Source organism: Paracoccaceae bacterium (genome assembly GCA_012103375.1).
GTDB lineage: Bacteria > Pseudomonadota > Alphaproteobacteria > Rhodobacterales > Rhodobacteraceae > WLWX01.
In genome coordinates this window covers 2,786,581-3,015,620 of record WLWX01000001.1, presented here as the reverse complement: position 1 = coordinate 3,015,620, position 229,040 = coordinate 2,786,581, and the positions used below count along the sequence as shown (strand labels likewise).

Below are 229,040 nucleotides of genomic sequence, written 5' to 3'. Positions count from 1 at the left end.
ACACTGGGGGCGTGCGCGGCCAGCCAAGATCCTCGAATTTGGTGGTGATAAACACTTTACGGCTGCTTTGGATATCGCAGATCAATGCGCCCAGAATTGCTCTTTCGTTTCTGGTGAGGGGGCCGGCGCGACGGCGCTGTTGCTGGCAACAATTGTTCTGGCGCGGGCCGGGCCGCATCATCGAATTGGGCAAGTTCTTGTCCGTCTCGTTTGGCCGCTGGCTGTCATCGCGATCTGTCTGCGTGTGATGATGGGCCGGCACTTTTTGTCCGATACGCTTTTTTCAATTCTGATCGTTGTGGGCGTCGGCGTGATTTTGGCCAGGCTGTTGAAGATCGGCGCAACCAGCGATTCATAGGCCGGTTCATTCGCGCCGCTTATTTTTTACGATCCGGCTGCGGAAACCACGATCCGAATGGTTCGCCAGACGATGTACGCCTCCATCGCGAAGGACATGTTCTCAATATAATAGAGATCCCGGATCGCCTTGTGGCGGGTGCCGAAGCTGCCATTGACATAGCCGATTTCGACCTGTGCCAGACCACTGATGCCCGGGCGGATGCAGTGCCTGTCGCGGTATTCCGGTACCGTCAGCAGATAGGTCTGCGCGTGCGGAAAATAGTCTGGCCGGGGGCCAATCAAGCTCATCTGGCCGCGCAGGACATTCACGATCTGCGGCAGTTCATCCAATCGGGTTCGGCGCAAATACTGGCCCAATCTGGTAATTCGATCCACCTCAACCGGGTCATTGGGGCCGCGCGTGATCTGGCGCGACGGTAGCATCGTGCGGAATTTCAGCGGCCGGATAGGGCGGCAATTCCGTCCCATTCGTTTTTGGCGATACAGCAAAGGCCCGTGGTTCAGGGCCGGGTTCAGGATCAGCAACACCGCTGCCACAAGAAGGGCCGGCGGTACCAACAGCAAGCTGCCCACAATGTCGAAGACGCGCTTGGCGATACGAAATGCAAGTGTGCCACCTGAAGCGGCCCGCCGATCCCGGTCCATCAGCCATCCGGCGCCGGGTTCCCTTGGGCGGATGGCAACCGCCCTTTCAAATTGAAATGCGCGTTCAAACATATGACTCAAACCAAATAAATCGCCCCCGTCTGATTTTAGGCCGATCATTATGATTTACCTAGAAATTTTCGCGTAATTGAAGAGTGTGTTAACGAAATACAATTCAAGGTTGTGAAAAATTGTAGTTAACTGCGGTATGTCGTATCTGACTCACCCTCAAGCAGGGTCACCAGATAGCGCCCATAGGCGTTTTTCTGGTGCTTCTGTGCCGCAATTGCCAGATCCGCCGAATCGATCCAGCCGCGCTTGAAGGCAATCTCCTCGGGGCATCCGACTTGCAGCCCTTGGCGCGCCTGAAGGGCGCGGACGAAATTGGCCGCGTCCAGCAACGCATCATGGGTGCCGGTGTCCAGCCAGGCAAACCCCCGGCCAAGACGCTCAACCGAAAGTTGCCCGTCATTCAGATAGGATTCCAGCAAGCTGGTGATTTCAAGTTCGCCGCGCGCCGAAGGAACCACATGCCGCGCCCGATCCGGTGCTGAGCCATCCAGAAAATACAGCCCCGTCACCGCAAATGGCGATGCGGGGTTTTGAGGCTTCTCAACAATCGACGTCACGCGCCCGCCGGGATCGAACCCGAGCACGCCATACAGCCTTGGATCGCTGACCTGATAACCAAATACTGTGCCCGCCGGATTGGCAGCAGCCCGGCCCAGAATCTGCGAAAGCCCCTGACCAAAAAAAACGTTGTCGCCCAGGATCATCGCTGACGGCGCGCCATCCAGCCAGTCCTCGGCCAGCAGATAGGATTGCGCCAGCCCATCAGGCGACGGCTGCACGATGTAATCAAGCCGCAGCCCCCATTGTGAGCCATCGCCAAGAAGCTCGCGAAACTGATCTTTGTGTTCGGGCGTCGTGATGACGGCAACGTCACGAATTCCCGCCAGCATCAGAACACTCAGCGGGTAATAGATCATCGGTTTGTCGTATAACGGCAGCAGCTGCTTGGACACGCTGAGTGTCGCCGGATAAAGCTGCGTGCCGGATCCGCCAGCCAACAAGATGCCTTTGCGGTTCATGCGGTTTCCGCCGCGGTTTTTGCCAGTTCGGCACGATCCTGAAGGGCTGCGACAATCCCCGGCAGGGCGGCCGCCCAATCCGGCCGCGTGATACCGAACACGCTCTGCGTTGTCGTACAATCCAATCGCGAGTTCAGCGGCCTCGGGACAGGGTCGGCAAATTCTTGCGTCGTGATATCTTCGACCAGTATCCTCTGGCGCGCGGCTGCAAAGACCGCGCGCGCCAGGTCGGCCCAACTGACATCCGGCGCACCGGAATAGTGATAGATGCCGCCCGGTGCCGAACCATTCGCCAGGTGATCGGCAATTTGCAGAACCGCGCGCGCCAGATCGTCGGCGGGCGTCGGCCCGCCAATCTGATCTGCCACGACCGAGACCTGTTCACGGGTCCGACCGGCATCCAGCATTGCGGATACGAAGGTCTTACCCCACGCGGAAATCACCCAGGAGGTACGCAGCACCACATACGGCACATCGCTGTCACCAAACGCAGCCACAACGCCTTGTTCACCGATCAGCTTAGATTGCCCATAAACCGTTTCCGGTTCAGTCGGATCGTCTGGGCGCCAACGATGTTCCCCGGCGCCACCAAAAACGTAATCGGTCGAGATCTGAATGAACGGCAGTCCGCGTTTTGCGGCGGCCGCTGCCATGATACCCGGTGCCGTTCCGTTCACCGCCATTGCCGTCACGGCTTGCGATTCTGCAAGGCCCACGGCCGTCATCGCCGCGGCATTGACGACCACGTCAGCAGCCGTATTTGCGATGATGTCAGCGCAAATCGCGGGCGTCATCAGGTCAGCATCCGATCGGTCCAGCAAGATCAGATTGACGGGATGCGACCGCTTTGCCGCTGCACAGGCCAGTGCCTGGCCCAGCTGACCGTCCTTGCCGAATACCAAAACCGTTAACGCGATTGCAGCGCCTCCCTTGAAATGGCGCGAAGCTGCGCCCCAAAGCACCATAACAATCCTAACACCTTGCGGTATGGTTAATTTTACGAAAATTTTCTGAATTCAATCTGCTGGCCCATGTCCGGCTGGTCCGCTAGCCTGCCGGTCATGCTGGATGTTGCCACCACATCAATAAACGGGCCATTGATCCTGACGCCGCGCCGGATGATGGATGACCGTGGAAGCTTTGCCGAAGTCTGGAATGCAAGGACGATGGCGGCGATCGGTCTGAATCAGCGCTTTGTTCAGGACAATCAATCCACCTCCTCTGCCGCCGGGACGGTGCGCGGGCTGCACTATCAGGCGCCACCGGCTGCGCAGGGCAAGCTGGTGCGCTGCGTTGCCGGCGCGCTTTGGGATATTGCGGTCGATGTGCGGCGCGGTTCGCCAACATACGGCCAATGGGCGGGGGTCGAGCTGTCGGCAGAAAACGGTCGCCAATTCTGGATACCACCGGGGTTTCTGCACGGCTTTGTCACCCGGGTTGATGATACGATCTGCCTGTACAAATGCACCGCGCATTATGATGCGGATGCCGACGGGGCGGTTTTGTGGAATGACCCGGACCTGGCGATCGACTGGGGGTGCGCCCCGGATCACGCCGTGCTCAGCGCGCGCGACGCCGCCGCGCCCCGGTTTGCGGATTGGGACAGCCCATTTGAACAGGGGCGCTGACCATGAGCACGCGCGGTTCGATACTTGTCACAGGTGGTGCAGGGTTCATCGGCTCTGCCGTTGTCCGCATGCTTGTTGCGCGGGGCGAAACGGTGGTGAACCTTGATGCGCTGACCTATGCGGCCTGCCTCGACAGCATTAGCGAGGTGGCTGGCAGCCCACTTTACAGATTTGAAGAATGCGACATCCGGGATCGGTCCAACCTGGACCGGATATTCAAACTGCATCGGCCGCGTGCTGTGATTCACCTTGCCGCCGAATCCCATGTGGACAGGTCAATCGACGCGCCATCCGATTTCATCGACACCAATGTCACCGGCACCTTTCGCCTGCTTGAAGCGGCCCGCGCCCATCGCGACGGGTCGGATGCCCCTGACGATTTTCGCTTCCTGCATGTTTCAACGGATGAGGTTTTCGGCAGCCTTGGTCCTGACGGTCAGTTTGATGAGGGGACGCCATACGCCCCAAACAGTCCCTATTCCGCCTCAAAAGCTGCTTCAGATCATCTGGTCCGGGCCTGGGGCGCGACCTATGGCCTGCCGATCCTGCTGTGCAATTGTTCGAACAACTACGGTCCCTTTCAGTTTCCGGAAAAACTGATCCCGGTCGTTATCCTGGCCGCTCTGTCCGGTCAGCCGATCCCGATCTATGGCCAGGGGGCCAATGTGCGCGATTGGCTGTATGTCGAAGATCACGCGGCTGCGTTGCTGCAGGTTCTGGAGGCTGGCCAGATCGGCAGCACCTACGCAATAGGCGGCAATGCCGAAGTGTCGAACCTCGATCTGGTGCGCAGGCTTTGTGCGCTTCTGGATGAACGTCGCCCCGGCAACGCGCCCCACGCAGGCCTTATCAAACACGTCACCGACCACCCCGGCCACGACGCCCGCTATGCGATCAACGCCACCCGGATCCGGGAGGAGCTTGGCTGGCAACCCTCGGTCACGTTGGAACAGGGGCTGGCACGGACCGTTGACTGGTATCTGACCAATCAAAGCTGGTGGCAGGCGCTGCAAACCCGCGATGGGGTCGGCGCGCGCCTTGGGCTTGCGGCGCGGTCGCCGGAATAGGTGTCGGGTCAGTTATTGCCGAAAAGATCCAACAGACCGTCGCGCAACTCCTCTTCCAGCTTGTCGCGGGCAGTATCTTCAAGATCTGCTTCCGGATCGACGCCCAGCTGCTCGGCCACAGCCGCCTTGGCCGCGCTTTCCACCTGTTGCACGGCCTCCTCAACCTGCTCGCCAAGGTTCTCTTTCGCCAGCGCCTCCAGGTCCAGGCGGAATTTCGGCTTTGCCCATGTGCCGGAAATCAACAACGGCACGCGGATGCCCTGACCATCGCCGCCCAGCAGTTCGGGGACGATACGCAGATCCAGCGTCCGCCCACCCAGCCCGATTTTGCCGCCGCCCGTGGCGCTGAACAGCGGTGCTGCCATGGACAGATCGTCATATATCATCACCCCGTCGACCACCCGAAATCGTCCGGTGATCCGATCAAAGATCGTTCTGGTGCCTTCGCCGATGAACGACGTGTCGAGGTTTTTCAGCATGCCGATCAGGTCAAAACCCAGAAGCTCTCCGGCGCCGATGTCGAACGACCCTTCGCCATTCAGCGAATTCATCAGCGCATCCATCGAATTGCCGGATCCCAGAACCGACAGGCTGACGTCGCCAGCTGCGATCAGCCGGTCATAGCCGACAAGCTCGTTCAACAACCGCGAGATGGCAATTGCCGAGCCGGACAGGTTCACGCGGCTTGACAGACCGCCGCGGCCGTTGACAACGACGGACCCGGCAACGCCACCATCGTAGGCTGTCAGCTCTCGGATTTCCGTCACTGCGCGGGAATCTTCCAGCGTTACCAATAAAGATGTCCGGTTCAGCCGCGTCGTGCCCAGGGCAAGCGACGTCGCCGAAAGCGCCAGTTCCGCATCAAGCAATGACAGCGCACTGACATCAATCGGATCGTTGGACCAGCCGGTGGTTTCGCCGCCCGCGTCCCGCTTGGCACCGCCGCCGGTTTCCGCCGCCGACAGGTCAAAATCACCCAGCGACAGGTTGGCCTTGATCCTTGGCCGTGCCCCGCCAAACGTGACATCCGCCGCACCGGTGATGGCATTCTGGTCCAGAGTCACGGCCAGATCACGCAGATTGAGGGTCGAATCCGTGAATGTCACATTGCTGGCAACCCGCAACTTGTCCCGGCCCAGGCCGTCGGACAACTTGGGCACAGGCTGACCCAATGCGGCCATCAGACCGGCAAGATCATCCAGGTTCCCGTCCATTGTGCCAGCCGCCGCCAGTGGAGAAATCCCCGCGCGGCCATTGAATTCAATCTTGGAACCTCCGGCCTGCGCGGCCAGTTCAACCGGCACCGCGCCGCCATCCAAAAACGAAGCAAAACCCGAAACGGTTGAGGACAGCGACACCGGCGCACCGTTCAGCCTTGCCGAAAGATCCACGGTCGCGTCACCGGCGAATTCGGGAATTTCGACAGTCGCGTCCATGGAACGCAGATCTGTGCTTGTGCCATCAGCGCCAATAAACGTCAGCGATCCGTTCGACACCACGGCCCGGTCCAGCGAAAACGCGCGCGGCCCCGATCCCGTACCGGATTGCCCGGCGGCGTCTGATCCCGACCCCTCAGCTGCGAAGTCCCAGTTGGCGCGCCCATCGCGCCCGGCCTCAAGCAGGATACGCGGTGTATCCAGTTGGACCCCCTTGATACGCACATCGCCCCGGATCAGGGGCATCAGTTCGACAGCGACGGACAGGCCGTCAGCCTCAAGCATCGGGCCCTTGTCGGACCAATCGGCGTTGGCAATGCGCAACGCCCCGGTTTGCACCCCAATGTTGGGCCAGATCGACGGGCGGACATCGCCGCTGATCGTCAGGGCGCGGCCCGTTGTGCTTTCAAACTTATCCTCGGCAATGCGCGCAATCCGATCCGCGGGCAAAAGAAACAGCGCCCCGACCGCAATCACGATCAGGACAACCAACAGACCGATAAATCGAAAAACCCACCGCATGGCAAACCTCACACACTAGAAACGCACACTCTCAGCCAACCTAACCTTCGCCGGGGTCCGGGAAAAGGCCTCAGTCCAACTGGCTGAGCGCTTCTGGCGTCAACAGGCGCGGATCGACACCGGTATCGAAACGATAATCCGCCCAGCCAAGCAATGTCGCACGCTGTGTTTGGTGGTTGACCATCTCCATTTCTGAGGCGCGCCAGATGCCATTGGAATATTGCTGATACCCGCGGATCGACAGAGTCTTGAGCGGCGCCGTGCCACGCCCATAATACTCAACCGCAAGCAATTTCAGCGTTTTCTGTGTCAGCCAGAGCCTTTGGCGCGCGGATTTTGAACCAGACTTGGGAAACCGGTCCAGGACGTGGCAAGTCTCGGGCGTGTCCGGGCACGGTCCGTCCCCCAGCCAGACAAACCGATAATCGTCGGGCGATTGATCAACCATGTCCTGATAGGTGAATTCGCTGCCCACGAATTTGCCCGCCCGCCCCGCCGCATTGATCTTGCGGGTCTTGCCAAGGGCCGGAAGATACAGCCACTGATCGTCGCGCCGGTCGCGATAACTGTGGGTCAGAAGCGCGGTGTTGCGGATATCTGCTGGCGCGTCGACGATAATCAGCGTGCGCCCACCACCCGCGCTGTTCGCGGTCACCATCCGAAACGCACGGCTTCCCGTGGTGCCGCCACGGTCGCGCAGCGTCATTGTCACCGATACTTCAAGGTCACGCCACCCGGCGGTGGCTTCGGCGGCTTTCTCGGCAATGCGGCGACCAAAGGTCTCGGCCTCGGTCTGGGCGGCTGACGGGGTCGCCAACGCGCAGAATATCGCAGCGATCATCAGTCTCATGCCCGATCCTTCGCAAATCGCACCAGCAATGGTGCCAGTAAAAACACATCCGTCAGCAGCGCAATGCCAACCACCAGCGCGGTCAACGCACCGATATGCGCGTTGATCGCAAAGCCCGAGGTTGCCAGAACCGCAAACCCCAGAATGATCGCGGCCGAGGTGATTGTGATCGCGATCCCGACACTGCGAAAGGTGCGCTGCAGCGCCTGCTGCGCCGATCGTCCGGCCCGCCGGTGGCGCAGGAAGTGCATCATCAGATGCACCGTGTCATCGACAACGATCCCAAAGGTCATGGTCGTCACGATGGCCGATCCCAGGTTCACATCCCGCCAGACCAGCCCCCAGGCACCAAACGCCAGAAGTGCGGGCAGAATATTGGGGATCAGGCTCAGCACGCCAAAGCGAAAACTTCGCAGGGCGACGACCATGATTGCCGAGACCAGAAGCAGCACGGTGAACATGCCCGTCACCATCGCCAGATTATTGCGTCTGGTCTGCGCCGCGAAAGCAAGGGCCACACCCGCCGCGGGCGCTGCGATCAGGGGCGTGTGTTCAAGCATCCAGCCCTCGGCATCTGCGGCGAGGGCCTCAAGATCCGAAGACCGCTGGAACCTAACTGCGGCGGTGACGCGGGTTTGGCGGCGATCTACATCCAGCAGTGCGTCCATTGACTGCCCGTCCGGCAATGACAACTCGTAAAGCAGCATCAACTGCGCGCTGGCTTCGGCACTGTCCGGCAGGTTCGGGCCATCCGGGTCCATCGCATGTTGCAACGCCTCCAACACGTCACTGATTGCCGCGACCGAAGTGACGCCCGGCTGCGCCCGCAGCCAGTCGGCAATGTCACTGATCTGCGCCATGACCGGCGGATCAAACACAGTCTGCGCATTCGCGGCGGTGATCGGGAACAGCAGCGCATCGACGCCGCCGATCGATTCTTCCATCGCATCGGTGGCCAGCCGATAGTCAAAGCTTGTGTCAAAATACCGGTGAAAGATGTCGTTGGACCCAAGCCGCGCCAGTCCAGACACCGCGACCAGAACAAGGCAGACAAAAAGCGCGATCAGCCATTTTGATCGCAGGATGACCCAGCTGGCCAGCCTTTCCATCCAGACATCCGGCGGGCGCAATGGTCGGATTGATACTGCGGGCAGTTTCAGAAGGGCGAATGGTAGAAAGGTCATCGTTGCGACCCACCCAACCACCAGCCCCGCCGCCACCAGATTGCCCATTTGCCGCAACGGCGGGGATTCGGCGAAATTCATGCACAGGAATCCGATCGCTGTTGTCAGCGTCGTCACTGCCACAGGCCCGAAATTCTCGGACAAGGCGCGATTGACGGCTGCGGTGCGGTCAAACCCATCCGCACGCGCGCGGCCATGATGGACGATGACGTGGACGCAGCTGGCCGTGATCAAAACCATCGAGGCGAGCGGGCTGATCGCCGTCCCCGGCGTGATCGCGATCCCGACCCATCCGGCAAAGCCCAGCGATGCAAGCGTTGCGGCGAATGCCGCCACCAACGCTCCGGCAACAGCGGTCAGCGAACCGACACCCAACGCCAACAACATGGCAGAGCCAACCGCGACTATTGGCACCAGCCCGAAAAGATCCCGTTTCGCAGCCATGTTGAATGTCGCATCCGCAAGCAATGCGCCGGACAGGAAGATTTCGACATCCGGCCATGCCCCACGCCAATGATCCCGGAATTCGGCGGCCGAGCGCAAGATCCCGTCGCGCGTTGTCCCGTCTTCAAGATTTTGCCTCAAGGTCAGCGTCACAACCGCCGCCCGCCCATCGGCCGAGATGGCGCGATTGACCAGTTCGGGCGCGCCAAGCGCCTGTTCGCGCAGGGCGTCAAGCTGCGCCGGGTCGATATGGGACGGGTCCGCAATCAACGGTCCGACGTCCAGAGCGCCCTCATTGGAGGAAGCATGTGTATGATTTGTGATCGCATCACTGCGCAACACACCGGGAAGATCGGCGGCGGCCTGGCGCATCTCTTCAAGGCGGGCAAGGCGTGACGGGGTAAACATGTCACCCGTCTTTGCGCGCGCCATCAGGGTCAGCGTTCCGGCACCCGCAAACCGTTCGGCCATCGCCTGAAGGCGGGCGACGTCGGCGTTGTCGTCACCAAAGAAGTCCCGGTTGTCGCTGGAAAACTCCAGTCGCGCCAATCCCAATGCAACCAGACCTGTGACAATCAGCGCCAGCACGGAAAACAGCCAGGGGCGCGCCACGAAGGCGGTACCATACCAGCCAGAAATACGCGTCAGCCAATCGGTGCGAGGTGCGGTATTCGGACGCTCAATGGGCGTGTTCATGGCCCGCAATCTGGGACACTTGGCCTGTCTTGGCAATGTGACGAATTCGCCGCCTTGGCGGCGTTTTCCCTGTGGCGGCAGGTCGCGGGCTTCGCGCGATGGGAACTGCGCGAAAAAGACCCTATTTCGCGCCAATCCCAGTCGCACGGCCAAGAATATCGACACCTTGCATGTGCCAGAAATGCAGCAGATCTATGAAGATCCAGTTTTCTGCCAGCTTGTCGTCCCGGCGACGATACATATCAATCACCCGCATGTCGCCGGGCCTGCTCGTTGCAGGCATCCCCATAAAGCCACCATGATGGGTCAGCGTCAGGTTTGGCCAACCGAAGAAGCCACCGAAATGCCCTTCGGCGATCTTGGCGATATGGCCGTTGAAGGTGCGGTCGCGAAACGCATCCCGGAACGGGCCCGAGTGCTGCTGCGCGTAGCGCTCGATCGTATAGGTCGCGCCAATTCCCGCGGGCCCCCACCAGATCATATCCTCGTGCCAGGTGCGGCGCAGCTCCTCAACCAGCGGTTCACTGCGCCCGCCCGACCAGTTCTTGATGTCCCCGACCATCGCATTGATCGCAGCCAGGGTTTTCACGCCCGCTGTCGGATCCTGCGCTTCGAACAACTGGCCATCATGGGTCATCGGACCGGGCTGCACCCCTGCAGCGGCCGTCTGTGGCGGGAACGGAGATTGCCCGGCCTGCTGCATCAGATGCGGGATATCGAAGAACATCGCGGTTTCGGCGATCTTGCCATTCTCGACCCGGTTGAACTCGCAATAGCGCAGGAATGCCATTTTGCCGGTCGGCCGTATCCCCAGCCAGGGCGCGTCGAACAGCCCCATCAGATGCCCCATCGAGACGACCCAGGTTGACGCAAATCCGTCAATCTGGTTCCGCCCGGCAATGAAAATATCCTGCCGACGCTGCAAATGGCAAAGCGCGGTCCGCAGCGGCTGCCAGAACTGCCCGGCCACCGCCTGCGCGCTGGTCAGTTCGTTGAACGGATGAAATCCACGCCACAGGTAATCATCGGCTAGATGCTGGCGCATAACCTCGGCGATCCCATCAGCTTGGGCGGCGTCCAATGCCGCATAGTACCCCTGAATCAGAGCCTTCTCTGCCTGAAAATCGCTCACCGCAGCTTATCCTTTGTGCAACAAAATCTGCTTCCAGATCGCGGTTTCGTCGTACAGCACATATTCGCGCCGCAGCCCCCAGGGGCCGAAATCAGCATGCGCAAAACCCATGACATAGACCTCGGCGCCGCTTGGGGTGCCAAAGGCGCCCCAGCCGTCGTGCTTGCCGTGCAGCGACCAGCGGATCGCCGCCCGCGGGCCCAGCATGGGATCATCTCGGCCAATCTGATGTTCAATCGTGAACGTCGCAGAAGGGAAGGCCGACCGCAGCGACATCCAGAAATGCTCTGCCGCCGCCCAGGAATGTTCTTCGACGCCACCGGGGTATGACAACCCGCAGGCCCTGTCGTAATCCGATTGGATCACCGCAACATCTGCCTGCATGATCCGGTTCAGCAGGCTTGCGTATTTCTGGCCCCATTCGTTGTCGTTCCCGCGCCCCAGATACGGACCCGGCTGATCCTGATCCGGCGTGAACGGACGATTGGCCGTCGCTGGCCCGCCTTCGGCTTCAATCTGACTGCGTGCATAATCTTCGGGCAATATTCCCATCTGCCGACAGATCGCGTCCTGATCGCGCGCCAGCCATTCATCGTTGATAACATCGTCTTTGGCATGACAATCAGCAATGGCGCGAAACTTCAGCTTCGTTCCCGTTGGCGGGCCGAATGCCCCGTGCCCGGAGTGGGTCGCGGTGCAGAAAATGCGATGCGATGACAGCATCCCGTCTTCCGGTGATCCCGACCAGATCACATCTTCGCCCAGCAACTGCCGGTCGGGAAATTCCGCCAGCGTCGCCAGCGTGCCGTCTATCACGGCTTGCCGCCCGACACCGATCCCGGAAGACAGACGGAAGATCAGATCTTCGGCATACCAGTCATGCAGACGATATATGCCCCGCCCTTCCCAGATTTCGCGCGTGATCCCGATGATGTAATCCGGGAAGTCCTTCCAGCGGTTGCTGAACCCTTGCATATTGCCTCCGTGGCCTTAGTAAAACGCCCGCATTGCGCGCGGACCAATGGGCGTTTCAACCAACATACAGACGCTTTTCGCGTTGCTTAAGTCAGGTCGATGACGCCCCTTGCAAACGTATTCAACACATACCCACCTCGCTTTCAGCAAGACAAGCGATTTATCGGTAAATGGGAACATCGCCGGGCCAATTTCGTATTGGGGCTTGCCACTTGTTGCGTGCTGGCCCTAGGCTTTGCACGCGATTGCAAAGTGACCTCCGGGGGCAAACATGGCCGAAATCCAGTTAAAAGAAATCTCAAAACGCTGGGGCGATTTTGTCGGCGTTCACAAATTCAACCTGACCATCGCGGATCAGGAGTTTCTGGTTCTGCTTGGCCCCTCTGGCTGCGGCAAGACCACGACCATGCGGATGATCGCGGGGCTTGAGGACGCGACCGAGGGCGACATCTTCGTCGACGGCAAACGCATCAATGATCTGGACCCCAAAGATCGCGATGTGGCGATGGTGTTCCAATCCTACGCGCTGTACCCGAACATGAATGTTTACGACAACATCCGCTTTCCACTGAAAGTTCGCAAAGTCCCTGAGGCCGAGCATAAGGACCGCGTCATGCGCGCGTCGGCCATGGTCGAGCTTGATGATTTTCTGCATCGTCGCCCGTCCGAACTGTCGGGCGGTCAGCGACAGCGTGTAGCCCTGGCCCGCGCCATCGTACGCGAACCCAATGTGTTCCTGATGGACGAACCGCTCAGCAACCTCGACGCCAAGCTGCGGGTGTCGACCCGGGCGCAAATCAAGAACCTCAGCCATGATCTGAAGGTCACGACCATCTACGTGACCCATGACCAGATCGAGGCGATGACCCTTGCCGACCGGGTGGTGGTTATGAACCAGGGCATCGTTCAGCAGGTCGGCACCCCGACCGATATCTACGACACACCTGCCAATACCTTCGTTGCCGGCTTTATCGGCTCTCCGGCGATGAACCTGATCGACGGCACGATCAAAGGCGGCGTTTTCGAAGCAGATGCCATCCGCGTCGAAGGCCTGAATGCGCAGGACGGGCCCGTAACCCTGGGATTCCGGGCCGAGGATGCGTCAATCTCGGCCGACGCGGCGCAGATTTCTGCGCCGGTCTATTCGCTGGAATTGCTGGGGGATGCGACAATGGTCACCGCCCGTGTCGGAGGGGTCATTGTCGCCATCAAGGCAGACAAGGATTATCGCGCCAAGATCGGCGATCCGATTCACGCCAGCGTTCCGGTCGGCATCTGCCATCTGTTTGATGCAGAAAGCGGCGCCCATCTGTGACCCAACCCATCGCAACCTCGCGCGAAGTTGCTGAGCGTGTCGGGGTCAGCCGATCCGCCGTCAGCCGTGTTTTTACGCAAGGCGCATCCGTTTCACCCCAAATGGCCGAACGTGTTCGCAAAGCCGCGTCCGAGCTTGGCTATCGCCCCAACGCGCTTGCCCGGTCCCTGATCACCGGCAACAGCCGGATCATCGGCCTTGTCGTCGCCTACCTCGATAACTTTTTCTATCCGCAGGCGATCAAGGCGCTGTCACACCAACTCAAGCAGCGCGGCTACCACGTGTTGATGTTCATGGCGCCGAAAACAGCCGGTGATGTGGATGACGTATTACGAGAGATTCTGGATTATCAGGTTGATGGTCTGATTCTGGCCTCGGTCGCGATGTCTTCTGACCTGACCGAACAATGTCGGCAGGCTGGCATCCCGGTGGTTCTGTTCAACCGCACCCAGCCGGGCGCGAATGTGACGTCAGTCACCTCGGACAATGTGGCGGGGGGAAAGCAGGTGGCGCGGTTGCTGGCTGAAACAGGTCACCGCAATGTGGCCTATGTTGCAGGATGGGAAGGCGCGTCGACACAGCAGGATCGCGAAGCCGGGTTTCGCGCAGGCCTCGCCCAGGCGGGGCTGACGCTGAATGGCCGCGCCGTGGGCAATTTTGAGACCGAAGCCGCGCGACAGGCCGCCCGCGATCTTATGTCGGCGCCCGGGAACAGGCGCGACGCGATCTTTGTTGCCAATGACCACATGGCCTTTGCGGTCATGGATGTATTGCGGTTCGAGCTTGGGCTTCGGATCCCCGAGGATCTGTCCGTCATTGGCTTTGACGATGTGCCGATGGCGGCCTGGCCGACCTATGATCTGACCACCGTGCGCCAGCCCACTGATCAGATGTCAATCGCCACGGCGGATACGCTTCTGACCCAAATCAAAGACCCGATCGCCGCGCCGACGCGGATCGAACTTGCCTGCGAATTGATCCGGCGCGGCTCGCTCCGCGCCCGGTAGAGTGGTCGGTCGTCGGGTTGGATCTGTCATCCGCCGACCTTGCGGGCCGTTGGGTTTGCCGCGACCAGACAGGCTCAGACGATACCGGCAACCTTCAATGCTGCATGCACTGCCGACGGCGTTGCCGGAACCTGCCGGATGCGCACGCCTGTCGCGTGATGAATCGCGTTCAGAATGGCAGGTGCGGTCGGGATCAGCACATGTTCACCCAGTCCCTTGGCGCCGTACGGACCGTGGGCGTCCGGTTCTTCGATGATATGCGTTTCAATCGGCGGGATGTCCCCAATGGTCGGGATAAGGTAATCATGCAGATTCTCGGTGCGCCCGGGCAGGTATTCCTCCATCAGTGCCATGCCAAGCCCCTGGGCAATGCCGCCATGCACCTGGCCTTCAACCAGCAGCGGATTGATCGCCTGTCCCACGTCATGGGCCGCCGTGAACCCCAGCGCCCGAACGGTGCCTAGATCCAAATCAACCTCTACCGTTGCAAGATGCGCGGCATAGCCGAATTGGGCATAAGGATGGCCCTGACCGTTTTCGTCCATCGGGCTGGTCGGCGGGTCATAGGTCTCACACGCCGCGACGACATAGCCGTCAGAATCCGTTTTCAGCCGATTCAGAGACAACTTATGCATTTCTTCACCATCCCGGATGGTCAGAACACCATCGTCTGTCGCGATCAAAGCCTCCGGCCCGGCATTGACCAGCGCCAGCAGGTTCGCGCGCAATGCCGCGCCCGAACGCAACGCGGCCGCCCCCGAAACATAGGTTTGGCGCGACGCCGAGGTTTTGCCGCCGTCCGGGGTCACATCCGTATCCGCGCCCACCAGCGTTACAGCCTCCAGCGGCAGGCCCGCGGCCTGTGCAAAGATCTGCGCGATCACGGTGTTGGACCCCTGGCCAATATCCATGGCCCCCTGATGCAGCACAAACGTCCCATCGGCCCGCAACCCCGATTTTATTGTCGAGGGGTTCGCAAGTGCGGTATTCCCGCACCCATACCAGCCCGATGCAACACCGATACCACGGCGCAGATGGCCACCGGATCTGTTGAACGAAGCACAGTCCGCGCGACCGGCCTTCCAGGCGGGGCGCAATGCCTCCACGCAGGCCCCGATCCCGACACCTTGCGTGAATATCTGGCCGCAGACTGTCGCGTCGCCGTTGCGCAGCGCATTTCGGATACGGAATTCCAGCGGGTCAATTCCCAGCGCTTCGGCCAGTTCGTCAAAAAGACATTCCTGCGCAATCGCCCCCTGCGGCACGCCGAACCCGCGAAACGCGCCCGCCGGGGGGCAATGGGTGTGAATCGCGCGTGCGCTGGCGCGATAGTCTGCAACCCGGTACGGCCCCGAGGCATGGACCGGCACGCGCACCGATACGGTCGGGCCCCAGCTGGCATAGGCCCCGGTGTTGAAATCCCCCTTCAGATCAAAGCCCGAGATTTTCCCCTCCGCCGTTGCGCCCACGCGGGCCGTAATCTGGGACGGATGCCGCTTGGTGGTCGATTGCATCGATTCGCGCCGCGAAAAAGCGATCCGGACCGGTTGCCCGGTCTTCAATGCCGCCAGCGCCAACAACGGCTGAACCGAAACATCAAGTTTCGAGCCGAATCCACCGCCAGTCGCCGTAGGAACAATCCGAATGCGAGAGGCTGGCCAGCCCAGAATCCTCTCCAACGCTTCCCGATCCATCACCGGGGCCTGGGTGCAGGCGTGAACCTCGATCCGGTCGCCGACCGGCACAGCATATCCCGCTTCCGGTTCGATATAGGCGTGTTCGACGAAGCCGGTCGTGAACGTGCCTTCAACCACCACATCCGCGTTTTTCAGCGCGGCCTCCGGGTCGCCGTGCAGCACGAAGCCGCTGCACATCACATTGTCTGACAGGTCAGGATTCAGCGGATCGGCGTCTGGCAGCAGCGCCTCATGCGGGGTCGCCATCGCGGGCAGGGGGGTCCAGGTCACGGGAAAACTGTCGGCGTCAAATGCGGCCATGGCGTCGGCCTCTCCAACGACGGCGGCGACAGCCTCTCCGCGAAATCGGGCGGTGGTTTCTGCAAATACCGGTTGGTCGACAAATCCGGGAATCACACCAAAGCGGTTCTGGCCAGGCACATCCGCCGCCGTCAGGACCGTCGTCAGCCCCGGCGTTTCTGCAACAAACCGCGCGACGTCGCCCATCGCAAACGCCGCATGTGCATGGGGTGAGCGGATGATGCGAAGCGACAGCGTCCCCGGCGGTGCGACGTCATCGCCAAATGCTTCGGTCCCGTTGACCTTTGCCACACCGTCAACCCGCCGGACCGAGGTTCCGACCGCGCCTGACCCATCTGGCGCACCCGTCAGCGCCCCCACATCCACAACCGCGCCGATGATCTTGCGATAGCCCGTGCAACGGCAAAGCACGCCGCCCAGCGCACCCTTGACCTGATCTGGCGTCGGTTCAGGAACTGCGCGCAACAGCGCCACAGCCGCGACCATCATCCCCGGCGTGCAGATCCCGCATTGCGCTGCCTGATGATTTTGAAAGCTCTCTGCCAGTCGCGCGGCCAATGGGTCGCCCTCGACCAGTCCGGCCTGCGTCTCAACCTGCCGCCCCGCTGCTTGCTGCGTCGGCATCAGGCAGGCGCAGACCGGCGCGCCATCGACCAGAACCGTGCAGGCCCCGCAGTCGCCCGCATTGCAACCGACCTTGACGTCCCGCGATCCTAACCGTTCCCGCAACGAATGGCTCAGCCGTTCGCCGTTCGCCGGTTCACAAAGGACCGGCGTGCCATCCAGAACGAAACCGGTCGCCGGGGTGCTGGAGGTCTTATCCATCACCTGGCCCCAATGCCGCGCAAAGAGTATCCTTGATTAACCGTTCAACCGCCAAGGTCCGATACGTCGCGCTGCCCCGAACGTCATCTATCGGGGTAAGCGGCGCCAGCGCGCTGGGCGGAATTTCAAGGGTCCGAACGTTGGCCGCTTCCAAACCAATCAGGCTCTGTTCCAGCGCAAACAGACGCTGCGCAACCGCTGAACAGGCCCCCACCGCGACGCGCGCCCCGGCGATTTTCCTGGCGTCATCCAGCCAGACGTTCGCTGCAACCATCGAGATCGAGATCACCAGATACCGCCTTGCGCCAAGTTTCGCGAAACTGCCGCGCGCCCCTGTCGGCTGGGCCGGTATGTGCAGCGCCGTCAATATCTCTTCAGGGCGCAATGCTGTCTGACGAACCCCCCGCAGAAAGTCCCCCAAAGGCATCCGCCGCGTCCCGGCTTGTGAGCTGAGCGCCACGTCAGCCTCCAGCGTCAGCAACGGCGGCACTCCGTCCGCTGCGGGTGAGGCGTTGCAAAGATTTCCGGCAACTGTCCCGACATTCTGGATTTGTACCGATCCGACCTCGCGCGCTGCTGCCTTCAACCCGTCAAATACCGGCGGCAGTGGGGCTGTGATCACATCGCTCCACGTTGTCGCGGCGCCAATCCGCCATCCGTCGCCGTCACGCTCTATCCCGCGCAGGCCGCGCACTCGGCTGATGTCCAATAGCGCGGCAGGCGGCGGCCCATCGCCCTGGGCCGGAAACAGATCGGTGCCGCCTGCGACGACGCGCGCTGACCCGTCCGCCAGCAGCGGCCAGATGTCATCCAGCGATGTCGGCGCATGATAACTCATCAGGTCCTGTGTCCCAGCGGCCGGTCAAATAGACGTCCGTGTCCGCCGCGAAGTCAACGGCCAACTGCACCTGTTGGCAAGCCGCCACAGCTGTGATTGCCTGCCAGGATGATCCGCCTGTTGATCCTACCCGGCCTCAGCTTCCTGGCGTTCGCATTCTGGGCAGACGACGCGTTTGCCCACGCGTCCGAAGGCGGATTTGTCCTGCTTTTGCCAACGCGCCTTTATATCCTGTCAGGCTGCGCCGCTGTCGCGCTGTCGGTGCTGATCGTCGGCCTGATGCCGGGGCGCTGGTTGGAGCGTATTTTCACGCCACTGCGGATCGGCGTTGCGCGGCGTCCAAAAGGTCAGTGGATCACCAGCCTTGCCGCTACAGTAGCAGTGTTTGGCCTGGTCGCAATTGGCTGGTTCGGTCCGCATGACCCGCTTGGCAACCTGTTGCCGCTGACGATCTGGACGCTGTTCTGGATTGGTTTTGTGGTTATACAGGCCCTTATTGGCGATCTTTGGGCCTGGATAAACCCATGGAGCGGGCTTGCCGCACTGATCGGACCAGACAAGGCACCCGTCGCCTTGCCGGATCGCCTTGGCCACTGGCCCGGAGTCGTCAGCCTGATCGCATTCGCGCTGTTCGCGCTGGTCTATCCCGCGCCCGACGACCCGTCGCGTCTGGCGGTTTTGGTCGCCGCCTATTGGTCGCTTATGTTCCTCGGCTGCCTGTTGTTTGGCGCCGAAATCTGGTTGCCGCGGGCCGAGTGCTTCACGATCCTGCTGCGTCTTTTTGCCAGCCTTGCGCCCCTACGCCGCAGCGATGCCTGGGCGTTGGGGCTTTCAGGCTGGCGCGCATTTCACCTGCCAACTCCCCCGGTCAGCCTTGCTGTTTTTATTATCGCCCTCTTGGGTATCGGTAGTTTCGATGGATTGAACGAGACATTCTGGTGGTTGGTTCAGATCGGTGTGAACCCGCTGGAATTCCCCGGTCGCTCGGCCCTGATTGGCCGCACCACCCTGGGGCTTGTCGCAGCCGTTGCCTTGCTGATCGCCCTGTTCGCCGCCTGCGTCTGGTCCGGGCTTTGGCTAGCGGATCGCAGCCAGGCACCATCGCCGTCATTCTCTGCGGCGTTCGGCCACCTGTCTTTGTCGCTGCTGCCAATCGCGCTTGGGTACCATCTGGCCCATTTCCTCGTCGCATTTCTGGTGAACATTCAATACGTCGCCGTCGCCCTGTCCGACCCCCTGCAATCTGGCCGCGACATCCTCAACCTTGGCGACCACTATGTCTCAACCGGCTTCCTGAAGTCCCGCGACCCGGTGCGCGCCATCTGGCAGACCCAAGCCGGAGTTATCGTCGCAGCCCATATTCTTGCTGTGTTCATGGCCCATCACAGCGCCACACAGATGTTCAGATCGCGCAGCCGCACCATGCTCAGCCAGGTGCCGCTGGCCGCGTTCATGGTGCTCTACACGTTATTCGGTCTGTGGCTTCTGGCGACGGCGCGCGGCGCCTGAGCGCAAAAATAGCTGGACATATCAACGGCAACCCGACAGTTTTTCCCTGTTGCCTCGCGTCAGATGGGGCGGATCAACAGGAGGTTTCAAGATGACCAAACGTGACACATCCCGTCCATCACTCAGCCGTCGCGGCGCGCTGAAAACCCTTGGCGCAACCGGGCTGGCCGCCGCCGCCTTGCCGGGGCTCAGCGGTTTTGCACAAGCCCAAAGCTCAGCCCCGATCCGCATCGGGTTTCAGGTTCACCGCACTGGTATCGGCGCTGCCTATGGCCGCTGGTACGACCGTTCAACAACCGCCGCCGTCGTGCGCATCAACGAGATGGGCGGCATAAACGGCCGCCCGGTCGAAATCGTCGCCGAAGATGACGGAACCGACCCCAAACGCGGCGCCGAAGTCGTGGAAAAATTCGCCACGCAGCATGAATGCGACATCGCCTTCGGCACGCTGTTTTCCCACGTGGTCTTCGGTTCCGCCCCCCGCGCTGGCGAGCTGAAACTGCCCTATTTCGTTGTGTCCGAGGGCCACCACGTCGCCTCGGGCGCGCTGAACCGATACACCCTGCAGCCCGGCATTACGGATGTGAAAAGCCAGGTGCAGGCGATGGCCCCCTTTGTGGCCGACAATCTGGGCAAGAAGGTCACAATGATCTTCCCCGATTTCGCCTTCGGCCACGACCACCGCGACTATTTCACCGCTGCGATCGAAGCACAGGGCGGCGAGGTTCTGGCCCATATCGCCATCCCACCGTCCGAGACCAGCTTCACCAAATACTTCCCCCAGATCCCGCGCGAGACCGAGGTGATCTACCACGTCATGGTCGGCCCCGCCGTCCTGACATTCGTCAAGGAAATGGGCGAGTTCTTCGGCCCCAGCAGCCCGGAAATCTTCGGCTTCATCGACAGTCTGGAGGCCGTCGACATGGCCAGCCCTGGCCTCGAATTTCTGGAAGGCAGCTATTTCTGGGAAGGCAACCCCCGCTATGCCCAGGCCAACCAGTCAGACTACGACAAAGCCTACCGCGCGGCAGTGGGGGTGGACGACAACGGCGCCTCGGTCAGTGACCGGAAAGACGTTTCAACCTATTCCCACATGTTCGGCTGTTGGGAGACTTTGAACATCGTCAAAGCCGGAATGGAGGCCGCAGATTACCAAGGCCCGGACGACCGCGCCAAACTGATCGAGGCGGTCGAGGCGATGTCCGACATGCCGCATTCGCTGGACCACCCACAGGGCGCCAAACGCTTCAACGGCAAGACGCACCAAACCTTCGGGCATCAATATATCTCGAAGGTGACAGACGGAAAGCTGGTGCTGGCCGATTGTGTTGAAAAACTCCGAAATCAGAGCGTCGCGGATTTCTTGCGAAAACCTATGAAGCGAAATAGTCGGAAAGCTTTGACCACGAGACAGCGCATGGCTGCGCGTGAGCGCATGTAGGCGATTTGGGCCGACCCCCGCGCCAAAAATTTAGGATCGGGCTGCATGGAAAGAAAAATCATCGTTCAGGCCCTAAAACGGAGTTTTTCAACACAATCGGCCCATACGACGAGTATTGAAGATACGTTGTATGAGGATGAGGTGGATTACACGACGCAGGCGTTTTAATTGGCCAAAGCGGCGGGGCGTGTTTGAACGTCCCACCTGCCGATTCGAAATTGACTCTACTGCTTTCAACGCGTTGTATTTAATGCGCAGATATCTGAAGTTATGAAATGGTAATAATTGCCACCTTTTGGCAAGCGATGGACAAATAAAGAAGGTTTGACGCTTTATGACAAATTTTCCAGTAGCAAATAATGCATTTCCCGACAGGGCAAAAAATATTGCCAGCGAAATAGCTTGTCATGACTGAAGAAGCGATCGGTTATCAGTGGATCAGCTCTGGCGGGTGTGAACGCTGTGACAACGCAGCCGGGTATCATGAGGGCGCAGAACCGTGCAGACCGCATCCAAACTGTGTTTGTCGCGCGGACCCATTTCCGGAACGGAAGAACCGCTGGTCTGGCAAAAACTATACAATCCACATTGACTCTGCCAAGTGGCAGACAAAGAAGAATGGCAAGATGGTGCCGTTCAGGAAAAGCATGCGCAAGGAAAAAAGCCTGACTCTTTATGCTGACGTAAAGGTCGATATATATTGCAAGACAGGTCAGAAATCCGCGCAGGCAACGGTTCGGGTTGTTACAAAGCTGATCGATTGGCTGCAGGCGGAAGAAAAAGACAAACGCGTCAAAGGCATGCCAAACGCTGCGCGGATGGTTCGTAATTTCCGTGACGAAGCCTACAAGAAAGCGGAAATTCTTGCACGTGCACTTAATTGCCCAGCGGGGCTGGCTTGATATGGCAGATCTAGCACAAGTAAACGGAATTGGACCAAAGACGGCAAAAGCCCTGAATGCCGCAGGTATTGAGTGGGTTCACGACCTTATTCGCCGTTCAACGGCGACAATTCATGATATTGTTGATTCACTGGCCTCTATGGACGAAGTGGCCGCCTGGCAACGCGTTGGCCTTTTGGCAGATGTGCACGGCGTCGATACCGAATTGGCAGTTGAATTGGATAAGGCTGGTATTCATTCGGTTGGCGAACTGGCGCGGCAAGATCCGGATGCCCTGGTCAATCTAATGCACGGGATCGGGCGCGTGGAAGCAGGTGTTAACGATGCGTTCAAAATAATTCTGGACGCTACAAGGGTTGACCTGACCGTTGCGACTGCGGGCCAGGTAATTCATGATGACGGCACAGCCGCGGCTGAGGTTGAAGTTTCGGCAGGCTACACCCGAACCAAAACCGACCGGAATGGGTATTTTCGACTTGCCCGCGTTGCGCCTTTGCCCGTCCGGGCGCTGGTAATTCGCAGCCCGAACAGGGGCAGCCGAATTGTCGAGGCTCCGATTTATACGTCGATGAATGAAGCGATCATTGACACGGTCCATATTCTTGATGCCAGTGGCGATCACAATCTGAGCGAGCTTGCTGGCGACAAGATGCCGCCGTTTTCATCATTCCCCATTCGCTCCGAAGTCCGAACAGCGGCCAATCTGCGCGAAGGTGATATTTTGGTGGTGCATAGTTTCTATGCACGCAGCAAACACGCAAAACTGGTTTCGCGGTTGAGAGAGTTTGAGAATGGCGAGTTTATAGCCGCCGCCTATAAAGTCCCCTTGGGAAAGATTCCAAACGGAACGAAATTGCGCGATCTTCTGGAATACGACAATGGAAAGCTGATCGCTTGTGACATGAATGAAGCAGAGATCGAGGATTATCGGGCATTGCTGCGTGACGTGGCCGAAAACCCGGCGAACGATCTTCTGCCGCCGCAATGAAGTCTGGCGCATGCGCGCCGTACCAATGAGCCACCGGCATTCCGACCGTTTTGCCTGGTTCTGCCGTCCGCTACAGACCTATCACATCCCCCCTTGCCCACCGTCACCCCTCAGGGCAACCTCCGCCTTATGGACTTTGGCCCCCACCTCATCCTCGCCATTCTCGAAGGCGCGGTGACCGCGGCGACCCTTGCGCTTACGGCGATGGGGCTGTCCATCGTTTTCGGCGTCATGCGAGTCGTCAATGTCGCCCACGGCGAATTCTATATGCTGGGCGCGGTTTTCGCCTGGTGGATCGCCACCATTATCGGCAGATTGTGTTGAAAAACTCCGAAATCAGAGCGTCGCGGATTTCTTGCGAAAACCTATGAAGCGAAATAGTCGGAAAGCTTTGACCACGAGACAGCGCATGGCTGCGCGTGAGCGCATGTAGGCGATTTGGGCCGACCCCCGCGCCAAAAATTTAGGATCGGGCTGCATGGAAAGAAAAATCATCGTTCAGGCCCTAAAACGGAGTTTTTCAACACAATCGGCACGCATCCGGCACTCGGGTTCGTCGCCGCCCTGCTAATCGCGCCGCTGGTGGTCGGCGCCATGGCCGCCGCCGCTGATCGGCTGATACTGCACCGTATCGACTATGACCCCGAACGCACCATCGTCGCCACCATCGGGCTGCTTTATATCATCCAGCAAGGCACGCTGATGAGCTTCGGGCCCGACGCACGCCCCGTGCAACCCCCCTTCAACAGCCGGATCGCCCTGCCGTGGCCGGAATGGGTCGATGGCGTGTTCGCCTGGGCCTATCCCTGGGGCTTTGGCACCACGACTTACAAGCTGTTCATCATCGTCGCCGCCGCCGCGATCCTCGTCGCGCTCTGGCTGCTGATGACCCGCACCAAGGCGGGCCTGATCATGCGCGCCACCCAGCAAGACGCCGAGATGGCGCGCGCTTTCGGCATCCCCGTCACCCGCGTCTACGCGCTGGTTTTCGGTCTGGGCGCGGGGCTGGCGGCCATGGGCGCAGTCCTGATCGTCCCGGTCCAGCAGGCGCATTACCTGATGGGGGGCGACCCGCTCCTGCTGTCCTTTATCGTCGTTATCATTGGCGGCCTCGGCAGCCTGCCGGGTACCGTTATCGCCGCGCTGTTGATTGGGATGAGTGACGGCATCATCTCGGTCTTCTTCTCGCCCACACTGGCCAAGATCATTGCCACGCTGGCCGTCGCCATGGTGCTGGTGTTCCGACCGCAGGGCCTGCTGGGGAAGAAGAATTGAGAGTCTTTTCCCGCGCAAATGCCCTGCATCTGGGTCTGATCGCGCTGCTGGCCGTGCTGTTTTTTGTGCTGCCCGCCTATCACACCGGAAATCTGGCGCGGATCATGGTGCTGGCAGTCTTCGCCATGGGCTACAACCTGCTGTTTGGCTATACCGGGTTGCTCAGCCTCGGCCACGCGTTGTTTTTCTCGGCGGGTATGTACGGCCTCGGCTTGACAATGCATCTGGGCGGAGCCAGCCCCGCACCCGCCTTCCTCGCCGGGTTGGTCGTGGCGCTTGTCGTCTCAGCCATCGTCGGCTTCCTCGCCCTAAGAACCACCGGCGTAGCCTTCATGATCGTCACCCTGATGTTCGCGCAGGCGGGGTATCTGACGGTCCTTTACTTCGGCAGTTATACCCGCGGCGACGAAGGCTTTGTGATCCAACAGGCCCGCCGCAGCCTGCTGGGCATTGATCTGTCAGACGATACAAACCGCTATTTCGCCGCCCTGATCCTGTTTGCTGCCGCCCTGCTGATCACCGGCGCCATCGTGCGCTCCGGTTTTGGCCGCACGCTTGTGGCGATCCGCGAGAATGAGCAGCGCGCGACCATGCTCGGCTATGACGTCCACCGCCTGAAACTGATCGCGGTGGTCCTGTCCGGCGTCCTGTCCGGGGCGTCCGGGGCCGCCTATGCCCTGCTGTTCGGATACGCCGGTGCGACCTTCGCGACCGTGCAGTATTCGATCTTCCCGCTGCTCTGGGTCCTGCTTGGCGGGGCAGGGACGACCATTGGCCCGCTGATCGGCGCGATCTTCATGTTCTACCTGATTGATTACGCCAGCGGGCTGACCAATGCCTATCTGCTGCTGGTTGGCGTGGTGCTTGTCGCCCTGACCCTGTTCGCCCCCCAAGGCATCGTCGGCACCATCCGCGCCCGCTGGAGCCGGTGGCTGCCATGAGCCTGCTGTTCACACGCAACCTCACCAAGGCCTATGCCGGGGTCACCGCCAACGAAGACATCAACTTCGATCTGCCAAAGGGCCAGACGCGGGCGCTGATCGGCCCGAACGGGGCCGGGAAATCCACCTTTGTCGGCATGGTGTCGGGCCGCATTCCGGCAACGGCCGGCTCGATTACCTTTGGCGGCGAAGATATCTCGGCCCTGCCAGCGCACCAACGCATCGCAAAAGGCATCGCCTATACGTTTCAGATCACCTCGGTGTTCGGCGGGCTTTCGGTGGCCGAGAATGTCGCCCTTGCCGCGCGTCGGTCCTTGGGCGCCGCAGCCCCGGCAAAGGTGGCCGAGGTTCTGGATCAGGTCGGCCTGACCGATCGCGCCGATCAAACTGCCCGAGACCTGTCCTACGGCCACCAGCGTATCCTCGAAATCGGCATGGGGCTGGCCCAGAACCCGCGCCTTTTCATCCTTGATGAGCCGACACAGGGCTTGGCGGAAGCCGAAATCGACGCCTTCAAGGCGCTGATCCGGGGGCTGGATCCGGAAACCACGATCCTACTGATCGAACATAACATGAGCGTTGTCATGGACCTGGCCGAGGCCATCACGGTCCTCGATCAGGGTCGCATTTTTGCCGAAGGCACGCCCGAAGACGTCCGTGCGAACCGGGCCGTTCAAGCCGCCTATCTGGGCACCGAACATGCTTGAGCTTCGCGACATCACTGCCGCCTATGGCAACGTCAAAACCTTGTTTGGCGTATCGCTTAACGCAGCCGCTGGGCAGGTCCACTGCATCATGGGCCGCAATGGCGCAGGCAAGACCACAACGCTGAAAACCATCATGGGCTTGCTGACCCCAACCGGCGGTTCGATTACGCTGAACGGGGCGAACATAGGCTCTGATTCAGCTGAAAACACGGCCAAACGCGGCGTCGGCTATGTCCCGCAGGGGCGGCGCTTGTTTGCCGAACTCAGCGTGGCCGAGAATATCCAGATCGGCCTGATGGCCCGCCAACCCGATCCAACGACCCGCGATTGGGTGCTTGATCTGTTTCCACCGCTGAAATCCCGCCTGACCCAGCGCGCCGAAACGCTGTCAGGTGGCGAACAGCAGATGCTGGCGATGGCCCGCGCGCTGTGCCTGCGCCCGACCGTCCTGCTGCTGGACGAACCGACCGAGGGGTTGCAGCCCAGCATGATCGCGCAAATCCGCAACGTGGTGATACGGATGCGCGACGAAAGCGTCGCCGTGGTTCTGGTTGAACAGCGCAGTGATGCGGTGCTCAGCATGGCGGACCACGTGACATTCCTTGAAAACGGGCGCAGCGTCGAAACACTGGACATCGCGGCGCTGAAGGCAGCGCCCCAAAAATTGACGCAGTATCTGGGAGTCTGACATGGACAAACTCGTCATCCGTAACATCGGTCTGATGCTGTCCGGCCTGATCGAAAACCCGATCTTCGAGGCTGATTGCATCATTGCCGAAGGCGGGAAGATCGCGGCGATTGGCCGCGAAAAAGACCTCGACACCGAAGGCGCGACCACGGAGGTCGATGCCAACGGCGTCACCCTCGCCCCGGGGCTGATCGACAGCCACGTCCACCCGGTCGTCGGCGATTACACCCCGCGCCAACAACAGCTTCACTGGATCGACAGCACCCTGCACGGCGGCGTCATTACGATGATCTCCGCCGGAGAGGTTCACATGCCCGGCCGCCCGAACGACCCGGTGGGCACCGTCGCCATGGCGATCGCCGCACACCGCTGGTACGAAAACCTGCGCCCATCGGGCATGAAGGTTCACGGCGGCGCGCCCTTGTTGCAGCAGGGCTTGGAAGAAGAGCACTTCCGCCAGATGGCCGACGCCGGCGTCAGCCTGATTGGAGAAGTTGGCCTGGGCACCGTCAAAGACGGTAAGACCGCCAATCAAATGGTCGGCTGGGCGCGCAAGTACGGGATGCAAAGCACGATCCACACCGGCGGGCCGTCAATCCCCGGATCGGGACTGATCGATGCCGATATGGTGCTGGAAACTGGGACCGACGTGGTCGGCCACATCAATGGCGGTCATTCCGCTCTGCCTGACGATCAGATCATTTGCTTGTGCGAAAACTGCAAGGCGGCGCTGGAAATCGTGCACAACGGCAACGAACGCGCCGCAATCCTGACGCTGAACACCGCGCGAGAGTTGGGCAAGCTGGATCAGGTGATCCTCGGCACAGACGGCCCTGCAGGGTCGGGCGTACAGCCGCTGGGTATCCTGCGGATGGTTGCATTGCTCTCATCCATGGGCGGCGCCCCCGCCGAGCAGGCAATATGTTTCGCCACCGGCAACACCGGGCGGCGGCGCAAGTTGGACACCGGACGGTTGGAGGTTGGCCTCGCCGCCGATTTCGTCCTGATGGATCAAGCGCAGCACGCGCCCGGCAAGGACATCCTGGAGAGTATCCAGCAAGGCAACCTGCCCGGTGTCGGGATGACCGTGATCGACGGCAAGGTTACGTCCGGGCGCAGTCGCAATACTCCTCCGGCACAAAGGCTGCCTGAAGTGGTGCCAGACGCCTGAACAACCTATCCGTCTTTTCGCCAAAAATACTCCGGGGTGTCTGGGGGGCAGGCCCCCCAGACACCGCCCGCGGCAACGAACCGGCGGATTTAATATCCGCCGGCCCCGCTTGATTGTCACACGATCACCGCCCCGGAATCTCTCCGCGCTTCGTCTCGGGCTGATGCCAGTTCTGGATCAATGCCACCGCTTCCTCTGCCGTTTCGACAAAGCGGAACAGCTCCAGATCATCCTCGGAAATCGTTCCGGCATCCGCCAGCGCCTCCCAGTTGATAATGCTGCGCCAAAAATCCTCTCCAAACAGCAGGAACGGCACGCGGCGCATGCGTCCGGTCTGGATCAGGGTCAGCGCCTCGAACGTTTCGTCCAAAGTCCCGAACCCGCCCGGAAACACGCAGATCGCGCGCGCGCGCATCAGGAAATGCATCTTGCGGATCGCGAAATAGTGGAAGTTGAAACACAGGTCCGGCGTGACATACTCATTTGGCGCCTGTTCATGCGGCAGCACGATGTTCAACCCGATGGACACCCCATCCGCATCCGCCGCACCCAGGTTGCCCGCCTCCATCACGCCCGGCCCGCCGCCGGTGACGATCACATCCTGCGTTGGCGGGCTGCCTTCGGTCATCAGCTTGGCGAACTTGCGCGCCTCGGCGTAAAACTGCGACAGATTGGCCAATGTCTCGGTCCGCGCCGCGCCTTTGTTTTCAGGCGACGGGATGCGCGCGCCGCCAAACATCACCACCGTGCTTTCGATGCCGTATTCTTCCATCAGCATCTCGGGCTTCAGCAGTTCCAGCTGCAACCGCACCGGGCGCAATTCCTCGCGGCACAGGAAATCCTGGTCCGAGAATGCCAGCTTATAGGCAGGCGCGCGCGTCTGCGGCGTGTCCGGCACCCCGTGCGAGGTTTCGATGTCTTCGTGGCTGTCCCGAAATGGGTGATACCTGTCGTCTTTCATACTAAAACCGCCTATGCGTTGCGTCACTGTTCCTGACCGCATATAGCGCCGGAACCAAGTGAACCAGACACATTTCCCGGAGACCCCAATGTCCAATGCCGCCCTGGAAACCGCCATCGAAGCCGCCTGGGAAGACCGCGAGGCGATCAGCCCCGCCTCAACCGGTGAGCAACGCGACGCAATCGAAGAAACGCTGAACGCGCTGGACAGCGGCAAGCTGCGCGTCGCTGAGCCACGCCCGGACGGCAACTGGCACGTCAATCAATGGGCCAAAAAGGCCGTGCTGCTGGGATTCCGCATCAAGGATATGGAACCTCAGGACGGCGGCCCGCAGGGTGCGGGCTGGTGGGACAAGGTCGATAACAAATTCCTCGGCTGGGGCGACAACCAGTGGCGCGATGCGGGTTTCCGCGCCGTTCCGAACTGCATCGTGCGCAGATCCGCCTTTATCGCGCCGGGCGTGGTGCTGATGCCGTCCTTCGTCAATATCGGCGCTTATGTCGACAGCGGCACCATGGTCGACACCTGGGCCACGGTCGGAAGCTGCGCGCAGATCGGCAAGAACGTCCACCTGTCCGGCGGTGTCGGCATTGGCGGCGTGCTGGAACCCATGCAGGCCGGGCCGACGATCATCGAAGATGATTGCTTCATCGGCGCGCGTTCCGAAGTGGTTGAAGGCTGCATCGTGCGCGAAGGCTCGGTCCTTGGTATGGGCGTATTCATCGGCAAATCCACCAAGATCGTCGATCGCGAAACTGGCGCCGTCACTTACGGAGAGGTCCCGGCAGGCTCGGTGGTCGTCGCAGGCTCCATGCCATCCAAAAACGGCGTGAACCTATACTGCGCGGTGATCGTCAAGCGGGTGGATGCGCAAACACGCTCGAAAACCTCGATCAACGAGTTGCTGCGCGACTAGAGTTTGCGTGACTAAAGCGTTTCGTCTTGAACCTGAATCGCGAGGGATTCCCTTGAGACCTGATCTGTGATTCATCCTGTTTGGGAGGATGGATCATGTCAGCACCTTTGCCATCTGCGCTTCGGATACGGTTTCAGAGATACATTGAAGAAGGGTTGAGCGGGCGCGCGGCGGCGTTGCGGTTGAAGCTGTCGCCTGCCACAGGCGCGCGGTGGGCGCGTCAGGTGAGGATGAAGGGTCATGCGGAACCTGCCCGGCAGGGACCGCCGCGCGGCAAGGGAAAGCTGGCTCCGCATCGGGAATTCTTTGAGGAGTTGATCGCACAAGACCCTGACATCACGCTCTTTGAGTTGCGTAATGCGCTGGCCGATGCAGAGGGTGTGCGGGTGCATCACTCCTCCATCGCCAACCTTCTGTCCCGGCTCGGCTTCACGTACAAAAAAAGTCGCTGGTCGCAACCGAGCGCCGCCGCGCCAAGGTAAGGCAGCAACGGGCCGACTGGTTCAGATACCGCTCGCCAGCCATTGCGACCTTTCCTGAGCGCGTTGTCTTTATTGACGAAACCGCAGTGAAGACAAACCTCACGCGCCTACGCGGCAGAGCCAAGCGCGGTAAGCGCCTGACGATGGATGCGCCCTTCGGAAGCTGGGGAACCCAAACCTTGATCGCGGGCCTGACCCAAGGCGCGCTGATCGCACCTTGGGTCATCAAGGGAGCGATAGATGGCCCCGCCTTCGCGGCCTACATCCGCGAAGTGCTGGTCCCCGAGATCAACCCCGGCACTGTCGTCATTCTCGACAACCTGGCAACCCACCGGAATAAGGAGGCGACGCAGGCTTTACGCAATCACGGCTGCTGGTTCCTTTACCTGCCACCGTACTCGCCCGACCTGAATCCCATCGAGCAGGCCTTCTCTAAACTGAAAGCCCATTTGCGACGGATCGGGGCCAGGTCCTTTACCCAGGTCTTCGAAGCAATCGGAGCAATCTGCGATCTCTACGACCCAGTAGAATGCTGGAACTACTTTAAGGCCGCCGGATATGTCTCAGGTTAATGTCGAAACGCTTTAGAGTTTGCGTGACGGGCCGGACTGTGTTCAGTTGGGCGCACACACAGCTCAGGTCGGGGAGGGCCGCGCCATGAATATCCTGATTGCCATCATTGTCGGTGGGATTGCGGGCTGGCTTGCCAGCAATATCATGAAAGCCAGCACCGGTATTGTGATGAATGTGGTGCTGGGGATCGTCGGCGCGGTTGTTGCCAGCGCGCTTCTGCGTTTGGTGGGGATCGGCGGTGACGGCTTTGTCGGCAACTTCATCATTGCCGTTCTTGGTGCCTGTCTGCTGATCTGGGGCGCGCGCCAGATCCGCGGCTGATCACCCGTTCGGGTCGAACCATTTGAAGTAGAGTTCGTCATATGCGCCCGTCTCCTGAATCGTCAGGAGCGCAAGGTTGACCTGTTCGCGCAGGTCGCTGCCCTGAGGCAGCGCGATGCCATAATCTTCCGGGCGGAATATGCGGTCGACCAGCCGCGCATTGCCGCGTCCTTGGGTGCGGACGTAATAGGCCAGCAGCGGGCCGTCGAAGAAGATAGCGTCCAGCTCTCCATCCTCAAAGGCCCAAAGCAACGCCTGAAAGTCCACGAAGGTGATGTGGGCCACTTCCAGCTGGGTCAGGAACTCGCTTGCCGTGGACCCGACCGTGGTGGCGACAAGCTGCCCCTCCAGGTCGTTGATGCTGTCTACCTGATCCTCCAGCGCGCGCAGGGTCATCGCGGTTGTTATACTGGCCACCAGCATGGCAACCATCAGAACGCCTGACAGGACGAGCGTCACTGCAAACAAACGGCCCAGGACCGACCGTGGCAAGTTCTGGCCAAACCCGCCACTGGCCACCATATTCAGCGCATACCAGAATGCAGGGAACATCGCCTGCTTGGCGCCGTGATCGAAGTAGGGCTGTTTTCTGCGCTCAAACACCCAGATCAGCATGCCGATCACCAGAAGAACACCGAATGCCGCAAGAATGGCCAGCCCGACCTGGCGGTTCGCGAACGCCCATAAAATACTCGGTTGATCCACGTCCACCGGCACCATGATCTGCAAACCGCTGCCGAAAATCGGCAGGGAAAAGTCCATCACCGCCTCGCGCGCGCCAGTGATCGAGATGTTGGCGATGGCCCCATCCACCCCGCCGGTTTCGACGGAGTTCAGCATCCGGGGGAAATCGTCGGCGACGACGAAGTCGATTTCGGCGTCGATCTCGCGCCCGATCATCTGCATCAGGTCTATGCTGAAGCCGGTCAGCACGCCGTCTTCGACGAAGGCGAATGGCGGGCGTTCGACCGTGGCAATTGTCAGCTTGCCGCTCTGCGCAGAAACCGGCAGGGCCGCCCAAACGGCCAGCAACACAAGAAGGCAAAGTCGATTCATGTTTCCTACTGTTCGACGTCTGCTGATCTGATATGTCAAAACGGCGGTCCGGCCAAGTCGGATGCCGCCGCTGGCAAAGGAGACGGGCGCGGATGCCGCAATCCCAAATGCCCAACACGGACGCGCCCAAGCGTGCGCAGCAGGTCTTCACCCTGCTTGTCGAGGTGGGCCGAAACCACCGTGACGGCTTGCCCGACGGGGCCACCGGCGCGGCGCTGGTCTGCTATGCCTCCGGCGTGGATGAGGGCGAGGCGGTGCGCGAAACCGTCGCCGTCCTGAAACAGGCTGATATGGCCCCGCTGGATGTCACCGGATACGGAACGCTGGAAGAACGTCTGGCCGACGGTCATGACATCGCCGAGGATGAGCGCGCGATGATGGACCGTGCGCTGGCCGAAAACGCGGTCATCGTCGCCCAGGCCACGCCCTTCTACGAAAAATAGCCCAGGGGAGGCGGCCATGCCCTATCGCCTGATCCACCTGTCGGTCCCCGAAGGTTCCGCCGATAAGATTGTCGGGATCATCGGGGACGCCGGTTCCCACAGTTGGTGGCGCAATGATGCGGACGGAAGTGATAACAAATCGGTCGTCTTCAGCGTCGTTCTGGCAACGCCGCGCACCCAGGACTTCCTTGACGATGTAACCGATGCGCTGGGCGCGGTTTACGGCTGGCGACTGGTTACGAATGCAACCGAAGTCGTCCTGCCCGAAATCGTGGATGAGGAGAAACAGGCGAAGCTTGAGGCTGAGAATTCGCAGGCCGCGCGCGAAGAAATCTATGTCGATGTGTCGCGTGGTGCGATCCTGTCACGGGATTATCTGCTGATGGTCGCGCTGGCGACTGTGGTGGCGGCCATCGGCCTCAGCACCGGGCAGGTCGCGGTTGTCATCGGCGCGATGGTGATTGCGCCGCTGCTTGGCCCGATCCTGGCGTTTGCGTTCGGAACCGCGCTTGGCAATCGTAACTTGCTGTGGATTGCCGCCAAAAGTTTCGCGGCGGGCCTGGCGGTATCGCTGCTGGCGGGCGGTCTGCTTGGGCTGGTCCTGCCGCCCGGTCTGGACGCGGGCCTTGTGACGTTCAATAATCCGCTGGGCCTGACAACCGCGGCGCTGCCGCTTGCGTCCGGTGCGGCGGCAGCACTGATGGTCACACAGAACAACAACTCTGCCCTGGTGGGTGTCATGGTTGCCGCTGCACTGCTGCCGCCCCTGGCCGCCATCGGTTTGCTGGTCGGCGGCGGAGAATACGTACAGGCGCTGCGCGCCCTGGCCACAGTGATTGCCAACGTCGTTGCGATCACTCTGGCCGCACAGGTCGTTTTCATCCTCAAAGGCATCCGCCCGCGCGGCTGGCTGGCCGACAGCCACGACACCTCAGTCCGGTGGAGCCTTGCAATCTGGGTCGCGCTTCTGGCGCTGGTTGTCGCAGGGCTGGTAATCTTTGGCGGCGCTGGACTATGAACACCCGCGAACAGCCTCGAGGATAACATGCCAGACACCGACCCCGTCGACCTGACCCAGAAACTTGTCCGCTGCGCCTCGGTCACGCCGGACGAAGGCGGGGCGCTGGTGCTGCTGGAACAAGTGCTCAGCGCGGGCGGCTTCGCCTGCACGCGGGTGGACCGCAATGGCATTTCCAACCTTTTCGCACGCTGGGGCGATAAGAGTCATGCACGAACGATCGGCTTCAACGGTCACATCGATGTGGTGCCCGTTGGCGACCCGGCAGACTGGTCTGACGATCCGTTCAGCGGCACGATCCGCGATGGCCAATTGTGGGGCAGGGGCGCCACCGACATGAAATCCGGGGTCGCCGCCATCGTCGCGGCCGCGTTGGATTTTGTTTCTGACTCACCGCCAGATGGCGCGATTATCCTGACGATCACCGGCGATGAAGAAGGTGACGCGACGGACGGCACCGTGGCCTTGCTCGACTGGATGGCGGATCAGGACGAAGGGATGACCGCCTGCCTGGTGGGTGAGCCGACCTGCCCGAATGAGATGGGAGAGATGATCAAGATCGGGCGGCGCGGTTCGATGACCGGCTATTTCACGGCCACCGGCAAGCAAGGCCATTCCGCCTATCCGCATCGCGCCAAAAACCCGGTGCCGGCACTGGCCCAGCTGATTGACCGGCTGGCCACGGCCACGCTGGACGAAGGCACGGAGCATTTCGATGCCTCAACCCTGGCTGTGACCACCTTTGATACCGGCAATCCGGCCAACAACGTGATCCCGGCCAGTTGCCGCGCGACTGTGAACATCCGGTTCAACGATGCCCATACCTCGGGCAGTCTGACAGAATGGCTTCTGGCAGAGGCGGCGAAGATCGCCAAAGAAACCGGCATCGGCATCGAAATGACGACCCAGATATCAGGCGAAAGCTTCCTGACACCGCCGGGCGCGTTGTCGGACCTTGTCGCCGCCGCCGTCAAAGCCGAAACCAACGTTGAGCCTGTGTTATCCACCAGCGGCGGCACCTCGGACGCGCGCTTCGTCAAGGATCACTGCCCGGTGGTCGAGGTCGGGCTGGTCGGCAGAACCATGCACGAGGTCGACGAACGCGTCACCGTCGCCCATATCCACCAACTGAAAGCGATCTATTCGCGTATCCTGCGGGATTGGTTCGCCGCCTGATGCGAACACCGCAGCTGATCGTCATGGTCAAGAAACCCCGCCCGGGGCGTGTCAAAACCCGCCTGGGTCGCGACATCGGCATGACCGGCGCGGCCTGGTGGTTCCGCCATCAGACCCGCGCCCTGCTGCGCCGGGTCGAGGATCGCCGCTGGCAGACCATCCTGGTCGTCTCACCCGACACAGAAGGCCTCAGCAGCCGTATCTGGCCTGCGCATCTACCGCGTGTTGCGCAAGGCGGCGGTGATCTGGGCGCGCGGATGGGGCGGCTGTTTCGCACCCTGCCGCCGGGGCCGGTGGTGATTGTAGGCGCCGATATTCCCGGCATCACCCGGCATCACATCGCGCGTGCCTTCACCGCACTCGGGCATAACGCTTCGGTCATTGGCCCGGCCCCTGACGGCGGTTATTGGCTGATCGGATTGAAGCGCGCGGCCACGCCGCCAAAGACCCTGTTTCACCACGTGCGCTGGTCAACGCCCCACGCCATGGCCGATACGGTGACAACATTGCCCGGCCCGGTTGCGCGGGTCGACACATTGCGCGACGTGGACACAGCCGCCGATCTTGCCGACAAACATGAATGACGCCACCGCATTCCCGTGCTAGGCGCTGTTTATGGCCAAGCTCCCCTCCAAGCCCGAGATCCTGCAATGGATCGCCGATAACCCGACCGAGACCGACAAGCGCAGCATCGCCCGCGCCTTCGGCCTGAAAGGGGCGGCGAAGATCGACCTGAAGCGGCTGCTGCGCGAGTTGCAGGACGAAGGCCACCTGGACAAGCGCCGCAAGACCTATCGCGACCCGAACCGCCTGCCGCCCGTGTCGGTCCTTGCCGTCACCGGCCCGGACCGCGATGGCGACCTGCTGGCGCGCCCGATGGACTGGCAGGGCGACGGGCCGGAACCGGTGATCCTGATCGTCGGGCGCAGTGAACCGCCAGCGCTGGGCGAGGGCGACCGCATCCTTGCCCGCCTGACCGAGGTTGCAGGCGAACCCCACAGCCACGAGGCCCGCGTGATCCGACGCATCGGGCAGGGACCGCAGAAGATCATCGGCATCTACCGCGCCGGGTCGGATGGCGGACGGATCCTGCCCATCGACAAGGGCGCAGATCGCGAATGGCGCGTGTCCGCCGGGGCGGCCGAAGGGGCAAAGGACGGTGAACTGGTCGAGGCTGAGGCGACCGGCCCGAAAGGCCGCATGGGGTTGCAACAGGCCAAGGTCCGCGCCCGGCTGGGTGACCCCAGCGGCCCCCGCGCTGTGTCGCTGATCGCGATCCACCAGCACGGCATCCCTGACACATTTCCGCCTGAGGTTCTGGCCGAAGCCGAAGCGATGTCCGAGGCCGGTCCGGAAGGCCGCGAAGACCTGGCCGGCATCCCACTGATCACAATTGACCCCATCGACGCCCGCGATCGCGACGATGCCGTCTGCGCCCATGCCGATGACGATCCGAAGAACCCCGGCGGCCACATCGTCTGGGTCGCCATTGCCGATGTCGCCCACTACGTCCGCCCCGGCAGTGCGCTGGATGCCGAGGCGTGGAAGCGCGGCAATTCCAGCTATTTCCCGGATCGTGTCGTGCCGATGTTGCACGATCACCTGTCCGGCGATCTATGTTCGCTGCACGAAAACGTTCCGCGCGCCTGCGTCGCGGTGCGCATGCAGATCGACGCCGGCGGCAACAAGATCGCGCATCGTTTTGTGCGCGGCCTCATGCGTTCTCCCGCTGCCCTGAACTATCAAGAGGTTCAGGACGGGGTCGACGGCAAACCGGGCGACAAGGTTGCGCCGCTGATGAAAGATGTGATCACACCATTGTTCGCCGCCTGGCGCACCACCTTGAAGGCCCGCGTCAAACGGCAACCGCTGGAACTGGACCTGCCGGAACGGCGGATCGAGTTGGATGACGACGGCACCGTCACCTCGGTCGCATTCAAGGAACGCCTCGACGCCCATCGGCTGATCGAAGAATTCATGGTGCTGGCCAATGTCGCCGCCGCTGAAACGCTGGCGGCGAAGAAACAGGCGCTGCTCTACCGTGTGCACGAGGCCCCCAGCCCCGAAAAGCTGGAGGCGCTGCGCGAGGTGGCGCAAGCCTCCGGCCTGACGCTGGCAAAGGGGCAGGTGCTGAAGACCAGCCATCTGAACCGCCTGCTGGCGCAGGCCGAAGGGTCTGATCATGCCGAACTTATCAATATTTCGACCCTGCGCAGCATGACGCAGGCCTATTACAGCCCCGACAATCTGGGCCATTTCGGGCTGGCGCTCAGGGCCTATGCCCACTTCACCTCGCCGATCCGGCGTTATGCCGACTTGATCGTCCACCGCGCCCTGATTGCTGCCCACGGCTGGGCCGACGACGGCTTGGCCGAGGCTGAAACGCAGCGCCTGCCTGAAACCGCGATCCAGATTTCAATGACCGAGCGCCGCTCGATGGAGGCCGAACGCGACACCACCGACCGCTATCTGGCCGCCTTCCTGTCCGAACGTGTTGGCGCCGAACTGACCGGTCGCGTCGCCGGTATCGCGCGCTTCGGGGTCTTCGTGAAACTTGACGAAACCGGCGCCGACGGGCTGATCCCGATCCGCACGCTAGGCCGCGAGTATTTTCGCCATGACGCCGATGCCCAGACGCTGACCGGCAGCGACAGCGGCCTTGTGATCACACTTGGTCAACGCGTCCTGACCCGGCTTGCCGAAGCCGTTCCGGTCACCGGTGGCCTGATGCTGGAACTGCTGGAGATCGACGGCAAAGCCATGCCAAAGCCGCAGTCCCGCCCTGGAAGGCCAGGTAAATCCGGCAAAAGCAAACGCAAGATCCGCCGCAATCGCCGCTGACGGGCGGCGCTTTGCCGAAGGCTGCCGCCCCACGCTTCCCCGCCGAATCGCAATCCGCTATACTCCCGCCTGAGCAGCAGACACCCACAAACAGGTGCAGCAATGAGACTTCTGAACGTTGCAATGGCGCTGGTCCTTGTGACCGGCCCCGCGCTGGCGCAATCATTGGCCCCGACGACATCGCCTCACCCAAAGGCGCGAATTCAGGAGGGCCCCGTGGTCGAGATTCAGGCCGATCAGAATGCCCGGCTGCAAAGCTGGCTCGCCGCGTTTCGCCCACGCGCGCAGGCCGCCGGAATTCGCGCCGAAACGCTGGACTCGGCGCTGAGGGGTATCCGCAACAACACTACGGTGATCAAACGTGACCGCAACCAGTCCGAATTCACCAAGCAGATCTGGGAATACCTCGACAGTGCCGCGTCGGATGCGCGTGTGGCCAACGGGCGGGCGGCCTTTGCGAAAAACCGCAAACTGCTGGGCGAAATAGAAGAGGAATACGGCGTCGACGCCCATATTGTCGCGGCCATCTGGGGCCTGGAAAGCGCCTATGGCACGTTTCGCGGTGATATTCCCATGGTCGAGGCGCTGGCCACGCTGGCCTTTGACACGCGCCGGGGCCGGTTCTTTGAAAAACAATTGATCGGCGCGCTTCAGATCATCCAGTCCGGTGACGTCGCCCCGCGCAGCATGACCGGAAGCTGGGCCGGGGCGATGGGGCATACCCAGTTCATTCCGACCAGTTACCTTGCATACGCCGTTGATTTCACCGGCGATGGCAAGCGCGATATCTGGTCGGACAACCCCGGTGATGCGCTGGCCTCGACCGCGAATTACCTGGCGAAGTTCGGCTGGAAGAAGGGGCAACACTGGGGGGTTGAGGTCATTTTGCCGGACGGGTTCGATTACACGCTGGCAAAGCGGACCAATCGCAAATTGCCCTCAGCCTGGGCGGCCATCGGCATCGGGGCTGCATCCGGCAAGCCGATCGTGGATCACGGCCCGGCCTCGATCCTGTTGCCAGCCGGGGCCAATGGGGCGGCCTTCATGATTTTCGAGAATTTCGACGTGATCGAACATTACAACACCGCCGATGCCTATGTGATCGGTGTCGGGCATCTGGCCGACCGGATTGCCGGAGGGGACCCGATAAAGGCCAGTTGGCCGCGCGATGATCGCCCGCTGAGCTTTGATGAAAAGCAGGAAATGCAGCGTCTGCTGACCGCGATGGGGTATTCGACCGGAGGCGTTGACGGGATCATCGGGCCCCTGACGATCAACTCGGTCCGCAGGTTCCAGGCCTCGGTCGGGTTGATCCCCGACGGGTATCCGTCAAAGAAAATGCTGGACCATTTGCGCGGCTAAAGCGTTTCGGCTTGAACCTGAATCGCGAGGGATTCCCTTGAGACCTGATCTGTGATTCATCCTGTTTGGGAGGATGGATCATGTCAGCACCTTTGCCATCTGCGCTTCGGATACGGTTTCAGAGATACATTGAAGAAGGGTTGAGCGGGCGCGCGGCGGCGTTGCGGTTGAAGCTGTCGCCTGCCACAGGCGCGCGGTGGGCGCGTCAGGTGAGGATGAAGGGTCATGCGGAACCTGCCCGGCAGGGACCGCCGCGCGGCAAGGGAAAGCTGGCTCCGCATCGGGAATTCTTTGAGGAGTTGATCGCACAAGACCCTGACATCACGCTCTTTGAGTTGCGTAATGCGCTGGCCGATGCAGAGGGTGTGCGGGTGCATCACTCCTCCATCGCCAACCTTCTGTCCCGGCTCGGCTTCACGTACAAAAAAAGTCGCTGGTCGCAACCGAGCGCCGCCGCGCCAAGGTAAGGCAGCAACGGGCCGACTGGTTCAGATACCGCTCGCCAGCCATTGCGACCTTTCCTGAGCGCGTTGTCTTTATTGACGAAACCGCAGTGAAGACAAACCTCACGCGCCTACGCGGCAGAGCCAAGCGCGGTAAGCGCCTGACGATGGATGCGCCCTTCGGAAGCTGGGGAACCCAAACCTTGATCGCGGGCCTGACCCAAGGCGCGCTGATCGCACCTTGGGTCATCAAGGGAGCGATAGATGGCCCCGCCTTCGCGGCCTACATCCGCGAAGTGCTGGTCCCCGAGATCAACCCCGGCACTGTCGTCATTCTCGACAACCTGGCAACCCACCGTAATAAGGAGGCGACGCAGGCTTTACGCAATCACGGCTGCTGGTTCCTTTACCTGCCACCGTACTCGCCCGACCTGAATCCCATCGAGCAGGCCTTCTCTAAACTGAAAGCCCATTTGCGACGGATCGGGGCCAGGTCCTTTACCCAGGTCTTCGAAGCAATCGGAGCAATCTGCGATCTCTACGACCCAGTAGAATGCTGGAACTACTTTAAGGCCGCCGGATATGTCTCAGGTTAATGTCGAAACGCTTTAGGGCAGGCTGGGGGGCCAACCCCCCAGACCCCCCGGAGTATTTTTGGCGAAAAGACGGGGTCAGGCGCGTTTGCTGGCGATGTCGGTTATACCCAGCGTCGCCAGGACTTTGGCCTCTATATGGGCGGCATCCAGCGCGGCAACTTGATACATCCGGGCCGGGCTGGCCTGGTCGATGAAGATATCCGGCAGGACCATTGAGCGGTATTTGAGGCACGTTTCCAACAGACCCTGTTCCGCCAGAAACTGCGCCACATGGCTGCCGAAACCGCCGATGGCGCCTTCTTCGATGGTGATCAGCGCTTCGTGATTGCGGGCCAGCTGTGTAATCAGGTCCTGGTCCAGCGGCTTGGCAAATCGCGCGTCAGCAACTGTTACGGATATTCCCCGCGCCGTCAGTGCTTCGGCGGCGCTGGCGGCCTCGGCCAGTCGGGTTCCGAAGGACAAGAGCGCCACGCGGCTGCCCTGACTGACTATGCGGCCTTTGCCGATCTCCATCGGGGTGCCGCGTTCCGGCAGATCGACGCCAACCCCTTCGCCGCGCGGAAAGCGGAAGGCGATCGGTCCTGCGTCGTGACCCGCCGCAGTGGCGACCATATGCACCAGCTCTGCCTCGTCCGCGGCCGCCATGACCGTGAATCCCGGCAGGTTCGCCAGATAGGCGATGTCAAAGGCGCCAGCATGGGTCGCCCCGTCGGCCCCTACCAGCCCGGCCCGATCGATGGCGAAGCGCACCGGCAACCGCTGGATTGCGACGTCATGCACCACCTGGTCGTATCCGCGTTGCAGGAAGGTCGAGTAAATAGCGCAGAACGGCTTCATCCCGCCCGCCGCTAAACCGGCGGCAAAGGTCACGCCGTGCTGCTCGGCGATGCCGACGTCGAAACAACGGGTCGGATAGCGTTCGGCGAACAGGTTCAGCCCGGTGCCGTCCGGCATCGCTGCCGTCACCGCGCAGATCATCGGATCATCTGCCGCTTCGGCCACCAGCGATTGCGCGAAGACCTTGGTGTAAGACGGCGCGTTGCTGGCGGCCTTCGCCTGTTCGCCTGTCAAAACGTCGAACTTGCCGACCCCATGACCGCGATCCCGAGCTGTCTCGGCCGGGGCATAGCCTTTGCCCTTCTTTGTGATCACATGGATCAGAACGGGCCCATCCGCGCGGTCTTTCACCGTGCGCAGTACCGGCAAAAGCTGCTCCAGATCGTGCCCGTCGATGGGGCCGAGGTAAGAGAACCCGAGCTCCTCGAACATCGTGCCGCCCACGGTCATGCCTTTCAGCATTTCCTTGGCCCGGCGCGCGCCCTCCTGAAACGGCTCAGGCAGAAGGCTGACCGCGCCTTTTGCGGCCGCCTTGAATTCCTGGAACGGCGCGCCTGCATATAGGCGGGACAGATAAAACGACATGGCCCCAACCGGCGGAGCGATCGACATCTCATTGTCATTCAGCACTACGATCATCCGCTTGCCTAGATGGCCGGCGTTGTTCAGCGCCTCATAGGCCATGCCCGCACTCATCGCGCCATCGCCGATCACCGCGATTGCATCGCCAATCCCGTGGTCCGGCGCGCCACCCAGATCGCGCGCGATGGCGAAGCCCAATGCAGCGGAAATCGAGGTCGAGGAATGCGCCGCCCCGAACGGGTCATAGGCACTTTCGCTGCGTTTGGTGAATCCGCTTAGCCCGCCTTCCTGACGCAGCGTGCGGATCTGATCACGCCGCCCGGTCAGGATCTTGTGCGGATAACACTGATGCCCCACGTCCCAGATGATCCGGTCGCGGGGCGCTTCGAACACGGCATGCAACGCGACGGTCAGTTCGACCACCCCAAGGCCCGCCCCCAGATGGCCGCCTGTCTGGCTGACCGCGCTGATCGTTTCGGCGCGCAGCTCATCGGCCAGCCGCGAAAGGTCGGCGTCGCTCAGCCCCGTCAGGTCGGCGGGCAGGGAAACGCGATCCAGCGTCGGGGTTTCGGGGCGATCAGTCATCAGCGTCCTTCAGGCATCGCGGGCAATAACAAAGCGGGCGGTGTCACGCAACGCATCGGCCCGCGCGCCGTATGGTTCGAGCGCTGCCAGCGCCTCATCCACCAAGGCCTCGGCCCGTGTTTTGGCGCCGTTCAAACCCAGCAGCGACACGAACGTCGCCTTGCCCGCCTCGGCATCTTTGCGCAGGCGTTTGCCAGCCCGGTCGGCATCACCCGTCACGTCCAGGATGTCATCGGCGATCTGAAAGGCAAGGCCCAGCGCTGTGGCATATCGGCCCAGGGGGCCGGTGTCTTCGCCCGCCAACCGCGCCCCCGCCTTTGCGGCCCAGCCGATCAGCGCCCCGGTCTTGCGCGCCTGCAAGCCCGTGATCTGATCCAGATTGAGCGGGGTTAGAGCCGTTTCTGCGGCAATATCCTCGGCCTGGCCCAATACCATGCCCGCACCCCCTGCGGCCTGCGCGAGGGTCAGGGTCAACTCTGCCCGAATCGCCGGATCAGCGTGGGTCGCCGGATCACTGAGCAGTTCAAATGCCAGCGATTGCAACGCATCGCCGACCAGAATCGCCGACGCCTCGTCCCATTTCACATGTACGGTGGGCTGGCCCCGACGAAGGTCGTCGTCGTCCATCGCAGGCAGATCATCATGGACCAGCGAATAGGCGTGCATCGCCTCGATCGCCGCCGCTGCGCGATCGGCGCGGGCCTGCGGCACATCGACAATCGCTGCCCCGGCAATCACAAGATGGGCGCGCAGGCGCTTGCCGCCACTACAGGCATAGCGCATGGCCGCCGTCAGGTCGGAGTCTGGAAACGCATCGAGCGCCAGGTTCAGCGCGGTACTGACCCTTCGGGCACTGTCGTCCAGCGACATCTACAACCCGTCGACCGGCGTTGCCCCCGTCGCCTCACCAGCCTCATCCGTGGTGATCTGCGCGACCTTTTCTTCGGCCGCTTTCAGGCGCGCCTCACAATGGGCTTTCAGCGCCGCACCGCGTTCATAAAGCGCGATAGACTTGTCCAGCGGCACATCGCCGGAATCCAACTCGGCGACCACGGATTCCAGCGCCGCCATCGCCTCTTCAAAGCTCATATCTGCGACTTTCTTATCGCTCATCCGCCCCGCTCCATCAAAACCTGCACATGTGCTGCCACGCCTTCGGCCAGCGCATCCAGATCATAGCCACCTTCAAGTGTCGAGACCACGCGCCCGCCAGAATGCGCATCCGCCACGTCACAAATCCGCCCGGTGACCCAGGCGAAATCCTCGGTTGTCCAGTTGAGGTTCGCCAGCGGGTCGGCCGCCGCCGTATCGAACCCGGCCGAGATCAGGATCATCTCTGGTGCGAAATCTTCCAACATAGGGATGATCACCCGGTCATAGGCGGAGCGCATCTCGGCCCCGCCGGAGCCCGGCGGCAGCGCCACATTTGTGATCTGACCATGCGCGCCAACTTCGTGGCTGGCCCCGCTGCCCGGATACAGCGGCATTTGATGGGTCGAGGCAAAACGCACCCGCGCCTCATCCCACGGCAGATCCTGCGTGCCGTTGCCGTGATGCACGTCGAAGTCCACCACCGCGACACGGCTTAGCCCGTGATGGTCCAGCGCCCGCTTTGCCGCAATCGCCACATTGCCGAACAGGCAGAATCCCATCGCAGTCGCGGTTTCCGCGTGGTGGCCGGGCGGGCGCATGGCGACGAAGGCATTCGCAACCTCACGGGCGATCACCGCATCCACCGCCGCAACACAGCCGCCGACCCCGCGCAAAGCCGCCTCCAGCGACCCGGGCGACAAATGCGTGTCCGCATCCAGCGAGGTCCAGCCGTCAGCGGGCATTGCCGCTTCAACCCGCGCCAGGTAATCCTCGGGGTGACAGCGCAATACCTCGGCGCGATCCGCCAGCCCCGCTTCGCGGCGATCAAGCCCGGCAAATGCATCCTGATTCAGAACCGCATGAATGGCCGCCAACCGTTCCACCCGTTCGGGATGGCCTGGCGGCGTTAGATGATCCAGCCCGCCGGAGTGCGTAAATAATGCTGTTGTCATTGCCGATTTCCTAAGGCGCGGCAGTTCTGTTTTTCGCCACCGACACCATCATTGACCCAAAAATATCCCCGCCGGAGGCACGATTTTTCCCAGAAAAATCGACCCTAATCCGGCGCCAACATGTATCCTTCACCCCGCACAGTCTGCAGATACCGGGGCTGTTTCGGATCGCTTTCGATCTTGCGCCTGAGCCGGGTGATCTGCACATCAACAGCGCGTTCCTGGGCCTGCCCGCCGTCGCGGCCCAATTCCTCGACCAGCGTGATCCGGGCAATTGCCTCGCCCACTTTGCCCGAGAATATGCGCATCAGCTGCGTTTCCGTGGCCGTCAGGCGGATCAACTCTTCCCCGCGCCACATCTCTCCCCGGTCCATGTCATAGCGCACCGGGCCAAGGTGCAGGACCTTCGGGCCGGTCTTATCCATCTCGGTCGGAACCCGGCGCAGGATGGCGTTGATGCGCAGCAACAGTTCCTTGGGCTCGAACGGTTTGGGCAGATAATCATCCGCCCCGGCCTCAAGCCCAGCAATCCGTTCTTCCGTTTCGCCCTTGGCGGTCAGCAGCAGGATCGGTGTTGCGATTTCTTCGCGCAAGCTTCGGGTCAGGCTGACACCGTCTTCGCCTGGCATCATCACGTCTAGCACGATCATGTCGAATTCCAGACCGTCCAGCAGGCGACGCGCATGGGCGGCATCCCGCGCCGCACTGACCCAGAAGCCGTGCCGCATCAGGAATTTCTGCAACAGACCGCGAATGCGTTCGTCATCGTCAACGATCAGAAGATGGGCTTCGTTACCGCTCATGTGCTGCGCTCCTTCAGGGTGGCATAATGCGCCTTCAGGTCCGGGTCCATCATTGCTTCCAGAACGCGCCGGAATCCCGCAACCGATTCCGGTCCAGCCGCGCGATAGGCAGCGCGCATCCGGTCGCGCTGTGCGTCTGACAGCGTCTGTTCCAGCGCCGCGCCTGCTTCGGTCAGAAACAAGTGACGTTCCCGCCGGTCCACGGTCCCGACCCGGCTTTCAACCAACCCATCCGCGATCAGGGTCCGCAGCACCCGGTTCAGCGATTGCTTTGTCACGCCCAGAATCGACAGCAGATTGTTCACCGTCGTCCCGGGCGAGCGGTTGATGAAATGCACCGCCCGGTGATGCGCGCGCCCATAGGATTGCTCGCTCAATATCCGGTCCGGATCGGCGGTAAACCCACGATAGGCAAAGAACATTGCCTCGATCCCCTTGCGCAATTGCTCATCCGTCAGGAACAGCAATCCTTCGCCACCACCACCACCGTCCGACATAGCCGCGCCTCCAAGCCTGTTGCGCGACAATACGTCAGCCTTGTTGACATTCCAAGAATCAATCGCTAGCAAACTCCAGAAATAACGCAATAAAATGTCCTATTCTGACCTAATTTGCGCAACTTTTGCAAACGGAGGCGACAATGACCGCATATTCTGATCGCGACGGGAAAATCTGGCTGGATGGCAAGATGGTCGATTGGCGCGACGCCAACGTCCACATCCTGACCCATGCGATGCATTATGCCAGCGCAGTCTTTGAAGGGGAACGCGCCTACAACGGCAAAATTTTCGAATCCCGCAAGCATTCGGAACGGCTGCATTTTTCTGCCAATCAGATCGATTTTCAGATCCCCTGGACAGTTGATGAGATTGAGGCCGCGAAGGCCGAAGTCCTGTCCACCAGCGGGTTGCAGGATGCCTATGTCCGCGCCATCGCCTGGCGCGGCGCGGGCGAAGACATGGGCGTCGCTTCGGCCCGCAATCCGGTTCGCCTGGCCATCGCAGCCTGGGAATGGGGCGCCTATTACGGCGACGCCAAGACGCGCGGCGCCAAGCTCGATATCTCGAAATGGAAACGCCCCAGCCCCGAAACCATCCCCAGTCACGCCAAAGCCGCCGGCCTTTACATGATCTGCACGATGAGCAAGCACGCCGCCGAGGCGAAGGGTTGTTCCGACGCAATGATGTTCGACTATCGCGGCTATGTGGCCGAGGCGACGGGCGCAAACATCTTCTTCGTAAAAGACGGAGAGGTCCACACCCCCGACGCCGATTGCTTCCTGAACGGCATCACCCGCCAGACCGTCATCGGCATGTGCAAGGATCGCCAGTTGAAGGTCCACGAACGCCACATCATGCCCGAGGAACTTGAAGGGTTCGAACAATGCTGGCTGACCGGCACCGCCGCCGAAGTGACCCCCGTTGGTCAGATCGGCGACTGGAACTTCGAAGTCGGCGCAATCACCCGCGACATCGCGCAAGGATATGAAAAATTGGTGCGCGCCTGAAGGGTGTCGACTTATCATTGACTCGTTTGTTCGCTCGCATAAAGGCGGGTGATCGACGATATGTTGAGACTCACTTTTTCGGATTCCGCATTCGACCAAAGGGATAGGCCGCGAACAATGTCAAAATCTTCGCGACCGATACCGAGGCCCAGCTAACGCAAAGCATTACGCCGGGGATGGCAGGTCAGTCGATACTCGCTTGGGGCCAGGACCCATTGATTTCTGCCTAGCCGCGTGCTTCACGGTCCAAAAGATGAGCGGTGAACTTGTCTGATCTTTCTTGGCTGACGGATGCGCCAATGGCGCGTCTTGAGCGTTTCTTCCCGAAGTCCCACGGCAAGCCGCGCGTCGATGACCGGCGCGTGCTGAGCGGCATAATCTTTGATAATCGCACTGGCTTCAGGCGTCGCGATGCTCTCGCTGCCGATGGCCCACACAAGACGCACTACAATCGATGTAAGCGCTGGAGTGATAAGGGCATCTTTGCCCGGATGATGGAGGGTCTGGCTGCCTAGCATGGCGAGGAGAAGACCGTGATGATCGATGCCACCTACCCGAAGGCAAACCGCAAAGTGACCAGCATGGGCGTCAAAAAGGGGATCGCGGCTATGACGCCGACTGGTTCACAGAAGCTTTGCGCGACAAAGGGATACGCGCGTGTATCCCCGTCGAATGCAGCGCAGGAAAGCTGTGAAGTACGACAAGCGCCGGTACAAACGGCGCAACCGCATCGAGATCATGTTCGGCAGGCTGAAGGATTGGCGGCGTCTGGCCACCCGATAAGATAGATGCCCGAAAGTCTTCCTGTCATCCATCGTCCTCGCAGCGCTCGTTAATTACTGGCAATGAGACCTGACCATTCTGTATCTCGAGAATGCTATGCCGCCTCCGTCAGCAACATTGGCCGAGGTTACTGACGGGGCGGTGTATGGCGTCTGAGCCTTGTGGGTTTGACCACGTTTGCTAGCGAGCCGACACCGTCTCTCTTCATCATCTCAGATAGTTGGATGTGACCAGGTTGGACCACGGATCAGAACGAAGAGAACATGGACACGTTAACACAGACTACACTCATCGGCATAGATGTCAGCCGCGATTGGCTGGACTTTCGTTGCTTGCCGATTGTGTTGAAAAACTCCGAAATCAGAGCGTCGCGGATTTCTTGCGAAAACCTATGAAGCGAAATAGTCGGAAAGCTTTGACCACGAGACAGCGCATGGCTGCGCGTGAGCGCATGTAGGCGATTTGGGCCGACCCCCGCGCCAAAAATTTAGGATCGGGCTGCATGGAAAGAAAAATCATCGTTCAGGCCCTAAAACGGAGTTTTTCAACACAATCTGCCCAACAACCATAGGGAGCGGCTGGCCAATACAGAACACGGGCATGAGCGCGTGTGCGAACTGGCAATTCTCGCCACTGTGCGCCGGTTCGAACCATCCACAACACGGCTTCGACGCAAAGGCGCGGGTCACGCCCGGTTTGGCCAGGATCGGATATCCTCCCAAGGCAATGCGGTTCAATCAACCCCCATTGTGCATCGGTTAGAACGAAACGGATCAAGGCTGCTCTCCTGTTGTTTGCAACCTTGACTAAGAACTCGGATCAATTGGGAATCCTGAACATCAACAGACCCTATCATGTTGAATTTGTTTTTCAGGCATACTGCGATCTGACAAACTGTCCAAGGCGTTGCGCACACGAAGGTCAAATCGATGGACGATACACCTGTCAAAGGTTGGAACCATGTTCCGAATGTACCGATCAAAGTATCGCCGTTCTTTCGGTGGCCTCTGCGTCCTGTTGAGGTGCTCGGCTGGGTTTGGAATTCTTGGTTCCTGATCAGTGAGAAACTAATCATTGTCGGTATTGCATTCGTGTCGTTCTATTGGTTCCAGCCCCCCCTTGAGGAAACCAAGACACTGGCCTTCGGCTGGATTGCTGAGATGTTGGTGCGCAATCTGATCCTGATGACGGTGGTAGCGGGCGGTCTGCATCTGTATTTCTATTCCTATAGCAAACAGGGCAAAAAATTGCGCTATGACCCGCGTCCATTGATGAAAAATGGGCGTCAGTTCACCCTTGGTGGGCAAATTCGCGACAATATTTTCTGGACACTCGCCAGCGGCGTGACAATCTGGACCGCATACGAAGCGCTCATGTTCTGGGCTTTGGCGAATGGCCACGCCCCGATGCTCACCATTACGGCACATCCCTTCTGGTTCATTGGGATGTTTTTGTTGATCCCGATTTGGGAGAGCTTCTATTTCTACTGGATACACCGCTTTCTACATATTCCGTTCTTCTACAAACACGTGCACGCGCTGCATCATCGCAACATCAATGTTGGTCCTTGGTCTGGCTTGTCGATGCATCCGGTTGAACATGCGATCTTCTTGGGTTCGGTCCTGATCCACTGGATCGTGGCCGCCCACCCCGTGCATATTCTGTACCACCTGCAATATTATACCCTCACCGCAGTCACGACCCATACGGGATTTGAAGGGCTGGTGGTGAAGGATGAGAACCGGTTGGCGTTGGGCACCTTTCACCACCAAATGCACCACCGTTACTTTGAATGTAACTATGGCTCACTTGAAATTCCGTGGGACAAATTCTTCGGATCGTTTCATGACGGCACAAGCGCTGCCGATACACGGATCAAAGAGCGGCGCAAACGCATGATAGCAAGTTAAGATACGGGTGCTTATGACCGTCGAGGACCTGTTGGAAACCAAGGGCAACCGTCAACCTGCCAACATCCAAGTCGCCCGAGAAGAAGAAGGCAACACAGCCTCCGATGCCAGCATGGAAATGATCAGCACTGCCTTCATTCAATAGCGCGCGCAATTCGCGAAAGCCGTCCTAAATTCCAGTTTCCAGTTTGGTATGCCGTATGGCAAACATGCCGCTGCAACAGAAGCTCGGAACGAAATGTCTATCGGCGAAGACGACTACATCATCAGCGCCTTGTTCACTTTTGCCGCTTTGCCCTGGTACTCAGAAACGTCGACCCCACGCTCAGACAGTGCCTCGGCAAGTTCGTTTTCGCTTAGCGCCGCGATTGCCTGTTCAGTCATATTCATGAAGTTGATCTTTCGCTTGTACAGCGGGTTCGTTTCACCGAAAAAACTGCGGTTCTGAAATGCAAAATCATTGGCGTATTTGCCCATGAAGAACGACAGAAACGTATTGATGCTTGTCCGAATGCGCGGATCATCGGCCGTTAGGTGCGATGATGCCTCCAGCGTATCGAGCATGAGTTTGGACCACAGGTCCGCTCCTTTGTCGTTCATCAACTGCATCGCATTGTGCGTGTGATGAAAGTTCAGCCGGAATTCTGCACCGTGGTAGTACGGCCCGCCGCCCATCACATCAATCCACATCGATGCTTGCGTGTTGATGTGGTGGTTTATGCCACCCACACGTTCGAAAACGGACCTGAACCAATCGGCTTGTTCAAACACCCGTTGATAGAAGCTTTGGATGATCTCTACGATTGGGTCCTGACCAAGCACCGAGTACAATTGCCAGAACTGGATCGGCTTGGACACATCACTTGGCGCCGTCAGCGACAGGACGTCAGCCATACGATGGGCTTCCTTTGGCAAAAGTTCCTTCACCACAGCGGCCTGGATATAATCCCGCTGAATCTTTTCGGTCATATACCCGGGTCGCGTCGGGAATTTGGGAAGATCAACTTGTGCCATGGTGTTCTTTCGCGGGTTTTCTCGCCCATTTGATGAATGATGGCAGCGCGCCCAAACTGGGTATGGTGCCGAACCGATGACTTATGAAGGGTGTGCACGACATTCAACCTTCGTGCCAAACCATGCGGATTACCCGAAATGCGTGAGAATTTCACCAGATGACGGCGCGTTTCCGCCGGGATTCCACCATCTACCGTTGACATGCGACAAACATGGTGATCGAGAGCCGCCTTCTTTGGTATTGAGGTCTCATGTCGAGCTGGTTGAGAAACAAAGCCGCAGGAATAGCGGCGCGAGCAGGTTCGGGACGCACAGCGCAGGATTGGGCTGTGGCGACTATTGGGTTGTTGATCGTCTTGACGATCGTTGGCGCTGGTCTGTTGGTGAATGAATTGGTCCCCAAAAGCGCGGAAATACCACAGTCTGATACCTCCGGTGTTGAAGTGGTGGTCTTCGTTCCGTCGCAGTCACGGCCAGCCAGTCGGCCAAATGCTGGTGTGACCGCGGGGCAGGACCGGGCTGAGACGATGGCACAGGCGCGTCCCGGCGTGCTGACGACGTCGCTGCGGCCGCAGCCGCGGCCCGACGTCGCAGGACGGGCATCGCACCCGCTTACCAGGCCTGATGGGATTTTGGAAAATGGCCAGAATGGTGTTCTCGCAGCAGCGCACAATTGCGCGGATCCCGATGGGTCGAATATCCCCCCTCGGCGCGCAGGCGCGTCTTCGGGCAGCGAGTTTATGGCTGCGCTTTCGGGCCTTGGCGGGGCTGAGCGTGACCGCCGTATTGCGGCACAGGTTCTTGCCGGGAACATTCCCGACTTCATGCGAAACCTGACGCCCGTTACGCTGAAATCAGATGATACGACGGTGACGATCTGTGTCACGCCAGATTACGTGGCAATCGGCGACGACGCAGACCATGTACGGGTTCCGATGGGGCTGCCCGCCGCGGCGAAGATCGCCGACGGCCTGGGGTTCATGCTTCCAACCACGCGGATGGTCGATGCGATCTACGCCGATGCCGGGGTGCAATTGGCACCGCAGCCGATGACACCGAATTCGCAGATGACCTCGAACAATTATATCCGCCGGCATAATGCAACGATCCAGCGCCAACTGGTTGCTGCCGATGCCGAAAACGGAACCCTTACGGCCGGGCACCGCAAAGACCTGGTGCTGTCCAACCGCCTGCGCTCCAAACCGGGGCGGGTGGCAATTTATGGGTGGCATCGGATCAATGGTCGGCCGATCCAGCCGCTCAGCACGGTTCACGGACAGTATTATGCAGATTACTCGCATGGGGTACGGCTGGTCAGCCGAACGGCCTACGTTAACGGGCGACCGGTTGAATTGAGTGATCTGCTGTCCGATGCCCGCTTTGCGGCGCTGATCAGCGATGAGGGGCCAATTCGCGCTTCGGTTCGATACTGTTGAAGAAGTCGATGTTTTGGTCGGCGCGTTGTTGAGCGAGAGGCGGCCGCGCGCCGTTTTCTTTCACGTTGGCACTGTTGCTGGCACCAACTTCGCCAGTTTCCGGAGGTTTTGAGCTGTTGCTGCGAGTTGGAACTGTTCGGTTGCGCCTTTGGGTCCTCGAAGCCGCATCATCTGCACGCCGATGTATCGTTTCAGGTGGGCAAAGAGCATTTCAACCTTCCGCCTTTGGATGAACGACGTCATGTAGGCATCTGTTTTTCGGATATCGCGAGCGACGTCTCGGGCGGCTTCGTGAACGGACCGCATAAGGCGTCTGCCGTCGTCCTTCGGACAGCATTGCGACTTCAGAGGGCATGCGTCGCAATCGTGCTTTGAGGCTCGGTATCTGATGAACCCGTCTTTGCTGCCATTGGGCTTTCGCGGTTTTGAGAAGTTCCGCCGATATGTTTGCAAGGCTTTGCCGGTCGGGCAAGTATAGCTGTCGGTCGCCGGGTCGTAGACAAAGTCTTCGCGTGAGAATGTGCCGTCAGTTCGTTTTGACTTATCCCAGACCGGAATGTGGGGTTCGATTTGACGTTCGTCCACAAGCCAGCCCAACATCTCGGCTGATCCGTAACCCGTATCACCCACAAGCTTGTCAGGTTTGATGCCAAACCGCTCATGTACACGATCGATCATCTCCCTTGCTGCCCGCGCCTCTGCAGGCCGGATCGGAGCCGTCGGCTCGACGTCCACGATGACTGCATTATCCAAATCGACCATATAGTTAGTGGAATAGGCAAAGTAGGCGGCTCCCCCGTCAGCCCCAGTCCAACGCGCTGCTGGATCAGCCGGTGAGATGTATTTGGGGACGACCTTGGTCGCAGCACCGAAGGCCACATCATCCAGCGTCTCGAGATATTCGTCGACGGCACGGGACGTCAGATCTGCTGGCAGTCCGTCTTTGCTTTCAACGCCGCGCGTCTGGTTTGCATTCGCGGGGATCAGACTGGCATCAACACCAAAGCTGTGGCCGCCAACCAGCCCCTCATCCATGCAGCGCTGCAAAACGACCTCGAACAAATGTCGGAACAAACCGCTCTCGCGGAAACGGCCATGCCGGTTCTTAGAGAATGTCGAATGGTCGGGCACTGGATCAGCCAAATCAAGCTTACAAAACCAACGATACGCCAGATTGACATGAACCTCTTCGCAAAGCCGTCGCTCGGAACGGATGCCCTGACAATAGCCCAACAACAGCATGCGGATCATCAGTTCAGGATCAATCGAAGGGCGGCCATTGGCACTGTAGTATGAAGCGAGCAAGGGGCGCACACCTGTCAGATCAAGGAAGCGATCAATTCCCCGGACGGGATGATCCTTCGGCACAAAACTCTCGATCGAGAACTCATAGAACAGCGCGCCTTGCGCAACTTGCCTTGGACCCATCATCGCCGAACCCTCCACCCTCAAAACAAGTGAATCAGAGCGTGCGCGGCCAATCAACGGACTTTTTCAACAGTATCGTTCGTCTGATTGCGTCGCTGTCGAACTGATCAGCGCAGGTCTTTCACGCAGCGAAATCCCAGATGGTAATTGTGGTGACTGTTGGTCGCCATGATTCGTGTTCCGTGCCAGAAAGGAGCACGCCAGCGCGACCAGTGTTTGTGGGCGCGGATGGTATCCCAGATGAACCAGCTGCCCTTCATCTCGGTCACGCCCAGCTTCGTGCTACCCCGGCTGGCCATCTGATCCTCGGCCAGCGGCAGGTTCATGTGCTCGGCGGCATTACCGTCCAGATCATAGACCCCAAGCGGGCTTTTGCAGGCCGGAAAACTGCCCGTTGGATAGGTGTTCGAGCCGCAACCACTGAAGCTGCCGCCATTGCATCCGGGCGATTTGGCGCTGCCGGTTGCGCAGACGCCCGGGCGCCACTTTCCTATTGAGAACTGGTCAGCCGTTGCCGCCCATTTCGCGTTATGGGCTTTTCGAAGTCGACCGACTGCTGCGGAAAGCCCCAGGCCACGCGCCAGATCAAATCGGTATTCTGGCGGCAAAAGGGCCCCTGCGGATGCGCCCTCCCATTCATGCGCGTCGGCCATGCGCTTGCCCTCGGCCGCGCAAATCCGCGCCGCTTCGTCTGCACGGACCCAAACGACCGGGTAGGCGAGCGGGACGTTCGGATATTCGAACATGTCGATGCAGACCGTGGCATCAGATGCGGATTGGGTTGCAGGATCATAAAGCGGCGCCATGTAGCGCGCGCCGCATACTTCTTCGAACTGATCATTCCGATAGACGCTTTCGCCTGAACCGCCAATTTTTGCAGCAGCTTGTTCGGGTGTAAGCGGATGGCGAGTAATTGCCGGATTGCCCTGACCGATCACGGAAGAACCGGCGAAAACCTCCTTTATCCGCGATATCGTCGCATCGCTGAGCCCGCGCGCATGTTTCATCTGTTCAAACATGGCCGCGTTGTTTTCCGCCAGCGTCTGCGAAAACGCAGGTCCGGACAGCGCCAGTCCGATCATCGCTGACAAAAGTAAGCTGTGTCGCATCACTCGGGTTCTTTTCTGAGAAGATAGAGGAAGTCACGATTGTCGGAAAATCCCACAAACCTGGGTATCCGCGTCCCGTCCCGCAACTTGATATCAATAAGCTTCATGCCCTGGACAAGATGCTGCGCCTCGATCCCCGTTCCGTCATCGGTTTTGGCGTATAGCGCCATATAAGTGTGCTCTTGCGAGTTGATGTCCAACTGCATGGCCATGTGGCAGCCGTAGGCCTGAAACACGCGGACAAGTGCCGAAGGCGTCGCGGCTGAGAAGTAGCCATAGATCAGGAAATCGCGGTCCTGGACGGTTCTGAGGCAGGCCCCGGATCTTAAAGCGTTTCGACATTAACCTGAGACATATCCGGCGGCCTTAAAGTAGTTCCAGCATTCTACTGGGTCGTAGAGATCGCAGATTGCTCCGATTGCTTCGAAGACCTGGGTAAAGGACCTGGCCCCGATCCGTCGCAAATGGGCTTTCAGTTTAGAGAAGGCCTGCTCGATGGGATTCAGGTCGGGCGAGTACGGTGGCAGGTAAAGGAACCAGCAGCCGTGATTGCGTAAAGCCTGCGTCGCCTCCTTATTCCGGTGGGTTGCCAGGTTGTCGAGAATGACGACAGTGCCGGGGTTGATCTCGGGGACCAGCACTTCGCGGATGTAGGCCGCGAAGGCGGGGCCATCTATCGCTCCCTTGATGACCCAAGGTGCGATCAGCGCGCCTTGGGTCAGGCCCGCGATCAAGGTTTGGGTTCCCCAGCTTCCGAAGGGCGCATCCATCGTCAGGCGCTTACCGCGCTTGGCTCTGCCGCGTAGGCGCGTGAGGTTTGTCTTCACTGCGGTTTCGTCAATAAAGACAACGCGCTCAGGAAAGGTCGCAATGGCTGGCGAGCGGTATCTGAACCAGTCGGCCCGTTGCTGCCTTACCTTGGCGCGGCGGCGCTCGGTTGCGACCAGCGACTTTTTTTGTACGTGAAGCCGAGCCGGGACAGAAGGTTGGCGATGGAGGAGTGATGCACCCGCACACCCTCTGCATCGGCCAGCGCATTACGCAACTCAAAGAGCGTGATGTCAGGGTCTTGTGCGATCAACTCCTCAAAGAATTCCCGATGCGGAGCCAGCTTTCCCTTGCCGCGCGGCGGTCCCTGCCGGGCAGGTTCCGCATGACCCTTCATCCTCACCTGACGCGCCCACCGCGCGCCTGTGGCAGGCGACAGCTTCAACCGCAACGCCGCCGCGCGCCCGCTCAACCCTTCTTCAATGTATCTCTGAAACCGTATCCGAAGCGCAGATGGCAAAGGTGCTGACATGATCCATCCTCCCAAACAGGATGAATCACAGATCAGGTCTCAAGGGAATCCCTCGCGATTCAGGTTCAAGCCGAAACGCTTTAGGGTGCGAAACTCTGCATCGGCGGACCCCGACCAGTTGCCTTGACCATACTGCCGGATATGTGAATGTGGTACGATCTGGCCGGAATCCGGATCAGGATGCAGAAGGGGAAACCCGTTCTGGCGCGCATGTCGAGTGTCACGCAGCGGGGGATCGTCCGCATCACCCCAGGTTTTCATGCCGATGGTCCCATCCATCAAGACATACAGCGTCGCCAGGCTGGGTTGTAATTTGCTAAGCACGACCCCGTTGGAAATGAAGCCGTAGTGGTGGCCGTTGTTGAATGTCGCGAATTCCCCGAATTTGAAAGCACCGTGGTGACGTTTGAAGCCGCCAGTGAACGCGGCAGCGACGCGCCCCCCGAGTGCGGGGCTGAGCATACCGACGCGGATAAGCGGGTCCGTCTGGTCAATTCCGTCCGGGCCGACCAGATCCCAGTTGCGCCCGCCACCGCGTGGGCGGGGTGACCAATCCACTCGTGGATGCTCGGTCCCAAGTTCGTAGCCCATTTCGAAGCGTTCAAGGTCGAAGGCGACAAAGTAGACGTCGGCGAGCCGCTCAACCCTGTCCAGCGCGCCAGTACCATCTTTGGCGTTCAAAATGTCCCGGTTGATCATGCCGGGTTGCAGGACGCTGGCATAAATATCGGGCACGTTGTTGACTGCGTACCAGCTACCGGCCTCCATCCGGCCACCGTTTGCGCCCGCAAGATCGAATCCCATATAGGCCGCCATGACGGGGCGATGTTCCAGATTGGCTGTGCCGAGCGCGGCGACCACCTGACCGGCATCCAGTTCGCTGGACGTCTCGGCCGTCGAAAAATAAGCGTCCTGGTAAAAAGTGCTTTTGATCAAGCCGATGATGCTTTCGCCAAACCAGACATTGTCGCGCAAAAACTCGGTGACAGCCTCGCGATTGGTGCGCGACCCCGCGACTTCGTTTCGGACGAAAACCCGGCCACCGCAGATCGGCGAATAGGGAAGCCCGGTGTTGGTGGCTTCTTCAAGTTCTGGCTCGTCACCTGCCCAGGGACGGCAATGAAAATCGCCAGATTTCGCGCTGGTGACCGCCAGTTGCGGATCTGGTTCCTCGGTCAGATAGGTTCGGAGTTCGTTCGGCTTGGCGCTTTCAAGGTGATAGCTGCGGCGCCTTCCTTCGGGGTCTGTCACGGTCAGAATGAACCAGGTGTTGGCGGCCGGATGCATCGAAACAAGCTCCAGCCCGATGCCGTCTGCGGATTGCCGCTTTTGACTGGTTCGGAACGGCTGCAACGCAAGGACGGTTTTGTTTTCGACCGCCTCGTATTGATCCAGCTGGCGGGCCTGCAGATCAGGGCTGATCGTCGGGGATTGAGCCTGCGCCCACGTACTGGAAAATGCAGCGATCAGCGCGGCATTCCGCAAGTTGCAGATAAGCCTTCCAATATGTCGTTCCGAAACAGGAATAGGATTGGACCCTTCAATAACGTTCTGCCTTCAACATGCATAAGTCTAATGTTTGCACGTCGCGGTTCAATTTTTGTGCGAGGCCATAATGCAGCCGATGTGCGGCTGTTGACCTACGGTCAACTTGTAATCCGATGGACTGAACAGGCCAAGGATTTTGTCAACTGGTCTGTTCACGGGCTGCCGCCCGGATGTGTCGCGCCGTTCACTCAGCCAGGTGGCAGGCGACCAGTGCATCGCCGACCCGGCGGCTTTGGGGCCGCTCTTGCCGGCAAATATCTGTTGCGATGGGACAGCGCGGATGGAACGCGCAGCCATTCGGCGGGTCGATCGGATCAGGGATCTCGCCTTGTGGCGGGTCAACTTCGCGCCCGAACCCGTCCATGCGCGGCGCAGCCTCAAGAAGCATCTGGGTGTAGGGATGCTTGGGTGTCTCAAACAGCGATTTCGGATCGGCTTCTTCGACCAGTCGCCCAAGGTACAGAACACCGATCCGGTCGGCCATATGACGCACGACGGTCAGGTCATGGGTGATCAGCAGATAGGTCAGGCCCAGGTCGTCTTTGAGGTCACTCATCAAATTCAGAACCTGCGCCTGCACCGAGACATCCAGCGCCGAGGTCGGTTCGTCACAGACAATCAGCCGCGGATTGGAGGCAAGCGCACGCGCGATGCAGATACGTTGTCGCTGACCGCCAGAGAATTCATGCGGGAACTTCCCGGCGTCGCCGGGATGGAGGCCAACCTGTTCCAGCAGCCGCTCGGCCAGACCGTTCGTGTCTTCGCCCTTCGAGGCGACCGGTTCCACAATGATATCGCGCACCCGCCAGCGCGGGTTGAGCGACGCAAAGGGATCCTGAAAGATCATCTGAATGTTCGAGCGCACCGACGCGATCTTTGCGACGTCCGTTTCCGTGGCAAGGTTCACGCCTTCAATCTCGACTTCGCCCCTGGTCGGGCTCAGCAGGCCGACAAGCATCCGCCCGATGGTCGACTTTCCAGAACCGCTTTCGCCGACCAACGCATAAGTTGTGCGTTCCTCGATCTGCAGATCAACCTCGGACACGGCTGTCAGGAACGCTTTGCTTCGACGCTCGACCAATCGGTTCAGCCAGGGTTTGGAGACGTCGAAAATGCGCGTCAGCCCCTTGATCTTCACATAGGCGTTCATTCTGCCGCCTCTTGCAGCAGCGGATACCAACAGGCGGCGCGCCCGCCATCAATCGTCGGATGCGGGGCACTGCGGCACTTGTCCTGCGCGTAGGGGCATCGGGGATGGAAGGCGCAACCGTCAGGCATCTGGGTCAGCCGCGGCATCGAGCCGGGAATCTGGTGCAATCGCGTCTGCCCTTGCGAGGCCAGCGGGGTCGAGGCCATGAGGCCGTCTGTATAGGGATGCTGCGGACGCGTCAGAACATCGCGCACCGTGTCCAGTTCCGCCAGACGCCCCGCATACATGACGGCGACACGGTCCGCCGCCTCGGCAATGACGCCCATATCGTGGGTGATCAGCATCACGGCGGTGCCGCGATCCCGGCACAGGCTGCGCAACAGCGCAATGATCTGCGCCTGAACGGAGACATCAAGCGCTGTCGTCGGTTCATCGGCGATCACCAGGCTCGGTTCCGCGCAAAGGGCCAGAGCGATCACGACACGCTGGCGCATCCCGCCAGAGAATTCGTGCGGATAGCTGTCGATCCGGTCGGCGGCACCGGGGATGCCGACCTCGTCCAGCGCCGCTATGGCGCGTTTTTCCGCCTCGCGCCGCCCGATGGGTAGATGCGTCTGTATCGTCTCGCTCAGCTGGTCACCGATGGTCAGCAGCGGGTTGAGCGAGGTCAGCGGGTCCTGAAACACCATGCCGATGTCCTTGCCGCGCAGACGCCGCATCGCCTCACCCTGCAAGTGGTCGATCCGCTTGCCGTTCAGCCAGATCTCACCGCCGGAAATATGCGCAGGCGGGCTTAACAAACCAATCACCGCATTCCCGGCCATCGACTTACCCGCGCCGCTTTCCCCGACAACGCCGAGGATTTCGCCCTTGCTGATGTCATAGCTGACGCCGTCAACCGGTTTCACAATCCCCGCACGGGTGGGGATTTCGACCGACAGGTCGCGGACAGAGAGGACGGGTTCGCTCACCGCAGCCTCGGGTTCAATGCATCCCGCAACCAGTCGCCTAGCAGGTTCACTGACAGGGCCAGCGCCAGAAGTGTGCCTGCCGGGAAGAACAGGATCCACCACTCACCCGAGAACAGGAAGCCCTGGCCGATGCGGATCAGCGTGCCAAGCGATGGCTGCGTGGGCGGTGCGCCGACGCCAAGGAAGGACAGCGTCGCTTCGGCAATGATCGCCAGCGCGAGCGAGATGGTCGCGATCACCAGCACTGGAGACAGGGCATTGGGCAGGATGTGCTTGATCATGATCGCCCAGGGGCTGCGCCCGATCAGGCGGGCGGCGGCGACGTAATCCTTGTTGCGCTCGACCAAAGTCGCGCCGCGCACAACGCGGGCGAATTGCACCCAGTCGGACAGGCCGATGGCCAGGATCAGCACCCAGATCGCCATCTGGTCGCGGTATTCAACCGGCGTGATGCCCTTGGCGACGCCAAAGATCAGCATCGCCACAAGGATCGACGGAAAGGTCAGTTGCACGTCTGCAACCCGCATGATGATCGTTTCCGTCCAGCCACCGAAATAGCCCGAGAGCAGCCCCAGCGTGATCCCGATCACCATCGCCAGCAGCACCGCCGCCGCGCCGACGAACAGGGATATTCGCATGCCATAGAGGATCGTCGAGTAGAGGTCGCGCCCCTGATCATCCGTGCCAAGGATGAAACTGTTGCCGGTAAAGGCGTTGGGTTCCATCGGCGGCGTGAAGCCGTCCATCAGGTTCAGGCTGGCCGGGTCGAACGGGTTCGTCGTGGCGAACAGCGGCGCACAGACCGCCGACAGCACAAGAATACAAACCACGGTGAAAGAGATGATCGCGACCGGCGAGCGTTTGAACGCATAGAAGAAATCGCTTTCGCGGAAACTCTGCCAGCGGCTTTTTTCTTTGGCAACCGTGGGCGTCGGGGCAGGCGTGTCAGTCATCAATGCGCCCCCGTCCGGTCTGCGCGCAGGCGCGGGTCAATGAAGACATAAAGGATATCGACGATCAGGTTGATGCCGACAAACATGACCGAAATCAGCATCAGATAGGCGGCCATCACCGGGATATCGACGAACTGGATCGCGTTGATGAACAGCAATCCGACGCCGGGCCACTGAAAGACCGTCTCGGTAATAATGGCGAATGCAATGATCGCGCCCAGTTGCAGGCCAATGACGGTGACGACCGGCACCATGGTGTTTTTCAGCGCGTGGCGGAAGTTGACGGCGCGGTCCTTAAGCCCGCGCGCACGCGCGAAGCGGATGTAATCTTGTCGCAGCACCTCCAGCATTTCCGAACGAACAAGCCGCATGATCAGTGTCATCTGATAAAGGCCAAGCGTGATCGCGGGCAGGATCAGGGCCTTCAACCCGCTTTCCGTCAGGATCCCCGTGCTCCACCAATTGCCCAGTTTGACCACCTCTCCGCGCCCGAAGGACGGAAGCCATCCCAGTTCGACCGAGAACAGATAGATCAGCAGAATGCCGATCAGGAAGGTCGGCAGGGATACCCCGATGAGCGAGGTCGCCATGATGATGTTGGCCGCCACCCCTTGTCGTCGGATCGCGGTGAACACGCCCAACGCGATTCCGAACAGGATCGCAAGAACGCCGGACACTGCCGCCAGCTCTAAAGTTGCAGGGGCACGTTCCAGCAGAATTTCAGACACCGGACGCCCCTGCCGATAGCTGACACCGAAATTGCCCTGCACGGCGTTTTCAAGAAATCGGTAATATTGAACCGGGAAGGGTTGATCGAGGCCAAGCTGGGCGCGCAGACGCTCAACATCTTCGATCGTGCGTTCCTGGCCCAACATGTTGTCGATCGGGTCGCCGACGAAATGGAACATCGAGAACGCGACCAGCCCCACGATCAGCAGGACCAGAAGCGATTGGCCGATGCGCCTGATAATGAAGGCCGCCATATGGTGCGAGTATCCCCTTTGCCCGGGTGCGTCCCGGCGTCTTTTGTTCTATCGGGTGCGGCCCGGGTTCACCACCGGGGCCGCACCGGTTTTCCTTAGCAGATTAGTTGACCGTCACCCAGCGCAGGATGAAGAAATTGTCCGGACGCTGCGTTAGGTCGATATTGCTGCGCGTGCCCCAGACCAGAGGCTGCACATATAGCGGCACATAGGCAACGTCGTCCTGAAGTATCTTGTGGGCCTCATCCACCATCGCCTGGCGCTTCGCAGGATAAATCTCGGACTGGATCATCGGCAACAGCTCATCGACGCGGGCGTTCGAATAGCCACCGAAATTCCACGAGCCCAGTTTTTTGTCCGGATTCGGGGTCGAAGCGAGGAAGCGGATCGGATGTTCGGCATCAAACGTGCCGGGCGACCAGCCCAGCAGGTACATGTCGAAGTTGTCCTCGCGCAGTTCCGGCCAGTAGTTTTGCACCGGCATCGCGTCCAGCGTCGCGTTGATCCCGACTTGCGCCAGCATCCCGGTGATCGCCTGACAAACCGCTTCATCGTTCAGATAGCGGTTGTTGGGGCATTTCAGGCCGAACGAGAATCCGTCGCCATAGCCCGCATCGGCCAACAGCGCACGCGCTGCATCCGGGTCATAGGCCGGGCGCGCCGCAAGCCCGGTGGAATATCCGTTCATCGCGGGCGAAACCAGCTGGCTCACCTCCTCGGCATTGCCGCGCATGATGGTTTGTAGGATCGCCGGGACGTTGACCGCATGGGCCACGGCCTGACGGACACGGGCGTCTGCGAATGGATTGGCGTCAGAGGTTTCGGAGGAATACTTCAGCGCCTCAGCCTCATGCGGGAAGCCGAGCATGATGACGCGCGCCTCGATGCCCTGGATCACCTTGACGCCGGCGTTGCCTTGAAGCCGCGCGACATCCTGGATCGGCACCGGGTTGATGAAATCAACGTCGCCCGACAGCAGGGCTGCCAATGCGGTCGCCGGGTTCTGGATCGGCGTCAGTTCGGCGCGGGTGATGTTGTGTTCGGCCTCGCCCCACCAATCGGTGTGCGGTTGCAGCACGGTACGCAATCCGGGTTCGCGTGCGGTCACCTTGAAGGCGCCGGTGCCGTTGGTGTTGATGGTGGCGAAATTTCCGGCTTCCTTGTCAGGCAGCGCGGCATTGTTCGCTTCGGCCCAACCGCTGTCCATGATCATCCAGTTGGCGATGCTGCTTGGGAACAGCGGGTTCGGGGCCGATGTCATGAAATCGACCGTGACGTCATCGACCTTGATGACCTCGCTGACCGGGGCGAACCAGCTGCGGGTGTCGGAGGCTTCGTCCGAGGCGCGCTGGTACGAAAAGATCACGTCGTCTGCGTTGAAATCCGCTCCGTTATGGAAGGTCACGCCCTCGCGCAGGGTGAAGCGCCAGCCCTCGCCTTCGCCAATCGGTTCCCAAGCGGTGGCCAGCGCAGGTTCGACACCCATGTCCTTACCGCGCCGCACCAGCCCTTCGTAGACGTTGTTGAGGAAGCCCAGAACAGGCGACGAATTGACCGCATGCGGGTCCATCGTCTGCGGATCGGTGGTGACCGCCCATTTGAAATCTTCGGCGAGTGCGGGCGCAGCAAACGCCACCCCCAGCGCAATGGCGCATAACGTGCGTGACATCAGAGTTTCTCCCGTGTTGGTATCGCCCGAGCTTAACACACCCGGGGCCGGGGTCCATTCACAAGCAGATGTGTGGGGGTGGAGGGCTGCTGCGAAGACAAAGTGAGTGCTGCTGCAGTCGTCTCGAATATCCGCTAACGCACGTCCGTCAGAGCTGTCCAGTATTCGGGTATCAGAGCAATTGTTGCCATCAAAGACGGATCGCCAGATGTGATCTGCGCACGGCGTGGACTCAGAGACACCTTGAAGCCTTCTGCCAGATTGAATCTGAGCCAGCACTGTTCACCTTGCTGGTCAGTTCTGCTCGTGTCGGGGTGATAGTAGCACTTGACCCATCCTCGACCAAGCGGGGTGTCAGAAAAGCGCGCAGCAAGATCTGGCTCGTCTTTGTACGTTGGGTGATCAATTGACTCCATTTGCGCATCGGTACGGAACGAAAATCGCATTGGCGGAGAATCGCGGCACCAAATGCTGTTAGCTTGATCGGGCCGATACTCGCTACACCAATTGTCGATTTCCTCTTGTTTCAGGCAGAAATCACCGTCGCGGCAATCTGGCTGAACGGTGGAAACAACGATGTAACGAAAACTGATTGGACCGTCGCGCTCATGAAGCAGTTCCTCATCCGGGCTGGTCCATGGTTGTACCGGAAAATCCAAGTTTGTTGAGCATCCGCTATGGCGTTCTAGATCGCTCGATACGCAATTGTCATTCAAACTCAGCCGAGGACTGGCAGGGAAAGCCACTTGATGGCCCGCCAGTGTGTCCTTCCCCCCTAAAACTGGGCCACTACATTGGTCTTGAGAGGGGAATATGTAATGGCACGGAAACGGCATTCGGACGAAGATGTATTGAAGCTGCTGCGTGAGATTGAGCTGAAGCTGACGGGAGGAAGTGACGTTGCATCGGCGTGTCGTAGCGTCGGCATCAGCGATGCGACATATTACAACTGGCGGAAACGGTTTGGTGGTATGGGACGGTCGCAGTTGTCGGAGATGCGCAGCCTGGAAAAGGAGAATGGGCGTCTCAAGAAGATCGTCGCTGAGCTTGAATTGGACAAGCTGATCCTCAAAGAAAGCCTGAACTACTTAAAGCCCAGGGCCTGACGACTGGGGAGCTCCGTCAGGCCGTTATTCATACGCGCCAAAAGCTCGCGACCTCGGAGCGGAGGACCTGCCGGGTCGTCGGTCTGGCGCGAAACTCTCTGCAATATCGACCCGCGCCAAAAGACGATGATGCTCTACGGCTCGCTTTGATCCGCCTGGCCAAGCAATATGGGCGCTACGGCTATCGTAAAGTTTCGGAACTCCTGCGCATCGAGGGCTGGCGGGTCAATCATAAGAAGGTTGAGCGTCTCTGGCAGGAAGAAGGACTGCAACTCCCGCAGCGGCACAGGAAGCGCAGACGGCTTTATCACAAGGACAGCTCGATCATTCGCCTCAGGCCGACGCATCCGAACCACATCTGGAGCATCGACTTCGTTCACGACAAGCTCAGCAATGGCCGGAGCTACAAGATGCTGACCGTTCTGGATGAGTACACCCGGCAGGCCCTGGCCGTGGAAGTTCGCAGCAGGATGGGCGCCGAAGATGTTCTGGAGGCGCTATATCCGCTGCTCCTCTGCCATGGCACGCCGGAGTATATCCGCTCCGACAACGGCCCAGAGTTCGTAGCCAAGGCGATGCAGGAGTGGTTGGTTCGCGTTGGTGTTCGACCAATTAGAATCTATCCGGGGTCCCCTTGGGAAAACGGATACAACGAGAGGTTCAACGGCACTCTCCGGCACGAGATCCTCAACGCTGAATGGTTCACAACAACGAAACAGGCACAGATCGTCATCAATCATTGGCTTAAGCAGTACAACCACACACGTCCGCACCAGGCTCTGAACATGCGACCACCAATGCCAGAAACTCTAATCAGAAATGGCCCAGAACTTGGGGGCTAGACACTCGGGACCAGGTGCCATCGGTGCGCCCGGCTTTGTCGAAGACCGGGATGTGCGGTGCGATCTTTTCACCCACCAGCCATCCGAGCATGGGTCCCGATCCGTAGGCGGTGTCGGCGATCAGCCGTTCGGGATGAAGATCGAAGCGCTCTTTGGCCCGCTTCAGCATCGTCTTGGTTGACCCCACCTCGGCTTGACGGATCGACCGTGTCGCTTCCACGTCGACGATGACACCATGATCGGTATCGATGAGATAGTTGTCGGAGTAGGCAAAAAATGCGGGACCCTTACGCGCCGCCGTCCACTGGCTGGCTGGGTCGGAATAGGACGTGAACTTTGGCTCGACCGGTGTCGCTGCTCCGAATGCGGCCTCATCCAGAGTGTCGAGATACTCGCGGACCGCGCGGGGTGCAGCGTCTGCATCGATCCGCGCAATGTCCCATTCTTCCTTTGGCGCAGAGTACTGCTTGTTGGCATCCGCCTCGATCAAGCTGGCATCGACGGCCAGGCGCTGACCGCTGACGAGACCTTCGGCGATGCATCGCGCGACCGTGGTCTCGAAGAGATGGCGCAGCAGCTCACTCTCGCGGAACCGACCATGCCGGTTCTTTGAAAAGGTCGAGTGATCCGGCACCCGATCGGCCAGGTCGAGCCGACAAAACCACCTGTACGCGAGGTTCAAGTGTACCTCTTCACAGAGCCGCCGCTCGGACCGGATGCCGAAGCAGTAACCGACGATCAGCATCCGGATCAGCAGTTCAGGATCGATCGAAGGACGACCGGTGTGGCTGTAGAAATCGGCAAGATGGGCGCGGATGCTGCTCAGATCGACGAAACGATCAATCGATCGCAGCAGGTGATCTTGCGGGACATGGTCTTCCAGCGAGAACTCATAGAACAGCGCCGCCTGTGCTTCCTGCCTCGGTCCCATCATGGCTGATCCTCCCGCTTGTTGAGAGGATTGAATCAGCGCCATAGCCCTCGATCAAGCAGGAGTTTTTCAACAAAATTAGCCGTTCCCCTTCAGTGTGCCAATGCAGAAACCCCGATTCCTCCAGGCAACCAATCTAGTCCAACTCCAGATCTATGCTGATCGGGCAGTGGTCGCTGAGGCCTTTCCCATTCTGCGCTTGCGCTACGTCGTTATGTTCGAATCTGCGTTCCCAAAATGATCCATCAACGAAGCTTGCGTCCAAATCGAAATCAATAAGTACCCAATCTATTGGCTGTGTGCTTGCCCCCTTACGGGTGGGACACTGTCGCGTCACCGTTCTTGGATGCTGGATCAGCCAAGGGGTTACGATGTCATTCTCCGGCGGTGTGCCGTTCAATCCTTCCGATTGTGTTGAAAAACTCCGAAATCAGAGCGTCGCGGATTTCTTGCGAAAACCTATGAAGCGAAATAGTCGGAAAGCTTTGACCACGAGACAGCGCATGGCTGCGCGTGAGCGCATGTAGGCGATTTGGGCCGACCCCCGCGCCAAAAATTTAGGATCGGGCTGCATGGAAAGAAAAATCATCGTTCAGGCCCTAAAACGGAGTTTTTCAACACAATCTTCCCAAACCGGGCCTTCGCTCTGAAACTGGCGAAACCTTCGATTGAAGTCACCTGCGACGATGACTGGAATCCCCGTCGCACGTTTTTCCTCAATCCATTCAGCAAGAATTGGGACCTGTTTCCAGAGCGTTTCACAATCATCGCTTGTCGACTTGTGTGCGCTCTTGGTGGTTGCACAACTGGACTTCAGATGGACCGACAGAAACCAAAACCGGTGCCCATCTGTGTCAATGAGTGCGCCCGTGCCTGCACGGGTTGGACGTCCGTCAGAATGCAGAACAGACAGCTCTGGAAAGCCCTCGCGCTGGACTATTTGAGCTCCGGAAGCCTTTCGGACGGCGATTGCTGTGTAAACATCCCCTTGGCCTTCAAGGGCGTCATCATCGACCCAGCGAGGCGACATCACCGTATCGTAATCTGACGCTGGAAACAGGCGATCGAGCGCTGCCTTCGTTCCGATTTCTTGCAAGGCTATTACATCTGCAGGACGTTCATCTGCTCCGAAGCTATCTCGATACTTTTCCAAGAGTTCGAAGTCTTTCGCTTTTCGCTTCACGCTCTGGGTGTTCCCAAAATCGCGAAGACTGAATCCTTCCTGATGATGTAGGTCTTGGATGTTCCAAGCGCCAATCCGGAGATCGGCGGCTTGCGCAATGATCGGGAATGCAAACGACAGGGCAGTTAGGAGTCCAAGGATTTTCATAAAAAATTCTCCTCTAAATGTCGTGATGATAGCACGAACGGCCAAAATTGCTTCAATATTTTTGCTGTCGGGTCCGAAGCACAAGCTGCCGGCACCGGCTATTGGGTTTAAGGTTGGCCTACCAACTCTATGAGTTCTCTATGGATTTCTGGCCACTCGGCGCTCAGATCAACTGTTGCGACCGTCAACGGCACTCCCAGCAGGCGATAACGAAGACGCAGGGCTTCAGGTGCTGACGTCTCCGACAGTATAGGCCGCTCCTCACACCACTCGATCGCCATCGTTGGGCACTCAGCGAGATCGTAGGTCCTTCGGGCATGGTTCCAGACCGTGCGAAAATATTTGAGGGTGTGGTTCGCTGTCGATGGTCGGTCTGACAGTCGGTCGTGACGCTCGGCCACCATGGCCTTGGAGATCTCGTCGAGCGGCAAGCGCATCCAGTCTTTGAGATGCAAATCGAACTGGCCTCGAATGCCATCTTTGTGTGCCTCCGAGCGAAGTTTTGGACGTGCGAGATATGCTTCCATGGCTTGTTCGAGCGTCGGCGCCCCAATTTGGGCCGCGCGCCCCGCTCCTCGGCCCATCTCGAGCGCGAGCCCCATCGCCGTCTGCCGTGCCGCCTTTGCAGAGATCATCGGGTAACGACCAATCAGAATACGTTTGGTTTGCCCACCGACGTCTTTTTGGAAATACCAAGTCTTCGCGCGCTTGCCGACGAACAGAACGAGACCCTTGATCTCTTTGTCCCAGACCTTCTTTGTCCCCTCCGACGCCTGAGGGATCTTGCCAACATAGGTTTCTGTAAGCTTCGGCATTTTGTCGGCATTTTGTCGGAAGTGTAATGATACAAGGTGATGCTTGATGGTGGTACGTGCTAGACAAAATATAATAAAATGAAAGACTAAGCAACGATGTGCTACCCAGTGATACTCACAAGTTTTGCTTGGAAGGCTGAGGTCTTACCATTACACAACGCCCGCTAAGACGGTTTACGGGCTATTTCATTGGCATTCTGCGGTCAAGTGGGATGTCGGGGTCCTGCCGCTTGGCGTCGGGCAGACGTTATCCGAATGTGCACAGCGGTCGCAGCAATAAGACCCTGACGCCACGCGTTCAGAATGCGTCGCAATCATACGTGCCTGGACTTGATTAGCGGATCTTAGCCGATTGTGTTGAAAAACTCCGTTTTAGGGCCTGAACGATGATTTTTCTTTCCATGCAGCCCGATCCTAAATTTTTGGCGCGGGGGTCGGCCCAAATCGCCTACATGCGCTCACGCGCAGCCATGCGCTGTCTCGTGGTCAAAGCTTTCCGACTATTTCGCTTCATAGGTTTTCGCAAGAAATCCGCGACGCTCTGATTTCGGAGTTTTTCAACACAATCAGCCGATAGACTTCCATGATGGTTATTGTGCGATTCCGTTTGCTGATGATTTTCTGCGTGGCATCCCTTGCAAGCGCGGGGTTTGCGGCGGCTCAGGAATGCCAGTTTCAGTTTGAAGACAGCCTTGTTGAATCGACCGGTTCGCAGGCGGTCGTTTTGGACGCGGATGGAAATCCGACGCGCGCTATTGGCGATTGGCAGCCCATCGCCTTTGTTTTGCCGGACAATCGCGTTCGCCGTTTTGGCCAGGCAATTGGGCGCATCGACTTGTGTTTCCGACGGAACGATGGCCGGATACGGATGTCGCATTGCACTGGAAGTCTTATCGGCGCGGACCGCGTGCTTACCGCTGCTCATTGCATTGATCCCGCCGGTGTCGCGCGTTCTGACGATCCAGAGGATTGGTCCCTGGCTGAAGCGCGGTTGCTGATGGGCTATGACAACGAGGGTCGGATCGATTTGGCCCGTTCGTACAGTGTGGATGTCCAAGCGCCCGCTGCATTGGCCGCGGATGAGGACGCTTTGATATTGAACACCGCAGGGGCGCCGGGCGACACTTGGGGTACGCTTCCACTGATCACCGACACACGATTGGAACCGGGGCGCCAATTGATGATTGTGCATCATCCCCGCGGTATTCCGAAACGTTTCAATCCGTTTGGTTGCTTTATTCACGCCAGTCAGCCCAACGCACCTGAGGCCGAAATACGTCACACCTGCGATACCTTTGGTGGCAGTTCCGGTGCATTGATCCTGCGCGCAAGCGATCTTGCCATACTCGGGGTGCACACCCGTGGCGGGGAGGCGCCGGACAATGCAAACTCGTTCAACCGCGGCACGCGGATCGCGGCCGTTGCTGCGGCGTTGGGTTTGACGACGCGCGCGCCTCAGGCGCCTGAATGTACCCAGGGCGCCGGTGTGCTGGCGGATTTCGACAGTCTGACCAAGCAGCAGGCAACGCGACTGCGTGAACGGTATTCCGGGTGTCCGATCGTTCTGGATGAAATTGAGCGCTTGTCGGCGATCGAAAACAACAACGGCGGCACAGACGACCCCGATCCCGTGACGACAGACGCGAGTGTTGATCAGGCGCCCGATGAACCGTCACTTTTCAGCGCGCTAGAGTTGAGCGATAGTATCGAAGACGGCCTGCCGAACGGGTGGTCGGTTCTTCATTCAGAAGGTGCTTTTCCAAGGCGGATCAACGCGCTGGAAGTCAGCGAAGATGGTACGCGCCTTGCGGTAATCAGCGGCGTGGCCGGAGTTGTCATTCGCGACGCTTCGAACCTGTCCTTCATTACCAGGGTAGAACTGCCAAAAATTTCGGGCGTTTCTGCCCGGATTCCCGGAACGGACAGGATCCTTTTGCCGGAACGCAGCGGCGACTTGCTTGTCTTTTCGATATCCGACGCTGACGTCATTGACCGGTTTAATTGGGAAAACCCGACCAGCACACCTTCAACCATCGACGTCAGCCCGGATGGCAAGTTGGCGGCATTGGCCGAAAACAAGACAGTGACGATCCTCAATCTTGCAGAAAAACGCGTTTTGCGCCGGTTTGAGATCGATGAAGATAGCCCATTTGATGCGACAGTGGCGTTCAGCCCGGACGCGCGATCCATCGTCATCGGGACAACACAGGCCCTGCGCGGGTATTCATTGACTGGCGAGCTGCTGTTTGAGCGGACGGACATCCCGCAACTGCATTGGTCGGTCAATATCGAAATGGACGGGCACCGCCTACGTCGAAACGCAGACGGGCAAACAATGATCGCGGGTTTCGCAGACGGGTCTTTGCATCGAATTGATCCGTCCACGAGGGATACGCTGAATTCCTGGCGTGCGCACCGGGAATGGATCCTCACATCCGTGGATGTTGACGATGGCTCTGGACTGGCGGGATCCGCAGGGCGTGCCTATGGCATCGCGGTGTCAGATCCCGAACAAGGCGTCGTACTTTGGCAGGACTCCTTTGACCAACGCATTCACGCCCCGACAGTTGCGATAAACCCAAGACGGGAGATCGCTTATTTCGGTAAATTGGATGGCTCGGTCGAGGCCCGAGCGCTGCGCGACGGTTCGCGTCGGTCACCACGTCCCGTGACGGCAAAACAGCTGCAACATCCACGATGCGCGGCAGGGTCGACACCTGGGACGTCAGTGGCCCAACCCCGGCACATCTGGCCACTTTGAAGGGCCTGGAACTGGGGGATTACTCGTCGATTGGGTGGGATTGGCCATGCTGTCCCGACACGCAGAACCTTACGGTTTCTGATGACGGAAAACTGGTTGCGGCCCAGGCAAATGCAATGGTCGTGATCTGGAATGCCCGGAGCGGCGCAGAACTTGCCCGATTGGACCTGTCGGGTGAGGATGGATTTGGTCAGGTTGACGACCTCATATTTGTTCCGGGTCAGGATTGGCTGATTACCAGTGACATCAGAAGTGTTTCGCTTCACGACATCAGCCAACTCCCGGATATCAAACACATAAAGACACGCGATTTGAGCGATGATGAGGTCGCATTGTTCAGCAACCTGTCGGTTTCGCCCGACGGGAAATTGGTGGCCGGTTTCGACTGGGAAGGTGGCAAGGGCGAGATTGCAGAGCTTCCCAACTTCCGCCCGGTTGGCAATATGCAGACGCTGCGTTGGGGCGGAAATGATACTGCGTATTCGACCGACGGTTCAGTGATCGTTTCAGTCACAGATGAAGATACCGAAAATGCCGAAATTCGAACGTTTGACGGGCGCACGGGCCGCCCCGGCAAACGGCATTTGGCGGGCAAGGACACCTGGGGGACGGTGGACAGTCGCGGGTACATATTCCTGTCGGACCCTGAAAGCCGGAATTTGCGTGTGTGGCCCGCAACTGAGGACACTCCGACCCACAGCGCCGTATTGCCACTTGAGAATATGGTATATGTCGAAAAATCGTCGGTCGGGTCGGGGAACAAGGCACTGATCGCGGGCCAGCAGCTGGTGCAGCTTGACCTGGCCAAGGGACACGCGAATTGGTCAGCCCAGATTTCGCAGGACGGAGATATTGCGACAATTGATCGACAGTCATTCGGCGCTGGCGAATTTGATGATCAGATCGTGCGTGGGCTGGTTCTGGTCGGACCCGACGGAACAATGCGCAATCCATCGGAGTTCCAGGCACAGCGCAATTCGACAACGGCGCATCGGGCAACCCTCAAAACCTTGCCCGCCAATCTGACAGACGGTGATGAGCTGGCGCAGGCAGCGCAAGCATTACTGGGCCTGTTCCGTTTTGGTGATGCAGACGTAAGGACTATTTTTATCGAAGGGAACGCGTCATTATTAAATGATGAGTTACGGCGCGCCGTCCAGTTGGAATTAAAATCCGCTGGACTCTACAATTCCAGCATTGATGGTGTCTTTGGGCGCGGCACGATCGCGGCACTTGAATCATATGGCGGACAATAGGGGTACTGGAAATCCTCATCGTCCATTTCGGGATCGTCAATTGCAAAAAAATATCACTTGGGTACGGACCCTTTTGCAATTCATCTTTCGTAACGGCCATTGAAGGCAGTTTGCCCCACCGGCTGTGACGCTTTGTGGTGGCAGCCAGCGCGCGTCACAATGCACGCGCCACATCCGCCATCAAAGTTTGTAAGTTTTCTTGATCAGCCCATAGGCAAGGTCATGCGCGACCTCGGCTGCGTCCGCTTCGCCAAGGCGACCGGTCCGAACCAAAGTTGCCAGGTACGCGCAATCAATCCGGCGGGCCATGTCATGGCGCGCAGGCAATGAACACAAGGTCCGCGCGTCGTCGACAAACCCGGATGTGTTATAGATTCCGGCGGTTTCAGTCGTTGCCTCGCGATAGCGGCGCGCCCCTTCCGGGCTGTCATAGAACCACCATGGCGCGCCAAGCTTCAGCGCCGGGTATACCCCCGCCAGCGGCGCCAACTCGCGGCCATAGGCGCCTTCGTCCAGCGTGAACAGAACAATGGTCAGTTTCGGGTTCAACCCAACGTCATCAAGCAGCGGCTTCAATGCCCGCAGATAGTTCATTTTGCCCGGCATATCGAACCCACGATCGCGGCCGAACTTTTTCATCATCTCGGCCGAATTGTTCCGCTCGCTGCTGGGGTGGATTTGCATGACAAGACCGTCATCAAGGCTCATCCGGGCCATTTCGGTCAGCATCTGCCCACGGAACGCATCGGCATCCTCGGCCGAGGCTTGCCCTTTGCGCACGCGCTGGAACAGGTCCGACGCTTCGGACCTGGTCAGGTTTTCGGTGCGCGCCGTCGTGTGCCCGTGATCCGTAGACGTCGTTCCGAGGGATTTGAAGAATTCGCGCCGGGACCGATGTGCGTCAAGGTAACCGTCCCAGGTGTCGGTATTCATGCCCGTAATCTGCCCAAGCTGGTCGAGGTTTTCGGCAAACCCTTCCCATTCGGGGTCGACCACAGTGTCGGGACGATAGGCGCTGATGACATTGCTTGGCAGGTCAATACGCGCCATTTGCTGGTGCCACTTCAGATCATCAAGCGCGCCTTCGGTGGTCGCAATCGATTCAATGTTGAACTGCTTAAGCAATGCGCGCGGCTTGTACTCGGGCCGCGCCAGACGCTCGGATATATGGTCATAATATTCGTCGGCTGTCGCGGCGGACAGCGGTTTGGTCAGGCCGAAGACATCCTGAAACGAATGGTCCAGCCAGAACCGGGACGGCGTCCCCCGGAACAGAAAATAATGCGCGGCGAACAGACGCCAGATCTTGCGACCATCAGTTTCGACCCGGTCCGATCCGTTGCCCGCAATGCCTAAATCCTCCAGCGGCACGCCCGCAGAAAACAGCATCCGATAGATATAGTGATCGGGAATGACCAGCATTTCGGCTGGATCAGTGAAATTCTTGTTTTCGGCGTACCACCGTGGATCAGTGTGCCCGTGCGGACTGACAATCGGCAGGTCGGCAACTTCGCCATAAAGCGCGCGGGCAACGCTGCGAGTATCGGAATCGAGGGGGAACAGGCGATCTGGAACAGCCAAGGCCATTATTCACTTCCCCCTCGTCCAGCGTCGAACTGGTGCAGATTGTATTCCATGTGCGCCACCCCTGTTGGCATATCTACCAGAGTATTTCCAACCAGCATTTTTTGCGCAGCTGAAGAACAGAAATCCGCATGCTAGCTGATTTTCAATAGCCGCCAAATCGGGACATGCGCGCGCCATCGGTCACGGGCCGGTTCTGCTGACGCGCTTTATCCTGATCCCGTCAAACACGTGCCCTCGGGCCGACGGTCAACCCATTTACCCTGTCGATGATCGAAGCCGCACAGATGCCCTGGTTCCGGTAAAGGTCACCGATTGTGCCGGTTTGGCCAAAATGCTCGACCCCCAGGGGCAAGGTCACATGTCCGGCAACGGAACCGATCCAGGACAATGTGGCAGGGTGACCGTCAAGCAGGGTGACGATCCGGCAGTGCGGCGGCAACTCTTGCATGAGTGTTTCAATATGGGCGCGCGCGTCGGTGTTGCCATTGGCACGGGCGCGCTGGGCCGCCGTCCAACCAGCGTTAAGCCGGTCCGCCGAGGTCACCGCCAGCACGCCGATATCCCGGCGGGTTTGCCCCAGCATTGCGGCAGCTTTGATCGCCTCGGGCGCAACAGCACCCTGATAGGCGATTACAACATCGCAGTTCGGGCCCGGTTTTCGCAGCCAATAGGCCCCGTCAACGGCGCCCTGTCGGAAATCTTCATCGACGCGCTTGCCGGGCTGTTCAATTGGGTTGGTGGTCAGGCGCAAATAGACCGATCCGCCGGTTTCGTCGCGCAGCCAGGTCCGCTCATCCGGGTCACCTTCGCCGTCACGCTGCATGTAATCAAACGCCCATTGCATGATCACGGCCAACTCGTCGGCAAATGCCGGTTCGAACGCGGCCAGCCCGTCCTGGCTCATCCCGATCAGGGGCGTGCCGATCGATTGGTGCGCGCCGCCTTCGGGTGCAAGCGTAACGCCCGAGGGCGTGCCCACCAGCAGGAACCGCGCGTCCTGATAACAGGCGTAGTTCAGCGCATCGAGGCCCCGGCACACGAAGGGATCATAGACGGTGCCGATGGGAATCAGACGTTTGCCAAACAGGCTGTGGCTAAGCCCCGCAGCGCCCAGAAGCAGCATCAGGTTGATTGTGTTGAAAAACTCCGAAATCAGAGCGTCGCGGATTTCTTGCGAAAACCTATGAAGCGAAATAGTCGGAAAGCTTTGACCACGAGACAGCGCATGGCTGCGCGTGAGCGCATGTAGGCGATTTGGGCCGACCCCCGCGCCAAAAATTTAGGATCGGGCTGCATGGAAAGAAAAATCATCGTTCAGGCCCTAAAACGGAGTTTTTCAACACAATCGGTTCATCTCGGCGATGCCCAATTCAATATGCTGGCCGTTCGGCGTGAATTCCCAATTCGCGGTGGACGGGATGCGGTTTTCAATGAACGCATCGGCCTGCGTTTCACGGGCGAACAGCTTGCGCCGGTTCACCCATGGCCCAAGATTGGTGGTGCCGGTCACATCGGGCGAGGTTGTCACGATCCGCGCCGCCAGGTCGCTGTCACCCTTCGACAACTCGTCGAGGATTTTGCCGAAGGCCATCTGGGTCGAGGTTTCTTTTGCGGTATCAATGTCAATCGCAGGGACGTCCAGACGCGCGTCGCCAAACCGCCGCCTGCCCTTGGCAAAGAACGGCACCTGATCAAGGAATGCCGTGAACGCATCGCGGTCTTCGATGGTTGCCAAAGGCTCCCATTCCTGGCCCTCGGCCACGCCCATATGCGCCTGCCATTCGGCCATCTGAGTCTTGTTCATCAGCCCGCCGTGATTGTCCTTATGCCCGGCAATCGGCGTGCCCCAGCATTTGATCGTATAGGCCAGAAAGCAGGTCGGGCGGTCATGGTCGATGCTTGCAAAAACCTCGTCCATGGTCTCGACACAGTTGCCGCCAAGGTTCTCCATCAGTTCGGCCAGCTGCGCGTCGCTGCGCGTCGCTGCGCTTATCTATCAGCGCTGAGACATCGCCCTGATCGCCAAGATCATCCATCAACCGTTCGCGCCAGACGGCACCGTCCATGAAGGTCAGTGCCGAATAATCCTGGTTCGGGCAGGCGTCTATCCAGCCGCGCAAGCGCTCGCCACCGGGTTCTGCAAAGGCCGCGCGTTGCAGCGTGCCATGCTTGATCCGCACGACATCCCAGCCGAACACGTCGAAGATTTTCTCGACCCATTCAAACAGGCCCTCACGCACGATACCGTCCAGCGACTGACGGTTATAGTCGATGATCCACCAGCAATTGCGCAGGCCGTTTTTCCAGCCCTCTTGCAGGCATTCATAGATATTGCCCTCGTCCAGCTCGGCATCGCCAACCAGCGCCACCATCCGGCCCATGGGCGCATCCTGTCCCCAGTCCTTGGCCGCGATGTAGTCCTGAATGAGCGACGCAAACGACGTGATCGCAACGCCAAGCCCGACAGACCCGGTCGAAAAATCCACGTCATCCACATCCTTGGTGCGGCTGGGATAAGATTGCACGCCGCCAAAGCCGCGAAAATTCTCCATCCGTTCGCGGTCCAGATTGCCCATCAGGTATTGCATCGCGTGAAACACCGGGCTGGCATGGGGTTTGACCGCAACGCGGTCTTCAGGCTTGAGGGCCGAAAAATACAGCGCCGTCATGATCGACACCATCGAGGCCGAGCTGGCCTGATGCCCGCCGATCTTGATCCCATCCGTTTTGGGGCGAATGTGGTTGGCATTGTGGATCATCCAGTGTGACAGCCACAGCAGGCGTTGTTCGATGGTTTTCAGGTGGCTCAAGGCGCTCTTCCGGGATTGGATCTGATCATTGCGGTATACTAAAGCGTTTCGGCTTGAACCTGAATCGCGAGGGATTCCCTTGAGACCTGATCTGTGATTCATCCTGTTTGGGAGGATGGATCATGTCAGCACCTTTGCCATCTGCGCTTCGGATACGGTTTCAGAGATACATTGAAGAAGGGTTGAGCGGGCGCGCGGCGGCGTTGCGGTTGAAGCTGTCGCCTGCCACAGGCGCGCGGTGGGCGCGTCAGGTGAGGATGAAGGGTCATGCGGAACCTGCCCGGCAGGGACCGCCGCGCGGCAAGGGAAAGCTGGCTCCGCATCGGGAATTCTTTGAGGAGTTGATCGCACAAGACCCTGACATCACGCTCTTTGAGTTGCGTAATGCGCTGGCCGATGCAGAGGGTGTGCGGGTGCATCACTCCTCCATCGCCAACCTTCTGTCCCGGCTCGGCTTCACGTACAAAAAAAGTCGCTGGTCGCAACCGAGCGCCGCCGCGCCAAGGTAAGGCAGCAACGGGCCGACTGGTTCAGATACCGCTCGCCAGCCATTGCGACCTTTCCTGAGCGCGTTGTCTTTATTGACGAAACCGCAGTGAAGACAAACCTCACGCGCCTACGCGGCAGAGCCAAGCGCGGTAAGCGCCTGACGATGGATGCGCCCTTCGGAAGCTGGGGAACCCAAACCTTGATCGCGGGCCTGACCCAAGGCGCGCTGATCGCACCTTGGGTCATCAAGGGAGCGATAGATGGCCCCGCCTTCGCGGCCTACATCCGCGAAGTGCTGGTCCCCGAGATCAACCCCGGCACTGTCGTCATTCTCGACAACCTGGCAACCCACCGGAATAAGGAGGCGACGCAGGCTTTACGCAATCACGGCTGCTGGTTCCTTTACCTGCCACCGTACTCGCCCGACCTGAATCCCATCGAGCAGGCCTTCTCTAAACTGAAAGCCCATTTGCGACGGATCGGGGCCAGGTCCTTTACCCAGGTCTTCGAAGCAATCGGAGCAATCTGCGATCTCTACGACCCAGTAGAATGCTGGAACTACTTTAAGGCCGCCGGATATGTCTCAGGTTAATGTCGAAACGCTTTAGGGTCGCCAACGCAGGAAGTTTGCGATGATGCGCAGGCCTGCCGCCTGGCTTTTCTCGGGGTGGAACTGCGTGCCGATCCGGTTGCCCGTTCCCACAACCGCCGTAACCGGGCCGCCATAGTCGCAATGCGCCAGAAGCTGTGCGGGATCACCGACCAGCATTTGGTAGGAGTGCACGAAATAGGCGTGATCGCCGGTGCTGATCCCTTCCAGCACCGGGTGGGGCGCGTCGATGACCAGATCGTTCCAACCCATGTGCGGGATCTTTAGCGAGGGATCGTCCGGCTCGATCCGATCCACCGTCCCATCAATCCAGTCCAGTCCAGCGGTCGGGGTATATTCCAGGCCCTGCGTCGCCATCAGTTGCATGCCCACGCAGATGCCCATGAACGGACGGCCCTTGCCCTCGACCGCCTCGACCATCGCGGCGTAAAGGCCCGACCGTCCGGTCAGGGCCGCGTGGCAGGCGGGAAAGGCGCCGTCGCCCGGCAGCACGATGCGATCCGCACGCGCCACGACCTCGGCGTCCGAGGTGACGACCACCTCGCCCGCGCCAACCTCGGCCGCCATGCGCTGGAACGCTTTCTCGGCCGAGTGCAGATTGCCGCTGTCATAGTCGATCAGAGCTGTGGTCACGGAGTTACAGCGCGCCTTTGGTCGACGGGATCTCGCCCTGTTTACGTTCATCCACCGCAACTGCCTGACGCAGCGCATGGGCCACGGCCTTGAAGGCGGCTTCGGCGATGTGGTGGCTGTTCAGCCCATGCGCCAGATCGACGTGCAGGGTCAGGCCCGCGTTCGAGGTCAGCGCCTGGAAGAATTCGCGCACCAGTTCCGTGTCAAAATCACCGATCTTGGCGGTTGGGAATTCGACATTCCAGACCAGGTAGGATCGCCCCGACAGGTCCAGAGCCACCCGAACCAGCGCATCATCCATCGGCAGGCTGCATTCGCCATAGCGGGTGATGCCGCGCTTGTCCGCCAGTGCCTCTTTCAATGCCTGACCGATGGTAATGCCCACATCTTCGACCGTGTGATGATCGTCGATATGGGTGTCACCTTCGGCGCGAACTTTCAGGTCGATCATCGCGTGTTTGGCCAGTTGATCCAGCATGTGATCGAAGAAGCCGACACCGGTGGCATTATAGAACCGGCCAATGCCGTCCAGGATCAGTTCGACGCTGATATCGGTTTCGGATGTCTTTCGGGTGAGGGTTGCCTGCCGCATGGGAAATCTCCGCCTTCGCTCGGGCGCGGTTATAGGGAAGTGGCCCTGCCTGCGAAAGGGCCTTTGATCGCGCGTGTTCATACGCTTAAGTCGAGGGGGAGTACGTCGCGGTTCAATCTTCGTATCAAGCGAGCGGCATTGCGGATTGTGCCATTTCGTTCCGGCATTATCTGGCCTAGTATGGCGGCAATGACCCTGCCCCCCAGATAGGCACTGCATGGACTCCGCCTTGTCGCAATCAGACGCCCTTTCGACCCGTATCGCAGGCAAACGCGACAACCTGATCGAACTGACGCAGGATCTGATCCGCATCCCGACGCTCAACCCGCCGGGTGAGAATTACCACGCGATCTGTGACTATCTGGAACGCCGCCTCAGGAAACGCGGTTTTCATTGCATATTCGAACGCGCCACCGGCGCGCCGGGTGACAGCGATGCTTACCCGCGTTGGAATATCATCGCCCGGCACGAGGGCAAGCGCGCCGGCGACTGCGTGCATTTCAACAGCCATACAGATGTGGTCGAGGTCGGCGCAGGCTGGACATTCGATCCCTTCGGGGCCGAGTTGAAGGACGGGCGTATTTATGGACGCGGCGCCTGCGACATGAAGGGCGGGCTTGCGGCTTCGATCGTAGCCGCGGAAGCCTTCATCGAAGAATACCCGGACTATGCCGGCGCGATCGAGATTTCCGGCACGGCGGATGAGGAATCCGGCGGCTATGGCGGTGTCGCCCATCTGGCTGAGCTTGGGTATTTTGATCCAGACCGCGTACAGCACGTCATTATTCCCGAACCGTTGAACCCCGACCGCATTTGCCTGGGCCATCGCGGTGGGTGGTGGGCCGAGATCGAAACATTTGGCGAAATCGCCCATGGCTCGATGCCGTTTCTGGGCGATTGCGCGGTGCGTCACATGGGCGCGGTGCTGGATAGCTTCGAAACCGATCTGTTTCCGGCGATGGCAGCGCGGCGCACCGAAATGCCGGTGGTCCCCGAAGGCGCGCGGTCATCGACAATGAACATCAACTCGATCCACGGCGGTCAGAGCGAACCGGACGAGGAGAGCAACGCCCTGCCAAGCCACTGCGTTCCCGACAGCTGCCGGATCATCATCGACCGCCGCTTCCTGATCGAGGAAGACGCCGATGGGGTCGCCGCCGAGGTGACCGGCCTGCTGGACGGGCTGAAAGCCACCCGGCCCGACTTTGACTATAAGTTGACCGAGTTGAACCGGGTCATCCCGTCGATGACCGACAAGACCGCGCCGATTGTCACCACCGTCGACCGGGCGATCCGTGATGTGACAGGCAAATCACCGGAATATGTCGCCTCTCCGGGGTCATATGACCAGAAACACATTGACCGCATCGGCAAGTTGAAAAACTGTATCGCCTATGGTCCGGGGATTCTTGAACTGGCCCATAAACCCGATGAATGGATCGGGGTAGATGACATGATGACTTCGGCGCAAGTGATGGGGCACAGCCTGATCGCGTTGCTGACGCCGAATGATGGATGAACTGAACACACCAAGGGGGTGAAAGACATGAGAATTTCCGCAAAAGCCGCAACTCTGGCCGCTGCCGTCGCGCTGAGTGCGGGCGTCGCGCAGGCGCAAAACGCGATCTCTGTCGGGATTCAATTGGAACCGCCCCACCTGGATCCGACCAGCGCTGCTGCTGCGGCAATTGATCAGGTCGTCTATTCCAATGTTTTTGAAGGCTTGACCCGCTTCATGGCCGACGGTTCCGTCGTGGCCGGGCTTGCCGAAAGTTGGGAGATTTCGGAAGACGGGCTGACCTATACGTTCAAGCTGCACGACGGGGTCAGATTTCACGACGGAACGTCCATGGACGCCGAAGATGTGAAGTTCAGTCTGGACCGGGCGCGGGCCGAAGACAGCACCAACGCACAGAAAGCGCGGTTTGTCGGGATCACCGATGTGACCGTGATCGACCCGCTGACCGTACAGGTCACGCTGGCTGAGCAGAACGGCAATTTCCTGTTCAACATGGCCTGGGGCGACGCTGTAATCGTGGCCCCCGAAAGCATCGAAACCATCGCCTCGAACCCTGTTGGGACCGGCGCATTCAAATTCTCGGACTGGGTGCAGGGTGACCGGATCGAGATTGTGCGCAACGATGATTATTGGGGTGAACCAGCCAAGCTGGAGGCTGCGACCTTCAAGTTCATCAGCGATCCGACGGCGGCATTTGGTGCCATGATGGCCGAAGACCTTGACGTGTTCATCAACTTCCCCGCCCCGGAAAACCTGCCCCAGTTCGATGCAGACCCGCGCTTTCAGGTGCTTGTCGGCTCGACCGAGGGCGAGACGATTTTGGCGATCAACAACAAATTGCCGCCGATGGATAACATCCTGGTGCGTCAGGCGATCACCCATGCGATTGACCGTCAGGCGATCATCGACGGGGCGATGTTCGGCTATGGCACGCCCATCGGCACCCATTTCGCGCCGCACAACCCGGCCTACGTCGATCTGACGGGCAATTCCGAATACGATCCCGAAAAGGCCAAGGCCTTGCTGGCCGAGGCGGGTCTGGCTGAAGGCTTTACCACCACGCTGAAGCTGCCGCCGCCATCCTATGCGCGCCGCGGCGGAGAGATCATCGCCGCCCAGCTGCGCGCCGTGGGGATCGAGACCGAGATCACCAACCTGGAATGGGCGCAATGGCTGGAAGAGGCGTTCCGCGGCAAGGATTTCGGCCTGACCATCGTTAGCCATACCGAGCCGATGGATATCGATATCTACGCCAACCCGGACTATTATTTCCAATACGCGGCCGAGGATTTCGTGGCGATCATGGATCAGTTGAATTCAACCACAGACCCGGATGCCCGCAATTCCTTGATGGCAGACGCGCAGCGCAACATCTCTGAGAACTACGTCAACGGCTTCCTGTTCCAGCTTGCCTCGCTGGGGGTGGCCAAGGCGGATGTTGTCGGCATCTGGGCAAACCAGCCGACCCAGGCGATTGACCTGACGGCGGTTCACTGGGCGGAGTGAGGCCCCAAGTCACGACGAATGGAAAAGGCTACGGTTTTCGGGGCCTTTTTTTATGTTGGTGGCCAGCCTGTGAACGCCATAACCTGGCCGCCTCAATCGGCCTCCTTCATTCTTGGGTGTTTTGCCTGAACCGTTCCAGCGTCTTGGTCGCGTGGTCCGCATTAAGAGGAAAGCGCAAGTAACGGGTCGGTCCGACTTGCCTGGATTTGGTAGTCACATTTCCAAGCAATCAGAAGGACACAGCGCATGAACTTTCAAATCAAACCCCTTCAGGCGCAAGAGTTTGCGTATCTTTTCAGCCTTTCCGACGCAGAGCTGGCGGCACGAAACGCCTGCCGGCAGATCGTGACTGCAAAACCGGGTACGCCCTGCCGTGTCAGCATGCAGGATGCTGAGGTCGGAGAGAGAGTGATTCTTTTCAACTATGAACATCAGCCCGAAGACAGCCCCTACCGCGCCAGCCATGCCGTTTTTGTTCGTGAGAACGCCAAACAAGCCCGGATTGCGGTCAACGAAGTGCCCGAGGTTATTCGAACGCGCTTGGTGTCCTTGCGATACTTTGGCAAGGATCACATGATGATCGACGCCGAGGTTGTGCCAGGCGATGCAGTCGCCACGGAATTGGCCGCGGCATTTGAAAATGATGACATTGCCTATGCCCATATTCACAATGCAAAGCCAGGTTGCTTCGCGGCCTCGGTGCATCGGGTGGACTGACTTTGACCACGAAAAGTTGCGCCGGCGCGGAAATTTGAATGGCGGCAGTGGGCCGATTGTGTTGAAAAACTCCGAAATCAGAGCGTCGCGGATTTCTTGCGAAAACCTATGAAGCGAAATAGTCGGAAAGCTTTGACCACGAGACAGCGCATGGCTGCGCGTGAGCGCATGTAGGCGATTTGGGCCGACCCCCGCGCCAAAAATTTAGGATCGGGCTGCATGGAAAGAAAAATCATCGTTCAGGCCCTAAAACGGAGTTTTTCAACACAATCGGCCTAACAAACGCTGGGCCCCGGCCAGTGCGGGTCACCCCATCTGGACGCTCCGCACACGCACGCCTAGTGTCGCGGAATGCTGGCCTACACCCTCCGCCGACTTGCCTCACTCCTCATCAGCCTGGCCGTCGCCTCGCTGGTGATCTTCCTGGTGGTCGAGGTCGCGCCGGGCGACCCGGCAAGCTATATGCTGGGCATCAACGCGCAGCCCGATACGGTTGCAGCGCTCCGGCGGGAACTGGGCCTCGATGTGCCGCCGGTGCAGCGGTATTTCGATTGGGTCAGCGGGCTGGTGCGGCTGGATTTCGGCACGTCCTATACCTATCGCACGCCGGTGGCGGGGATGATTGCGGATCGGATGTGGATTTCGCTGCCGCTGGCGGTCTATGCGCTGACGCTGAGCACGCTGATCGCCTTTCCGGCGGGGATTTACGCCGCGTCCCGTCGTGGCAAGGCGGGGGACACGGCGGTGATCGGGCTATCCCAATTGGGCGTCGCGGTGCCGAATTTCTGGTTCGCGATGATGATGGTGCTGGTCTTCGCCATCAATCTGCGCTGGTTTTCCGCCGGAGGGTTCCCGGGGTGGGACAAGGGCTTCTGGGGCGGCATGAAGGCGCTGACGCTGCCCGCGATTTCGCTGGCCTTGCCGCAGGCCGCGATCCTCGCAAGGGTCATGCGGTCCAGCTTGCTGGACATGCTGGGCGAGGATTTCATGCGCACGGCGCGGGCCAAGGGCCTGTCACGGCGGCAGGCCCTTTGGCGGCACGGGGTCAGGAACGCGCTGATCCCGGTTCTGACGATCCTGGGGCTGCAATTCTCATTTCTGCTGGCGGGCGGGATCATCATCGAACAGGTGTTCTTCCTGCCCGGCCTTGGACGGCTGGTGTTTCAGAGCATCAGTCAGCGTGATCTGATCGTGGTGGAATCGGTGGTCATGCTGCTGGTATTCGCGGTGATTTGCGTGAATTTTCTGGTCGATCTGGCCTATGCGGCGGTTGATCCTCGCCTAAGAAGGCGCACCTGATGCGCTGGAACCGAAATCTTGCGTTGGGAGCGGCCCTGACGGGTGTATTTGTCCTGGGTGCGCTGATCTCTTTCGTCTGGACCCCTGCGGATTACACGGTTCTGGACATCGCGGCCAAGCTGAAACGCCCCGGCGACGGGCATCTGCTGGGCACGGATCATTTCGGGCGCGACATTCTTACGATGATCATGGTCGGCGCGCGCACCTCAATCGCCGTCGCATTGGTCGCGGTGGGCATCGGCATGTTCGCCGGTGTGCCGCTGGGGCTGGCGGCGGCGGCGCGGCGCGGTGGCCTGCTGGACGAGGTCATCATGCGCGGCAACGACCTGATCTTCGCCTTTCCGCCGCTGGTCATCGCCATCCTGATCACGGCGGTCTTCGGTGCCTCGGCCGTCAACGCGATCATCGCCATCGGCATCTTCAACATCCCCGTATTCACGCGAATGACGCGCGGCGCGGCGCTGCCGCTGTGGAACCGCGAATTCATCCTGGCGGCCCGGGTTTCTGGCAAGGGCGCGGCGCGGATCAGTGCCGAGCACATCCTGCCCAACATCGCCAACATCCTTATCGTGCAGGGCACCATCCAGTTCTCCATCGGGATCATCGCCGAGGCGGCGCTGAGCTATGTCGGCCTTGGCGCGCAGCCGCCGACGCCCAGCTGGGGGCGGATGCTGGCCGACGCGCAGACACTGGTTAGCATCGCGCCGCATCTGGCACTGATTCCCGGTTTCGCGATCATTCTGACGGTGCTGGGGCTGAACCTGATGGGCGACGGGCTTCGTGACATGCTGGACCCAAGATTGCGGGAGCGGTCGGCATGAGCTTGCTGGAGATTGACCGCCTTTCATTGGCGATACGCGGCACACCGATCCTGCGGGATATCTCTCTGACCGTTGCATCAGGGCAGATCGTGGCGATCACCGGGGAAAGCGGGTCGGGCAAGTCGATGACAGCGCTGAGCGTGATGCAGCTGTTGCCGGACGGGGCCGAAGCGTCTGGGCGCATCCTGTTGGACGACACCGACCTGATGGCGCTGACAGAGGCGCAGATGTGCGACCGGCGCGGCAACGACATCGGCATGGTATTTCAGGAACCGATGACGGCGCTGAACCCGGTGCGAACCATCGGCGATCAGGTGGCCGAGACGATCCTGATCCACGGCGAAGCGGGCCGGGCCGAGGCGGCGACGCGCGCGCGCGAAGTGTTGGATCGCGTCGGGTTAGAGGCCTTCCCGCTGGATCGTTACCCTCACGAGCTTTCGGGAGGTCAGCGCCAGCGTGTCGTGATCGCCATGGCCATCGCGCTCAGGCCCAAACTGCTGATCGCGGATGAGCCGACGACGGCGCTGGATGTGACCACCCAGGCGCAGATCCTCGACCTGCTGAAGGGGCTGGTGGATGATTTCGGTATGGGGCTGCTGATGATCACCCATGATCTTGCCGTTGTTGCCGACATGGCCGACCGGATCGTGGTGATGAAGGACGGCGCGGTTGTCGAACAGGGCGCGACCGCCGACCTGTTGGCCAACATGCAGCACCCCTATACCCGGATGCTGTTTGAAGCATCGGACCACATCGTGGATCTGCCAGACGCGCCAGCGGGTGCGCCATTGCTGCGGGTCGAGGGGGTGATCCGCGACTATTCCACGCCCCGCCCGCATCTGTTCGCGCCGCCGGGGCGTTTCCGGGCGGTCGATGGCGTCAGCTTCACGATGAACGCGGGCGACCGGCTGGGGCTGGTGGGGGAGTCCGGCTGCGGCAAATCCACCCTGACACGGGCCATACTGGGGCTGGAGCCGAACCAGGGCGGGCGGATCGAACTCGATGGCCAGCCCGTGTTTGCAGGCAAACGCCCCAACCTGGCGGTGCGGCGCAAAATGAACGTGGTGTTCCAGGATCCATACGGCAGCTTCAACCCCCGTCATCGGGTTGCGCGGCTGGTGGCCGAACCGCTGCATTTGCTCGACACGCCACCGACCGGCGCCGAGCGCGCACGCGCGGTATCCGAGGTGCTGGAGGCTGTGCACCTTCGCCCCTTGGACGCCGACAAATACATCCACGAATTCTCGGGCGGGCAACGCCAGCGGATCGCGATTGCCCGCGCCCTGATCAACCGCCCCGAACTGGTGGTGCTGGACGAGGCTGTTTCGGCCCTCGACGTCTCGGTCCGCGCCCGCATCCTCGACCTGTTGGCGGATCTTTGCGGGCGGTTCAATCTGACGTTCCTGTTCATCAGCCATGACCTGAGTGTGGTGCGTCGGATCACCGACCGCGTTTTGGTGATGCAATCCGGTAAGATCGTCGAGGAGGGGGAAACCGAGACGGTATTTACCGACCCACAGCACCCTTACACCCGCGCGCTGATCGCCGCCGCGCCCGTTCTGCCCCGGATCGAGGCGCTGCATGCTTAGTTTGGAACGCCCAACTGACGAGGCGGCGATGACCGCGCAGCTGTGCGCCTATTTCGCGGAGCTTGGTCAGCCAGACAATGACCCCGATGCCATTGCCGAGGAATTCCTGCATGACCCGAATGTCCGGGTGTACCGGATCCACGATGACGGCCAACTGGGGTTTCTGGTGACCGAGGCTTATCCCGGTTTCACCGAGATGTGCGAATTCTGCATCTTCCCGCAATACCGTCGCCGTGGCATCGGAACCCGCGCGGCGCATCTGGCCTTTGAGCATTCGCCGGGGCGCTGGGAACTGGGCACCATGAACGACGCCATCCATTTCTGGCGACACGCGCTGACGACCTGCCCGCAAGCGCGGGATGTCGTCGAAGGGCCCTCGACGCTGGCCCACCAGACCCACCGCCTGCGTTTCACGATAGGATCCAACCCATGAAAGACCTTTGGTTTGACACCGACAAATGCCTGATCGGCGGGCGCTGGGCGGCCCCGGCCTCGCGGGATACTCTGGCACTGGAAAACCCCTCGGACGGAGGCGAGGTCGGGCGGATCGCCCGTGGCGGCGCGACAGATGTCGACGCCGCGGTGGCCGCCGCGCAGGCGTCTTTGCAAGGCGATTGGGGCCGGGTTCCTGCGGCGGGTCGTGGTCGGGTTCTGGCGCGTCTCGGGCAGTTGGTGCTGGACAACGTGGACCGATTGGCGCGGATCGAGGCGGCGGATGTAGGCAAGCCGTTGACGCAGGCGAAGGCGGATGCGGTCGCGCTGGCGCGCTACTGTGAATTTTATGGTGGCGCGGCGGATAAGGTGATGGGGGAAACGATCCCCTACCTTGACGGCTACACGGTCTATACCCTTCGTGAGCCGCACGGCGTCACCGGCCATATCGTGCCGTGGAACTACCCGATGCAGATCATCGGACGTTCGGTCGGGGCGGCGCTGGCGATGGGCAACGCCTGCGTGCTGAAACCGGCGGAGGAGGCTTGTCTGACGGCGCTGGCCTTCGCGGACCTTGCGATGCAAGCGGGGTTGCCGGCGGGCGCGCTGAACGTAGTGCCGGGGCTGGGGGCAGAGGCGGGCGCGGCGCTGGCCGGGCATGCCGGGGTCAACCATGTCTCGTTCACCGGGTCGGTCGCGACCGGCAGCGCGGTCCAGGCGGCGGCGGCCGCAAATGTCGTGCCAGTAACGTTGGAACTGGGGGGCAAGTCGCCGCAACTGGTGTTTGATGACGCGGATATCGACGCGGCTTTGCCGTTTCTTGTGAACGCCGGAATTCAAAACGCGGGCCAGACCTGTTCAGCCTCATCCCGGATTCTGGTCCAGCGGGGCGTTTACGATCAGGTCGTGGCGCGCATGGCCGAACGCTATGCAGCGCTGGTGGCCGCACCTGCGGATCAGGACCGCGATCTGGGGCCGCTGATTTCGGAGCGTCAGAAGGCGATCGTCGAGGGGTTCCTGGCCAAAGGCGGCGACCTTGAAGTTGCCGCACAGGGCGCAGTCGCGACCGACGCCCCGGCAGGCGGCCACTACGTGGCGCCAACGCTGTTCACCGGGGTTGCGTCCGATCACCCTTTGGCGCGGGATGAGATTTTTGGCCCCGTGCAGGTCGTGATCCCGTTCGAGGATGAGGCCGAGGCCTTGGCGATTGCCAACGGAACGGATTACGGCCTTGTTGCTTCGGTCTGGACGCGCGATGGCGCGCGCCAGATGCGACTGGCGAAGGCGCTACGCTCGGGGCAGGTGTTTATCAACAATTACGGGGCCGGGGGTGGTGTGGAACTGCCGTTCGGCGGCACGGGCAAGTCCGGCCATGGGCGCGAAAAGGGGTTCGAGGCGCTGTTTGGGTTTTCGACACTGAAGACGGTTGCGGCGCTGCATGGATAAGTCCGGATTTGGCTTGGGGTGGACGTTGGTTTGATCTGACGACAAGCCGGGCGAGCGCCTGACCGGGGGTAGGCGACGCAACAGTAATGTTAGGCAATTTATAGATCAGCGTTAACTCTGTACTACGAAGTTAACGCACCCTGTCGAAATCGCCTGCACGCGGGACGGTCAGGCGATCGCCTGGCGCCCTCACGGGCTTGATTCCGGGCGCAAGGGTGCGCGCCGCCAACGTCCACACTAAAGCGTTTCGACATTAACCTGAGACATATCCGGCGGCCTTAAAGTAGTTCCAGCATTCTACTGGGTCGTAGAGATCGCAGATTGCTCCGATTGCTTCGAAGACCTGGGTAAAGGACCTGGCCCCGATCCGTCGCAAATGGGCTTTCAGTTTAGAGAAGGCCTGCTCGATGGGATTCAGGTCGGGCGAGTACGGTGGCAGGTAAAGGAACCAGCAGCCGTGATTGCGTAAAGCCTGCGTCGCCTCCTTATTCCGGTGGGTTGCCAGGTTGTCGAGAATGACGACAGTGCCGGGGTTGATCTCGGGGACCAGCACTTCGCGGATGTAGGCCGCGAAGGCGGGGCCATCTATCGCTCCCTTGATGACCCAAGGTGCGATCAGCGCGCCTTGGGTCAGGCCCGCGATCAAGGTTTGGGTTCCCCAGCTTCCGAAGGGCGCATCCATCGTCAGGCGCTTACCGCGCTTGGCTCTGCCGCGTAGGCGCGTGAGGTTTGTCTTCACTGCGGTTTCGTCAATAAAGACAACGCGCTCAGGAAAGGTCGCAATGGCTGGCGAGCGGTATCTGAACCAGTCGGCCCGTTGCTGCCTTACCTTGGCGCGGCGGCGCTCGGTGGCGACCAGCGACTTTTTTTGTACGTGAAGCCGAGCCGGGACAGAAGGTTGGCGATGGAGGAGTGATGCACCCGCACACCCTCTGCATCGGCCAGCGCATTACGCAACTCAAAGAGCGTGATGTCAGGGTCTTGTGCGATCAACTCCTCAAAGAATTCCCGATGCGGAGCCAGCTTTCCCTTGCCGCGCGGCGGTCCCTGCCGGGCAGGTTCCGCATGACCCTTCATCCTCACCTGACGCGCCCACCGCGCGCCTGTGGCAGGCGACAGCTTCAACCGCAACGCCGCCGCGCGCCCGCTCAACCCTTCTTCAATGTATCTCTGAAACCGTATCCGAAGCGCAGATGGCAAAGGTGCTGACATGATCCATCCTCCCAAACAGGATGAATCACAGATCAGGTCTCAAGGGAATCCCTCGCGATTCAGGTTCAAGCCGAAACGCTTTAGACAAAAGATGCGTGCAATCCGCTTGCCTGTCGCACGCAATTCGTCACAACTCGTCCTTGCCAATAATTCAACGTTCCCGAGGCGATCTTGCCACAGCTGACCATCCAGAACCGTGACGCGCGCCGCCTGTTGCTGTGGAGCAACGGGCTGGCCGAGACGCCGACCGGCCCGCTGGACGTGATGGGCATCATCCGGCGCCTCGGCTTCGTCCAGATCGATACCATCCGAAATGTCACCCGTGCGCATCATCACATCCTGTGGTCGCGCAACCAGAACTACCGCGAAAAAATGCTGTGGCCATTGCTGGGCCGTGACCGGATGATCTTTGAACATTTCACCCATGACGCCAGCCTGATCCCGATGGAAGTCCTGCCCATGTGGCGGCGCCAGTTCCGTCGGCTGGGGGCCAAGGTGGCCAACAGCGACTGGTTTCGCAGCGGGCTTGCGCAGGGCGAAATACAACGTATCCGCGACCGGATCGGGGCCGAGGGCGCTCTGTCCACTCATGCCTTTGATACCATGGCCGACAGCCGCGAAATGTGGGCCCGCCCGCCGCATAAGAAGGCCCTTGATCAGATGTGGTACGCGGGTGAGCTTGCCACCTGTTACCGCGAGAATTTCGTGAAATTCTACAATCTGGCCGAACGGGTATTTCCGGCCCATCTGCGCGACGGTCCGGACGATGCCGCGCAGGCCAATTGGTTGTGCGATGCGGCGCTGGACCGGCTGAGTGTCGCCACCACGGGCGAGGTTCAGCGCTTTTGGGGGGCTATGGACGCGGGCGAGGCGAAGACCTGGGCGCAGGCGCGCGATCTGATCCCGGTCGAGGTTGTCGGGGCCGACCGCGTCGCCCGCCCGGCATGGGCCGTGGCGGATATTGCGGACCGTCTGCGCGATGCGCCTGCGCCGACCACCCGCCTGCGTATCCTCAACCCCTTTGACCCTGCAATTCGCGACCGCGCGCGCCTGGAACGGCTGTTCGGCTTTGACTATCGTAACGAAATGTTCGTGCCAGCCGCGAAACGCCGCTGGGGCTATTACGTTTATCCGCTGCTGGAAGGGGATCGCTTCGTCGGCCGGATCGAGTTGCGGGCCGATCGCGCGAAAGGATGGATGCGGGTTGTCGGCTTCTGGCCGGAACCGGGGGTGATGTGGTCGGCGGCGCGGTTTGACCGGCTGGAGGCTGAGTTGGTTCGGTTTGCGCGTCTGGCCGGGATCAGGCAAGTGGATTGGGCGGTTGGGCGAACTGGCTGAGCAGATGGGGAACGCAGAATGCGACTGAAAGACAGGCGCGCGATAGTAACCGGCGCGGCGCCGGGTTTTGGGGCAGGGATTGCCGCAAAATTCGCAAGCGAAGGCGCGCGGGTGGTTGTGGCTGACATCAACGGTGTCGGCGCCGCGGCGGTTGCGGCACAGATCGGCAATGGTGTAGTGGCGCAGGCGGTGGATGTTTCGGACGCAGCGTCGGTTGCGGCGCTTGCTGACATGGCCGGGCAGGTGGACATCCTGGTGAACAACGCCGGTGTGACCCATTTGCCCGGCGCGATGGAGGATATCTCAGAGGCTGATTTTGACCGGGTTCTGGCCGTAAACGTCAAGTCCATCTACCTGATGGCGCGGGCCTTTGTGCCGGGGATGAAGGCGCGCGGGTCCGGCGCGATCCTCAATATCGCCAGTACCGCCGGGGTCAGTCCGCGACCGCGCCTGAACTGGTACAACGCCTCGAAAGGTTGGGTCATCACAGCCACGCGCACGATGGCGGTTGAACTTGCGCCCGCAGGCATCCGGGTCAACGCGCTAAACCCGGTTGCGGGCGAAACACCGCTGTTGAAATCCTTCATGGGCGAAGACACGCCAGAAATCCGTGAAAAATTCCTGTCCACGATCCCGCTGGGCCGGTTTTCCACCCCGGAGGACATGGGCAACGCCGCATGCTTTCTGTGCTCGGACGAGGCCAGCATGATCACCGGCGTCGCTATGGAGGTCGATGGCGGGCGCTGTATCTGAAGGGGGTGCGCCCCGTCAGCTGTTGGCCCGAAAATCCACCAGTGTTTTTCCGATCTCATCCACGAACAGCTCTGGCAGCAGTTCAGCAGTGTCGATCAGGTCGGCGCGCAACGTCTGGAAGCCGCGTGTTGTTTCACACCAGCAGGTGACGGTCCAGACCCGGCCCCAATAGGTCAGCTCCAGCGGGCGCACGGTGCGCGGCTTGTCCTCTTGCGTCATCTTCAAGCGCAGTTTCTGGCGCGCCCGGATTGCGGCGCGCAGGGCTGGCATGTGGGTGAATCCGGCTGCGGCATCCGCGAAGGGATAGACCGCAAACCCCCAGCCGGTCACGGCCTGATCCCGGTCCGCAGGCAGAACCGCATCAATCTTGGCCGACAGGCTGGCGGCGGCGGCGCGCTGATCTTCATCGCCGCCATCCCCAACAATGGCGAGGCCCAGGTGCAGGGCCTCTAACTCGGTCATGGTCAGGTTCAACGGCGGCAGGGTCACAGGCGCCATCATCGCATAACCCAGCCCCTTGGTGCCCCGAACCGGCACGCCAGAGGACATCAGCGCCTCCATATCGCGGTAGATCGTGCGTGGCGTGACCCCCAGCCGCGCCGCCATGTCGCGCGCCAGATGGACCCGCCCGTCGCGCAGGATCTGGACCATCTCTAGCAATCGGTCACTGCGGCTCATCAATTAGCCCTTTGCTGATTCGGAAAACCGGATGTGTCCGTGTTGCCCACAACTGACATTAACATGTCAGTTGTTAAAGGCCGACCGGTTTTCCACCCGATTGCGCCGGAATTCAGGGTGATTTGGCCGTGAAGACGTTGAAATGAACCTTTCAACAGGCGCCTGCAGGTTCTACATATCCACAGCACTTATCTTGGACGGGCCGCGCATCGGTGGCCGCCTATGGGAGATACCTCATGCTCAACAACATCGGCCTACCCGGCCTTCTTCTGATCGCTGTCGTGGTTCTGGTCTTGTTCGGACGCGGCAAGATCTCGTCCCTGATGGGCGAGGTCGGCAAGGGCATCACCAGCTTCAAGAAGGGTGTCAATGACGGCACCAAGGAAATCGAGGACGCCGAAGTTGCGGCCCGCGACGTGTCGCCGGACGCGACCGAAACGACCGACAAAGACAAAAGCTAAGCCTTCGGGGGCACGCGCATGTTCGACCTCGGCTGGACCGAGCTTCTGGTGATCGGCGTTGTGGCGCTGATCGTGGTGGGCCCCAAGGACCTGCCCGGGATGTTCCGCACGCTGGGCAAATTCACCGCCCGGATCAAAGGCATGGCGCGCGAATTTCAGCGTGCCATGGACGATGCGGCGGATGAGGCAGGCGTAAAGGACATTGCCGGGGACATGAAGAAAATGACCTCGGCCAAGAATCTGGGGCTGGACGCGGTCAAGAAGGCGACTAGCGGCATGACCGACTGGCCCGAGGGCGCGACCAAGGCGACGGGCACCACCACCAAGCCGGACGGCGAAACCGAAAAGCTGAGCGCTAAGCGTGCCGCACAGACAGCCCGGATCAAGGCCAACACGGCGCGGTCCACAGCTGAGCGGTTGGAAAAGGAAGCCGCCGCGGCCGAAGCGAAGGCAAGCGCGAAACCTGCCGCCAAAAAGCCAGCAGCGAAAAAGGCCCCGGCGAAGAAAGCGGTGGCGAAGACAGCGGCCAAGACTCCGGCTGCGAAGGCCGCCAAACCTTCTGCGAAGACAACAGCGAAGAAACCTGCAGCCAAGAAACCGGCACAGCGCAAAACGGCTGCGAAGCAACCGGCCCCGAAATCCGGTGATGCGGCATGAGTGAAACCACAACAGACGCCGACGAAGTCGAAGCCTCCTCAGCGCCGCTGATCGAGCATTTGGCCGAGTTGCGCACCCGGCTGATCCGCGCGGCCCTTGCCTTTATCGTTGGCATGGTGATCTGTTTCACATTCGGCAGTGCGATCCTCGATTTCCTGCTGATCCCAATTGAAAAGACGATGGTGGCCCTGGGGAATCCGAACCCGGTCATGCAATATACCGCGCCGCAGGAATACTTTTTCACGCTTGTGCGTATCTCGATGGTCGGCGGTCTGGCGATTTCGTTCCCGGTGATTGCCATGCAGCTTTGGCGGTTCGTGGCACCCGGTCTTTATAAGAACGAAAAAAACGCGTTTCTGCCGTTTCTGATCGCCTCGCCCGTTCTGTTCCTGCTGGGCGCGGCATTTGCGCATTACGTCGTGACGCCGCTGGCGATGAAGTTTTTCCTGGGCTTTGCGGATGCGGCCTCGATCTTTTCGGTGTTCACCGGCGAAGGCGGCACTGATGTCCCGTCCGCAGACGACCCCGGCATTGCGATCGTCTTTCAGGGTAAAGTGAACGAAACGCTGGACATCACGCTGAAGCTGATCGTGGCATTCGGATTGTGCTTCCAATTGCCGGTCTTGCTGACGCTGATGGGCAAGGCCGGTCTGGTCAGTTCGGTCGGCCTGCGCAAAGTGCGCAAATATGCCATCGTGGGTATTCTGGTGCTGGCCGCGCTGGTCACCCCGCCCGATGTCATCACCCAGGTGATCCTGTTTGTCGTGGTCTTCGGCCTCTATGAAATCTCGATCCATCTGGTCGCCTATGTCGAACGTAAGCGTCTGAAACAGCTGCGCGAAGACGGCGTGCTGGGCGAAGATGAAGGGCTTTGGGGTGACGAGGATGACGACCTAGCTGATGAGGCCGCCGATGAAGAGCCGGAGCCCGAAGACAAGTGAGCGACCCCATGGAACGGATCGCGGCAGCGCTGGAAAGGATGGCGCCGGAACCGCTGGGCGCACCGGATTTCGCAGCCGCTGATGCGTTTGTGTGGCATGTGGATCCGGATCGCCTGAGCCCGGTCGCGCATGTCAATCGCGTCGGCTTGCCGCTGCTGGTCGGCATTGATCGTTCGCGCGATACGCTGTTGGCCAACACACTGCAATTCGCCCGCGGCCACGCCGCCAATAACGCCCTGTTGTGGGGCGCGCGGGGGATGGGGAAATCCAGCCTGGTCAAAGCTGTGCATGCCGAGGTTCTGAAGCAGGGTGCGTCGCTGAAGATTGTTGAAGTGCAGCGCGAAGATCTGCCTTCGATCGGGCGCCTGCTGGGCCTGCTGCGCGCTGCGCCGCACCGGTTTCTGCTGTTTTGCGATGACCTGTCGTTTTCCCATGATGATGAACACTACAAGTCGCTGAAGGCGGTGCTGGATGGCGGGATCGAGGGGCGGCCAGAGAATGTGGTATTCTATGCCACCTCAAACCGCCGCCACCTGATGCCCCGCGACATGATCGAGAACGAGCGGTCGAGCGCCATTAACCCCTCGGAAGCGGTTGAGGAAAAGGTCAGCTTGTCAGACCGGTTCGGCCTGTGGCTGGGCTTCCACCCCTGCACCCAGGACGAATACCTGACGATGATCCGGGGCTATTGCGATGCCCACGATGTCGAGATTGACGATGACACCCTGCGCGCCGAAGCGATCGAGTGGCAGGCAACGCGCGGCGCACGCTCTGGCCGGGTGGCCTGGCAGTATTTCGTCGATCTGGCCGGTCGGCGCGAAGTGGCGCTGGGCTGAGCGGTACTTGCCTGCGGCGGGCATTGGCGCAGGCACTCCCAATAGCGACTCAGATATTCAGGAGGGCGCTCTGGGTCGGTTATGGCGCATCCGCGCCTCGAAACAAGGTCTCAGCTTGCAGCGATCACAGCGGCGTCTCAACGCAACGCCCTACTGCAGATAGGTGTTCGGATCGACGCTCTCAAACCCTTCGCGCACTTCGAAATGCAGGAAGCTGGGGGTGCCTTTGCGAACCTCTCCGATGGTCTGACCGCGCTTGACTTGCTGGCCTTTCGAAACCCGGATGATATCGACGCCGGCATAGACCGTCAGCAGATTGTTCGGATGCCGAATCACCAGGATCGGGATTTGATCCGTATCGCGCGTGATCGCCGCGACCGTGCCGTTGCCGGCAGATTTCACCGGCGTTCCGGCATCTGCGGCAATATCAATGCCGTCGTTCTTGCCCTTGGCATAGCCCCGGATGATCTTGCCGACCACGGGCAGCGCCAGTTTGCCGGTGTCCGACGCTGCGGTGCGATCTGTCGCCAGATCGGGCGAATCCGGCGTCTCCTTCGGGGTATCCAGCGTCGCCGCCTCATCCGGTAACGGGTCCACCGACGACGGCGGCTTGGGCGAGGCGGATCCGGCACCAGGCTCGGACACGCCGGGGTCTTTGGCTGGCTGAACCGTTGGCGGGATCAGCAGGAACTGCCCTTCGCGGATCGCGAAATCACTGCCAATGCCGTTCCATTCGACAAGCGCAGACACCGGGATGTCGTACCGGCGAGAGATGGAATAGGCCGTTTCGCCGCGCGCAACCTTGTGGCGCACAGGCTCTGGCGCCAGCGGCAGGCGGCCCCGGCCTTGCGCCTCGGCCTGATCAATCGCGCCACCGGCAATACTGGTGATATCTACGTCGCTGGTCGCAATCGGCCCTGTCGTAACCGCGCCGGTCGCGGGCGAGGGTTCTTCGACCCGGCTGGGCAGGGCGATCAATTCACCCGCGCGCAGCGGTACATCTTCGGGCAGGCCGTTGAACCGCGACAGTTCCGCCACTGAAAGGCCAACACGGGCCGAAATGTCGCGCAGCGTGTCACCTTCGCGCGCCACCGCCACCTGATAACTGGGATAAGAGATGACGCCGCGATTGTCGCCATCCGGGCGTTCAGCCACCTGCGCCTCACCAGTGGTTGAAAAACCTTGGCCAAGTCGGCGGAAGTCGAAGTCAAACGCATCCTGACATGCCGTCAGGCTCATCAAGCCAAAGCCGATAAGCGCCACGCGAAAAGAAGGGCCAAAAACCGCCATCTGCTACAATCCTCAAACGGTGGCCCCTGTTTTCGGGGCCTTCCGTGAACAGGTCTACTCTGATCCGAGGCCTTCAAGCAAGGGGACGAAGCGCACGGGGCGCAACTCCTCATAGTCATAGCCGGTTTCGGAGCGGGTGACTTTGATCAGGGATTGCACCGCATCGGACTGTCCAACGGGCAAAACCATGATGCCGCCGACGCGCAATTCGGCCATCAGGGGGCCGGGTGGATCCTCGGCCGCGGCGCTGACCAGGATGCGATCAAAGGGTGCCTGTTTGGGCAACCCGCGCGACCCATCTGCGGTGAAGGCCGTCACGTTGGTCAGGTCCATCGCGTCGAACACGCGGCGTGCCTCTCGCACCAGTGCGGCATGGCGATCTACAGTATAGACCCGGCGCGCCAGATGGCTGAGGACGGCCGCCTGATAGCCCGAGCCTGTCCCAACCTCGAGCACCTTATCGCGCGGCTGTACGTCCAGTGCCTGGGTCATCAGCCCGACAACGCTGGGCTGGCTGATGGTCTGCCCGCAAGAGATTGGCAACGGCATATCCTCATACGCGCGGTCGGCGAACAGGCCGGTCACGAAGGCACCGCGGTCGACCTTTTCCATCGCCTCCAGCGTGCGCGCATCCCGTACCCCGCGCGAGCGCAGCGTGAACAGGAACCGCATCTTGCGCTCGGCCAGCTCCTCGGGCGTGGGGGGGGGAGTGTCGGTCATCCCAGCTGCTCCGCGATATCGGCCAGTGCATCATGGGCGGTCAGATCACAGCGCATCGGCGTGACCGAAATGTATCCGTCCAGATTGGCCGCAACATCCGTTCCGGGATCGGTCGGAATATGCTGCGGGCCACCCTTGATCCACAGGAACTGCCGCCCCGATGGGGCGGAATGCGGTTCGACCCCGAAGTTGGTATCATGCCGCCAGCCCTGGGCGACAACCTGACGGCCCTTGACGGCATCCGCAGCGACCGGCGGGAAATTCACATTGTAAAACAACCGGTAATCGCGATCCGCATCCCAACGCGCCTTGTCGAGCATATCACGGATCAGCCCGGCGCCATGCACCGCCGCAGCGTCAAACGGGTTGTCCAGACTGGCATTATCGGGGCCATAAAACTGGCTGAGTGCTATTGCCGGAATGCCCTGCAACGTCGCCTCGATCGCGGCGCAGATGGTGCCGGAATAGAGCGTGTTTTCAGCCGCGTTGTTGCCCCGGTTTACGCCGGACAACACCAGATCGGGGCGTTCGGGCATCACGTGATGCAACCCCGCAAGAACACAATCCGCTGGTGAGCCTTCGGTGGCAAAGCGGCGTGTGCCCATCTGCGAAATCATCATCGGGTGGGTATAGCTGATGCAATGCCCGACGCCGGATTGTTCGAAGGCAGGTGCGACGACCCAGACCTCTCCGTCCGGTCCTGCGATGTCGGCGGCGATCGCCTCCAGCACCTGCAAGCCGGGGGCGTTGATACCGTCGTCATTGGTCAGAAGAATGCGCATGTTCGCCCCAAGTATGCCCCCTCAATAGGTCAGGGCAAGCGGACGGTAAAGCGCTGGCCGGGCGTTAATTCAAAAGAGCCAGCAGCCGTGTCGCTTCCGCACGCGGATCGGCCAATGGGGCGCGATCTTCGCCCGGAAAGAACCGGGCGCGGGTGGCGGTGGGCATGGGTTCGGGGGTCAGAATGTGCACTTTGGGGCCGGTCTTTGCCGCCTCGGCTTGCCAACTTCGCGCCAGCGCGATCTGCGCCGCCTTGGTCGCGCCATAGCTGCCGAAATTCGCGGCGCCGCCGCGCGGGTCGTCGAAGAACACGGCCTGCCCGGCAGGTGCGGCCAGCAGCAGCGGTTGTACCATCGCGATCAGGTTGGCGGTGGCGGTGGCATTCACCTCGGCCGATTTTGCCCAGTCGCGGGCGTCCACATGGGCGGCGGGTGACAAGGGGGCGGCGTGGATCGCCGTGTGCAGCCACAGATCGGCGTGACCCCAGCGGTCGTGAATCCCCCGGCACAGATGGGCCATGGCGTTTGTGTCGGTGATATCCATCGGCGCAAGTGTCGCCTGACCGCCCGCCGTCTTGATCCGGTCGTCGAGTTCTTCCAGCGCGCCGGTGGTGCGGGCCACGGCGACGATGTGATGCGTCGCGGCCAAAGTCTCAGCCAGCGCCGCGCCAAGCCCGCGAGAGGCTCCGGTGATGAGGGCAAGTTTAGTCATGGGCTGCGGTGTGGCCGCGTTGGGCGGCGGCGTCAACCGGTCCGGTGATAGCTTTGCGCCATTCGGATGAAATGGTCGAGTGGGTCGCGGGGAAGGGGCACGCTCAGCGGGCTGAGCAAGGTGCGGTTCCCCTCATATGTGAACGCATCCGCGTAGAGGTCGCGCATGGTGGCGACGATGGTTGTCTGACAATGGACATAAAGGCCGATTTGATCGGCGCGCGCCTCGGACCAGGCCACGCGGATCGTGGTGCCGGATTTGCTCGCCTCGGTCAGCCAGGAAGGTTGTCCCCATTTCAGCGTCTCGGTGATCGGGCCGACGTGGGGCGTGTCGGCGGCGGCAGAGAGGATCGCGGTGCGGATCGTGTGGAAATGTGCCTGCGCCCCGGCGGGCCAGGGGGCGATGGTGGTGGCAAGATGGGTCGGAAGCGGTGACATGCTGGCAAGGTGGCGCGCGTGAACTGCGACTGCAAGCGATGATGGCGACGAAGCCCCTATTAGCTGAAGCGCAGCTTGGGGAAGGACAGAATCCCAGACGGTTGGCGGGCTTGGCCAGAGGCGCGCTTGCGCCATGCCCGACCTAGGGAGGGCGGTGTGGTTGAGTGCGACCTGAATTCTGAAAAACCAAGCCGGTTCAAGCAATTCGGGCGTTTCAAGATGCCCTCCCGCGGGGGAGGTCGGGCATGGCGCATGCGCGCCGGGTGTGTGTTCTGGCGGGCGGGTTTTGTCTGTTCGAGCGTTGTTAGGTTTGTTTGATCAAAATCCACTCCGGGCCACTACTCCGCCGCCCGAACCACAACCCCACGCTCGATCATATCGGCCGGTTCCACCGGATACTCGCCCGAAAAACACGCATCGCAATATTGCGGCTGGGCCGGGTCGCGGCCCTTGGCTTCGCCCACCGCACGGTACAACCCGTCCAGCGATATGAACCGCAGCGAGTCCACGCCAAGGTGGTCGCGCATTTCATCCTCGCTCATCGTGGCGGCCAGCAGCTTTTCCCGCATCGGCGTGTCCACGCCGTAGAAACATGGCCACTGGGTCGGCGGGCTGGCGATGCGGAAGTGCACTTCGGCAGCACCCGCATCAAGGATCATTTCCTTGATTTTGCGGCTGGTGGTGCCGCGCACCACCGAATCGTCCACCAGGATCACCCGCTTGCCCTTGATCAGCGCCCGGTTGACGTTCAGCTTCAGGCGCACACCCATGTTCCGGATCTGCTCGGTCGGTTCGATGAAGGTGCGGCCCATATACTGGTTGCGGATGATGCCCATCGCATAGGGGATGCCGCTTTCCTGGCTGTACCCGATGGCTGCGGGCGTTCCGCTGTCCGGGACGGGACAGACATAATCGGCATCGACTGGGGCTTCGCGCGCCAGTTCCACGCCGATCCGGCGGCGGGTTTCATAAACGCTTTCGCCGCCGATCATGCTGTCGGGGCGGCTGAAATAGACGTGTTCAAAGATGCAGAACCGGGGGCGCTTGGCTTCAAACGGGCGCAAAGACGCGATGCCGTCGTCGTTGATCACCACCATTTCGCCCGGCTGGATTTCGCGCACAAACTCGGCTCCGATGATGTCCAGCCCGCAGGTTTCGGAACTCAGCGCCCAGCCATCGCCGATCTTGCCGAGAACCAGCGGACGCACGCCCAGCGGGTCGCGCACCCCGATCAGCTTGGTGCGGGTCATGGCGACGATGGAAAACGCCCCCTCGACCCGGCGCAGGGCGTCTTTCATGCGTTCAGGGATGTTGCGCTGCAATGACCGCGCCATCAGGTGAATGATGCATTCGCTGTCGGATGAGCTTTGGAAGATCGAGCCGCGGTCAATCAGCTCGCGGCGCAGCGCGTCGGCATTGGTGATGTTGCCGTTGTGGGCAATTGCTGCGCCGCCCATGGAAAATTCACCAAAAAACGGCTGCACGTCACGGATCTGGGTCGCGCCTTTGGACCCGGCGGTGGAATAGCGCACATGGCCAATCGACAGCGGCCCCGGCAGGGTTTCCATCAGGCTTTGCTTGGTGAAATTGTCCCGCACATAACCAAAGCGGCGGGCCGAGGCGAAACCGGTTTCCGGGTGGTGACTGACAATGCCGCCAGCCTCTTGCCCGCGATGTTGCAGGGCGTGCAGGCCAAGGGCCACGAAATTTGCCGCCTCGGCCACGCCAATCACGCCGAAGACGCCGCATTCTTCATGCAGCTTGTCGTCGTCAAATGGATCAGTGTTCAGCGGCGTCAGATCAGCAGGGTCGCGCATCGGGAGGGCAGCTCCGGCAGGTGTCGCGGGTCTTGGCACCGCCATAAGGGGATTCGCCCGCGCTGTCACCCGGCAGATAACATTCGCGCCACTAAAGCGTTTCGACATTAACCTGAGACATATCCGGCGGCCTTAAAGTAGTTCCAGCATTCTACTGGGTCGTAGAGATCGCAGATTGCTCCGATTGCTTCGAAGACCTGGGTAAAGGACCTGGCCCCGATCCGTCGCAAATGGGCTTTCAGTTTAGAGAAGGCCTGCTCGATGGGATTCAGGTCGGGCGAGTACGGTGGCAGGTAAAGGAACCAGCAGCCGTGATTGCGTAAAGCCTGCGTCGCCTCCTTATTCCGGTGGGTTGCCAGGTTGTCGAGAATGACGACAGTGCCGGGGTTGATCTCGGGGACCAGCACTTCGCGGATGTAGGCCGCGAAGGCGGGGCCATCTATCGCTCCCTTGATGACCCAAGGTGCGATCAGCGCGCCTTGGGTCAGGCCCGCGATCAAGGTTTGGGTTCCCCAGCTTCCGAAGGGCGCATCCATCGTCAGGCGCTTACCGCGCTTGGCTCTGCCGCGTAGGCGCGTGAGGTTTGTCTTCACTGCGGTTTCGTCAATAAAGACAACGCGCTCAGGAAAGGTCGCAATGGCTGGCGAGCGGTATCTGAACCAGTCGGCCCGTTGCTGCCTTACCTTGGCGCGGCGGCGCTCGGTTGCGACCAGCGACTTTTTTTGTACGTGAAGCCGAGCCGGGACAGAAGGTTGGCGATGGAGGAGTGATGCACCCGCACACCCTCTGCATCGGCCAGCGCATTACGCAACTCAAAGAGCGTGATGTCAGGGTCTTGTGCGATCAACTCCTCAAAGAATTCCCGATGCGGAGCCAGCTTTCCCTTGCCGCGCGGCGGTCCCTGCCGGGCAGGTTCCGCATGACCCTTCATCCTCACCTGACGCGCCCACCGCGCGCCTGTGGCAGGCGACAGCTTCAACCGCAACGCCGCCGCGCGCCCGCTCAACCCTTCTTCAATGTATCTCTGAAACCGTATCCGAAGCGCAGATGGCAAAGGTGCTGACATGATCCATCCTCCCAAACAGGATGAATCACAGATCAGGTCTCAAGGGAATCCCTCGCGATTCAGGTTCAAGCCGAAACGCTTTAGATGTTGCCGATCAGCCGGTGCAGACGCCAACCAGTTGTTCATAGCGACCGACCAGCCAGCCGGGCGCGTCGTCGGGAAGCTGTTCGTCGATCTGATCCTGCGTATTGGCAAAGATCTGCGCCGTGCGGCTGTCGTCGATCATCGCAAGGCTTTCGCCGACAACGACCCGGTCATAGACGATCAGGGCGACCACAACCAACAGGACGCCGCGGGCGGCCCCGAACAGAAAGCCAAGGCCCCGGTCCAGCCCGCCAATGGCGCTGCGCTGGATCAGCGAGGAAAACAGCGGCGTGAAGATCGACATCACCACCAGCGCGACGGCAAAGACCGCAACGAAGGCCGCAATGATGCTCAACTCGCAACTGTCTGCCAGGTATCTGCCGACAACCGGCAATTCGCGCATCAAGGGTTCGGCGCGCGGTGCAAAGATGAAGCCAACGATGGCGGCGACGATCCAGCCGGCGATGCTCATCACTTCGCGCACGAAACCGCGCGAATAGGCCAGGATTGCCGAGATGATCACCAGTACGGCGACGATCGCGTCAAATAGCGTGAATCCATCCATAAATCTGCTCCGCCTTCTTTTCAGCCTGCGCCAAACATCTCGCCCACGAAAGTGGGCAGGTCCGGCCAGGTTTTCAGCTCGACCGTCGATCCCGGGCCGGGTTTGGCCCCCGCCGCCGTAACAGCCGTGCTGAAACCAAGTTTTCCCGCTTCCTTCAAGCGGTTTTCCGTCTGACCCGCCGGGCGCAGGGCGCCTGACAGGCTGATTTCCCCGAATACCACGGTTTCGCGGGGCAATGCCACATCTTCGCGCGCCGACAGCAACGCGGCCGCCACGGCCAGGTCGGCGGCAGGTTCCCCGATCCGCAATCCGCCCGCAACGTTGAGGTAGACATCAAGCCCGGTGAACGGCACGCCGCAGCGCGCCTCGAGCACCGCAAGAATCATCGCCAGGCGCCCGCCGTCCCAGCCGACAGCACTGCGGCGGGGTTGCGAATGCGGCGTCGGGGCGACCAGCGCCTGAATTTCGCACAACAGGGGCCGGGTGCCTTCGATGCCCGCGAAGACGACCGACCCCGGTGTCGGGTCTTCGCGGCCTGCCAAAAACAGCTCGGACGGGTTGGAGACTTCGGCCAACCCCTTGCCCGTCATCTCGAACACGCCGATCTCATCGGCGGGGCCGAACCGGTTCTTGACGGCGCGCAGAATGCGGAATTGATGGCCGCGTTCGCCTTCAAAATAAAGCACAGTGTCAACCATATGTTCGACAACACGCGGCCCGGCAATCTGGCCGTCCTTGGTGACATGACCGACCAGAATGACCGACATGCCGCGTTTCTTGGCGAATGTCGTCAGCTCATGCGCGGCCGCGCGGACCTGTGCGACCGACCCCGGCGCGCTTTCGACAGTGTCCAGCCACATGGTCTGGATCGAGTCGATCACGGCGACATCCGGACGCTCGGCCTCGAGCATCGTCAGGATATCGCGCAGGCTGGTCTCGGTCGCCAGTTTTACCGGCGCATCCGCCAGCCCCAGACGCTGGGCGCGCATGCGGACCTGTGCGCTGGCTTCCTCACCCGTCACATAGACCGCTTTCAGCCCCGCATTTGCCAGGGCCGCCGCCGCCTGAAGCAGCAGCGTAGATTTGCCGATGCCAGGATCGCCGCCCACCAGAATGGCCGATGCCGGGACCAAACCGCCACCCAGCACCCGGTCGAATTCGGCAATTGCGCTGGTTGTGCGCGGCGGCGGCGCTTCGGTGCTGGACAGATCCGTCAGCGCGACCGCCTTGCCGCGTTTCGCGCCCAGCGACTTTGCGCCGGGGCCGCTGGACAGGGGCGCTTCTTCGACGATCGAGTTCCATTCGCCACAGGCGTCGCACCGCCCGGACCATTTGGAATGGACCGCGCCGCAGGCCGTGCAGGAAAACTGAGTGGTGGATTTTGCCATGCGCCCTTGTTCCCTAAGGCGCGCCCATCGGCAAGCCCTGCAGGACGGCCAGCCCCAGACCGGCGGCAAAGAGGGGGAGCAGTTTGTTGGGAAAACACTCGGTCAGCGCCGCGGCGACGCTGGCCACCACCAGCGCCGCCCCCAGAATGCGCACAGCATTCGGCCAGCCGGTCGCAAGCGCGGCCATGATCGTCAGGATCAGCACCACGACCGCACCATGGGCGATCCGCGCCAGGCCCGCGCCGGTCACGGCGCGATAGAAGCTCCACAGGAAACTCGAGAAGACGAAGGCCGCGATGGCGATCCCAATCAGCAGCGTCGTCATGCGTCTTTGCGCCGCTCGGACAGGTGGCTGATCAGGATCGAGGCTAGGATGCAGCCCGTGAACATCCAAAGCCCCCAGGCGGTTTCAACGCGGCCAACGCCGATGCCTTTGACCACAACGATATAAAGCGCGATCAGAAACACATCCGCCATCGCCAGCCGCCCCAGGATGTCCAGTACCGGCTTGATCCGGGGCGAGGCCAGCCGGAAATGCACCATCGCCAACCCAATGGTCTTGGCATAAGGCGCGAACAACGCCAGCGCGGTCACCACCAGCGCAAGTGCCACATCCGTATCCCAAAGCGCGGCAAGCCCAGACAAAACACTGATCTCTTTCAGCCCGAACAGCGGCAAGACGCCCGCGCGCAACAGCGGCGCAAACCAGGCCACCGGATACAGCACCAGCAGCGACAGATTGGCGACGGTCAGCAGGTCGATATGGCGCAGGATACGGGCCATCAGCCGAAGGGAAACTTGCTGTCAGACATGCGCCTTTGTCCGGCGCGCGCGTCAAGGTCAACTGTTGAAAGATTGTGTTGAAAAACTCCGAAATCAGAGCGTCGCGGATTTCTTGCGAAAACCTATGAAGCGAAATAGTCGGAAAGCTTTGACCACGAGACAGCGCATGGCTGCGCGTGAGCGCATGTAGGCGATTTGGGCCGACCCCCGCGCCAAAAATTTAGGATCGGGCTGCATGGAAAGAAAAATCATCGTTCAGGCCCTAAAACGGAGTTTTTCAACACAATCGAAAAGCAGTGGTTATTCGGCGGCCAGCTTGATGACCTTGCCGCCTTTGGGACCACGCTGGAACCCCTGTTCGGGCAGAATGTCGGTCAGTTCTTCTTCCAGCCGTTTCAGTTGCGACAGCTGAACATCCTCGTCAATCTCGACCTGTTCTTTCCAGCGCTTCAACTCGCGGCAGGTGTTCTGCGCCAGCACGATGCGTTCTTCGAAGGTGGCAATCTCCTGTTGCCGCTCGGTCAGGAACTTGCGGGCCCGCGCGCCATTCTCGTCCGAATAGATCTCGGCCAGTTCGGCGCTGGTGTGGCTCATCATTGCGGCGGTTTCCAGGATATCCGGTTCCAGATGCCCCAGATCAGGATGGCCGCGCAGGAAATTGATCCGTTCGCGCACCGCGTCGAACTCCGACGAAATGGTGAACAGGTCGGCGCGATCAGCGGCGTGGGCGACGTTGTAAGCCTCGGCAATGTCACTCATGCAGACCTGGAAGTCGCGGTGCGTCTGTTCCAGCCGCTGCACCCGCATCGTCGACGGGACAAAGAAAGAACGCCAACAGCGCCAGCAGTACGGTTACCGAGGTCTGGATCACCGCGCCCCCGTTCGGGATCCGCAGATCGCCGAAGGTCAGCGACATGTTCAGCCAGGGCAATAACCCGACGGTCGAGGCGATTGTTGCCAGAACCGAAACAACGGCGAGTGCGACAAACGTTATCAACGCAGCCCCTTGAATTGATGTGACAATTCCGGAGGTGCTGGCGCGATATCGCATGTATTTTTCTCTCTGGGATCGCAAGCCGGAATGGGGGCCTGCAGGCTGTAAAATCGGTGTGGGGTTATCTTCCACTCACTGACCCCGTCCTGTCAAAACAGCCTTGCGCTTGACACGTAGGGTTTTTCCGGTCCGAATCGCGAGTCAACGGGAATAAGATCGCAAAATCATACAGATGGCGGAATGTCGCTTAAGTGCAATTTTTTTTCAACGCAATGTCGCAATTGGCCCTTCGGCGCGCCCGGTGACGAATTGTTCCACGAATGGATCGCCCGAATCGTCCAGTTTGCTGACCGGCCCGGCCCATTTGATCACCCCGTCATGCAGCATCGCCACCCGGTCGGCGATGGCCCGCACTGACGACATGTCATGGGTGATGGTCACGGCTGTTGCGCCCATCTCGGTCACGATTTCGCGGATCAGGTCGTTGATGACACCGGCCATGATCGGGTCGAGGCCAGTGGTGGGTTCGTCAAAAAAGATGATCTCGGGCTCGGCTGCGATGGCGCGGGCCAGGCTGACCCGTTTCTGCATCCCGCCTGAGAGTTCGGCAGGGTAAAGATCAGCGACCTTTTCGCCCAGACCGACCCGGCGCAGTTTCTCGATCGCGATGGCGCGTGCTTCGTCCTTCGGGCGTTTCAACGCACCACGGGTCAGACGGAAGGCGACATTCTGCCAGACCGACAGGCTGTCAAACAGCGCGCCGCCCTGAAACAGCATCCCGAAGCGCGCCAGAAAGGCCTCTCGGTCGCCTTTGGTCGCATCTGCACCGTCGACAAGGATCGTACCGGAATCGGGCTGCACAAGACCAAGGATGCATTTCAACAGCACCGATTTGCCGGTACCCGACCCGCCGATCACCACGACACTTTCGCCCTTGGCGACATCCAGTTCAACGCCGCGCAGAACCTGGTTGGACCCGAAGGCCTTATGGAGGTGAGAGAGCGTGATCATGCCGAAAAGAACACCTCGGTCAGCACGTAATTTGCCGCCAATATCAACACGCTGGCGGCCACAACGGCAGATTTTGTTGCCCGGCCCACGCCCTGCGCGCCGCGCCCGCTACGCATGCCGAAATAACATCCCATCAGTGCGGCGATGAAGCCGAAGGCCGCGCCTTTCGCCAGGCTGCTAACGATGTCGGCCTGTTCCAGAAAATCGACGGTGTTGGTCAGATAGGCGGCAGCATTGAAACCCAGCCGCCCGGTGCCGACCAGATAGCCGCCGAAAATGCCGATGGTGTCGCCCACCGCCACCAGCAACGGCACCACAAGCGTCGCGGCCAGCACGCGCGGCAGGGTCAGATAGCGCATCGGATCGGTGCTGAGCGTGACCAGCGCGTCGATCTGCTCGGTCACCTTCATGGTGGCAATTTCGGCAGCGATGCTTGAGGTGACCCGCGCCGCGATCATCAGCCCCACCAGCACCGGCCCAAGTTCGCGCACCATGCCGATGGCGACGATCTGGGGGACCACCGCCTCGGCAGAAAAACGCGCGCTTCCGGCAAAGATCTGCAGCGCCAGCGCGCCGCCAGTGAACAGCGTGGTCAGACCGACGACCGGCAAGCTGAAATAGCCGATCGTCATCAGCGCCGACAGAAACTCGCGCCAGTAGAACGGTGGACGGAACAGGTTCAGCAGGGTGGTCGCCGCGAACAGTGTGACGCGCCCGATGGCGGCGATCAGGTCCAGCGTGGAGCGCCCCACTGCGGCAACGGGTGACAGAACGCTCATGCCACGCCGCCCAGATAAGTCCGGTGATACCGCGCGCCCAGCAAGGTGAGGATTTCATAACCGATGGTCCCGGCAGCCTCGGCCAGATCGTCAACCGTCTGATCGGGCCCGAGAATGTCGAGCGCTTGGGGTATCTCGGTCAGATGCGTGACATCCACGCCGATCAGATCCATCGAAACACGGCCTGCGATCTGGCAAGGGCGGCCCTTGTGGAACAGCAACCCGGTGCCGCCAGCTGCGCGCAGCAGCCCATCCGCATAGCCGCCCGAAACGGTGGCGATACGCGCCGGATGCGGCGCTTCCCAGGTGCCGCCATAACCAACGGTTTCGCCCGCGTGCAGTGTACGGGTCTGGATAACGGGCAATGACAGGCCAACGACGGGCTGTGCTGCGTCAAACGGCAGGCCGCCATACAGGCCAACGCCGGGGCGGGTCAGGTCAAAGTGATAGGCCGGGCCAAGCAAGATGCCCCCCGTGGCCGCCAGCGAGCGTGGCGCGCTGATCCCGTCGGTCATGTCGCGGAAGGTTTTGAGTTGGGCGGCGTTCATCGGATGATCCGCCTCGTCCGCGCAGGCAAGGTGGCTCATCACCAGGGCGGGGTTCTGCGGCAGGATCAGGTCACGCGCGGCGACCCATTCGGCGGGCTCCAGGCCAAGGCGGTTCATGCCGCTGTCCAGTTGGATGCCGAAGGGGTGGCCGTGCAGCGCTTCGAAATGCAGGGTCATCTGTTCAATGGAATTCAGCAGCGGCGTCAGCTTCAGATCGCGGATCGCCCCGGTGTCGCCGGCCATATGCCCCGAGAAGACAAAAACCTCGGGCATCGGGCCAAGGGCGGTGCGGATCAGCGCGCCTTCTTCTGCGGTGGCGACGAAAAACCTGCGCGCCCCAGCGCGCGCCAGCGTCGTCGCCATTTCCGGCGCGCCCAGGCCATAGCCATCCGCCTTTACCACGGCGGCGGTTTCAACCGCTGTCGCGGAATTCAGCGCCCGCCAGTTGGCAGCGACGGCGTCGAGGTCGATGGTGAGTATTCCGGTTGCCATGGGCCCCGGTTGTGACAGGCGCGCGCGCGACGTCAAGCAAAACGCGCACCCGCGCCGCCGGGGCGGGCCCGGCACTTGGGTGCGCGGCGCTGTCGCGCGGCGCAAATCATCGGGCGCTGCATTATGAACAGGGTGCCGGAATGCTGAGAGGCGGTTCAGGGGCAGGTCTGCCCTGAACGCGCCTTGTCAAGGCTGGGTGCGAGTCGTGACCGCGTCAAGGACAAGCTGCGCGTTCGCGCAGGGCCTTGCGGCCTCCTTGACCCGATCCCGAATCGCGGATCTTAGCGCGCGGTTGGCGGGCCTTCGTCGGGGCGGTCGAGGATGGCTTCGACCTCGGACATTTGTGCATCGCTCAACGGGCCGTGGTCCAGCGCACCGCAGAGGTCCGCGACCTGTTCAGGCGTGCGAAATCCCGGGATCGGCAGCGCGCGGTCGCTACGTGCCCATAGCCAGCCAATTGCGCCCTGCGCCAGCGAACGCCCATCGCTGGTCAAAATGTCGCGCACCGCGTCGAGTTGGCGCAGGAAGCCGGGCGCGATTTTCCCGTCCGCGAAATAGGCCTTCTTGCCGTCGTCGGTTCCGCGCACCTCGTCCTTGGCAAACTGCGTTGTCGCGTCATAGCGCCCGCCCAGAATGCCCATCGCCAGCGGTGATCGGATCAGCCCGACCAGCCCAGCCCTTTCGACCGCAGGCACCATATGTTCGGCGCGAAAGAACACGTTCATCGCGTGTTCAACGGCAACGAATCCGGGGTGGTCTGCGAAGGCGCGCGCGCTGTCCGGGTAGTCGGTGGACCAGCCAAACGCCCCGACCGCGCCTTCGTCGCGCAACTTGGTGAGCGTGTCGAACACCGGGCGCGCATCGTCCACGGCCAGCGTGTTCAGGTGCAGCAACACCAGATCGATCCGGTCCCGTTGCAGACGCTTACGCGAAGCATCCAGGCTGGCGCGCAGGCCAGCCTCATCCGTGATGGCACCGGTCAGTTCTTTCGTGGTGGTGTTGATGGAATGGCCGACTTTGGTGGCGATGGCGACCTCTGGGTGCGCCTTCAGCACGCGGCCCAGCACAGTCTCGGAATGCCCGGTGCCATAGGCCTGTGCTGTGTCGAACAGGCGAATGCCGCGTTCGACCGCCAGCGCGATGGCGCGCTGCGAGGTGGCGTCGTCGACCTCTCCCCAGCCGACGGCGCGACCGCCGGTGAAGAAAGGTCCACCGATTGCCCAACAACCCAGGCCAAGGGTCGGAGTGGTGTAGTTACTGAATAAATGTGTCATGATTTCCCTTTCAACGCAGTGTGATACGTGGCGATCTTGCGATCCAGATAGCTTTGGCAGGCTTCGATCTCGGCACGTCGCGCAGGCGGCGCTGATCGTTGGATTCGGAGTCCGGCCCATGCGCGGACGCAGCAAAGCGTTTTACATCGCCCAAGGGCATGCCGGTGGCGCGCAGGTGGCCCAGAACCACCAGCCAGGCCAGATCGTCGCCGTTGAATTGCCGCCAGCCGCGGGCGTCACGGGCTATCGGGGGCAACATGCCCGAGGATTCGTAGAACCGGATCGTGTCCTGGCTTAGCCCGGATCGGGCCGCTGCATCTGTGATCAGCATCGGGTGCCTCCTCTGTCAGGGGACACGCACTAGCCTATTGGAGTGACTCTAGGTCAAGCGGCAATTTCAGGTTTTTCAGATCAGGTGGGTTCGGTCGGATAGGGTGCCCCATCGGGAAGATCGTCAAAGCCCGCGTCGTGATAGCCAAGCATGCCGATGTCACGGGCCAGCTGGCTGCCGATGCACTCACCCCTCGCCACCTGGGCCGAGATGGTGGCGAAATCGTATCGGGGTTGCCAGCCGAGCGCAGCCTGGGCCGCGGCGCTGTCGTATACCCGCGACATGTCGTCAGGCAGCGACCAGCCCAGGCGCGACCAGAGGGCTCTGGTGCCAGGCACGCGGGCTTCGATCACGGTTGCGGGATCGTGGCGCAGGGCGGCGGCGTCTTCCGGTTGCAACGGGGTCGGCGCGCTGAGGATATAGCGACCGAATCCAAGGGCCGGGGCAGCGCCAAGCGCGTCGATATGCGCGCGCGGCATCTTCCAGGTCCAGCCGCCGGTGCAGGAATTCATTGGCTTTGAGGTTGGCATCGCTGAAGGATGCCCGTGCCGCCGCGCTGTCGTCTGGTTCGGGGAAGAAGCGCGCACTGCGCAGGATGACCATGGGCAGACCGTCGCGATGCGCGGCAAGATCGCACAGCGCCTCGGCCCCCGTCTTGGTCGCGCCATAGATGTTTTTCGGACGATCCGCCACAGCCTCGGTGATCCAGGCGGCGGGATCGCCTGCGCCGGGGGTCAGGGCGCGTCCGAAGGCGCTGGTGGTGGAGGTGAATACGAAGGCGCCGACCTCGGCGCGTGTGGCGGCGCTCAGCAAGGTCAGCGTGCCGGTGATGTTGGTGTCGACGAAATCCTGTCGGCTGTGGGTGGCGACATGGGGTTTGTGCAATGTGGCGGAATGGATCACGCCGGTCGCGCCCTGCATGGCCCGCGCGACCGTCGCGGCATCGGTGATCGAACCGACGATGTCGGTGGTGGCGGCGGGCCGGGTGTCGAGGCCGACTGCCGGGCGGCCCGCTTGCCGTAACAGGGTGATAACGGCGCGGCCAAGGTGACCTGAGGATCCGGTGACAAGCGTGGTCATGTCATCGCAGCCCGGAATGGCCGCACTTTCATGCGGTCACCACAGCCAAAGATCGCTGCCGATCCGACAACCAATTCTCCCGACATCCCTTCCATGTCTTCTTGTCCATAAATATCCCCGCCGGAGGCACTTGGCCATAAGCGCCAACACCTGCCGCGCCGCGCGCACCGATCCGTCCCAAAAGTTCCACGGTTCACGCGCGGCCGCCGCCCGCGGCCACGACCCGAGCGATTTTTAATCGCGAGGCCCATTCACGAATGGTCATATGCCATCGGCACCCCGAAAGGTGCCAGCCCGGCCTGCGGCAGTTAGAATTCGTCATCCGGCTGTGATTGCCAAGGGCGGGCCAGATCGCTGAAGCGGGTGAACCGCCCTTCGAATGCCAGATCGATATTGCCGATGGGTCCGTGGCGCTGTTTGCCCACGATCACCTCGGCCTTGCCGTGCAGGCGTTCCATCCGGGCCTGCCAGTCGGCCATCTTGTCGAGCTGCTCATCGCCGGGCTTTTCGCGTTCCGCATAATATTCCTCGCGGAACACGAACATCACGACGTCGGCGTCCTGCTCGATCGAGCCTGACTCACGCAGGTCTGAAAGCTGGGGACGTTTGTCTTCTCGCGATTCGACCTGGCGGCTCAGTTGGGACAAAGCCACCACTGGGATGTCGAGTTCTTTCGCGATTGCTTTCAGGCCCTGCGTGATCTCGGAAACTTCGTTCACACGGCTGTCCTTGGCGGTCGCCGGGCGAACGAGTTGTAGGTAGTCGACGAACAGGGCATCCAGCCCGTGTTCGCGTTTCAGACGCCGTGCGCGGGCCGCAAGCTGGCTGATCGGCAGGGCGGGCGTGTCGTCGATATAAAGCGGGCAGGCTTCCAGCGTCTTGGCAGCCTCGACAAAGCGGCGAAATTCGCCCTCGGTCATGTCGCCGCGCCGGATTTGTTCGGACGGGACTTCGCTGGCTTCTGACAGGATACGCGCGGCCAGCTGTTCGGCACTCATCTCCAGGCTGAAGAACCCGACGACGCCGCCGTCCACTGCGCCTTCGCTGCCGTCCTGCTTCAATCCGCGTCGATAGGCTTTAGCAATGTTGAACGCGACATTGGTCGCCAGCGAGGTTTTGCCCATCGAGGGGCGCCCGGCCAGGATCAGCAGGTCCGACCGGTGCAGCCCGCCCAGCTTCTTGTCCAGATCGGTCAGCCCGGTCGACACGCCGGCAAGCCCGCCGTCCCGCTGATAGGCGGCGTTGGCGTTGTTCACCGCATCGGTGACGGCCTTAAGGAATGATTGGAACCCTTGCGATGCCTGCCCGGCTTCGCCCAGCTTATACAGCGCCTGTTCCGCCTCTACGATCTGCTCTTTCGGTTCACTATCGACATTCACCGACCCGGCCTTGGCGGAAATGTCGCGCCCCAGCCCGATCAGCTCGCGCCGGATCGCCAGATCATAAATCATCTGGGCGTAGTCCTTGGCGGCAAAACTGCTGATCGCAGCCCCGGCAAGGCGGGCGAGGTACTTGGCCCCGCCCAGTTCTTTCAGCCCCTCGTCATCTTCAAGAAACGCCTTCAGTGTCACCGGACTGGCCAGCGCATTTTTGGAAATCCGGCTTGCCGCAACCTCCCAAATCCGGGCGTGAACCGGTTCGTAGAAATGCGCCGCCTCGATGATCGCCGCGATGCGGTCGTAGATGTCGTTGTTGGTCAGGATTGCGCCCAGCAGCTGCTGTTCAGCCTCAACATTGTGGGGCAGGGACTCGTTCGTCCCCACCCCTGCCTGCTCGACCCCTGCGTCCTGTATCTTGGCGATTTCGTTCATTGCTGTCCCGCGCTGTCCCTGCCCGGGCTGTTACGTGACCCGGGCCGGGAAGGGCAAAATGTATGTTTCTGTGGATAGCCCTGTGAGTAGGTCGCTATCGGGCAAACCCATAGCATATTTGGGGGCCGAGGGCGAGGGGGATACCATACCTGTGCATGTGCCGGGTCAGCAACGTTTCATAAGTCATACCGTTGCCAGCAGAAAAACTGCGCGTCATAGTGGAATGTTTCGATAGATTTCAGTGCCGCGGGGTCAGGCTTTGGCGTGGGCTGCCTGCCAGGCACGCGGATCGGCCAGAAACGAATCAACCGCATCCAGAGTGGCCGCGTCAAAGTCACCGCGCGTCCGTGCCATGGCCATCACATCATGCCAGGTGCACAGGTGATGCAGCGTCAGACCGGCGTCTTCCATCGTCTTGTCGATTTCGGGGAAAATGCCATAGCTGAAGATCACTGCCGTGTGGGCGCAGGTTGCGCCGGTGTCACGGATCGCCTCGACAAAACTCAGCTTCGATCCGCCATCGGTGGTCAGATCCTCGACCAGCAGCACGCGATCGGTGTCGGCCATATCGCCTTCGATCCTTGCGTTGCGGCCATAGCCTTTGGGCTTCTTCCTGACATAGCTCATCGGCAGGGCCAGCCGTTCGGCCACCAGCGCGGCAAAGGGGATGCCTGCCGTCTCTCCACCTGCGATATTGCTGAACGCCTCGGCCCCGGCATCGCGCAGCACTGTCGCGGCCATGAAGTCCATAAGAAGCGAGCGGATGCGCGGGTAAGAGATCAGCTTGCGGCAGTCGATGTAGGTCGGCGAGGGCAGGCCGGAGGCGAGGATATAGGGATCTTCGGGGCGGAAGTTCACCGCCTTGATATCCAGCAGCATGGCGGCGGACAGGCGGGCAATTTCGGCGCGGTCGGGGAAGGTTGCCGGTATCATGCGGTGACGCTCCAATGAACAGGGAATCCGGGGTCGAAAACGGTGATCGGGCCGGACCCGGATGGCAAGGTGGTGGGCAGAACGACGGGCGCGCCTTTGGTCAGCGTCATCGTGGCGCTGGACGGCGGCTGGCCATAGAATGCTGCACCGTTCAGCGCAGTGAACGCCTCCAGCTGATCCAGTGCCTCTGCGGCCTCGAACACCTCGGCCAGCAGCTGCATTGTGACCGGCGCGGTATAGCATCCGGCGCAGCCACAGGCGGTTTCCTTGGCCGCGTCCACATGCGGTGCGCTGTCAGTGCCAAGGAAAAACGTCCGTTCGCCCGAGGTCGCCGCCTCCAGCAGGGCCAGGCGATGGATCTCGCGCTTGGCGACCGGCAGGCAATAGTAATGCGGGCGGATGCCCCCGGCCAGAATATGATTGCGGTTGATGATCAGGTGGTGCGTGGTGATCGTCGCGGCAAGATCGTCGCCGCCCGATCTGGCATAGGCCACCCCGTCCGAGGTCGTGATATGCTCCATGACAACTCGCAGGCCGGGCGTAGCGCGGCGCAGCGGGTCGAGGACGCGGTCGATGAACACAGCCTCGCGATCAAAAATGTCGATGTCCGGGTCTGTGACCTCACCATGTACGCACAGTGGCAGGCCGATCTGGGCCATGCGTTCCAGAACGCCGCGCACCCGGTCGAAATCGCGCACGCCAGAGTCGGAATTTGTCGTCGCCCCGGCGGGATAAAGCTTTAGCGCGACGATCAGCCCCTCGGCCGCTGCGGCGACGACATTGCCTGGGTCTGTCGCCTCGGTCAGATAAAGCGTCATCTGAGGTGCAAAATCCGCGCCCGCAGGCAGTGCTGCCATGATCCGGTCGCGATAGGCGCGCGCGTCGTCGGCGGTGACCACGGGCGGCACAAGGTTCGGCATGATCAGCGCACGGCCGAAATGCGCCGCCGTGTCGGGCAGGACAGCCATCAGCACATCGCCATCACGCAAGTGCAGATGCCAGTCGTCAGGGCGGCGCAGAGTCAGTTTGGTCTTCATGCCACCGCGACTAACTTATCCCGCAGCCCGATGCCAGAGATGGCGACACATCTGTCCAGGGTCCTGCCACTAGCGATCGCCCGCAACCTGTTTCAGGTCCTTCTTGAAATGCGACGACTCCATCCGTTTTAAAACGCTTCTGCACAGCACCTCGGTGCGCAGCGGCGAATTCCCCTGGACGGTCGCCCGCAGCAGGTTTCGCAGCCACCCCTCATGATCACGCCGAAGGCGCAAGACCTCGTGCAGGAACGTCGTGTCAAGCGCGCCGTCGCCTGCGGCAAGAAGTGCGGCTTCGACGATGCCCATCTCCTCGACAAGATCAGCTGTCTGCGTGCCGAAATGGCGCGTGGGCAACAGATGGGTCGCCGGGCCACGGAATAGCGCGGCGTGCATGGCGTCGGGGTGATGATAGGGGTCGAACAGTACATGGCAGGATGCCGCGGCTTCCACCATGTCGGGCGCAAAACCATAGCGGTCGGAAAACCCCAGGCGGCGGAAATCGCGGAACCGGTCGTCCCATCCGGCAATTGCCGGGTCCAGCGTTGCCTGTGGCGCTATTAACAGAACCGTGGCCCCTGGGGCCGCAACCGAATACGCACCGGCCGCATAGCCGCCCATTCCCGCACCGCAGAATACCACACGATCATAACTGTCAAAAAAGCCGCCGTCGATCAGCGCATCGAAATACAGGTATACCGGTTCGCAACGCCACCACGTCGGGCGGGTCGCTATCAGGGTCAGGCTTGACCAGTTGCGTTGCGCCGCAATTGCAATGCCCTGCGGCGTTCCATCGGGTCGCTTGCGGATCGAGGCTGTCGTTTCAAACGTCACCAACAGCACTGGGCCGCGATCTAGGAAGGCGGCCTAGGAAGGCGGCGTGGTGGCGGGCGTCCAGCTCGACATATTCACCATTGGCATCGGCGAAATCTTCCAATGCAGACAGCCACCGGGTGTCTGACATGGTTCCGTACAATGCTGGCAGGTCTTCGTTCATGCCGATCCTTTTGCGGACGCGTTGCGCCAAACGGCACTGCGCGCTGCGCTTACTTAGCCCTCTCAGCGCGCCAGGTCGAATGCCGCGGCGGCGGGTTCCGGCCATGTTTGCGGCTCGTTGGCGGTTCTTCGCCAAAGCAATTACACGTATGAGTTGAATGAGTTAGCGATTCCGGGACAATCGCGGGAACCAACTGTCAGAACAGCGCCGCCGTTGACCAACGCAAAACAATGGCGCGCTGTGCGGTACCTTGACCTAAGGGAAATATCTTACACGAAGTTTACCGATGCGGCGAAACAGTCCGGCGGAAACCGGCCCTACTGTGTCAACGGGCGCTGGAAACACGCGTGCTGTGGTCGGCGTCCCGTGCGAATCTCAGTCAAAAAAAAACCGGGTGCGCCTGGGACAAAGGCGCACCCGGCAGGGTGGCGTTCAGCCGGGGACAGCGGCTGACACGTAGGAAATTTCGTTACCTGGGCTGCGTCGGCATGCGCAGGTCAAAGGTGAAACGGGTTCGTCCCTGAAACCCGCGCGCATGGGCCAGCCAAAGTGTCAGGCGGTTTGATCGTCTCATGGCAGCAATGCTCCGATGTGGCATCTTCGATACTTGCTGAGGCCGGATCGGGCGCTCCCTTGGGGAGGGGTGTGTGCAGCGCCCGAACCGGGCCTCAGCCACCTACCTGCGACGCGGGAACGGCAAGGTGGGTGTTTGCGGGTGTCTGGGCATCTGGCTGGGCGGCGACGGAAACCGCCGCCGTTGCACCAAGCGTGAATGCGGCGATCAATGTCAGGCGGGCAGCGATTGTCATGGTATTGGTCCCTTTGCGTCGGTGTTGCAGATAGGTCGTTGAAAAATCGCCGGGGGTTCAGAAATAGTTTCGATTTTTGCGGAAATTCTGCACGAAGCCCATTCAACACGTTGATTTAGAAGGGCAAAAAATCCCAATCTTTTATGGGTCTGGGCGCGCGATATCGCGCCGTGCCTTGCCGGACACGAACTGAGTTCAACGCAATCCCGCCGCCCTATGGTGTCGCGCGGCATGATTTGGCAGGTTAAAGCGTTTCGACATTAACCTGAGACATATCCGGCGGCCTTAAAGTAGTTCCAGCATTCTACTGGGTCGTAGAGATCGCAGATTGCTCCGATTGCTTCGAAGACCTGGGTAAAGGACCTGGCCCCGATCCGTCGCAAATGGGCTTTCAGTTTAGAGAAGGCCTGCTCGATGGGATTCAGGTCGGGCGAGTACGGTGGCAGGTAAAGGAACCAGCAGCCGTGATTGCGTAAAGCCTGCGTCGCCTCCTTATTCCGGTGGGTTGCCAGGTTGTCGAGAATGACGACAGTGCCGGGGTTGATCTCGGGGACCAGCACTTCGCGGATGTAGGCCGCGAAGGCGGGGCCATCTATCGCTCCCTTGATGACCCAAGGTGCGATCAGCGCGCCTTGGGTCAGGCCCGCGATCAAGGTTTGGGTTCCCCAGCTTCCGAAGGGCGCATCCATCGTCAGGCGCTTACCGCGCTTGGCTCTGCCGCGTAGGCGCGTGAGGTTTGTCTTCACTGCGGTTTCGTCAATAAAGACAACGCGCTCAGGAAAGGTCGCAATGGCTGGCGAGCGGTATCTGAACCAGTCGGCCCGTTGCTGCCTTACCTTGGCGCGGCGGCGCTCGGTTGCGACCAGCGACTTTTTTTGTACGTGAAGCCGAGCCGGGACAGAAGGTTGGCGATGGAGGAGTGATGCACCCGCACACCCTCTGCATCGGCCAGCGCATTACGCAACTCAAAGAGCGTGATGTCAGGGTCTTGTGCGATCAACTCCTCAAAGAATTCCCGATGCGGAGCCAGCTTTCCCTTGCCGCGCGGCGGTCCCTGCCGGGCAGGTTCCGCATGACCCTTCATCCTCACCTGACGCGCCCACCGCGCGCCTGTGGCAGGCGACAGCTTCAACCGCAACGCCGCCGCGCGCCCGCTCAACCCTTCTTCAATGTATCTCTGAAACCGTATCCGAAGCGCAGATGGCAAAGGTGCTGACATGATCCATCCTCCCAAACAGGATGAATCACAGATCAGGTCTCAAGGGAATCCCTCGCGATTCAGGTTCAAGCCGAAACGCTTTAGGTTTCACGATGCGACTCCACTAAAAGGTGCCCAGCGATGACCGCCACGTCCAAACCAGTTGAACATATCACCATCGTCGGCGGCGGGACCGCTGGCTGGCTGGCCGCCAACTTGCTCAGCAATTTCTTTGGCACTGGCAATGATCAAGGGGTCAAGCGGCACATCACCCTGATCGAAAGCCCCAATATCGCCACCGTCGGCGTGGGCGAGGCTACGGTGCCCGCGATGCCCCGGATGCTGCGCCAGACTGGTATTTCCGAGCGCGAGTTCTTCAAGGCCACCAATGCCTCATTCAAGCTGGGCGTCAAATTCGGCAACTGGAATCACGACGCGAACGGCAAGCCAATCGACTATATCAACCCGTTCATCGGCAGTCGGGATATCGACGGAATTCCGATGGAACACTACTTCCATGCGCTGGGCGCCAAGGGTCTGAACTATGTCCAGTCCATCTCGGCCACCCATGAACTGGGCGAGATGTGCAAAGGGCCGCGTGCGCTGGGCAAGAAGGAGTTCGACAAGGGCACGTCGCCCTATGCATATCATCTGGACGCGGGCAAATTTGCCGGCATGCTTCAGAAGGTTTGTGTTGGGCGCGGCGTGACGCATCTGCGCGATGACGTGGTTGATGTGGAACTTGACGACAAAGGCTTCGTGGCCGCGTTGCAGCTGAAAGAAAACGGGCGCTTTCCGGTGCAACTGGTGATCGACTGCACCGGGTTCCGGGGGTTGATCATCAATCAGGCGCTGAAAGAGCCCTTCGTCGACTATCAGAAATATCTGGCCAATGACCGCGCCATGGCGGTGCAGATACCCCACCCCGACAAGGAAAAGCTGTTGCCGCTGACCTGCTCGACCGCACTTGGTGCCGGTTGGGTCTGGCGGGTGCCGCTGTGGAACCGGATTGGCACCGGATACGTCTTTTCCAGCGCGCACCGCACCGACGAACAGGCGCGCGACGAGCTGATGGCGCATCTGGGCGACGGCGCGAAGGGCCTGGAACCGCGCGTGATCCCGATGCGCATCGGGCGGACACGCAAATCCTGGGTCAAGAACTGCGTCGCAATTGGCCTGTCTGCAGGCTTTATCGAACCGCTGGAATCGACCGCGATTCACATGACGGAAATGGCAATCCGCTGGTTGCTGACCTATTTCCCCGATCAGGAATTCTCGGCCCCGAAACGCGACCGTTACAACAAGCTGGCCAACAACCTTTATGACGAGGTGCGGGACTTCATCTGCATCCACTATGCGATGGGTAACCGAACCGACGATCCTTACTGGATCGACGCGCGCGAAGGGCTGGAGGTACCGGATTCGCTGGCTGAAAATTTGGAGCTGTGGAAGTATAATTTGCCTGCCGAAGCTGATGTCGGGCAGTTCAACCTGTTCTCTCCGGGAACGTACCGGGCGGTGCTGTTCGGCAAGAAGGTCTATGAAAACGGTTATGGCGGTGGCCGGGTCAGCAGCGGTATCGCGCTGGACCCGGACAAATGGGACACCTACCTTGAGAATCTGCGCAAAACCGTTCGCGTCATCACCCGTGACATGGCCGATCATCGCACGCTGCTGGCTGAACTGCGCGGAGAGCTGAGGCCGGCGGCCCAGCCATGGGCGCTGACAGGCGGGCAGGCACCAACGGTACAGGTGCCCGGCGCGGCAAAGATGCCAAGGTTCAAGGTTCCCGATTTTGTTACAGGTGACGCGGACAACGCCATCCTTTGACATCGCTGCGACGGACGCGGCAGAACCATAGGCAGGTCGCGTCAGGCCCGAAGCGGCCCCCCTCAAGGCGTTCGTGAAACCTTATTATCGAATGTCGTTTCGGCCAGCGGGCGCATGGCGAACGGCGGGCGCGGAATGTGCAGTTTGGCGTCTTTGCGCCGCCGCGCGACCGACTTTTGCAACGCCAGCAGAAATCCACGTCGCGCGGCACTGGCATTGATGCTGCGATTGCGTCCATGGCGCAGGAAATTCACGCAAACTGTTGCGGACTGATCAAACCTGGCGCTTTGCTCGAACGCGCGCAGAAGATAGTCGACGTCTTCCCCTTGCACGAATTCCGTGTCGAATTGCCCAAGTCGATCCACAAATCCACGCCGGAAGACTGCGGCGCCGAGGTAGGGCGCATAAAGCTCCCTCCGCCGGGCGGTTCGCGTCGGCTGACCCGAAACATAGTCAAGCCCGTCCACCAGCCGAATGCGGCCAAAGGTGAACCGTAGGGCGTCATTTTTCTCGAACTGGGCGGGGATGGCGGCAAGGTAGCCCGGGCAGAACACATCATCGCTGTCCAGAAAGGCCACCAGATCGCAATCTGGCGGAAGCGCCTCCAGCCCGGCATTGCGCGCGGCGGCGGCGCCCTTATGGGCCTGTTCGATGACGTTCAGCCGCGGTTCAATCCAGGCGTATTGGGCCAGAACCTCGTGCGAATGATCGCGCGATCCGTCGTTGACCACGATGACATGCACATCGTCTGCCTGCCGCAAGGCAGACCCGACAGCGTTGCTGACGAAATCTGCGTGGTCGAAACAAGGGATAATGACACAAAGTTTCATGTTACGGATACCTTTTGAAAACCGCATATCAAATAGGCGCCAGCGTTCATATGTCTTTTGACTTGGGAGGCAAGTGAAAATGTGCGCTCCAATCCTTGGCTTCCCCCAATAGCGCGGCGTGAAATCCCTGCCCGATTAAACCCAGCCGTTGACAGATGTGCCGCAGATCACTCAATTCTGCCTTGTCCGATGAACACAGGTGATCCTGCGGCGGACAAGGCGCAGTCCAACCGTGAAGGGTGCCGGATGAAGGACGTTCCAGCCAACGAAGCGGCAACGCCCACCACCCCGGCGGCGCATCTCGACGCGCTGTTTCGCCCGGCCTCGGTCGTCTTTGTGGGCGGATCGAACCTGGCGGCTGCACTGCGCTTTCATAGGGATCAGGGGTTCGCCGGGCAGACCTTCGTGGTCAGCCCGAAGTATGACGCGATTGAGGGGTTCGCCTGCACAAAGTCAATTAAGCCCTGCCAGCCACTGTGGATCTGGCGTTTGTCGGCGTCCCCCGGCACGCCGCAGTCACGGTCATCGCCCAGTTGCGCGATCAGGGGTGCAAGGCGGTTATCTGCAACGCCGCTGGTTTTCTTGAAACCGGCGATGACGATTCGCAGGCCCGGTTAAGCGACGCCGCCCGAGGCATGGCGCTTCTGGGTCCGAATTCGATCGGGTTGGTCAACTTCCTCGACCCGATGGCGGCGGTGATGGATCATTTCGGCTGCGCGCACCCGACATCCGGCGTGGCCATCGTCAGTCAGGGCGGCGGGTTCCTGTGTGATTGCGTCTTCGCCGACCGGGGGCTGCCGGTGACCCATCTGGTAGGCTGTGGCAACCAGGCCGGCGTTTGCGTGTCCGAAGCGACGGAATACCTGCTGAACGACCCGCGCGTCACCGCTGTTGGCCTCAGCTTCGAAGGGGTCGGGGATATTGCCGCTCTGCGCCGCGCCGCCGCTCGGGCCGCGACACTGGGCAAGCCCATCGTTGCGCTGAAGTTTGGACGCTCGGACGTCGGGGCGAAGGCGGCGGCCAGCCACACAGCCTCGATGACGGGGGCGGGGGCGGCCTGGGACGCGCTGTTCGACCGCCTGGGGATCATCGCGACGAACACGATGTCGGAATTTCTTGAGACGTTGAAACTTGTCGATGCCGGGCAGGTGCCGCGTGGACGGCGGGCGCTGGTGACGGCGGCATCGGGCGTTATGGGGATCATGCTGGCCGATCATCTGAGCGCGGCAGGCTTCGAGCTGCCGCAACCGACGGACGAGATCACCGCGCGGATGCGCCCGCTGCTGCCCGACATTGCCACGCCCGCGAACCCGATGGATGTGACGATGGCGGCGTGGAACGATACCCGGGCACAGACCGCATTCCAGTCTGTGCTGCTGGAAACCGGCTATGACCTGGCGATTCTGGTGCAGAATTACCCGCCCGAGGGCGCCTGGGACGTCTCTGAATACGCCGCCCAGCTTGAGGCGCTGGCACAGGCGGCAGAGGGGCGCGACATGGCCCTGATCCAGCTTGCCCCGCTGATCGACTGCCTGCCTGCCAGCGCGCGCGAACAGACGCGTGCGGCAGGCATGGTGCCGATGCAGGGGCTTTCGGAATGCATTGCGGCGCTGGGCCTCACGCTTCGCTGGCGGGAACGCCTGGACGCGATCCGGCGCGAGGGGCCGGAAGCGCTGATCTGCGGTCAGGCAAGCCCCGCCACTGGGCGGACCTTGGACGAATTTGACGCGAAAGAACGGCTGGCCGCTGTCGGAATTCCGGTGCCCGCAGGGCGCAGATGTGCACCGGGCGACGCGGCAGAGGTTGCCCAAGCGCTTGGCTTTCCGGTGGCTCTGAAAGCGCTGGATGCAGCGCTGCTGCACAAAAGCGACGCAGGCGGCGTGGCCTTGGGTCTGTGCACCCGTGATGCGGTTGAAGCGGCTGTCGCGCAGATGCAGGCGATGATACCGACCGATCGGGTGATGGTCGAACGCATGGCCCCGGTAGCGGTGGCCGAGGTTATGGCCAGCGTCACAACGGACCCGGTCGTGGGCCGTGTGATGATGATCGCAGGTGGCGGCGTTCAGGCCGAATTGTGGTCGGATCAACGGCTGATCGCCGCCCCGTTTACCCGCCCGCAAATCGAAGCGGCGCTGGCCTCGCTGAATGTCAGCCGGCTGATCGGCGGATATCGCGGCGCATCGGCAGGCGATCAGAACGCGCTGATCGACGCATTGTGCGCCCTTGCCGCGCTTGATGGCGACGTCGAGGTTAATCCGATCCTTGTCCACGAACAGGGTGTCACCGCCGTCGATGCCGTCATGCGCCTGGCCGAATAGATTCACGCCCCCGTTGCCCGCCGCTGGCGCCCCGGCGAAGGGCAAGGTCCGCCAAACCGGTCACATCGGAAACGCCGGGGTCGAGTTCAACGCACATCCCGCCCCTGGTTGAGGATGATCACATTCCCGCTGCAGATATCCCCCGCCGGTGACACCAGAAACGCCACCCATGCCGCCACTTCGGACGGTTGCATTGCTTGTCCGTGCGGCATCTGCGCAATTGCCTTGGAGAGCACCTCTTCGCTGACCACATTGAACAGCGGTGTCTCGGTCATTGCGGGCGCGATCGAGTTCACGGCGATCTTGTCGGTCGCGTACCGGCGCGCCAGATCCTTGGTTAGCGTATCCATTGCCGCCTTGCTGGCGCGGTAATGCGGCGGATCGAACACGTCGAAATTATACGCCCCGTTGGACGAGATATTGACGATCTTCTTCACGCCCGGACGGGTCAGCATGCGCTGCACGGCTTGTTGGCAACAGTGAAACGCGCTTGAAAAATTCAGCGCCATCTGGCGGTCGAATTCTTCTGGCGGAATCTCGGGGAATTCGGACATCAGGCAGGTGCCGGCGTTGTTCACAAGGATATCGACACCGCCGAAATGCGCCTCGACCTGCGCGAAGGCCGTACTGACAGCCTTTGCGTCGGTCAGGTCGACGGTCACGGGTAGAAACGTGTCGCCATACTGGGCGGCCACATCGCGCAGCCCGCCTGCGTCAATATCGAACCCGGCAACCCTGATCCCGTCGGCCAGAAGCGCAGCGGTTATGTGGCGCCCCATTCCGCCTGCGGCCCCGGTGACGATGGCGATTTTGTCGGTCATAGATGGAGTCCCGAAACTGTAGCTGCGGTGGCCACGCTTAACTTTGGAAAGATCCCAACCGTGCGTGGCGGTTCACGTCCTTATAAAGCAGATAGCGGAACGGCCCGGGCCCGGCGGCATAGCAGGCCTGCGGACAGAACGCGCGCAGCCACATGTAATCGCCGGCCTCAACCTCGACCCAGTCGGAGTTGAGCTTATAGACGGCCTTGCCTTCGAGCACGAACAACCCGTGTTCCATGGCGTGGGTTTCCTCGAACGGGATGACCCCGCCAGGCCGAAACGTGACGATATTGACCTGCATGTCGTGTGACAGGTCGTCGGTTTCAACAAAATGGGTCGTTGCCCATGCATCGGTGTTGGACATGGGGCGCGCGGCAACGTCCTGATCCGATGTGACAAATGCAGTCGGCGCGGCAATGTCATCTGCGGGTACATATCGCTTGCGGATCCAGTGAAAACTGGCCGGGTCACTGCCCGGATTGGTCAGGGTCCAGTCTGCGCCCGGCGGGATAAACGCATATCCGCCCGGCGCCAGAACATGCGTCTGCCCGGCAAGCGTCAACTGCGGCGATCCTGCAACCACGAACAACACTGCCTCGGCCCCCACATCGGGTTCGGGCATGCTGCTGCCGCCGCCCGGCGCAACCTCGACCAGATAGTGCGAGAATGTTTCGGAAAAACCGGACATCGGGCGCGCCAGAACCCAAAGGCGCGTCTTGTTCCAATGGGGCAGGGCGCTGACCGTGATGTCGCGCATCGTCCCGCCGGGCAAAACGGCATAGGCATCGGTGAAAATCGCGCGCCCGGTCATCAGGGCTGATTGCGGCGGCAGTCCGCCGCGGGGGATGTGATACTGGGTCATGCAGTCAGGGTTAGCGCGCCGTTCATGTCAGGGCCAGAGCTTTGACACCACCGGCATGGCCCGCCAGTCGATTTTTTTTCGCACAGCGCAAGTTGGCCGGTGCGACATGCCAAATGCGCCTTGCGCCATGCCTGGCCCGCCAGGAACCCCGGCCTCGACCCTAAGCGCGAATCAGCACGCCTGGGGCCGCTGTCAATGAACCGCCCGGCATCGCCTGATACGACTGGCGCACCACCGACACCAGATCACCAAGCGCTGCATTCCGCCCCACATCGGCCGCATAGAGGTTCACCTGCGTCCGTTGTAACTCTGGCAGCGCTCCGCCATGCTGGACGACTTCCATATAATGCGGAATCGTCCCGTCGACGGCGACATGCAGTGCCATATCTGCGCTGACTGTCGCCTCGATCGAGCGTGTCGAGTTCGACTCGACCGCCATCTCCCAGGCGATGCCTGCATCATCCAGCGCCCGCTGTGCGCCGGCTCTGAATATGCAGGCGCGTTCGAATGCCAGCCGCAAGGGGCGCTTTTTCCAGGCGTTGCCGCCCGGCGCGCCAATCCAGACCAGCGCCCGTTCGATCAGCGTCTCGCCGCCCGCGTCGCAACTGTCTTCGGTCGTCAGGATCAGATCGCATTCGCCATGATCAAACTTTTCTTTCAGCCGCTTCGTGTTGGACGAAATCAGCTGCACCCGAACGCGCGGATAATCGCAGGCAAATCGCTGCAACACCTTCGGGATGGCCGGATAAACGATGTCATGGGGCACGCCGAGTTTGATTTCACCTTCGTAATCCTGATGGGTCAGACGGGCGAAAACCTCATCATTCAACTCCAGCATCCGCCGCGCATAGCTCAGCAATTGTTCGCCCGAACTGGTCAGTGCGATGGTACGCCCGGACCGGTCCAGCAAATCCAGTCCGACCGAGACCTCCAACCGTTTCAACTGCATCGACACCGCCGATTGCGTCAGGTTCAGAAAGCCCGACGCCCGTGTCACCCCGCCGCTTTCGGCGACGGCCACGAAGGATCGCAGGGCGGTCATGTCCAGATTTCTCGGCATATCACGATCCTTGATAGCTTAGGTCAAAATCATTCGTTTCCAATATGTGCCATGTTTTGGCATATACATCAACATTGATGATAAAACCGATCCCACCGATCACAAGTAGTGAGGTTACGCCATGACACCGACCAATACCATTGCCTGCCAGCCGATCGCACGCAGAACCGGTCTTGTGGCACGTATTCTGCGCCTGAATGAGGTCTGGAAACAGCGTGACCATCTGGCAAAGCTTGACGATGCGGCCTTGAAAGACATCGGATTGACCCGTGATCAGGTGCGCGCCGAACGGACGCGCCCGATCTGGGATGCACCGGATTACTGGCGGTTCTGACAGTGCTGGCGCGGTTGCTGGCCAGATCGCCGGTTGGCCTGCCCAACCGGCGATTTTGAGTCGTAAATGCAACACTTTAGGCAGTGATGCGCATGCAGGACTGTCGACAGCCGCGCCAGGCCTGCTATAACTGTCCAGGGCAGCAACCGGCGAAAAACGACCGGCGGCGCCCGACGGGCAGAGACGACAAAGGCAGGCAAACAATATGACCAACACCGCACCGATGGGTGATGACTTGCGCCGCAAGATCATCGCCGACCCCGATGTAATTCTGGAAGATGGCGACGTGATGCGCGCCCTGATTGCCGCCAATTCGGCCAGTCTTGGCGAAAATGTCGTCGATCTGCGCGGTGTCGCCTTTGAACGCCTGGAAGAGCGCCTTGGCCGGTTGGAAGATGCCCACAAGGGCGTCATCGCCGCCGCCTATGAAAACCTGTCGGGCACCAACATGGTGCACCGCGCGATCCTGAAACTGCTGGAAGCACCGGATTTCGACGGGTTTCTTGAGGATCTGCCAGAACTCGCCACAATCCTGAAACTGGACGGCATTCGCCTGGTCCTTGAAAGCGCCGAGGCCTGCCAGGCCCCGAAACTGTCGGGCGTGTCGGACATCATGAAAGTGGCCGAACCGGGATACTGCGAATTCTATGCGACCATGGGGCGTGGCGGCACGGCGCGCAAAGTCTCGCTGCGCCAGACCTCGGCCAGTGACGCCGCGTTTTGGGAAGACAACGACAGCTGGATCGCGTCCGAGGCTTGCCTGCTGCTCGACTTCGGAGCCTCAAAGATGCCCGCCATGCTGGTGTTCGGCTCGGAAGATCCGCACCAGTTCGCGCCCAGCCACGGCACCGACCTGCTGACCTTCTTCGCCGAGGTGTTTGAACGCGCGATGGCCCGCTGGCTGGCGTGACCGCGCCGGTCCTGTCCGAAGGCCTGGGCGATGCGCTGCACCGCTGGCTGACCCATATAGCCACCATCGAAAACCGCGCCGCCGCCACAGTCGGCGCATATCAGCGCGACGTCCTCGGCTTCCTGGCCTTCCAGCAAGGCCACATCGGCGCAAGTTTCGGGCCGGGCGCGCTGGCCCGGATCAGCGTGCGCGACATGCGCGCCTGGATGGCACATGAGCGTGACCGGGGCGTCGCACCCCGTTCGCTGGCACGCAGCCTGTCGGCGGTGAAAACCTTTGCCGGATGGCTGGCGGAACGCGACGGCTTCGACGTCACCGCCATCCTTGCAACCCGCAGCCCCAAATTCCGCCGCAAACTGCCCCGCCCCCTCAGCCCGGGCGATGCCAGGGCGGTGATTGACCGTCTGGACGTCAATTCGAACACGCCCTGGGTCGCCGCCCGCGACGCGGCTGTGGTGACACTGCTCTATGGTTCGGGCCTGCGCATATCCGAGGCGCTGTCCCTGACCGGCGCAGACTGGCCGATGGGCGACGCCCTGCGGGTTGTCGGCAAAGGCAATAAGGAGCGCGAGGTTCCGGTTCTGCCCGTCACACGGGACGCCATCGCCGCCTATCTGAAGGCCAGCCCGCACCCCATCGAACCCACTGCCGCCCTGTTTCGCGGTGTGCGCGGCGGTGCACTGAACCCGCGTACCCTGCAAGGGGCGGTGGCGCTGGTCCGCACCCAACTGGGCCTGCCCGCCAGCGCCACACCCCACGCCATGCGCCATTCCTTTGCCACCCACCTGCTGACGGCGGGCGGCGACCTGCGTGCGATCCAGGAACTGCTCGGCCACGCATCCCTATCCACGACGCAAGCCTATACGGCCGTCGACACCGCCCGGATGATCGACGTATACCGCGCCGCCCACCCCCGCGCCTGACCAAACCCCCGTCTTCTTGTCGATAAATATCCCGGGGATGAATTGGCCGAAGGCCAAGAAGGGGCTGGCCCCTTTGCCACGCTGTCGACCAAACCTGCCACCATCGGTTTGCGCCCCATCGGGATATGCGCCATGACTGCGTCCCATGAACCCACGCATTCCCGCCCTCGGAGTCCACATGCTGACCGCCACCGGTGCGGTCCTCGCCATGCTTGCGATGCTCGCCGCGGTCGAGGAAAAATGGGCGCTGATGTTCCTGTGGCTGGTCATCGCCTTCTTTGTGGACGGGATCGATGGCCCGCTGGCGCGCCGTTTTGACGTGAAAACCAACGCGTCCGAATTTGACGGCGTGCTGATGGACCTGATCATCGACTATCTGACTTACGTTTTCATCCCGGCCTATGCCTTGTTCAAATCCGGCCTTTTGCCCGGCTGGACGGGGTGGATCGCGATTATCGTCATCACCTTTGCCAGCGTCGTTTACTTCGCGGACACGCGGATGAAGACCAAGGACAACTCGTTCTCCGGCTTTCCCGGATGCTGGAACATGGTGGTGCTTGTGCTGTTCGCGACGCATCCGAATTTCTGGGTTATCCTTGCCATCGTCTGCGCGCTGGCCATCGCGATGTTCCTGCGCCTGAAATTCGTCCACCCGGTACGGACGGAACGTTGGCGCGTTGTCAGCCTGCCCATCGCATTGGCCTGGACCGGTTTCGCCGGTTGGGCCGCCTGGGTCGAGTTCGACCCGCAAAGCTGGGCGCTTTGGGGGTTGGTGGCGACGTCATTGTACCTGACATTCGCCGGTATCGTGCAGCAGCTGACCGAGGACTAGCGCCGCGCGAAACTGACCGGTATTCCCCGATGGACCGAGTTGCTGACTGTGCTGTCGGCAATCGCTGCGTCGATCACCGCGCTTGCTTCGCCGCCATCAGCCAGTTTGCAGTCGACGGTCAGCAGCGCTCCAACTACCAACAGCGGCTCGCCTTCCAGATCAAGCGTCACTTCTACGTTGATCGGACCCAGTGGTGTCGGCAGCGCCTCTGCCATGTATCGCAGATCGTTGCAAAGGCAGCCGCCGAGCGCCAAGGCCAACATTTCGCCACCGTTGAAGCCAAGCCCGGTTCCGCCAGCGCGACCTTCGGCGCGGTCGATCACCACAGTGTGGCCGCTGGCCCAGCCGACTGCAGCACCTGTTTGCGGCAGGGATGTCAGCGATACGCACATCTGGGCCATTATTCGCTCCCTCAGGTATTGGTCGTCAGATCAGTAGCCCCGCAGCGCCTTCCAACCGCAACAAGGCCACCTTGGCCTCGATTCCGCCAGCGCCAGAGTATCCGCCCAGACCGTTTGCTGCCAGCACCCGGTGGCACGGCACCAGGATCGCCAGCGGATTGGCCCCGCAGGCCTGTCCGATGGCCTGGGCCGGCACACCCAACTCGTCCGCCAGATCGCCATAGGTGCGCGTCTGCCCAAACGGGATCGCACAGAGCGCCGCGTAAAACCGTGTCTGGAACACCGATCCGTGCGGGGCCATCGGAACTGTGAAATCCTGCAACGTGCCGGCGAAATACGCCTGCAATTCCGCCACCGCATCGGCCAGCACGCCACCTTCGGCTGGCGGCCCCTCGGCCCAGTCCAGCGCCACAATTGCCCCGTCCCGCTCGATCAATGTCAGCGGCCCGAGGGGACTGTCCAAACCCGCCCTCATGCCAGCCGCGTCAGCGCGATGCCGACCACAATCGCCATCGCCGCCAAGGCCTTGCCGCGATCCATCCGTTCGCCGAAGATCAGCCAGCCGATCAGCACCGCAAACAGGATCGAGGTTTCGCGCAGCGCCGTGACCAGCGCAATCGGCGCAACCGTCATCGCCCAGACCACAATTGCATAGGTCAGGAAGGACAACCCGGCGGCGATAATTCCGCGCATTCAGATACGCCCCGGCGCCCTGAAAGGTTTCCCACCCAGCATCGTCCCGGTGATGAGCCCATAGAAAATCCCGTCCAACAGGAACATCCAACCAACGAAATACTGCGCATCCCCCGTCAGCCGCGCGCCCAGCCCGTCGAGGATCGAATAGCTTGCCGTCGCCAGTGCCGAGCCGATGGCAAACGGCAGCATCCGTCGGCTTTCGCCCGAAGTGAAGACCCCCCGCGCCATCAAACCCAGCCCTAGACCGATCACGATGATCCCGATGTATTCCGCTGGTTTGACGACATCCGACAACCAGATCGCCCCGAAGATCAGCACCATGATCGGCGCACCACCGCGCGCTATGGGATAGACGCGGGACAGGTCACCGCGCTCATAAGCATAGGTCAGAAACAGCTTATAGATCGTGTGGACCAACCCCGAGGCGAGGAACCAGGGCCAAAGATGCGCCGCTGGCCAGGGCTGCCAACCCACCAGTGCCAGCCCGATCGCCCCTTGGGTCAGCGACATGATCAGCATCGTCGAAACCCGGTTGCCCACCGCGCCCCGGATCAGCGCATTCCACGCAGCGTGCAGGAAGGCGGCGGCTAGGACCGCAAGGAAAACGGTGGTGGTCATCTGAAAGGCAATCCGCCGGTTCGAGGGGGTCGCCCGATGATGGGTCAGATGAGGTCAGGCTTCAATCGGCAATTCACCAAATCAGGCTGTTTGGCATTGAGGGGACGCTGGCGAAGATAGGCCAAGCCGGGCGAGCGCCTGACCGGGGGTAGGCGATGCAACAGTGGTGTGTGGCAATTAATGGTTTTGCGTTAACTCCAGACTACGAAAGTTTCGCGACCCATCGAATTCGCCTGCTCGTCACGCCAGAGGCGTGCCAAAGAATCACGGCGTACCTTTGGTGCGCCGGACGGTCAGGCGATCGCCCGGCGCCCTACGGGCTTGATTCCGGGCGAAGAAGTGGGCGGTGCAATCATGGCCTTCAGGCCAGAAACGCTTGGCCAGCCAATGCCTTAACCCAACGCCGCATCACATCGCGCACATGCGCCCGCATGATCGTGCGACCCCACGTCCGGCAGGATTTTCCAGCACCGCTTACACTTGTCGCCATCGGCACGTTCGAACACCACACCCACGCCCGCAACCTCGGGCAGGCGGAATGCCTCGGCCGGGGCCGGATCGCCGCTGAGAACCACGCCCGAGGTAATGCAGATGTCGTCAAACGGCACCGTCTTCAGCGCCGCCAGCGCCTCGGCGTCGTCAACATGCACCACCGGGGCTGCTTCCAGCGATGCACCGATCACTTTGTCTGTCCGCTGAACTTCCAGTGCTGCCGTCACCACCCGCCGCACCTGCCGGATCGCGGCCCATTTGGCCGCCAGTGGTTCGTCCAGCCAGTCCGCAGGTGTCTCGGGAATATCGACCAGATGAACCGAGCTACCCTCACCCGGGAACCGTTCCAGCCAGACCTCTTCCATTGTGAACACCAGAACCGGGGCCAGCCATGTCGTCAGCCGGTGGAACAGGATGTCCAGAACCGTCAGCGCCGCCCGCCGCCGGGTGCTGTCCGCCGCGTCGCAATAAAGCGCATCCTTGCGGATGTCGAAATAGAAGGCGCTTAGCTCCACCGTCGCGAAGGTGAATAATTGCTGAAACACACCCTGGAAATCATAGGCGTCATAGCCCGCGCGCACCTTGTGATCCAGCTCGGCCAACCGGTGCAGCACCCAGCGTTCAAGTTCCGGCATATCCTCAACCGGCACCCGATCCGCGTCCGAGAAATGCGATAGATTGCCCAGCAGGAACCGCATCGTATTCCTGAGCCGGCGATAGCTGTCGGCGGTCCCTTTCAGGATCTCCTGCCCGATCCGCTGATCGTTGGTGTAATCCGTCTGCGCCACCCACAGCCGCAAAATATCCGCGCCGTACTGCTTGACGACCTGGTCCGGCACCGTGGCATTGCCCAGCGATTTGGACATCTTCACGCCCTTCTCGTCCAGCGTGAAGCCGTGGGTCAGCACGCCCCGATATGGCGCGCGGCCCAGCGTGCCGCAGGCTTGCAACATCGACGAATGGAACCAGCCGCGATGTTGATCCGTGCCCTCAAGATAAAGATCGGCGATCCCGTCTTCGGAGCCATCTTCCCGGTCGCGCAAAACAAACGCATGGGTCGAGCCCGAGTCGAACCACACGTCCAGGATGTCATCGACCTTGGTGAACTCATCGGGGTTTTCCAGCCCGTCGAGGAAGCGCTCCTTCGCGCCCTCGGCATACCAGGCATCCGCGCCCTCGGCATCGAAAACCTCGACAATGCGGGCGTTCACTTGCGGGTTTCGCAGGATGTAATCGTCGTCATCCGGCTTCGCGCCGTTGCGCACGAAACAGGTCAGCGGCACGCCCCAGGCGCGCTGACGGCTCAGCACCCAGTCGGGCCGGGCCGAGATCATCGAGTGCAGCCGGTTCCGCCCGGATTGCGGCGTCCATCTCACCAACTCGTCGATACTGGTCAGTGCCCGTTCCCGGATGGTCTTGCCGTGGTCGTCCTGCCCGTCGCCAACTGGCTTGTCGATCGCGACAAACCACTGCGGTGTATTACGGAAGATCAGCGGCGCTTTGGAGCGCCAGGAATGCGGATAGCTGTGCGTCAGCCGCCCCCGCGCCAGCAGCGCACCGATCTCGACCAGCTTGTCGATCACCGCCCCATTCGCATCACCCTCTTTCCCCTTGCGGTTCAGGATGTATTTGCCGCCGAACAGCGGCAGACCGTCGCGAAATCCGCCATCTTCCATGACGTTGTAGGTCATCGGCAGGTTGTGTTTCAGGCCGATCTGATAGTCGTCGTCGCCGTGGCTTGGCGCTGTGTGGACAAAGCCGGTCCCGGCCTCATCCGTCACATGATCGCCAGGAAACAGCGGCACGTCATAGTCCCATTCGCCATTCTCAGCCGCCCCGCGCAGCGGGTGAGCACAGACCAGCGAGGCCAGTTCATCCGCCGACACGTCCCGCAGTTTGCGGTACATTGAGGCATCGAGACGGGCCTGCGTGAACACCTGCTCGGCCAGTGAATCCGCGACCAGATATTTGTCTCCGATACTTAGCCAGCATTCTTCTGGTCGACCTGTAACCTCGTACAAACCATAGGAAATTTCGGGCCCAAAACAGATCGCCCGGTTTTGCGGGATGGTCCAAGGTGTTGTTGTCCAGATGACAACTTGTACACCCGCCCATTCAGTTCGCTCAACAATTGTCACCGCGTGGTCAATGGCCCCCGAGGCACCCCGAACAGCGGACTCTACCGACACCACCGGAAACTTCACCCAGATCGTGTGGCTCTGGTGGTCGTGATACTCGACCTCCGCCTCGGCCAAGGCGGTCTTCTCCACCGGCGACCACATCACCGGCTTGCTGCCCTGATAGAGCGTCCCGTTCATCACGAACTTCTGCAATTCCTCGGCGATCACCGCTTCGGCGTGGAAATCCATCGTCAGATAGGGATCGTCCCAGTTGCCGGTCACACCCAGACGCTTGAATTCCTCGCGCTGAACATCCACCCAGCCCTCCGCAAACTCACGACATTCCTGCCGAAACTCGACCAGGGGCACCGCGTCCTTGTCGCGGCCCTTCTTGCGGTATTTCTCCTCGATCTTCCATTCGATCGGCAGACCGTGACAATCCCAGCCGGGGATATAACGCGCGTCCCGGCCCAGCATCTGCTGGGACCGCACCACCATATCCTTCAGGATCTTGTTCAGCGCATGCCCGATGTGCAAATGCCCGTTGGCATAGGGCGGCCCGTCATGCAGCGTGAAGGGCGTCCGAGGGCTCCCATCTTTGCCCGTCCGGGCAAGGGCGGCCTTATCCCGCAACCGGTCGTAAACGCCAATCTTTTCCCACTTGGCCAGCCACTCAGGCTCTCGCTTGGGCAAGCCCGCGCGCATCGGAAAATCAGTCTGCGGCAGATGCAGGGTGTCTTTATAGTCGGGCACTTCGGGCGTGTCGGCGCACATCGGGCTAACCTTCGCAATCAGAGGAATTTCAGGGGGTGCGCATCGCGCGAACTCCGGCAGCGCCGAGGGTGCCTCAGCGCGCCGGGCACGTAATTCGTATGAAAACGATCCGGTTCATGGCGCGCCTTATAGGCCCGGCCCAACTGGCATTCAAGGTGCGCTTGACCAAGCCGCCGGACCATGCCCCATTACAGCCAAGGCAACGGATCGTCCGCACCAACGCCCCTGACCATCATTGACCCACAAATATCCCCGCCGGAGGCATAAATCTCTTCTCCTGACCCCCTCAAAATCGCCATCATCGGTGCAGGTATCGGCGGCCTTGCCGCCGGCGCACTTCTGGCCCGCCTGGGCCACGCGGTGTCGATCTACGACCAGTTCGCCGCCCCGGAACCCGTTGGATCCGGCCTCGTAATCCAACCCGTTGGTCAAAACGTGCTGGGCGAGATTGGCGTTCTGGATCAGGCCCTTGCCCTCGGCACCCCGGTGCGCCGGATGATCGGGGGCACAGGGGCGGCGCGCCGGGTGCTGGATGTCACCTACGATCGCTCCGGCATCCGCTTTGGCCTGGGGATCCACCGGGCGAGCCTGTTTGATACGTTGCTGCGCGCCGCGCGCGGTGCCGGTGCAACGCTTCACCCGGGTCACGCGGCGCTGTCGTGCGCGGATGGCCATGTCAGTTTTGCCGACCACCGCGCCGGGCCTTTCGACCTGATCGTGGATGCCGCCGGGGCGGGGTCTCCGCTAACGTCGCTCAAGGCCCGCGCCCTGCCGTTTGGGGCGGTCTGGGCCACGGTGCCCTGGCCTGGCACCACTGGATTGCCGCGCGACGTCCTGTCCCAACGCTATGAAAAGGCGTCGAAAATGGCCGGGGTGTTGCCGATCGGGCGGATGCCGGGCAGCGAGACACCGCTGGCGGCAATCTTCTGGTCATTGAAGGCGACGCGCTATGAAAACTGGCGCGACACGCCACTGCAACGCTGGAAATCCGATGCCGCCACCTTGTGGCCCGCCTTCGCGCCGTTCCTCGACACGCTGAACGATCACAGTAACCTGACGATGGCACGCTACAGCCACGGCACGTTGTATCGCCCCAACGCGCCCGGAATTGCCCGGATCGGGGACGCGGCGCATCAAGCCAGTCCGCAATTGGGGCAGGGGGCGAATATGGCCTTGCTGGACGCGCTCGCCCTGGCGCGCGCCGTTGATCGCCACCCGCTGGATCGGGCGTTGCACACTTATGCCCGCAGCCGTCGTGTCCATATGGCAACGTACCAATTGCTCAGCCGGTTCCTGACGCCGCTTTATCAATCCGATCACTGGCTGCCACCGCTGCTGCGTGACCAAGTTTTCGCGCCGCTTGTGGCAATCCCACCTGTGCCGCGCGTCTTGGCGCGATTGGTAAGTGGTGATCTGGTGCGGCCGATCCGGGGCTGAGGAGCCCTTCGGGCAGGCGCGACCAGAAGCGACACGGCGTACGCGCGCTCACCTGGACGCAAACAACCCCGTCAGCGCCCTTTGCACGATGCCAGTCACCCGGGGACGCTTCTGTCCGCGAAACGCCAGTGGGCGGCAAACCTCGATCGCGGCGACGCCGACGCGCGCCGTCAGGGCGCCGTTCACAAGCCCCTCGCCAAAACGGCGGGACAATTTCGACAGAACCCCGCCACCAGCCAGTGAACCGATCATGTCATCGCCCACCGAAACAGCCCCCGTGGCCACCAGATGGGTCAGCACCGCGCGGGTCAGCCGCCAGGTTTCCAGCGCCCCGCCGCGCCCGCCGTAAACCTCGGCGATGCGGCGGATCATTCGCAGGTTCGCGCTGAGCGCCACGACGATATCGGCCAGGGCCAGCGGCACCAGCGCGGTCACCATCGCAACTTGTCGCGCGGCGGCCTCGACCTCCAGCACCGCAGCGGCGTCCAACGGCGCCAGCAGGTCCGCCTCGGCCAGGTCCAGCAGGGCGGCGGCATCGAACATGTCGCCCCGGCGTTCAGCGAACCGTTCGCGCCCCCAGGTCAGCGCCTCGCGGCCTGCATAAAGGCGGTCCAGCCGGTCCGCGACCGCGCGCGCCGCACCCAGATCCTCGGCGGCCAGGGCCGCGTCGGCTGCGCGGCGCAGCCGGTCCAGCCTCGCCAGCCGCGCAATCGCGGCCAGTTCGCGCAGCGCAATCACCGCGCAGACCAAAACCAACGCGCCGCCCAGCCCGGCCGCAACCGTGCCCAACACCGGGCTAGACGCGATCAGGCCTGTCACGAAATTCCACGCCGCGAGTGAGGCGATGAACAAAACGAAGCTGACCAGCAGCCCCCAGAACCAGCGCGACAGCCGCGAGGCCGGTCGCCCCGCCAATCGCGCCACGCGCTGCATCGCGGCACCGCTTTCGCTGTCCGGGGCGTCGGGAACCGGGGCGACATCTGCTGGGCCGGGCAGGTCGGGGTTTGCGTCCATCCGGATCAATGCGGGCTTTTGTTTCTCGCTCATAACCAATCCCCGATCAGATATTCAAGCGCCCGGTCCAGCCGGATATGGGGCGGGCCCGCGCCGGGCTTCAGCGACATGGGTGAGGGCGCGAATTCCGCGCTCTGATACCCGTCGCCGGTCCAATCCGTTGCCCCGTCGCGCGCAGGCCCCAGGATCGCACCCGGGTCGTCGGGCAGGTCGCCGGGATGAAACGCTGCATCGCCGCCATCCGCCAGACGCCCGCGCACCACGTCCAGCATGGTCCCGCGGTGCTCGATCCGCTCTTCCGTGGTGGTGCGCAGCGCCGCAATCGCCATCGCCGCGACATCCGCCCCGGCAAACTCGGCCCGGTCACTGGCCCCGCGCAGCAAACCCCGCGGGATCCCTGCCAGGGCCGCATGTTGCGAATGGTGTAGGTGATCCGCCTTGGTCGCTGCAAACAGCAACTTGCCAACCCGCCGCCCGCCCAGCAGTCGCCACAACCACGAGGTTCGCCCGGGTCGAAATGCCGCCAGCAGGTCGCCCATGACACGCTCCAGCTCGGCCACCGCCTGCGGGCCTTGCCCCAGCGCGCCCAGCACATCGACCAGCACGATCTGGCGGTCGATCTGCGCAAAATGATCGCGAAAGAACGGGCGCACGATGCGGGACTTGTACGCCTCGAACCGGCGGGCGAATTCGGCCCTTTGCGATCCACGCCGGTTTGGCCCTTCCGGCAGGGGCGCGAAGGTCAGTGCGGGCGATCCGGCAAGATCACCGGGCAACAGGAACCGACCGGGCGAGGTGTCCATGTGGCCGCAAGCCTCCATCGCGCCCAACGCCTCGGTGTAGGATTGGGCGAGTGCCTGCGCGACAGGTTCGTCATGCCGTGCCGCCCCGACTGCGCCACTTGCCAGTTCCAGATACGCCGATGCCTCGGGCCGATCCGCCATCAGGGCCAGGCGGTCCGCCGACCAGTCGTCATAGCTTTTGTCCAGCAGGCCAAGGTCCAGCAACCACTCGCCCGGGTAATCGACGATATCCAGATGCACCGTTCGCGCGCCGCGCAGCCCCCCCAGCAACCCGGTCGGCCGCAACCTGAGTGACAGGCGCAGCTGGCTGACCGCGCGGGTGCCTTCGAGCCATTGCGGCTGTGCGCCGCTCAGACTGGCCAGATGGCTTTCATAGTCAAAACGCGGAACCGTGTCGTCCGGCTGGGGCTGCAGGAAGGCCGCTGCAATCCGCCCGTCCCCGGCGGCCAGCAGCCCGGGCATGCGGCCACGATCCAGCAGGTTCGCGACTAGCGAGGTGATGAACACGGTCTTGCCTGCCCGGCTGAGGCCGGTAACGCCCAGCCGGATCACAGGTTCGAAGAAGGCGCCGCCAATGGCATGGCCCACACCTTCCACACTGTCTGTCACACCCTCGGCCAGTCGTCCCAGAACCATTGCGGTCCCCTGCTGTTGTCACGTCGGCCCTACATAGGGTGCGCGCGGCGGCATCACCAGTCGCCACACCCAGATTGCCAGACCCAGCGGCCTGCGCTATGGCCCCGCCTTGAAGGAGCGCCCATGCCGCGTTTTGCCCTGAAAGTCGAATACCACGGCGCGCCCTATTCGGGGTGGCAGCGTCAAGTGGGCCCGCCCAGCGTGCAGGCCCGGCTGGAGGGCGCGATCCGCAAGTTGCAGGCCGATGCGCCAGGCATTGCCGCCGCCGGGCGAACGGACGCCGGGGTGCATGCCCGCGGGCAAGTCGCCCATGTGGACTTAAGCCGCGATTGGGACCCGTTCCGCCTGATGGAGGCGCTGAACGCGCATCTGCGCCCCGATCCGGTTGCCGTGCTGGCCGCCGCGCGGGTTGACGACGATTGGCACGCGCGGTTCTCGGCGCGTGAGCGGCACTATGAATACCGCATCATCTGCCGCCGCGCCCCATTGGCGATCGACGCGGGGCTTGCCTGGAGGTTGCGTAATCCGCTGGACGTGGCGGCAATGCAGGAAGGGGCCAACCACCTGATTGGCCAGCATGATTTCACGACGTTCCGGTCCACCATGTGCCAGGCGCAAAGCCCGGTGAAATCGCTGGATGTGGCGGTCGTCACAGAGGGTGCGGTTGATGGTGCGCAAGAGATCTTGCTGACCTTCCGGGCCCGCAGTTTCCTTCACAATCAGGTCCGCAGCTTCGTGGGCACGCTGGAACGGGTCGGCGCAGGCGCATGGCAGGCCGCGGACGTGGCGTCAGCATTGCAGGCCCGTGACCGCGCAGCCTGTGGGCCTGTCGCGCCGCCACATGGCCTGACGTTGCGTGAGGTGGGCTATCCGGACGATCCTTTCGCCTGATAACCGCCTTCCTGGCATGTATTTGTCTTCATTCTGCCCCAATTCACCCGCATGCTACCCATCTGTTGCCAGGGGATAACGAGTGATGGATTTTTCAGCTTTGTTCGCGTTTGATGCGATTGCAGTGGCCTTTCTGGGATGCGTCGCCGTCCGAGAGATTGCGATTGTCACACTGCCCGACAGCGTTGCTGGCCCCGGCGGGTCATTCATCGACACCGCACCGCGCAAGGCCTAAGCCGCCTTAAGGCCGGGGCGCCTTCGGCCGATTGTGTTGAAAAACTCCGTTTTAGGGCCTGAACGATGATTTTTCTTTCCATGCAGCCCGATCCTAAATTTTTGGCGCGGGGGTCGGCCCAAATCGCCTACATGCGCTCACGCGCAGCCATGCGCTGTCTCGTGGTCAAAGCTTTCCGACTATTTCGCTTCATAGGTTTTCGCAAGAAATCCGCGACGCTCTGATTTCGGAGTTTTTCAACACAATCAGCCGATTCTGTGGAAAAACAACGTGTTGCGGGCGCAGAAAGTAGCGATTTGAACATAGCGCGAGCGCCTTTCTGATCAGGCTTTGCGCGTTTGCTGCGGTGCAGGAAAGATCTTTGCCAGTTTGCGAAGGTTTTGGGCAGTGGCGGCGAGCAGGAATTCGTCATTTGCGCCGCATGGTCCACGTAATCGGAGCCGTCCCAGGCCGAGAATGCGCTTGAGGTGGGCAAAGAGCATTTCGACCTTCTTCCGGAGCTTCACCGAGATCTTGTATTGCGGCGTTTTGGCGATTGCGCGGGCGATGTCGCGAGCGTCCTCATGTTCCTCACGGGTGATCTTACGGGCGTCGGCATTCGGGCAGCACTTCGGCTTGGAAGGACAGGATTGGCAGGTGTGCTTCAGCGCTTGGTACTTGGCCACGCCCTTGCCGGTTGGGCCGCGATTGGGGTCGGAGTAGTTTCGGCGGAACTGCTTCAGAGCCTCGCCTTCCGGGCAGATGTATTGATTGTTCTCGGCATCCCATTCGAAGTCAGCTCGGGACCAGGTGCCATCGGTGCGCCCGGCTTTGTCGAAGACCGGGATGTGCGGTGCGATCTTTTCACCCACCAGCCATCCGAGCATGGGTCCCGATCCGTAGGCGGTGTCGGCGATCAGCCGTTCGGGATGAAGATCGAAGCGCTCTTTGGCCCGCTTCAGCATCGTCTTGGTTGACCCCACCTCGGCTTGACGGATCGACCGTGTCGCTTCCACGTCGACGATGACACCATGATCGGTATCGATGAGATAGTTGTCGGAGTAGGCAAAAAATGCGGGACCCTTACGCGCCGCCGTCCACTGGCTGGCTGGGTCGGAATAGGACGTGAACTTTGGCTCGACCGGTGTCGCTGCTCCGAATGCGGCCTCATCCAGAGTGTCGAGATACTCGCGGACCGCGCGGGGTGCAGCGTCTGCATCGATCCGCGCAATGTCCCATTCTTCCTTTGGCGCAGAGTACTGCTTGTTGGCATCCGCCTCGATCAAGCTGGCATCGACGGCCAGGCGCTGACCGCTGACGAGACCTTCGGCGATGCATCGCGCGACCGTGGTCTCGAAGAGATGGCGCAGCAGCTCACTCTCGCGGAACCGACCATGCCGGTTCTTTGAAAAGGTCGAGTGATCCGGCACCCGATCGGCCAGGTCGAGCCGACAAAACCACCTGTACGCGAGGTTCAAGTGTACCTCTTCACAGAGCCGCCGCTCGGACCGGATGCCGAAGCAGTAACCGACGATCAGCATCCGGATCAGCAGTTCAGGATCGATCGAAGGACGACCGGTGTGGCTGTAGAAATCGGCAAGATGGGCGCGGATGCTGCTCAGATCGACGAAACGATCAATCGATCGCAGCAGGTGATCTTGCGGGACATGGTCTTCCAGCGAGAACTCATAGAACAGCGCCGCCTGTGCTTCCTGCCTCGGTCCCATCATGGCTGATCCTCCCGCTTGTTGAGAGGATTGAATCAGCGCCATAGCCCTCGATCAAGCAGGAGTTTTTCAACAAAATTCGCCGATTGTGTTGAAAAACTCCGTTTTAGGGCCTGAACGATGATTTTTCTTTCCATGCAGCCCGATCCTAAATTTTTGGCGCGGGGGTCGGCCCAAATCGCCTACATGCGCTCACGCGCAGCCATGCGCTGTCTCGTGGTCAAAGCTTTCCGACTATTTCGCTTCATAGGTTTTCGCAAGAAATCCGCGACGCTCTGATTTCGGAGTTTTTCAACACAATCGGCCTATTGCGGAACTTCAAACGTCAGCGACGCCCACAGGCTTTCCCACACAGCGTTCTTTTCGTCCGCCAAGGCTTCTGACGGTTCGCGCAGGACGACGGAATCCAGCAGATAGGCATGGCCCGGCTTGACCGGGATAAGCGCCTGCCCGGCCTGATCCGTCCGCAAGGTGAAAACCGCAACCTCAGGCGCGTCACCGGTGGGGCGTTCGAAAACCTCGACCTGCGCATCGACTCGCGGCGCGCCCTTGTAGGCCACGACCACTGGCAATCCGGCGGACAGATCGTCGGTGTAGGGGTTGGCGAGGGCGATGATCTCAATCTCCAACCCGCGCGAACGATCTGACCCGTCCCCGGCGCCGACCGCGATCAGCCCTTTAGCATAGCGCGAATAAGCCTCGACCACCCAGGCGGCGTCTTTATGTTCGACAAAGCTGACGAATTTTTCCCATTCGGAATAATTGACGGTGTTGTCCGTTGTCTGATGGATCAGCGTCACAAGCCCTTCACCGGGTGCCGCAAGATCGGCAGCGGGCCGATCCCCAAGGCGGCCATTCACTGGCGTCACCCCATCCCCCAGGGCCACATCGAAGCGGCGAAAGTTCGGCGGGAAATACGCATATTTCACTCCCTGGAACTGCTGCCCGTTCACCAGATCGGCAACGATCCGATCACCTGTGTCAACCTGCCAATCATGGGCATCGATCCAAAACTCGTGGCCATCGGCGACAGAAATGCTAAGTGCCATCAGCACAGACGCAGCAAGGATACGGACAGGAAACATGAGCAGGCTCCAAAACAGATTTTCAGGCACACAACTGGCGCAGTGGCTTTGGATGTCAAGCCTAATGCTGGCCCTTGTCGCAAGCGCAGGAATTGCGCGCGCGCATGAGGTTCAGCCAGCGATTGCCGACCTGACAATGGCGCAGGATCAGCTGGATCTGCAGATCGAAATGGCGCTGGAAGCCCCGCTTGCCGGGATCAATCTGGACGGGCTGAGCGATACCAACGATGCCGCAGAAGCCGGTGAGTATGACCGCCTGCGGGCCCTGCCACCTGCCGCGCTAGAGGCGGCGTTGCGCGACGCCTGGCCAGAATTATCGTCCAGGATCAACCTGATGGCAGGCGAAACGCGGCTTTCGCCGGAACTGGGCGTGGTGACAGTCGGGCCGGTCGGCGATATCGAACTTGGCCGTGCCTCGACCATTCACATCAGCGCGGCCCTGCCTGACGATGGCACCGATGTCACGGTCGGTTGGGACAAAACGCTTGGCGGGCTGGTCGTGCGTGAAACAACCGCAGAGGGCGCCGAAGGCTATACCGCGTTCCTGCGTGGCGGCGAATTGAGCGCGCCGATCCCGCGCAGCGGCGGACAGGCCGCCGGGGTCTGGGATGTTGCGGCGAATTACGTTGTGGCCGGATTTGAACACATCATCCCGCTGGGGCTGGATCACATTCTTTTCGTGCTGGGCCTGTTCTTCTTTGCCTTGGCGCGCGGGCCGCTGCTGTGGCAGGTCACCGCCTTCACCGTCGCCCATACCTGCACGTTGGCGCTTGCCACATTGGGCATTGTCAATATTCCCGCAAACTGGATGTGGCTGGTCGAGGCGCTGATCGCCGTGTCCATCGTTTATGTCGCTGTCGAGAATATCTTTCGCCCGACGCTTGGATGGCTCAGGCCGGCGGTAGTGTTCTGTTTCGGTCTGTTGCACGGGCTGGGCTTCGCAAGTGTTCTGGGCGATTTCGGATTGCCGGCGGGTCAGTATGTCGTCGCTTTGCTGGCGTTCAACGTCGGGGTCGAGCTTGGGCAGCTGACCGTGATCCTGGGCGCATTCCTGATCCTTGTCGCAGCGCGCGCCGCGTCCGAGGTTGCGCGGCTGGACGATGAGGAATCGCTGGTCCGCGATATGCCGGTGATTTACTGCGCAACCGCACTTGTCGGATCGATCCTGATCGCACTGATCGGAGCCTATTGGGCGGTTGAGCGGGTGTTGTGAGCGGACCTGGGGCGATACGGGCAGAGCGACCTGCTAGAAACTTAAAGCAGATGGCCTGGCGTGGACGTTGGCAATGCAACCCAAGCAGGGCACGCGCCGGGCCAGTGGGCAGGCGCTGCGCCATAGAGTTTGCATGATTTATGCCTCAGGTTTGGCCGTCAACTCGCTTGGACGCGCCAAGTTCAGACCAGCGCCTGACCGGCGGGACCGTTCCGGCGCGCGCCCTGCGCCTTGCAGCGCGCACCGGGCGCGGGGACAATCTGCCAACGTCCACTCCAGGCCATTCCTGCCCAGATTACTCTGCGCCTTTTTTTCACAATATCGGCCCACGTAGTCACTTGCGTGAATCGCAGACGCGGCCCAATTCGCGCGCCCGCACCTACGCTTTTACCCGCACCATCTTCGGATCATAAAGCGGCTCCAGTGTTACCTCGCACGGAACCCGTTCCGTGCCGACCTCCAGTTCGTAGGTCCCGGTCAGCACATATTCCCGGTTGACCCCTTCAGGATTGCGCACATAGCCCATGCCAATGCTCTTGTTCAGCGAATAGCCGAACCCGCCCGAGGTCAGCCAGCCGACGCGCGCACCGTTGCGAAAAATCGTCTCGCGGCCCGTCAGGATCACTTCCGGTGCGGCCGCGAAGGTAGCCAGCATCTTCTTCACGCCGCCGCTGCGCTGTGCCTCAACCGCGGCGCGGCCGTTGAAGTCGATGTTTTTCCTCAGCTTCACAGCCCAGCCCAACCCGGCCTCATCCGGCGTATGATCGGGCCCGATGTCCGACCCCCAGGCGCGATAGCCCTTTTCCAGCCGCAGAGTCTCGATGGCACGATATCCGGCATTAGTCAGGCCCAGAGGCGCACCAACTTCCATCAGCGCCTTATAGACTGTCGCGGCGTGTTCAACGGGCAGGTGCAACTCCCACCCCAACTCACCCACATAGGTCACGCGCAGCGCGCGCACCGGGCAATCGGCGATGGTGACCTGCTGCATTTTGGCAAAGGGAAAGGCGTCATTGGACAGGTCTGCCGCCGTGACCGCCTCCAGAACGTCGCGCGCTTTGGGACCCATCAACGACAGGACCGACCAGTCGGCGGTAACAACGTCCAGCGTCGCATCCATACCGTCGGGGATGTTGCGCGAAATCCAGTCGTAATCATGCGTCGCATAGCCGGTTCCGGTGACGATGTAGAATTCATCCTCGGCCACGCGAACCACCGTAACATCACACTCAATCCCGCCGTTGTCGTTCAGCATCTGGGTGTAGATCAGGCTGCCCACGGGCCGCGCCACGTCATTCGCGGCGATCCAGGACAACGCCGCCTCGGCGTCCGGACCGTGCAGGCGGTACTTGGCGAAGGAGGTTTGGTCGAAGACCACCGCAGCCTCGCGCGCGGCGCGGTGTTCCCGGCCCACCGCCGCGAACCAGTTGGGTCGCCCGAAGCTGTAGATGTCGCGCTGTTCCTCGCCCGGCCCGGCAAACCAGTTCGGACGCTCCCAACCCATCTTTTCACCGAATACGGCGCCCTGCGCCTTTAGGGTATCATAAAGCGGCGATTTGCGCCGGGGTCGCCCGCTGTCATGTTCTTCCGATGGCCAGGCGGGGGTGTAGTGTTTGCCATAGGCTTCCAGCGTCCGGGTCCGCACCCAGTTGGTATCCTGATGCACCTGCCCGAAGCGGCGGATATCGACGGGCCAAAGGTCGAACGGAGGTTCGCCCTTCGCCACCCACTCGGCCAGCGCCATGCCCGCGCCGCCACCTGCGGCGATGCCATAGGCGTTGAACCCGGCCGCTACGAAGAACCCGCGCAGTTCGGGCGCTTCGCCAAGAATGAAGTTGCCGTCCGGCGTGAAGCTTTCCGGCCCGTTGGTCAACGCCTTGATCCCGGCGGTTTGCAGCGCCGGAACCCGGCCCAGCGCCAGTTCGATCATCGGTTCGAAATGGTCGAAGTTGCTGTCGAGCAATGTGTAGTGGAAGCCATCGGGGATGCCATCGACCGCCCATGGGATCGGGTTGGGTTCGTACCCGCCCATGACTAGACCGCCAACCTCTTCCTTATAGTATGTCAGGCGGTCGGGGTCGCGCAGCGTTGGCAGGCCGGGCGTCACGCCGTCGATTTGCTCGGTCACCATGTATTGATGTTCGACGCTGACCAGCGGGACGTTGACGCCCACGGTCGCGGCCAGTGTCCGGCTCCACTGGCCAGCGCAGCAGATCACGCGGGCGCAGTCGATCCGGCCCTTGTCGGTCTCGACGCCCTTGATCTGGCCGTCTTCAACGACGATCCGGGTCACCGCCGTATCCTCGAATATCCGCGCCCCGGCCATCCGCGCGCCCTTGGCCAGCGACAGGGTGATGTCGGAGGGGTTCGCCTGCCCATCTGTCGGCAGGAAGGCCGCGCCGATCACTTCGTCCACCTGCATCAGCGGCCAGAGGCCCTGCGCCTCTTTCGGGGTCAGCAGCTGCATGTCGAGGCCAAAGGAATGCGCCGTGGTGGCCTGGCGCTTGACCTCAATCCAGCGATCTTCGTTACAGGCCAGCCGCAACCCGCCGTTCATCTTCCATCCCGTGGCCTGCCCGGTTTCAGCCTCCAGCCGGTCATAGAGGTCCACGGAATAGCCCAGAAGCTGGGTAATATTGGCGTTGCTGCGCAGTTGCCCAACCAGCCCGGCGGCGTGAAACGTCGTGCCGCTGGTCAGTTTGGCGCGTTCAACCAGAACCACCTCCCACCCCAGTTTCGCCAGGTGATAGGCGGTGGAACAGCCGACGATGCCGCCCCCAATGATGACCGCCTGGGCCGAGTTTGGAAAATCGCTCATTGGCCCCTCATGCGGCTTTGAAATCGGCGTAGGCGGCGTTGAACCGGGCGAGGTTTTCGGCCGTGTAAGCGGCGTAATCGAAGTCGATGTCCGAGTGGATTTCGGACACCATCGACCACATGGTTTCCCTGAGGAGCGAGGCACATTTCATCGCCCCATAGCGCCGGATCAACCCGGCGTCGGGCAGAGCATTGAAATAATGTTCCAGCATCACCAGTTCCTGCGCCTCGGACAGGCCGTTGTTCGTCGCCAGCCCACCAAGGTCGAACAGCGGAGAATTAAAGCCGCCGTATTCCCAATCAATCAGCCACAGGCGATCCGCGCCCTCCAGAATGTTCGCGGCCAGCAGGTCATTGTGGCCCAGAACCAGATCGACCGCACCGGTGGCGGCCTCCAGTGCGTCGGCCTTTGCCATCAGGTCGGGGAGCGCCGAAGCATAAGTCGACCCGCCGTCGTCAAGCGTGCCACGATAGTCGCGCAGCACATGGAACACCCAGAAGGTCAGCACCGGGCCGCGCAGGTGCTTGGGCACCTCGTTATGGCAGCGTTTGACCAGATCGATGATCGCGGGCAGGCGGGCAGGGTCTGCAACCTCGGCCTCGCTCAGCGCGCGGGCTTCGACGAACTCCAGCACCAGCGCGCCGGGTTCGTGATAATGGACACCCGGGGCAAGACCCGCAGCATGGGCGGCACGGCTGATCGCCAGTTCGTTGAACCGCATGACACCGTGCAACGGGATATCCTCGCCGATACGCACGACATAGTCGCGCCCCTGATCGGTCAGCTTGATGTTGAAATTGGTGATCCCACCGCTGAGGTGTTCGGCGTCGGTCGGAGCACTCCAACAGGGCAGCGACACTGCCCGGTTCAGTGCTGATTGTCTCAGATCGCTCATGCTTCCAACCCCAGACGTTCCTTGGATTTCCTCGCCAGCGCCGTGACGATCCGGTCAGCAATGATCGCGATGAACGCGACCGACAGCCCGGCGATGATACCCTGGCCCGTGTTGGCCTTGGTCAGCGCGATATAGACCTCTTGCCCCAGGTCCCGTGTGCCAACCAAGGCGGTGATCACCAGCATCGACAGCGCCAGCATGATCGTCTGGTTCAGCCCCAGCAGCAGCGAGGGCGCGGCCAGCGGCAGCTTGATGCGCCACAGCAATTGGCGGCGGGTGCAACCGGACACCTTGCCCGCCTCGATCATGCCCGGATCAATGGACCGGATACCGTGCGCCGCGTATCGGACCGCCGGGGCCAGCGCATAAAGGACCACGGCGATCATGGCGCTGAAATCGCCGACCCGGAACAGCATCACGACCGGGATCAGATAGACGAAGCTGGGCAGCGTTTGCAGCGTGTCGATAAAGGCCCCGATGATGCCGCCCGCGAGTTCGTTCTGCGCCGCCAGCACGCCCAGCGGGATGCCGATGACGCTGGCGATCAGGACCGAGACGCCGCAAAGGTAGACGGTGACCATCGCCTTGGGCCAAAGCCCGCTGGCGGCAATGAACAGGGTCATCAGCGCGCAAAGCGTTCCCAACCGCCAGCCGCCAAGCCGCCAGCCGATCAGCGCCATGGCGATGACACCCCAGGGCCAGGGAATGCCGCCGAAGAATCGCTTCACCGGCAGCATCAGCCAGTTGAGGAAGAAGACTTTGATCGCCTCGAACGTGTCGAAGAAATTGACGTTGATCCATTCGATGGCGCTGGACCAGAAGCGACTGGTCGTGACGGTTGCGCCGTCGGGATATGTCTGCAGTGCGGGCAGGAATTGCCCGGCGAGGAAGCTGCCGACGATTACCAGACCCACGGTTATGGCCCAGGGATGGCGTTTCATGAACCCTCCGGTGACGGCGTGACCGCGTTCGCGCACCGCAAACGCCTGGCTCAGTCGATCCAGCGCGACGGCCATGACAACGATGGCAAGGCCCGCCTCGACCCCGGCACCGATATCCAGCCGCCGTAGCGCGCCGAGCACATCGAAGCCCAAACCCCCTGCGCCGATCATCGAGGCGATTATCACCATGTTCAGGGACAGCATGATGACCTGATTGACCCCGACCATCAGGGTCGGCGTGGCCACCGGCACCAGCACTTTCCACATCATCTGGCGGCGGGTGCAGCCGGTCATGCGGCCCACGTCATGCACCTCGGGCGGGACAGTCTGAAGCGCCACGGTAGTCACCCGCACCATCGGCGGCATGGCATAGATGATCGTCGCCACCAGTGCCGAGACGGGTCCAAAGCCGAACAGAAACAGGATCGGGACCAGGTAGGCAAAGACCGGCACCGTTTGCATCAGGTCCAGCACGGGCCTGAGGGCGCGTTCAAACCAGGCATACCGGTAGGACAGGATGCCCAGCGCCAACCCGCCAACGGCGCCAATCGGAACCGAGATCAAGACCGAGGCCAGCGTGACCATCGCGCTTTCCCACTGCCCGAACACGGCGAGGTAGACAAAGCACGCCCCGACCAAAGCGGCCAGTTTCCAGTCTTTCGCATAATAGGCCAGCGCCACGACCACCGCGATAACGGCGATCCAGCTAAGCGATGGTGCAACCTCGACCGCGTTCTGTCCCAGCCCGGTCTGGAAACCGTCGACCAGCAGGTTGCGCACGAAATCATAGGGCGCTTCAATCACCGCGCTGATGAAGCGTGTCAGGTCGCGGAAGGTGAACAGACCGAATGTGGCGCTTTCGACCAGCCAGGCCATGGCGGCGGATATCCACGCCTCCAGCGGTAGTTCCCAAGCCTTCGGAAATTTGATAATCCAGCGCGCGTCCAGCGCCTTGTAAAGCGGGAAAGACCATCGCGACAGCGCCCAGGTGACCGCGAACAGCGCCAGCCAGAATACGTATGGGCGGCGCAGCACGCTCATCCGTGGGACCGCCCGATCAGCACGTCGATCACGGCGCGGCCATCCACGGTGCCGATGGGTTTGCCGTCGCTGTCCACCACCCGGAACGGTTTATCAGCGGCCTCGATCTGGTCGGCCACATCCTCGACCCGCGCAGTGCCAGGAAGCTGCCCTGAAACGCTGTCCGCGTCGCCCGGTGTCATGATAGAGCTTAGCCGCAGCACCTTTGCACGGGGAATGTGCCGGGTGAATTCGCCGACGTAATCGGTGGCCGGGTTCAGCACCAGTTCTTCCGGCGTGGCGGTCTGCACGATCTCTCCGTCTTTCATCACCGCGATGCGATCGGCCAGGCGGATCGCCTCGTCAAAGTCGTGGGTGATGAAGACGATGGTTTTGTGCAGCAAGGCTTGCAGGCGCAGGAACTCATCCTGCATTTCACGGCGGATCAACGGGTCGAGCGCCGAAAAGGGTTCGTCCAGGAACCACAGGTCGGGTTCCACGGCCAAGGATCGCGCAATGCCGACGCGCTGCTGCTGGCCGCCGGACAGCTCGCGCGGATAATAATCCTCGCGCCCTTTCAGACCGACCAGTTCCACAACTTCGCGCGCGCGCGCCTCGCGGGTTTTGCGGTCGACGCCCTGGACATCCAGCGGGAAGGCGGCGTTCTGCAGAACGGTCAGATGCGGCAGCAGGGCGAATTGCTGGAACACCATGCCCATCTTCTTGCGCCGGATTTCGATCAGGTCTTTTTCAGGGACGGTCAGAAGGTTGCGGCCTTCAAAATTGACCTCACCTGCCGTGGGTTCGATCAGCCGGGATAGGCAGCGCACAAGTGTCGATTTCCCGGACCCGGAAAGCCCCATGATGACGAATATCTCGCCTTCTTCGATCTGCACACTGGCATCGCGCACGGCCCCGATCAGCCCTGCCTGCCGGACGTCGTCCATGGTTGGCGTGTCGTGGTCCTGCAACAATCGCTCGGCGCCTGCGCCGTACAGCTTCCAGACGTTGCGACAATCGAGTTTTACGGGGCGGGGGGGTGTCATCTGTGGGGCATCCGGTGGTTGGTGGCGGGCACCCGCATCGTGGTTTGCGCGGGCGACGGGGGAGAACTCCGCCGCCCGCTGATCATGCTGGCCGGGACTATTGAGTCCATCCCTTCCAGCTTGATTCATTGGCCGAAAGCCATTCGCTGACAGCATCTTCAACGGACATCCCGTTCAGATCGACGTTGGCGACCAGCTGGCCCATGTCGTCGTTGGAGATGTTGAAGTTCTTGATTGCTTCGGCCGCACCGGGCCACTTTTCTTCAACACCGCTCCACGCGACTTTCCAGATCGGACCGGTGGGCTTGCCGCAGTCATAGGCGGCGTTCGGGTTCATACCGACCGATGGGTCGTTGTAGCATTCCGCCGAATAGGGCGGGAATTCCACGAACTTGCCGTCGAACTTCGACGGCGCCCAATGCGGTGCATAGACCCAAAGGACGATGGGCGCTTCACGCTGATACGCACTTTCCAGTTCGGCAAACAGCGCCGCGTCGGTGCCGGCGTGGACCACTTCAAAGTCCATTTCCAGCGCCTCGACCCGTTCGTCGTCAAAGCCACCCCAGGTTACCGGGCCACCCAGATAGCGGCCCATGGGGGCGGTTTCGGGCGTGGCAAATTCCGCCGCGCAGTCGTTCAGCGCCTTCCAGTCGGGCAGGCCGGGGCATTTCGCCTCCATATAGGCCGGGTACCACCACTCTTCGATGGCCTCCATGCCGGTCTCGCCCATGTTGACAACGTTGCCGGTGGCGGTGGCCTCGTCCATCGCCTCGCGGCCCGTAGTTTCCCAGATTTCCATCGCGACATGCAGGTCGCCAGTCTTCAGGCCCGCGAACTGGGCAATGTAATCCGCCTGGACATATTCGACGTTGTATCCGGCATCTGCCAGCACCTCGCCCATGATCCGGGTGGTGACCAGCTGGCCGGTCCAGTCATGGGTCGTCAGCTTGATCGGATCCTGCGATTTCGCCTGTGCAAACGCGCCGCCCGCCATTGCAGTGGCCAGTGCGGCGGACATCATCAAGGTCTTTGTCATCGGTGAAACTCCCTGCGTTTCCTGGTGACCGCGTGGTTCGATCCGGGGCAGAGCACCCGCGCGATTCGACCGCAGTCCTGTGTGAAGTCTTGGGCAGAACCCGAAGCGTATCAATAAAAATCCACGAAGATGGACAACTTTTGTGATTTTGTGTGGCGGTTTGTGGAAAAATGTGAGTATCTGCCGAATGATCCGGGCATCCGAGGCATATTATGACAGACTCAACCCAACGCCGCGCCAACCACCGAGAGGGTGAGATTGTCGAAGCCCTGCGCCGGGCCGGGGGCGCATCGCGGATTGCGGCAATCGCGGCGAGCCTTGACGTCAGTGAAGAAACCGTGCGCCGTAACATCCGCCGGCTGAGCGAGGACGGAGTGGTCGAAAAGCTCCACGGCGGCGCGCGCTTGCTGGATGCGGATATCGAAACCGGGTTCTGGCAGCGCATGGATGAAAACACCGGCGCGAAACGCCGCATTGCCGCCCGCGTGGCCGAGATGATCGGGGACGGCGCATCGCTGTTTCTGGACGTCGGCTCCACCACCGCTTTCATCGCCGAGGCGCTGCGCGGCCATCGCCGGTTGCTGGTCGTGACGAATTCGGTCGTGGTGGCGCATCGGCTGGCAACCCGCAACGAAAACCGCGTCTTCATGGCGGGCGGAGAGCTGCGCGCCCATGATGGCGGGGCATTCGGGGCCGATGCATTGGCGTTTGTGAACCGGTTCCGGGTTGAAAACGCGATCCTGTCGGCAGCGGCGATCAACGCGCGGAACGGATTCATGCTCTTTGATCTGGAAGAGGCCGCGTTTTCCCGCACCATCATGTCACGTGCTCAGCGCCGTATCATCGCCGCCGACGCCAGTAAATTCGGACGATCCGCGCCGATCAGCGTTGGCAACCCCGAGGATGTGGATGTGCTGGTCACAGACGCCCCGCCGCCGGCACCGCTGACCCGTGCGGCGCGCGAATGGGGTGTGGATATTGTAATGGCAGAGGCTGCAGCATGAGTGATCTGAAGACCGCAATCGGGATCGTGCGCACCGCAAGCGCCGTCCCCATGGCCCATTTCCGCCAGCCGCTGGCCATCGACGCCAAGCACGACGACAGCCCGGTCACGGGTGCTGACCGCGCCACGGAACAGGAGATCCGCCGCCTGCTGGCCGAGGCGTTTCCTGATGACGGCATGTTCGGGGAAGAATTCGGAAATTCTGGCACCTCAAACGGGCGTCTTTGGGTGATCGACCCGATTGATGGCACACGATCTTTCATCTCGGGCAGTCCGCTGTTCGGTATGTTGCTGGCGCTTGTCGAAAACGGCGCTCCAACGCTGGGCGTCGTCGGGATGCCCGCATTGGGCGAGGTTTTTGCCGGCGGCGCAGGAATTCCCGCAACCCTGAATGGCGAACCAATCACTGCGTCAAAGGTGACGCGCCTGTCGGACGCGGTGATCTATGTCAACGAAGGTGACCGCCTGTTCGACACTCACCCACAGGCCTTCGCCCGATTGATGCAGGCCGGGGCAACGCGGCGCTTCGCCTATGACTGCTATCCGCACGCATTGGTCGCCGCCGGACACGTGGATTGCGTCGTCGATCTGGGGCTTGAGCCATATGATTTCCTGTCACTGCAACCCCTGGTCGAAGCTGCCGGAGGGGTCGTGACCGATTGGGACGGCAAGCCGCTGACGCTGGAATCAGACGGTCGGATTGTCAGCGCGGCAACGCCAGAGTTGCTGGCTGAGATGCTGGAATTGCTGGCCGGGTAGTAGGACTTAGCGGGTTTTCGCACGCCCTTCGGCGCTTCAACCTTCCAATCGTTCACCCCGCCTTCACCGCCGCCACATGCCCTGCCCAATCGGGCGCGTTCATCAATGCCTTGCAGCGATCAAACCGGCCTGTCGAATAGGCCCAGAAATCCTCAACCGGGTTGTCATCCGCGTGCTGGATTAACCCCCAGAGTGTCCAAAGCAGATCGCACATCGCCTTGTAGATCACCACCCGGCCGATCTGCGCCGGGCTGGGTGCGCTGCCGAAATACGCGGCCAACATTTCGGCATCCTGCGCGGCGTCCATGCCCGCTTCGACCGACAGATCACCCAGGTCCCACAGCGGGTCGTTCATGCCCGAATACTCCCAATCGACGATCCACATGACCTTGCCATCGTCCAGGAAATTCTCGCACAGCGGATCGCAGTGGCAGGGGGCAAGCGTGGCCGGATGCGCCGCCAGCGCCGCTTTCACCGGTTCGGCGGCGGCGACGATGTCGTGATAACCGTCCGGCAGGGTCGCCTTCTTGTCGGCGAGGATCTTCAGATAATCGTCGATCATCGCGAACAACTCGAACCGGAAATCGAACGTCTGGCCCGATGTGTGCAGTTTGCGAAGCGCCGCCCCGGCGCGCGCCGGGGACCCTGGGCGACTTCGGAACAGATCCGGCGTCATGGTTTCGATGCCGGGGATCGCTTCCGAGATCATCAGGCCGGTTGCGGGATCGGCGAACAGCACCTCGGCTGACACCCCTGCCGCCGCCGCCGCCCGGGCATTTGTCGCCTCGACCGCGCGGTCGATGTATTCCTCAGTTCCGACACCGGGAATGCGCACGATGACCGAGCGCCCGTCCACATCCACCCGGTGAACCAGATTGGTCAGCCCGCCCAGCCGCGTGATACTCGCCGCACCCGCATCCACGGTGCCAAATCCCGGTGCGCGCCGCAGCGCTTGGATCACCTGTTCTATATGGTCGCTCATTCCGCTATCCCTTCAACCGCTCATTCGTCGGATCATACAGCGCCCCGTCCACGCGCGTTATGGCGTGACGGTCACCGAAAACCTCAACCTCGAAATCCACCCGCTCGGCCATCGTGGCATCCAGATATCCAAAGATGATCATCTTGCCGACGGAATGCCCATACCCCGCACTGGTCGCCAGCGAGGCCAGCGTACCATCAGCCAATATCGCCTCCCCCCCGAACATCGCCAGTTTTTCGTCGCAGATGAAGGTGCAAAGGCGCCGCGCCGCGCCACCCGCCTTCTGCGCCGCCAACACGTCGCGCCCGATGAAGTCGCCACCGCGTTTCAGATGCACGCGAAAGCCAAGGCCTGCCTCGATGGGCGAGTAATCCGGCGAGATATCGGCGGACCAATAGAGATACCCTTTTTCCAGGCGCAGAGTGTCGATTGCCCGATACCCGACATCGCGAATGCCATGGCTTGTCCCTGCCACTTTCAACAGATCATAGACGTGGCGGGCAAATTCTGTGGGGATGTGAAGCTCCCACCCCAGTTCCCCGACGAAGCCAATCCGCACCGCCCGCACCGGGGCCGCGCCCAGCGTGATGTCCTGTGCGGTGGCAAAGGGGAACGATGCGTTCGAGGTATCCTCCTCGGCCACCGCCGCCAGCACATCGCGCGCCTTTGGGCCGCAGATGTTAATGACCGCGCGGGCCGAAGTAACCTCAACCAGATGTGCGTCATCGGGCAGATGCCGCCGGATCCAGTCCGCATCATGCGTGCCGAAGCCCGCACCGGTGACGATGTAGAAATGCGCCTTTCCCAGCCGGGTAATGGTCAGATCGCACTCGATCCCGCCACTCTCGTTGCACAGCTGCGCGTAGATCACCGCACCGATTGGGCGGTCCACATCGCAGGCGGCGAGGCGTTGCAGGGCATTCAAAGCGCCCGTGCCGATCAGTTCGAATTTCGAGAAACTCGATTGGTCGATCAGCGCCACAGCTGTTCGCACCGCGCGGTGTTCATCGGCCACAAAGTCATGCCAACCGGGGTTGAGGAAATCGAGTTGGTCCACCGCCTCCTCGCCCTCAGGCGCGAACCAGAGCGGGCGTTCCCAGCCGTTCTTCGACCCCCAGACCGCGCGCTGATCTATCAATCGGTCGTGCAGCGGTGACAGGCGCAGGTTGCGTGCGGTGTCCGCCTCGGCCCCCGGATAGCGCATTTTGTAGTGGTGGGCGTAATGTTCGACTGCGCGCGGATACATGAAGGCGCGGGTGCCGTGATGCGGCCCGAACCGGCGCACATCCAGCGGCCAGAGGTCGAGGCTGGGTCGCCCTTGGGTGATCCACTCGGCAATCATCTCACCCGCGCCACCGCCTGCCGCGATGCCATAGAGGAACCCGGTCGCCAGCATCAGATTGTCGAAGCCGGGCGCCCAGCCCATGACGAAATCGCCGTCCGCCGAATAGGGTATCGGGCCGTTGATGACCTGTCGGATGCCGACCTGATTGATCGCGGGGGTTACCTGCGCAGCCTTCACCGCAAGTGGTTCAAACCTATCGAGGTTTTCTGGCAGCAGTTGCCGCACGAACGCACCAGGAATGCCGCGGTCGCCAAAGGGCAGCGTGTCATCCTCATACCCGCCGATCACCAGCCGCCCGCCCGCATCGGGCTTGTAGTAGACGAGGCGTTCGGGGTCGCGCAGGGTCGGCAGGTCGGCAACCGGCTCAGGCAGCGGCTCGGTGACGATATACTGGTGTTCGACCGCGCAGGCCGGGATTTTCAGACCCAGTTTCGCGCCGAGTTCCCGGCTCCACATGCCTGCGGCGAGGGCGATGGATTCGGCCTCATAGCTGCCTTGATCGGTTATGACCTGGGTGATCCGCCCGCCCTTTTCGGTGAAGTCCGTGACCGTCACACTTTGCCGGATTTGGGCCCCATGCAGGCGTGCCCCGGCAGCGATGGCCTGGCACAGGCTGGCCGGATCGACATGGCCGTCGGACGGGATGAAGGCCGCGCCGTGCAGACCGGTGGCGTCGATCAGGGGGAACAGGGCCTTCGCTTCGGACGCGGTGATGACCTCCATCTCAAGATCGAAACTGCGCGCCATCGTGGCGAGGCGTTTGGCTTCGAGCAGACGGTCGTGGGTGGCGGCAAGGCGCAGCGACCCGACCTTCTTCCAGTCGAAGGCCATACCAGTTTCCGCTTCCAGCGCTTCGTACATCGCGACCGAACGCTTCAGCATCCGTGTGGTATTGCGCTGGCTGCGCAACTGCCCGACCAGCCCCGCCGCATGCCACGTCGCCCCTTCGGTCAGGCCCGCGCGCTCCAACAGGACGACGCCTTTTTCCCCAGCTTTCGCAAGGTGATAGGCGGTCGAGCAACCAATGATGCCGCCCCCGATGATGAGGTGTTTTGCGCTGTGGGTGGTCATGAAAGCGTCCCCGGATTGCTGCAACCAAGCCTGCACGGAGAAGAGATTGTTTCAAGCTGAATTCGTGGCAACATGGACTATGGGAAGCTATTTGCGGGAGTCAGTATTGGTTGGGAGCGGACGGTGGTGATCCATCGTCAAGCCGGGCGAGCGCCTGACCGGGGATAGGCGACGCGACGGTTGTGTGTGGCAATTTATGGTTCAGCGCTAACTCCGACCCATGAAGGTTCCGCGACCCATCGAGATCGCCTGCCCGCAGGACGGTCAGGCGATCGCCCGGCGCCCTTGCGGGCTTGATTCCGGGCGAAGAGATGACCCGCGCCAAAGTCCGCTCCAGGTCACACCCAGACATCCGAATTCACACCTACCGACGCTTCAGAGCGATCCCCAATCCTGCCTGCTCGGGCCGTAGCAGGTCGCGATGCTCCCGCATCACCTCGGCCAGCTTCTCGGCCACGCGAGGGCGCCACGTCTCGGCGCGGCGTTCGGTCAGGTTGAAGCCCAGAAACTTCGCCTCGTTCGTCGCCGCCAGCACGCCGTCGGCATCCCGGATTACCCGGTGAAACAGGATCAGCCGCTTGTCGTCATGGGCCAGCAGCTGGGTCGTCACATGGATCGGCTCATCCAGCGCCAACTCATTGATATAGTTTACATGATTCTCGAGGATCGCGTATTCGTGGCCGTCCCGGTCGGCCATCTCATGCGGGGTGTTCATCAAGTTCCAGAACGCCCAATTGGCGTTGTCGCAGACCGAGATGTAATGCGCGACGTTGACGTGGTGGAACTCGTCGATCCATTCAGGGCGCACCCGCGTTTCGAACAATTTCAGCGGTGCCGCGCCGGTCATTTTCCGCTCCAATTCGGCGCGCGTTTTTCGGCCAAAGCGGCCATGCCTTCGGCGGCGTCGGCGCTGTCGTAAATGCCGGAATAGGCCGATTGTGTTGAAAAACTCCGTTTTAGGGCCTGAACGATGATTTTTCTTTCCATGCAGCCCGATCCTAAATTTTTGGCGCGGGGGTCGGCCCAAATCGCCTACATGCGCTCACGCGCAGCCATGCGCTGTCTCGTGGTCAAAGCTTTCCGACTATTTCGCTTCATAGGTTTTCGCAAGAAATCCGCGACGCTCTGATTTCGGAGTTTTTCAACACAATCGGCCGTGAGCGAGCCGTCGCGGGTGGCGGAATAGGCGTCCTGAACGGACAGCCCTTCCGAGGCGCGATCCATTTCCTTAATGGCCTGAAGCGACAGCGGCGCGCTGACGGCAATGCGTCGGCAAAGTGTATGCGAAACGTGTGGCAACTGGTCCAGCGGCACCACCTGGTTCACCAATCCCCAGCGCGCCAATTCCTCGGCATTGGCGCGGCGTCCGGTCATCATCATCTCCATCGCGATGGCGCCAGGCAGGCGTCGTGGCAGGCGGATCACCCCGCCCGCGTCGGCAACGATGCCGAGCGTCGCCTCGGGCAGCGCAAACTCCGCGGTGTCCGCCGCAACGATCATGTCTGCAGCCAGCGCCAGTTCGAAGCCACCACCAAGTGCGAGGCCGTTGACCTCGGCGACGACAGGTTTGGTCAGGCCCCAGAATTCGGTGAGGCCTGCGAAGCCGCCGACGCCCTGGTCGGCGTCCGGCGCCTCGCCCTCTGCCGCTGCTTTCAGATCCCAGCCCGCGCTGAAGAACCGCCCTTGCCCGCCCGAGATGATCCCGACCGACAGGCCCGGGTCGTCCTGCAACTCCTGAAACGCCGCGCCGAGCGCCTGTGACGTTGCAGCATCAATCGCGTTCGCCTTGGGACGGTCCAGCGTGATGCGGAACACCCGGTCCAATCGTTCGGTCGTGACGCTCATCCTGCCCTCCGCTTCAGCCCGTGAACGGCCCAGTCCGGCCAACAACCCCCAGAACGCACCGCTGATCCCCAGTATCGTGACACCAGAGGCGGCAAACAGGAAGGTCACAATCGCCGCTTCGCGCAGGTCAGGATCGCCAAGCGCACCAGCGGCTGACGCGCTGAGCGCGCCGATCAGGGCCAATCCGGCCACCGCCCCAAGCACAATGGCCGGGGCAAGCCCCGCAAAGCCGACCGCCCCGGCGGCGCAGATCCCGAACAGTATATAGAACCCGCCCGCCCAGACCGCCGACCAGTACCGCCGCGCCGGATCCGGGTGGGAATCCGGGCTGGCGCATATCGCGGCCGTGATCGCGGCCAGGTTGGTTGTTATCGCGCCAAACGGGGCGGACAGGATGCTCAGCCCGCCGGTGGCGGCAACAATCGGGCGGGTCGCAGGGTCATAGTCGAAGCTGCGCAGGACGGCGATGCCAGGAATGTTCTGCGATACCATGGTGACCACAAACAGCGGCAGCGCGATGGCCAGCGAAGTCGTGGTGAATTCGGGCATCACCAGCAACGGCGTGCTGAGGATCGGCTGTCCGGCAAGCAGGGACAGATCGGCGCGCCAAGCGATCAGGCCTGCGGCCACCGCAACCGCAGCCGGCGCGGCGGCAATCCGCGACAGGCGAGAGACCAGAAACCATGCCAGCAGGATCGGAAACCCATAGGCGGGCACATCCACCAGCGCCTGCACCGGAACCAGACACAGCGGCAGCAGGACACCGGCCAGCATCGCCTGGGCCAGCGCAACAGGGATCGCCGCGACCGCGCGCGCCAGCACAGGGATCAGGCTGGCCGCGATGATCAGACCTCCGGTCAGCACGAAAGCACCGATGGCCACGCGAAACCCGCCTTCGGGCATTGTTGTGGCGACCAGCAAGGCGGCACCGGGCGTGGACCATGCAACGCTGACAGGCATCCGGGTCACCAGTGACAAGGCGATCCCGCCCAGCCCCATCGCAACCGTCACCGCCATCAGCGCGGCGGCGGCCTGCGCGTCGCTGGCACCCATTGCCCGCATCGCCTGAAGGATCAGCGCGAAGGTCGAAAACCACCCCGCAACAGCGGCGATTAGCCCGGCAGTCAGGGTACTGAAACTCATGCGCCGAGGGGGCGCAGCAGGCCGCGGCTGATGATATGGCGTTGAATTTCCGAGGTTCCTTCCCAGATCCGTTCGACCCGCGCGTCACGCCAGATGCGCTCTAGCGGCAGGTCGGCCATCAGGCCCATGCCGCCGCAGGTCTGGATTGCCTGATCGGCCACGCGGCCCAGCATTTCGGTGCAGAACACCTTGGCCATGGCGCAATCCTGATCGGCCTCTGGATGGTTCTGATCAATGCGCCAGGCGGTGTGCATCAGAAGGAGGTCCCCCATCCTGAGGTCTGTTGCCATGTCGGCCAGTGGGAACGACACGCCCTGAAACTTGCCGATCTTCTGGCCGAATTGTTCGCGGTTCGCGGCCCAGTCGAGCGCGAAGTCAAACGCCCGCTGTGCGCGCGCCTGCGCCGTTGCGGCGACGGTCAATCGCCCCGGCCCCAGCCAGCGGTTGACCACGTCGAAGCCTTCGCCTTCGCCGCCGACCATGCACCAGCCGGGCACGCGTGCGCCGTCGAACCGGATGATATTGTTGGAATATCCGCGCATGCCGACTTGCTTGTAGCCCGGCGCAACCTCGACCCCCGGCAGGTCGAGATCGACCAGGAAGCAGGAGATGCGTTTGCGTTTGCCGCGCGGTGTCTCATCCTCTCCCGTGGCGGCAAACAGCACCACGAATTCGGAGCGATCCGCGTTGGAGATGAAATGCTTGGTGCCAGAGATCTGCCAGTCGCTGCCATCGCGCACCGCTCGCGTTTTCATCCCCTTCAGGTCACTGCCCGCATCCGGTTCCGTCATCGCCACGCAGTCGCGTTTTTCGCCCGACATCGCCGGTTCAAGGAAATGGGCGACCTGTTCGCCTTCACACGCCGCCAGCAGGTTGCAGGGGCGGCGGACGCATTCGGCGAGTGCGAGGCTCGCGTGCCCCAGCGCCTGTTCGATCAGCGTCACCTCGACCGCGCCAAGCCCCGGCCCGCCGACGCTTTCGGGCATGTTGCAGGCGTGCAGGCCGAGCTCGATCGCCTTGCCGCGCAGCTCCAGCTCGCGCGGCAGGTCGTCGGCGGCTTCGACTGCGTCTTCGTGGGGCAGCAGTTCCCGCTCCATGAAGGTGCGGGCGGTGTTCCACAGCATCTGCTGTTCTTCGGTGCGGGCGAAATCCATATGCGGCCCCTAATACGGCGAGTCGACCCCGCCCATTTCGACGTATACCGACTTGATCCGCGTCACGCTGTCAAACGCCGCGCGGGCGTTTTCGCGCCCAAAGCCCGAGCGTTTGACGCCCCCGAACGGCAGGCCTGCGGGGGTCAGGTTATAGGTGTTGATCCAGCAGGTCCCGGCGTCGAGTGCCGCGATCACCCGATGCGCGCGCTGGATGTCGCGGGTGAAGACCCCGGCGGCCAGGCCGGTTTCGGTGTCGTTGGCGCGGGTGATGACCTCGGCCTCGTCTTCAAACGTCAGCACGGACATGACGGGGCCGAAGATTTCCTCGCGCGCGATGACCATGTCATCGGTTACGTCTGCGAAGACGGTGGGTTGCACGAACAGCCCGTCGGGCATTGTGGCCACGTCTGCCGCGCTTCCACCGGCCACCAGGCGCGCGCCCTCGGCCTTGCCGGTGTCGATATAGCCCAGCACCCGGTCATATTGGGCGCGCGAAACCAGCGGGCCCAGATGCGTCGCCTCGTCCATTGGATTGCCCAGTACGATGTTTCCGGTGCGGGCGTGCAATCGTTCCAGGAAACTGTCGAGCGCGCCGCGCTGAACAAACACGCGCGTGCCGTTCGAACAAATCTGCCCTGTGGAGTAGAAGTTGCCCAGCATCGCCCCGCCGACAGCTGCGTCCAGATCGGCGTCATCGAACACGATCAGCGGGGATTTCCCGCCCAGTTCCAGCGTCACCGGCGTCACATTCGCCGCCGCCGAGCCCATCGCCTTGGCCCCGCTGCCGGTCGATCCGGTGAGGCTGACCTTGTCGATCCCCGGATGCCCGGACAGCGCGGCGCCAACATCGCCCGCGCCCTGCACGACGTTGAAAATCCCGTCGGGCAACCCGGCCTCGGACAGGATTTCGGCCAGTTTCAGCGCGCTGAGCGGTGTCGTCTCACTCGGCTTGAAGATCATTGCATTGCCTGCGGCCAGGGCCGGGGCCGCTTTCCAACAGGCGATCTGGATCGGGTAGTTCCAGGCCCCGATGCCGACGCAGATGCCCAGCGGTTCGCGCCTTGTATAGGCGAAACTGCCGCCTGCGGGCGAACCGAACTCCATCGCCTCACCAGTCAGATCAAAGGCCAGCGCACCGAAATAATCCATCGCCTCGGCCCCGCTGGCGGCATCGGCGACCAGCGTTTCCTGCAACGCTTTGCCGGTGTCGAGGGTTTCAAGCTCGCTCAGATCCCGGTTGCGATCCCGCAGGATGGCGGCCGCGCGCTGAAGCACCGCGCCGCGTTCGGCCCCCGACAGTGCCGCCCATCCCGGTTGCGCCGCACGCGCGGCGGTGACCGCCTGTTCGACCACAGCGGGTGTGGCGCCGTGAATACGGGCGATCACCTCGCCCGAGGCCGGATATATGCTTTCAATCGCTGGCCCGACGGAATCCTCGACAGGGCCGCCAATCCAGTGAGATGCCTTTGGTTGCGCGCGCATGATGCCTCCGCCAGTTGCTGATGCGATAGAAGCCCCAGAACGCGATCGGTGCGCAACCCAAATCGGCGCGTCACATCACGGTTCCGACATGCCTGACACGGGCCAGTGCCCACGCAGACGGGTCGGTGCGAAGCCATGGCCTGCCCGCCGGTCCGGCGCGCGTCCTGCCAAGCGCGGATGTTCGTCTTCAGGCAAAATACTCGGGCGTCTTCTTCAATCCGGGCCATTGGTCCGGGCTGTGACCATAGATCACCAGCGCGCCGATTTCTTCGGCCAGTGCCATCAGGCGCGCGCCGCTGGCAATTGCGCGTTCTTCATCCCAGGACCCGGCGAACGCCTCGTCAATTTCGGCAGGGTGCGAGATTGCGTCACTGACGATCAGGACAGGCCCGGTTTCCGGCAGTTCCACCAGCAGCGCCAGTTGCCCGGGTGCGTGGCCCGGCACCAGCAAGACCCGCAGGCCGGGGCCGATGCGGGTGTCTTCGTGGATCAGCAAGTATTTGCGATCAGGCCAGTCGATGGGTTGGATCGGCCCCCAGTATAGCGGTTTGTCAAGCGCCCGTTCCGCCGCTGCGATCAGGATTGGCGCTTGTGGGAAATCGGCGATGCCGCCGACGTGGTCGATATGGGTATGCGTCATGATCAGCAGATCGACGTCCGACACATCCCGCCCGGCGCGCGCCAATTGCGCCTTGGGCAGGTTGTCGTGGGTCATGGTCAGAACCTCTCCAAACCCGCCCAGCAGATCTTCGGCCGAGGCGGCCTGAACATCCTTAGCGTATTTTTCCGGAAATCCGGTGTCGATCAGGATGGTTTCATCCGCGTCTGTTTCGATCAGAAAACCGCAGATACCGATGATCCGCCCGTTGGCGTGCACCCGGAACAACCCATAGTCCAGCACATGCAGCGCGACGGGCCGCCCCTTTACGTAGTCTGCGCTGGCCATATAGCGTCCCCCCGCAAGAACAATCGTGGGACAGGCATGAAAGTCAAGATTCACACGCTGTTCCAGTATCTGCTGGAAACCACCGAGGCCGCGCCTGAGGCCGTCGTCGGGTTATCGCTGTCGCAATCGCCCCGGCTTGGGGATTTTCTGGATGATCTTGATCCGGAGTTGTCGCTGGATTGGAACCAGCGCGCGTTCCGGGGCCTGCCGGAACTGCGCGGCCATGTGCTGCGCGAGGCCGGGCTGGCGGACCTCTGCGCGCCCGATGATGTGCTGATCACTGCAGGCGCGGCTGAGGCCAATTATCTGGCGATCATGCAACTGATGCAGCAGGGAGATGAGATCGTCATCGAGAAACCCGGCTGGCCGCAGGCCGAGGTTCTGGCGAAATCGCTGGGTGCGACGATCCGGACCGTGACCCGGCGGGAAGAAGATCAATGGGCGTTTCCGATGCAGGCGTTCGCGGCCGCGGTAACCGAACGCACGCGGCTGATCTTTCTGACCAATCCGAACAATCCGACAGGGCGGATGCTGGACCGGGACGCATTGGTGCAGATTGTCGACGTGGCCCGGCGTGTCGGCGCCTGGCTGATCGTGGATGAGGTTTACGCAGGTCTGGAATGGACCGGTTCGCGCGCGCCGTCGATCGCGGGCATGTACGAACGCGGGATCACCACGGGCAGCGTCTCCAAAGCGCTGGGATTGCAGGGGCTGCGCACCGGCTGGCTGATCTGTCCTGATCCGGGGCTGGTGATGGATGCTGTCATCCGGCGCGAGAATTCCAGCGAGATCATGAACATCATGGGAGAGGCGATTGCCGAGATTGCCCTGCGCCCCGGGCGATACGGCGCCGCGATGGCGGCGGCGCGCAAGGATGGGCGGGCCAATCTGGAAACTCTGGACGCATTCGTGGCGGATCAGCCGCAGCTGTCCTGGGTCCGCCCCGAGGCGGGGCTGATCGGTCTGGCGCGACTGCACGCCGACATCGACGGGGATGAATTCGCCAAGCGCCTGCTGGCGGATCCTTTCCGCACCTTCCTGCTGCCGGGCAGCGCCTATGACCAGCCACAGCACATCCGGCTGGGGGTTGGTGGGGGCGCTGGCGTGAATCTGGGGCTGGGGCTGGAACGGGTCGCCGCGTTGCTGGCGGCGTTATAGCGGGCGGTTGAGCGGCGGCTGTTCGGCGTGAACGGTCACGGTGCGGGGGCGGCGGGCACAACCGAAGCCATCGGATCCGGACGCTCAGGTGGTAATGACGACCTTGCCGGTCGATGTGCGGCTGCGCAGCAGTTCAAGCCCTTCGGCGGCGCGTTCCAACTCCAGCACGTGGCTGACATGCGGCTTCAGATCGCCCTGAGCGTACCAGTCGAACAGCTGTGACAGGCTGTCGGTGATCACCTTGGGGTTGGTCTTCGCATAACCGCCCCAATACAGTCCCAGAACCGAGATGTTCTTGACCAGCAGGATATTCGCCGGGATCTGCGGAACCGTGCCACTGGCAAAGCCAAGCGGCAGAATGCGCCCGTCGGGGTTGAGGGTGCGCAAGGCGGCGTCGAACAACTCACCGCCCACCGGATCATAGACCACATCCGCGCCGCCCAGCGATTTCACCGCCGCACGCAGATCGTCGCCCGCGTCAATCAGGTGGTCGGCCCCGGCGGCCTGTGCGACCTTCAGCTTCTCGGCGCCGCACGCCACGGCGATCACCCGTGCCCCCATCAGTTTGCCGATCTCAACGGCGGTCAAACCAACGCCGCCGGCGGCACCCAGGACCAGCAGCGTCTCGCCCGGCCTCAGCCGTGCCTTGTGGGTCAGGGCAACGTGGCTGGTGCCATAGGCCACAAGAAATGCGGCTGCATCCACATAGCTCATGTCGTGGGGCAAGGGGACGGCACGTTCGGCCGCGAATACGCCTGCCTCGGCCAGGCCGCCATATCCGCCGAAAACCGCAACCCGGCTTCCGACCGGCGGGCCTTTGGTGTCTGGGCCAAGTGCGATCACGTCGCCCGCAACCTCCATTCCCAGCGTGAAGGGCAGGGGCGGTTTTTCCTGATAGCTGCCTTTCGCCATCAGCAAATCGGCAAAGTTGAGCGCGCAGGCGTGAATGCGGATCAGAACCTCGCCCTGTGCAGGGGCCGGGGTTGGAATGCGGGCCAGCGCCGGATCGGCATCGTGACGGGACACCTGGAATGCCCGGATTTGATCCGGGACGGCCTGTTTGCGTTGCGTCATGGTGATTCGCTTGCCCTTAGGTTGAGTGGGTGTTCGGGCCGTTCGCTTGACGTTGACGGAACGTCAACCGGCAAATTTGGCAAAATGGCCTTGAAATCGACGTTTTGGGTTAGTCGCGCCATATTCGCGTAAGTGACGGAAATAAAACGATAAAACACCCTCGTACAACCAGAGACCTGTCCAAAAGTACAAGTTGGCAACTTACACGAGATGGCTGAGGAAAGGGACAGCCAGAATGAATTGGAGACTGACAAATGAAACACCCCGTTGACGTCCATGTTGGAAAGCGCGTTCGCCATCGTCGTTGGATGATCGGTATGACGCAACAACAGCTTGCCGAAGGCGTTGGTATCAAGTTCCAGCAGATTCAGAAATATGAAACCGGCATGAACCGGGTTAGCGCATCGCGCCTTTGGGATATCTCCGAAGCGCTGGACGTGCCGGTCGCCTTCTTCTTTGAAGGTCTCGACGGTGCCGAAGACAGCGAAACAAGTGCTGCCGCATCCGCCCAGGGCGATATGCTGGTCGACAAAGAAGCGCTTGAACTGGTGCGGTCGTACTATGCGATCCCCGAAACCCAACGCCGCCGCCTGTTTGACCTGGCGCGCGTGCTGAGTGACGCCGCCGCGTGACACGGCGCTTGACCTGCCATGGCGGGTCAGGTCATCCCGGGCGGGCAATATTGTCCGCTAAGGAAAACGGGAATGGCCGAACTAACTGAGGCGACCAAGAGTATGTTGGTCGAAGTCTCGCACAAACTGGCTGTAGTAGCTCGTAACCAAGCCCTGGCATCCTTCCGGATGTCGGGGCTTTTATCTGAAAACAAGCTGGCGGACGGGTTTGACCCGGTCACCAAGGCGGACCGCGATGCCGAGGCGGCGATGCGCGAGATTTTGGCGCGCGAACGTCCCGATGACGGGGTGATCGGCGAAGAATTCCCCCCCCTCGAAGGTAGCAGCGGGCTGACCTGGGTGCTGGACCCGATTGACGGCACGCGCGGCTATATCTCGGGCACGCCGACCTGGGGCGTGCTGATCGCCGTAAGTGACGAAACCGGGCCACTGCTTGGCGTAATTGACCAACCCTATGTCGGAGAACGGTTCATCGGCGGCTTTGGACTTGCAGAGTACGAGGGGCCGCTGGGTCTGCGGCCGCTGAAAACCCGCGCCGCCCAGCCGCTGTCGCAGGCGACGTTGCTGACGACTTTCCCTGAGGTGGGTACGGCCGAGGAAGGGCGCGCCTTTCATGCGGTTTCAAAGCAGGCGCAACTGACGCGTTACGGGATGGATTGCTATGGCTATGCCCTGCTGGCGGCGGGCTGCGTTGATCTGGTGATCGAGGCCGAGTTGAACGCCTATGACATTCAGGCCCCGATTGCGGTCGTGCAGGCGGCGGGCGGCATCGTCACCGACTGGGCAGGCAATCCGGCGCATAACGGAGGGCGGGCGATTGCGGCGGCGAACCCCGAAATTCACGCCGAGGCAATGGCGATCCTGCGCGAGGTGATAGGATGAGTGCGACCCTGATCCGAAACGCCGAGCTGATCCTGACGATGGATGATGCGGCGCATGAATTGGCGGGCGATATCCGCATTGAAGGCGGTGTCATCACTGATGTTGGACCCGGACTGCCCGCTGAAGGCGCCGACATCATTGACGCGACAGGCTGTCTGATCACGCCCGGCCTGGTGAACACGCACCACCATCTGTACCAGACGCTGACCCGCGCGGTCCCGGCGGCACAGGACGCGCTTTTGTTTGGGTGGCTGCAGACGCTCTATCCGATCTGGTCGCGTTTCGGGCCCGAAGAAATGCGCGTCTCGGCCCAGATCGGACTGGCCGAACTGGTATTGTCGGGGTGTTCCATGACCTCGGATCATCTGTACCTGTTCCCGAACGGCGCGCGGCTTGACGATACGATCGACGCGGCGGGTGAGGTTGGTCTGCGGTTTCATGCCACGCGCGGCGCGATGAGCATTGGCGAAAGCGATGGCGGGTTGCCGCCGGACGCGTTGGTCGAGGAGGAGGCGGCGATCCTGAACGACTGCATTCGTGTGGTGGATGCGTTTCACGACCCGTCGCCTGGTGCGATGGTCCGGGTCGGCATCGCGCCCTGTTCGCCGTTTTCTGTCAGCCGCGAGTTAATGCGCGACGCCGCCCTGCTGGCGCGGGACAAGGGCGTGATGCTACACACCCATCTGGCCGAGAATGACGAGGATATCGCCTATAGTCTTGAGAAGTTCGGCTGTCGCCCCGGACAATATGCCGAGGATCTGGGCTGGACCGGCGATGACGTCTGGCACGCCCATTGCGTCAAGCTGGACGGGCAAGAGATTGACTTGTTTGCAAAATCCGGCACCGGGGTCGCGCACTGTCCGTGTTCGAACTGCCGACTGGGGTCTGGCATTGCCCCGGTGCGGGCGATGCGGGATGCAGGCGTGAAGGTCGGGCTGGGCGTCGATGGTTCTGCCAGCAATGATGCGGGCAATCTGGTGGCCGAAGCGCGGATGGCGATGCTGCTGCAACGGGTCGCCAGTGGCGCCGACGCGATGAGCGCGCGTGAGGCGCTGCGCATCGCCACCCGTGGCGGGGCCGAGGTGCTGGGCCGTGATGATTGCGGCCAGATTGCCGCCGGCAAGCGCGCGGATATTGCCTTGTGGGCCATGAATGGCGTCGAGGCGGCGGGCAACTGGGACGCTGGCGCGCTGTTGCTGGCCGGACCGACGCAGGTGCGGGATCTGTTTGTTGAGGGGCGTCAGGTGGTGCGGGATGGCGCGCTGACGACATTGGATCTGGCGCCCGCGGTTGAGCATCAGAACCGACTGGCGGTGGCGTTGATGGGCTGAGTTGGATCGGTCAGCATTGTTGCATAGGGGGATCAAACCTGATGATGTCCCCGGCGAGTAGTCTGGCGATGGATCGAATGAATGGCAGAGAATAAGCAGCGTCCTGGGCGACAACTGAGCAGCGACAAACGCGGCAATTCTGACGCAGATCGGCGCGGAGGCCCGAAACGCTGGCAGTTCAATCTGAACCAGGATTGTGTTGAAAAACTCCGAAATCAGAGCGTCGCGGATTTCTTGCGAAAACCTATGAAGCGAAATAGTCGGAAAGCTTTGACCACGAGACAGCGCATGGCTGCGCGTGAGCGCATGTAGGCGATTTGGGCCGACCCCCGCGCCAAAAATTTAGGATCGGGCTGCATGGAAAGAAAAATCATCGTTCAGGCCCTAAAACGGAGTTTTTCAACACAATCCCAGCCGTCCGGACATTGGCATGGGCAGGAAACCCGCCGCACCGGTGCGCTCAATGGCGTTGCCGATGCGCCGCTCCGTCGCAAGAAATACGAGAAATCCGTCGCATGATCTTCGAATTCGCGGGGCTGCCCGGATGCGGTAAATCGACCGTCTGGAATGAAGCGGCGCTGGCGCTCAAAGCCGATGGCGTCCCAATCGAGAGTTTGCGCAGCCATTCGCGCCGCTCGATGCTGGAACGCAGAAAATCCATTCGGTTCCTGCGAAAGAACGCCGAGCGGACAAGCCTGTTCGGGGTTGTGAAATTCGCCGAGAAAAACCCAGAAACCTTCATGACGCTTCTGGAGCCGGACGGGCACGACACATCGCATCGGTTGTGGAGCCTCGAACTGATGGCGCAGCTTTATTTTTCCGGACTGGACGGCCACCAAGGAAAGGCGGTGTTGCTTGACGAAGGCCTGATACATCGTGGGATGAGCTCTTTGGCAACGGCTGGCACGGCTGAAGATGCTCGGGCCTATGTGCAGACGATGCAGTTTGAACATGCGCTGGTGCTGGTTGATTGTTCCGTTGATCTGTCGATTGAGCGTTGCCGCAACCGCCCCGGCGGCGTGCCTGGCGGCTATGCAATGGAAGGGGGTCATCCCAATCCTGAAAAGTTCAGGAACTTCGCAAAACTGCTGAGCGCGGCGATCGACGTCCTTCAAAAGAAAGAAGACCTAAAGCGTTTCGGCTTGAACCTGAATCGCGAGGGATTCCCTTGAGACCTGATCTGTGATTCATCCTGTTTGGGAGGATGGATCATGTCAGCACCTTTGCCATCTGCGCTTCGGATACGGTTTCAGAGATACATTGAAGAAGGGTTGAGCGGGCGCGCGGCGGCGTTGCGGTTGAAGCTGTCGCCTGCCACAGGCGCGCGGTGGGCGCGTCAGGTGAGGATGAAGGGTCATGCGGAACCTGCCCGGCAGGGACCGCCGCGCGGCAAGGGAAAGCTGGCTCCGCATCGGGAATTCTTTGAGGAGTTGATCGCACAAGACCCTGACATCACGCTCTTTGAGTTGCGTAATGCGCTGGCCGATGCAGAGGGTGTGCGGGTGCATCACTCCTCCATCGCCAACCTTCTGTCCCGGCTCGGCTTCACGTACAAAAAAAGTCGCTGGTCGCAACCGAGCGCCGCCGCGCCAAGGTAAGGCAGCAACGGGCCGACTGGTTCAGATACCGCTCGCCAGCCATTGCGACCTTTCCTGAGCGCGTTGTCTTTATTGACGAAACCGCAGTGAAGACAAACCTCACGCGCCTACGCGGCAGAGCCAAGCGCGGTAAGCGCCTGACGATGGATGCGCTCTTCGGAAGCTGGGGAACCCAAACCTTGATCGCGGGCCTGACCCAAGGCGCGCTGATCGCACCTTGGGTCATCAAGGGAGCGATAGATGGCCCCGCCTTCGCGGCCTACATCCGCGAAGTGCTGGTCCCCGAGATCAACCCCGGCACTGTCGTCATTCTCGACAACCTGGCAACCCACCGGAATAAGGAGGCGACGCAGGCTTTACGCAATCACGGCTGCTGGTTCCTTTACCTGCCACCGTACTCGCCCGACCTGAATCCCATCGAGCAGGCCTTCTCTAAACTGAAAGCCCATTTGCGACGGATCGGGGCCAGGTCCTTTACCCAGGTCTTCGAAGCAATCGGAGCAATCTGCGATCTCTACGACCCAGTAGAATGCTGGAACTACTTTAAGGCCGCCGGATATGTCTCAGGTTAATGTCGAAACGCTTTAATACTGCGTCTTGATGCCAACCGCCCGGCGCAAGAGCTTGGGGCCGAACTGGCCACGTGGATTCAGATGCAGTTGTCGCCCGAAAGCTAGGCGACTTGTGCGACTGGGGTGACAGGCGACCCACCCACCCAAACCCGCGCGATCGCCCGGTCGTCGCCCATCATGATCGTCGGAAACACCGCCTGCCAGATATCTTCGGCGCGGGTGGTGCTTTGGGCGATGGCGGGGGTTGAGCGCAGATCAAGCGCGATCAGATCCGCCTCGATCCCCGGTTTCAGGGTGCCGATCCGGTCGTCCATCCGCAGTGCACGGGCCGATCCCACGGTTGCCAGCCACAACAGCTGCGCCGGGTGCAGGGCGGTTCCGCGCAGCTGCGCGACCTCATAGGCGGCGGCCATGGTGCGCAGCATGGAAAACGACGATCCCCCGCCTGTGTCGGTCGCCAGGCCGATCCGCTGCCCCTCGGCCATCAACACGGCCATGTCGAACAGTCCGGAGCCGATGAAGGTGTTGGAAGTCGGGCAGTGGATCAGGGCGGCGTCCGCCTCGGCAATGCGCGCGCGTTCGCGCGGTTCCAGGTGGATCGCGTGGCCGAACATCGCGCCGGGGCCGACGAGGCCGTGCGCCTCATAGGTATCAAGGTAATCGCGGGCCTGGGGGTGAAGGTCGCGGACCCAGGCGATTTCGTCGGTCTGCTCACTCAGGTGGGTTTGCATCAGGCAGTCGGGGTGTTCGGACCAGAGGGCACCCATCGCGGCCAATTGGTCCGGGGTCGATGTCGGTGTGAAGCGCGGGGTGATGGCATAGGACAGGCGGTCGATGCCGTGCCAGCGTTCCAGCAGCGCCTTGCTGTCGTCATAGGCGGATTGCGCAGTATTGCGCAGCCCGTCGGGGGCATTGCGATCCATACAGGTTTTGCCGGCAATCGCGCGCAGGCAGCGTAGTTGGGCGGCCTCGAAAAACGCGGTGACGCTGGCGGGGTGGATCGTGCAATAGCTGGCGACGGTTGTGGTGCCATGGGAGAGGGTCAGGTCGAAATAGCGGTTTGCAATCTCGGCCGCATAGGCGGGGTCATCAAAGCGCATTTCTTCGGGGAAGGTATAGGTGTTCAGCCAGTCGATCAGCCGCTTGCCCCAGCTGGCGATCATGGCAGTCTGCGGGTAATGCGCATGCGCGTCGATGAAGCCCGGCAGGATCAGGGCCTCGCCCATGTCTTCGACCACCGTATCGGGCGATTTGGCGCGTAGGGTGTCGGCGTCGCCAACCTCGGCAATCACGCCATCGACAACCAGCACCGCGCCACGCCGGATGTGGCGTGCGCACTGCGCGGGCGACAGCCGAAACGGATCGCCTGAGAAGCTGAGCGTCTGGCCAGTGATTAGACGGCGGTCGGTCATGGCTGGGCCTGCGTGCTTGCGAACCGACGCAGCCTAAGCCCGGTTCGCAGGAAGGTAAATCCACAGTCGAGGGCTGTTGCAGGTTGCGGCGCTGGGCTACTATCTGACGACAGGCAAAAACAGGTGGCGCGATGGTGGACGAGGCTCAGACAGACCAGACCGCGCAGGACCGCGATGACGCCTATGCGCTGGATGAGGCAACCGTGCAGGCGATGCGCACAGCGGTCGAGGCGGATAACGCTGCCGCGCTGATCGCATTGGTCGATCATATGCACGCCGCCGACATCGCCGACGTGCTGGAACAGTTCGACGAAGCGACGCGCCAGCATGCAGTCGCCCTGCTGGGCAGTGAATTTGACGGTGACCTGCTGACCGAGCTGGACGAGGGCATTCGCGAAGATGTCATCGAAGTTCTGTCGCCCGAGGTTCTGTCCGACGCCGTGCGCGACATGGAGTCCGACGACGTTGTCGATCTGATCGAGGATCTGGACGCAGGCCAGCAAGAAGCGATCCTCGACGTTCTGGAAACCGCTGATCGGGCGGCGGTTGAACTGGCGATGTCCTGGCCGGAAAACTCGGCCGGGCGTCTGATGCAGCGCGAGGTGGTCAGCGCGCCGGAACACTGGGACGTCGGGCAGGCGATTGACCACATGCGTGCCTCGGACGATCTGCCCGAAGCCTTCTATCACGTGGTGCTGGTCGATCCCCGGTTTCACCCGTCGGGTCACGTGACGCTTGGCAAGTTGATGTCATCGCCGCGCAAGGTGCGGCTACGCGACATTACCGAGGACGGGTTTCGCACCATTCCGGCCGATCAGGACGAAGAAGATGTGGCCTATGCGTTCAATCAGTATCACCTGATCTCGGCCCCCGTGGTGGATGCCGACGGGCGGCTGGCCGGTGTCATCACCATTGATGACGCGATGATCGTGCTGGATGAGGAGCATGAGGAGGATATCCTGCGCCTCGCCGGGGTCGGTGATGAGCGTCTGGCCGACAGGACGCTGGCAATTGCACGGCGGCGGTTTCCCTGGCTGTTCGTCAATCTGGTGACGGCGATCCTCGCCAGTCTGGTGATTGCGCAGTTCGAGGCAACCATCGCTGCGATTGTGGCGCTTGCGGTGCTGATGCCGATTGTCGCCTCGATGGGGGGGAATGCGGGCACGCAGTCGATGACGGTGGCGGTGCGCGCCTTGGCAACGCGCGACCTGACGCGGGCGAATGCGCTGCGGGTGATCCGGCGCGAGGTGGTGGCCGGGCTGCTGAACGGGCTGGTGTTTGCCGTGGTGATGGGGGTGATCGGAGTGATCTGGTTCGGCACGCCGATGCTGGGCGTAGTTATCGGGGCGGCGATGGTGATCAATCTGGCCGTGGCGGGGCTGGCCGGGGTGGTGGTGCCACTGACGCTGGACCGCCTCGGGATTGACCCGGCGCTGGCGTCGGGGGCGTTTGTGACCACGGTGACGGATGTGGTCGGGTTCTTTGCATTCCTGGGCTTGGCGGCGGCATGGTTGATCTGACCACGGTGAAGGCGGCGGCGCGGCAGGCGGCATTTGCGCGGCGCAAGGCGGCCAAGGGCGTCGCGGATGAGGGCGCGGCGCTGTCGCATCTGGCCGACTGGCTGGCCCCGCATCGCGGCGCGGTTCTGTCCGGTTACATGGCGATCCGGACCGAGCTTGATCCGCTTCCGGTCATGGCCGGATGGGACGGGCCGGTCTGTGTTCCGGTGATCCTTGGCAAAGGTCAGCCGCTGGCGTTTCACCGCTGGTCGGCAGGCTGCGAACTGGTGCCCGGACCGTTCGGTGCGACCGTGCCTGCCAGCGGGGAAGCGCTGGTGCCGGATGTGCTGATCGTGCCGCTGCTGGCGTTCAACTGCGAAGGTGGGCGCCTGGGTTATGGCGGCGGGTTTTATGACCGGACATTGGAGGGGTTGCGCACCCGCCGCACTGTGAGGGCAGTGGGCCTCGCCTTCGCCGCGCAGGAAGATCCGGGCTTGCCGCTGGAGCCGACGGATCAGCCATTGGACGCGATTGTGACCGAGGCGGGGGTGATCCCGATAGGCTAGGGTCAGGACCCATTAATCCGGCACCGCTGGTTTGACAGATTTTCTGTCTGACAAGGATTAAGTCTGACGGAATAGTGGTTCTATTTCAAAGACCTAAGGCGATGTCAGGCTGGAAATCCGTCAAATCCGAAGGACGTCAAATCCGCTTCATCTCAGCGGTTTAGGCCGCTTGAAAAGTGAACCACACTTCCCCGCGCGTCCCAAACCACTGATATTTCGCGGATTTGGCGCCAGCGGTGCCGGATTAATGGGTCCTGACCCTAAGCTGTTCACGCCGATCCCGGCTGACCGGTTTTGCCCGGGCTACGCAGTTGAATTCTTGCGCGGGGAACCGAGCACCCGACAGTCCGTGGGGTGGTGCTGCGACAGGTAAGTGTTGATTGCGTGCCGTTGCGCATAGTCCCTTTCCCTTCCTGACCGGCGGGCGTAAGCCAGCCTCATGCGTATTGTTCCGCTGTCCGAGGCGCGCCAGTTCACGTTCTGGCGGCGCCCATTTGCCCTGCTGATTCTGATGGCGGTGGCGATGCCGCTGGCGTTCAATGTCTGGTCGGCGCTGCTCAATAACTTCGTGATCGAAGCGGCGGGTTTCACCGGCGTCGAAATCGGCTGGCTGCACACGGTGCGTGAGATTCCGGGCTTTCTGGCGATTGGGGTCATCGCGATTATTCTGTTCGTGCGCGAACAGGTCTTCGGTCTGATCGCGCTGGCGGTTCTGGGGCTTGGGACGGCGGTAACGGCCTGGTTTCCGACGCTTGGCGGGTTGCTGACGCTGACGATGATCAGCTCACTCGGGTTTCATTATTACGAGACGGTCAACCAGTCGCTGCAACTGCAATGGCTGCCCAAGGACCGCGCGCCGCAGATGCTGGGATGGATCGTCGCGGTGGGGTCGGGTGCGTCGCTGGTCAGCTATGGGTTGCTGGTGGTGACCTGGAAGGCTTTCGATCTGAGCTATAACTTCGTTTACATGACGTCCGGCGGGCTTTGCGCGGCCATCGCGATCTATTGCATGTTCGCCTTCCCCCAGTTCGAGGCCCCGCATCCGCAGTCCAAGAAGATGGTGCTGAAGCGGCGTTACTGGCTTTACTACGCGTTGCAGTTCATGTCCGGCGCGCGGCGTCAGATTTTCATCGTTTTCGCGGCCTTCATGATGGTCGAACGCTTCGGTTTTGAAGTGCACGAGGTGACGGCCCTGTTCATTGCGAATTTCATTGCCAACATGATATTCGCCCCGCTGATGGGCCGCGCCGTCGCCCGGTTCGGAGAACGCAACGCCCTGACGTTCGAATATGTCGGGCTGATCCTGGTGTTCCTGTCCTATGGCGGCATTTATTACTTCGGCTGGGGCGTGGTGATTGCGGGCGGGCTTTATATCCTCGACCATCTGTTTTTTGCGCTTGCCTTCGCGCTGAAAACCTATTTCCAGAAGATCGCCGACCCGGAAGATATCGCACCCACGGCTGCGGTCGCCTTCACGTTCAGCCATATTGCGGCGGTGTTCCTGCCGGCATTGCTGGGGTACTTGTGGATCGCCTCGCCCGGGGGGGTGTTTGTGCTGGCCGCTGGCATGGCGGGAACCTCGCTGGTGCTGGCGCTGATGATCCCGCGCCATCCGATGAAAGGCAATGAGACGATCTTTGCCCGCGTGCTTGCCCCGGCGGAGTAGGGCGGTTTTCTGCGGATTGTGTTGAAAAACTCCGTTTTAGGGCCTGAACGATGATTTTTCTTTCCATGCAGCCCGATCCTAAATTTTTGGCGCGGGGGTCGGCCCAAATCGCCTACATGCGCTCACGCGCAGCCATGCGCTGTCTCGTGGTCAAAGCTTTCCGACTATTTCGCTTCATAGGTTTTCGCAAGAAATCCGCGACGCTCTGATTTCGGAGTTTTTCAACACAATCCGCGAAAACCGGGCCTCCGGCGGGGATATTTGGGACAAGAAGATGTGAAAGCGTGGCGGGATTGGCGGCGGGACCCTATATTCACCGGGAAAGCGGAGGGTATTGCATGAACCTGTTCTCAAGAAAGCCAATGACGATCGTAAGTGCGGCGGATGCGCTGCCGGGGCGCACTGCGCCAGAAAGCGCGAAATACATGTTTTCAGCATCGCACGATGCCGCCCGATGAACGCGGCGATGCGGCCCCTGCGCTGCGCGCCTTATTCGCGCGGTTTGGGGAACGGTGCCTTATTGAGGCGCCGTTTCATTGTTCCTATGGGGGCAATATTCACCTGGGTGACGAAGTTTATTTCAACGCGGATTGTGTGGTGTTGGATTCTGCCCCGGTGCGGATTGGGTCGGGCACCATGATCGGGCCGGGCGTGCATATCTATTGTCCCAATCACCATCCCGACGTCGCCCAGCGTCGGGCCGGGATTGAGATGTCCTTGCCTGTCACCATCGGCGAAGATGTCTGGCTGTGCGGCGGGGCGCAGATATTGCCCGGCGTCACCATTGGCGATGGCGCGATCATCGCTGCGGGTGCCGTGGTCAACCGGGACGTGCCCGAAGGCGCGCGCGTTGCCGGGGTTTCGGCGCGGGTGTTACAGCCCGGCGACCGTCAGCCCGCTGGTTAGCGCCAGCAGCATCCAGCCAAAGTGCCGCCCCCGCGTCGCCCAGGCATTCGCCGCCGCCCCGCTGAGGAAGATCGCCAGTGCGACCCAGCCGACCAGCGCCCGGCGGGGATCATCGGCGGAACCGGCCAGCAGGATCAGCCCCAGACCGGCAGCGGCCCAGTAAACAGCGCTGAGAAAGAAGATCGCGTGCAGAATACGCTTGAGCGGCGGCGTGATCCCGTTCACCGGGCTAACCACCTTTGTGGCCCCCAGCCAGCCGTGCACGACAGTGATGAATATTGCGAGGCTTCCGGCGATGATCCAGGTCATTGTTCGCTCCATACAGTTGTGTATGGATTCCGTATCAAGACGGCTGGCGCTTGACAATACACTTCTGTATGTTTTGCCAAATGACGCAGCGTCTTTCCCCTGATGATTGGCTGAACGCCGGTCTGCGCGCCCTTGCGACCGGCGGGCCGGGTGCGGTGCGCGCGGATCGGCTGGCAAAGGGGCTGAAGGTGTCGCGCGGCAGTTTTTATTGGCATTTTACAAGCCTTGGGGATTACGAGGCGCGCCTGGCCGCCCATTGGCGCGATGTGACAACGGAAGGTGTGATTGAGCGCCTGGCGCGGATCGATGCACCCGTGGATCGGCTGCGTGCGCTGTTTTCAACGGCGTTTGATGCCGATCCGGGGCTGGAACGCAGCATGCGGGCCTGGGCAGCTGCGGATGCCCGTGTTGCCGAGGTTGTGACCGGGGTGGACCGGCAGCGGTTGGCCTATCTGGCAGATTTGCTGGCCCAGGCGGGGGTGGCACGGGGTGAGGCCCCGGCGCGGGCGCAGCTGATCTATCTGGCGAACCTGGGGCGGGTGGCGGCGGGGGCGGATGGCTATGATCTGGTGACGATCGAGACGTTGATGGCCCTCGCCCTGACAGGGGATGATCGCAATGCGCCTTGACCGGGGCGCGCAAAGCACGGACAGGGGGCGCGAACCCCGCCGGAGGATGCCATGCCGACCTTTACTGCCCTGACGACATTGACCGGCCGTGTGCCCGCCGAAACGCTGGGCGAAGCGATGGAGCGGATGGATCCGGCCCCAACCGGCGTCGGCGTGTTCGAGGTTGAGGACGGCAGCGGGCTTTGGGAGGTTGGCGGTTATTTCTTGGACGCACCGGATCAGGCCGCGCTGGCCGTTTTGTCCGCCGCGTTCAATGCGAAGCCGTTTGCGGTTTCAGAGATCCCCGAAACCGACTGGGTGGCCCATGTGCGCCGCGAACTGACCCCGGTTGAGGCGGGGCGGTTTTTCGTTCACGGCAGCCATGATGCGGATCAGGTTCCGCCCGGGCGCACCGGGCTGCTGATCGACGCGGCAATGGCATTCGGGACCGGGCATCACGGAACGACGCTGGGCTGCCTGAACGCGCTGGAACGCCTGATCGGGCAGGGGGCGACGCCGCGCAATGTGCTGGATGTGGGATGCGGGACGGCGGTGCTGGCGATGGCGGCGGCCTCGGTCTTTGGGGTTCCGGTCATCGCATCGGATATCGACCCGGTCGCGGTGGACACGGCGCGCGCCAATCTGGTGGCCAATGATATGGCCGAACAGGTTGAGGTGATCGAGGCGACTGGCACCGATCATCCCCGGATCGTGGCCGCGGCCCCCTTTGATTTGATCTTCGCGAATATCCTGAAGGGCCCGCTGATCGCGCTGGCACCCGATATTGCCGCGATCAGCGCGCCGGGCGCGAATCTGATCCTGTCGGGCATCCTGACCGATCAGGCAGACGCCGTGACGGCGGTTTATGCCGGGTTTGGATACAATTTGATCAATCGAGCGGATATTGTCGACTGGAGCACACTCAACCTGCAGTTGAAAGACACCTGAGCGCCGCATTTGCACCGCATTTTGGCGATTTGCCCCAAAAATGCCACAATTCAGGGCGACCTCTGCCTTGCGGTAAAAGGACCGAGCCAGAGGGTTTTAAATGCGCCAGAATACTCCCACGTCAGAGCAAGTCGTTCGGCGCAAGCCGGCACAGACGGTCGCGATGCGCGGGCCGGTGCATTCGTTTAATCATGACGGCATGCTGGTCTCCCGCCGCAGGGCTTCGCGCCGCGCGGTGCCCTGGCATGGGCTGGCGTTGGTTTTTGTGACGGTGCTGCTGTTCAAGGCCGCCATGCACGTGAATTTTGGGGCCGACGGTTACCAGGCGCGCGTTGATGACCTTGCCGCCGGTGGTGCAGTTCAGCAGGTTGGCGCGTGGTTGCTGACGCCGGATTTTGCGACCGTCTGGCTGTCTTCGACGATGCAGGCTTTCGCGCGCTGAAGCCCGGGCGGGATGCGCCCGGCATTGCGGCGCGACGCAGGATCATGAAAATGAAACAGGCCGCACCGGGTGATCCGGCGCGGCCTTTCAATGTTCTGGCGTATTCGACGCGGGCTTAGCCGTGGCGGCGGGACACCATGTCGATATCACCACGGCACAGGCCGATATCATCCAATTCAGCGTCGCTGAGCGTGCTGAGCGAGCGGCGGGTGACGCGGGCGTCATTCCACGCAAAGGCAGCGCCGAAAAGGTGATTTACAAAAGACGACAGACGGCCAGTCGCAAAAGAGCCGCCGGTCAGCGTACGGGTGGTGTCGAGAGTGGCCATTTTGGTCATCCTTGTTACAAAACCGAATGCGACCGTGCATTCGAGGTGGCAGGTAGACCCCGAACTCACCCTGGACAAGACAGATTTCTGCATGCCCGGATTGCAGTATGTGCATACCGAAGTTCGGGCTGTAAGGCGCTGCGATAATTGGGTTAATCCGGATCGGGCCAATGTCGTTTTCATGCCTCGCGGGGTCGAAAACGGGCGCCGACCCGGCTGATGTGGGTGGCTTTGGCGTTGGCAGGTGTTCGCGTTTCGTGCTATTCGGGTGAAAACGAGCAGGCAAAGCAGGAAATTCATGCGGGTTTTGGGTATCGACCCGGGTCTCAGGAACCTCGGCTGGGGCGTCATTGATGTGGCGGGCTCTCGGTTGAGCCATGTGGCCAATGGGGTCTGCACCTCGCAAGGGGCCGATCTGGCCGCGCGCTTGCTGAGCCTGCACAGCCAGTTGACCGCTGTCCTGATCCGGTATGGGCCGACGGCGGCGGCGGTGGAACAGACCTTCGTGAACCGCGACGGGGCCGGAACGCTGAAGCTGGGGCAGGCGCGCGGGATCGCGATGCTGGTTCCCGCACAGGCCGGTTTGGCGGTCGGGGAATATGCGCCGAATTCGGTCAAGAAATGCGTCGTCGGGGTTGGACACGCGGACAAGCGGCAGGTGGCGCATATGGTCTTGATGCAACTGCCCGGCGCGGACTTGGCCGGGCCGGATGCGGCGGACGCGCTGGCGATTGCGATCTGCCATGCACATCATTTGCAGTCCGCCGGTCGGCTGGAAGCGGCGGTGGCGCGATGATCGGGCGGATTGCCGGGCGGATCGACTATCGCGGCAGCGACCATGTGCTGATCGACGTCGGCGGGGTCGGATATGTTGTGCATGTTTCGGAGCGGACGCTGGCCGCCCTGCCCGGCGCCGGAGAGGCTGCCGCGCTTTATACCGAATTGATCGTGCGTGAGGATCTTCTGCAACTGGTCGGATTTACGACGTTGTTGGAAAAGGAATGGCACCGCACGCTGACATCCGTTCAGGGCATCGGCACTAAGGCGGCGATGGCGATTCTGGGGACGCTGGGGCCGGACGGGACGGGCCGCGCAATTGCGCTGGGCGACTGGACCTCGATCAAGGCGGCACCTGGCGTTGGCCCGAAGATTGCGCAGCGGGTGGTGAACGAGCTGAAGGACAAGGCCCCGGCGGTGATGGCGATGGGCGGTGCACTGGGTGCGCCGGTTGCAACCCCGGAAGATGTGGTCGATCGCGGGGACATCCCAGCCGCCCCAGCTGCCGCGCCGAGCGCATCTTCGCAGGCGGAAGCGATGTCGGCGCTGGCGAACCTTGGCTATGGACCGGGTGAAGCGGCGACCGCCGTGGCCGAGGCAGCAGGCGCAATGCCCGACGCCGACACGCCCGCGCTGATCCGTGCGGCCCTGCGCCGCCTGGCCCCGAAGGGGTGATGCAGTGTGGCTTGCGTGAACGGACCGGGATCAGCCATGATCGGCGCAGTTGAAAAGAAAGGAGTTTGACAGATGCCGATGTATAAGGCGCAAGCGCTCAACAAAAATCCCGATTTGCTGGTTGAAGAGTCTGTTTACAAGCAGATTCATGACGCCTTCATTGCCGCAACCGAGGCTGCGGCGCGGTTGAGTTACCGGGCAGAGCACCCAAAGCACGAACACACCGAACCGATGCTCAGGACCAGCGCGGCCTCGGCCATCGGAACCGCCAATTCGCTGATCGCATCGGCCGCTGCGCGCTGTCGGATCGACCCGCCGCCTACGGCAATCCGGATCGAAACCGATGCCAAGGGCAACCTCGTCCAGATATGTGGTCACCGGCCGCCGCATCGTTGGTCCATTTCGCAACAAAGAAAGCCCTGAGCCGATGTTCCATTTCGGCCTTGTCGCTGTTGCCGTCGTGTTTGGCGCGCTGCTTCCCTATGTGGTTGATCCGGCCAGTCAGGTCCTGGTGATCATTGCGGCAATCGTGATCTGCCTGGTTTTGTGGTTCGCGCCGACGAAGCTTCTGCGCGCTGCGCCGCGGTTTGCCACCTGGCTGTACCAGGGCGGCTATGTCCTGGTGTTCATAATTATCGCGGCGTCCACGGCCTTTGCCTCCTGGCTGGCATTCGCTGTGCCGGGGTGGCTGGCCGCCGTTCCCGAAGCGCAACAAAGCCATGTGAGCGGTGTTGTCGTCGGCGCCCTGAACGCGCTGATCGGGGCGCTGTGGCTGGATGCCGCGAAGGACCCCGAAAGCAAGCTCTGGCCGCAGGGGCGGCACAGGGCGCATCTTTCTGCCGCATTCGCAGATGTGGATAAATTGAAAGGGGATCGCGACAGTAACATGGAGCTTCTGTACTCCGCCATCTACGATGATCAGATGACAGAGCGCGATATAACTGGCTGGTCCTTTGCGGCACGTTTGGCGCGTGCGGGCATCATCGCGACCTATGATCGCTAGATGACTGCACCAGACCCAACCCTGCGCCCGGATGCGCGCCCCGAGGATGCGGATCGCGCGTTGCGCCCGCAAACGCTGGACGCCTTCACCGGGCAGGCCGAAGCGCGCGGCAATCTGCGGGTCTTCATCGACAGCGCCCGGCAACGCAAGGCGGCGATGGATCATACGCTGTTTCACGGGCCTCCGGGGTTGGGCAAGACGACGCTGGCGCAGATTATCGCCAAAGAGCTTGGCGTGGGGTTCCGCATGACCTCGGGTCCTGTCCTGGCCAAGGCGGGCGATCTGGCGGCGATCCTGACAAATCTGGAATCCCATGATGTGCTGTTCATCGACGAAATTCATCGCCTGAATCCGGTGGTGGAAGAGGTGTTGTACCCGGCGCTGGAGGATTTTGAGCTGGATCTGGTGATCGGTGAAGGCCCGGCTGCGCGGACGGTGCGGATCGAGTTGCAGCCCTTCACGCTGGTCGGGGCGACGACGCGGCTGGGTTTGCTGACGACGCCGCTGCGCGACCGCTTCGGGATTCCGATCCGGTTGCAGTTTTATACGGTTGAGGAACTCCACCAGATCGTGCGGCGGGGCGCCGGGCTGCTGAAGATCGAGATTGACGACGATGGCGCGCATGAGATTGCGCGCCGCGCCCGCGGCACGCCCCGGATCGCCGGGCGGCTGCTGCGCCGGGTGGTGGATTTTGCACTGGTCGAGGGGGACGGACGCATTTCCCGCAAACTGGCCGATGGGGCGCTGACCCGGCTGGGGGTTGACGGGCTGGGCCTGGACGGGGCCGACCGGCGCTATCTGGGGCTGATCGCCGAGGCTTACTCTGGCGGGCCGGTGGGTGTGGAAACGCTGTCCGCCGCGCTGAGCGAAAGCCGCGATGCGCTGGAAGAAGTGATCGAGCCGTTCCTGTTGCAGCAAGGGCTGATCCAGCGCACACCACGCGGGCGGGCGCTTGCCAGTCGGGCCTGGACGCATCTGGGGCTGGAAGCGCCGAAACCGAAAGATCAGGGGCAGTTGTTTGAGTGAGGAAGCCTCCGGCGGGAGCATTTTTGAAAAAAAGATGGCGAGGATTGCAGATATTGAGGCGATGTTTTCCAACGATGACGAAGGATATTCTTTCGCTCGTTGGGGCCGTCCGATTGCCCCCCTTGTGTTTGGCGTCGATGAGTCAACGCTAAGAGTTGTAAAAGGCGCGATTGACGCCGTGGTTCAACTCGCTGGTCATCAGATGTCTGAGACCGACCCGGAGTTAGGCGCTAACTTCATTGTACTTTTTTTGCGTAGTTGGGTCGAATTGGCATTAGTCCCTAGAACGGATGAGATGATGCCAGATTTGGTCAGCCTTGCTGACAGATTGATGGCCGAGGATGCTACTCAGTACCGTTCGTTTCGATTTGATGACAATAGGGCAATCAAATCATGTACAATCTTTCTGAACATGGGCAGCCAACTAGCCGATCTCGCGGCGGAGGACATCGCACTGACACAGGCGGCTCAGGCCATCCTGCTTTGGGGACCGGATGCGTTCGCGGAACGATCCCCGCTGGCAAAGGCCGGGGAAACCGTGATCCTACGCCCGGATATCGCCGATATTATCCGCGCGGCCTATGATCCGGTGATGCCGTTGGCGGCAGATGATCCGTCGCACGCGCTGCGGCTGGCGGCGCGGGTGGGCGGATGAGCCGTCGTTTCGATCTGACTGTCTTCTACGAAGACACCGACATGGCCGGGGTGGTGTATCACGCCAATTACCTGAGGTTTATCGAGCGGGCGCGCACCGATTGGGTCGCCTCGCTGGGGGTCGATCAGAATGCGCTGCGGCAGAAGGGCCAGGTGTTCGCGGTGCGTCGGATTGCGGCGGACTACTTAGCGCCGGCAGAGTTTGGTGATGCGTTATGGGTGGAAACCGAGGTTGCCTCGGTAACGCCGGCGCGGTTGAGGCTGCGCCAGAAGGTGTGGCGCGACGATGTCCAATTGTTTGCGGCCGAGGTCGAAATTGTCATGGTCGGCCCCGGCAATCGACCGATCCGTCTGCCAGCGGAAATACGCCAAAGGCTTGGCTGAACCTCTCATCCGCGTGACAATATTGGGTTCCTGTTGGATTTCCCGCTTAACCCCGTGTAACTTGCGCGTTAGGGACAGCCGTCGATAAGAAAACGGCAACGGATTGAACAAAGAGCAGACCGATGGAAACAGACGCACTTGCGCTTGCGCAGCAGATTGATTTTTCGATTGTTGCGCTTTTCGCGCGGGCCACTTTTACTGTCAAAGCCGTGATGATCATTCTGATCCTGGCCAGTTTCTGGGCCTGGGCGGTGATCTTGCAGAAGACATTCTCGTTCCGGCGCGCGCGCAGCGAAGCCAAGAAATTCGACCGCGCCTTCTGGTCCGGGGAACCGCTGGACCTTCTGTATGACAAGATCGGGCCGAACCCGAAGGGGCGCGCGGCGACGATTTTTGCGGCGGGCATGACCGAATGGCGGCGCAGTCATCGCCAGGATGGCGGGCTGATCCCCGGTGCGCAGTCGCGGATTGACCGGTCGATGGATGTGGCAATCACCAAGGAAAGCGAAAGCCTCCAGAAAGGGTTGCCGTTTCTGGCGACGGTCGGGTCAACCGCGCCGTTCATCGGGCTGCTGGGTACGGTCTGGGGCATCATGAACGCCTTTATCGAGATTGCGGAACAACAGAACACCAACCTTGCCGTTGTGGCGCCGGGTATTGCCGAGGCGTTGCTGGCCACGGGCCTTGGCCTGCTGGCAGCGATCCCGGCGGTGATTTTCTATAACAAGCTTAGCGCGGATTCGGATCGGATCCTGGGTGGGTATGAGGCGTTCGCGGATGAATTCGCCACCATCATGTCGCGCCAGCTGGACGGGCAGTAACCATGGGCGCTGGCGTCATGCAGGGATCGGGCGGGGGTGGTCGCAGACGAGGGCGGCGACGCAGCCGCGCGCACCCCATGTCCGAGATCAACGTCACCCCCTTCGTCGACGTCATGCTGGTGCTGCTGATCGTGTTCATGGTTGCGGCGCCGTTGCTGACCGTCGGGGTTCCCATCGACTTGCCGGAAACCGCCGCCAATCCGCTGCCGACTGAGCGTGAGGAACCGCTGACCGTGACCCTGACACTGGACGGTGGTCTGTTGATCCAGACCGAGGATGTAGATCCGGACCAGCTGATCCCGCGCCTTAGCGCGATTGCCAGTGAACGAAGCAGCCAGAAGATTTACCTGCGCGCGGATGGCAACATACCCTACGCCAGCGTGGCCGAAGTAATGGGCGCGCTGAACAGTGCGGGTTTCAACGAAATCGGCCTTGTCACCGATGCCTCGGGCCCGCGCTTTGACGGCAGCGACGGATAGGGCGCAGGCATGGGGGCGGGATATTATATCTCGGGTGTTGGTCATGGTGCGCTGATCCTTTGGATCATGGTCGGCGGACTGGTGGACAGCGACCATATCGAGGATGTGGAAGCCGCAGATGTGACGCTTATCACGGAAGAACAATTTGCAGCCCTGATCCTGCCTGACGCCGGGGTGGATGCCTCGGTGCCGTCGCCAACGGTGTCGACACCTGCCGAAGACCTCAGCCCTGAGGTGCCACAGGCGGATACCGAAAGTGCAGCAGAACAGATCGCGCCTGATCCGCTGGCTGAGGCGGCACTGGAACAGGTTCCCGAAACCCCCAGCAAGCCCGAACCGGTCGAAACCCAGCCGGCCCCGTCGGTCGAGCCTGTCGCCGAACCCGATGCGCCCGAGGATGGGACCGATCTGGTCAAGGTGGCCCCGGCGCCGGCGCGCCGGGTCGCCTCGCGCCCGGCGCTGGAGTTTTCGGGCGTGGACGCGATGCCAGCCATCGCGAGGGAACGTATTCCCCCGATCAAGGATGAACCCAAGCCCGAGCCGGAACCGGAACCGGAACAAGAACAGGCCCGCCAGGAAGAAACCACGACCGAGATCGTGACCGAAGCCGAGGAGGAGGTCAGCCCGCTGGCCCCCACACAGACCCCACGCCCGAAATCGCGGCCCGTACGGGTGGCGGCGCTGGAACCCGAGCCGGAGCCCGAACCAGAACCCGAGCCAGAACCCGAGCCAGAGCCGGAACCTGACCCCGAACCTGAACCCGATCCCGGTCCGACACCCGAAGAGGTTGCGGCCGCCAAAGCTGCAGAAGAGGCGGAAGCCCGCGCCGCCGAGGAGGCCCGTGCCGCCGCTGAGGCTGAGGCGGAGGCAGAGGCTGAAGCCCAGGCCACCGCCAGCACCGGCCCGCCGCTGTCCAACGGCGAAAAGGATGCGTTGCGGGTATCGGTTGAAAAATGCTGGAACGTCGGGTCGCTGTCGACGGAAGCGCTGCGGGTTACTGTTATCGTTGGTGTGACCTTCAGCCTTGATGGGCGGCCTGAAACCAGCTCGATCCGGATGGTCAGTGCCGAAGGCGGCAATGACGCCGCTGCACGTCAGGCTTATGAGGCGGGGCGCCGTGCGATCATTCGCTGTGGGGCCAACGGGTATGATCTGCCGGTCGAAAAATATGGCGAATGGCGCAACACCGAGTTTGTGTTCAACCCTGAAAAGATGCGGATAAAATGAGGCCGCGACCCCACAGAACAGGCGGACAGTCGCCGGTTTTCACGCCGCCAAGATTGGCAGAGTCAGGTTTTTGTGTATGTACCCCGGAAAAAATGAGGACAAAATGACCCTTTTGCGAGCAGTGTTCCTGGCCATTCTGATGGTTATTCCGGCAGCAGTGACGGCGCAATCCAATGCGCCGCTAAGGATCGAGATCACCGATGGTGTGATCGAACCCTTGCCTTTTGCGGTGCCCCAATTCACCGCTGAAAGCGGTGCGGCGGCGGAATTTGCGGCCAATATCAGCCGCGTGATTGCCGCCGATCTGCAGGGAACCGGCCTGTTCCGCGAAATTCCATCAAGTGCCTACATTGAACAGAACACGACCTTCGGCAATTCGCTGTCCTATTCCAACTGGAAGCCGATCAACGCGCAGGCGGTGGTGACCGGGGCGGTAAACACCGACAGCTCGGGCAAGCTGGTGGTCAAGTTCCGCGTATTCGATGTCTTCAGCGAGGCGCAGCTGGGTGAAGGCCTTCAGTTCGGCGGCACGACCAACAGCTGGCAGCGCATGGCCCACAAGGTGGCCGACGCGGTCTATTCGCGCATCACTGGCGAGGGCGGGTATTTTGACAGCCGCGTGGTATTCGTTTCCGAAACCGGCCCCAAGAATGACCGCAAGAAACGTCTTGCGGTGATGGATTATGATGGGGCGAACATTCAGTTCCTGACCGACAGTTCCTCAATCGTGCTTGCGCCACGGTTTTCGCCCTCAGGCGACCGGGTGCTGTACACCAGCTATGAAACCGGTTTTCCGCGGATCTACCTGCTGGATGTCGGCACCGTACAGCGGCGCGGGCTGGATGCCAGCGCGGATAGCATGAGTTTCGCACCCCGCTTTGCGCCTGATGGGCAGACGGTTGTGTTTTCCCGCTCGGAAGGGGGGAACAGCGATATCTATACGCTGGCGCTGGGCTCTGGTCGGCAGTCACGGCTGACCTCGGCCCCGTCGATCGAGACCGCGCCGAGCTATTCGCCCGACGGCAGCCAGATCGTCTTTGAAAGTGACCGTTCCGGCAGTCCGCAGATATATGTGATGGGCGCGCAGGGCGGCGAAAGTCGGCGCATCAGTTTTGGAGAAGGGCGCTATGGCACGCCGGTCTGGTCGCCGCGCGGCGATCTGATTGCCTTTACCAAGCAGAACAAGGGCCGGTTCCACATTGGGGTGATGCGCGTCGACGGGTCCGAAGAACGCCTGCTGACCGCCAGTTTCCTGGATGAGGGGCCAAGCTGGTCGCCCAATGGTCGGGTGGTGATGTTCACGCGCGAAACCCAGGGTGCGGGGGGCGCTCCGGCGCTGTATTCGGTGGATATCAGCGGGCGGAACCTCAAGAAAGTGCCGATCCAGGGCGCAGCGAGTGACCCGGCGTGGTCGCCGCTTTTGAAGTAGAACGCCCCGTCTGTGCAACGCAGGCGGGATTTGGTAATGTGACGCCAACAGGCGCGTAGAAAAACGAAAAGGGTGGACCCCATGAATAAGCTATCGAGCGTGATTTTACTGACCGGAATGATGGCCCTGTCGGCCTGTGCAAACACCGGCGCCGGCCGGTTTGGCCTGGGCGGCGGTGATGCCGCCGGTGCCGGTTTGGTTGGCGCTGGCGCGGGTGATCCGGCCTCGGCCGCGTATTTCAGCCAGACGGTCGGTGACCGGGTGCTGTTTCCGGTGGATCAGTCAAGCCTGACGGCAGAGGCGCGCCAGTTGTTGGCCGCGCAGGCGCAGTGGCTGAACACGAACCCGCAGTACACCGCCGTTGTCGAAGGGCATGCGGATGAGCAGGGGACACGGGAATATAACCTGGCGCTTGGCGCCCGCCGTGCCGCTGCGGCGCAGGAATTCCTGGTCGCACAGGGTGTGCTGGCAAGCCGCTTGCGCACGGTGACATTCGGCAAGGAACGCCCGATCGAGATCTGTTCGCAGGAAGGGTGCTATGCCAAGAACCGGCGGGCCGTGACAGTGATTGCCGCAGGTGCTGGCGTATAGGGTAACAAGGGGTGGGGCCGATGTTGCGAGGTCTGGTACTAAGTGTGTGTCTGATACTGCCGATGGGGGCCGCTGCGCAGGACGCGCAGACCCTGGCCGACATCAAGCAGGAACTGGCCGTGCTGCTGGTCGAAATGCAGAAGCTGAAGCGCGAGTTGTCGACGACCGGCGGTTCGGGGGTGCAGGTCGCAGGCTCGACCCTGGACCGGGTTGACGCGATCGAGCGTGAATTGCAGCGCCTAACCTCGCAAACCGAGCGGCTGGATGGCCGGATCGAAGCGGTGGTGGCCGATGGGACAAACCGGATCGGCGATCTTGAGTTCCGGATTTGTGAGCTGGAAACCGGCTGCGATATCGGCACGCTGGGGGAAACCGCGCCAATCGGCGGCGATGTCGGTCGCCCCAAGGCGCGGCCAACCGTGGCGCAGCAGGCCGCTTCCAGCGAAACGGCCAATACCGGCGCGCAGCTGGCGCTTGGCGAACAGGAAGAATTCGACCGCGCGCGTGCGGCCTATGACAGCGGCAACTGGTCCAGTGCCGCCAGCCTGTTTGATGCCTATACTACAAATTACGCCGGTGGCCCGCTTGCGGGTGAGGCGCATTTCATGCGCGGTGAAGCGCTGGCAGAACTGGGCCAGGTTTCAGACGCGGCGCGGGCCTATCTGGCAAGCTTCTCCGGCGCGCCCGAAGGTCCGAAAGCCCCTGACGCGCTGTTCAAACTGGGCGAAGCGCTGGTGGTGCTGGGCCAGACCGATCAGGCCTGCATTACCCTGGGCGAAGTGCGCGTCCGCTATCCGGCGACCCAGGCGGCGGCCAATGCCAATGGCGTTCTGGACCGGCTGAGCTGTCTTTGAGTGATGCTGAAGACGCACTTCTGAAGCATTTCGCGCGCGGGGCGTTCGTCTTTGACAGGCCGAAGAAAGTCGGTGTCGCCGTCTCCGGTGGCAGCGACTCGATGGCGACGCTGCATCTGCTGGCATCCGTTGCGGATGAAAAAGGGTGGGTGCTGTCTGCCGTGACCGTGGATCATGGATTGCGGGCAGAGTCTGCGACCGAGGCTGAGTTTGTCGCAGCCGCTTGCGCGAAAATCGGCGTGTCGCATGAAACTCTCAAATGGAACCGCAGCCAATCCACCGGCAATCTGCAGGATCAGGCCCGTCGCGGGCGCTATGGCCTGATTACGCGTTGGGCGCAGGGGCGGCGCATTACGCATATCGTTCTCGGCCATACTGCGGATGATCAGGCCGAAACGTTTCTGATGAACCTTGCCCGGGGATCCGGGATCGACGGGCTGGCGGGGATGCGGCATCGCTGGAGTGATGACGGCATCACCTGGACCCGACCCTTCCTGTTGCAGGACCGCGCAGACCTGCGCGCCTGGTTGTCCCGGCGCGGGATCGCCTGGGTCGACGATCCGTCCAACGAGGACACGACATATCAACGGGTGAAGGCGCGCAAGGCGCTGGCAGCGCTCGGGCCGTTGGGGATCGATGCGCAGGTTTTGTCCGGAGTGACTGTGAATCTGGCGTCGGTGCGTCAGGCGCTGGCCCATCAGACGCATGAGATTGCGCAGCGGATTGCGCGGGTGGACATGGGCGACGTGGTGATCGACCGCTGCGGATTGCAAACCGCCCCGTCCGAGGTGCAGCGTCGCCTGCTGATCGCCGCTCTGCGCTGGGTGTCCGGTGCCGTCTATCCGCCGCGCGAAACAGCGCTGATCGCCGCCGATATCGCGATCACGCGCGGCAAGAACCACACACTGGCCGGGTGCCGCATCCTGACGGACAAGGAGGATCTTCGCATCACGCGCGAAGCCAGGGCGGTCCGCGATGCCTGTGCCAAACCGGGCGAGGTCTGGGATGATCGCTGGATTGTGACCGGCCCGCTGAAACGTGTCACGGTCAAACAATTGGGCGCGGATGGCTTGCGGCAATGCCCGGATTGGCGCGAAACCGGGCGGCCAAGGGCCAGTTTGCTGGCCTCTGTGGCGGTTTGGCGGGGTGAAACGCTGCTGGCCGCACCGCTTGCGGGCCTTGAAAACGGCTGGAAAGCCGCACTTCAGCCGGGTCGTGCCGATTTTTTCGCCACATTACTATCGCATTGAAGTCAGACCCCGCTTGCCTATGTTAGATGGAACCGGCATTGCGGGGGCCAACTGGCACCCACTGAATGTGCCGAACCAACCTGTCTGACGAAGGAGTCGACCCCTTGGGTAACGCACGCAACATGGCCTTCTGGGTCGTCCTGTTCCTTCTGATCCTGGCGCTGTTCAATGTGTTCTCGCGCGGGGCATCAAATCTGTCGTCGCAAGCGGTCAGCTATTCCGACTTCATCGCAGCCGTCGAAGGCGGCGAGGTGACAAGCGTTCTGCTGGACGGGGAAACCATCCTGATCCGTGGCCCCGGTGGTCAGCAGATGACGACGACCAAGCCGGCGGATGTCGATGTCGTGCCGCTGCTGCTGGACAAGAACGTGAATATCGAGGCCAAGCCGCAGGAACAATCCGGGCTGGTGACGGTGATCATGACTTTCCTGCCGTTCCTGTTGCTGATCGGGGTGTGGATCTATTTCATGAACCGGATGCAGGGTGGCGGCAAAGGCGGGGCGATGGGCTTTGGCAAATCGCGCGCAAAGCTGCTGACCGAAAAGCATGGCCGGGTGACCTTTGACGACGTAGCCGGGATTGATGAGGCCAAGGAAGAGCTTGAAGAGATTGTCGAGTTCCTGAGGAACCCGCAGAAATTCAGCCGTCTGGGTGGCAAGATCCCCAAGGGCGCGTTGCTGGTTGGCCCTCCGGGCACAGGTAAGACCCTGCTGGCCCGCGCGATTGCGGGTGAGGCGGGCGTGCCGTTTTTCACGATTTCCGGTTCGGACTTTGTCGAAATGTTCGTGGGCGTCGGCGCAAGCCGGGTTCGTGACATGTTCGAACAGGCCAAGAAAAACGCGCCCTGCATCGTCTTCGTGGACGAGATTGACGCCGTGGGCCGCAGCCGTGGCGTCGGCTATGGCGGCGGCAATGATGAGCGTGAGCAGACGCTGAACCAGCTTCTGGTCGAAATGGACGGGTTCGAGGCGAACGAAGGCGTGATCCTGATCGCCGCGACCAACCGCCCCGACGTATTGGACCCCGCCCTGCTGCGCCCCGGCCGGTTTGACCGTCAGGTTCAGGTGCCAAACCCGGATATCAAAGGCCGCGAGAAAATCCTGGCCGTCCATGCCCGTAAGACTCCGCTGGGCCCGGATGTCGACCTGCGCACCATTGGTCGCGGAACGCCCGGATTTTCCGGCGCTGATCTGGCGAACCTGGTGAACGAGGCGGCGTTGATGGCCGCGCGTTTGGGTCGCCGTTTCGTGACCATGGAAGATTTCGAAATGGCCAAGGACAAGGTCATGATGGGGCCCGAGCGCCGCTCGATGGTGATGACCGATGATGAGAAAAAGCTGACCGCCTATCACGAGGCTGGCCATGCCATCGTCGGGATCAACGTTCCGCAGCACGATCCGGTGCATAAGGTCACGATCATCCCGCGCGGTCGGGCACTTGGCGTGACCTTCTACCTGCCCGAGCGCGACAAGCTGAGCATGACGAAAGAGGCGGCGCTAAGCTCGCTGGCGTCGGTCATGGGCGGCAAGGCGGCGGAAACGCTGGTCTTCGGACCCGAGAATGTGACCAATGGCGCCTATTCGGATATACAGCATGCCACCAACCTGGCCACTGCGATGGTCAGCCAGTGGGGCATGTCCGACAAGCTGGGCAACATCAACTATACCTCGACGCAGGAAAGCTTCCTTGGCAGCCAGTCGAACTGGAACGCATCGGACGCAAGCCGCAAGATCATCGACGAAGAGGTGCGCCGCCTGACGGATGAGGCATTTGAACGCGCCAAAAAGATCCTGCAGGACAATTGGGACGAGGTTGAAAACCTGGCCCAGGGATTGCTGGAATATGAAACGCTGACTGGCGAAGACATGATGCGGGTGATCCGCGGCGATGCGCCGCTGCAGGGTGGCGACGATGATGACACGCCCGATGTCGGCGGCACCGCCTCGGTCACGGCGATCCCCAAGACCAAGCCCAAGGGCAAATCGTCCGACGGCGGCATGGAGCCTGAGCCGAGCGCCTGATCCGCGGGCGCCTGCTCCTAGGGCGCTTGATCAACAAGCCGATCATCTGTCGCAAATATGCTGCAGTAACACGCGCGTCACTGGCGAAGATGCGCGCCGGTTCTGGACTTTTGGCCGGATCGGCCAATGCTTCGCGCATTGGAGCGTTCAATCGTCGGTGAACATTAGTGGGTAGCCTGACACAGAAACTCAGATGGTTCGCCATCGGCACTTTTGCCGTACCCGTCCTTGTTCTGGCGGTGGACCTGGCAAGATATGGCGATCTCTCTCGTCTGTATCACGAGGGCAGCGGCATTGAGTTGGCGTCGTTCTTGTTGCTTGCCTATGGCTGTGTCGGATTTCTGGTTCTTGCGCCACAAAACGCCTTTGGGCGGGTCTGGCATGTTCCGGTTGGCCTGTTCCTGCTTGCGTCGCGTGAACTGGATCTGGACAAGCGGTTCCTGGCAGATGGAATGCTCAAATCCAACCTGTACCGGCATGACAACCCGATATCGCACAAACTGATCGGTGGAGCGGTTGTCATTCTGATCCTCTGGGTCATCTGGCGGCATGTCAGACGGTCGGGTCCGGGATAGGTGCGTTCCATATTTGGGTTACAGCTGTGGGCGTGGCTTTGGCTGATCGCCATGGCGTCCATCGTCATCGCAAAGTCACTGTACGGGCTGGGGCGCAAGCTCGCGCCATTTGGAATCGAGGTCTCGCGCGGTCAGGCCTCGTTCGCGGCGCAGACCGAAGAAATCCTGGAGCTTGCCTTCGCGATGCTGACCTGTCTGTCGATCGCGTACTGGCTGAAGTGGCGGGCGGCTGGCACATAGGCCGCGCGCGGATAGCCCCCCGAACGTCGCGCGAGATGCGGAAAATGTCGCAACCCTCCTGACATAGCTGGATTAACGGGCTAAGTCCGGGCGGGACAATGCAAAGGACACCCTATGACTGCCAAAATTCTTGACGGAAAAGCCTTCGCCGCAGCCATCCGAGAACAGGTTGCCGAGCACGTCGCCCGCCTGAAATCGGACCACGGCATTACACCCGGATTGGCCGTCGTGCTGGTGGGTGAAGATCCGGCGAGCCAGGTTTACGTCCGCTCGAAAGGCAAGCAGACGGTTGAGGTTGGTATGAACAGCTTCGAGCATAAGCGCGACGCCGACATCTCGGAAGCGGACTTGCTGGCGCTGGTTCAATCGCTGAATGATGATCCGGCGGTGCACGGCATTCTGGTGCAGCTGCCGCTGCCGGGGCATCTGAACGAAGACCTGATCATCAACTCGATTGATCCGGCCAAAGATGTGGACGGGTTTCATATCTCGAACGTAGGTCTGCTTGGGACCGGGCAGAAAAGCATGGTGCCTTGCACGCCGCTGGGGTGTCTGATGTTGCTCAGGGATCACTTCGGGTCGCTTTCAGGCCAGGATGCTGTGGTCGTCGGGCGGAGCAACATTGTCGGCAAACCGATGGCGCAGCTGCTGTTGGGCGATAGCTGCACAGTGACAATTGCGCATTCGCGCACCAAGGATCTGGCAGACGTTGTACGCCGTGCCGACATCGTTGTTGCTGCTGTAGGCCGCCCCGAAATGGTGCCGGGTGACTGGATCAAGCCGGGTGCCGTCGTAATTGACGTGGGCATCAACCGCATCGACGCGCCCGATAAGGGCGAGGGCAAGACCCGGCTGGTCGGGGATGTGGATTTCGCCAGCGCGGCCGAGGTTGCCGGGGCCATCACCCCGGTTCCCGGCGGCGTCGGCCCGATGACGATTGCTTGTTTGCTGGCAAATACGGTGACCGCCTGCAGCCGCGCAAATGGCCTGCCAGAGCCTGAGGGCCTGACGGCGTAAGCCTTCCTAAGCGCGGGCGCCGGTTTGTGGACGCGGCGCCTGCGACCCGGGGCATGCACAGCGTCGGGCCATGAGGCCTTTGCAGCCGATGGCCCGGCCTATGCCAAATCCAGTGCCGCCTGCCGCCGGGCCAGGGCCCAATCGGGCCAATGTTCCGAGCGGCGGAAGTAAAGCGCCATCACCGGCACATTGTCCGGCAGAACCACCCAGGGCTGTTTGCTTTCGGTGAAGATATGGATGTCCGGCGGGCAGGCATCCGGGTTGTCCAGCGTGCCAATACGCAGGAACCAGAACCTGTCACCGGCGCCGGAATAGACCGACCAGAGGGCGACCTGACAGTCAGGACAGCGCGCGAACCGTTGCCCTTTGCCGCTTTCGCTTGGCGTGTTGATCCAGACCGGTGTGCCGCTGACCTCGACCATCGAGGCTTCGATGATCCCGTTCATCGCAAACGCCGACCCGCTTTCACGTTGGCACCAGCGACAATGACAGGCGTGCACGAACAAAGGTCGGTCGGTCAGGGAATAGTGGATTGTGCCGCAAGGGCAGCGACCGGTGAGGGTGGCCATGGGGTCCCCGGTACGTTCGAAGAAGGCTGGGCCGCCCCGGTCAAAGGGGCGGCCCGGTTTGTTTACTCGACGATGGTGATGCGGCCGTCGGTATAGGGCTGGTAAGCCCCTTGCGCGGCCATGTATTCCGCCGTCACGTCAGCCAGATCGGGGCCGAAGTCATAGGCGTTCATCGCGTCCTTGAACATCGAATAGCCGTCGCCGCCGTTACGCACGAAGTTGTTCGAGACCACACCATAGGTCGCCGCCGGGTCGACAGGTTCGCCGCCAACCATGACATTGCTGATGCGGCTTCCGACTTCGTTGGATAGCGTCGCGGTATAGCTCATCCCCGATACCTGCGCGAAGCGGCCACCACCGTCAGCAACCTCGCTGACCGCGTTTTCCAGGGCCGCAACAAGGGTTTCGCCCGAGATCTGGAACGTCGACAGCGTGTTCTGGAACGGCAGCACGGTCAGAACTTCGCCCATGGTCACCGGTCCGGCGTCAATCGAGGCGCGAAGACCACCGCCATTGGCGATGGCAATCTGGATGCCCTGATCCTTGACCCGGTCCAGCATGGCGTCCGCGACCAGATTGCCCATCGGGCATTCCACTGCGCGACAGACCGAGCGATCGCCTTCGATGGCGGCGGCAGCTTCGGCCACAACCTCGTTACGAATCTCATCCAGCGGCACGGCGGCCTCGGCGATACGTGCCACGGTTGCTTCGTCTTCTGTGACGGATGCGTCCATGATCAGCGGTTCGCCGGCCGCTTCGGTTACATTGCCGTCGTCGTCGAAGGTCACGTTCAGCTCACCCAGGAACTTGCCATAGGCATAGGCCTGAACGATCGCGGTCGAACCGACCATGGTCGGATACGGCCCGACCGCACGCTCCTGCGTGTTCGACAGCAGCGTGTTGGAGTGGCCGCCGACAATCACGTCCACGCCGGTGGTGTTGGCTGCAACCTCCTGGTCGACGTTGTAGCCCGAGTGGCTGAGCACGATGATCTTGTTCACGCCATCGGCGGTCAGCTTGTCGACCTCGGCCTGGACCGCCTCGGACGGGTCGGTGAAGATCACGTTGTCGCCGGGGCTGGCGAGTTCATCGGTGTTCTGTGGCGTCAGGCCGATCATGCCGATCTTTTCGCCGCCGCGTTCGATCACGACCGACTTCTGGATGACGTCGTTCAGCAGCGGTTCACCCGAAATATCGGCGTTCGACATCAGGATCGGGAAGTTGATCGTATTGGCAAATCCGCGCAGCACCTCGGGGCCGTCGTCAAACTCGTGGTTGCCGACGGTCATCCCGTCGTATCCCAGCTTGTTCATCATTTCGGCGGCCAGCGCGCCTTTGTAATAGGTATAAAACAGCGTCCCCTGGAACTGATCGCCACCATCCACGAGGATCGAGTTGTTTGACCGCGCACGCGCATCCGCGATGGCAGTGACCAGCCGGGCCGAGCCGCCAAAGCATTTGCCTTCGGCATTATCCTCGGCGCCGCAACCGGAATCAAACCGGCTGATCGGTTCGAATCGGGCGTGGAAGTCGTTGGTATGCAGAATGGTCAGCGAATAATCCGCCTGCGCGGTCGTGGCCGCCAGCGCGAAGGCTGCGGCGGTTGTCATAAGACGTGTATTCATGGGTTTGATCCCCCTGTTGATTTGATCGGGTCAGAGTGACGGGCAAGTCTGTCAGAGTCAAAGCCCACAGTCATTGACCTTGCGCAATTTTCGGCTGTGTCGCGGCGCTTGACCTGCGCCAACAGGGCGGGCATGTCGCCAACCATGCTGGTCTATAAAATCCTTCGCGCCACCGAATGGCAGGCCCTGCAGGACGCGGGCGTCACCGATGGTGCGCCGATTGATCTGGCCGATGGCTACGTGCATCTGTCGACCGGCGCGCAGGTGGCCGCGACGTTGCAACTGCATTTCGCCGGGGTCGAGGGGCTGGAATTGCTGGCGCTGGAAAGCGATGATCTGGGCGCGGCATTGCGCTGGGAAACATCGCGCGGCGGTGCGGATTTCCCGCATCTTTATCGGACGCTTCGGTTAAGCGATCTGCGCTGGCACGCCCCGCTGCCGCTGGAAAGTGGCATACATGTCCTGCCGGATGACTTGACGTGATCGAGCGTGCTGCACTCGCCATATTACACCGGCTGGACCCGGAGCGTGCCCACAGCATCGCGATTGCGGCTTTGCGCGCCGGGTTTGGGCCTCGGGCGGGTCCGATCAGTTCGGACCGGCTGAAAACTCGGATTGCGGGGCTGGAATTTGCTAATCCGGTGGGTCTTGCCGCCGGTTTTGACAAGAATGCGACCGCGCTGACCGGGCTTTACGGGACCGGATTCGGTTTTGTCGAAGTGGGTGCGGCAACGCCACGGGCGCAGCCGGGCAATCCGAAACCGCGCCTGTTTCGCCTGCCTGAGGATCGCGCCGTCATCAACCGGTTCGGCTTTAACAACGACGGGATGGCGGCGATTGGGGTGCGCCTTGCGGCCCACCCCGGCGGGCGTACCGGGCTGAACCTGGGGGCGAACAAGGACAGCGATGACCGCGCCGCCGATTATGCGGCTGTGCTGAAACGCTGCGGTCCGCATGTGGATTTCGCGACCGTCAACGTGTCATCCCCTAACACCGAGGCGTTGCGCGATCTGCAAGGCAAGGCGGCGTTGCGCGCCCTGCTGGATGGCGTGGTCTCGGCCAATGTGGGGCTGGCGACCCCCGTGCCGCTGTTCCTGAAGATCGCGCCCGATCTGGTCGAGGCTGAACTGGCAGATATCGCCGAAGTTGCAGCGGCCACCGGGATCGCGGCGATCATCGCCACCAATACCACGCTGTCGCGGGACGGCCTGACCGCGGCCGACAGGGATCAGGCGGGTGGGCTGTCTGGTGCGCCGCTGTTCGCACGCTCGACCCGTGTGCTGGCGCAGTTGTCGGGGTTGACCGATCTGCCGCTGATCGGGGTTGGCGGGATCAGTTCGCCCGAAGATGCCTATGCAAAAATCCGCGCAGGTGCCTTGGCTGTTCAGCTTTACACTGGCCTGGTGTATCAAGGCTTGGGACTGGTTGACCGGATCGTTTCGGGTCTGGATGATAGGCTGGCACGCGATGGATTTGCGAATGTCGCCGATGCTGTCGGAACCGGCAGAAAGGTATTTTTATGAGTGATCTGATTTTGTGGCATAACCCCCGGTGCAAAAAGTCCCGTGCGGCGTTGGAATTGCTGACCAGCCGCGGGTTATCGCCGACGATCCGCCTGTATCTTCAGGATCCGCCCAGTCAGGATGAATTGCGCGCCGCCATCAAGGCTCTGGGCGTTCCACCTGGAGAGATCGTGCGCCGGGGCGACGCGAAATGGGCCGAACTGGCGTTGGAGGATACCTCGGATGAGGCCCTGATTGACGCAATGGCCGAGCATCCGATCCTGATCGAACGTCCGATCCTGTTTTGCGAAGGCGATGCCGCAATCGGCCGCCCGCCCGAGAATATTCTGGGTTTGGTGTCCTGAAGACTGCGTTGTCGAACGCCGTTTGATGACGGGTCAGTGGACGGTGTTGTCTGGGGTCATTCGTCGACTTCGGCTTCGGCCTCAATCTCGACCAGATAGGGGCCGATCAGCCCGGCGATTTCGACCAGCGTGTTGGCCGGGCGGGCAGCGCCGAAGACGCGGGCGTGGACGCCGCTGACGCCCTCCCACCCGTCAAGCCCGACCATGAAGATCCGGGTGCGGGTAATATCCTCGGGCTGCACACCAAGCGAGGTGATTGCGGCGACGATCTTGTCGAGCGCGAAAACCGCCTGCGCCTCGGCTTCGCCTTCGGCCACGACGTTGCCGTGGGCGTCGGTGGCGGTTGTGCCGCTGACAAGAATGCGGTTGCCGACGCGCACCGCGCGGCTGAACCCCGCGGCGTCTTCCCAAACCGATCCGGAATCGGCGCGGGTTCGATCCGGGCGCGCCGGAATTGCTGCGGACGGAAAGACCGCTGGCAGCGCCTCAAGATGATCGCCCAGATCGCCCGAGGCGGTCAGGAACGGCGGCTTGCGGTATTCGTCGCCGCAATCGCCGGGGATCATCTCTAAAGCGTCTGTCGCGGCCGAGATTGCGATGGTATCTTCCGCATCCAGCGACAGCGCATCCAGCCGGGCGTTGTCGGCGCGATGCTGGTTTTCCCCCAGCCGCGCCCCGACGATGACCGAGGCGACGGCCCGGTGATCCAGCACCCAGCGGGTTGCCACATTGGCGACCGAGGCGTCGTGCTTCTTCGCAACGTCCGAAAGAACGCGCATCAGCCGCTGAAAGGGTTCCCAGCCACCGCCCGCGTCGATGAACCGCTTGTATTTCATCCGGCTCCAATCGGCGATCTCGGCAGGCTCATCCGCGCCAACCCAGCGATCGCTCAGAAACCCGCCGCACAGCGTCCCAAAGGCCAGCAGCTTCACGCTGTGGGCCAGCGCCACGGTCGACAGCCGCCCCGCCGCGCGACGATCCAGCAGCGAAAAACAGACCTGGTTGCTGGCAACCTCGATCCCGTTTTTCAGCACCAGCCGCAGGTGATCCGCGTCAAAATTGGTCAGGCCGATTTCTTTAATCAGGCCCTCTTCGCGCAAGCGCATCAGCCCGGCGAGCGCATCGAGGTACTCGGGCGACTGATACTGCCACCAGTGAAATTGCATGCAGTCGACGTGCGGCAGGTCCAGCCGGCGTAGCGCGGTTTCGACGCCGTCGCGGACCGCGTCGAGGGACATATCGCCCGGCGGGGGACACCATTTTGTCAGGATCGTTGGCGGTGTTTCCCCCGCGTCGCGCAACAGCTTGTGGGCCTTGCCTGCGACGATTTCGGCGCTGCCATAGTGGTCGGCCATATCAAACGTGTCGAAACCTTCGCGGGCTTAATCGGCCAGCGCTTCGGCGGCGGCATCCAGATCGAACGCTTTCCCGTCGCGTTCCTGATCGGCCATCTGCCACAGACCAGTGACGACGCGGCGCACCGACAGCTTGCCAAGGGTGGTTTTTGCGGGTCCGGTCATGGGCAGCCTTTCAGAAATCAGGGTTCGGATAGCGGCGCGGCGACAGGCCGGATTGGAACCAGCTGACGAAACTTTCCATCGTGAAGACCGGCAGGCCGGTCGCGCGACGGATATCTGCCGCATAGGGGATCATGTTGGTGCATTCCAGAACCAGCGCGCCCAGATCCGGGTGATCCGAAACCATCGCCTGCGCCGCCGCGACATTGTCAGCGCGCGTAGCTTCGACGTCCAGCGCGGCCTCATCCCCCAGGATCACGCGCGTGAACTCCGCCCCGCCTTCGGTGGTGCCAATTGGTGTTTCTTCCGGCACGCCCGCCGCCGCAAGATGTGCCTGTGACAGGGTCGAGGCGGAAATCGTCAGCACGCCGGCGCGTTTTCCCGGCGGCAGCAGCGCATTGACGGCACGCACCTGCATCAGCGACGAGGCCGCGACAGGCACCCCGACTGCCGCCGCCAATTGGTCCTGAAACAGGCTCAGGAAGCCGCAGTTCGTGGTAATTCCGTCGGCCCCGTCCGCCACCAGGTCGCGGGCGGTGTCAATGAAGGCAGGCAACAGCCCCGGCGCGCCCTGGCGCACGACTCGTTCGGGCGAGGCATCGCGGACCACACGGTACAGCACCGGGAACGGCCAGGTGGTCGCATTGCCCATGTCGCCGGGAATGCGCGGAAACCGCGCCTTTAGCATCAGAATGCCGACGGATGCGCCATAGATCGCTTTGCCGCCCTGCGCCGTCCCTGCCATCGCCACCCCCGATAGAACCGCAGCCAGCGTCGGATACGCCAACCGGCAGGTCAAGCGGCTTTGCGCGATTGACTCTGCCGGACCGGCGGGCAACGCTGATCAAACGCATCGACACGGGGAAATGGATGAGCGTGACGGGATCAAATCACCTCAGCGGGGCCGAGGCATTCGTGAAGATGCTGCAAGCCTATGATGTGAAGCACATCTTTGGCCTTTGCGGTGATACGACGCTGCCGCTGTACGACGCCTTCGCCCGGCTGGACACCGACATCACGCATTTTCTGACGCGGGACGAACGGCACGCGGGCTATATGGCTGATGCCTATGCGCGTGTAACCGGCAAGCCCGGCGTTTGTGAGGGGCCATCGGGCGGCGGGGCAACCTATATCCTGCCCGCCTTGGTCGAGGCGAACGACAGTTCCGTGCCGATACTGGCGATCACCACGGATGTGGCGACGACCAGCCGGGGGAAATACCCGCTGACGGAACTGGATCAAGAGGCGCTGTTTCGCCCGGTGACGAAATGGAACACCTCGCTCGATAGCTCTGCCCGCGTGCCGGCAGGCATCCGGCAGGCGTTCCGCGCAATGACCACTGGTCGTCCCGGGGCGGTGCATCTGGCGCTGCCGTTCGACACCCAGAAAGGCGATGTGGCCGAGGCCGAGGTCTGGGCCGACAAACGCCACCGACGCTTTCCGGCCGAACGTGCCGCGCCCGAGGTTCAGGCGATCCGCGATGCGGCTGATGTGCTGGAAGGGGCATCCTCTGCCATCATCATCTGTGGCGCCGGCCCGGTGCTTGCCGGGGCCGAACGGGCGCTTCAGAAGCTGGCCACAATGCTGGGTATTCCGGTTGCCACCACCGTGTCAGGGCAGGGCAGCCTGCCCGAGACGCACCCAAACGCGCTGGGCGTTGTCGGGTCGAACGGCGGGGTTCCGGCAACCCGCGCAGTTGTCGATGCCGCCGATGTGGTGATGTTCGTTGGCTGCCGCGCCGGATCTGTCACGACCGAGCGCTGGCGCTCGCCCCCGCATGGCGCGACGATCATCCATATCGACAGCGATCCGATGGTGATCGGCGCAAATTATCAGACCGATGTGGCGATCTGTGCCGATGCCCGGCTGGCGTTGGAAGCCCTGATCGCAGAGTTCGCGGACCGGGGCGACATCAGGGTTCGTGACGGGGTTGCGCAGGCCGAAGCCGCGTGGAAGGCCAAACTGGCCGATTTTGCGCCGCTGGCCAGCACCAGTGAGCGCCCGATCCGACCAGAAGCAGTGATGGCGGCAATGATGAAGGTTTTGCCAAAGGACGCGGTGATTTGTGCTGATCCCGGTACGCCGTGCCCATATGTTTCCGCGCATTATCGTCTGCCAAGCGCAGGGCGGCACTTCATTTCCAACCGGGCGCATGGGGCGCTGGGCTTTTCGCTGGCCGCGGCGATGGGGGCGCAGGTCGGGCGGCCGGGTGCCAAAACCCTCAGCCTGATGGGGGATGGATCGTTTGGGTTCTGCTGTGGAGAGCTTGAGACGCTGGTGCGTTACAACATCCCGATCATCTCAATCGTATTCTCAAACGCGGTCTATGGATGGATCAAGGCCGGGCAGGAGTCCGGCTTTGGGAAGCGGTATTACAATATTGATTTCAACCGCACGGATCATGCCGCCGTGGCGCGCAGTTTCGGTGTGAAAAGCTGGACGGTCGAAGACCCCGCGCAGCTGATCCCGGTGCTGCGCGAAGCGGTCGCGCATGACGGTCCGACCCTGATCGACGTGATCAGCCAGCCGCTGCACGAAGCGGCAGCCCCGGTCAGCGAATGGGTTGCATGATGGGGTGCGCCTGTTTCGCCCTGTCGATGTTCGCCCCATGACCAAGACTGTCGCCATCATCGGGGCCGGGATTGTCGGCGTTTCCACCGCGATCTGGCTGCAGCGCGATGGCCACAAGGTGATCCTGATAGACCGTGCCGGACCGGGCGAGGGGACGAGTTACGGCAACGGCGGCGTCCTTGCCTCTTGCGCGGTGGTGCCGGTGACGACGCCGGGGCTGATGAAGAAGGCCCCAAAGATGCTGCTGGACAAGAACCAGCCGCTGTTTCTGCGCTGGTCCTATCTGCCGCGCCTGATGCCCTGGCTGCGCAACTATCTGAGCCACGCCAACGACGCCGACACCCGCCGGATCGCGAATGCCATGATGCCGATCCTTGGCGATAGCCTCAATGATCATCTGGCGCTGGCCGAGGGCACCGGGGCCGAGCGGTTCGTGAAGCCCTCGGACTATCTGTTCCTGTATAATGACCGTGCGCATTTTGAGGGGGACGCCTACGTTTGGGATATCCGGCGCAGCCACGGGTTTAACTGGGACATTCTGGAAGGCGCGGCGCTGCGCGATTACGACCCGATCTATGATCCGGCGCTGGGCCATGCTGTGCGTTTGAAAGGCCACGGGCGGATTGCCGATCCGGGGGAATATGTAAAGGCGCTGGCCGCGCATGCTGTTGCGCAAGGGGCCCAGCTGATTAGGGCCGATGTGAGTGATGTGATCCGCGAAGGCGGCACCGTTACCGGCCTGCGTGCAGGCGGTGAGGTCATCGCCTGCGACGCCTGTGTCGTCGCCACCGGGGTCTGGTCCAAAGGGCTGGCCGGCAAGCTGGGCGTCCGCGTTCCGCTGGAATCCGAACGCGGCTATCACCTGGAACTAATCGAACCGTCGGCGATGCCAAAATCGTCGGCCATGGTCGCGTCGGGCAAATTCGTCGTCACGCCATTGGACAGGCGGATACGCCTCGCCGGGGTTGTCGAATTCGGCGGGCTGGATGCGCCTGCGTCCACGGCGCCGATAGAATTGCTGAAACGCAACGCGGCCAGCGCTTTCCCGGGGCTGACCTGGAAAGACACCGCAGAATGGCTGGGCCACCGCCCTGCACCGGCTGATTCGATCCCCGTAATCGGGGAAGTACCGGGCGCGAAAGGCGCGTTCCTGGGCTTTGGCCACCACCACGTCGGCCTGACCGGCGGGCCGAAAACGGGCCGATTGCTGGCCCAAATGATCGCCGGACGGCAACCAAACATTGACGTAGGGGTCTATTCGCCTGCACGTTTCACCTAAGCTGGCCGAGTATTGCTTGTCCGGCAAACAACAAAGACCAACCAACCGGGAGACGACAAAAGAAGAAACTGACAACCCTGCTGGCCGCAACGGCCATGACGGCAACCACCGCGGCGCCGGTGCTGGCCGCGGGCCACGCCGAGAAATGGGACATGCCGATGGCTTATTCAGCCTCGAACTTCCATTCGGATGTGGGCGCGCAATTCGCCAGCTGCGTCACCACCGGCACCGGTGGCGCGATCGAGATCACGACGCACCCGTCGGGTTCGCTGTTTGCCGGGGCCGACATCAAGCGTGCGATCCAGACCGGTCAGGTGCCGATTGGCGAACGCCTTCTGTCGGGCCACCAGAACGAAAACGCGCTGTTCGGGTTCGATTCGGTGCCGTTCCTGGCCACCTCGTTCGATGATGCCGACAAGCTGTGGAAAGCCGCCAAGCCAAGCATCGAAAAGCTGCTGGCCGATCAAAATCTGACGCTGCTTTATGCCGTGCCGTGGCCGCCGCAGGGCCTGTATTTCAAGAACGAGGTCACCTCGGTCGCCGAGATGGAGGGCATCAAGTTCCGCAGCTACAACAACGCAACCTCGCGTCTGGCCGAATTGACCGGAATGCTTCCGGTGACCATCGAAGCGGCCGAGATCAGCCAGGCTTTTGCGACCGGCGTTGCCGATGCGATGGTCAGCTCGGGCTCGACCGGGTACGACCGCAAGGTCTGGGAAAGCCTGGGTTACTTCTATGAGGTCGATGCCTGGCTTCCGCGCAACTATGTCATGGTGAATTCCGACACCTGGGCCGCCACGGATGAGGCGAACCAGAACGTGATCCGCGGCTGCGCAGAACTGGCCGAATATACCGGCACCTGGCGGTCCAAGGAGTACACCGGCTTCACCCTGCAAGGCCTGCGTGACGGCGGCATGACCGTTGGCCCGGCCTCGGACCAGATGGTCGGAGAGCTGAAGGCGATTGGTGAAACCATGACCGCAGAGTGGCTGGAAGCTGCTGGTGAAGAGGGTGCGGCCATCGTCGACGCCTTCAAGGGCATGCAGTGATCTGAGGCGATCCGAAGCGACAAGGCGGGTGGCATTCGTGCCGCCCGCAATCCAGCGAATGACCCGACAAAACCGGGCAGGGGGACATCATGGGATTCGTGCACAGCGTCCGACGCGGGCTTGACGGGCTCTATCTGCTCAGCGGCATCCTCGCCTCGCTTTGCCTGATTGCGATCCTGTTCCTGATCGTGGTGCAAATGCTGGCCCGCTGGACCGGAGAGGTGTTCCCTGGCGCGCCTGAATACGCCGGTTACGCCATGGCGGCGGCCAGCTTTCTGGCGTTCGCCAATGCGCTGAACCGTGGCAGTCATATCCGGGTCAGTATCGTGCTGAACGCGGTCGGGCCGCGCCTGCGCCGGATCATCAATATCTGGTGTTTCGCGATCGGCGCGCTGGTCGCCTGGTATTTCGTGCGCTACGCCTATAACTTCGTCTATTTCTCGTGGAAATTCAATGACATCAGCCAGGGGCAGGACAAGACGCTTCTATGGATGCCGCAGTCCATCATGCTGTTGGGTGCGGTCATTCTGGCCATCGCGCTGACCGACCACCTTTTGCACCTGATCTTCTCGGGCGATCACAGGATCAAACGCGATCTGGTCGACCAGAGCCACGGAGAGTAACAGATGGAAAATTTCCCGATCATCGCACTGTTCCTGTTCGTCCTGTTCCTGTTGCTCGGCTCGGGGGTTTGGGTCGGGCTGGCGCTGATGGGCGTCGCCTGGGTGGGGATGGAGCTGTTCACCACACGGCCCGTCGGTGATGTTATGCTGACGACAATCTGGCGTGCCTCATCCTCGTGGACGCTGACGGCCTTGCCGATGTTCATCTGGATGGGCGAGATCTTGTATCGAACCCGACTATCCGAGGATATGTTCAAATGCCTTGCCCCATGGATGGCGCGGCTGCCCGGTGGGCTGGTGCATACGAATATCGTCGGCTGTACGGTGTTTGCTGCTGTTTCGGGGTCGAGTGCCGCGACACTGACAACCGTCGGCAAGATGTCGATCCCTGAGCTGCGCCGCCGCGAATACCCCGAACGCATGATCATCGGAACGCTGGCCGGGGCAGCGACGCTGGGCCTGATGATCCCGCCCAGCCTGACGTTGATCGTCTATGGGGTGACGATCAACGAAAGCATCTCGAAATTGTTCTTCGCGGGCATCCTGCCGGGGATCGTGCTGGCGGCGATGTTCATGGCCTATGTGGCGGTGACAAGCCGGTTTTCGAAATCATGGAACCCTGCCGAAGAACCGAAAATGACCTTTGGAGAGCGTGTTGCGAACTCGCGCTTTCTGATCCCGGTGTTCTGCCTGATCGCGGTTGTCATCGGGTCGATGTACCTTGGATACGCCACCGCGACCGAAGCGGCGGCATTCGGGGTGATCGGCGCGCTGTTGCTGGCCCTGACGCAAGGGTCGCTGAACTGGAGCACCTTCACCGAAAGCCTGATGGGTGCGACCCGAACCAGCGCGATGATCGCCCTGATCCTTGCAGGGGCCGCGTTCCTGTCGCTTGCCATGGGCTTTACCGGTCTGCCGCGCGGGCTGGCCGATCTGATCGCGCAGATGGAGCTGACGCGGTTCGAGCTGCTGATGGTGCTGCTGGTGTTCTATATCATTCTGGGCATGTTCCTGGACGGAATATCCTCGGTCGTGCTGACCATGGCGGTCGTCGAACCGATGGTGCGGGAAGCCGGTATTGACCTGATCTGGTTCGGCATCTTCATCGTCGTCGTGGTCGAGATGGCGCAGATCACCCCGCCGATCGGCTTCAACCTGTTCGTGCTGCAAGGCATGACCGATCACGAGATGGGCTTTATCGCGCGCGCCGCCTTCCCGATGTTCCTGATCATGGTGGTGATGGTCTTCGTGCTGATCCTGTTCCCCGAAATTGCGACCTGGCTGCCCGATAACATACGCAAGGGGCCGGGCGGGTAGGGGCCGGGCGGGTAAGGGGCGTTCCGGGCGGGTGCGGGCACATTTGAAATCGCATCCTCTGTCCGGCCTGGATCCAAATCGTTTGTTCTGCCTGATGATCGATGCTTGCCGCGTTTCGGCATCACGCGCCCGGGGCTGAAGGATGCCTGCAATCCACCAGATCGCCCATCTGTTGCGCCTGATCGCCCGGCATGGGCGTTGGGCGTTGGTTGTCGGGCTGATCACTGGTGTTGCGTCACCGGGTCTTGCGGCGATCCTGCGCCCGTGGTTGCCGCATCTGGTGACGCTGCTGCTGTTTCTGACAGCGCTTCGGATCGGGCCGCGGGCCGCGCTTGGGTCCGGCGCGGATCTTGGACGCTCGGTCACATTCGCGCTGATCTATCAGGTTGCGGTGCCGATGGCGGCGCTTGGCATCGCGCTGAGCCTTGGTTTTGCAACATCTGCCGTTGCGCTGGCGCTGATCCTGATGATGGCGGGTCCGTCTGTGTCCGGCGCGCCGAATTTCACCATCATGCTGGGGCAGGATCCCGCCCCGGCCCTGCGCCTGCTGATCGTCGGGACCGCAGTTCTGCCGCTAACGGTTCTGCCGGTGCTCTGGGCGATGCCGCAGCTTGGCGGGGCGTCTGCCGTCCTGCTTGCGGCGCTTCGCCTTCTGGCGGTTATTGGCGGTGCAGTGGCTTTGGCCTTCACACTGCGTGCCCTGCTGCGGCCCGAGATTTCGGATAACGACCGGGCCGCGTTGGACGGCGCCACTTCGGTCGTTCTTGCCGTAACTGTTGTTGGCCTGATGGCCGCACTTGGCCCGGCGTTGCGCACGGATCCGGCCAACGCGGCCTTCTGGATGGCCGTGGCGTTCGCCGCCAATTTCGGCCTGCAGATCGCCGCGCGACAGGTGCTGCTGGCCAGCGGCAACCGCGCCGTCGCGACGCCTTTCGCCATCGTGGCAGGAAATCGCAACATCGCGCTGTTTCTGGTTGCACTGCCCGCGCCTGTGACCGACCCTATACTTCTGTTCATCGGTTGCTATCAGGTGCCGATGTACCTGACCCCGATCCTATTGGCGAAGTTCCATGCCAAGCCTTGATTACCCCTGCGTGCGCACCCTTGGCCTGACCGGCCTGCTGGTGACTTTCGCCGAAAAGATGAGCGAGCCCGCCAACCGCGCGGCCCTGTCATTCCGCGCGGCGGTTGTTGCCGCAGATTGGCCCGAGGTGGTGGAAACCTCGACCTCGCTAACCTCGGCCTTCATCCGGTTCGATCCGCTGGCGGGCGACCCGGAGGCACTGACCGGGCGGTTGCGCTCCCTGTTGGCAAGCCGCGACTGGATGGCTACGGATCTTCCGGCGGGCCGGCGGCTGTGGCGTATCCCGGTCACGCTGGAAGGTGACGGCGCACCGCAGCTGGAGGAGGCTGCCAAAGCCGCCGGGGTCACGCCGGATCAGGCCCGCGCGCAGATCGCCAGCGCCCGTGTGCGGGTCCTGACCATCGGCTTTGCACCCGGCCAGCCATATATGGGCGAGCTGCCCGCGCATTGGAACATCCCGCGCCAGACCAGTCTGAATCCGCGTGTGCCCGGCGGTGCGCTGGTGGTGGCGGTCCGGCAGTTGATCATCTTCGCAGGCCCAACACCCACGGGCTGGCGGCACATCGGCCAGACGGCGTTTCGCTGCTTTCGCCCCGGTTCAGACGACCCGACGCCACTGGCCATCGGTGACGAGGTGACATTCCGCCAGGTCTCGACCCAGGAACTGGCGCAGATCGCCTTGGACGATCCCGAAGGTGGCGGCGCAACGGTCGAGGGGCTGTCATGACGCGCAATCTGATCATCCACCGTGCCGGACCCGGATTGACCGTGCAGGATCAGGGGCGGCCGGGCCGTCTGGATCGCGGCCTGTCCATCGGGGGCGCGGCCGACCAGCTGGCGCTTGTCAAAGGGGCGGCCTTGCTTTGCCAGCGGGCAGAGCTTGCCGCGCTGGAAATGGCCGGAATGGGCGGCGAATTCGGGGCCACCGCGCCGACCCGCTTTGCCCTGACCGGTGCGCCGATGCGCGCGTCCCTGGATGGCGAGGCGTTGGTCTGGAACGCCAGCCACATGATCCAGCCCGGTCAGCGGCTGAACATCGGCCCGGCCACTCGCGGTGTCTATGGCTATCTGCATCTTGGCGGCGGCATTGATGGACCGGCCTCGCTGGGTGCGCGCTCGGCACATCTGACGGCTGGAATTGGCGCGTTGATCGCCGATGGCGACCGCTTGCCACTGGCCGAAGATCGTGGGACCCGAGCCGGTCTGGTGCTTGACGTTGAGGATCGGTTTTCGGGCGGGATCCTGCGTATCGTCCCCAGCATTCAGACTGAAAACTTCAGTAAGGCGGATCGTCAACGTTTCGCAGGGACCGTATTCACGCGCGATCCGCGCGGCAACCGGATGGGCGTGCGGCTGACGTTTCAGGGCGATCCGTTTCAGGCCGAGGATCATCTTGGCATCGTGTCCGAAATCATCGTGCCGGGGGATATCCAGATCACCGGCGACGGCGATCCGTTCATCCTGCTGGGCGAGTGCCAGACCACGGGCGGCTATCCCCGCATTGCCACGGTCATTCCGCCCGATTTGCCGAGGGTTGCGCAGGCGCCGCCGGGGGCGATGTTCCGGTTCGAGTTCGTCACTCGTCGCGAAGGGTTCGCGGCGATGCAAAGGGACGCGGACGCCCGGCGCGCGCTGGCGTCCCGCGTTGCGCCGCTGATCCGCGACCCGCGTGACATGGCCGATCTTCTGAGCTATGACCTGATCAGTGGTGTCACCGACGGAAAGGCGGAACAGCAATGACCCGGACAGTCGATATCAACGCAGACATGGGCGAAAGTTTCGGGCCATGGGTGATGGGGCGGGACGCTGACCTGTTGCAGGTCATCAGTTCGGCCAATATCGCCTGCGGATTTCACGCTGGCGACCCGGACGTGATGGCCACCACCATGAAACTGGCGGTCGAGAATGGCGTCGGCATCGGCGCGCATCCCGGCTTTGGCGACATTCAGGGGTTTGGTCGCCGCCGGATGCAGATGGGTGCCTCGGAACTGGGCAATATGGTGCGTTATCAGATTGGTGCGGCGCAGGCGATGGCGCGCGCAGCAGGCGGGCAGGTGCGGCATCTGAAGCTGCACGGGGCGCTGGCCAACATGGCGTCCGAGGATGAGGCGATGGCGCTTGACTGTTACGAAGCCGCCCTGTCGGTCGCCCCTGAGATCATCATCATGGTGCTGGCCGCGACGGCGCAGGAGCGGGCGGTCAAAACGCTGGGCTGCGCCTATGCGGGCGAGATTTTTGCCGACCGCGCCTACAACGACGACGCGACTCTGGTCGATCGCAGCCTGCCGGGTGCGGTGATCCACGACGCCGACATCGCTGGCCCGCGCATCGCTGAAATGATCGGGGAAGGCGCGATCATCACCGAAAGCGGCAAGCGGATCGAGACACGGATCGACACGATCTGCTGTCATGGTGACACCGCCGAGGCGGTAGAACTGGCGAAATCCGTCCGCAGCAGTCTGGAAGCGGCGGGCATCGGGATTGAGGCGTTCGGATAATGGGGTGACGCCCCGGGCGGGCGCCAGCCGCATCCGCGCTTACCCGGATTATAGATACCGGGATGTCGCCAAACGCGCGCGTTGCGTGCTGAGTGAGGCATGCAGCCATTTGCGAAGTAACTGTATCAGATCACGTTGCCTGCAATCTGAGATTCCAACGTGTTAGAACGCGCTCCTGAAAACCTGAATCGCTATTGATGCTCGCTGCGCCCGGTGCGCGCCAAAGGCGCGAGGCGCGCACGCCGGACCGGCCCCACCGGTCTGGCGTCGGTTCGAGGTGGGCACATCCGGGATAGTTGACGGCTAACACGGCACCATAAATCATGCCCGTCAACTGTTGCTGCGCCAGCCCGCCGGTCCGGCGTGCGCCCTGCTTGGGGCAGGTGTTCGTCTTCGAGCGTCGTTTCAGATCAAGTGGATGATGTTGTCGCCGATACGCGATCTTTCGAGTAGTTTCGAAAACGCTATGGTCGCGATCTGGCCCGTGTGGTGAAACCGTCCCTGCGGCGCCAACGCAGGGCTGGCCGGGGTTGTCATCTGTGCCTTTGCCACGATCCGCCAGACCGGCGCAGAGACATGTCGCAATGGCAGCGCGCTGGGTGTCATGGGCGTCGGGCCTGCCAGCGTGCGGGCTTCAGACTTCCTCGATCCGGATCGCGACCGGATCAGAGGCCAGAACGCCGGTCGCGGCCATGCCGCCAAGGGCCTGGTCCAGTGTTGCCCGTGTGGTCTTGTGGGTGACAATCAGGACCGGAGCGGTGGTATCGTCGTGGCCGTATTGACGCATCCGGTCGATTGAAATCCCGGCCTCGCCCAAAACGGTGGCTATTTTGGCCAACGCGCCGAGTTTGTCCAGCAGGGCCATGCGCAGATAAAACGGCGCGGCGGCGGCGCTTTCGGCGGCGGGGGCTTTGGTCAGGCCGGTGGCGGGTTGCCCGAAGGTTGCCAGGCGCAGACCGCGCGCCAGATCCATGACATCGGACATCACCGCGCTGGCGGTCGGACCCTCACCCGCGCCGGGGCCGGACAGGACGATCTGACCGACGGCGTCGCCTTCGACCACCACCATGTTGGTGGCATTCTCCAGCTGTCCCAGTGGCGAATTCGCAGGCACCAGGCAGGGCGACATCCGCTGTTCCAGCCCGCGCCCGGTCATCCGCGCCACGCCCAGCAACTTGATCCGATAGCCCATGTCGGCGGCCTGCTCGATATCCTCGATGCTGACACGCTCAATCCCTTCGATCTCGATCCCGGCGAAATCCACCTGGGTGCCATAGGCGATCGAGGCCAGCAGCGCCAGCTTGTGGCCCGCATCAATGCCGCCCACATCCAGCGTCGGGTCAGCCTCCAGATAGCCAAGGGCGCTGGCCTCGGCGAAGACATCCTCATAGGGCAGGCCAGCGCCTTCCATGCGGGTCAGGATATAGTTGCAGGTGCCATTCATCACGCCCATGACGCGGGTCGCCTCGTTCCCGGCCAGGCCTTCGGTCAGGGCCTTGATGATGGGGATGCCGCCTGCGACGGCGGCCTCAAACCGCAGTGCACGTCCGGCGGCTTCGGCAGCTTCAGCCAGGGGCTGGCCGTGATGCGCCAGCAGGGCCTTGTTGGCGGTGACGACATCCTTTCCCGTCGCAATCGCCGCCTCAACGGCTAATTTCGCGGGGCCGTCATCGCCGCCAATCAGTTCGACAAACAGGTCAACGTCGTCGCGCCGGGCCAGGGCGACTGGGTCATCCTCCCACGCGTAGGCGTTCAGGCGCAGGCCCCGGTCCTTGTCGCGGGACCGTGCGGAAACTGCCGTAATCTCGATCGGGCGCCCGGCGCGGGTGGACAGAAGGTCGGCGTGGCGCTGAACGATGCGGACAACGCCGCTTCCGACGGTTCCGAGTCCCGCGATGCCAAGGCGAAGGGGGCTGGTCATGGGGGACTCTCGCATATTGGGGATGTCGTGTGGTGGTGTGGTCGGCTTGGTGCGGGGCGTCAACCCTGCAGGCGGGTCACGGCAGCGCGCATGCGCGACAGCGTCGCCGTATCAACAACCGGGCGTCGCAGGACGGCGGCGCGGGCGCGCAGGTTGGCGCCCCTTGCGTCCAGGTCCTGGATCATGCCTTCGTTGGCACGCGTGGGCGCGGCGTCCACACCGGTCAGCGCACCGGTGATCGGCACCAGACGCGGATAATCTGCGCGCATCGCTTCGGGTGCGATCGCGGAATCAACCATCGGATAGCTGAAGTCGCACGCCGCCAGCGTGGTCGAGGCCCCAAGCAGGGCACAAAATGCAATGACCCGTTTCATGGTCGCGACCCTAGACCGCGCGCCCGCCTCAGGCAAGCAGTTCGCACGTCCGGACTGGTCGTATTGCGCCGCGCACAGTATAGCGGCGCGATGAGTGATCCTTTGGCCACATTGACGCCCTCGCCGATGCGCAGATTGTTTGCGACGGGGGCATTGGGCGCGCTGGGTGTTCTGACGCTGTGGCTGCTGTTTGCGAATCCGCCGTCCACGGTGGTGTTGCAGGCGGTGCTGATCGCGCTGGGGCTGCTGTTCCTGATCATGGCCATGCGGTTATGGGCGGCCACGGCGCGCGCGGTGATCCTGACCAAGGATGGGCTGTTCGACACATCCGGCACCACCATCGCCACGATGGATCAGATCCAAAGCGTTGATCGCGGACTGTTCGCATTCAAGCCGTCGAATGGATTTGTCGCCGTGACCTGCAAGCCGCTGGGGCGGGGCTGGGCGCCCGGCCTTTGGTGGCGGGTCGGACGCCGGATCGGGATTGGCGGTGTCACGCCAGCCTCGCAGGGCAAGGGCATGGCGGATATGTTGGCGGTTATTCTGGCCGAGCGTGCCGGCCCAGCCGGGTCCTGACCTTAACCTGCCAGCCGGAAATATGTGGTTGTAAAGTGGTCTTCCAGACCTTTGCCTTCGCAAAGCCCCATATTCATGAGCGAGGTGCCGCTGATTTCATCACCGGCGATGATCGATGCACCATCAAACCCATCGGCCTGTGCCGCGAATTCGATAGTTCCGGCACCGATGATCTGGCCACCATACATCTGCAAGCCTGAGGCGAAATGCGTCCCCCCCATCGTCAGCAGTTGCGCGCCGCCACCGGTTGCACAGCTGTCGTCCTTGCCAAGCCGGATCCCCTGGGGGCCCTTGAATGAATTGGCGGAACTATCGGTGGTGAAGATCATCGAATCTTCCAGCGCCACGCCACTTTTGAAGTTAACGGCGCAGTCGGTGATGATGGCGACATTCGTCAGAACCGTGTCTTTAGCAATGGTCAGCGATTCATTGCCGCTGCAATTCACCCAGGTTACCCGTCCGTCGGTGAAATCGCTGTCATCATATGTCCCGCCCGAAGAAATCGTGTCGCGGACAGCCGTATTGGTCAGATTGTGTTGAAAAACTCCGTTTTAGGGCCTGAACGATGATTTTTCTTTCCATGCAGCCCGATCCTAAATTTTTGGCGCGGGGGTCGGCCCAAATCGCCTACATGCGCTCACGCGCAGCCATGCGCTGTCTCGTGGTCAAAGCTTTCCGACTATTTCGCTTCATAGGTTTTCGCAAGAAATCCGCGACGCTCTGATTTCGGAGTTTTTCAACACAATCGTCACATAGCTGGGCCAATGTTCGCTGGTGCCGTTCAGGTTGTAGAAATCGTCGAAAATTTCCGGCAGATCATCCACAATATCCAGATTGAACTCATCTTCACCCAATGCCTTGTCCAAACCCGGGTTTTGCCGCATCCCGCTGCCTGGAATGACCAGGTCGTCCTCGTCGGGCATGGTTACGCGGGTTCCTTCCTCGAAGAAATTGTGGTTCTGCATCTCCACATGCCCGTTCGAATGAATGCAGAACTCCCTGTAAAACCCATTGTTTGAGCGGATATCGACGACATTCTCGGCCACAAATCCTTCGCGCAGACAATTACGCTCGTAAGTTTCATAGACCGCCTGCGTGCGTACATCGAAACGCGAAAATCCAACTAAAGCGTTTCGTCTTGAACCTGAATCGCGAGGGATTCCCTTGAGACCTGATCTGTGATTCATCCTGTTTGGGAGGATGGATCATGTCAGCACCTTTGCCATCTGCGCTTCGGATACGGTTTCAGAGATACATTGAAGAAGGGTTGAGCGGGCGCGCGGCGGCGTTGCGGTTGAAGCTGTCGCCTGCCACAGGCGCGCGGTGGGCGCGTCAGGTGAGGATGAAGGGTCATGCGGAACCTGCCCGGCAGGGACCGCCGCGCGGCAAGGGAAAGCTGGCTCCGCATCGGGAATTCTTTGAGGAGTTGATCGCACAAGACCCTGACATCACGCTCTTTGAGTTGCGTAATGCGCTGGCCGATGCAGAGGGTGTGCGGGTGCATCACTCCTCCATCGCCAACCTTCTGTCCCGGCTCGGCTTCACGTACAAAAAAAGTCGCTGGTCGCAACCGAGCGCCGCCGCGCCAAGGTAAGGCAGCAACGGGCCGACTGGTTCAGATACCGCTCGCCAGCCATTGCGACCTTTCCTGAGCGCGTTGTCTTTATTGACGAAACCGCAGTGAAGACAAACCTCACGCGCCTACGCGGCAGAGCCAAGCGCGGTAAGCGCCTGACGATGGATGCGCCCTTCGGAAGCTGGGGAACCCAAACCTTGATCGCGGGCCTGACCCAAGGCGCGCTGATCGCACCTTGGGTCATCAAGGGAGCGATAGATGGCCCCGCCTTCGCGGCCTACATCCGCGAAGTGCTGGTCCCCGAGATCAACCCCGGCACTGTCGTCATTCTCGACAACCTGGCAACCCACCGGAATAAGGAGGCGACGCAGGCTTTACGCAATCACGGCTGCTGGTTCCTTTACCTGCCACCGTACTCGCCCGACCTGAATCCCATCGAGCAGGCCTTCTCTAAACTGAAAGCCCATTTGCGACGGATCGGGGCCAGGTCCTTTACCCAGGTCTTCGAAGCAATCGGAGCAATCTGCGATCTCTACGACCCAGTAGAATGCTGGAACTACTTTAAGGCCGCCGGATATGTCTCAGGTTAATGTCGAAACGCTTTAGGTGAAGCAGGAACGAGGAGACAGGGTTCGATTTTGACTGCAGGTTCGATGTCTCGACCAGAACGGCGGCTTTTGAGTTGGTGACAGGCGTGAAGACCTGCGTGGCCCGGTTCCAGGTTCCGAAATGGATGTCTACAGGCTCCAGCGTGTTCCCGTGCCGCGAATATGGCATCGTACCCGTTGCAAGTTCTATCGCTTTCAATTTGGCCGAAGCTTCAGTGTCGCCCTGGCGCGTCACGATTGCCGCATGCGCGGCCACATCTGCCGCAACCTGAAGATGGGTTCTATGGGCAATCAGGTTTGAAAAATCCACACCGATCCCGGCCAGAATGGCCATGCCCAAAAAGATATATAGTCCGAATATCGTCATACCGCCGTCTTCGCGCCGACAGCGCAGAAGCAGCGATGCAGTTGTGGCCAGGCGGATCATGGTCAGCCTTCCACCAGATGCTGCGAGCGTACCACGACATTTGCATTGACCAGCGCTGCCATGAAGCCGACCGCGTCCAGATCGCTCGCCGGAATTGTCGCGGTTGTGGTCACGATGCCGCCGCTTTCACTCGCCGACACGGATACGTTGGCGGACAGAACGCTTAGCGAGTTGGTGATGGCCGTCTCCAGGTCCTGTGTGGTTTCGATTGTGCTAATTGCGAACGCGCGGTTGCTGTCCTGAACAATACGCCGCATTTGCGCCTGCCCCGAGAAGATGAGCGACACGTCCGCCACCATCGTGAACACCACCATGAACAGCGGCAGCCAGAGGATCGCTTCGATCGTGGCTGATCCGTCTTGCTTTCTCCGGAAGGTGCGCAGAATCCGCTTTATCCGCGCGGGCGACCCTGGTCCGGACGGTTGTGACTGGATCATTCTGCAATTCTCCTCAGGCGAAAACGGTGGGCAGGGCCTCCGGTCATTCTGATCGTCGATAGTCTAAGGATGGGTGCCAGAAGATGGTCACATTTGGGCATTTGTTCGCTTGTGCGGTGCAGACTGCCTTGATTTCGACACATTGTTGATGGAACGCGCGCAACGCGTTTGAACAGCCGCCAGCGCCTGATCAGCCGTCTTTGCGGCGGTTTGCGTCCGCCCTCGCCAAGAAAATGTCTTCGCCCAATGGCGTTGCCGTGGCACGATGCCTCGAATCGAGGTGCAATCGCGCAACCATACCGGAGGACACTAATGACACCTGCAGGTGAACCAAGCTTTCGCGAATCCGTTGACATCATGTTTGGCCATGCGGTCGACAAGATGGACCTGTCTCCGGGCCTGAAAGAGAAAATTCGAATCTGCAACGCGACCTATACGGTGCGTTTCGGGGTTCGACTGCGCGGCGATATTCATACCTTCACCGGCTATCGCTCGGTCCATTCCGAGCACATGGAACCGGTGAAAGGCGGCATCCGGTTTTCGCTGGGCGTGAACCAGGATGAGGTTGAGGCCCTGGCCGCCCTGATGACCTATAAATGTGCGCTGGTGGAAACGCCGTTTGGCGGCTCCAAAGGTGGTCTGTGCATTGATCCGCGCCAATATGAGGAGGAGGAGCTGGAGCGCATCACCCGCCGCTTTGCCTATGAACTGGCCAAGCGCGATCTGATCCATCCGTCCCAGAACGTCCCGGCCCCCGACATGGGCACGGGCGAGCGCGAGATGGCCTGGATCGCCGACCAGTATTCGCGGATGAACACCACCGACATCAACGCCAAGGCCTGCGTCACCGGCAAGCCGCCGCACGCGGGCGGTATCCAGGGCCGGACCGAAGCGACAGGGCGCGGCGTGCAATACGCGCTTCAGGAATTCTTTCGCCATCCCGAAGACAAAAAAGCGGCGGGTCTGTCGGGGACGCTTTCGGACAAGCGAGTGATCGTGCAGGGGCTGGGCAACGTGGGCTATCACGCGGCGAAGTTCCTGTCCGAAGAAGACGGCTGCGTCGTGGTTGCGGTGATTGAACGCGATGGCGCGATCCACGACGAAAAGGGCATCGACATCGAAGAACTGCGGGCCTGGATCGGCGACCACGGCGGCGTCGCGGGCTATCCCAAGGGAACATATGTGCAGGACGGCGCAGCGGCGCTGGAATACGAGTGCGACATTCTGATCCCGGCGGCCCTGGAAGGTGTGATTAACAAGGGCAACGCCAAGAACATCAAGGCGCCGCTGATTATCGAGGCCGCGAACGGGCCGGTGACAGCGGGCGCAGATGAAATCCTGCGCAAGAAAGGCACCGTCATCATTCCCGACATGTACGCCAACGCGGGCGGCGTGACGGTCAGCTATTTCGAGTGGGTCAAGAACCTGTCCCACATTCGCTTTGGCCGCATGCAGCGCCGCCAGGAAGAGGCGCGCCACCAGCTGATCGTGGATGAGTTGCATCGGCTGGACGAGCATCTGGGTGACAAGTGGTCGATGACGCCCGACTTCAAAGAGAAATACCTGCGCGGTGCGGGTGAGTTGGAGCTGGTCCGTTCGGGCCTCGACGACACGATGCGCGGGGCCTACCAGTCGATGGCCGAGGTCTGGCATTCCCGCGATGACGTGGAAGACTTGCGCACGGCGGCCTTCATCGTGGCGATTGGCCGCGTGGCAAGTGCCTATAAGGCAAAGGGGCTCTAGCCGGGCGGCGCAGCTGCCTCTGAATTGCCGTCCTGTGGCCACTGCCAAGCGGGCGTGCAGGCCAACGGTTGCGCTGTTGTTAAATGCCACCTGACTTGCGCAGCTGAGGTTACTATATAAGGGTTATGTCGCTGCCGCCCGGATTCCTTGATGACCTGCGCACCCGCCTGTCCCTGACGGACGTGGTGGGCAAGAAGGTCGTGTGGGACGCGCGAAAATCGAACCAGGGCAAGGGCGACATGTGGGCGCCGTGCCCGTTCCATCAGGAAAAAACTGCCAGCTTTCACGTCGATGACCGCAAGGGGTTCTATTACTGCTTTGGCTGTCACGCGAAGGGTGACGCCATCAGCTTCGTGCGCGAGACCGAGAATGTCGGGTTCATGGAAGCCGTGCAGATACTTGCCGGGGAAGCCGGGATGCCGATGCCCGAACGCGACCCCGAAGCGCAGAAAAAGGCCGACCGCCGCACCCAACTGGCCGAGGTGATGGAGGCTGCCGTGCGCCACTATCGCATGCAGCTCAACACCAGCGCGGCGGCAGAATCGCGCGACTATCTGGCGCGGCGCGGGCTGGACGCGGCCGCGCAGGAACGGTTCGAGGTCGGGTACGCTCCGGACCTGCGCCAGGGGGTTTTCACCGCGCTGACCGAAAAGGGCACTGTGCCGGACCTGATCATTGATGCGGGCCTTGCTGCGAAACCTGATGACGGCGGCGCGCCCTATGACCGGTTCCGGGGCCGCATCCTGTTCCCGATCCGGGACGCGCGCGGGCGCTGCATCGGGCTTGGCGGACGCTCACTCGACCCGAACGCCCGGGCGAAATACCTGAACTCTCCGGAAACCGAGTTGTTCGACAAGGGCCGCAGCCTTTACAACCACGCCCCCGCGCGTGAGGCGGCGGGAAAGGGCGCGCCGCTGATCGTGGCCGAAGGCTATATGGATGTGATCGCGCTGGTGCAGGCGGGGTTCGGAGCCTCGGTCGCGCCGCTTGGCACCGCAATTACCGAGGATCAGCTGCGCCTTCTGTGGCGGATCAGCCCCGAGCCGATCGTGGCGCTGGACGGCGACCGCGCCGGGGTGCAGGCGGCGATGCGCCTGATGGATCTTGCCCTGCCACTGATCGAGGCCGGTCAGTCGCTGCGCTTTGCCATCATGCCTGAAGGACAGGATCCCGACGACATCATCCGCGCTGGTGGCGCCTCCGCAATGCAGGCGTTGCTGGATGCTGCCGAACCGATGGTCGCCCTGCTGTGGCGGCGCGAGACTGAGGGCAAGGTTTTCGACAGCCCGGAACGCCGCGCCGCATTGGACAAGTCCCTGCGCGAGGCCCTGCGCCGCATCGCTGACCCCTCGCTGCGCCGTCACTATGGCGACGAGGTGAACCAGCGCCGCCGGGACCTGTTTGCACCCAAACGCGCCGCCTTCGTGCAAGGCGGCGTGCCCCGCCGCGCCGGAGGCCGCTGGCAGCCACCGCCCCCTGCGGGCGCAAACCCGGACACCAAGGGATCGCTGCTGGCCGCGGCCAGCGGTGCGGTCGAAGATCACCTGCGTGAGGCCGTGATCCTGGCGATCTGCATGACTCATCCCGATCAGATTGATCCGTTCATGGACGATCTGGAACGCCTCGACCTGGCTGACCCCGATCATGCGGCCATCCGCGATGCGCTGCTTGCCGAGGGGGGTGCGGCCAGTTCTGACTCGATTGCGGCGATTGTCGGGGATGCGGCCCTTGAAAAACTGTTGCGCCCCGGCCATGTGCGCAATGCACCCGCGTTGCACAGCGCCGATTCCGATTTCGTCGCGATGTGTCTGGGCGAAGAGCTGACGAAACTTTCTGCGCGCCGTGGGGCTGTGGCCGACATCGCCGAGGCGATCGAGGATATGGGCGAGGGCGCCGACGAAGGCTTGACCTGGCGGCTGGGCCAGGCCGCAGAAGCGCTGAACGGTCGCGGCCCGGGCACGGGCGACGAAGACCGCACCGAATTTGACACCGGCCCCAACGGGGCCCGCATCGACAAGGACGAACGCAGCGCATTTCAGGCATTGCTGGACAGGATCGGACATGGCAAAGGCGCGCCCAAGGCGCCGTGACCACAACGACACGGACAATACAGGTAAAATTCTCCGGGGCGGGTGTGCCTGCCGCTGATTCGCGCTATGTGATTCGTTAGCGGCGAATCAGTGTGGGTGATTCGTTTCCGGTGAGTCGACTAATGGTCCAAGGACCATCACGCAGGAGTACGTAACGCATGGCCCCCAAAGATACAGACGAGCGTAAAGGCGACGACAAGCACGACGATCAGGGGCTCGACATGTCCCAGACTGCGGTCAAGAAGATGATCGCCGAGGCGCGCGAACGGGGCTATATCACCTACGATCAGCTCAACACCGTGCTGCCGCCCGAACAGGTCAGCAGCGAACAGATCGAAGACGTGATGTCGATGCTGTCCGAAATGGGCATCAACATCATCGAAGATGATGAGGCCGAGGAGGAAGAGGCAAAGGGCGGCGAAGTGGCCACCACCACCGCGCGCGATGTCGTCGTCTCGACCACCGAAACCGAAAAGCTGGACCGCACCGACGACCCGGTGCGCATGTACCTGCGCGAAATGGGCAGCGTCGAACTGCTGTCCCGCGAGGGCGAGATTGCCATCGCCAAGCGGATCGAAGCGGGCCGCAACACGATGATCCTGGGGCTGTGCGAAAGCCCGCTGACCTTTCAGGCAATCACCATCTGGCGCGAAGAACTGCTGAACGAAGATATCCTGCTGCGCGACGTCATCGACCTTGAATCCACCTTCTCGGGCTCGGTCGAGGAAGAGGGCGAAAATGCAACCGCCCCCGTCGTCGCAAATGGGGCTGCCCCGGTCGCCGGGCAGGCCAAGGAAGAAAAACAGGAACTGGACGCCGACGGCAATCCGATCACCTCGGATGATGACGACGATGACGAAGACGAACAGGCCAACCTGTCGCTGGCCGCGATGGAGGCGGTGCTGAAACCGCGCGTTCTGGACATGCTGGAAGTGATCGCGCGCGATTATTCCAAACTGTCCGAAATGCAGGACAGCCGGATGTCGGCGACATTGAACGAAGACGACAGCTTCTCCAAGGCGGCGGAAACCAAATACCAGAAACTGCGGTCCGAGATTGTCGAACTGGTGAACGAACTTCACCTGCACAACAACCGGATCGAAGCCCTGATTGACCAGCTTTACGGCATCAACCGCCGCATCATGTCGATCGACAGCAACATGGTGAAACTGGCCGATCAGGCCCGGATCAACCGACGCGAATTCATCGAAGAATACCGCGGCTATGAACTCGACCCCGGCTGGCTGGAACGCATGGCCGAGAAATCCGGCCGCGGCTGGCAGGCGTTTATCGAGAAATCGACCGGCAAGATCGAGGAACTACGCGGAGAGATGGCGCAGGTCGGCACCTATGTCGGCGTCGACATCCCCGAATTCCGCCGCATCGTCCAGCAGGTCCAGAAGGGCGAAAAAGAAGCCCGACAGGCCAAGAAAGAAATGGTCGAGGCGAACCTGCGCCTGGTGATCTCGATCGCGAAGAAATACACCAATCGCGGCCTGCAATTCCTTGATCTCATTCAGGAAGGCAACATCGGGTTGATGAAGGCGGTCGATAAATTCGAATACCGCCGTGGGTACAAATTCTCGACCTATGCGACCTGGTGGATCCGTCAGGCGATCACCCGCAGCATTGCCGATCAAGCCCGCACGATCCGCATCCCGGTGCATATGATCGAGACGATCAACAAACTGGTCCGCACAGGCCGCCAGATGCTCCACGAAATTGGCCGCGAACCGACGCCGGAAGAATTGGCCGAAAAGCTGCAAATGCCGCTGGAGAAGGTCCGCAAGGTGATGAAAATCGCCAAGGAGCCGATTTCTCTGGAAACGCCGATTGGTGACGAGGAAGACAGCCAGCTAGGCGATTTCATCGAAGATAAAAACGCCGTGCTGCCGCTGGATTCAGCGATTCAGGAGAATCTGAAAGAGACGACGACCCGCGTTCTGGCCAGCCTGACGCCGCGCGAAGAACGCGTCCTGCGGATGCGGTTCGGCATCGGGATGAACACGGACCACACGCTGGAAGAGGTCGGCCAGCAGTTCAGTGTTACACGAGAGCGGATCAGACAGATTGAGGCGAAGGCGCTGAGGAAGCTGAAGCATCCCAGCCGGTCGCGGAAGTTGAGGAGTTTCCTGGATCAGTAAAATGCCTAAAAACAGAGCAAAAAAGCTATCAGTAAGAGGCGGTTCGGCTGCCGGCAATGCACTTCGGAGCCCGAAAACGTCGAAGATTGCGAAGTCGGCAGCCGCTTCTGCCTTAACCCAAAGATCAAAAGAACCGGTCTCAAGCATTACAACGCGAGCGCTTCGTGATTCCGCTGAGCGTTATAGCGACGCGCTTGAACGTTTGGCGAAGCGATAAGACACTACCGAGTTACCTTTGGCGATGCGTTAGAAGCGCATCGCACGGCCCTAACTAAAGGGGGTGGACGCATTGGTTTGTTGAGTGAGAACAATCTTCTTTCCGCTCTTGCGAGACCCTATACGGGTTACTATCGGCCAATAGCAACGAAGTCTGCTGCGCTACTTCACTCTATGGTCAAGAACCATCCGTTTGTGGATGCCAACAAACGGACAGCTTGGCTCGTCATGACGCTGCTGATTGCGCGAAGTGGCTATGATCTTGTTTTACAGCCAACTGACCGCATTGATGATTTTGTTGTGGACGTCGCAGATGACAGGCTTGATTTTACCGAGATACAAAAGTGGATCAAAGCTCGCCTGCAAAAATCCGATGCTTAGATGCCTAAGTTCTCGCTTGAGTTCTCGCATTGCGTTGGCGATGGTTTTACCGCGAATTTCGGTAAGATATTATCTCCAAACAACAAACCAACCAGCCGTCTCTGCGCCAACCCCCAGACAGGCGTTCGCCCGGCTTGCGTTTCGCTCCTCCGGGTTCGCACCACCCTCAGACCAAAGTTCCCTCCGGCATCCCCGGCATCCGGTCAAACGGAACCGGGCGCCGGGGGATACTCGCGCACTCTTTACTCAACACACCGATCAACCGGCGACGATATTGCCCTTCATGCGCGGGTGCACGGCGCAGAAATAGCTGTGCGTCCCGGCGGTTTTGATCTGGATCGTGGCCGCCTGGCCCTTCTTCAGCCGTCCGGTGTCAAACAGGCCGCTGTCGGCGGTCGCCGTATGGGGCGCGCCGTCCAGATTGATGAACTGCACTTTGTCGCCTGCCTGCATATTCAGCGTCGCCGGGTTGAACTTGCCGCCCTTGATTTCGACCACATGGGTCGCGTGGCTGGCGGCACTGGCGATTTTTGCGGCCAATGGCACGGCCATGACACCCACGCCCAGTTTCAGGAATTGGCGACGGTTTGCATGTTTCATAGGTCTGTCCTCTGACTGTTTAACTGTCCTGAACGTCCTGCGTTCGAAAGGGTTACGCGCCGGCCCGGAGAATTATTCTCGACCAATCGAAAAAATTTTCGGATCGGAAAAAACGCGGGCAGTTCCCCTGCGGCCTGATGATGCCGCCGGTGCCGGAGTTCACCCCGACATCCCCAAAGGCTTCATTCGAAACCGAATCCCGGATAGGCTCGGCCAAACCCAATTCGGAGCACACCGCATGTCCATCCTGTCCAAACTCTTCGGTTCCTCAGGCGGCGCGGCTGCCAAACCCGCGGCCGAGCCTGTCATCTACGAAGATTTCCGCATCATCCCGCAGCCCATCGCCGAGGGCGGCCATCATCGAAAAGGGTGAGGGTGACGCCATGCGATCCCACAAGCTGGTCCGCGCCGATACATTCGGCGACCGACAGGCCGCGATGGATGCATCGGTCGCGAAAGCCAAACAGATGATCGATGAACAGGGTGAGCGGTTGTTTTCCGCCCCAGGACCCGCGTGACAAACCGCCCATAACCCGCGATACTGCGCCAAGATCTGCCCGTACCCAATTGTTAGCCCGTACCCAATCGTTACAGGAGCACCCCCATGAAAGCCCTCATCTTCGCAACCGCCCTTGCCGCTTTGCCATTCACCGCCGATGCGGCACAGAAAGGGCGCGTAGTCTCGGCCTCCGGTGACAGTTTCGAGGTTGGGTTCAACGCCAACCTCAGCCCCGATGACTATTGGTGTGCGGCGGGCAACTACGTCGTCGGCCACCTGCGAATGTCGGGCACGACCCGCATCTATGTTACCTCTCCCCTGCCGCGCCCGCGTGGCCACGGTGTCTTATTCAGTCTGTCGGGTCCCAGTTCCGGGCACCATTCCGGCCTTGCCGGTGTGTTGGTCAGCCGGACCGATGTGCTGCCTGCGCATCACGCCCGCGCGCTGTGCCAGGGCAACTCCTACGATTTCGACTGACCGCTTGGCGCAACAGACCGCGTTTCGGCTGGCCCCCAATGGCCCTGGCCTGACCGAATTCACGACCCCGATCCGCGACTGGGTGCGTGATGTGGCACCGCGCGGGCCGACCCTTCTGACGTTGTTCCTGCGCCATACGTCGGCGTCGCTGCTGATACAGGAGAACGCGGATCCGGACGTGCAGCGCGATCTGGCCGCGTTTTTTCACCGGCTGGTCCCGCCGTCTGACGATGTTTCCATGCGCTATCTTCGCCATACCAGCGAAGGCCCGGATGACATGCCCGCCCATATCAAGGCCGCGATGATGCCGGTCAGCTTGCAGATTCCTGTCGTTGACGGCGATCTGCAGCTCGGCACATGGCAAGGCATCTACCTTTTCGAACATCGCACCCGGCCAAGATCACGAACCGTGGTGGCGCATCTGTCCTAGGGCAGCACAGATTCAAAGGCGGCCATCCGGGCGCTTGGCGTTCCGCTGCGCCGCAACAGCATGGTCGGCAATCGCGCCTCCGCCCCGCCGAGGCGGTGAACCCGCAGGCGTTTGCGTTCAGCGAACCCGGTCAGCACGCTTTCAGGCAGCAGCGCGGCCCCCATTCCGGCCAGAACGCAGCCCAGCAAAGCGTGATAGCTGCCGAGTTCGACGATCCGCCCGGGCCTGCGCCCGGCTTTGGCATAAAGCGCCTCCAGCCGGGCGCGATGGGGGCAGCCGGCTTCGAATACCAGTGCGGTATCGGGCAGCGTTTCAACCTCGCGCGCTGTCACGATGACCACCGTTTCGACAAAGACCTGACGCGCCTGCAGCCGGGGGTCGTCCGGCGGAATGGCAAGCAATGCCGCCTCGATCCGATCTTCCAACAGCATCTGGGTCAGCTGTTCGGGATTGCCGGTTTTGAGTTCGACCGAGATTTCGGGGAATTGCCCGGCCAGTGCGGCCAAAGGTGCCGGAAGGCGCACCGCAGCCGTGCTTTCCATTGCGCCGATGCGCAACAGGCCTGCGGGCTGATCCCCACCGACCGCCCGCCGTGCATCCTCGGCCAGCGCCAAAAGCCTGGCGGCATAATCATCCAGCGTCTGCCCCTCAGCCGTCAGGATCAGCCGCCGCCCTTCGCGCCGAAACAGGGCGACGCCCAGATCCTCCTCCAACTGTCGCAACCGTGTCGACACATTCGATTGCACGCGATGCAGCCGCGCCGCCGCCCCGGTGACAGACCCGGTTTCGACGATGGCGCGAAAGATGCGAAGGACGGCAAGATCCATGAATTCTCATTTCAAGATGGCTATCTTCATTATTATTCATTTTTATGATGAATGAACAAGGCTAAAGCGCGGCCACGGCAACTTAACAGTCAAAGGAGACACCATGCCCAAAGCCTATTGGATCGTGCGCGTCAGCGTGAAAGACGAAGCCCGCTATCCCGACTACCTGCAAGCCGCCGCCCCCGCCTGTTACGACAGCCCCGCCTACAGTGCCGCGCGCTGCATCCGGCAGGCGGCAGCAGACGCCGAACTGGTGATCGTCGAAGGGGCCGAGGCCGCCTGACACCAATGGGGGCCGCATAATCTTGCGGCCCCCATTTCGCGCTACACAAACTCTGGCGGCTGCCCTATAGTGCCTGTGGATAACGGGGACATGGGGACCATACAGACATGCGCTGTCCTTTTTGCGGAAATATCGACACTCAGGTGAAAGATTCGCGACCGGCGGAAGACCACGTGGCGATCCGCCGCCGCCGCCTCTGCCCGGCATGCGGCGGACGGTTTACAACCTATGAACGCGTGCAGTTGCGCGATCTGGTGGTGATCAAATCCAGCGGCAAGCGCGAGGATTTTGATCGCGACAAGCTGGAACGCTCGATCCGCATTGCCCTGCAGAAACGCCCGATCGAGCCTGAGCGGATGGACCAGATGATCAGCGGCATCGTCCGGCGTCTGGAAAGCATGGGCGAAACCGACATCAAATCCGGCACCATCGGTGAGATCGTGATGGAAAGCCTAGCGCGGATCGACACCGTCGCCTACGTCCGGTTTGCCAGTGTTTACAAGAACTTCCAGGCGGCGGATGATTTCGAGGAATTCGTCTCCGAGCTCAGGCCGCAAACACCGCCGGAAGAGTGATCGCGCAAGATCAACGGTTCATGGCGCTCGCCCTGCCACTGGGGCGGCGCGGGATGGGGCGTGTCTGGCCGAACCCGGCGGTGGGCTGCGTGATCACCCGGGGCAACCGGATCGTCGGTCGCGGCTGGACGGCCCAGGGCGGGCGGCCCCATGCGGAAACCCGCGCGCTGGATCAGGCAGGCACCGCGGCGCGCGGCGCGACGGCCTATGTCACGCTGGAACCCTGCGCCCATTCCGGGCAGACGCCGCCCTGCGCCGCCGCGCTGATCGCTGCCGGAATTGCGCGCGTGGTCGTGTCGCTGACCGACCCGGACCCGCGTGTGGCCGGGCAAGGCGTCGCCCGCCTGCGCGCCGCCGGGATTGACGTGGTTGAGGGTTTCGGCAAGGACGAAGCCGCCCGCGATCACGCAGGTTTCCTCAGCCGGATCAACACAGGCCGCCCGCTGGTGACCCTGAAACTTGCCACCACGCTGGACGGCCGTATTGCGACGGCCAGCGGCGAAAGCCAGTGGATCACCGGACCACTGGCGCGCCACGCCGTTCACGCCATGCGCCTGACCCATGACGCGGTGATGATCGGTGGCGGAACCGCGCGCGCCGACGACCCGACCCTGACAGTCCGGCAGATGGGTCCAGTGCCGCAACCAGTGCGCATTGTCGCCTCTGCCAGCCTCGACATACCAATCGACGGTCGCCTGATCCAAACGCTGGACCAAGCTCCGCTCTGGCTGCTGCACGGCGACACCGGCGACAGCGCAGCTTGGGCCAGCACCGCAGCGCGCCTTTTCCCAGTTACGATGGATCGCAATGGGCGCCTCGACCCGGCCGCGATGCTCCAATCACTTGGGCAGGCGGGCCTGACAAGGATCCTGTGCGAAGGCGGCGGCGCGCTGGCCGCCGCGCTGCTGAAGGCCGGGCTGGTGGATCGCATCGCGCTGTTCACGGCGGGTAAGGCAATCGGGGCGGAAGGTCTGCCTTCGCTCGGATCGCTCGGGCTTGCTGCACTCGCCGACGCCCCGAGGTTCACGCTCGAAAACACCCGCCAACTGGGCAACGACACCCTCAGCCACTGGACAAGCGCCTGACCCCTCACGCCAGACACCTGGCCTTTCCCATCATTGACCCAAAAATATCCCGGAGGTCTGGGGGCTGGCCCCCGGCTACCTCGTGTCTGGGGGCTTGCCCCCAGCTATCGCCCCCGGCAAGGACCCGAGGGATTTAATATCCCGAGGCCCCCCGCTTTCAGCGCCAGATTGGCTGCGCCGAGGCAAGCAGCTCCTGCCGTTTTGACAACGCCCGGTTTCCTGGGCCGGGGCGGGGTAGGTTGCCACCGCTCAGACGTTCCACGATCACCTCGGGCGGGCAGGGGCGGCGGGTGATGGGGTCGTGGTAGCGCGGATAGCCGATCAGCACGGCATGGGCCAATCCGGCAAGGGTTGGTCGGGCGCGTCGCCGGTCCGGGGTATCGGTCAGATCGCGGGTCAGGCTCCATCCGGCATAAAATGGCAGGCCCAGGCAGGTGACTGGTTTGCGGCGCAGCAACGCCTCGAACCCCAGGGTGGATGTGATCGTCCAGACCTCGTCAATCTGCGCTAACAGATGCAGCGGGTCCGCCTGTGCGGCGACGACGTCGGCTATGTCGCGCGCATCCAACGCCCCGATGCGCAGCCCGGCCTCGACATCCGGGTGGGGTTTATAGGCGATGATGGCGTCGGGGTTCGCCTGCCGCGCCGCCTTGAGCAGGCCGAGGTTTGTCGTCACTTCGCCCGCGCCCAGCAGAACCGATGCATCATCTTCAACCTGCCCGACGACCAATATCCGCCGCCCTTCGGGCAGGTCCACAGGTTCGGCATCCAGATTATATTTCGACAGTTTGCGCCGGGTGATCGCAGCGATCAGCCGCTCAGCACGCCGGATTTCCGCCTCTGGCAGGTTGACCGAGGCGGCAATCAGCGCCTCCAGCCGGCTGGGCCGTGTCGGGTCATAGTAGATGCCCAGATCGTCGGCGACCAGGCTGAGCGGCGGCACCAGTTCCGCGCCCAACCCGCGCGAGCGTAGAAAGCCGTCTTCGACGCGCAACAGGGCCGGGGCCGCTTGATGAGCGGCGTCCTCTTTCCCGGCCCAGACCAACAGCGGGCGACCCAGTGATTGCGCTTTGGCGGCTGCCGCATCCGGGCGATCCTCATAGGAAATCCGCCCGCCAAAGGCCTGCTTCAGATGCCCGCGCTTCCACAACCGCATCCCCGAAGCGACATAGCCGCGCCGATCCGCCCGCCAGGCGCGGGCTCGCGCGGCCAGCATCCGGGCCACATCCTCAGCCTTGCACAGGCGATCAAAATGCGGGTCATACCAGGTGGGGTAAAGCAGCAGCGCCGCCGCCGCCAATTGCGCCGCCGTCAGTGTGCGGGTTCGGCGTGGTGGCGCATTCTCGTCCGCGCTAAGGCCCCACCCGGCATAGAACGGTTGCCCGAAGACACGGGGGCGGTGACCGGCCAAAATCGCCTCGAACCCCAGTTGGGACGACACGGTATAGACCCCCACGGCCCCTGCCAGCATCTGCCAGGGGCTGACCGGAGCGCTGAGCAGGGAGATGCGCTGGTTGGTGTCCGCCTGCGAATAATACCCGGGTCGGTGCCCGGCCATGGTTTCGGGGTGCGACAGGATCACGATCTTCGCGCCGGGATTTTCTTCCTGCGCGAAGACCAGCATCTCGGCAAAGGTCGCGCGGGTCGCACCTGATGCGGTCACGGCCGCATCGCCGCGGGTCTGATCCACCACCAGCACATAGCCCGGATCGGGCACCGCCAGCGCCGGGTCAAAGGCGCTGTATTTCGAGATTTCGTCGCGCTTCAACTGCGCCGTCAAATCGCGCGCCCGGTTCAGCAGGGCGGTGTCGTCAAGCGGGTGCGTGGCCAGCAGAACCTCAAGATCGGACGGTTGGCGCGGATCAAAATGCGCGCCCCGCTCGTCGATCAGAAGGCCCAGCGGGCGGTCCCCGTCGCGCCCGGTATGGACCGAGCGCAGGAACGCATCCTCGACCCGGACCAGCGCCGCGCCGGTCCGCGCCGCGACCCGCTCTCCACGATGCGCGGTCGGGCTGTGACCCCAGACGCCGATATGCCCGGCGGCGCCCGGCCAGCCCATGCGAACGTCCCACCCGGCCAGCGCAAGAATGCGCTTTAGATGAGCGTCGCGCAGAAACCCGGCGTTGAAGACATAAAGGTCGCGTCCCTCGGGCCCGCCTTCACGCGCGTCTCGGGTCACCTGGGATCAGTTCTAATTGCCGACGGTCGTGGCATTGACCAGAGAGTTCGCCGTCCCGGCCGTACTCGTCAGCGCCGTCAGGACCTTGGCAAACTGCGTGTAGGGGGCTTCGGTCACATAGACCGTGTCACCATCCCGGATTACGAAATCACGCGCCATAAACATGCCGTTCGGACGGGTCAGGTTCAGCACATAGATCAGCCGTTGCGACCCTTGCAGGTCGTTACGATTCAAAACCTTGCGGGCGATGTATTCTGGTTCATCGCGGAACACGAAGATTCCGGTGGGGTCAGCGCCCATCGCGGCAAGCCCGCCGACCTGGGCCAGCGCCTCGATCCCGGTAATGGTGCGTTCCTCGAAGGTCACCTGGGTTTGTGTGCCAGTGGCCCCCAGCGCCGTGAAAGACCGATTGTCGGCTTCCACCAGAATCCTGTCACCGCCGCGCAGCGCAACATCATTGCGCGGGTTACGATATAGATCTTCCAGCCAGACCTTGCCGCGATAGTTGCCGCGCATGATGGTGATTTCGGCCACATCCGGTTCGATCGTCACGCCACCGGCCTTGGCCAGCATGCCTGTCAGTTTTCGGGTCGGACGCTCAATCGGATAAACACCTTGGCCACCGACTTTGCCCAGCAGGGTGACACTGGCCCCGTCGCCCGCCAGGCGTCGGACCTGCACCTGCGGATCAGGCGTCTGATCCTGCAATTTGTTGGTAATCACTCGCCGGATCGCCTCGGGTGAGTTCCCCGCAGCCCTGATCCGCCCGGCATAGGGCACAAAAATGAACCCGGCACCGTCGACCTGCACTTCTTCAAGTGTGGCCGAGTTTGATCCGGTGCTGGTCAGCAGCCCGTCATCGACGTTTTCATAGATCGTCAGGCCCAGCGTGTCGCCGGGGTTGATCGTGTCGGACCCGACGACGCCAGCGCGCTGGAACGCCGGATCAAAGGCCAGGACCTGCTGAACCCCCGCCGC

General features: G+C 61.6%; 219 protein-coding genes and 16 pseudogenes (2 of these 235 only partly in view). 122 read left to right on the top strand and 113 right to left on the bottom strand.

Going from position 1 to position 229,040, the window contains the following annotated elements:
* Positions 1–358, top strand: the 3' portion of a protein-coding gene (locus GKR99_15415; protein ID NKB28855.1) for a phosphatase PAP2 family protein. The gene continues 338 nt to the left of window position 1, outside the view; the window shows 358 of its 696 coding nt (coding positions 339–696); the start codon falls outside the window, past its left edge; it ends in the stop codon at positions 356–358.
* A gap of 26 nt (positions 359–384) precedes the next feature.
* Here GKR99_15415 and GKR99_15410 read toward each other — a convergent pair whose 3' ends face one another.
* The 3 genes from GKR99_15410 to rfbD form a co-directional block, all read right to left on the bottom strand.
* On the bottom strand, positions 385–1,005 hold the full coding sequence (locus GKR99_15410; GenBank protein ID NKB28854.1) for a sugar transferase: 621 nt from the start codon (positions 1,003–1,005) through the stop codon (positions 385–387).
* Between the two features lie 197 nt (positions 1,006–1,202).
* Complete coding sequence (rfbA, locus tag GKR99_15405) at positions 1,203–2,096, bottom strand: glucose-1-phosphate thymidylyltransferase RfbA (protein ID NKB28853.1); 894 nt, start codon at positions 2,094–2,096, stop codon at positions 1,203–1,205.
* A complete protein-coding gene (gene rfbD, locus GKR99_15400; protein ID NKB28852.1) occupies positions 2,093–3,061 on the bottom strand; it encodes a dTDP-4-dehydrorhamnose reductase in 969 nt (322 codons plus the stop codon). The genes rfbA and rfbD overlap by 4 nt, the downstream gene beginning before the upstream one ends.
* Positions 3,062–3,160: 99 nt before the next feature.
* Between rfbD and rfbC the strand changes: the two genes are divergently transcribed.
* Positions 3,161–3,724: a dTDP-4-dehydrorhamnose 3,5-epimerase gene (gene rfbC / locus GKR99_15395; GenBank protein NKB28851.1), complete on the top strand. Its 564-nt coding sequence runs from the start codon at positions 3,161–3,163 to the stop codon at positions 3,722–3,724.
* Between the two features lie 2 nt (positions 3,725–3,726).
* Positions 3,727–4,791 (top strand): dTDP-glucose 4,6-dehydratase, encoded by a 1,065-nt coding sequence (rfbB, locus tag GKR99_15390; protein ID NKB28850.1) that lies wholly within the window; start codon positions 3,727–3,729, stop codon positions 4,789–4,791.
* 8 nt (positions 4,792–4,799) lie between these two features.
* On the opposite strand, the gene GKR99_15385 is transcribed toward rfbB, so the two are convergent.
* From GKR99_15385 to GKR99_15365, 5 genes are all read right to left on the bottom strand, one after another.
* Positions 4,800–6,749, bottom strand: coding sequence for an AsmA family protein (locus GKR99_15385; GenBank protein NKB28849.1), 1,950 nt, complete (start codon positions 6,747–6,749; stop codon positions 4,800–4,802).
* A 70-nt stretch (positions 6,750–6,819) separates the two neighbouring features.
* Positions 6,820–7,599, bottom strand: a complete 780-nt coding sequence (locus GKR99_15380; protein NKB28848.1) for an outer membrane lipoprotein-sorting protein — start codon at positions 7,597–7,599, stop codon at positions 6,820–6,822.
* Positions 7,596–9,923, bottom strand: a complete 2,328-nt coding sequence (locus tag GKR99_15375; GenBank protein ID NKB28847.1) for an MMPL family transporter — start codon at positions 9,921–9,923, stop codon at positions 7,596–7,598. The genes GKR99_15380 and GKR99_15375 overlap by 4 nt, the downstream gene beginning before the upstream one ends.
* A 121-nt stretch (positions 9,924–10,044) precedes the next feature.
* A complete protein-coding gene (locus tag GKR99_15370) occupies positions 10,045–11,055 on the bottom strand; it encodes a nuclear transport factor 2 family protein (protein ID NKB28846.1) in 1,011 nt (336 codons plus the stop codon).
* 6 nt (positions 11,056–11,061) lie between these two features.
* Positions 11,062–12,030, bottom strand: coding sequence for a nuclear transport factor 2 family protein (locus GKR99_15365; protein NKB28845.1), 969 nt, complete (start codon positions 12,028–12,030; stop codon positions 11,062–11,064).
* A 271-nt stretch (positions 12,031–12,301) separates the two neighbouring features.
* Between GKR99_15365 and ugpC the strand changes: the two genes are divergently transcribed.
* Positions 12,302–13,345, top strand: a complete 1,044-nt coding sequence (ugpC, locus tag GKR99_15360; protein ID NKB28844.1) for a sn-glycerol-3-phosphate ABC transporter ATP-binding protein UgpC — start codon at positions 12,302–12,304, stop codon at positions 13,343–13,345.
* The gene (locus GKR99_15355; protein NKB28843.1) at positions 13,342–14,352 is read left to right on the top strand and encodes a substrate-binding domain-containing protein; all 1,011 of its coding nucleotides are present in this window, start codon (positions 13,342–13,344) and stop codon (positions 14,350–14,352) included. The genes ugpC and GKR99_15355 overlap by 4 nt, the downstream gene beginning before the upstream one ends.
* Positions 14,353–14,426: 74 nt before the next feature.
* On the opposite strand, the gene GKR99_15350 is transcribed toward GKR99_15355, so the two are convergent.
* Positions 14,427–17,174, bottom strand: a complete 2,748-nt coding sequence (locus tag GKR99_15350) for a molybdopterin-dependent oxidoreductase (GenBank protein ID NKB28842.1) — start codon at positions 17,172–17,174, stop codon at positions 14,427–14,429.
* Positions 17,167–18,012, bottom strand: coding sequence for a xanthine dehydrogenase family protein subunit M (locus GKR99_15345; GenBank protein ID NKB28841.1), 846 nt, complete (start codon positions 18,010–18,012; stop codon positions 17,167–17,169). Before GKR99_15345 ends, GKR99_15350 begins: the two co-directional genes overlap by 8 nt.
* Before the next feature lie 108 nt (positions 18,013–18,120).
* Between GKR99_15345 and GKR99_15340 the strand changes: the two genes are divergently transcribed.
* From GKR99_15340 to GKR99_15290, 11 genes and pseudogenes are all read left to right on the top strand, one after another.
* On the top strand, positions 18,121–19,521 hold the full coding sequence (locus GKR99_15340) for a hypothetical protein (GenBank protein NKB28840.1): 1,401 nt from the start codon (positions 18,121–18,123) through the stop codon (positions 19,519–19,521).
* Between the two features lie 91 nt (positions 19,522–19,612).
* The gene (locus GKR99_15335; GenBank protein ID NKB28839.1) at positions 19,613–20,962 is read left to right on the top strand and encodes an ABC transporter substrate-binding protein; all 1,350 of its coding nucleotides are present in this window, start codon (positions 19,613–19,615) and stop codon (positions 20,960–20,962) included.
* Positions 20,963–21,369: 407 nt separating this feature from the next.
* Entirely contained in the window at positions 21,370–21,864 is a 495-nt protein-coding gene (locus GKR99_15330; GenBank protein ID NKB28838.1) for a hypothetical protein, read from the top strand.
* A gap of 1 nt (position 21,865) precedes the next feature.
* Positions 21,866–22,852 carry a DUF4332 domain-containing protein gene (locus GKR99_15325; protein NKB28837.1) on the top strand — a complete coding sequence of 329 codons (987 nt, stop codon included), beginning with the start codon at positions 21,866–21,868 and terminating at the stop codon, positions 22,850–22,852.
* Between the two features lie 129 nt (positions 22,853–22,981).
* Positions 22,982–23,164: pseudogene (locus GKR99_15320) on the top strand (branched-chain amino acid ABC transporter permease).
* The gene (locus GKR99_15315; protein NKB28836.1) at positions 23,097–23,285 is read left to right on the top strand and encodes a hypothetical protein; all 189 of its coding nucleotides are present in this window, start codon (positions 23,097–23,099) and stop codon (positions 23,283–23,285) included. Before GKR99_15320 ends, GKR99_15315 begins: the two are co-directional and overlap by 68 nt.
* Before the next feature lie 161 nt (positions 23,286–23,446).
* Complete coding sequence (locus GKR99_15310; GenBank protein ID NKB28835.1) at positions 23,447–24,127, top strand: branched-chain amino acid ABC transporter permease; 681 nt, start codon at positions 23,447–23,449, stop codon at positions 24,125–24,127.
* 104 nt (positions 24,128–24,231) lie between these two features.
* A complete protein-coding gene (locus GKR99_15305) occupies positions 24,232–25,068 on the top strand; it encodes a branched-chain amino acid ABC transporter permease (GenBank protein ID NKB28834.1) in 837 nt (278 codons plus the stop codon).
* On the top strand, positions 25,065–25,775 hold the full coding sequence (locus GKR99_15300; protein ID NKB28833.1) for an ATP-binding cassette domain-containing protein: 711 nt from the start codon (positions 25,065–25,067) through the stop codon (positions 25,773–25,775). The genes GKR99_15305 and GKR99_15300 overlap by 4 nt, the downstream gene beginning before the upstream one ends.
* On the top strand, positions 25,768–26,463 hold the full coding sequence (locus GKR99_15295; GenBank protein NKB28832.1) for an ATP-binding cassette domain-containing protein: 696 nt from the start codon (positions 25,768–25,770) through the stop codon (positions 26,461–26,463). The genes GKR99_15300 and GKR99_15295 overlap by 8 nt, the downstream gene beginning before the upstream one ends.
* A 1-nt stretch (position 26,464) precedes the next feature.
* A complete protein-coding gene (locus GKR99_15290) occupies positions 26,465–27,634 on the top strand; it encodes an amidohydrolase family protein (GenBank protein ID NKB28831.1) in 1,170 nt (389 codons plus the stop codon).
* A gap of 124 nt (positions 27,635–27,758) precedes the next feature.
* Here the strand turns inward: GKR99_15290 and GKR99_15285 are convergent, their stop codons facing one another.
* Entirely contained in the window at positions 27,759–28,595 is an 837-nt protein-coding gene (locus GKR99_15285) for a lysine decarboxylase (GenBank protein NKB28830.1), read from the bottom strand.
* Positions 28,596–28,683: 88 nt separating this feature from the next.
* Here GKR99_15285 and dapD point away from each other — a divergent pair, with 88 nt between their 5' ends.
* The 3 genes and pseudogenes from dapD to GKR99_15270 all read left to right on the top strand — a co-directional run bounded on the left by dapD (position 28,684) and on the right by GKR99_15270 (position 30,887).
* On the top strand, positions 28,684–29,511 hold the full coding sequence (gene dapD, locus GKR99_15280; protein ID NKB28829.1) for a 2,3,4,5-tetrahydropyridine-2,6-dicarboxylate N-succinyltransferase: 828 nt from the start codon (positions 28,684–28,686) through the stop codon (positions 29,509–29,511).
* 95 nt (positions 29,512–29,606) lie between these two features.
* A pseudogene (locus tag GKR99_15275) lies at positions 29,607–30,565 on the top strand (IS630 family transposase).
* An 85-nt stretch (positions 30,566–30,650) separates the two neighbouring features.
* Positions 30,651–30,887, top strand: coding sequence for a GlsB/YeaQ/YmgE family stress response membrane protein (locus GKR99_15270; protein NKB28828.1), 237 nt, complete (start codon positions 30,651–30,653; stop codon positions 30,885–30,887).
* Here the strand turns inward: GKR99_15270 and GKR99_15265 are convergent, their stop codons facing one another.
* Positions 30,888–31,943, bottom strand: a complete 1,056-nt coding sequence (locus GKR99_15265; GenBank protein NKB28827.1) for a transporter substrate-binding domain-containing protein — start codon at positions 31,941–31,943, stop codon at positions 30,888–30,890. It lies immediately after the preceding gene.
* Between the two features lie 107 nt (positions 31,944–32,050).
* On the opposite strand from GKR99_15265, the gene GKR99_15260 reads away from it, so the two are divergent.
* The 7 genes and pseudogenes from GKR99_15260 (at position 32,051) to GKR99_15230 (ending at position 39,822) form a co-directional block, all read left to right on the top strand.
* Positions 32,051–32,386, top strand: coding sequence for a hypothetical protein (locus tag GKR99_15260; protein NKB28826.1), 336 nt, complete (start codon positions 32,051–32,053; stop codon positions 32,384–32,386).
* A 16-nt stretch (positions 32,387–32,402) separates the two neighbouring features.
* A complete protein-coding gene (locus tag GKR99_15255; protein NKB28825.1) occupies positions 32,403–33,404 on the top strand; it encodes a TIGR00341 family protein in 1,002 nt (333 codons plus the stop codon).
* Positions 33,405–33,431: 27 nt separating this feature from the next.
* Positions 33,432–34,580, top strand: coding sequence for a succinyl-diaminopimelate desuccinylase (dapE, locus tag GKR99_15250; protein ID NKB28824.1), 1,149 nt, complete (start codon positions 33,432–33,434; stop codon positions 34,578–34,580).
* The gene (locus GKR99_15245) at positions 34,577–35,164 is read left to right on the top strand and encodes a DUF2064 domain-containing protein (GenBank protein ID NKB28823.1); all 588 of its coding nucleotides are present in this window, start codon (positions 34,577–34,579) and stop codon (positions 35,162–35,164) included. The genes dapE and GKR99_15245 overlap by 4 nt, the downstream gene beginning before the upstream one ends.
* Before the next feature lie 31 nt (positions 35,165–35,195).
* Positions 35,196–37,421, top strand: coding sequence for a ribonuclease R (gene rnr / locus GKR99_15240; protein ID NKB28822.1), 2,226 nt, complete (start codon positions 35,196–35,198; stop codon positions 37,419–37,421).
* Between the two features lie 102 nt (positions 37,422–37,523).
* Positions 37,524–38,783 carry a lytic murein transglycosylase gene (locus tag GKR99_15235; GenBank protein NKB28821.1) on the top strand — a complete coding sequence of 420 codons (1,260 nt, stop codon included), beginning with the start codon at positions 37,524–37,526 and terminating at the stop codon, positions 38,781–38,783.
* 80 nt (positions 38,784–38,863) lie between these two features.
* A pseudogene (locus GKR99_15230) lies at positions 38,864–39,822 on the top strand (IS630 family transposase).
* Positions 39,823–39,897: 75 nt separating this feature from the next.
* Here the strand turns inward: GKR99_15230 and dxs are convergent.
* The 6 genes from dxs to GKR99_15200 form a co-directional block, all read right to left on the bottom strand.
* Complete coding sequence (gene dxs, locus GKR99_15225) at positions 39,898–41,826, bottom strand: 1-deoxy-D-xylulose-5-phosphate synthase (protein ID NKB28820.1); 1,929 nt, start codon at positions 41,824–41,826, stop codon at positions 39,898–39,900.
* Between the two features lie 9 nt (positions 41,827–41,835).
* Complete coding sequence (locus GKR99_15220; protein ID NKB28819.1) at positions 41,836–42,696, bottom strand: polyprenyl synthetase family protein; 861 nt, start codon at positions 42,694–42,696, stop codon at positions 41,836–41,838.
* Entirely contained in the window at positions 42,697–42,939 is a 243-nt protein-coding gene (locus GKR99_15215; protein ID NKB28818.1) for an exodeoxyribonuclease VII small subunit, read from the bottom strand.
* Positions 42,936–43,871, bottom strand: a complete 936-nt coding sequence (locus GKR99_15210; protein NKB28817.1) for a histone deacetylase family protein — start codon at positions 43,869–43,871, stop codon at positions 42,936–42,938. The genes GKR99_15215 and GKR99_15210 overlap by 4 nt, the downstream gene beginning before the upstream one ends.
* A 104-nt stretch (positions 43,872–43,975) precedes the next feature.
* Entirely contained in the window at positions 43,976–44,674 is a 699-nt protein-coding gene (locus tag GKR99_15205; GenBank protein ID NKB28816.1) for a response regulator, read from the bottom strand.
* Positions 44,671–45,171, bottom strand: coding sequence for a MarR family transcriptional regulator (locus tag GKR99_15200; protein ID NKB28815.1), 501 nt, complete (start codon positions 45,169–45,171; stop codon positions 44,671–44,673). Before GKR99_15200 ends, GKR99_15205 begins: the two co-directional genes overlap by 4 nt.
* Positions 45,172–45,314: 143 nt before the next feature.
* Here GKR99_15200 and GKR99_15195 point away from each other — a divergent pair, with 143 nt between their 5' ends.
* From GKR99_15195 to GKR99_15185, 3 genes and pseudogenes are all read left to right on the top strand, one after another.
* On the top strand, positions 45,315–46,181 hold the full coding sequence (locus tag GKR99_15195; GenBank protein ID NKB28814.1) for a branched-chain amino acid aminotransferase: 867 nt from the start codon (positions 45,315–45,317) through the stop codon (positions 46,179–46,181).
* A 266-nt stretch (positions 46,182–46,447) separates the two neighbouring features.
* A pseudogene (locus tag GKR99_15190) lies at positions 46,448–47,030 on the top strand (transposase).
* Between the two features lie 247 nt (positions 47,031–47,277).
* Positions 47,278–47,421, top strand: a complete 144-nt coding sequence (locus GKR99_15185; GenBank protein ID NKB28813.1) for a hypothetical protein — start codon at positions 47,278–47,280, stop codon at positions 47,419–47,421.
* Positions 47,422–47,486: 65 nt separating this feature from the next.
* Here GKR99_15185 and GKR99_15180 read toward each other — a convergent pair whose 3' ends face one another.
* Positions 47,487–47,741: a transposase gene (locus GKR99_15180; GenBank protein NKB28812.1), complete on the bottom strand. Its 255-nt coding sequence runs from the start codon at positions 47,739–47,741 to the stop codon at positions 47,487–47,489.
* A gap of 152 nt (positions 47,742–47,893) precedes the next feature.
* Between GKR99_15180 and GKR99_15175 the strand changes: the two genes are divergently transcribed.
* Entirely contained in the window at positions 47,894–48,874 is a 981-nt protein-coding gene (locus tag GKR99_15175; GenBank protein NKB28811.1) for a sterol desaturase family protein, read from the top strand.
* Positions 48,875–49,132: 258 nt separating this feature from the next.
* On the opposite strand, the gene GKR99_15170 is transcribed toward GKR99_15175, so the two are convergent.
* Positions 49,133–49,888 carry a hypothetical protein gene (locus GKR99_15170; GenBank protein ID NKB28810.1) on the bottom strand — a complete coding sequence of 252 codons (756 nt, stop codon included), beginning with the start codon at positions 49,886–49,888 and terminating at the stop codon, positions 49,133–49,135.
* A 740-nt stretch (positions 49,889–50,628) separates the two neighbouring features.
* Between GKR99_15170 and GKR99_15165 the strand changes: the two genes are divergently transcribed.
* Positions 50,629–51,324 carry a hypothetical protein gene (locus GKR99_15165; GenBank protein NKB28809.1) on the top strand — a complete coding sequence of 232 codons (696 nt, stop codon included), beginning with the start codon at positions 50,629–50,631 and terminating at the stop codon, positions 51,322–51,324.
* Positions 51,325–51,384: 60 nt separating this feature from the next.
* Here the strand turns inward: GKR99_15165 and GKR99_15160 are convergent, their stop codons facing one another.
* The 11 genes from GKR99_15160 to GKR99_15110 all read right to left on the bottom strand — a co-directional run bounded on the left by GKR99_15160 (position 51,385) and on the right by GKR99_15110 (position 63,094).
* Entirely contained in the window at positions 51,385–52,755 is a 1,371-nt protein-coding gene (locus GKR99_15160) for a transposase (GenBank protein ID NKB28808.1), read from the bottom strand.
* Between the two features lie 104 nt (positions 52,756–52,859).
* Complete coding sequence (locus tag GKR99_15155) at positions 52,860–53,861, bottom strand: hypothetical protein (protein NKB28807.1); 1,002 nt, start codon at positions 53,859–53,861, stop codon at positions 52,860–52,862.
* Positions 53,861–54,073: a hypothetical protein gene (locus tag GKR99_15150; GenBank protein ID NKB28806.1), complete on the bottom strand. Its 213-nt coding sequence runs from the start codon at positions 54,071–54,073 to the stop codon at positions 53,861–53,863. Before GKR99_15150 ends, GKR99_15155 begins: the two co-directional genes overlap by 1 nt.
* A gap of 129 nt (positions 54,074–54,202) precedes the next feature.
* Positions 54,203–55,161, bottom strand: a protein-coding gene (locus GKR99_15145; protein ID NKB28805.1) for an IS630 family transposase whose coding sequence is annotated in 2 segments (ribosomal slippage) — positions 54,203–54,817 and positions 54,820–55,161 — 957 coding nt in all. Because the reading frame shifts where the segments join, the coding sequence is not laid out codon by codon here.
* 39 nt (positions 55,162–55,200) lie between these two features.
* Positions 55,201–56,646: a hypothetical protein gene (locus tag GKR99_15140; protein ID NKB28804.1), complete on the bottom strand. Its 1,446-nt coding sequence runs from the start codon at positions 56,644–56,646 to the stop codon at positions 55,201–55,203.
* 247 nt (positions 56,647–56,893) lie between these two features.
* Positions 56,894–57,859, bottom strand: a complete 966-nt coding sequence (locus GKR99_15135) for an ATP-binding cassette domain-containing protein (protein NKB28803.1) — start codon at positions 57,857–57,859, stop codon at positions 56,894–56,896.
* On the bottom strand, positions 57,856–58,830 hold the full coding sequence (locus GKR99_15130) for an ATP-binding cassette domain-containing protein (protein ID NKB28802.1): 975 nt from the start codon (positions 58,828–58,830) through the stop codon (positions 57,856–57,858). Before GKR99_15130 ends, GKR99_15135 begins: the two co-directional genes overlap by 4 nt.
* Positions 58,827–59,783: an ABC transporter permease subunit gene (locus GKR99_15125; GenBank protein ID NKB28801.1), complete on the bottom strand. Its 957-nt coding sequence runs from the start codon at positions 59,781–59,783 to the stop codon at positions 58,827–58,829. The genes GKR99_15130 and GKR99_15125 overlap by 4 nt, the downstream gene beginning before the upstream one ends.
* Positions 59,783–60,766, bottom strand: coding sequence for an ABC transporter permease subunit (locus GKR99_15120; protein ID NKB28800.1), 984 nt, complete (start codon positions 60,764–60,766; stop codon positions 59,783–59,785). The genes GKR99_15125 and GKR99_15120 overlap by 1 nt, the downstream gene beginning before the upstream one ends.
* A 103-nt stretch (positions 60,767–60,869) precedes the next feature.
* Positions 60,870–62,435: an ABC transporter substrate-binding protein gene (locus tag GKR99_15115; protein ID NKB28799.1), complete on the bottom strand. Its 1,566-nt coding sequence runs from the start codon at positions 62,433–62,435 to the stop codon at positions 60,870–60,872.
* Positions 62,436–62,569: 134 nt separating this feature from the next.
* Positions 62,570–63,094 (bottom strand): hypothetical protein, encoded by a 525-nt coding sequence (locus GKR99_15110; protein ID NKB28798.1) that lies wholly within the window; start codon positions 63,092–63,094, stop codon positions 62,570–62,572.
* 159 nt (positions 63,095–63,253) lie between these two features.
* Between GKR99_15110 and GKR99_15105 the strand changes: the two genes are divergently transcribed.
* Positions 63,254–63,541 carry a transposase gene (locus tag GKR99_15105; GenBank protein NKB28797.1) on the top strand — a complete coding sequence of 96 codons (288 nt, stop codon included), beginning with the start codon at positions 63,254–63,256 and terminating at the stop codon, positions 63,539–63,541.
* Positions 63,487–64,383 carry an IS3 family transposase gene (locus GKR99_15100; GenBank protein NKB28796.1) on the top strand — a complete coding sequence of 299 codons (897 nt, stop codon included), beginning with the start codon at positions 63,487–63,489 and terminating at the stop codon, positions 64,381–64,383. Before GKR99_15105 ends, GKR99_15100 begins: the two co-directional genes overlap by 55 nt.
* 4 nt (positions 64,384–64,387) lie before the next feature.
* Here the strand turns inward: GKR99_15100 and GKR99_15095 are convergent.
* Positions 64,388–65,317: pseudogene (locus GKR99_15095) on the bottom strand (IS1182 family transposase).
* 368 nt (positions 65,318–65,685) lie between these two features.
* Here GKR99_15095 and GKR99_15090 point away from each other — a divergent pair.
* Positions 65,686–65,841, top strand: coding sequence for a hypothetical protein (locus GKR99_15090; GenBank protein ID NKB28795.1), 156 nt, complete (start codon positions 65,686–65,688; stop codon positions 65,839–65,841).
* A gap of 65 nt (positions 65,842–65,906) precedes the next feature.
* Here GKR99_15090 and GKR99_15085 read toward each other — a convergent pair whose 3' ends face one another.
* Both GKR99_15085 and GKR99_15080 read right to left on the bottom strand, forming a co-directional pair.
* Complete coding sequence (locus GKR99_15085) at positions 65,907–66,644, bottom strand: hypothetical protein (GenBank protein NKB28794.1); 738 nt, start codon at positions 66,642–66,644, stop codon at positions 65,907–65,909.
* A 107-nt stretch (positions 66,645–66,751) separates the two neighbouring features.
* On the bottom strand, positions 66,752–67,459 hold the full coding sequence (locus tag GKR99_15080) for a DUF4102 domain-containing protein (protein NKB28793.1): 708 nt from the start codon (positions 67,457–67,459) through the stop codon (positions 66,752–66,754).
* Between the two features lie 583 nt (positions 67,460–68,042).
* Here GKR99_15080 and GKR99_15075 point away from each other — a divergent pair.
* Positions 68,043–70,220, top strand: a complete 2,178-nt coding sequence (locus GKR99_15075; GenBank protein NKB28792.1) for a trypsin-like serine protease — start codon at positions 68,043–68,045, stop codon at positions 70,218–70,220.
* A 161-nt stretch (positions 70,221–70,381) separates the two neighbouring features.
* Positions 70,382–71,476 (top strand): hypothetical protein, encoded by a 1,095-nt coding sequence (locus tag GKR99_15070; protein ID NKB28791.1) that lies wholly within the window; start codon positions 70,382–70,384, stop codon positions 71,474–71,476.
* A 180-nt stretch (positions 71,477–71,656) separates the two neighbouring features.
* On the opposite strand, the gene uxaC is transcribed toward GKR99_15070, so the two are convergent.
* On the bottom strand, positions 71,657–73,063 hold the full coding sequence (gene uxaC / locus GKR99_15065; protein ID NKB28790.1) for a glucuronate isomerase: 1,407 nt from the start codon (positions 73,061–73,063) through the stop codon (positions 71,657–71,659).
* A 220-nt stretch (positions 73,064–73,283) separates the two neighbouring features.
* Positions 73,284–74,195: pseudogene (locus tag GKR99_15060) on the bottom strand (transketolase).
* On the opposite strand from GKR99_15060, the gene GKR99_15055 reads away from it, so the two are divergent.
* Positions 74,154–74,312: a hypothetical protein gene (locus tag GKR99_15055; protein ID NKB28789.1), complete on the top strand. Its 159-nt coding sequence runs from the start codon at positions 74,154–74,156 to the stop codon at positions 74,310–74,312. The pseudogene GKR99_15060 and the gene GKR99_15055 sit on opposite strands and share 42 nt — an antisense overlap.
* A 99-nt stretch (positions 74,313–74,411) precedes the next feature.
* Here the strand turns inward: GKR99_15055 and GKR99_15050 are convergent.
* Positions 74,412–75,975 (bottom strand): annotated as a pseudogene (locus tag GKR99_15050) (transketolase).
* Positions 75,976–75,995: 20 nt separating this feature from the next.
* Between GKR99_15050 and GKR99_15045 the strand changes: the two are divergent.
* Positions 75,996–76,954, top strand: a pseudogene (locus tag GKR99_15045) (IS630 family transposase).
* A 12-nt stretch (positions 76,955–76,966) separates the two neighbouring features.
* Here GKR99_15045 and hisH read toward each other — a convergent pair.
* Both hisH and hisB read right to left on the bottom strand, forming a co-directional pair.
* Entirely contained in the window at positions 76,967–77,605 is a 639-nt protein-coding gene (gene hisH, locus GKR99_15040) for an imidazole glycerol phosphate synthase subunit HisH (GenBank protein NKB28788.1), read from the bottom strand.
* Between the two features lie 4 nt (positions 77,606–77,609).
* A complete protein-coding gene (gene hisB / locus GKR99_15035) occupies positions 77,610–78,197 on the bottom strand; it encodes an imidazoleglycerol-phosphate dehydratase HisB (protein ID NKB28787.1) in 588 nt (195 codons plus the stop codon).
* A gap of 217 nt (positions 78,198–78,414) precedes the next feature.
* Here hisB and GKR99_15030 point away from each other — a divergent pair, with 217 nt between their 5' ends.
* From GKR99_15030 to GKR99_14995, 8 genes are all read left to right on the top strand, one after another.
* Positions 78,415–79,716, top strand: a complete 1,302-nt coding sequence (locus tag GKR99_15030) for an acetylornithine deacetylase/succinyl-diaminopimelate desuccinylase family protein (protein ID NKB28786.1) — start codon at positions 78,415–78,417, stop codon at positions 79,714–79,716.
* 27 nt (positions 79,717–79,743) lie between these two features.
* The gene (locus GKR99_15025; protein NKB28785.1) at positions 79,744–81,222 is read left to right on the top strand and encodes an ABC transporter substrate-binding protein; all 1,479 of its coding nucleotides are present in this window, start codon (positions 79,744–79,746) and stop codon (positions 81,220–81,222) included.
* Between the two features lie 246 nt (positions 81,223–81,468).
* Positions 81,469–81,939 carry a DUF1203 domain-containing protein gene (locus GKR99_15020; protein NKB28784.1) on the top strand — a complete coding sequence of 157 codons (471 nt, stop codon included), beginning with the start codon at positions 81,469–81,471 and terminating at the stop codon, positions 81,937–81,939.
* Between the two features lie 351 nt (positions 81,940–82,290).
* Positions 82,291–83,238 (top strand): ABC transporter permease subunit, encoded by a 948-nt coding sequence (locus GKR99_15015; protein ID NKB28783.1) that lies wholly within the window; start codon positions 82,291–82,293, stop codon positions 83,236–83,238.
* The gene (locus GKR99_15010; GenBank protein NKB28782.1) at positions 83,238–84,059 is read left to right on the top strand and encodes an ABC transporter permease subunit; all 822 of its coding nucleotides are present in this window, start codon (positions 83,238–83,240) and stop codon (positions 84,057–84,059) included. Before GKR99_15015 ends, GKR99_15010 begins: the two co-directional genes overlap by 1 nt.
* Positions 84,056–85,648: a dipeptide ABC transporter ATP-binding protein gene (locus GKR99_15005; protein NKB28781.1), complete on the top strand. Its 1,593-nt coding sequence runs from the start codon at positions 84,056–84,058 to the stop codon at positions 85,646–85,648. Before GKR99_15010 ends, GKR99_15005 begins: the two co-directional genes overlap by 4 nt.
* Before the next feature lie 28 nt (positions 85,649–85,676).
* Positions 85,677–86,081: a hypothetical protein gene (locus tag GKR99_15000; GenBank protein NKB28780.1), complete on the top strand. Its 405-nt coding sequence runs from the start codon at positions 85,677–85,679 to the stop codon at positions 86,079–86,081.
* On the top strand, positions 86,078–87,526 hold the full coding sequence (locus GKR99_14995; GenBank protein ID NKB28779.1) for an aldehyde dehydrogenase family protein: 1,449 nt from the start codon (positions 86,078–86,080) through the stop codon (positions 87,524–87,526). The genes GKR99_15000 and GKR99_14995 overlap by 4 nt, the downstream gene beginning before the upstream one ends.
* 253 nt (positions 87,527–87,779) lie before the next feature.
* Here GKR99_14995 and GKR99_14990 read toward each other — a convergent pair.
* Positions 87,780–88,738, bottom strand: a protein-coding gene (locus tag GKR99_14990; protein NKB28778.1) for an IS630 family transposase whose coding sequence is annotated in 2 segments (ribosomal slippage) — positions 87,780–88,394 and positions 88,397–88,738 — 957 coding nt in all. Because the reading frame shifts where the segments join, the coding sequence is not laid out codon by codon here.
* A 171-nt stretch (positions 88,739–88,909) separates the two neighbouring features.
* On the opposite strand from GKR99_14990, the gene GKR99_14985 reads away from it, so the two are divergent.
* Positions 88,910–90,076: a winged helix-turn-helix domain-containing protein gene (locus tag GKR99_14985; GenBank protein NKB28777.1), complete on the top strand. Its 1,167-nt coding sequence runs from the start codon at positions 88,910–88,912 to the stop codon at positions 90,074–90,076.
* An 18-nt stretch (positions 90,077–90,094) separates the two neighbouring features.
* Complete coding sequence (locus GKR99_14980) at positions 90,095–90,829, top strand: glucose 1-dehydrogenase (protein NKB28776.1); 735 nt, start codon at positions 90,095–90,097, stop codon at positions 90,827–90,829.
* 15 nt (positions 90,830–90,844) lie between these two features.
* On the opposite strand, the gene GKR99_14975 is transcribed toward GKR99_14980, so the two are convergent.
* Positions 90,845–91,507 carry a WYL domain-containing protein gene (locus GKR99_14975; protein NKB28775.1) on the bottom strand — a complete coding sequence of 221 codons (663 nt, stop codon included), beginning with the start codon at positions 91,505–91,507 and terminating at the stop codon, positions 90,845–90,847.
* A gap of 236 nt (positions 91,508–91,743) precedes the next feature.
* Here GKR99_14975 and tatA point away from each other — a divergent pair, with 236 nt between their 5' ends.
* Genes tatA through GKR99_14955 form a run of 4 tightly spaced genes read left to right on the top strand, consistent with a single transcriptional unit; the run spans position 91,744 to position 94,402 of the window.
* A complete protein-coding gene (gene tatA / locus GKR99_14970; protein ID NKB28774.1) occupies positions 91,744–91,968 on the top strand; it encodes a twin-arginine translocase TatA/TatE family subunit in 225 nt (74 codons plus the stop codon).
* Between the two features lie 18 nt (positions 91,969–91,986).
* Positions 91,987–92,625: a twin-arginine translocase subunit TatB gene (tatB, locus tag GKR99_14965; GenBank protein ID NKB28773.1), complete on the top strand. Its 639-nt coding sequence runs from the start codon at positions 91,987–91,989 to the stop codon at positions 92,623–92,625.
* Positions 92,622–93,566, top strand: coding sequence for a twin-arginine translocase subunit TatC (gene tatC / locus GKR99_14960; protein ID NKB28772.1), 945 nt, complete (start codon positions 92,622–92,624; stop codon positions 93,564–93,566). The genes tatB and tatC overlap by 4 nt, the downstream gene beginning before the upstream one ends.
* A complete protein-coding gene (locus GKR99_14955) occupies positions 93,563–94,402 on the top strand; it encodes a DUF815 domain-containing protein (protein ID NKB28771.1) in 840 nt (279 codons plus the stop codon). The genes tatC and GKR99_14955 overlap by 4 nt, the downstream gene beginning before the upstream one ends.
* A 150-nt stretch (positions 94,403–94,552) precedes the next feature.
* Here GKR99_14955 and GKR99_14950 read toward each other — a convergent pair whose 3' ends face one another.
* The 25 genes and pseudogenes from GKR99_14950 to GKR99_14830 form a co-directional block, all read right to left on the bottom strand.
* A complete protein-coding gene (locus tag GKR99_14950; GenBank protein NKB28770.1) occupies positions 94,553–95,692 on the bottom strand; it encodes a peptidoglycan DD-metalloendopeptidase family protein in 1,140 nt (379 codons plus the stop codon).
* A 54-nt stretch (positions 95,693–95,746) separates the two neighbouring features.
* On the bottom strand, positions 95,747–96,412 hold the full coding sequence (locus tag GKR99_14945) for a protein-L-isoaspartate(D-aspartate) O-methyltransferase (protein NKB28769.1): 666 nt from the start codon (positions 96,410–96,412) through the stop codon (positions 95,747–95,749).
* Complete coding sequence (surE, locus tag GKR99_14940) at positions 96,409–97,194, bottom strand: 5'/3'-nucleotidase SurE (GenBank protein NKB28768.1); 786 nt, start codon at positions 97,192–97,194, stop codon at positions 96,409–96,411. Before surE ends, GKR99_14945 begins: the two co-directional genes overlap by 4 nt.
* A 64-nt stretch (positions 97,195–97,258) precedes the next feature.
* Positions 97,259–97,903, bottom strand: a complete 645-nt coding sequence (locus tag GKR99_14935) for an SDR family NAD(P)-dependent oxidoreductase (GenBank protein NKB28767.1) — start codon at positions 97,901–97,903, stop codon at positions 97,259–97,261.
* 32 nt (positions 97,904–97,935) lie between these two features.
* Positions 97,936–98,340: a DUF1801 domain-containing protein gene (locus tag GKR99_14930; GenBank protein ID NKB28766.1), complete on the bottom strand. Its 405-nt coding sequence runs from the start codon at positions 98,338–98,340 to the stop codon at positions 97,936–97,938.
* A gap of 338 nt (positions 98,341–98,678) precedes the next feature.
* The gene (locus GKR99_14925) at positions 98,679–100,157 is read right to left on the bottom strand and encodes an amidophosphoribosyltransferase (protein ID NKB28765.1); all 1,479 of its coding nucleotides are present in this window, start codon (positions 100,155–100,157) and stop codon (positions 98,679–98,681) included.
* 107 nt (positions 100,158–100,264) lie between these two features.
* Positions 100,265–101,223 (bottom strand): IS630 family transposase gene (locus GKR99_14920; GenBank protein NKB28764.1). Its coding sequence is split into 2 segments (ribosomal slippage): positions 100,265–100,879 and positions 100,882–101,223, totalling 957 coding nucleotides; the frame shifts between segments, so codons are not numbered across the junction.
* Positions 101,224–101,317: 94 nt separating this feature from the next.
* On the bottom strand, positions 101,318–101,872 hold the full coding sequence (locus GKR99_14915) for a CvpA family protein (protein NKB28763.1): 555 nt from the start codon (positions 101,870–101,872) through the stop codon (positions 101,318–101,320).
* 20 nt (positions 101,873–101,892) lie between these two features.
* Complete coding sequence (gene radA, locus GKR99_14910) at positions 101,893–103,260, bottom strand: DNA repair protein RadA (protein NKB28762.1); 1,368 nt, start codon at positions 103,258–103,260, stop codon at positions 101,893–101,895.
* 13 nt (positions 103,261–103,273) lie between these two features.
* Complete coding sequence (locus tag GKR99_14905; protein NKB28761.1) at positions 103,274–103,585, bottom strand: hypothetical protein; 312 nt, start codon at positions 103,583–103,585, stop codon at positions 103,274–103,276.
* Positions 103,582–104,043 carry a paraquat-inducible membrane protein A gene (locus GKR99_14900; GenBank protein NKB28760.1) on the bottom strand — a complete coding sequence of 154 codons (462 nt, stop codon included), beginning with the start codon at positions 104,041–104,043 and terminating at the stop codon, positions 103,582–103,584. The genes GKR99_14905 and GKR99_14900 overlap by 4 nt, the downstream gene beginning before the upstream one ends.
* A 300-nt stretch (positions 104,044–104,343) precedes the next feature.
* A pseudogene (locus GKR99_14895) lies at positions 104,344–105,094 on the bottom strand (DNA repair protein).
* Positions 105,095–105,301: 207 nt separating this feature from the next.
* Positions 105,302–106,048, bottom strand: coding sequence for an ATP-binding cassette domain-containing protein (locus GKR99_14890; GenBank protein ID NKB28759.1), 747 nt, complete (start codon positions 106,046–106,048; stop codon positions 105,302–105,304).
* Entirely contained in the window at positions 106,045–106,827 is a 783-nt protein-coding gene (locus GKR99_14885; protein NKB28758.1) for an MlaE family lipid ABC transporter permease subunit, read from the bottom strand. Before GKR99_14885 ends, GKR99_14890 begins: the two co-directional genes overlap by 4 nt.
* Positions 106,824–107,867 carry an alanine racemase gene (gene alr / locus GKR99_14880; GenBank protein NKB28757.1) on the bottom strand — a complete coding sequence of 348 codons (1,044 nt, stop codon included), beginning with the start codon at positions 107,865–107,867 and terminating at the stop codon, positions 106,824–106,826. The genes GKR99_14885 and alr overlap by 4 nt, the downstream gene beginning before the upstream one ends.
* A 281-nt stretch (positions 107,868–108,148) precedes the next feature.
* Positions 108,149–109,141 carry an aldo/keto reductase gene (locus GKR99_14875; GenBank protein ID NKB28756.1) on the bottom strand — a complete coding sequence of 331 codons (993 nt, stop codon included), beginning with the start codon at positions 109,139–109,141 and terminating at the stop codon, positions 108,149–108,151.
* 10 nt (positions 109,142–109,151) lie between these two features.
* Entirely contained in the window at positions 109,152–109,472 is a 321-nt protein-coding gene (locus GKR99_14870) for a MerR family transcriptional regulator (protein NKB28755.1), read from the bottom strand.
* A gap of 80 nt (positions 109,473–109,552) precedes the next feature.
* Positions 109,553–110,552, bottom strand: a pseudogene (locus GKR99_14865) (NAD-dependent epimerase/dehydratase family protein).
* A gap of 308 nt (positions 110,553–110,860) precedes the next feature.
* The gene (locus GKR99_14860) at positions 110,861–112,363 is read right to left on the bottom strand and encodes a replicative DNA helicase (GenBank protein ID NKB28754.1); all 1,503 of its coding nucleotides are present in this window, start codon (positions 112,361–112,363) and stop codon (positions 110,861–110,863) included.
* 252 nt (positions 112,364–112,615) lie between these two features.
* The gene (locus tag GKR99_14855) at positions 112,616–113,296 is read right to left on the bottom strand and encodes an orotate phosphoribosyltransferase (protein ID NKB28753.1); all 681 of its coding nucleotides are present in this window, start codon (positions 113,294–113,296) and stop codon (positions 112,616–112,618) included.
* Positions 113,293–114,333: a dihydroorotase gene (gene pyrC / locus GKR99_14850; GenBank protein ID NKB28752.1), complete on the bottom strand. Its 1,041-nt coding sequence runs from the start codon at positions 114,331–114,333 to the stop codon at positions 113,293–113,295. The genes GKR99_14855 and pyrC overlap by 4 nt, the downstream gene beginning before the upstream one ends.
* Before the next feature lie 69 nt (positions 114,334–114,402).
* Positions 114,403–115,173, bottom strand: a complete 771-nt coding sequence (locus GKR99_14845; protein NKB28751.1) for a phosphoadenosine phosphosulfate reductase — start codon at positions 115,171–115,173, stop codon at positions 114,403–114,405.
* Positions 115,154–115,327 (bottom strand): hypothetical protein, encoded by a 174-nt coding sequence (locus GKR99_14840; protein NKB28750.1) that lies wholly within the window; start codon positions 115,325–115,327, stop codon positions 115,154–115,156. Before GKR99_14840 ends, GKR99_14845 begins: the two co-directional genes overlap by 20 nt.
* Before the next feature lie 668 nt (positions 115,328–115,995).
* Positions 115,996–116,136, bottom strand: a complete 141-nt coding sequence (locus tag GKR99_14835) for a hypothetical protein (GenBank protein ID NKB28749.1) — start codon at positions 116,134–116,136, stop codon at positions 115,996–115,998.
* Positions 116,137–116,396: 260 nt separating this feature from the next.
* A protein-coding gene (locus GKR99_14830) for an IS630 family transposase (protein NKB28748.1) occupies positions 116,397–117,355 on the bottom strand; the annotation gives its coding sequence in 2 pieces (ribosomal slippage) (positions 116,397–117,011 and positions 117,014–117,355; 957 coding nt in all).
* Between the two features lie 120 nt (positions 117,356–117,475).
* On the opposite strand from GKR99_14830, the gene GKR99_14825 reads away from it, so the two are divergent.
* Positions 117,476–119,164: a tryptophan 7-halogenase gene (locus tag GKR99_14825; protein NKB28747.1), complete on the top strand. Its 1,689-nt coding sequence runs from the start codon at positions 117,476–117,478 to the stop codon at positions 119,162–119,164.
* A gap of 62 nt (positions 119,165–119,226) precedes the next feature.
* On the opposite strand, the gene GKR99_14820 is transcribed toward GKR99_14825, so the two are convergent.
* Entirely contained in the window at positions 119,227–120,021 is a 795-nt protein-coding gene (locus tag GKR99_14820) for a glycosyltransferase (protein ID NKB28746.1), read from the bottom strand.
* A gap of 219 nt (positions 120,022–120,240) precedes the next feature.
* Here GKR99_14820 and GKR99_14815 point away from each other — a divergent pair, with 219 nt between their 5' ends.
* Positions 120,241–120,612 carry a hypothetical protein gene (locus GKR99_14815; GenBank protein NKB28745.1) on the top strand — a complete coding sequence of 124 codons (372 nt, stop codon included), beginning with the start codon at positions 120,241–120,243 and terminating at the stop codon, positions 120,610–120,612.
* A gap of 17 nt (positions 120,613–120,629) precedes the next feature.
* Entirely contained in the window at positions 120,630–122,312 is a 1,683-nt protein-coding gene (locus GKR99_14810; GenBank protein ID NKB28744.1) for a hypothetical protein, read from the top strand.
* An 86-nt stretch (positions 122,313–122,398) separates the two neighbouring features.
* On the opposite strand, the gene GKR99_14805 is transcribed toward GKR99_14810, so the two are convergent.
* The 3 genes from GKR99_14805 to GKR99_14795 form a co-directional block, all read right to left on the bottom strand.
* Positions 122,399–123,133, bottom strand: coding sequence for an SDR family oxidoreductase (locus tag GKR99_14805; GenBank protein NKB28743.1), 735 nt, complete (start codon positions 123,131–123,133; stop codon positions 122,399–122,401).
* 37 nt (positions 123,134–123,170) lie between these two features.
* A complete protein-coding gene (locus GKR99_14800; protein ID NKB28742.1) occupies positions 123,171–123,995 on the bottom strand; it encodes a (S)-ureidoglycine aminohydrolase in 825 nt (274 codons plus the stop codon).
* Positions 123,996–124,155: 160 nt separating this feature from the next.
* Positions 124,156–125,055, bottom strand: coding sequence for a LysR family transcriptional regulator (locus GKR99_14795; protein ID NKB28741.1), 900 nt, complete (start codon positions 125,053–125,055; stop codon positions 124,156–124,158).
* A 121-nt stretch (positions 125,056–125,176) separates the two neighbouring features.
* On the opposite strand from GKR99_14795, the gene GKR99_14790 reads away from it, so the two are divergent.
* The 4 genes from GKR99_14790 (at position 125,177) to GKR99_14775 (ending at position 128,054) form a co-directional block, all read left to right on the top strand.
* Positions 125,177–125,389: a DUF1127 domain-containing protein gene (locus tag GKR99_14790; protein NKB28740.1), complete on the top strand. Its 213-nt coding sequence runs from the start codon at positions 125,177–125,179 to the stop codon at positions 125,387–125,389.
* A gap of 205 nt (positions 125,390–125,594) precedes the next feature.
* Positions 125,595–126,299, top strand: a complete 705-nt coding sequence (locus GKR99_14785) for a DUF484 family protein (protein NKB28739.1) — start codon at positions 125,595–125,597, stop codon at positions 126,297–126,299.
* Between the two features lie 11 nt (positions 126,300–126,310).
* Positions 126,311–127,222 carry a tyrosine-type recombinase/integrase gene (locus GKR99_14780; protein ID NKB28738.1) on the top strand — a complete coding sequence of 304 codons (912 nt, stop codon included), beginning with the start codon at positions 126,311–126,313 and terminating at the stop codon, positions 127,220–127,222.
* A gap of 145 nt (positions 127,223–127,367) precedes the next feature.
* A complete protein-coding gene (locus GKR99_14775; protein NKB28737.1) occupies positions 127,368–128,054 on the top strand; it encodes a phosphatidylcholine synthase in 687 nt (228 codons plus the stop codon).
* On the opposite strand, the gene GKR99_14770 is transcribed toward GKR99_14775, so the two are convergent.
* From GKR99_14770 to GKR99_14755, 4 genes and pseudogenes are all read right to left on the bottom strand, one after another.
* Complete coding sequence (locus tag GKR99_14770) at positions 128,051–128,455, bottom strand: OsmC family peroxiredoxin (protein ID NKB28736.1); 405 nt, start codon at positions 128,453–128,455, stop codon at positions 128,051–128,053. The genes GKR99_14775 and GKR99_14770 overlap by 4 nt on opposite strands.
* A 25-nt stretch (positions 128,456–128,480) precedes the next feature.
* Positions 128,481–128,930, bottom strand: a complete 450-nt coding sequence (locus tag GKR99_14765) for a methylated-DNA--[protein]-cysteine S-methyltransferase (GenBank protein ID NKB28735.1) — start codon at positions 128,928–128,930, stop codon at positions 128,481–128,483.
* Positions 128,927–129,769: pseudogene (locus GKR99_14760) on the bottom strand (EamA family transporter). Before GKR99_14760 ends, GKR99_14765 begins: the two are co-directional and overlap by 4 nt.
* Positions 129,770–130,161: 392 nt before the next feature.
* Positions 130,162–133,155, bottom strand: coding sequence for an isoleucine--tRNA ligase (locus GKR99_14755; GenBank protein ID NKB28734.1), 2,994 nt, complete (start codon positions 133,153–133,155; stop codon positions 130,162–130,164).
* Positions 133,156–133,422: 267 nt separating this feature from the next.
* On the opposite strand from GKR99_14755, the gene GKR99_14750 reads away from it, so the two are divergent.
* Positions 133,423–134,592, top strand: coding sequence for an NAD(P)-binding protein (locus GKR99_14750; GenBank protein NKB28733.1), 1,170 nt, complete (start codon positions 133,423–133,425; stop codon positions 134,590–134,592).
* A 48-nt stretch (positions 134,593–134,640) separates the two neighbouring features.
* Here GKR99_14750 and GKR99_14745 read toward each other — a convergent pair whose 3' ends face one another.
* Together GKR99_14745 and GKR99_14740 are read right to left on the bottom strand one after the other, a co-directional pair.
* Positions 134,641–135,639 (bottom strand): DUF697 domain-containing protein, encoded by a 999-nt coding sequence (locus GKR99_14745; GenBank protein ID NKB28732.1) that lies wholly within the window; start codon positions 135,637–135,639, stop codon positions 134,641–134,643.
* Entirely contained in the window at positions 135,636–137,045 is a 1,410-nt protein-coding gene (locus tag GKR99_14740) for a YcjX family protein (protein NKB28731.1), read from the bottom strand. Before GKR99_14740 ends, GKR99_14745 begins: the two co-directional genes overlap by 4 nt.
* 123 nt (positions 137,046–137,168) lie before the next feature.
* On the opposite strand from GKR99_14740, the gene truA reads away from it, so the two are divergent.
* Positions 137,169–137,936: a tRNA pseudouridine(38-40) synthase TruA gene (gene truA / locus GKR99_14735; GenBank protein ID NKB28730.1), complete on the top strand. Its 768-nt coding sequence runs from the start codon at positions 137,169–137,171 to the stop codon at positions 137,934–137,936.
* 85 nt (positions 137,937–138,021) lie between these two features.
* Complete coding sequence (locus GKR99_14730; GenBank protein ID NKB28729.1) at positions 138,022–138,171, top strand: hypothetical protein; 150 nt, start codon at positions 138,022–138,024, stop codon at positions 138,169–138,171.
* A gap of 127 nt (positions 138,172–138,298) precedes the next feature.
* On the opposite strand, the gene GKR99_14725 is transcribed toward GKR99_14730, so the two are convergent.
* The 3 genes from GKR99_14725 to GKR99_14715 all read right to left on the bottom strand — a co-directional run bounded on the left by GKR99_14725 (position 138,299) and on the right by GKR99_14715 (position 140,962).
* A complete protein-coding gene (locus GKR99_14725; GenBank protein ID NKB28728.1) occupies positions 138,299–138,475 on the bottom strand; it encodes a hypothetical protein in 177 nt (58 codons plus the stop codon).
* Between the two features lie 19 nt (positions 138,476–138,494).
* Positions 138,495–139,880: an IS1182 family transposase gene (locus GKR99_14720; protein ID NKB28727.1), complete on the bottom strand. Its 1,386-nt coding sequence runs from the start codon at positions 139,878–139,880 to the stop codon at positions 138,495–138,497.
* A 302-nt stretch (positions 139,881–140,182) separates the two neighbouring features.
* Positions 140,183–140,962, bottom strand: a complete 780-nt coding sequence (locus GKR99_14715) for a DUF4198 domain-containing protein (GenBank protein ID NKB28726.1) — start codon at positions 140,960–140,962, stop codon at positions 140,183–140,185.
* Between GKR99_14715 and GKR99_14710 the strand changes: the two genes are divergently transcribed.
* Positions 140,961–142,175, top strand: coding sequence for a HupE/UreJ family protein (locus tag GKR99_14710; GenBank protein ID NKB28725.1), 1,215 nt, complete (start codon positions 140,961–140,963; stop codon positions 142,173–142,175). The two genes, GKR99_14715 and GKR99_14710, sit on opposite strands and share 2 nt — an antisense overlap.
* A 379-nt stretch (positions 142,176–142,554) precedes the next feature.
* Here the strand turns inward: GKR99_14710 and GKR99_14705 are convergent, their stop codons facing one another.
* From GKR99_14705 to GKR99_14685, 5 genes are all read right to left on the bottom strand, one after another.
* Positions 142,555–144,993 carry an FAD-dependent oxidoreductase gene (locus GKR99_14705; GenBank protein ID NKB28724.1) on the bottom strand — a complete coding sequence of 813 codons (2,439 nt, stop codon included), beginning with the start codon at positions 144,991–144,993 and terminating at the stop codon, positions 142,555–142,557.
* Between the two features lie 7 nt (positions 144,994–145,000).
* Complete coding sequence (locus GKR99_14700; GenBank protein NKB28723.1) at positions 145,001–145,888, bottom strand: phosphotransferase; 888 nt, start codon at positions 145,886–145,888, stop codon at positions 145,001–145,003.
* Complete coding sequence (locus GKR99_14695; GenBank protein NKB28722.1) at positions 145,885–147,870, bottom strand: ABC transporter permease subunit; 1,986 nt, start codon at positions 147,868–147,870, stop codon at positions 145,885–145,887. Before GKR99_14695 ends, GKR99_14700 begins: the two co-directional genes overlap by 4 nt.
* Positions 147,867–148,895: a betaine/proline/choline family ABC transporter ATP-binding protein gene (locus GKR99_14690; protein NKB28721.1), complete on the bottom strand. Its 1,029-nt coding sequence runs from the start codon at positions 148,893–148,895 to the stop codon at positions 147,867–147,869. The genes GKR99_14695 and GKR99_14690 overlap by 4 nt, the downstream gene beginning before the upstream one ends.
* Before the next feature lie 97 nt (positions 148,896–148,992).
* Positions 148,993–149,931: an ABC transporter gene (locus tag GKR99_14685; GenBank protein NKB28720.1), complete on the bottom strand. Its 939-nt coding sequence runs from the start codon at positions 149,929–149,931 to the stop codon at positions 148,993–148,995.
* A gap of 212 nt (positions 149,932–150,143) precedes the next feature.
* On the opposite strand from GKR99_14685, the gene GKR99_14680 reads away from it, so the two are divergent.
* Both GKR99_14680 and GKR99_14675 read left to right on the top strand, forming a co-directional pair.
* Positions 150,144–150,935 carry a DeoR family transcriptional regulator gene (locus tag GKR99_14680; protein ID NKB28719.1) on the top strand — a complete coding sequence of 264 codons (792 nt, stop codon included), beginning with the start codon at positions 150,144–150,146 and terminating at the stop codon, positions 150,933–150,935.
* The gene (locus GKR99_14675; GenBank protein ID NKB28718.1) at positions 150,932–151,693 is read left to right on the top strand and encodes an inositol monophosphatase; all 762 of its coding nucleotides are present in this window, start codon (positions 150,932–150,934) and stop codon (positions 151,691–151,693) included. The genes GKR99_14680 and GKR99_14675 overlap by 4 nt, the downstream gene beginning before the upstream one ends.
* A 52-nt stretch (positions 151,694–151,745) precedes the next feature.
* Here the strand turns inward: GKR99_14675 and GKR99_14670 are convergent, their stop codons facing one another.
* The 9 genes and pseudogenes from GKR99_14670 to GKR99_14630 form a co-directional block, all read right to left on the bottom strand.
* A complete protein-coding gene (locus GKR99_14670) occupies positions 151,746–152,675 on the bottom strand; it encodes a phosphotransferase (protein NKB28717.1) in 930 nt (309 codons plus the stop codon).
* 4 nt (positions 152,676–152,679) lie between these two features.
* Positions 152,680–155,091 carry an FAD-dependent oxidoreductase gene (locus GKR99_14665; protein ID NKB28716.1) on the bottom strand — a complete coding sequence of 804 codons (2,412 nt, stop codon included), beginning with the start codon at positions 155,089–155,091 and terminating at the stop codon, positions 152,680–152,682.
* A 364-nt stretch (positions 155,092–155,455) separates the two neighbouring features.
* Entirely contained in the window at positions 155,456–155,938 is a 483-nt protein-coding gene (locus GKR99_14660; protein ID NKB28715.1) for a hypothetical protein, read from the bottom strand.
* Complete coding sequence (locus GKR99_14655; protein ID NKB28714.1) at positions 155,935–156,078, bottom strand: hypothetical protein; 144 nt, start codon at positions 156,076–156,078, stop codon at positions 155,935–155,937. The genes GKR99_14660 and GKR99_14655 overlap by 4 nt, the downstream gene beginning before the upstream one ends.
* Before the next feature lie 45 nt (positions 156,079–156,123).
* Positions 156,124–156,936, bottom strand: a complete 813-nt coding sequence (locus GKR99_14650; protein NKB28713.1) for a carnitinyl-CoA dehydratase — start codon at positions 156,934–156,936, stop codon at positions 156,124–156,126.
* Between the two features lie 36 nt (positions 156,937–156,972).
* A pseudogene (gene benE, locus GKR99_14645) lies at positions 156,973–158,079 on the bottom strand (benzoate/H(+) symporter BenE family transporter).
* Positions 158,076–159,233, bottom strand: a complete 1,158-nt coding sequence (locus tag GKR99_14640; protein ID NKB28712.1) for an acyl-CoA dehydrogenase — start codon at positions 159,231–159,233, stop codon at positions 158,076–158,078. The pseudogene benE and the gene GKR99_14640 overlap by 4 nt, the downstream one beginning before the upstream one ends.
* A 9-nt stretch (positions 159,234–159,242) precedes the next feature.
* On the bottom strand, positions 159,243–160,715 hold the full coding sequence (betB, locus tag GKR99_14635; protein NKB28711.1) for a betaine-aldehyde dehydrogenase: 1,473 nt from the start codon (positions 160,713–160,715) through the stop codon (positions 159,243–159,245).
* 187 nt (positions 160,716–160,902) lie between these two features.
* A complete protein-coding gene (locus GKR99_14630; protein ID NKB28710.1) occupies positions 160,903–161,661 on the bottom strand; it encodes an MBL fold metallo-hydrolase in 759 nt (252 codons plus the stop codon).
* 36 nt (positions 161,662–161,697) lie between these two features.
* Between GKR99_14630 and GKR99_14625 the strand changes: the two genes are divergently transcribed.
* Positions 161,698–162,819, top strand: coding sequence for an aminotransferase class I/II-fold pyridoxal phosphate-dependent enzyme (locus GKR99_14625; GenBank protein NKB28709.1), 1,122 nt, complete (start codon positions 161,698–161,700; stop codon positions 162,817–162,819).
* 84 nt (positions 162,820–162,903) lie between these two features.
* Here GKR99_14625 and GKR99_14620 read toward each other — a convergent pair whose 3' ends face one another.
* Positions 162,904–163,860 carry a zinc-binding dehydrogenase gene (locus GKR99_14620; protein ID NKB28708.1) on the bottom strand — a complete coding sequence of 319 codons (957 nt, stop codon included), beginning with the start codon at positions 163,858–163,860 and terminating at the stop codon, positions 162,904–162,906.
* A gap of 287 nt (positions 163,861–164,147) precedes the next feature.
* Here GKR99_14620 and GKR99_14615 point away from each other — a divergent pair, with 287 nt between their 5' ends.
* From GKR99_14615 to GKR99_14600, 4 genes are all read left to right on the top strand, one after another.
* Entirely contained in the window at positions 164,148–164,525 is a 378-nt protein-coding gene (locus GKR99_14615) for a helix-turn-helix domain-containing protein (GenBank protein ID NKB28707.1), read from the top strand.
* Positions 164,526–164,597: 72 nt separating this feature from the next.
* The gene (locus GKR99_14610) at positions 164,598–165,407 is read left to right on the top strand and encodes a histidinol-phosphatase (GenBank protein NKB28706.1); all 810 of its coding nucleotides are present in this window, start codon (positions 164,598–164,600) and stop codon (positions 165,405–165,407) included.
* Positions 165,404–166,738 (top strand): 8-oxoguanine deaminase, encoded by a 1,335-nt coding sequence (locus GKR99_14605; protein NKB28705.1) that lies wholly within the window; start codon positions 165,404–165,406, stop codon positions 166,736–166,738. Before GKR99_14610 ends, GKR99_14605 begins: the two co-directional genes overlap by 4 nt.
* An 81-nt stretch (positions 166,739–166,819) precedes the next feature.
* Positions 166,820–167,050, top strand: a complete 231-nt coding sequence (locus tag GKR99_14600; GenBank protein NKB28704.1) for a hypothetical protein — start codon at positions 166,820–166,822, stop codon at positions 167,048–167,050.
* Between the two features lie 65 nt (positions 167,051–167,115).
* On the opposite strand, the gene GKR99_14595 is transcribed toward GKR99_14600, so the two are convergent.
* Complete coding sequence (locus tag GKR99_14595) at positions 167,116–167,364, bottom strand: hypothetical protein (GenBank protein NKB28703.1); 249 nt, start codon at positions 167,362–167,364, stop codon at positions 167,116–167,118.
* A 12-nt stretch (positions 167,365–167,376) separates the two neighbouring features.
* Here GKR99_14595 and GKR99_14590 point away from each other — a divergent pair, with 12 nt between their 5' ends.
* Positions 167,377–167,910: a hypothetical protein gene (locus GKR99_14590; protein ID NKB28702.1), complete on the top strand. Its 534-nt coding sequence runs from the start codon at positions 167,377–167,379 to the stop codon at positions 167,908–167,910.
* Positions 167,911–167,949: 39 nt separating this feature from the next.
* Positions 167,950–168,908 (top strand): annotated as a pseudogene (locus tag GKR99_14585) (IS630 family transposase).
* A 101-nt stretch (positions 168,909–169,009) separates the two neighbouring features.
* Here GKR99_14585 and guaD read toward each other — a convergent pair.
* Complete coding sequence (guaD, locus tag GKR99_14580) at positions 169,010–170,320, bottom strand: guanine deaminase (protein ID NKB28701.1); 1,311 nt, start codon at positions 170,318–170,320, stop codon at positions 169,010–169,012.
* Between the two features lie 131 nt (positions 170,321–170,451).
* Here guaD and mgtE point away from each other — a divergent pair, with 131 nt between their 5' ends.
* The 4 genes from mgtE to GKR99_14560 all read left to right on the top strand — a co-directional run bounded on the left by mgtE (position 170,452) and on the right by GKR99_14560 (position 174,957).
* A complete protein-coding gene (gene mgtE, locus GKR99_14575) occupies positions 170,452–171,840 on the top strand; it encodes a magnesium transporter (GenBank protein ID NKB28700.1) in 1,389 nt (462 codons plus the stop codon).
* Complete coding sequence (locus GKR99_14570; GenBank protein ID NKB28699.1) at positions 171,828–172,385, top strand: 5-formyltetrahydrofolate cyclo-ligase; 558 nt, start codon at positions 171,828–171,830, stop codon at positions 172,383–172,385. Before mgtE ends, GKR99_14570 begins: the two co-directional genes overlap by 13 nt.
* Before the next feature lie 439 nt (positions 172,386–172,824).
* The gene (locus tag GKR99_14565; GenBank protein ID NKB28698.1) at positions 172,825–174,051 is read left to right on the top strand and encodes an MFS transporter; all 1,227 of its coding nucleotides are present in this window, start codon (positions 172,825–172,827) and stop codon (positions 174,049–174,051) included.
* Positions 174,052–174,435: 384 nt separating this feature from the next.
* Positions 174,436–174,957: a sugar O-acetyltransferase gene (locus GKR99_14560; protein ID NKB28697.1), complete on the top strand. Its 522-nt coding sequence runs from the start codon at positions 174,436–174,438 to the stop codon at positions 174,955–174,957.
* Here the strand turns inward: GKR99_14560 and GKR99_14555 are convergent.
* Positions 174,925–175,266, bottom strand: a complete 342-nt coding sequence (locus GKR99_14555) for a hypothetical protein (GenBank protein ID NKB28696.1) — start codon at positions 175,264–175,266, stop codon at positions 174,925–174,927. The two genes, GKR99_14560 and GKR99_14555, sit on opposite strands and share 33 nt — an antisense overlap.
* A gap of 68 nt (positions 175,267–175,334) precedes the next feature.
* Between GKR99_14555 and GKR99_14550 the strand changes: the two genes are divergently transcribed.
* From GKR99_14550 to GKR99_14540, 3 genes are all read left to right on the top strand, one after another.
* The gene (locus GKR99_14550) at positions 175,335–175,895 is read left to right on the top strand and encodes a TetR family transcriptional regulator (protein ID NKB28695.1); all 561 of its coding nucleotides are present in this window, start codon (positions 175,335–175,337) and stop codon (positions 175,893–175,895) included.
* A gap of 51 nt (positions 175,896–175,946) precedes the next feature.
* Positions 175,947–176,822: a 50S ribosomal protein L11 methyltransferase gene (locus tag GKR99_14545; GenBank protein ID NKB28694.1), complete on the top strand. Its 876-nt coding sequence runs from the start codon at positions 175,947–175,949 to the stop codon at positions 176,820–176,822.
* A 100-nt stretch (positions 176,823–176,922) separates the two neighbouring features.
* Complete coding sequence (locus GKR99_14540; GenBank protein ID NKB28693.1) at positions 176,923–177,264, top strand: hypothetical protein; 342 nt, start codon at positions 176,923–176,925, stop codon at positions 177,262–177,264.
* Positions 177,265–177,379: 115 nt separating this feature from the next.
* Here GKR99_14540 and GKR99_14535 read toward each other — a convergent pair whose 3' ends face one another.
* The gene (locus tag GKR99_14535) at positions 177,380–177,592 is read right to left on the bottom strand and encodes a DUF1127 domain-containing protein (protein ID NKB28692.1); all 213 of its coding nucleotides are present in this window, start codon (positions 177,590–177,592) and stop codon (positions 177,380–177,382) included.
* A 298-nt stretch (positions 177,593–177,890) separates the two neighbouring features.
* On the opposite strand from GKR99_14535, the gene ruvC reads away from it, so the two are divergent.
* The 18 genes from ruvC (at position 177,891) to folD (ending at position 192,615) form a co-directional block, all read left to right on the top strand.
* Positions 177,891–178,388 (top strand): crossover junction endodeoxyribonuclease RuvC, encoded by a 498-nt coding sequence (gene ruvC / locus GKR99_14530; protein ID NKB28691.1) that lies wholly within the window; start codon positions 177,891–177,893, stop codon positions 178,386–178,388.
* Positions 178,385–179,044, top strand: coding sequence for a Holliday junction branch migration protein RuvA (gene ruvA, locus GKR99_14525; protein ID NKB28690.1), 660 nt, complete (start codon positions 178,385–178,387; stop codon positions 179,042–179,044). The genes ruvC and ruvA overlap by 4 nt, the downstream gene beginning before the upstream one ends.
* A 72-nt stretch (positions 179,045–179,116) precedes the next feature.
* Positions 179,117–179,467 (top strand): hypothetical protein, encoded by a 351-nt coding sequence (locus tag GKR99_14520; GenBank protein ID NKB28689.1) that lies wholly within the window; start codon positions 179,117–179,119, stop codon positions 179,465–179,467.
* A 4-nt stretch (positions 179,468–179,471) separates the two neighbouring features.
* Complete coding sequence (locus GKR99_14515) at positions 179,472–180,047, top strand: hypothetical protein (protein NKB28688.1); 576 nt, start codon at positions 179,472–179,474, stop codon at positions 180,045–180,047.
* Positions 180,048–181,073: a Holliday junction branch migration DNA helicase RuvB gene (gene ruvB, locus GKR99_14510; GenBank protein ID NKB28687.1), complete on the top strand. Its 1,026-nt coding sequence runs from the start codon at positions 180,048–180,050 to the stop codon at positions 181,071–181,073.
* 34 nt (positions 181,074–181,107) lie between these two features.
* On the top strand, positions 181,108–181,728 hold the full coding sequence (locus GKR99_14505) for a hypothetical protein (protein ID NKB28686.1): 621 nt from the start codon (positions 181,108–181,110) through the stop codon (positions 181,726–181,728).
* Complete coding sequence (gene ybgC / locus GKR99_14500) at positions 181,725–182,111, top strand: tol-pal system-associated acyl-CoA thioesterase (GenBank protein ID NKB28685.1); 387 nt, start codon at positions 181,725–181,727, stop codon at positions 182,109–182,111. The genes GKR99_14505 and ybgC overlap by 4 nt, the downstream gene beginning before the upstream one ends.
* A gap of 122 nt (positions 182,112–182,233) precedes the next feature.
* On the top strand, positions 182,234–182,932 hold the full coding sequence (gene tolQ / locus GKR99_14495) for a protein TolQ (GenBank protein NKB28684.1): 699 nt from the start codon (positions 182,234–182,236) through the stop codon (positions 182,930–182,932).
* 2 nt (positions 182,933–182,934) lie between these two features.
* On the top strand, positions 182,935–183,411 hold the full coding sequence (tolR, locus tag GKR99_14490) for a protein TolR (GenBank protein ID NKB28683.1): 477 nt from the start codon (positions 182,935–182,937) through the stop codon (positions 183,409–183,411).
* Positions 183,412–183,420: 9 nt separating this feature from the next.
* Positions 183,421–184,638, top strand: a complete 1,218-nt coding sequence (locus GKR99_14485) for a hypothetical protein (protein NKB28682.1) — start codon at positions 183,421–183,423, stop codon at positions 184,636–184,638.
* Positions 184,639–184,741: 103 nt separating this feature from the next.
* The gene (gene tolB, locus GKR99_14480) at positions 184,742–186,067 is read left to right on the top strand and encodes a Tol-Pal system protein TolB (GenBank protein ID NKB28681.1); all 1,326 of its coding nucleotides are present in this window, start codon (positions 184,742–184,744) and stop codon (positions 186,065–186,067) included.
* A gap of 81 nt (positions 186,068–186,148) precedes the next feature.
* The gene (gene pal, locus GKR99_14475; GenBank protein NKB28680.1) at positions 186,149–186,658 is read left to right on the top strand and encodes a peptidoglycan-associated lipoprotein Pal; all 510 of its coding nucleotides are present in this window, start codon (positions 186,149–186,151) and stop codon (positions 186,656–186,658) included.
* A 20-nt stretch (positions 186,659–186,678) separates the two neighbouring features.
* Complete coding sequence (gene ybgF / locus GKR99_14470) at positions 186,679–187,512, top strand: tol-pal system protein YbgF (GenBank protein ID NKB28679.1); 834 nt, start codon at positions 186,679–186,681, stop codon at positions 187,510–187,512.
* A 101-nt stretch (positions 187,513–187,613) separates the two neighbouring features.
* A complete protein-coding gene (gene tilS / locus GKR99_14465; protein ID NKB28678.1) occupies positions 187,614–188,762 on the top strand; it encodes a tRNA lysidine(34) synthetase TilS in 1,149 nt (382 codons plus the stop codon).
* Between the two features lie 104 nt (positions 188,763–188,866).
* Entirely contained in the window at positions 188,867–190,783 is a 1,917-nt protein-coding gene (gene hflB / locus GKR99_14460) for an ATP-dependent zinc metalloprotease FtsH (protein NKB28677.1), read from the top strand.
* 167 nt (positions 190,784–190,950) lie between these two features.
* Positions 190,951–191,358: a hypothetical protein gene (locus tag GKR99_14455; GenBank protein ID NKB28676.1), complete on the top strand. Its 408-nt coding sequence runs from the start codon at positions 190,951–190,953 to the stop codon at positions 191,356–191,358.
* Entirely contained in the window at positions 191,359–191,598 is a 240-nt protein-coding gene (locus GKR99_14450) for a hypothetical protein (protein ID NKB28675.1), read from the top strand.
* Between the two features lie 114 nt (positions 191,599–191,712).
* Complete coding sequence (gene folD, locus GKR99_14445) at positions 191,713–192,615, top strand: bifunctional methylenetetrahydrofolate dehydrogenase/methenyltetrahydrofolate cyclohydrolase FolD (protein NKB28674.1); 903 nt, start codon at positions 191,713–191,715, stop codon at positions 192,613–192,615.
* A 98-nt stretch (positions 192,616–192,713) separates the two neighbouring features.
* Here the strand turns inward: folD and GKR99_14440 are convergent, their stop codons facing one another.
* Together GKR99_14440 and GKR99_14435 are read right to left on the bottom strand one after the other, a co-directional pair.
* Complete coding sequence (locus tag GKR99_14440) at positions 192,714–193,184, bottom strand: aldehyde-activating protein (protein NKB28673.1); 471 nt, start codon at positions 193,182–193,184, stop codon at positions 192,714–192,716.
* Positions 193,185–193,246: 62 nt separating this feature from the next.
* On the bottom strand, positions 193,247–194,809 hold the full coding sequence (locus tag GKR99_14435; GenBank protein ID NKB28672.1) for a multifunctional 2',3'-cyclic-nucleotide 2'-phosphodiesterase/5'-nucleotidase/3'-nucleotidase: 1,563 nt from the start codon (positions 194,807–194,809) through the stop codon (positions 193,247–193,249).
* 144 nt (positions 194,810–194,953) lie between these two features.
* On the opposite strand from GKR99_14435, the gene GKR99_14430 reads away from it, so the two are divergent.
* From GKR99_14430 to arsC, 3 genes are read left to right on the top strand one after another with little or no spacing between them, the layout of a single operon-like run.
* Positions 194,954–195,292, top strand: a complete 339-nt coding sequence (locus GKR99_14430; protein ID NKB28671.1) for a DUF952 domain-containing protein — start codon at positions 194,954–194,956, stop codon at positions 195,290–195,292.
* Positions 195,289–196,332: a quinone-dependent dihydroorotate dehydrogenase gene (locus GKR99_14425; protein NKB28670.1), complete on the top strand. Its 1,044-nt coding sequence runs from the start codon at positions 195,289–195,291 to the stop codon at positions 196,330–196,332. Before GKR99_14430 ends, GKR99_14425 begins: the two co-directional genes overlap by 4 nt.
* The gene (gene arsC, locus GKR99_14420) at positions 196,329–196,676 is read left to right on the top strand and encodes an arsenate reductase (glutaredoxin) (protein ID NKB28669.1); all 348 of its coding nucleotides are present in this window, start codon (positions 196,329–196,331) and stop codon (positions 196,674–196,676) included. Before GKR99_14425 ends, arsC begins: the two co-directional genes overlap by 4 nt.
* A 56-nt stretch (positions 196,677–196,732) precedes the next feature.
* Here arsC and GKR99_14415 read toward each other — a convergent pair.
* Positions 196,733–198,196 (bottom strand): annotated as a pseudogene (locus tag GKR99_14415) (aldo/keto reductase).
* A gap of 10 nt (positions 198,197–198,206) precedes the next feature.
* Positions 198,207–198,938, bottom strand: coding sequence for an aspartate/glutamate racemase family protein (locus GKR99_14410; GenBank protein ID NKB28668.1), 732 nt, complete (start codon positions 198,936–198,938; stop codon positions 198,207–198,209).
* 125 nt (positions 198,939–199,063) lie between these two features.
* On the opposite strand from GKR99_14410, the gene GKR99_14405 reads away from it, so the two are divergent.
* The 9 genes from GKR99_14405 (at position 199,064) to pxpA (ending at position 208,614) form a co-directional block, all read left to right on the top strand.
* Entirely contained in the window at positions 199,064–200,764 is a 1,701-nt protein-coding gene (locus GKR99_14405; GenBank protein ID NKB28667.1) for a thiamine pyrophosphate-binding protein, read from the top strand.
* Between the two features lie 37 nt (positions 200,765–200,801).
* Positions 200,802–202,043 (top strand): FAD-dependent oxidoreductase, encoded by a 1,242-nt coding sequence (locus tag GKR99_14400; GenBank protein NKB28666.1) that lies wholly within the window; start codon positions 200,802–200,804, stop codon positions 202,041–202,043.
* 95 nt (positions 202,044–202,138) lie between these two features.
* Positions 202,139–203,092, top strand: a complete 954-nt coding sequence (locus GKR99_14395; protein NKB28665.1) for a C4-dicarboxylate ABC transporter substrate-binding protein — start codon at positions 202,139–202,141, stop codon at positions 203,090–203,092.
* A 98-nt stretch (positions 203,093–203,190) separates the two neighbouring features.
* Positions 203,191–203,715 (top strand): TRAP transporter small permease subunit, encoded by a 525-nt coding sequence (locus GKR99_14390; GenBank protein ID NKB28664.1) that lies wholly within the window; start codon positions 203,191–203,193, stop codon positions 203,713–203,715.
* Positions 203,716–203,718: 3 nt separating this feature from the next.
* The gene (locus GKR99_14385) at positions 203,719–205,032 is read left to right on the top strand and encodes a TRAP transporter large permease subunit (GenBank protein NKB28663.1); all 1,314 of its coding nucleotides are present in this window, start codon (positions 203,719–203,721) and stop codon (positions 205,030–205,032) included.
* Positions 205,033–205,174: 142 nt separating this feature from the next.
* Complete coding sequence (locus GKR99_14380) at positions 205,175–206,116, top strand: hypothetical protein (protein NKB28662.1); 942 nt, start codon at positions 205,175–205,177, stop codon at positions 206,114–206,116.
* Positions 206,103–206,843 carry a carboxyltransferase domain-containing protein gene (locus GKR99_14375; protein NKB28661.1) on the top strand — a complete coding sequence of 247 codons (741 nt, stop codon included), beginning with the start codon at positions 206,103–206,105 and terminating at the stop codon, positions 206,841–206,843. The genes GKR99_14380 and GKR99_14375 overlap by 14 nt, the downstream gene beginning before the upstream one ends.
* Positions 206,840–207,856, top strand: coding sequence for an urea amidolyase (locus GKR99_14370; GenBank protein NKB28660.1), 1,017 nt, complete (start codon positions 206,840–206,842; stop codon positions 207,854–207,856). The genes GKR99_14375 and GKR99_14370 overlap by 4 nt, the downstream gene beginning before the upstream one ends.
* A complete protein-coding gene (gene pxpA / locus GKR99_14365) occupies positions 207,853–208,614 on the top strand; it encodes a 5-oxoprolinase subunit PxpA (GenBank protein ID NKB28659.1) in 762 nt (253 codons plus the stop codon). The genes GKR99_14370 and pxpA overlap by 4 nt, the downstream gene beginning before the upstream one ends.
* Positions 208,615–209,019: 405 nt before the next feature.
* Here the strand turns inward: pxpA and GKR99_14360 are convergent, their stop codons facing one another.
* The 3 genes from GKR99_14360 to GKR99_14350 are packed head-to-tail and all read right to left on the bottom strand — an operon-like array spanning position 209,020 to position 210,909.
* A complete protein-coding gene (locus GKR99_14360; GenBank protein NKB28658.1) occupies positions 209,020–209,220 on the bottom strand; it encodes a hypothetical protein in 201 nt (66 codons plus the stop codon).
* Positions 209,221–209,248: 28 nt separating this feature from the next.
* On the bottom strand, positions 209,249–210,535 hold the full coding sequence (locus GKR99_14355; GenBank protein ID NKB28657.1) for a homoserine dehydrogenase: 1,287 nt from the start codon (positions 210,533–210,535) through the stop codon (positions 209,249–209,251).
* A gap of 59 nt (positions 210,536–210,594) precedes the next feature.
* The gene (locus tag GKR99_14350) at positions 210,595–210,909 is read right to left on the bottom strand and encodes a hypothetical protein (protein NKB28656.1); all 315 of its coding nucleotides are present in this window, start codon (positions 210,907–210,909) and stop codon (positions 210,595–210,597) included.
* A gap of 90 nt (positions 210,910–210,999) precedes the next feature.
* Here GKR99_14350 and GKR99_14345 point away from each other — a divergent pair, with 90 nt between their 5' ends.
* Positions 211,000–211,485: a hypothetical protein gene (locus tag GKR99_14345; GenBank protein ID NKB28655.1), complete on the top strand. Its 486-nt coding sequence runs from the start codon at positions 211,000–211,002 to the stop codon at positions 211,483–211,485.
* A 2-nt stretch (positions 211,486–211,487) separates the two neighbouring features.
* Here the strand turns inward: GKR99_14345 and GKR99_14340 are convergent, their stop codons facing one another.
* Together GKR99_14340 and GKR99_14335 are read right to left on the bottom strand one after the other, a co-directional pair.
* Positions 211,488–211,931 carry a hypothetical protein gene (locus tag GKR99_14340; protein NKB28654.1) on the bottom strand — a complete coding sequence of 148 codons (444 nt, stop codon included), beginning with the start codon at positions 211,929–211,931 and terminating at the stop codon, positions 211,488–211,490.
* Positions 211,932–212,112: 181 nt separating this feature from the next.
* Entirely contained in the window at positions 212,113–212,250 is a 138-nt protein-coding gene (locus tag GKR99_14335) for a hypothetical protein (protein NKB28653.1), read from the bottom strand.
* On the opposite strand from GKR99_14335, the gene GKR99_14330 reads away from it, so the two are divergent.
* Positions 212,250–212,504 (top strand): hypothetical protein, encoded by a 255-nt coding sequence (locus tag GKR99_14330; protein ID NKB28652.1) that lies wholly within the window; start codon positions 212,250–212,252, stop codon positions 212,502–212,504. The two genes, GKR99_14335 and GKR99_14330, sit on opposite strands and share 1 nt — an antisense overlap.
* Positions 212,505–212,692: 188 nt before the next feature.
* Positions 212,693–213,651, top strand: a pseudogene (locus tag GKR99_14325) (IS630 family transposase).
* Here the strand turns inward: GKR99_14325 and GKR99_14320 are convergent.
* Positions 213,623–214,096: a hypothetical protein gene (locus GKR99_14320; protein ID NKB28651.1), complete on the bottom strand. Its 474-nt coding sequence runs from the start codon at positions 214,094–214,096 to the stop codon at positions 213,623–213,625. The pseudogene GKR99_14325 and the gene GKR99_14320 overlap by 29 nt on opposite strands.
* Positions 214,097–214,098: 2 nt before the next feature.
* A complete protein-coding gene (locus GKR99_14315; GenBank protein NKB28650.1) occupies positions 214,099–214,533 on the bottom strand; it encodes a hypothetical protein in 435 nt (144 codons plus the stop codon).
* A 312-nt stretch (positions 214,534–214,845) separates the two neighbouring features.
* Between GKR99_14315 and GKR99_14310 the strand changes: the two genes are divergently transcribed.
* The 4 genes from GKR99_14310 to GKR99_14295 all read left to right on the top strand — a co-directional run bounded on the left by GKR99_14310 (position 214,846) and on the right by GKR99_14295 (position 221,107).
* Entirely contained in the window at positions 214,846–216,276 is a 1,431-nt protein-coding gene (locus tag GKR99_14310) for a glutamate dehydrogenase (protein NKB28649.1), read from the top strand.
* A 125-nt stretch (positions 216,277–216,401) separates the two neighbouring features.
* Positions 216,402–218,366, top strand: coding sequence for a DNA primase (locus GKR99_14305; GenBank protein NKB28648.1), 1,965 nt, complete (start codon positions 216,402–216,404; stop codon positions 218,364–218,366).
* A 158-nt stretch (positions 218,367–218,524) separates the two neighbouring features.
* Positions 218,525–220,510, top strand: a complete 1,986-nt coding sequence (gene rpoD, locus GKR99_14300; protein ID NKB28647.1) for an RNA polymerase sigma factor RpoD — start codon at positions 218,525–218,527, stop codon at positions 220,508–220,510.
* A gap of 213 nt (positions 220,511–220,723) precedes the next feature.
* A complete protein-coding gene (locus tag GKR99_14295; GenBank protein ID NKB28646.1) occupies positions 220,724–221,107 on the top strand; it encodes a type II toxin-antitoxin system death-on-curing family toxin in 384 nt (127 codons plus the stop codon).
* A 258-nt stretch (positions 221,108–221,365) separates the two neighbouring features.
* On the opposite strand, the gene GKR99_14290 is transcribed toward GKR99_14295, so the two are convergent.
* Positions 221,366–221,680, bottom strand: coding sequence for a copper-binding protein (locus GKR99_14290; protein NKB28645.1), 315 nt, complete (start codon positions 221,678–221,680; stop codon positions 221,366–221,368).
* Positions 221,681–221,945: 265 nt separating this feature from the next.
* Here GKR99_14290 and GKR99_14285 point away from each other — a divergent pair.
* From GKR99_14285 to GKR99_14275, 3 genes and pseudogenes are all read left to right on the top strand, one after another.
* Positions 221,946–222,225 (top strand): annotated as a pseudogene (locus GKR99_14285) (hypothetical protein).
* A gap of 86 nt (positions 222,226–222,311) precedes the next feature.
* Positions 222,312–222,683, top strand: a complete 372-nt coding sequence (locus tag GKR99_14280) for a hypothetical protein (protein ID NKB28644.1) — start codon at positions 222,312–222,314, stop codon at positions 222,681–222,683.
* A complete protein-coding gene (locus tag GKR99_14275; protein NKB28643.1) occupies positions 222,622–223,113 on the top strand; it encodes a YjbQ family protein in 492 nt (163 codons plus the stop codon). Before GKR99_14280 ends, GKR99_14275 begins: the two co-directional genes overlap by 62 nt.
* Here GKR99_14275 and GKR99_14270 read toward each other — a convergent pair.
* Positions 223,110–223,940 carry a LysR family transcriptional regulator gene (locus GKR99_14270; protein ID NKB28642.1) on the bottom strand — a complete coding sequence of 277 codons (831 nt, stop codon included), beginning with the start codon at positions 223,938–223,940 and terminating at the stop codon, positions 223,110–223,112. The genes GKR99_14275 and GKR99_14270 overlap by 4 nt on opposite strands.
* A 103-nt stretch (positions 223,941–224,043) precedes the next feature.
* Here GKR99_14270 and GKR99_14265 point away from each other — a divergent pair, with 103 nt between their 5' ends.
* The 3 genes from GKR99_14265 (at position 224,044) to ribD (ending at position 225,883) form a co-directional block, all read left to right on the top strand.
* Positions 224,044–224,223, top strand: a complete 180-nt coding sequence (locus GKR99_14265) for a DUF1330 domain-containing protein (protein ID NKB28641.1) — start codon at positions 224,044–224,046, stop codon at positions 224,221–224,223.
* Between the two features lie 107 nt (positions 224,224–224,330).
* Positions 224,331–224,798, top strand: a complete 468-nt coding sequence (gene nrdR, locus GKR99_14260; GenBank protein ID NKB28640.1) for a transcriptional repressor NrdR — start codon at positions 224,331–224,333, stop codon at positions 224,796–224,798.
* Positions 224,798–225,883 carry a bifunctional diaminohydroxyphosphoribosylaminopyrimidine deaminase/5-amino-6-(5-phosphoribosylamino)uracil reductase RibD gene (ribD, locus tag GKR99_14255; protein NKB28639.1) on the top strand — a complete coding sequence of 362 codons (1,086 nt, stop codon included), beginning with the start codon at positions 224,798–224,800 and terminating at the stop codon, positions 225,881–225,883. Before nrdR ends, ribD begins: the two co-directional genes overlap by 1 nt.
* A 157-nt stretch (positions 225,884–226,040) precedes the next feature.
* Here the strand turns inward: ribD and GKR99_14250 are convergent, their stop codons facing one another.
* Positions 226,041–227,942 (bottom strand): capsular polysaccharide biosynthesis protein, encoded by a 1,902-nt coding sequence (locus tag GKR99_14250; protein NKB28638.1) that lies wholly within the window; start codon positions 227,940–227,942, stop codon positions 226,041–226,043.
* Between the two features lie 132 nt (positions 227,943–228,074).
* A protein-coding gene (locus GKR99_14245) for a polysaccharide export protein (protein ID NKB28637.1) crosses the window boundary here: on the bottom strand, positions 228,075–229,040 show its 3' portion. It continues 126 nt past the right edge of the window; 966 of the gene's 1,092 nt are visible here — the last part of the coding sequence; its start codon lies off the right edge, out of view; it ends in the stop codon at positions 228,075–228,077.

Excerpts from the sequence above, each read along its gene's own strand:
- GKR99_14650 (NKB28713.1), bottom strand. The coding sequence starts at position 156,936 with ATGAGCGTCACGACCGAACGATTGGACCGGGTGTTCCGCATCACGCTG.
- GKR99_15315 (NKB28836.1), top strand. The coding sequence starts at position 23,097 with ATGTCGCCCACGGCGAATTCTATATGCTGGGCGCGGTTTTCGCCTGGT.
- GKR99_14370 (NKB28660.1), top strand. The coding sequence starts at position 206,840 with ATGACGCGCAATCTGATCATCCACCGTGCCGGACCCGGATTGACCGTG.
- rfbB (NKB28850.1), top strand. The coding sequence starts at position 3,727 with ATGAGCACGCGCGGTTCGATACTTGTCACAGGTGGTGCAGGGTTCATC.
- nrdR (NKB28640.1), top strand. The coding sequence starts at position 224,331 with ATGCGCTGTCCTTTTTGCGGAAATATCGACACTCAGGTGAAAGATTCG.
- GKR99_14700 (NKB28723.1), bottom strand. The coding sequence starts at position 145,888 with ATGAGCGATCTGAGACAATCAGCACTGAACCGGGCAGTGTCGCTGCCC.
- GKR99_14345 (NKB28655.1), top strand. The coding sequence starts at position 211,000 with ATGAGTGATCCTTTGGCCACATTGACGCCCTCGCCGATGCGCAGATTG.
- GKR99_14630 (NKB28710.1), bottom strand. The coding sequence starts at position 161,661 with ATGGCCAGCGCAGACTACGTAAAGGGGCGGCCCGTCGCGCTGCATGTG.
- GKR99_14565 (NKB28698.1), top strand. The coding sequence starts at position 172,825 with ATGCGTATTGTTCCGCTGTCCGAGGCGCGCCAGTTCACGTTCTGGCGG.
- ybgF (NKB28679.1), top strand. The coding sequence starts at position 186,679 with ATGTTGCGAGGTCTGGTACTAAGTGTGTGTCTGATACTGCCGATGGGG.
- GKR99_14405 (NKB28667.1), top strand. The coding sequence starts at position 199,064 with ATGAGCGTGACGGGATCAAATCACCTCAGCGGGGCCGAGGCATTCGTG.
- GKR99_14795 (NKB28741.1), bottom strand. The coding sequence starts at position 125,055 with ATGCCGAGAAATCTGGACATGACCGCCCTGCGATCCTTCGTGGCCGTC.
- GKR99_14330 (NKB28652.1), top strand. The coding sequence starts at position 212,250 with ATGTTCGCTGGTGCCGTTCAGGTTGTAGAAATCGTCGAAAATTTCCGG.
- GKR99_14515 (NKB28688.1), top strand. The coding sequence starts at position 179,472 with ATGTTCCATTTCGGCCTTGTCGCTGTTGCCGTCGTGTTTGGCGCGCTG.
- GKR99_14770 (NKB28736.1), bottom strand. The coding sequence starts at position 128,455 with ATGGCCCAGATGTGCGTATCGCTGACATCCCTGCCGCAAACAGGTGCT.
- GKR99_14435 (NKB28672.1), bottom strand. The coding sequence starts at position 194,809 with ATGAATACACGTCTTATGACAACCGCCGCAGCCTTCGCGCTGGCGGCC.
- GKR99_14855 (NKB28753.1), bottom strand. The coding sequence starts at position 113,296 with ATGATACCGGCAACCTTCCCCGACCGCGCCGAAATTGCCCGCCTGTCC.
- GKR99_15020 (NKB28784.1), top strand. The coding sequence starts at position 81,469 with ATGAACTTTCAAATCAAACCCCTTCAGGCGCAAGAGTTTGCGTATCTT.
- GKR99_14730 (NKB28729.1), top strand. The coding sequence starts at position 138,022 with ATGGATTTTTCAGCTTTGTTCGCGTTTGATGCGATTGCAGTGGCCTTT.
- GKR99_14410 (NKB28668.1), bottom strand. The coding sequence starts at position 198,938 with ATGGCAGGGACGGCGCAGGGCGGCAAAGCGATCTATGGCGCATCCGTC.
- dapE (NKB28824.1), top strand. The coding sequence starts at position 33,432 with ATGCCAGACACCGACCCCGTCGACCTGACCCAGAAACTTGTCCGCTGC.
- GKR99_14840 (NKB28750.1), bottom strand. The coding sequence starts at position 115,327 with ATGAACGAAGACCTGCCAGCATTGTACGGAACCATGTCAGACACCCGG.
- GKR99_14600 (NKB28704.1), top strand. The coding sequence starts at position 166,820 with ATGGCAGAGAATAAGCAGCGTCCTGGGCGACAACTGAGCAGCGACAAA.
- GKR99_14400 (NKB28666.1), top strand. The coding sequence starts at position 200,802 with ATGACCAAGACTGTCGCCATCATCGGGGCCGGGATTGTCGGCGTTTCC.
- GKR99_14430 (NKB28671.1), top strand. The coding sequence starts at position 194,954 with ATGCTGGTCTATAAAATCCTTCGCGCCACCGAATGGCAGGCCCTGCAG.
- GKR99_15385 (NKB28849.1), bottom strand. The coding sequence starts at position 6,749 with ATGCGGTGGGTTTTTCGATTTATCGGTCTGTTGGTTGTCCTGATCGTG.
- GKR99_14280 (NKB28644.1), top strand. The coding sequence starts at position 222,312 with ATGAAAGCCCTCATCTTCGCAACCGCCCTTGCCGCTTTGCCATTCACC.
- GKR99_15200 (NKB28815.1), bottom strand. The coding sequence starts at position 45,171 with ATGTCGGACGGTGGTGGTGGTGGCGAAGGATTGCTGTTCCTGACGGAT.
- pal (NKB28680.1), top strand. The coding sequence starts at position 186,149 with ATGAATAAGCTATCGAGCGTGATTTTACTGACCGGAATGATGGCCCTG.
- GKR99_14915 (NKB28763.1), bottom strand. The coding sequence starts at position 101,872 with ATGGATGGATTCACGCTATTTGACGCGATCGTCGCCGTACTGGTGATC.
- pyrC (NKB28752.1), bottom strand. The coding sequence starts at position 114,333 with ATGAAGACCAAACTGACTCTGCGCCGCCCTGACGACTGGCATCTGCAC.
- GKR99_14945 (NKB28769.1), bottom strand. The coding sequence starts at position 96,412 with ATGACCGACACTCCCCCCCCCACGCCCGAGGAGCTGGCCGAGCGCAAG.
- GKR99_14695 (NKB28722.1), bottom strand. The coding sequence starts at position 147,870 with ATGAGCGTGCTGCGCCGCCCATACGTATTCTGGCTGGCGCTGTTCGCG.
- GKR99_15295 (NKB28832.1), top strand. The coding sequence starts at position 25,768 with ATGCTTGAGCTTCGCGACATCACTGCCGCCTATGGCAACGTCAAAACC.
- GKR99_14995 (NKB28779.1), top strand. The coding sequence starts at position 86,078 with ATGAAAGACCTTTGGTTTGACACCGACAAATGCCTGATCGGCGGGCGC.
- GKR99_14265 (NKB28641.1), top strand. The coding sequence starts at position 224,044 with ATGCCCAAAGCCTATTGGATCGTGCGCGTCAGCGTGAAAGACGAAGCC.
- GKR99_15205 (NKB28816.1), bottom strand. The coding sequence starts at position 44,674 with ATGAGCGGTAACGAAGCCCATCTTCTGATCGTTGACGATGACGAACGC.
- GKR99_14815 (NKB28745.1), top strand. The coding sequence starts at position 120,241 with ATGAAGGACGTTCCAGCCAACGAAGCGGCAACGCCCACCACCCCGGCG.
- GKR99_15260 (NKB28826.1), top strand. The coding sequence starts at position 32,051 with ATGCCCAACACGGACGCGCCCAAGCGTGCGCAGCAGGTCTTCACCCTG.
- GKR99_14810 (NKB28744.1), top strand. The coding sequence starts at position 120,630 with ATGGCGCTTCTGGGTCCGAATTCGATCGGGTTGGTCAACTTCCTCGAC.
- guaD (NKB28701.1), bottom strand. The coding sequence starts at position 170,320 with ATGACCGACCGCCGTCTAATCACTGGCCAGACGCTCAGCTTCTCAGGC.
- GKR99_14605 (NKB28705.1), top strand. The coding sequence starts at position 165,404 with ATGAGTGCGACCCTGATCCGAAACGCCGAGCTGATCCTGACGATGGAT.
- GKR99_14800 (NKB28742.1), bottom strand. The coding sequence starts at position 123,995 with ATGACCCAGTATCACATCCCCCGCGGCGGACTGCCGCCGCAATCAGCC.
- tolB (NKB28681.1), top strand. The coding sequence starts at position 184,742 with ATGACCCTTTTGCGAGCAGTGTTCCTGGCCATTCTGATGGTTATTCCG.
- GKR99_15380 (NKB28848.1), bottom strand. The coding sequence starts at position 7,599 with ATGAGACTGATGATCGCTGCGATATTCTGCGCGTTGGCGACCCCGTCA.
- dapD (NKB28829.1), top strand. The coding sequence starts at position 28,684 with ATGTCCAATGCCGCCCTGGAAACCGCCATCGAAGCCGCCTGGGAAGAC.
- GKR99_14610 (NKB28706.1), top strand. The coding sequence starts at position 164,598 with ATGGCCGAACTAACTGAGGCGACCAAGAGTATGTTGGTCGAAGTCTCG.
- GKR99_15375 (NKB28847.1), bottom strand. The coding sequence starts at position 9,923 with ATGAACACGCCCATTGAGCGTCCGAATACCGCACCTCGCACCGATTGG.
- GKR99_15220 (NKB28819.1), bottom strand. The coding sequence starts at position 42,696 with ATGTCGCTGGACGACAGTGCCCGAAGGGTCAGTACCGCGCTGAACCTG.
- tatA (NKB28774.1), top strand. The coding sequence starts at position 91,744 with ATGCTCAACAACATCGGCCTACCCGGCCTTCTTCTGATCGCTGTCGTG.
- radA (NKB28762.1), bottom strand. The coding sequence starts at position 103,260 with ATGGCAAAATCCACCACTCAGTTTTCCTGCACGGCCTGCGGCGCGGTC.
- GKR99_14740 (NKB28731.1), bottom strand. The coding sequence starts at position 137,045 with ATGGTTCTGGGACGACTGGCCGAGGGTGTGACAGACAGTGTGGAAGGT.
- GKR99_14980 (NKB28776.1), top strand. The coding sequence starts at position 90,095 with ATGCGACTGAAAGACAGGCGCGCGATAGTAACCGGCGCGGCGCCGGGT.
- GKR99_15155 (NKB28807.1), bottom strand. The coding sequence starts at position 53,861 with ATGCGACACAGCTTACTTTTGTCAGCGATGATCGGACTGGCGCTGTCC.
- GKR99_14505 (NKB28686.1), top strand. The coding sequence starts at position 181,108 with ATGGCGAGGATTGCAGATATTGAGGCGATGTTTTCCAACGATGACGAA.
- GKR99_14705 (NKB28724.1), bottom strand. The coding sequence starts at position 144,993 with ATGAGCGATTTTCCAAACTCGGCCCAGGCGGTCATCATTGGGGGCGGC.
- GKR99_15410 (NKB28854.1), bottom strand. The coding sequence starts at position 1,005 with ATGGACCGGGATCGGCGGGCCGCTTCAGGTGGCACACTTGCATTTCGT.
- GKR99_15195 (NKB28814.1), top strand. The coding sequence starts at position 45,315 with ATGACCGCATATTCTGATCGCGACGGGAAAATCTGGCTGGATGGCAAG.
- GKR99_14550 (NKB28695.1), top strand. The coding sequence starts at position 175,335 with ATGTTTTGCCAAATGACGCAGCGTCTTTCCCCTGATGATTGGCTGAAC.
- GKR99_15285 (NKB28830.1), bottom strand. The coding sequence starts at position 28,595 with ATGAAAGACGACAGGTATCACCCATTTCGGGACAGCCACGAAGACATC.
- GKR99_14520 (NKB28689.1), top strand. The coding sequence starts at position 179,117 with ATGCCGATGTATAAGGCGCAAGCGCTCAACAAAAATCCCGATTTGCTG.
- alr (NKB28757.1), bottom strand. The coding sequence starts at position 107,867 with ATGGCAACCGGAATACTCACCATCGACCTCGACGCCGTCGCTGCCAAC.
- GKR99_14755 (NKB28734.1), bottom strand. The coding sequence starts at position 133,155 with ATGTGCGCCGACACGCCCGAAGTGCCCGACTATAAAGACACCCTGCAT.
- GKR99_14540 (NKB28693.1), top strand. The coding sequence starts at position 176,923 with ATGCGCCAGAATACTCCCACGTCAGAGCAAGTCGTTCGGCGCAAGCCG.
- GKR99_14725 (NKB28728.1), bottom strand. The coding sequence starts at position 138,475 with ATGTTCAAATCGCTACTTTCTGCGCCCGCAACACGTTGTTTTTCCACA.
- GKR99_14570 (NKB28699.1), top strand. The coding sequence starts at position 171,828 with ATGGTTGATCTGACCACGGTGAAGGCGGCGGCGCGGCAGGCGGCATTT.
- GKR99_14275 (NKB28643.1), top strand. The coding sequence starts at position 222,622 with ATGTGCTGCCTGCGCATCACGCCCGCGCGCTGTGCCAGGGCAACTCCT.
- GKR99_14640 (NKB28712.1), bottom strand. The coding sequence starts at position 159,233 with ATGGATTTCGCCCGCACCGAAGAACAGCAGATGCTGTGGAACACCGCC.
- GKR99_15290 (NKB28831.1), top strand. The coding sequence starts at position 26,465 with ATGGACAAACTCGTCATCCGTAACATCGGTCTGATGCTGTCCGGCCTG.
- GKR99_15310 (NKB28835.1), top strand. The coding sequence starts at position 23,447 with ATGGCCGCCGCCGCTGATCGGCTGATACTGCACCGTATCGACTATGAC.
- GKR99_14375 (NKB28661.1), top strand. The coding sequence starts at position 206,103 with ATGCCAAGCCTTGATTACCCCTGCGTGCGCACCCTTGGCCTGACCGGC.
- GKR99_15210 (NKB28817.1), bottom strand. The coding sequence starts at position 43,871 with ATGACAACAGCATTATTTACGCACTCCGGCGGGCTGGATCATCTAACG.
- GKR99_15115 (NKB28799.1), bottom strand. The coding sequence starts at position 62,435 with ATGTCACGCACGTTATGCGCCATTGCGCTGGGGGTGGCGTTTGCTGCG.
- GKR99_15335 (NKB28839.1), top strand. The coding sequence starts at position 19,613 with ATGACCAAACGTGACACATCCCGTCCATCACTCAGCCGTCGCGGCGCG.
- GKR99_15120 (NKB28800.1), bottom strand. The coding sequence starts at position 60,766 with ATGGCGGCCTTCATTATCAGGCGCATCGGCCAATCGCTTCTGGTCCTG.
- GKR99_14710 (NKB28725.1), top strand. The coding sequence starts at position 140,961 with ATGAGCAGGCTCCAAAACAGATTTTCAGGCACACAACTGGCGCAGTGG.
- GKR99_15340 (NKB28840.1), top strand. The coding sequence starts at position 18,121 with ATGATCCGCCTGTTGATCCTACCCGGCCTCAGCTTCCTGGCGTTCGCA.
- GKR99_15075 (NKB28792.1), top strand. The coding sequence starts at position 68,043 with ATGATGGTTATTGTGCGATTCCGTTTGCTGATGATTTTCTGCGTGGCA.
- GKR99_15215 (NKB28818.1), bottom strand. The coding sequence starts at position 42,939 with ATGAGCGATAAGAAAGTCGCAGATATGAGCTTTGAAGAGGCGATGGCG.
- GKR99_14890 (NKB28759.1), bottom strand. The coding sequence starts at position 106,048 with ATGATCACGCTCTCTCACCTCCATAAGGCCTTCGGGTCCAACCAGGTT.
- ruvC (NKB28691.1), top strand. The coding sequence starts at position 177,891 with ATGCGGGTTTTGGGTATCGACCCGGGTCTCAGGAACCTCGGCTGGGGC.
- GKR99_15085 (NKB28794.1), bottom strand. The coding sequence starts at position 66,644 with ATGAAAATCCTTGGACTCCTAACTGCCCTGTCGTTTGCATTCCCGATC.
- GKR99_14900 (NKB28760.1), bottom strand. The coding sequence starts at position 104,043 with ATGGCCCGTATCCTGCGCCATATCGACCTGCTGACCGTCGCCAATCTG.
- GKR99_15010 (NKB28782.1), top strand. The coding sequence starts at position 83,238 with ATGCGCTGGAACCGAAATCTTGCGTTGGGAGCGGCCCTGACGGGTGTA.
- GKR99_14360 (NKB28658.1), bottom strand. The coding sequence starts at position 209,220 with ATGACACCCAGCGCGCTGCCATTGCGACATGTCTCTGCGCCGGTCTGG.
- GKR99_14350 (NKB28656.1), bottom strand. The coding sequence starts at position 210,909 with ATGAAACGGGTCATTGCATTTTGTGCCCTGCTTGGGGCCTCGACCACG.
- GKR99_14775 (NKB28737.1), top strand. The coding sequence starts at position 127,368 with ATGAACCCACGCATTCCCGCCCTCGGAGTCCACATGCTGACCGCCACC.
- GKR99_15125 (NKB28801.1), bottom strand. The coding sequence starts at position 59,783 with ATGACTGACACGCCTGCCCCGACGCCCACGGTTGCCAAAGAAAAAAGC.
- GKR99_14720 (NKB28727.1), bottom strand. The coding sequence starts at position 139,880 with ATGATGGGACCGAGGCAGGAAGCACAGGCGGCGCTGTTCTATGAGTTC.
- GKR99_14485 (NKB28682.1), top strand. The coding sequence starts at position 183,421 with ATGGGGGCGGGATATTATATCTCGGGTGTTGGTCATGGTGCGCTGATC.
- pxpA (NKB28659.1), top strand. The coding sequence starts at position 207,853 with ATGACCCGGACAGTCGATATCAACGCAGACATGGGCGAAAGTTTCGGG.
- GKR99_15300 (NKB28833.1), top strand. The coding sequence starts at position 25,065 with ATGAGCCTGCTGTTCACACGCAACCTCACCAAGGCCTATGCCGGGGTC.
- GKR99_14935 (NKB28767.1), bottom strand. The coding sequence starts at position 97,903 with ATGACTAAACTTGCCCTCATCACCGGAGCCTCTCGCGGGCTTGGCGCG.
- surE (NKB28768.1), bottom strand. The coding sequence starts at position 97,194 with ATGCGCATTCTTCTGACCAATGACGACGGTATCAACGCCCCCGGCTTG.
- ruvB (NKB28687.1), top strand. The coding sequence starts at position 180,048 with ATGACTGCACCAGACCCAACCCTGCGCCCGGATGCGCGCCCCGAGGAT.
- GKR99_14930 (NKB28766.1), bottom strand. The coding sequence starts at position 98,340 with ATGTCACCGCTTCCGACCCATCTTGCCACCACCATCGCCCCCTGGCCC.
- GKR99_15255 (NKB28825.1), top strand. The coding sequence starts at position 32,403 with ATGCCCTATCGCCTGATCCACCTGTCGGTCCCCGAAGGTTCCGCCGAT.
- GKR99_15175 (NKB28811.1), top strand. The coding sequence starts at position 47,894 with ATGGACGATACACCTGTCAAAGGTTGGAACCATGTTCCGAATGTACCG.
- GKR99_15170 (NKB28810.1), bottom strand. The coding sequence starts at position 49,888 with ATGGCACAAGTTGATCTTCCCAAATTCCCGACGCGACCCGGGTATATG.
- GKR99_15165 (NKB28809.1), top strand. The coding sequence starts at position 50,629 with ATGGCTGCGCTTTCGGGCCTTGGCGGGGCTGAGCGTGACCGCCGTATT.
- GKR99_14555 (NKB28696.1), bottom strand. The coding sequence starts at position 175,266 with ATGACCTGGATCATCGCCGGAAGCCTCGCAATATTCATCACTGTCGTG.
- GKR99_15345 (NKB28841.1), bottom strand. The coding sequence starts at position 18,012 with ATGAGTTATCATGCGCCGACATCGCTGGATGACATCTGGCCGCTGCTG.
- GKR99_14680 (NKB28719.1), top strand. The coding sequence starts at position 150,144 with ATGACAGACTCAACCCAACGCCGCGCCAACCACCGAGAGGGTGAGATT.
- GKR99_14690 (NKB28721.1), bottom strand. The coding sequence starts at position 148,895 with ATGACACCCCCCCGCCCCGTAAAACTCGATTGTCGCAACGTCTGGAAG.
- GKR99_14590 (NKB28702.1), top strand. The coding sequence starts at position 167,377 with ATGCTGGAACGCAGAAAATCCATTCGGTTCCTGCGAAAGAACGCCGAG.
- rpoD (NKB28647.1), top strand. The coding sequence starts at position 218,525 with ATGGCCCCCAAAGATACAGACGAGCGTAAAGGCGACGACAAGCACGAC.
- GKR99_15030 (NKB28786.1), top strand. The coding sequence starts at position 78,415 with ATGGACTCCGCCTTGTCGCAATCAGACGCCCTTTCGACCCGTATCGCA.
- rfbA (NKB28853.1), bottom strand. The coding sequence starts at position 2,096 with ATGAACCGCAAAGGCATCTTGTTGGCTGGCGGATCCGGCACGCAGCTT.
- GKR99_15235 (NKB28821.1), top strand. The coding sequence starts at position 37,524 with ATGAGACTTCTGAACGTTGCAATGGCGCTGGTCCTTGTGACCGGCCCC.
- GKR99_15000 (NKB28780.1), top strand. The coding sequence starts at position 85,677 with ATGACCGCGCAGCTGTGCGCCTATTTCGCGGAGCTTGGTCAGCCAGAC.
- GKR99_15025 (NKB28785.1), top strand. The coding sequence starts at position 79,744 with ATGAGAATTTCCGCAAAAGCCGCAACTCTGGCCGCTGCCGTCGCGCTG.
- GKR99_15265 (NKB28827.1), bottom strand. The coding sequence starts at position 31,943 with ATGAATCGACTTTGCCTTCTTGTGTTGCTGGCCGTTTGGGCGGCCCTG.
- GKR99_15080 (NKB28793.1), bottom strand. The coding sequence starts at position 67,459 with ATGCCGAAGCTTACAGAAACCTATGTTGGCAAGATCCCTCAGGCGTCG.
- tatB (NKB28773.1), top strand. The coding sequence starts at position 91,987 with ATGTTCGACCTCGGCTGGACCGAGCTTCTGGTGATCGGCGTTGTGGCG.
- GKR99_14615 (NKB28707.1), top strand. The coding sequence starts at position 164,148 with ATGAAACACCCCGTTGACGTCCATGTTGGAAAGCGCGTTCGCCATCGT.
- GKR99_14790 (NKB28740.1), top strand. The coding sequence starts at position 125,177 with ATGACACCGACCAATACCATTGCCTGCCAGCCGATCGCACGCAGAACC.
- ruvA (NKB28690.1), top strand. The coding sequence starts at position 178,385 with ATGATCGGGCGGATTGCCGGGCGGATCGACTATCGCGGCAGCGACCAT.
- GKR99_14655 (NKB28714.1), bottom strand. The coding sequence starts at position 156,078 with ATGGAAAGAAAAATCATCGTTCAGGCCCTAAAACGGAGTTTTTCAACA.
- GKR99_14305 (NKB28648.1), top strand. The coding sequence starts at position 216,402 with ATGTCGCTGCCGCCCGGATTCCTTGATGACCTGCGCACCCGCCTGTCC.
- GKR99_14535 (NKB28692.1), bottom strand. The coding sequence starts at position 177,592 with ATGGCCACTCTCGACACCACCCGTACGCTGACCGGCGGCTCTTTTGCG.
- GKR99_15150 (NKB28806.1), bottom strand. The coding sequence starts at position 54,073 with ATGGCCATGCAGTTGGACATCAACTCGCAAGAGCACACTTATATGGCG.
- GKR99_15270 (NKB28828.1), top strand. The coding sequence starts at position 30,651 with ATGAATATCCTGATTGCCATCATTGTCGGTGGGATTGCGGGCTGGCTT.
- tatC (NKB28772.1), top strand. The coding sequence starts at position 92,622 with ATGAGTGAAACCACAACAGACGCCGACGAAGTCGAAGCCTCCTCAGCG.
- GKR99_15135 (NKB28803.1), bottom strand. The coding sequence starts at position 57,859 with ATGAACGCCTATGTGAAGATCAAGGGGCTGACGCGCATTTTCGACGTC.
- GKR99_14685 (NKB28720.1), bottom strand. The coding sequence starts at position 149,931 with ATGACAAAGACCTTGATGATGTCCGCCGCACTGGCCACTGCAATGGCG.
- GKR99_15105 (NKB28797.1), top strand. The coding sequence starts at position 63,254 with ATGGCACGGAAACGGCATTCGGACGAAGATGTATTGAAGCTGCTGCGT.
- rnr (NKB28822.1), top strand. The coding sequence starts at position 35,196 with ATGGCCAAGCTCCCCTCCAAGCCCGAGATCCTGCAATGGATCGCCGAT.
- mgtE (NKB28700.1), top strand. The coding sequence starts at position 170,452 with ATGGTGGACGAGGCTCAGACAGACCAGACCGCGCAGGACCGCGATGAC.
- GKR99_14545 (NKB28694.1), top strand. The coding sequence starts at position 175,947 with ATGCCGACCTTTACTGCCCTGACGACATTGACCGGCCGTGTGCCCGCC.
- GKR99_15005 (NKB28781.1), top strand. The coding sequence starts at position 84,056 with ATGAGCTTGCTGGAGATTGACCGCCTTTCATTGGCGATACGCGGCACA.
- GKR99_14905 (NKB28761.1), bottom strand. The coding sequence starts at position 103,585 with ATGACGACGCTGCTGATTGGGATCGCCATCGCGGCCTTCGTCTTCTCG.
- GKR99_14805 (NKB28743.1), bottom strand. The coding sequence starts at position 123,133 with ATGACCGACAAAATCGCCATCGTCACCGGGGCCGCAGGCGGAATGGGG.
- GKR99_14355 (NKB28657.1), bottom strand. The coding sequence starts at position 210,535 with ATGACCAGCCCCCTTCGCCTTGGCATCGCGGGACTCGGAACCGTCGGA.
- GKR99_14870 (NKB28755.1), bottom strand. The coding sequence starts at position 109,472 with ATGCTGATCACAGATGCAGCGGCCCGATCCGGGCTAAGCCAGGACACG.
- GKR99_14875 (NKB28756.1), bottom strand. The coding sequence starts at position 109,141 with ATGACACATTTATTCAGTAACTACACCACTCCGACCCTTGGCCTGGGT.
- arsC (NKB28669.1), top strand. The coding sequence starts at position 196,329 with ATGAGTGATCTGATTTTGTGGCATAACCCCCGGTGCAAAAAGTCCCGT.
- ugpC (NKB28844.1), top strand. The coding sequence starts at position 12,302 with ATGGCCGAAATCCAGTTAAAAGAAATCTCAAAACGCTGGGGCGATTTT.
- GKR99_14670 (NKB28717.1), bottom strand. The coding sequence starts at position 152,675 with ATGAGCGACCATATAGAACAGGTGATCCAAGCGCTGCGGCGCGCACCG.
- folD (NKB28674.1), top strand. The coding sequence starts at position 191,713 with ATGACTGCCAAAATTCTTGACGGAAAAGCCTTCGCCGCAGCCATCCGA.
- GKR99_15090 (NKB28795.1), top strand. The coding sequence starts at position 65,686 with ATGTCATTCTCCGGCGGTGTGCCGTTCAATCCTTCCGATTGTGTTGAA.
- tolQ (NKB28684.1), top strand. The coding sequence starts at position 182,234 with ATGGAAACAGACGCACTTGCGCTTGCGCAGCAGATTGATTTTTCGATT.
- GKR99_15350 (NKB28842.1), bottom strand. The coding sequence starts at position 17,174 with ATGGATAAGACCTCCAGCACCCCGGCGACCGGTTTCGTTCTGGATGGC.
- tilS (NKB28678.1), top strand. The coding sequence starts at position 187,614 with ATGGCGACGCTGCATCTGCTGGCATCCGTTGCGGATGAAAAAGGGTGG.
- GKR99_14825 (NKB28747.1), top strand. The coding sequence starts at position 117,476 with ATGACCGCCACGTCCAAACCAGTTGAACATATCACCATCGTCGGCGGC.
- GKR99_14250 (NKB28638.1), bottom strand. The coding sequence starts at position 227,942 with ATGGGCTGGCCGGGCGCCGCCGGGCATATCGGCGTCTGGGGTCACAGC.
- GKR99_14380 (NKB28662.1), top strand. The coding sequence starts at position 205,175 with ATGCCTGCAATCCACCAGATCGCCCATCTGTTGCGCCTGATCGCCCGG.
- GKR99_14625 (NKB28709.1), top strand. The coding sequence starts at position 161,698 with ATGAAAGTCAAGATTCACACGCTGTTCCAGTATCTGCTGGAAACCACC.
- GKR99_14675 (NKB28718.1), top strand. The coding sequence starts at position 150,932 with ATGAGTGATCTGAAGACCGCAATCGGGATCGTGCGCACCGCAAGCGCC.
- rfbD (NKB28852.1), bottom strand. The coding sequence starts at position 3,061 with ATGGTGCTTTGGGGCGCAGCTTCGCGCCATTTCAAGGGAGGCGCTGCA.
- GKR99_14270 (NKB28642.1), bottom strand. The coding sequence starts at position 223,940 with ATGGATCTTGCCGTCCTTCGCATCTTTCGCGCCATCGTCGAAACCGGG.
- GKR99_14885 (NKB28758.1), bottom strand. The coding sequence starts at position 106,827 with ATGAGCGTTCTGTCACCCGTTGCCGCAGTGGGGCGCTCCACGCTGGAC.
- GKR99_15160 (NKB28808.1), bottom strand. The coding sequence starts at position 52,755 with ATGATGGGTCCAAGGCAAGTTGCGCAAGGCGCGCTGTTCTATGAGTTC.
- betB (NKB28711.1), bottom strand. The coding sequence starts at position 160,715 with ATGCGCGCGCAACCAAAGGCATCTCACTGGATTGGCGGCCCTGTCGAG.
- GKR99_15325 (NKB28837.1), top strand. The coding sequence starts at position 21,866 with ATGGCAGATCTAGCACAAGTAAACGGAATTGGACCAAAGACGGCAAAA.
- GKR99_14860 (NKB28754.1), bottom strand. The coding sequence starts at position 112,363 with ATGAACGAAATCGCCAAGATACAGGACGCAGGGGTCGAGCAGGCAGGG.
- GKR99_14835 (NKB28749.1), bottom strand. The coding sequence starts at position 116,136 with ATGACAATCGCTGCCCGCCTGACATTGATCGCCGCATTCACGCTTGGT.
- ybgC (NKB28685.1), top strand. The coding sequence starts at position 181,725 with ATGAGCCGTCGTTTCGATCTGACTGTCTTCTACGAAGACACCGACATG.
- GKR99_15330 (NKB28838.1), top strand. The coding sequence starts at position 21,370 with ATGACTGAAGAAGCGATCGGTTATCAGTGGATCAGCTCTGGCGGGTGT.
- GKR99_14785 (NKB28739.1), top strand. The coding sequence starts at position 125,595 with ATGACCAACACCGCACCGATGGGTGATGACTTGCGCCGCAAGATCATC.
- hisB (NKB28787.1), bottom strand. The coding sequence starts at position 78,197 with ATGCGGCAGGCAACCCTCACCCGAAAGACATCCGAAACCGATATCAGC.
- dxs (NKB28820.1), bottom strand. The coding sequence starts at position 41,826 with ATGACTGATCGCCCCGAAACCCCGACGCTGGATCGCGTTTCCCTGCCC.
- GKR99_14925 (NKB28765.1), bottom strand. The coding sequence starts at position 100,157 with ATGCGCGACCCTGCTGATCTGACGCCGCTGAACACTGATCCATTTGAC.
- GKR99_14310 (NKB28649.1), top strand. The coding sequence starts at position 214,846 with ATGACACCTGCAGGTGAACCAAGCTTTCGCGAATCCGTTGACATCATG.
- GKR99_14560 (NKB28697.1), top strand. The coding sequence starts at position 174,436 with ATGCGCTGCCGGGGCGCACTGCGCCAGAAAGCGCGAAATACATGTTTT.
- uxaC (NKB28790.1), bottom strand. The coding sequence starts at position 73,063 with ATGGCCTTGGCTGTTCCAGATCGCCTGTTCCCCCTCGATTCCGATACT.
- GKR99_15305 (NKB28834.1), top strand. The coding sequence starts at position 24,232 with ATGGTGCTGGCAGTCTTCGCCATGGGCTACAACCTGCTGTTTGGCTAT.
- GKR99_14385 (NKB28663.1), top strand. The coding sequence starts at position 203,719 with ATGGAAAATTTCCCGATCATCGCACTGTTCCTGTTCGTCCTGTTCCTG.
- GKR99_14975 (NKB28775.1), bottom strand. The coding sequence starts at position 91,507 with ATGAGCCGCAGTGACCGATTGCTAGAGATGGTCCAGATCCTGCGCGAC.
- GKR99_14745 (NKB28732.1), bottom strand. The coding sequence starts at position 135,639 with ATGAGCGAGAAACAAAAGCCCGCATTGATCCGGATGGACGCAAACCCC.
- GKR99_14765 (NKB28735.1), bottom strand. The coding sequence starts at position 128,930 with ATGAGGGCGGGTTTGGACAGTCCCCTCGGGCCGCTGACATTGATCGAG.
- GKR99_14715 (NKB28726.1), bottom strand. The coding sequence starts at position 140,962 with ATGTTTCCTGTCCGTATCCTTGCTGCGTCTGTGCTGATGGCACTTAGC.
- GKR99_14395 (NKB28665.1), top strand. The coding sequence starts at position 202,139 with ATGACGGCAACCACCGCGGCGCCGGTGCTGGCCGCGGGCCACGCCGAG.
- GKR99_14595 (NKB28703.1), bottom strand. The coding sequence starts at position 167,364 with ATGGCTGCGCAAACTCTCGATTGGGACGCCATCGGCTTTGAGCGCCAG.
- GKR99_14660 (NKB28715.1), bottom strand. The coding sequence starts at position 155,938 with ATGACCGGCGCGGCACCGCTGAAATTGTTCGAAACGCGGGTGCGCCCT.
- GKR99_14665 (NKB28716.1), bottom strand. The coding sequence starts at position 155,091 with ATGACCACCCACAGCGCAAAACACCTCATCATCGGGGGCGGCATCATT.
- GKR99_14320 (NKB28651.1), bottom strand. The coding sequence starts at position 214,096 with ATGATCCGCCTGGCCACAACTGCATCGCTGCTTCTGCGCTGTCGGCGC.
- GKR99_14315 (NKB28650.1), bottom strand. The coding sequence starts at position 214,533 with ATGATCCAGTCACAACCGTCCGGACCAGGGTCGCCCGCGCGGATAAAG.
- GKR99_15015 (NKB28783.1), top strand. The coding sequence starts at position 82,291 with ATGCTGGCCTACACCCTCCGCCGACTTGCCTCACTCCTCATCAGCCTG.
- truA (NKB28730.1), top strand. The coding sequence starts at position 137,169 with ATGCCGCGTTTTGCCCTGAAAGTCGAATACCACGGCGCGCCCTATTCG.
- tolR (NKB28683.1), top strand. The coding sequence starts at position 182,935 with ATGGGCGCTGGCGTCATGCAGGGATCGGGCGGGGGTGGTCGCAGACGA.
- GKR99_14820 (NKB28746.1), bottom strand. The coding sequence starts at position 120,021 with ATGCGGTTTTCAAAAGGTATCCGTAACATGAAACTTTGTGTCATTATC.
- GKR99_14950 (NKB28770.1), bottom strand. The coding sequence starts at position 95,692 with ATGGCGGTTTTTGGCCCTTCTTTTCGCGTGGCGCTTATCGGCTTTGGC.
- GKR99_15365 (NKB28845.1), bottom strand. The coding sequence starts at position 12,030 with ATGCAAGGGTTCAGCAACCGCTGGAAGGACTTCCCGGATTACATCATC.
- GKR99_14440 (NKB28673.1), bottom strand. The coding sequence starts at position 193,184 with ATGGCCACCCTCACCGGTCGCTGCCCTTGCGGCACAATCCACTATTCC.